This window comes from Microbacterium sp. Bi98 (assembly GCF_918698045.1).
GTDB lineage: Bacteria > Actinomycetota > Actinomycetes > Actinomycetales > Microbacteriaceae > Microbacterium.
This window is the reverse complement of the sequence record NZ_CAKKLK010000002.1, coordinates 54,692-279,057: the sequence shown is the minus strand read 5'-3', so window position 1 is coordinate 279,057 and position 224,366 is coordinate 54,692. Positions and strand designations below refer to the sequence as shown.

The 224,366-nt window shown below is 67.3% G+C and carries 216 protein-coding genes, 4 tRNA genes, 1 other RNA gene and 1 pseudogene (2 of these 222 running past the window's edge); 146 read left to right on the top strand and 76 right to left on the bottom strand.

What is annotated here, in order from left to right; all coding sequences use genetic code 11:
- From LQZ85_RS05115 to LQZ85_RS05105, 3 genes are all read right to left on the bottom strand, one after another.
- A protein-coding gene (locus LQZ85_RS05115) for an arginase family protein (protein WP_056278317.1) crosses the window boundary here: on the bottom strand, positions 1–481 show its 5' portion. The gene continues 323 nt to the left of window position 1, outside the view; 481 of the gene's 804 nt are visible here — the first part of the coding sequence; it begins with the start codon at positions 479–481; its stop codon lies beyond the left edge, outside the window.
- A gap of 68 nt (positions 482–549) precedes the next feature.
- Complete coding sequence (locus LQZ85_RS05110) at positions 550–1,293, bottom strand: PspA/IM30 family protein (RefSeq protein WP_053095704.1); 744 nt, start codon at positions 1,291–1,293, stop codon at positions 550–552.
- 55 nt (positions 1,294–1,348) lie between these two features.
- Positions 1,349–3,400, bottom strand: a complete 2,052-nt coding sequence (locus LQZ85_RS05105) for a TPM domain-containing protein (RefSeq protein ID WP_056278320.1) — start codon at positions 3,398–3,400, stop codon at positions 1,349–1,351.
- 122 nt (positions 3,401–3,522) lie between these two features.
- Here LQZ85_RS05105 and LQZ85_RS05100 point away from each other — a divergent pair, with 122 nt between their 5' ends.
- The 5 genes from LQZ85_RS05100 to LQZ85_RS05080 all read left to right on the top strand — a co-directional run bounded on the left by LQZ85_RS05100 (position 3,523) and on the right by LQZ85_RS05080 (position 7,584).
- The gene (locus LQZ85_RS05100) at positions 3,523–4,362 is read left to right on the top strand and encodes a DUF3097 domain-containing protein (protein WP_056278323.1); all 840 of its coding nucleotides are present in this window, start codon (positions 3,523–3,525) and stop codon (positions 4,360–4,362) included.
- A 43-nt stretch (positions 4,363–4,405) separates the two neighbouring features.
- Entirely contained in the window at positions 4,406–5,131 is a 726-nt protein-coding gene (gene trmB / locus LQZ85_RS05095; RefSeq protein WP_053095707.1) for a tRNA (guanosine(46)-N7)-methyltransferase TrmB, read from the top strand.
- Positions 5,128–6,021, top strand: coding sequence for a CPBP family intramembrane glutamic endopeptidase (locus LQZ85_RS05090; protein ID WP_056278327.1), 894 nt, complete (start codon positions 5,128–5,130; stop codon positions 6,019–6,021). The genes trmB and LQZ85_RS05090 overlap by 4 nt, the downstream gene beginning before the upstream one ends.
- A gap of 28 nt (positions 6,022–6,049) precedes the next feature.
- Entirely contained in the window at positions 6,050–6,442 is a 393-nt protein-coding gene (locus LQZ85_RS05085) for a DUF1304 domain-containing protein (protein WP_056278330.1), read from the top strand.
- A 65-nt stretch (positions 6,443–6,507) separates the two neighbouring features.
- Positions 6,508–7,584 (top strand): DNA polymerase IV, encoded by a 1,077-nt coding sequence (locus LQZ85_RS05080; protein WP_230100631.1) that lies wholly within the window; start codon positions 6,508–6,510, stop codon positions 7,582–7,584.
- A gap of 15 nt (positions 7,585–7,599) precedes the next feature.
- On the opposite strand, the gene LQZ85_RS05075 is transcribed toward LQZ85_RS05080, so the two are convergent.
- The 3 genes from LQZ85_RS05075 to LQZ85_RS05065 form a co-directional block, all read right to left on the bottom strand.
- Positions 7,600–8,001, bottom strand: a complete 402-nt coding sequence (locus LQZ85_RS05075) for a RidA family protein (RefSeq protein WP_056279023.1) — start codon at positions 7,999–8,001, stop codon at positions 7,600–7,602.
- A gap of 88 nt (positions 8,002–8,089) precedes the next feature.
- On the bottom strand, positions 8,090–10,651 hold the full coding sequence (locus tag LQZ85_RS05070) for a X2-like carbohydrate binding domain-containing protein (protein ID WP_230100630.1): 2,562 nt from the start codon (positions 10,649–10,651) through the stop codon (positions 8,090–8,092).
- An 89-nt stretch (positions 10,652–10,740) separates the two neighbouring features.
- Positions 10,741–12,945 (bottom strand): alpha-galactosidase, encoded by a 2,205-nt coding sequence (locus tag LQZ85_RS05065; RefSeq protein ID WP_230100629.1) that lies wholly within the window; start codon positions 12,943–12,945, stop codon positions 10,741–10,743.
- Between the two features lie 164 nt (positions 12,946–13,109).
- Between LQZ85_RS05065 and LQZ85_RS05060 the strand changes: the two genes are divergently transcribed.
- From LQZ85_RS05060 to LQZ85_RS05050, 3 genes are all read left to right on the top strand, one after another.
- On the top strand, positions 13,110–14,084 hold the full coding sequence (locus tag LQZ85_RS05060; RefSeq protein WP_230100628.1) for an ABC transporter permease subunit: 975 nt from the start codon (positions 13,110–13,112) through the stop codon (positions 14,082–14,084).
- On the top strand, positions 14,081–15,064 hold the full coding sequence (locus LQZ85_RS05055; protein ID WP_230100627.1) for a carbohydrate ABC transporter permease: 984 nt from the start codon (positions 14,081–14,083) through the stop codon (positions 15,062–15,064). The genes LQZ85_RS05060 and LQZ85_RS05055 overlap by 4 nt, the downstream gene beginning before the upstream one ends.
- Positions 15,065–15,129: 65 nt before the next feature.
- Positions 15,130–16,758, top strand: a complete 1,629-nt coding sequence (locus tag LQZ85_RS05050) for an extracellular solute-binding protein (protein ID WP_053095713.1) — start codon at positions 15,130–15,132, stop codon at positions 16,756–16,758.
- Positions 16,759–16,888: 130 nt separating this feature from the next.
- Here LQZ85_RS05050 and LQZ85_RS05045 read toward each other — a convergent pair whose 3' ends face one another.
- From LQZ85_RS05045 to LQZ85_RS05015, 7 genes are all read right to left on the bottom strand, one after another.
- A complete protein-coding gene (locus LQZ85_RS05045; RefSeq protein WP_083569309.1) occupies positions 16,889–18,055 on the bottom strand; it encodes an ROK family transcriptional regulator in 1,167 nt (388 codons plus the stop codon).
- Positions 18,055–19,059, bottom strand: a complete 1,005-nt coding sequence (locus LQZ85_RS05040; RefSeq protein ID WP_230100626.1) for an acetylxylan esterase — start codon at positions 19,057–19,059, stop codon at positions 18,055–18,057. The genes LQZ85_RS05045 and LQZ85_RS05040 overlap by 1 nt, the downstream gene beginning before the upstream one ends.
- Positions 19,049–21,472 carry a glycoside hydrolase N-terminal domain-containing protein gene (locus LQZ85_RS05035; protein WP_230100625.1) on the bottom strand — a complete coding sequence of 808 codons (2,424 nt, stop codon included), beginning with the start codon at positions 21,470–21,472 and terminating at the stop codon, positions 19,049–19,051. Before LQZ85_RS05035 ends, LQZ85_RS05040 begins: the two co-directional genes overlap by 11 nt.
- A gap of 98 nt (positions 21,473–21,570) precedes the next feature.
- Positions 21,571–22,548, bottom strand: a complete 978-nt coding sequence (locus LQZ85_RS05030) for a zinc-binding dehydrogenase (protein ID WP_230100624.1) — start codon at positions 22,546–22,548, stop codon at positions 21,571–21,573.
- A 44-nt stretch (positions 22,549–22,592) separates the two neighbouring features.
- Positions 22,593–23,015 carry an organic hydroperoxide resistance protein gene (locus LQZ85_RS05025; protein WP_230100623.1) on the bottom strand — a complete coding sequence of 141 codons (423 nt, stop codon included), beginning with the start codon at positions 23,013–23,015 and terminating at the stop codon, positions 22,593–22,595.
- Between the two features lie 32 nt (positions 23,016–23,047).
- The gene (locus tag LQZ85_RS05020) at positions 23,048–23,476 is read right to left on the bottom strand and encodes a MarR family transcriptional regulator (protein ID WP_053095719.1); all 429 of its coding nucleotides are present in this window, start codon (positions 23,474–23,476) and stop codon (positions 23,048–23,050) included.
- 71 nt (positions 23,477–23,547) lie between these two features.
- Positions 23,548–24,183, bottom strand: coding sequence for a GAP family protein (locus tag LQZ85_RS05015; protein WP_230100622.1), 636 nt, complete (start codon positions 24,181–24,183; stop codon positions 23,548–23,550).
- Between LQZ85_RS05015 and LQZ85_RS05010 the strand changes: the two genes are divergently transcribed.
- Both LQZ85_RS05010 and LQZ85_RS05005 read left to right on the top strand, forming a co-directional pair.
- Positions 24,182–24,973, top strand: coding sequence for an SDR family oxidoreductase (locus tag LQZ85_RS05010; RefSeq protein WP_230100621.1), 792 nt, complete (start codon positions 24,182–24,184; stop codon positions 24,971–24,973). The genes LQZ85_RS05015 and LQZ85_RS05010 overlap by 2 nt on opposite strands.
- Positions 24,974–25,036: 63 nt before the next feature.
- Positions 25,037–26,643: pseudogene (locus tag LQZ85_RS05005) on the top strand (DHA2 family efflux MFS transporter permease subunit).
- Between the two features lie 32 nt (positions 26,644–26,675).
- Here the strand turns inward: LQZ85_RS05005 and LQZ85_RS05000 are convergent.
- Together LQZ85_RS05000 and LQZ85_RS04995 are read right to left on the bottom strand one after the other, a co-directional pair.
- Positions 26,676–26,888, bottom strand: coding sequence for a hypothetical protein (locus LQZ85_RS05000; RefSeq protein ID WP_230100620.1), 213 nt, complete (start codon positions 26,886–26,888; stop codon positions 26,676–26,678).
- A 129-nt stretch (positions 26,889–27,017) separates the two neighbouring features.
- Positions 27,018–27,332 carry a hypothetical protein gene (locus LQZ85_RS04995; protein ID WP_072591100.1) on the bottom strand — a complete coding sequence of 105 codons (315 nt, stop codon included), beginning with the start codon at positions 27,330–27,332 and terminating at the stop codon, positions 27,018–27,020.
- A gap of 106 nt (positions 27,333–27,438) precedes the next feature.
- Between LQZ85_RS04995 and LQZ85_RS04990 the strand changes: the two genes are divergently transcribed.
- Positions 27,439–27,660: a hypothetical protein gene (locus LQZ85_RS04990; protein ID WP_230100619.1), complete on the top strand. Its 222-nt coding sequence runs from the start codon at positions 27,439–27,441 to the stop codon at positions 27,658–27,660.
- 57 nt (positions 27,661–27,717) lie between these two features.
- On the top strand, positions 27,718–28,275 hold the full coding sequence (locus tag LQZ85_RS04985; RefSeq protein ID WP_230100618.1) for a DUF1508 domain-containing protein: 558 nt from the start codon (positions 27,718–27,720) through the stop codon (positions 28,273–28,275).
- A gap of 106 nt (positions 28,276–28,381) precedes the next feature.
- Here LQZ85_RS04985 and LQZ85_RS04980 read toward each other — a convergent pair.
- Positions 28,382–28,454 (bottom strand) — tRNA-Arg (locus LQZ85_RS04980).
- Positions 28,455–28,470: 16 nt separating this feature from the next.
- A complete protein-coding gene (locus LQZ85_RS04975; protein ID WP_230100617.1) occupies positions 28,471–29,280 on the bottom strand; it encodes an SGNH/GDSL hydrolase family protein in 810 nt (269 codons plus the stop codon).
- Positions 29,281–29,350: 70 nt separating this feature from the next.
- On the opposite strand from LQZ85_RS04975, the gene argS reads away from it, so the two are divergent.
- Together argS and LQZ85_RS04965 are read left to right on the top strand one after the other, a co-directional pair.
- Positions 29,351–31,015: an arginine--tRNA ligase gene (argS, locus tag LQZ85_RS04970; protein ID WP_230100616.1), complete on the top strand. Its 1,665-nt coding sequence runs from the start codon at positions 29,351–29,353 to the stop codon at positions 31,013–31,015.
- A gap of 38 nt (positions 31,016–31,053) precedes the next feature.
- Positions 31,054–31,905: a DUF2993 domain-containing protein gene (locus tag LQZ85_RS04965; RefSeq protein ID WP_230100615.1), complete on the top strand. Its 852-nt coding sequence runs from the start codon at positions 31,054–31,056 to the stop codon at positions 31,903–31,905.
- Positions 31,906–31,912: 7 nt separating this feature from the next.
- Here LQZ85_RS04965 and LQZ85_RS04960 read toward each other — a convergent pair whose 3' ends face one another.
- Entirely contained in the window at positions 31,913–32,968 is a 1,056-nt protein-coding gene (locus LQZ85_RS04960; protein WP_230100614.1) for a YihY/virulence factor BrkB family protein, read from the bottom strand.
- Between the two features lie 150 nt (positions 32,969–33,118).
- Between LQZ85_RS04960 and lysA the strand changes: the two genes are divergently transcribed.
- The 5 genes from lysA (at position 33,119) to prfA (ending at position 40,103) form a co-directional block, all read left to right on the top strand.
- Positions 33,119–34,528, top strand: coding sequence for a diaminopimelate decarboxylase (gene lysA / locus LQZ85_RS04955; RefSeq protein ID WP_056278376.1), 1,410 nt, complete (start codon positions 33,119–33,121; stop codon positions 34,526–34,528).
- A gap of 66 nt (positions 34,529–34,594) precedes the next feature.
- On the top strand, positions 34,595–35,902 hold the full coding sequence (locus tag LQZ85_RS04950) for a homoserine dehydrogenase (RefSeq protein WP_230100613.1): 1,308 nt from the start codon (positions 34,595–34,597) through the stop codon (positions 35,900–35,902).
- A gap of 2 nt (positions 35,903–35,904) precedes the next feature.
- Complete coding sequence (gene thrB / locus LQZ85_RS04945) at positions 35,905–36,834, top strand: homoserine kinase (protein WP_053095746.1); 930 nt, start codon at positions 35,905–35,907, stop codon at positions 36,832–36,834.
- A 198-nt stretch (positions 36,835–37,032) separates the two neighbouring features.
- Complete coding sequence (gene rho, locus LQZ85_RS04940; RefSeq protein ID WP_056278378.1) at positions 37,033–39,012, top strand: transcription termination factor Rho; 1,980 nt, start codon at positions 37,033–37,035, stop codon at positions 39,010–39,012.
- Between the two features lie 11 nt (positions 39,013–39,023).
- Positions 39,024–40,103 (top strand): peptide chain release factor 1, encoded by a 1,080-nt coding sequence (gene prfA, locus LQZ85_RS04935; RefSeq protein WP_056278381.1) that lies wholly within the window; start codon positions 39,024–39,026, stop codon positions 40,101–40,103.
- A gap of 27 nt (positions 40,104–40,130) precedes the next feature.
- On the opposite strand, the gene LQZ85_RS04930 is transcribed toward prfA, so the two are convergent.
- Positions 40,131–40,784 (bottom strand): response regulator, encoded by a 654-nt coding sequence (locus LQZ85_RS04930; protein WP_056278385.1) that lies wholly within the window; start codon positions 40,782–40,784, stop codon positions 40,131–40,133.
- On the bottom strand, positions 40,781–42,430 hold the full coding sequence (locus tag LQZ85_RS04925; RefSeq protein WP_321163934.1) for a sensor histidine kinase: 1,650 nt from the start codon (positions 42,428–42,430) through the stop codon (positions 40,781–40,783). Before LQZ85_RS04925 ends, LQZ85_RS04930 begins: the two co-directional genes overlap by 4 nt.
- Positions 42,431–42,587: 157 nt before the next feature.
- On the opposite strand from LQZ85_RS04925, the gene LQZ85_RS04920 reads away from it, so the two are divergent.
- Positions 42,588–44,132, top strand: a complete 1,545-nt coding sequence (locus LQZ85_RS04920) for a CitMHS family transporter (protein ID WP_230100612.1) — start codon at positions 42,588–42,590, stop codon at positions 44,130–44,132.
- A gap of 18 nt (positions 44,133–44,150) precedes the next feature.
- Positions 44,151–44,564, top strand: coding sequence for a hypothetical protein (locus tag LQZ85_RS04915; protein ID WP_053095751.1), 414 nt, complete (start codon positions 44,151–44,153; stop codon positions 44,562–44,564).
- A gap of 13 nt (positions 44,565–44,577) precedes the next feature.
- Here LQZ85_RS04915 and epsC read toward each other — a convergent pair whose 3' ends face one another.
- Complete coding sequence (gene epsC, locus LQZ85_RS04910; protein ID WP_053095752.1) at positions 44,578–45,147, bottom strand: serine O-acetyltransferase EpsC; 570 nt, start codon at positions 45,145–45,147, stop codon at positions 44,578–44,580.
- Between the two features lie 7 nt (positions 45,148–45,154).
- A complete protein-coding gene (cysK, locus tag LQZ85_RS04905; RefSeq protein WP_053095753.1) occupies positions 45,155–46,093 on the bottom strand; it encodes a cysteine synthase A in 939 nt (312 codons plus the stop codon).
- 99 nt (positions 46,094–46,192) lie between these two features.
- Here cysK and prmC point away from each other — a divergent pair, with 99 nt between their 5' ends.
- From prmC to LQZ85_RS04820, 17 genes are all read left to right on the top strand, one after another.
- Entirely contained in the window at positions 46,193–47,053 is an 861-nt protein-coding gene (gene prmC, locus LQZ85_RS04900) for a peptide chain release factor N(5)-glutamine methyltransferase (protein WP_056278391.1), read from the top strand.
- Between the two features lie 48 nt (positions 47,054–47,101).
- Entirely contained in the window at positions 47,102–47,809 is a 708-nt protein-coding gene (locus tag LQZ85_RS04895) for an L-threonylcarbamoyladenylate synthase (protein ID WP_053095755.1), read from the top strand.
- Positions 47,806–48,978: an MraY family glycosyltransferase gene (locus tag LQZ85_RS04890; RefSeq protein ID WP_053095756.1), complete on the top strand. Its 1,173-nt coding sequence runs from the start codon at positions 47,806–47,808 to the stop codon at positions 48,976–48,978. Before LQZ85_RS04895 ends, LQZ85_RS04890 begins: the two co-directional genes overlap by 4 nt.
- Positions 48,975–49,550 (top strand): hypothetical protein, encoded by a 576-nt coding sequence (locus tag LQZ85_RS04885; protein ID WP_056278396.1) that lies wholly within the window; start codon positions 48,975–48,977, stop codon positions 49,548–49,550. The genes LQZ85_RS04890 and LQZ85_RS04885 overlap by 4 nt, the downstream gene beginning before the upstream one ends.
- A 146-nt stretch (positions 49,551–49,696) precedes the next feature.
- Positions 49,697–50,479, top strand: a complete 783-nt coding sequence (atpB, locus tag LQZ85_RS04880; protein ID WP_053095758.1) for a F0F1 ATP synthase subunit A — start codon at positions 49,697–49,699, stop codon at positions 50,477–50,479.
- A gap of 43 nt (positions 50,480–50,522) precedes the next feature.
- Positions 50,523–50,759: an ATP synthase F0 subunit C gene (gene atpE, locus LQZ85_RS04875; protein ID WP_042541851.1), complete on the top strand. Its 237-nt coding sequence runs from the start codon at positions 50,523–50,525 to the stop codon at positions 50,757–50,759.
- Positions 50,760–50,786: 27 nt separating this feature from the next.
- Positions 50,787–51,341: a F0F1 ATP synthase subunit B gene (locus LQZ85_RS04870; protein ID WP_053095759.1), complete on the top strand. Its 555-nt coding sequence runs from the start codon at positions 50,787–50,789 to the stop codon at positions 51,339–51,341.
- The gene (locus tag LQZ85_RS04865; RefSeq protein WP_053095760.1) at positions 51,341–52,129 is read left to right on the top strand and encodes a F0F1 ATP synthase subunit delta; all 789 of its coding nucleotides are present in this window, start codon (positions 51,341–51,343) and stop codon (positions 52,127–52,129) included. Before LQZ85_RS04870 ends, LQZ85_RS04865 begins: the two co-directional genes overlap by 1 nt.
- 47 nt (positions 52,130–52,176) lie before the next feature.
- Entirely contained in the window at positions 52,177–53,817 is a 1,641-nt protein-coding gene (gene atpA, locus LQZ85_RS04860) for a F0F1 ATP synthase subunit alpha (protein ID WP_053095761.1), read from the top strand.
- 20 nt (positions 53,818–53,837) lie between these two features.
- Positions 53,838–54,737, top strand: coding sequence for a F0F1 ATP synthase subunit gamma (locus tag LQZ85_RS04855; protein ID WP_053095762.1), 900 nt, complete (start codon positions 53,838–53,840; stop codon positions 54,735–54,737).
- Between the two features lie 23 nt (positions 54,738–54,760).
- Positions 54,761–56,215 (top strand): F0F1 ATP synthase subunit beta, encoded by a 1,455-nt coding sequence (atpD, locus tag LQZ85_RS04850; protein WP_053095763.1) that lies wholly within the window; start codon positions 54,761–54,763, stop codon positions 56,213–56,215.
- Between the two features lie 2 nt (positions 56,216–56,217).
- Positions 56,218–56,478, top strand: coding sequence for a F0F1 ATP synthase subunit epsilon (locus LQZ85_RS04845; RefSeq protein WP_053095764.1), 261 nt, complete (start codon positions 56,218–56,220; stop codon positions 56,476–56,478).
- 72 nt (positions 56,479–56,550) lie between these two features.
- Positions 56,551–57,297 carry a peroxide stress protein YaaA gene (locus LQZ85_RS04840; protein WP_056278399.1) on the top strand — a complete coding sequence of 249 codons (747 nt, stop codon included), beginning with the start codon at positions 56,551–56,553 and terminating at the stop codon, positions 57,295–57,297.
- A gap of 118 nt (positions 57,298–57,415) precedes the next feature.
- Positions 57,416–58,195 carry a DUF5684 domain-containing protein gene (locus tag LQZ85_RS04835; protein ID WP_157538147.1) on the top strand — a complete coding sequence of 260 codons (780 nt, stop codon included), beginning with the start codon at positions 57,416–57,418 and terminating at the stop codon, positions 58,193–58,195.
- Positions 58,196–58,437: 242 nt separating this feature from the next.
- Complete coding sequence (locus LQZ85_RS04830; protein ID WP_230100611.1) at positions 58,438–59,256, top strand: protein phosphatase 2C domain-containing protein; 819 nt, start codon at positions 58,438–58,440, stop codon at positions 59,254–59,256.
- Between the two features lie 57 nt (positions 59,257–59,313).
- Positions 59,314–60,705, top strand: a complete 1,392-nt coding sequence (locus tag LQZ85_RS04825) for an FtsK/SpoIIIE domain-containing protein (protein ID WP_230100610.1) — start codon at positions 59,314–59,316, stop codon at positions 60,703–60,705.
- A 168-nt stretch (positions 60,706–60,873) separates the two neighbouring features.
- Positions 60,874–61,098: a hypothetical protein gene (locus tag LQZ85_RS04820; protein WP_230100609.1), complete on the top strand. Its 225-nt coding sequence runs from the start codon at positions 60,874–60,876 to the stop codon at positions 61,096–61,098.
- A 584-nt stretch (positions 61,099–61,682) separates the two neighbouring features.
- Here the strand turns inward: LQZ85_RS04820 and LQZ85_RS04815 are convergent.
- On the bottom strand, positions 61,683–62,252 hold the full coding sequence (locus LQZ85_RS04815; RefSeq protein ID WP_230100608.1) for a hypothetical protein: 570 nt from the start codon (positions 62,250–62,252) through the stop codon (positions 61,683–61,685).
- Between the two features lie 1,012 nt (positions 62,253–63,264).
- Between LQZ85_RS04815 and LQZ85_RS04810 the strand changes: the two genes are divergently transcribed.
- The 6 genes from LQZ85_RS04810 to LQZ85_RS04785 all read left to right on the top strand — a co-directional run bounded on the left by LQZ85_RS04810 (position 63,265) and on the right by LQZ85_RS04785 (position 66,235).
- Entirely contained in the window at positions 63,265–63,837 is a 573-nt protein-coding gene (locus LQZ85_RS04810) for a hypothetical protein (RefSeq protein ID WP_230100607.1), read from the top strand.
- A 338-nt stretch (positions 63,838–64,175) separates the two neighbouring features.
- Entirely contained in the window at positions 64,176–64,634 is a 459-nt protein-coding gene (locus LQZ85_RS04805; protein ID WP_230100606.1) for a hypothetical protein, read from the top strand.
- A complete protein-coding gene (locus LQZ85_RS04800; protein ID WP_230100605.1) occupies positions 64,631–65,035 on the top strand; it encodes a hypothetical protein in 405 nt (134 codons plus the stop codon). Before LQZ85_RS04805 ends, LQZ85_RS04800 begins: the two co-directional genes overlap by 4 nt.
- A complete protein-coding gene (locus LQZ85_RS04795; protein ID WP_230100604.1) occupies positions 65,032–65,178 on the top strand; it encodes a hypothetical protein in 147 nt (48 codons plus the stop codon). Before LQZ85_RS04800 ends, LQZ85_RS04795 begins: the two co-directional genes overlap by 4 nt.
- Positions 65,175–65,393, top strand: coding sequence for a hypothetical protein (locus LQZ85_RS04790; RefSeq protein WP_230100603.1), 219 nt, complete (start codon positions 65,175–65,177; stop codon positions 65,391–65,393). Before LQZ85_RS04795 ends, LQZ85_RS04790 begins: the two co-directional genes overlap by 4 nt.
- A gap of 266 nt (positions 65,394–65,659) precedes the next feature.
- Complete coding sequence (locus LQZ85_RS04785; protein ID WP_230100602.1) at positions 65,660–66,235, top strand: recombinase family protein; 576 nt, start codon at positions 65,660–65,662, stop codon at positions 66,233–66,235.
- Between the two features lie 1,249 nt (positions 66,236–67,484).
- Here LQZ85_RS04785 and LQZ85_RS04780 read toward each other — a convergent pair.
- Positions 67,485–68,159 (bottom strand): hypothetical protein, encoded by a 675-nt coding sequence (locus LQZ85_RS04780; RefSeq protein ID WP_230100601.1) that lies wholly within the window; start codon positions 68,157–68,159, stop codon positions 67,485–67,487.
- Between the two features lie 105 nt (positions 68,160–68,264).
- Here LQZ85_RS04780 and LQZ85_RS04775 point away from each other — a divergent pair, with 105 nt between their 5' ends.
- From LQZ85_RS04775 to LQZ85_RS04765, 3 genes are read left to right on the top strand one after another with little or no spacing between them, the layout of a single operon-like run.
- Positions 68,265–69,713, top strand: a complete 1,449-nt coding sequence (locus tag LQZ85_RS04775) for a hypothetical protein (protein ID WP_230100600.1) — start codon at positions 68,265–68,267, stop codon at positions 69,711–69,713.
- Positions 69,710–70,540 carry a hypothetical protein gene (locus tag LQZ85_RS04770; RefSeq protein WP_230100599.1) on the top strand — a complete coding sequence of 277 codons (831 nt, stop codon included), beginning with the start codon at positions 69,710–69,712 and terminating at the stop codon, positions 70,538–70,540. The genes LQZ85_RS04775 and LQZ85_RS04770 overlap by 4 nt, the downstream gene beginning before the upstream one ends.
- A gap of 29 nt (positions 70,541–70,569) precedes the next feature.
- Complete coding sequence (locus LQZ85_RS04765; RefSeq protein WP_230100598.1) at positions 70,570–71,061, top strand: hypothetical protein; 492 nt, start codon at positions 70,570–70,572, stop codon at positions 71,059–71,061.
- Here LQZ85_RS04765 and LQZ85_RS04760 read toward each other — a convergent pair.
- On the bottom strand, positions 71,033–72,583 hold the full coding sequence (locus tag LQZ85_RS04760) for a recombinase family protein (protein ID WP_230100597.1): 1,551 nt from the start codon (positions 72,581–72,583) through the stop codon (positions 71,033–71,035). The two genes, LQZ85_RS04765 and LQZ85_RS04760, sit on opposite strands and share 29 nt — an antisense overlap.
- 52 nt (positions 72,584–72,635) lie before the next feature.
- Here LQZ85_RS04760 and LQZ85_RS04755 point away from each other — a divergent pair, with 52 nt between their 5' ends.
- A complete protein-coding gene (locus tag LQZ85_RS04755; protein ID WP_230100596.1) occupies positions 72,636–74,054 on the top strand; it encodes a hypothetical protein in 1,419 nt (472 codons plus the stop codon).
- Positions 74,055–74,073: 19 nt separating this feature from the next.
- On the opposite strand, the gene LQZ85_RS04750 is transcribed toward LQZ85_RS04755, so the two are convergent.
- Complete coding sequence (locus tag LQZ85_RS04750) at positions 74,074–75,069, bottom strand: asparaginase (protein ID WP_056278407.1); 996 nt, start codon at positions 75,067–75,069, stop codon at positions 74,074–74,076.
- Between the two features lie 91 nt (positions 75,070–75,160).
- Here LQZ85_RS04750 and LQZ85_RS04745 point away from each other — a divergent pair, with 91 nt between their 5' ends.
- Positions 75,161–75,655 (top strand): OsmC family protein, encoded by a 495-nt coding sequence (locus LQZ85_RS04745; RefSeq protein WP_053099076.1) that lies wholly within the window; start codon positions 75,161–75,163, stop codon positions 75,653–75,655.
- Between the two features lie 12 nt (positions 75,656–75,667).
- Here the strand turns inward: LQZ85_RS04745 and LQZ85_RS04740 are convergent, their stop codons facing one another.
- The gene (locus LQZ85_RS04740; RefSeq protein WP_072591116.1) at positions 75,668–76,447 is read right to left on the bottom strand and encodes a lysophospholipid acyltransferase family protein; all 780 of its coding nucleotides are present in this window, start codon (positions 76,445–76,447) and stop codon (positions 75,668–75,670) included.
- Between the two features lie 123 nt (positions 76,448–76,570).
- On the opposite strand from LQZ85_RS04740, the gene LQZ85_RS04735 reads away from it, so the two are divergent.
- Both LQZ85_RS04735 and dxr read left to right on the top strand, forming a co-directional pair.
- Positions 76,571–77,560 (top strand): FKBP-type peptidyl-prolyl cis-trans isomerase, encoded by a 990-nt coding sequence (locus LQZ85_RS04735; RefSeq protein ID WP_056278410.1) that lies wholly within the window; start codon positions 76,571–76,573, stop codon positions 77,558–77,560.
- A 36-nt stretch (positions 77,561–77,596) separates the two neighbouring features.
- On the top strand, positions 77,597–78,679 hold the full coding sequence (gene dxr / locus LQZ85_RS04730) for a 1-deoxy-D-xylulose-5-phosphate reductoisomerase (RefSeq protein WP_053095773.1): 1,083 nt from the start codon (positions 77,597–77,599) through the stop codon (positions 78,677–78,679).
- Between the two features lie 84 nt (positions 78,680–78,763).
- Here dxr and LQZ85_RS04725 read toward each other — a convergent pair whose 3' ends face one another.
- The 3 genes from LQZ85_RS04725 to LQZ85_RS04715 form a co-directional block, all read right to left on the bottom strand.
- Positions 78,764–80,386: a UDP-N-acetylmuramoyl-L-alanyl-D-glutamate--2,6-diaminopimelate ligase gene (locus LQZ85_RS04725; RefSeq protein ID WP_230100595.1), complete on the bottom strand. Its 1,623-nt coding sequence runs from the start codon at positions 80,384–80,386 to the stop codon at positions 78,764–78,766.
- 89 nt (positions 80,387–80,475) lie between these two features.
- The gene (locus tag LQZ85_RS04720; RefSeq protein WP_230100594.1) at positions 80,476–81,171 is read right to left on the bottom strand and encodes a YcnI family protein; all 696 of its coding nucleotides are present in this window, start codon (positions 81,169–81,171) and stop codon (positions 80,476–80,478) included.
- 88 nt (positions 81,172–81,259) lie between these two features.
- Complete coding sequence (locus tag LQZ85_RS04715; protein ID WP_230100593.1) at positions 81,260–81,832, bottom strand: hypothetical protein; 573 nt, start codon at positions 81,830–81,832, stop codon at positions 81,260–81,262.
- An 82-nt stretch (positions 81,833–81,914) separates the two neighbouring features.
- On the opposite strand from LQZ85_RS04715, the gene LQZ85_RS04710 reads away from it, so the two are divergent.
- Complete coding sequence (locus LQZ85_RS04710; RefSeq protein WP_150115054.1) at positions 81,915–83,231, top strand: site-2 protease family protein; 1,317 nt, start codon at positions 81,915–81,917, stop codon at positions 83,229–83,231.
- A 43-nt stretch (positions 83,232–83,274) separates the two neighbouring features.
- Here LQZ85_RS04710 and LQZ85_RS04705 read toward each other — a convergent pair whose 3' ends face one another.
- Positions 83,275–85,158 carry a chorismate-binding protein gene (locus LQZ85_RS04705; RefSeq protein WP_230100592.1) on the bottom strand — a complete coding sequence of 628 codons (1,884 nt, stop codon included), beginning with the start codon at positions 85,156–85,158 and terminating at the stop codon, positions 83,275–83,277.
- Between the two features lie 230 nt (positions 85,159–85,388).
- Between LQZ85_RS04705 and ispG the strand changes: the two genes are divergently transcribed.
- Both ispG and LQZ85_RS04695 read left to right on the top strand, forming a co-directional pair.
- Positions 85,389–86,540, top strand: coding sequence for a flavodoxin-dependent (E)-4-hydroxy-3-methylbut-2-enyl-diphosphate synthase (gene ispG / locus LQZ85_RS04700; RefSeq protein ID WP_187249498.1), 1,152 nt, complete (start codon positions 85,389–85,391; stop codon positions 86,538–86,540).
- Between the two features lie 84 nt (positions 86,541–86,624).
- Complete coding sequence (locus tag LQZ85_RS04695) at positions 86,625–87,491, top strand: hypothetical protein (protein WP_230100591.1); 867 nt, start codon at positions 86,625–86,627, stop codon at positions 87,489–87,491.
- 7 nt (positions 87,492–87,498) lie between these two features.
- On the opposite strand, the gene LQZ85_RS04690 is transcribed toward LQZ85_RS04695, so the two are convergent.
- Together LQZ85_RS04690 and LQZ85_RS04685 are read right to left on the bottom strand one after the other, a co-directional pair.
- Positions 87,499–88,191 (bottom strand): nucleotidyltransferase domain-containing protein, encoded by a 693-nt coding sequence (locus LQZ85_RS04690; protein ID WP_056278433.1) that lies wholly within the window; start codon positions 88,189–88,191, stop codon positions 87,499–87,501.
- Between the two features lie 40 nt (positions 88,192–88,231).
- Positions 88,232–89,647, bottom strand: a complete 1,416-nt coding sequence (locus tag LQZ85_RS04685) for an RNB domain-containing ribonuclease (protein ID WP_056278434.1) — start codon at positions 89,645–89,647, stop codon at positions 88,232–88,234.
- Positions 89,648–89,810: 163 nt separating this feature from the next.
- Between LQZ85_RS04685 and LQZ85_RS04680 the strand changes: the two genes are divergently transcribed.
- Positions 89,811–90,581, top strand: a complete 771-nt coding sequence (locus LQZ85_RS04680; RefSeq protein WP_053095782.1) for an isocitrate lyase/phosphoenolpyruvate mutase family protein — start codon at positions 89,811–89,813, stop codon at positions 90,579–90,581.
- Positions 90,582–90,624: 43 nt separating this feature from the next.
- Positions 90,625–92,382 carry a proline--tRNA ligase gene (locus LQZ85_RS04675; protein WP_230100590.1) on the top strand — a complete coding sequence of 586 codons (1,758 nt, stop codon included), beginning with the start codon at positions 90,625–90,627 and terminating at the stop codon, positions 92,380–92,382.
- Between the two features lie 66 nt (positions 92,383–92,448).
- Here the strand turns inward: LQZ85_RS04675 and LQZ85_RS04670 are convergent, their stop codons facing one another.
- Positions 92,449–92,952: a pyridoxamine 5'-phosphate oxidase family protein gene (locus LQZ85_RS04670; RefSeq protein WP_053095784.1), complete on the bottom strand. Its 504-nt coding sequence runs from the start codon at positions 92,950–92,952 to the stop codon at positions 92,449–92,451.
- Between the two features lie 117 nt (positions 92,953–93,069).
- Here LQZ85_RS04670 and LQZ85_RS04665 point away from each other — a divergent pair, with 117 nt between their 5' ends.
- On the top strand, positions 93,070–94,110 hold the full coding sequence (locus LQZ85_RS04665) for a TIGR00730 family Rossman fold protein (RefSeq protein ID WP_053095785.1): 1,041 nt from the start codon (positions 93,070–93,072) through the stop codon (positions 94,108–94,110).
- Here the strand turns inward: LQZ85_RS04665 and LQZ85_RS04660 are convergent.
- Positions 94,079–95,434, bottom strand: coding sequence for an FAD-dependent oxidoreductase (locus tag LQZ85_RS04660; RefSeq protein ID WP_290368291.1), 1,356 nt, complete (start codon positions 95,432–95,434; stop codon positions 94,079–94,081). The genes LQZ85_RS04665 and LQZ85_RS04660 overlap by 32 nt on opposite strands.
- Positions 95,435–95,565: 131 nt before the next feature.
- On the opposite strand from LQZ85_RS04660, the gene nusA reads away from it, so the two are divergent.
- The 5 genes from nusA to LQZ85_RS04635 all read left to right on the top strand — a co-directional run bounded on the left by nusA (position 95,566) and on the right by LQZ85_RS04635 (position 102,535).
- Positions 95,566–96,549, top strand: coding sequence for a transcription termination factor NusA (nusA, locus tag LQZ85_RS04655; RefSeq protein WP_230100589.1), 984 nt, complete (start codon positions 95,566–95,568; stop codon positions 96,547–96,549).
- A gap of 59 nt (positions 96,550–96,608) precedes the next feature.
- Entirely contained in the window at positions 96,609–96,863 is a 255-nt protein-coding gene (locus LQZ85_RS04650) for a YlxR family protein (RefSeq protein ID WP_072591126.1), read from the top strand.
- A gap of 95 nt (positions 96,864–96,958) precedes the next feature.
- Positions 96,959–99,766: a translation initiation factor IF-2 gene (gene infB, locus LQZ85_RS04645; protein WP_230100588.1), complete on the top strand. Its 2,808-nt coding sequence runs from the start codon at positions 96,959–96,961 to the stop codon at positions 99,764–99,766.
- Between the two features lie 71 nt (positions 99,767–99,837).
- Positions 99,838–100,272 (top strand): 30S ribosome-binding factor RbfA, encoded by a 435-nt coding sequence (rbfA, locus tag LQZ85_RS04640; RefSeq protein WP_053095788.1) that lies wholly within the window; start codon positions 99,838–99,840, stop codon positions 100,270–100,272.
- Positions 100,273–100,336: 64 nt separating this feature from the next.
- Entirely contained in the window at positions 100,337–102,535 is a 2,199-nt protein-coding gene (locus LQZ85_RS04635) for a helix-turn-helix transcriptional regulator (protein ID WP_230100587.1), read from the top strand.
- A gap of 9 nt (positions 102,536–102,544) precedes the next feature.
- Here LQZ85_RS04635 and LQZ85_RS04630 read toward each other — a convergent pair whose 3' ends face one another.
- Positions 102,545–103,444, bottom strand: a complete 900-nt coding sequence (locus tag LQZ85_RS04630; protein WP_230100586.1) for an A/G-specific adenine glycosylase — start codon at positions 103,442–103,444, stop codon at positions 102,545–102,547.
- A 104-nt stretch (positions 103,445–103,548) separates the two neighbouring features.
- On the opposite strand from LQZ85_RS04630, the gene truB reads away from it, so the two are divergent.
- The 6 genes from truB to LQZ85_RS04600 all read left to right on the top strand — a co-directional run bounded on the left by truB (position 103,549) and on the right by LQZ85_RS04600 (position 109,862).
- Positions 103,549–104,442 carry a tRNA pseudouridine(55) synthase TruB gene (truB, locus tag LQZ85_RS04625; RefSeq protein WP_230100585.1) on the top strand — a complete coding sequence of 298 codons (894 nt, stop codon included), beginning with the start codon at positions 103,549–103,551 and terminating at the stop codon, positions 104,440–104,442.
- Entirely contained in the window at positions 104,439–104,807 is a 369-nt protein-coding gene (locus tag LQZ85_RS04620; protein WP_056278448.1) for a hypothetical protein, read from the top strand. Before truB ends, LQZ85_RS04620 begins: the two co-directional genes overlap by 4 nt.
- 53 nt (positions 104,808–104,860) lie before the next feature.
- On the top strand, positions 104,861–105,307 hold the full coding sequence (locus tag LQZ85_RS04615; RefSeq protein WP_230100584.1) for a hypothetical protein: 447 nt from the start codon (positions 104,861–104,863) through the stop codon (positions 105,305–105,307).
- Positions 105,304–106,257: a bifunctional riboflavin kinase/FAD synthetase gene (locus LQZ85_RS04610; protein ID WP_230100583.1), complete on the top strand. Its 954-nt coding sequence runs from the start codon at positions 105,304–105,306 to the stop codon at positions 106,255–106,257. The genes LQZ85_RS04615 and LQZ85_RS04610 overlap by 4 nt, the downstream gene beginning before the upstream one ends.
- A gap of 209 nt (positions 106,258–106,466) precedes the next feature.
- Entirely contained in the window at positions 106,467–108,611 is a 2,145-nt protein-coding gene (locus LQZ85_RS04605) for a DEAD/DEAH box helicase (protein WP_053095795.1), read from the top strand.
- Positions 108,612–108,833: 222 nt separating this feature from the next.
- Positions 108,834–109,862 carry an ATP-dependent 6-phosphofructokinase gene (locus tag LQZ85_RS04600; RefSeq protein ID WP_053095796.1) on the top strand — a complete coding sequence of 343 codons (1,029 nt, stop codon included), beginning with the start codon at positions 108,834–108,836 and terminating at the stop codon, positions 109,860–109,862.
- A gap of 73 nt (positions 109,863–109,935) precedes the next feature.
- Here LQZ85_RS04600 and LQZ85_RS04595 read toward each other — a convergent pair whose 3' ends face one another.
- On the bottom strand, positions 109,936–112,035 hold the full coding sequence (locus LQZ85_RS04595; protein ID WP_230100582.1) for a S9 family peptidase: 2,100 nt from the start codon (positions 112,033–112,035) through the stop codon (positions 109,936–109,938).
- Positions 112,036–112,194: 159 nt separating this feature from the next.
- On the opposite strand from LQZ85_RS04595, the gene LQZ85_RS04590 reads away from it, so the two are divergent.
- Together LQZ85_RS04590 and LQZ85_RS04585 are read left to right on the top strand one after the other, a co-directional pair.
- Positions 112,195–113,574, top strand: coding sequence for an inorganic phosphate transporter (locus LQZ85_RS04590; protein ID WP_053095797.1), 1,380 nt, complete (start codon positions 112,195–112,197; stop codon positions 113,572–113,574).
- A complete protein-coding gene (locus LQZ85_RS04585; protein ID WP_230100581.1) occupies positions 113,571–113,906 on the top strand; it encodes a peptidase in 336 nt (111 codons plus the stop codon). The genes LQZ85_RS04590 and LQZ85_RS04585 overlap by 4 nt, the downstream gene beginning before the upstream one ends.
- A 25-nt stretch (positions 113,907–113,931) precedes the next feature.
- Here the strand turns inward: LQZ85_RS04585 and LQZ85_RS04580 are convergent, their stop codons facing one another.
- Entirely contained in the window at positions 113,932–114,498 is a 567-nt protein-coding gene (locus tag LQZ85_RS04580; protein WP_230100580.1) for a TetR/AcrR family transcriptional regulator, read from the bottom strand.
- An 80-nt stretch (positions 114,499–114,578) separates the two neighbouring features.
- On the opposite strand from LQZ85_RS04580, the gene LQZ85_RS04575 reads away from it, so the two are divergent.
- Entirely contained in the window at positions 114,579–115,493 is a 915-nt protein-coding gene (locus LQZ85_RS04575) for a metallophosphoesterase (protein WP_230100579.1), read from the top strand.
- Between the two features lie 93 nt (positions 115,494–115,586).
- A complete protein-coding gene (locus LQZ85_RS04570; protein ID WP_053095801.1) occupies positions 115,587–117,047 on the top strand; it encodes an aspartate ammonia-lyase in 1,461 nt (486 codons plus the stop codon).
- Positions 117,048–117,119: 72 nt separating this feature from the next.
- Here LQZ85_RS04570 and LQZ85_RS04565 read toward each other — a convergent pair whose 3' ends face one another.
- Positions 117,120–117,986, bottom strand: a complete 867-nt coding sequence (locus LQZ85_RS04565; protein WP_053095802.1) for a fumarylacetoacetate hydrolase family protein — start codon at positions 117,984–117,986, stop codon at positions 117,120–117,122.
- A gap of 88 nt (positions 117,987–118,074) precedes the next feature.
- On the opposite strand from LQZ85_RS04565, the gene LQZ85_RS04560 reads away from it, so the two are divergent.
- The 4 genes from LQZ85_RS04560 (at position 118,075) to LQZ85_RS04545 (ending at position 121,448) form a co-directional block, all read left to right on the top strand.
- Entirely contained in the window at positions 118,075–119,415 is a 1,341-nt protein-coding gene (locus LQZ85_RS04560; RefSeq protein WP_230100578.1) for a PrsW family intramembrane metalloprotease, read from the top strand.
- 12 nt (positions 119,416–119,427) lie between these two features.
- Positions 119,428–120,123 carry an alpha/beta hydrolase gene (locus LQZ85_RS04555; protein WP_230100577.1) on the top strand — a complete coding sequence of 232 codons (696 nt, stop codon included), beginning with the start codon at positions 119,428–119,430 and terminating at the stop codon, positions 120,121–120,123.
- A 220-nt stretch (positions 120,124–120,343) separates the two neighbouring features.
- Positions 120,344–120,712 (top strand): FKBP-type peptidyl-prolyl cis-trans isomerase, encoded by a 369-nt coding sequence (locus LQZ85_RS04550; RefSeq protein ID WP_053095804.1) that lies wholly within the window; start codon positions 120,344–120,346, stop codon positions 120,710–120,712.
- Between the two features lie 181 nt (positions 120,713–120,893).
- Positions 120,894–121,448: a YceI family protein gene (locus tag LQZ85_RS04545; protein ID WP_053095805.1), complete on the top strand. Its 555-nt coding sequence runs from the start codon at positions 120,894–120,896 to the stop codon at positions 121,446–121,448.
- 25 nt (positions 121,449–121,473) lie between these two features.
- Here the strand turns inward: LQZ85_RS04545 and LQZ85_RS04540 are convergent, their stop codons facing one another.
- Entirely contained in the window at positions 121,474–122,766 is a 1,293-nt protein-coding gene (locus tag LQZ85_RS04540; RefSeq protein ID WP_230100576.1) for an MFS transporter, read from the bottom strand.
- Between the two features lie 185 nt (positions 122,767–122,951).
- On the opposite strand from LQZ85_RS04540, the gene rpsO reads away from it, so the two are divergent.
- From rpsO to LQZ85_RS04525, 3 genes are all read left to right on the top strand, one after another.
- Positions 122,952–123,221, top strand: coding sequence for a 30S ribosomal protein S15 (rpsO, locus tag LQZ85_RS04535; RefSeq protein ID WP_017203073.1), 270 nt, complete (start codon positions 122,952–122,954; stop codon positions 123,219–123,221).
- A 155-nt stretch (positions 123,222–123,376) separates the two neighbouring features.
- Entirely contained in the window at positions 123,377–124,237 is an 861-nt protein-coding gene (locus tag LQZ85_RS04530) for a hypothetical protein (protein WP_230100575.1), read from the top strand.
- Positions 124,230–124,559, top strand: a complete 330-nt coding sequence (locus LQZ85_RS04525; RefSeq protein ID WP_082586569.1) for a transcriptional regulator — start codon at positions 124,230–124,232, stop codon at positions 124,557–124,559. The genes LQZ85_RS04530 and LQZ85_RS04525 overlap by 8 nt, the downstream gene beginning before the upstream one ends.
- Before the next feature lie 6 nt (positions 124,560–124,565).
- Here the strand turns inward: LQZ85_RS04525 and LQZ85_RS04520 are convergent, their stop codons facing one another.
- A complete protein-coding gene (locus LQZ85_RS04520; RefSeq protein ID WP_056278477.1) occupies positions 124,566–125,570 on the bottom strand; it encodes a 2-oxoglutarate and iron-dependent oxygenase domain-containing protein in 1,005 nt (334 codons plus the stop codon).
- Between the two features lie 155 nt (positions 125,571–125,725).
- On the opposite strand from LQZ85_RS04520, the gene efeU reads away from it, so the two are divergent.
- From efeU to efeB, 3 genes are read left to right on the top strand one after another with little or no spacing between them, the layout of a single operon-like run.
- Positions 125,726–126,676: an iron uptake transporter permease EfeU gene (efeU, locus tag LQZ85_RS04515; RefSeq protein ID WP_082297787.1), complete on the top strand. Its 951-nt coding sequence runs from the start codon at positions 125,726–125,728 to the stop codon at positions 126,674–126,676.
- Positions 126,673–127,905, top strand: a complete 1,233-nt coding sequence (gene efeO / locus LQZ85_RS04510) for an iron uptake system protein EfeO (protein ID WP_230100574.1) — start codon at positions 126,673–126,675, stop codon at positions 127,903–127,905. The genes efeU and efeO overlap by 4 nt, the downstream gene beginning before the upstream one ends.
- Positions 127,906–127,927: 22 nt before the next feature.
- Positions 127,928–129,241, top strand: a complete 1,314-nt coding sequence (gene efeB, locus LQZ85_RS04505; RefSeq protein WP_053095810.1) for an iron uptake transporter deferrochelatase/peroxidase subunit — start codon at positions 127,928–127,930, stop codon at positions 129,239–129,241.
- 13 nt (positions 129,242–129,254) lie between these two features.
- Here the strand turns inward: efeB and LQZ85_RS04500 are convergent, their stop codons facing one another.
- Positions 129,255–130,118: a serine hydrolase gene (locus LQZ85_RS04500; RefSeq protein ID WP_230100573.1), complete on the bottom strand. Its 864-nt coding sequence runs from the start codon at positions 130,116–130,118 to the stop codon at positions 129,255–129,257.
- The gene (locus LQZ85_RS04495) at positions 130,115–131,272 is read right to left on the bottom strand and encodes an acyltransferase family protein (RefSeq protein ID WP_053095812.1); all 1,158 of its coding nucleotides are present in this window, start codon (positions 131,270–131,272) and stop codon (positions 130,115–130,117) included. Before LQZ85_RS04495 ends, LQZ85_RS04500 begins: the two co-directional genes overlap by 4 nt.
- A 109-nt stretch (positions 131,273–131,381) precedes the next feature.
- Between LQZ85_RS04495 and LQZ85_RS04490 the strand changes: the two genes are divergently transcribed.
- The 3 genes from LQZ85_RS04490 (at position 131,382) to LQZ85_RS04480 (ending at position 134,684) form a co-directional block, all read left to right on the top strand.
- Complete coding sequence (locus LQZ85_RS04490; protein WP_056279032.1) at positions 131,382–132,605, top strand: LLM class flavin-dependent oxidoreductase; 1,224 nt, start codon at positions 131,382–131,384, stop codon at positions 132,603–132,605.
- A gap of 1 nt (position 132,606) precedes the next feature.
- Complete coding sequence (locus LQZ85_RS04485; protein ID WP_053095813.1) at positions 132,607–133,251, top strand: FMN reductase; 645 nt, start codon at positions 132,607–132,609, stop codon at positions 133,249–133,251.
- Between the two features lie 80 nt (positions 133,252–133,331).
- A complete protein-coding gene (locus LQZ85_RS04480) occupies positions 133,332–134,684 on the top strand; it encodes an FAD-binding protein (protein ID WP_056278486.1) in 1,353 nt (450 codons plus the stop codon).
- Positions 134,685–134,768: 84 nt separating this feature from the next.
- Here the strand turns inward: LQZ85_RS04480 and LQZ85_RS04475 are convergent, their stop codons facing one another.
- Both LQZ85_RS04475 and LQZ85_RS04470 read right to left on the bottom strand, forming a co-directional pair.
- Positions 134,769–135,467, bottom strand: a complete 699-nt coding sequence (locus LQZ85_RS04475; RefSeq protein ID WP_053095815.1) for a response regulator — start codon at positions 135,465–135,467, stop codon at positions 134,769–134,771.
- The gene (locus tag LQZ85_RS04470; RefSeq protein ID WP_056279033.1) at positions 135,464–136,735 is read right to left on the bottom strand and encodes an ATP-binding protein; all 1,272 of its coding nucleotides are present in this window, start codon (positions 136,733–136,735) and stop codon (positions 135,464–135,466) included. Before LQZ85_RS04470 ends, LQZ85_RS04475 begins: the two co-directional genes overlap by 4 nt.
- A 161-nt stretch (positions 136,736–136,896) precedes the next feature.
- Here LQZ85_RS04470 and LQZ85_RS04465 point away from each other — a divergent pair, with 161 nt between their 5' ends.
- Positions 136,897–138,336 carry a cation:dicarboxylase symporter family transporter gene (locus LQZ85_RS04465; RefSeq protein ID WP_230100572.1) on the top strand — a complete coding sequence of 480 codons (1,440 nt, stop codon included), beginning with the start codon at positions 136,897–136,899 and terminating at the stop codon, positions 138,334–138,336.
- Positions 138,337–138,396: 60 nt separating this feature from the next.
- Here the strand turns inward: LQZ85_RS04465 and LQZ85_RS04460 are convergent, their stop codons facing one another.
- Positions 138,397–138,573: a DUF5302 domain-containing protein gene (locus tag LQZ85_RS04460; RefSeq protein WP_091232420.1), complete on the bottom strand. Its 177-nt coding sequence runs from the start codon at positions 138,571–138,573 to the stop codon at positions 138,397–138,399.
- A 39-nt stretch (positions 138,574–138,612) separates the two neighbouring features.
- Entirely contained in the window at positions 138,613–139,185 is a 573-nt protein-coding gene (locus tag LQZ85_RS04455; protein WP_230100571.1) for a VTT domain-containing protein, read from the bottom strand.
- Positions 139,186–139,339: 154 nt separating this feature from the next.
- On the opposite strand from LQZ85_RS04455, the gene LQZ85_RS04450 reads away from it, so the two are divergent.
- From LQZ85_RS04450 to LQZ85_RS04425, 6 genes are all read left to right on the top strand, one after another.
- On the top strand, positions 139,340–141,265 hold the full coding sequence (locus LQZ85_RS04450) for a GDSL-type esterase/lipase family protein (RefSeq protein WP_230100570.1): 1,926 nt from the start codon (positions 139,340–139,342) through the stop codon (positions 141,263–141,265).
- Positions 141,266–141,557: 292 nt separating this feature from the next.
- Positions 141,558–143,834 carry a polyribonucleotide nucleotidyltransferase gene (locus tag LQZ85_RS04445; protein WP_053095817.1) on the top strand — a complete coding sequence of 759 codons (2,277 nt, stop codon included), beginning with the start codon at positions 141,558–141,560 and terminating at the stop codon, positions 143,832–143,834.
- A 216-nt stretch (positions 143,835–144,050) separates the two neighbouring features.
- The gene (locus LQZ85_RS04440; RefSeq protein ID WP_056278491.1) at positions 144,051–145,079 is read left to right on the top strand and encodes an aldo/keto reductase; all 1,029 of its coding nucleotides are present in this window, start codon (positions 144,051–144,053) and stop codon (positions 145,077–145,079) included.
- Between the two features lie 80 nt (positions 145,080–145,159).
- Positions 145,160–145,762, top strand: coding sequence for a histidine phosphatase family protein (locus LQZ85_RS04435; RefSeq protein ID WP_053095819.1), 603 nt, complete (start codon positions 145,160–145,162; stop codon positions 145,760–145,762).
- A gap of 70 nt (positions 145,763–145,832) precedes the next feature.
- Positions 145,833–146,573, top strand: a complete 741-nt coding sequence (dapB, locus tag LQZ85_RS04430) for a 4-hydroxy-tetrahydrodipicolinate reductase (protein WP_053095820.1) — start codon at positions 145,833–145,835, stop codon at positions 146,571–146,573.
- Positions 146,573–147,007 carry a hypothetical protein gene (locus tag LQZ85_RS04425; RefSeq protein WP_056278494.1) on the top strand — a complete coding sequence of 145 codons (435 nt, stop codon included), beginning with the start codon at positions 146,573–146,575 and terminating at the stop codon, positions 147,005–147,007. The genes dapB and LQZ85_RS04425 overlap by 1 nt, the downstream gene beginning before the upstream one ends.
- 6 nt (positions 147,008–147,013) lie before the next feature.
- Here the strand turns inward: LQZ85_RS04425 and LQZ85_RS04420 are convergent, their stop codons facing one another.
- The 3 genes from LQZ85_RS04420 to LQZ85_RS04410 all read right to left on the bottom strand — a co-directional run bounded on the left by LQZ85_RS04420 (position 147,014) and on the right by LQZ85_RS04410 (position 148,521).
- A complete protein-coding gene (locus LQZ85_RS04420) occupies positions 147,014–147,439 on the bottom strand; it encodes an OsmC family peroxiredoxin (RefSeq protein ID WP_230100569.1) in 426 nt (141 codons plus the stop codon).
- Between the two features lie 85 nt (positions 147,440–147,524).
- Positions 147,525–148,091: a DUF4395 domain-containing protein gene (locus LQZ85_RS04415; RefSeq protein ID WP_053095823.1), complete on the bottom strand. Its 567-nt coding sequence runs from the start codon at positions 148,089–148,091 to the stop codon at positions 147,525–147,527.
- Positions 148,092–148,107: 16 nt separating this feature from the next.
- Positions 148,108–148,521, bottom strand: coding sequence for a thioredoxin family protein (locus tag LQZ85_RS04410; RefSeq protein ID WP_053095824.1), 414 nt, complete (start codon positions 148,519–148,521; stop codon positions 148,108–148,110).
- 96 nt (positions 148,522–148,617) lie between these two features.
- Here LQZ85_RS04410 and LQZ85_RS04405 point away from each other — a divergent pair, with 96 nt between their 5' ends.
- Genes LQZ85_RS04405 through LQZ85_RS04395 form a run of 3 tightly spaced genes read left to right on the top strand, consistent with a single transcriptional unit; the run spans position 148,618 to position 150,661 of the window.
- Positions 148,618–149,427, top strand: coding sequence for a thymidylate synthase (locus LQZ85_RS04405; RefSeq protein WP_056278499.1), 810 nt, complete (start codon positions 148,618–148,620; stop codon positions 149,425–149,427).
- On the top strand, positions 149,424–149,900 hold the full coding sequence (locus tag LQZ85_RS04400; protein WP_053095826.1) for a dihydrofolate reductase: 477 nt from the start codon (positions 149,424–149,426) through the stop codon (positions 149,898–149,900). Before LQZ85_RS04405 ends, LQZ85_RS04400 begins: the two co-directional genes overlap by 4 nt.
- On the top strand, positions 149,900–150,661 hold the full coding sequence (locus tag LQZ85_RS04395) for an SDR family oxidoreductase (protein WP_056278502.1): 762 nt from the start codon (positions 149,900–149,902) through the stop codon (positions 150,659–150,661). Before LQZ85_RS04400 ends, LQZ85_RS04395 begins: the two co-directional genes overlap by 1 nt.
- A gap of 60 nt (positions 150,662–150,721) precedes the next feature.
- Here LQZ85_RS04395 and LQZ85_RS04390 read toward each other — a convergent pair whose 3' ends face one another.
- Positions 150,722–151,261, bottom strand: coding sequence for an NUDIX hydrolase (locus LQZ85_RS04390; RefSeq protein ID WP_056278504.1), 540 nt, complete (start codon positions 151,259–151,261; stop codon positions 150,722–150,724).
- Between the two features lie 112 nt (positions 151,262–151,373).
- On the opposite strand from LQZ85_RS04390, the gene dapA reads away from it, so the two are divergent.
- From dapA to LQZ85_RS04310, 16 genes are all read left to right on the top strand, one after another.
- Positions 151,374–152,351, top strand: coding sequence for a 4-hydroxy-tetrahydrodipicolinate synthase (gene dapA, locus LQZ85_RS04385; protein WP_053095829.1), 978 nt, complete (start codon positions 151,374–151,376; stop codon positions 152,349–152,351).
- A gap of 68 nt (positions 152,352–152,419) precedes the next feature.
- Complete coding sequence (locus tag LQZ85_RS04380) at positions 152,420–154,096, top strand: ribonuclease J (protein ID WP_230100568.1); 1,677 nt, start codon at positions 152,420–152,422, stop codon at positions 154,094–154,096.
- A 73-nt stretch (positions 154,097–154,169) separates the two neighbouring features.
- Positions 154,170–154,664, top strand: a complete 495-nt coding sequence (locus LQZ85_RS04375) for a GNAT family N-acetyltransferase (RefSeq protein ID WP_056278507.1) — start codon at positions 154,170–154,172, stop codon at positions 154,662–154,664.
- A gap of 81 nt (positions 154,665–154,745) precedes the next feature.
- Complete coding sequence (locus tag LQZ85_RS04370) at positions 154,746–157,484, top strand: DNA translocase FtsK (protein ID WP_056278509.1); 2,739 nt, start codon at positions 154,746–154,748, stop codon at positions 157,482–157,484.
- A complete protein-coding gene (gene pgsA, locus LQZ85_RS04365; RefSeq protein WP_053095833.1) occupies positions 157,484–158,059 on the top strand; it encodes a CDP-diacylglycerol--glycerol-3-phosphate 3-phosphatidyltransferase in 576 nt (191 codons plus the stop codon). The genes LQZ85_RS04370 and pgsA overlap by 1 nt, the downstream gene beginning before the upstream one ends.
- Positions 158,056–158,538 carry a CinA family protein gene (locus LQZ85_RS04360; RefSeq protein WP_056278512.1) on the top strand — a complete coding sequence of 161 codons (483 nt, stop codon included), beginning with the start codon at positions 158,056–158,058 and terminating at the stop codon, positions 158,536–158,538. Before pgsA ends, LQZ85_RS04360 begins: the two co-directional genes overlap by 4 nt.
- A gap of 141 nt (positions 158,539–158,679) precedes the next feature.
- The gene (locus LQZ85_RS04355; RefSeq protein WP_042541772.1) at positions 158,680–158,988 is read left to right on the top strand and encodes a helix-turn-helix transcriptional regulator; all 309 of its coding nucleotides are present in this window, start codon (positions 158,680–158,682) and stop codon (positions 158,986–158,988) included.
- A gap of 23 nt (positions 158,989–159,011) precedes the next feature.
- A complete protein-coding gene (locus LQZ85_RS04350) occupies positions 159,012–159,236 on the top strand; it encodes a DUF3046 domain-containing protein (RefSeq protein ID WP_053095835.1) in 225 nt (74 codons plus the stop codon).
- A gap of 285 nt (positions 159,237–159,521) precedes the next feature.
- Entirely contained in the window at positions 159,522–160,565 is a 1,044-nt protein-coding gene (gene recA, locus LQZ85_RS04345; RefSeq protein WP_056278514.1) for a recombinase RecA, read from the top strand.
- A gap of 306 nt (positions 160,566–160,871) precedes the next feature.
- Positions 160,872–161,447, top strand: coding sequence for a regulatory protein RecX (locus LQZ85_RS04340; protein WP_056278517.1), 576 nt, complete (start codon positions 160,872–160,874; stop codon positions 161,445–161,447).
- Positions 161,448–161,534: 87 nt separating this feature from the next.
- Positions 161,535–163,082, top strand: coding sequence for a tRNA (N6-isopentenyl adenosine(37)-C2)-methylthiotransferase MiaB (gene miaB, locus LQZ85_RS04335; RefSeq protein ID WP_056278519.1), 1,548 nt, complete (start codon positions 161,535–161,537; stop codon positions 163,080–163,082).
- Between the two features lie 32 nt (positions 163,083–163,114).
- A complete protein-coding gene (gene miaA / locus LQZ85_RS04330) occupies positions 163,115–164,053 on the top strand; it encodes a tRNA (adenosine(37)-N6)-dimethylallyltransferase MiaA (protein WP_056278521.1) in 939 nt (312 codons plus the stop codon).
- Positions 164,054–164,111: 58 nt separating this feature from the next.
- Positions 164,112–164,639 carry a dihydrofolate reductase family protein gene (locus tag LQZ85_RS04325; protein WP_056278524.1) on the top strand — a complete coding sequence of 176 codons (528 nt, stop codon included), beginning with the start codon at positions 164,112–164,114 and terminating at the stop codon, positions 164,637–164,639.
- Positions 164,632–165,108: a GNAT family acetyltransferase gene (locus tag LQZ85_RS04320; protein ID WP_056278525.1), complete on the top strand. Its 477-nt coding sequence runs from the start codon at positions 164,632–164,634 to the stop codon at positions 165,106–165,108. Before LQZ85_RS04325 ends, LQZ85_RS04320 begins: the two co-directional genes overlap by 8 nt.
- Positions 165,109–165,130: 22 nt before the next feature.
- The gene (gene dapF / locus LQZ85_RS04315; RefSeq protein WP_053095842.1) at positions 165,131–166,003 is read left to right on the top strand and encodes a diaminopimelate epimerase; all 873 of its coding nucleotides are present in this window, start codon (positions 165,131–165,133) and stop codon (positions 166,001–166,003) included.
- Positions 166,003–166,653, top strand: a complete 651-nt coding sequence (locus LQZ85_RS04310) for an HAD family hydrolase (RefSeq protein WP_056278527.1) — start codon at positions 166,003–166,005, stop codon at positions 166,651–166,653. Before dapF ends, LQZ85_RS04310 begins: the two co-directional genes overlap by 1 nt.
- Before the next feature lie 18 nt (positions 166,654–166,671).
- Here the strand turns inward: LQZ85_RS04310 and LQZ85_RS04305 are convergent, their stop codons facing one another.
- A complete protein-coding gene (locus LQZ85_RS04305) occupies positions 166,672–167,313 on the bottom strand; it encodes a methyltransferase (RefSeq protein ID WP_053095844.1) in 642 nt (213 codons plus the stop codon).
- A gap of 68 nt (positions 167,314–167,381) precedes the next feature.
- Between LQZ85_RS04305 and hflX the strand changes: the two genes are divergently transcribed.
- A complete protein-coding gene (gene hflX / locus LQZ85_RS04300; protein WP_053095845.1) occupies positions 167,382–168,893 on the top strand; it encodes a GTPase HflX in 1,512 nt (503 codons plus the stop codon).
- 24 nt (positions 168,894–168,917) lie between these two features.
- Here hflX and LQZ85_RS04295 read toward each other — a convergent pair whose 3' ends face one another.
- Positions 168,918–169,589 (bottom strand): SIMPL domain-containing protein, encoded by a 672-nt coding sequence (locus tag LQZ85_RS04295; protein WP_056278529.1) that lies wholly within the window; start codon positions 169,587–169,589, stop codon positions 168,918–168,920.
- A 131-nt stretch (positions 169,590–169,720) separates the two neighbouring features.
- Here LQZ85_RS04295 and ssrA point away from each other — a divergent pair.
- Positions 169,721–170,090: a transfer-messenger RNA gene (ssrA, locus tag LQZ85_RS04290) on the top strand.
- A gap of 103 nt (positions 170,091–170,193) precedes the next feature.
- Here ssrA and LQZ85_RS04285 read toward each other — a convergent pair.
- Both LQZ85_RS04285 and LQZ85_RS04280 read right to left on the bottom strand, forming a co-directional pair.
- Positions 170,194–171,558 (bottom strand): DUF1524 domain-containing protein, encoded by a 1,365-nt coding sequence (locus LQZ85_RS04285; protein ID WP_230100567.1) that lies wholly within the window; start codon positions 171,556–171,558, stop codon positions 170,194–170,196.
- 125 nt (positions 171,559–171,683) lie between these two features.
- The gene (locus LQZ85_RS04280) at positions 171,684–172,538 is read right to left on the bottom strand and encodes a transposase (RefSeq protein WP_230100566.1); all 855 of its coding nucleotides are present in this window, start codon (positions 172,536–172,538) and stop codon (positions 171,684–171,686) included.
- 88 nt (positions 172,539–172,626) lie between these two features.
- Between LQZ85_RS04280 and LQZ85_RS04275 the strand changes: the two genes are divergently transcribed.
- Positions 172,627–172,941, top strand: a complete 315-nt coding sequence (locus tag LQZ85_RS04275; RefSeq protein ID WP_056278625.1) for a hypothetical protein — start codon at positions 172,627–172,629, stop codon at positions 172,939–172,941.
- A gap of 3 nt (positions 172,942–172,944) precedes the next feature.
- Here LQZ85_RS04275 and LQZ85_RS04270 read toward each other — a convergent pair whose 3' ends face one another.
- On the bottom strand, positions 172,945–173,508 hold the full coding sequence (locus LQZ85_RS04270) for a hypothetical protein (protein WP_056279038.1): 564 nt from the start codon (positions 173,506–173,508) through the stop codon (positions 172,945–172,947).
- 21 nt (positions 173,509–173,529) lie between these two features.
- Positions 173,530–174,327, bottom strand: coding sequence for a histidinol-phosphatase (gene hisN, locus LQZ85_RS04265; RefSeq protein ID WP_056278626.1), 798 nt, complete (start codon positions 174,325–174,327; stop codon positions 173,530–173,532).
- A gap of 145 nt (positions 174,328–174,472) precedes the next feature.
- On the opposite strand from hisN, the gene LQZ85_RS04260 reads away from it, so the two are divergent.
- Together LQZ85_RS04260 and LQZ85_RS04255 are read left to right on the top strand one after the other, a co-directional pair.
- Positions 174,473–174,545, top strand: a tRNA-Lys gene (locus LQZ85_RS04260).
- 110 nt (positions 174,546–174,655) lie between these two features.
- Positions 174,656–175,066, top strand: a complete 411-nt coding sequence (locus tag LQZ85_RS04255) for a protease inhibitor I42 family protein (protein WP_157538163.1) — start codon at positions 174,656–174,658, stop codon at positions 175,064–175,066.
- Positions 175,067–175,165: 99 nt separating this feature from the next.
- On the opposite strand, the gene LQZ85_RS04250 is transcribed toward LQZ85_RS04255, so the two are convergent.
- The 3 genes from LQZ85_RS04250 to LQZ85_RS04240 are packed head-to-tail and all read right to left on the bottom strand — an operon-like array spanning position 175,166 to position 177,651.
- Positions 175,166–176,392 (bottom strand): MFS transporter, encoded by a 1,227-nt coding sequence (locus LQZ85_RS04250; protein ID WP_056278628.1) that lies wholly within the window; start codon positions 176,390–176,392, stop codon positions 175,166–175,168.
- Entirely contained in the window at positions 176,389–176,826 is a 438-nt protein-coding gene (locus LQZ85_RS04245) for a MarR family transcriptional regulator (protein ID WP_230100565.1), read from the bottom strand. Before LQZ85_RS04245 ends, LQZ85_RS04250 begins: the two co-directional genes overlap by 4 nt.
- Before the next feature lie 39 nt (positions 176,827–176,865).
- Complete coding sequence (locus LQZ85_RS04240; RefSeq protein ID WP_230100564.1) at positions 176,866–177,651, bottom strand: IclR family transcriptional regulator; 786 nt, start codon at positions 177,649–177,651, stop codon at positions 176,866–176,868.
- A gap of 106 nt (positions 177,652–177,757) precedes the next feature.
- On the opposite strand from LQZ85_RS04240, the gene LQZ85_RS04235 reads away from it, so the two are divergent.
- Genes LQZ85_RS04235 through LQZ85_RS04225 form a run of 3 tightly spaced genes read left to right on the top strand, consistent with a single transcriptional unit; the run spans position 177,758 to position 180,409 of the window.
- Positions 177,758–178,531, top strand: coding sequence for a CoA transferase subunit A (locus tag LQZ85_RS04235; protein WP_056279039.1), 774 nt, complete (start codon positions 177,758–177,760; stop codon positions 178,529–178,531).
- 1 nt (position 178,532) lies between these two features.
- Positions 178,533–179,183 carry a CoA transferase subunit B gene (locus LQZ85_RS04230; protein WP_187249537.1) on the top strand — a complete coding sequence of 217 codons (651 nt, stop codon included), beginning with the start codon at positions 178,533–178,535 and terminating at the stop codon, positions 179,181–179,183.
- A complete protein-coding gene (locus tag LQZ85_RS04225) occupies positions 179,180–180,409 on the top strand; it encodes an acetyl-CoA C-acetyltransferase (RefSeq protein WP_230100563.1) in 1,230 nt (409 codons plus the stop codon). Before LQZ85_RS04230 ends, LQZ85_RS04225 begins: the two co-directional genes overlap by 4 nt.
- 3 nt (positions 180,410–180,412) lie before the next feature.
- Here the strand turns inward: LQZ85_RS04225 and LQZ85_RS04220 are convergent, their stop codons facing one another.
- On the bottom strand, positions 180,413–180,694 hold the full coding sequence (locus LQZ85_RS04220) for a hypothetical protein (protein ID WP_053095855.1): 282 nt from the start codon (positions 180,692–180,694) through the stop codon (positions 180,413–180,415).
- 237 nt (positions 180,695–180,931) lie between these two features.
- On the opposite strand from LQZ85_RS04220, the gene LQZ85_RS04215 reads away from it, so the two are divergent.
- The 7 genes from LQZ85_RS04215 to ilvC all read left to right on the top strand — a co-directional run bounded on the left by LQZ85_RS04215 (position 180,932) and on the right by ilvC (position 189,701).
- A complete protein-coding gene (locus LQZ85_RS04215; protein WP_072591164.1) occupies positions 180,932–182,203 on the top strand; it encodes an MFS transporter in 1,272 nt (423 codons plus the stop codon).
- A 51-nt stretch (positions 182,204–182,254) separates the two neighbouring features.
- Positions 182,255–183,664 carry a trehalose-6-phosphate synthase gene (locus tag LQZ85_RS04210; RefSeq protein ID WP_056278630.1) on the top strand — a complete coding sequence of 470 codons (1,410 nt, stop codon included), beginning with the start codon at positions 182,255–182,257 and terminating at the stop codon, positions 183,662–183,664.
- A gap of 63 nt (positions 183,665–183,727) precedes the next feature.
- Positions 183,728–184,522, top strand: a complete 795-nt coding sequence (otsB, locus tag LQZ85_RS04205; RefSeq protein ID WP_230100562.1) for a trehalose-phosphatase — start codon at positions 183,728–183,730, stop codon at positions 184,520–184,522.
- Between the two features lie 9 nt (positions 184,523–184,531).
- Positions 184,532–186,250, top strand: coding sequence for a dihydroxy-acid dehydratase (gene ilvD / locus LQZ85_RS04200; protein ID WP_053095858.1), 1,719 nt, complete (start codon positions 184,532–184,534; stop codon positions 186,248–186,250).
- Between the two features lie 61 nt (positions 186,251–186,311).
- Positions 186,312–188,114: an acetolactate synthase large subunit gene (locus tag LQZ85_RS04195; RefSeq protein WP_053095859.1), complete on the top strand. Its 1,803-nt coding sequence runs from the start codon at positions 186,312–186,314 to the stop codon at positions 188,112–188,114.
- Between the two features lie 2 nt (positions 188,115–188,116).
- Positions 188,117–188,626: an acetolactate synthase small subunit gene (ilvN, locus tag LQZ85_RS04190; protein WP_056278631.1), complete on the top strand. Its 510-nt coding sequence runs from the start codon at positions 188,117–188,119 to the stop codon at positions 188,624–188,626.
- Positions 188,514–189,701, top strand: coding sequence for a ketol-acid reductoisomerase (ilvC, locus tag LQZ85_RS04185; protein WP_261987737.1), 1,188 nt, complete (start codon positions 188,514–188,516; stop codon positions 189,699–189,701). Before ilvN ends, ilvC begins: the two co-directional genes overlap by 113 nt.
- A gap of 67 nt (positions 189,702–189,768) precedes the next feature.
- Here the strand turns inward: ilvC and LQZ85_RS04180 are convergent, their stop codons facing one another.
- Positions 189,769–190,698: a hypothetical protein gene (locus tag LQZ85_RS04180; protein ID WP_230100561.1), complete on the bottom strand. Its 930-nt coding sequence runs from the start codon at positions 190,696–190,698 to the stop codon at positions 189,769–189,771.
- A 77-nt stretch (positions 190,699–190,775) separates the two neighbouring features.
- On the opposite strand from LQZ85_RS04180, the gene LQZ85_RS04175 reads away from it, so the two are divergent.
- From LQZ85_RS04175 to serA, 3 genes are all read left to right on the top strand, one after another.
- Complete coding sequence (locus LQZ85_RS04175; RefSeq protein ID WP_230100560.1) at positions 190,776–191,297, top strand: hypothetical protein; 522 nt, start codon at positions 190,776–190,778, stop codon at positions 191,295–191,297.
- Positions 191,294–191,644, top strand: a complete 351-nt coding sequence (locus LQZ85_RS04170; RefSeq protein WP_230100559.1) for a hypothetical protein — start codon at positions 191,294–191,296, stop codon at positions 191,642–191,644. The genes LQZ85_RS04175 and LQZ85_RS04170 overlap by 4 nt, the downstream gene beginning before the upstream one ends.
- Positions 191,645–191,758: 114 nt before the next feature.
- On the top strand, positions 191,759–193,363 hold the full coding sequence (serA, locus tag LQZ85_RS04165) for a phosphoglycerate dehydrogenase (RefSeq protein WP_053095864.1): 1,605 nt from the start codon (positions 191,759–191,761) through the stop codon (positions 193,361–193,363).
- A gap of 72 nt (positions 193,364–193,435) precedes the next feature.
- Here serA and LQZ85_RS04160 read toward each other — a convergent pair whose 3' ends face one another.
- Positions 193,436–193,981 (bottom strand): TetR/AcrR family transcriptional regulator, encoded by a 546-nt coding sequence (locus LQZ85_RS04160; protein ID WP_053095865.1) that lies wholly within the window; start codon positions 193,979–193,981, stop codon positions 193,436–193,438.
- Between the two features lie 112 nt (positions 193,982–194,093).
- On the opposite strand from LQZ85_RS04160, the gene LQZ85_RS04155 reads away from it, so the two are divergent.
- From LQZ85_RS04155 to LQZ85_RS04130, 6 genes are all read left to right on the top strand, one after another.
- Positions 194,094–195,629 carry an MFS transporter gene (locus LQZ85_RS04155; RefSeq protein ID WP_056278634.1) on the top strand — a complete coding sequence of 512 codons (1,536 nt, stop codon included), beginning with the start codon at positions 194,094–194,096 and terminating at the stop codon, positions 195,627–195,629.
- A gap of 75 nt (positions 195,630–195,704) precedes the next feature.
- Positions 195,705–196,748 carry a 3-isopropylmalate dehydrogenase gene (locus LQZ85_RS04150; protein WP_053095867.1) on the top strand — a complete coding sequence of 348 codons (1,044 nt, stop codon included), beginning with the start codon at positions 195,705–195,707 and terminating at the stop codon, positions 196,746–196,748.
- A gap of 60 nt (positions 196,749–196,808) precedes the next feature.
- Positions 196,809–197,909 carry a branched-chain amino acid aminotransferase gene (locus tag LQZ85_RS04145; protein ID WP_056279045.1) on the top strand — a complete coding sequence of 367 codons (1,101 nt, stop codon included), beginning with the start codon at positions 196,809–196,811 and terminating at the stop codon, positions 197,907–197,909.
- Positions 197,910–197,987: 78 nt separating this feature from the next.
- On the top strand, positions 197,988–198,764 hold the full coding sequence (locus LQZ85_RS04140; protein WP_056278635.1) for a fumarylacetoacetate hydrolase family protein: 777 nt from the start codon (positions 197,988–197,990) through the stop codon (positions 198,762–198,764).
- On the top strand, positions 198,761–200,017 hold the full coding sequence (locus LQZ85_RS04135; RefSeq protein WP_056278636.1) for an MFS transporter: 1,257 nt from the start codon (positions 198,761–198,763) through the stop codon (positions 200,015–200,017). Before LQZ85_RS04140 ends, LQZ85_RS04135 begins: the two co-directional genes overlap by 4 nt.
- Complete coding sequence (locus tag LQZ85_RS04130) at positions 200,014–200,778, top strand: class I SAM-dependent methyltransferase (protein ID WP_056278637.1); 765 nt, start codon at positions 200,014–200,016, stop codon at positions 200,776–200,778. Before LQZ85_RS04135 ends, LQZ85_RS04130 begins: the two co-directional genes overlap by 4 nt.
- A gap of 86 nt (positions 200,779–200,864) precedes the next feature.
- On the opposite strand, the gene LQZ85_RS04125 is transcribed toward LQZ85_RS04130, so the two are convergent.
- Complete coding sequence (locus LQZ85_RS04125; RefSeq protein ID WP_056278638.1) at positions 200,865–202,109, bottom strand: acyl-CoA dehydrogenase family protein; 1,245 nt, start codon at positions 202,107–202,109, stop codon at positions 200,865–200,867.
- A 173-nt stretch (positions 202,110–202,282) separates the two neighbouring features.
- On the opposite strand from LQZ85_RS04125, the gene gltX reads away from it, so the two are divergent.
- Both gltX and LQZ85_RS04115 read left to right on the top strand, forming a co-directional pair.
- Positions 202,283–203,788 carry a glutamate--tRNA ligase gene (gene gltX / locus LQZ85_RS04120; protein WP_056278639.1) on the top strand — a complete coding sequence of 502 codons (1,506 nt, stop codon included), beginning with the start codon at positions 202,283–202,285 and terminating at the stop codon, positions 203,786–203,788.
- 149 nt (positions 203,789–203,937) lie between these two features.
- A tRNA-Gln gene (locus LQZ85_RS04115) sits at positions 203,938–204,009 on the top strand.
- Between the two features lie 52 nt (positions 204,010–204,061).
- On the opposite strand, the gene LQZ85_RS04110 is transcribed toward LQZ85_RS04115, so the two are convergent.
- Positions 204,062–204,904, bottom strand: a complete 843-nt coding sequence (locus tag LQZ85_RS04110) for a hypothetical protein (protein ID WP_056278640.1) — start codon at positions 204,902–204,904, stop codon at positions 204,062–204,064.
- A 188-nt stretch (positions 204,905–205,092) separates the two neighbouring features.
- Here LQZ85_RS04110 and LQZ85_RS04105 point away from each other — a divergent pair, with 188 nt between their 5' ends.
- Positions 205,093–206,058: a DNA topoisomerase IB gene (locus tag LQZ85_RS04105; protein ID WP_056279046.1), complete on the top strand. Its 966-nt coding sequence runs from the start codon at positions 205,093–205,095 to the stop codon at positions 206,056–206,058.
- Positions 206,059–206,064: 6 nt separating this feature from the next.
- Here the strand turns inward: LQZ85_RS04105 and LQZ85_RS04100 are convergent, their stop codons facing one another.
- Positions 206,065–206,922, bottom strand: a complete 858-nt coding sequence (locus LQZ85_RS04100; protein ID WP_056278641.1) for a 3-hydroxyacyl-CoA dehydrogenase — start codon at positions 206,920–206,922, stop codon at positions 206,065–206,067.
- A 35-nt stretch (positions 206,923–206,957) separates the two neighbouring features.
- Positions 206,958–207,404, bottom strand: a complete 447-nt coding sequence (locus LQZ85_RS04095) for a MarR family winged helix-turn-helix transcriptional regulator (RefSeq protein ID WP_056278642.1) — start codon at positions 207,402–207,404, stop codon at positions 206,958–206,960.
- 82 nt (positions 207,405–207,486) lie between these two features.
- Here LQZ85_RS04095 and pepN point away from each other — a divergent pair, with 82 nt between their 5' ends.
- A complete protein-coding gene (gene pepN / locus LQZ85_RS04090) occupies positions 207,487–209,970 on the top strand; it encodes an aminopeptidase N (protein ID WP_056278643.1) in 2,484 nt (827 codons plus the stop codon).
- Here the strand turns inward: pepN and LQZ85_RS04085 are convergent.
- Positions 209,967–210,845 carry an aminoglycoside phosphotransferase family protein gene (locus tag LQZ85_RS04085; RefSeq protein ID WP_056278644.1) on the bottom strand — a complete coding sequence of 293 codons (879 nt, stop codon included), beginning with the start codon at positions 210,843–210,845 and terminating at the stop codon, positions 209,967–209,969. The two genes, pepN and LQZ85_RS04085, sit on opposite strands and share 4 nt — an antisense overlap.
- A 1-nt stretch (position 210,846) precedes the next feature.
- Entirely contained in the window at positions 210,847–211,485 is a 639-nt protein-coding gene (locus tag LQZ85_RS04080; RefSeq protein ID WP_053095878.1) for an MBL fold metallo-hydrolase, read from the bottom strand.
- A gap of 153 nt (positions 211,486–211,638) precedes the next feature.
- On the opposite strand from LQZ85_RS04080, the gene LQZ85_RS04075 reads away from it, so the two are divergent.
- Positions 211,639–211,711: transfer RNA gene (locus LQZ85_RS04075), tRNA-Glu, on the top strand.
- A 52-nt stretch (positions 211,712–211,763) separates the two neighbouring features.
- On the opposite strand, the gene LQZ85_RS04070 is transcribed toward LQZ85_RS04075, so the two are convergent.
- From LQZ85_RS04070 to LQZ85_RS04055, 4 genes are all read right to left on the bottom strand, one after another.
- Positions 211,764–213,011 carry an MFS transporter gene (locus tag LQZ85_RS04070; protein ID WP_230100558.1) on the bottom strand — a complete coding sequence of 416 codons (1,248 nt, stop codon included), beginning with the start codon at positions 213,009–213,011 and terminating at the stop codon, positions 211,764–211,766.
- Complete coding sequence (locus LQZ85_RS04065; RefSeq protein ID WP_072591187.1) at positions 213,008–213,556, bottom strand: winged helix-turn-helix domain-containing protein; 549 nt, start codon at positions 213,554–213,556, stop codon at positions 213,008–213,010. Before LQZ85_RS04065 ends, LQZ85_RS04070 begins: the two co-directional genes overlap by 4 nt.
- Positions 213,557–213,635: 79 nt before the next feature.
- Positions 213,636–214,715, bottom strand: coding sequence for a DUF4349 domain-containing protein (locus LQZ85_RS04060; protein WP_230100557.1), 1,080 nt, complete (start codon positions 214,713–214,715; stop codon positions 213,636–213,638).
- Positions 214,712–215,269, bottom strand: a complete 558-nt coding sequence (locus LQZ85_RS04055) for an RNA polymerase sigma factor (RefSeq protein WP_056278648.1) — start codon at positions 215,267–215,269, stop codon at positions 214,712–214,714. Before LQZ85_RS04055 ends, LQZ85_RS04060 begins: the two co-directional genes overlap by 4 nt.
- Before the next feature lie 247 nt (positions 215,270–215,516).
- On the opposite strand from LQZ85_RS04055, the gene LQZ85_RS04050 reads away from it, so the two are divergent.
- Positions 215,517–216,521 (top strand): TerC/Alx family metal homeostasis membrane protein, encoded by a 1,005-nt coding sequence (locus LQZ85_RS04050; protein ID WP_056278649.1) that lies wholly within the window; start codon positions 215,517–215,519, stop codon positions 216,519–216,521.
- Between the two features lie 51 nt (positions 216,522–216,572).
- Here the strand turns inward: LQZ85_RS04050 and LQZ85_RS04045 are convergent, their stop codons facing one another.
- Complete coding sequence (locus LQZ85_RS04045; protein WP_053095883.1) at positions 216,573–217,166, bottom strand: LON peptidase substrate-binding domain-containing protein; 594 nt, start codon at positions 217,164–217,166, stop codon at positions 216,573–216,575.
- A gap of 36 nt (positions 217,167–217,202) precedes the next feature.
- Between LQZ85_RS04045 and LQZ85_RS04040 the strand changes: the two genes are divergently transcribed.
- On the top strand, positions 217,203–217,700 hold the full coding sequence (locus LQZ85_RS04040) for a DUF427 domain-containing protein (protein WP_056278650.1): 498 nt from the start codon (positions 217,203–217,205) through the stop codon (positions 217,698–217,700).
- 17 nt (positions 217,701–217,717) lie between these two features.
- On the opposite strand, the gene LQZ85_RS04035 is transcribed toward LQZ85_RS04040, so the two are convergent.
- Positions 217,718–219,031, bottom strand: coding sequence for an LLM class flavin-dependent oxidoreductase (locus tag LQZ85_RS04035; protein WP_230100556.1), 1,314 nt, complete (start codon positions 219,029–219,031; stop codon positions 217,718–217,720).
- Positions 219,028–220,323, bottom strand: coding sequence for a PLP-dependent transferase (locus LQZ85_RS04030; protein ID WP_230100555.1), 1,296 nt, complete (start codon positions 220,321–220,323; stop codon positions 219,028–219,030). The genes LQZ85_RS04035 and LQZ85_RS04030 overlap by 4 nt, the downstream gene beginning before the upstream one ends.
- Positions 220,324–220,510: 187 nt before the next feature.
- Between LQZ85_RS04030 and leuC the strand changes: the two genes are divergently transcribed.
- The 4 genes from leuC to LQZ85_RS04010 all read left to right on the top strand — a co-directional run.
- Complete coding sequence (leuC, locus tag LQZ85_RS04025; RefSeq protein WP_230100554.1) at positions 220,511–221,962, top strand: 3-isopropylmalate dehydratase large subunit; 1,452 nt, start codon at positions 220,511–220,513, stop codon at positions 221,960–221,962.
- A gap of 2 nt (positions 221,963–221,964) precedes the next feature.
- A complete protein-coding gene (gene leuD / locus LQZ85_RS04020) occupies positions 221,965–222,564 on the top strand; it encodes a 3-isopropylmalate dehydratase small subunit (RefSeq protein ID WP_230100553.1) in 600 nt (199 codons plus the stop codon).
- Between the two features lie 65 nt (positions 222,565–222,629).
- Complete coding sequence (gene murA / locus LQZ85_RS04015) at positions 222,630–223,997, top strand: UDP-N-acetylglucosamine 1-carboxyvinyltransferase (RefSeq protein WP_053095889.1); 1,368 nt, start codon at positions 222,630–222,632, stop codon at positions 223,995–223,997.
- Positions 223,998–224,002: 5 nt separating this feature from the next.
- Positions 224,003–224,366, top strand: partial view of a lysophospholipid acyltransferase family protein gene (locus LQZ85_RS04010; protein ID WP_230100552.1) — the start only. The gene runs 392 nt beyond the window's last position; 364 of the gene's 756 nt are visible here — the first part of the coding sequence; it begins with the start codon at positions 224,003–224,005; the stop codon falls past the right edge of the window.

The following is a 224,366-nucleotide window of genomic DNA, read 5'->3' as shown; positions in this document are numbered from 1 at the left end:
CCTCGTCGTCGTCGAGATTGCGCATGCCCACCGTGACCACCCGATCGCGGGGGATCCCGGGCGAGAGCGCGAGTTGAGGCTCTCCGTCGCCGAGTACCGCGCGGAGCGCCATGCCGGAGAACGCTCCGGAGGGTGAGGTGTCCGGCGTGTGCAGGTCGGCGTGGGCATCGCACCACACGACGGCCAGGTCGTCGGTTCCGCCGGGAAGAGCCGCCAGGGCGGCGACGGTCACGCTGCAGTCGCCGCCGATGATCACGGTGTCGGCGGTCATGCCGGTTTCGACGAGCTCTCGGGTGCGAAGGAGAGCGCTGAGTCGGCGGACGCCGGTGCCGAGGGATTCACCGGCTTCGACCGGCACATCGAGCACCGTGGTCGCGGCACGCGGAAGGTCGCCGGCGATCGCCGAGGCGCCGTCGACGAGCAGCATCGCGCGAGCGGCGGGGGAGCCCTGCCACTGCGGGACGACGAGGAAACGCACCATGGGTGCCTCCAGCTGAGAAAGAGGAGCGGGTGCCTCGGACGCGAGGATCCGAGGCACCCGCAGGTGTGTCAGGAGCCTTCGATGGCCTGGCGAGGGGCGGAGCCGCCCGCCTTCAGCTCGGCGAGACGAGCCTCGACCTCGGTGAGCTCACCGAGGTCTTCGAGGCTCTCGAACTGAGCGTCGAGGCTGGATGCCGCGAGCTCGATCTTGCCCTGGGCGAGGGCCTCCTGACGGCGGACCTTGTCTTCGAAACGTCCCAGCTCGCTGGTGGGGTCGAGGACGTTGATCGAGGAGACCGCATCCTGCACCTTCGTCTGAGCCTCGGCGACCTTGGCGCGGGCGAGCAGCTCGCTGCGCTTGTTCTTCAGCTCGCCGAGCTTGTCCTTCATGCCGTTGAGGCCGGACTTCAGCTTGTCGACGATCTCGGTCTGAGCGGCGATCTGCGGCTCGGCCCCGGTCGCCTCGCGCTCGGCGCTGATCTGGCGCTGCAGAGCGATCTTCGCGAGGTTGTCGAACTTGTCGGCATCGGCGGCGTCGCCGGTGGAGCGCATCTCGTCGGCCTTGCGGCTGGCGGCGAGAGCCTTGTTGCCCCACTCGGTGGCGGCCTGGACGTCTTCCTCGTGGTCGCGCTCCAGCAGACGCAGGTTGCCGATGGTCTCGGCGATGGCCGACTCGGCGTCGGCGATGCTGTTCGTGTAGTCGCGAACGAGCTGGTCGATCATCTTCTGCGGGTCTTCCGCAGAGTCCAGGAGCGAGTTGATGTTCGCGCGGACGAGGGTCGAGATACGTCCGAAGATGGACTGCTTGGTCATGCGTGGTTCCTTTCAGAGGGTCGGACTCGATGTCTGGGGTCGATAGGTGTGCGGTTCAGAAGCGTCGCCCTCCCGAACGGCCGCTGCGGCCGCTGGAGCGGCTGCCGCCGCCTCCACCGAAACCGGAGCTGCGGAACCCGCCGCCACCGCTGGAACGCCAGCTGCTGCTGCGCGAGGAGCCGCCACCTCCGCCGCCGCCCGAGAGCAGACCGCCGATGATGCCGCCCAGGATGTCGCCACCCAGGCCGGAACCGCCGGAGCCTGATCCGCCGCCGCCGAAGATGCTGCCGCCGGCGCCGCCCCATCCGCTCTCATAGCGGCTCGGGCTCATAGCCGCGACATCCGCCTGGGCGGATGAGGTGGCCTGCCGGGCGAGTTCGAGCGCGCGTCCTGCTTCTGCGAGCGCGGTCTCGGGATCCGACGACCGCAGACTCACGGCCTGAGTAAGGGTCGCGTCGGCCTGGGAGAGGCGGGTGCGAGCCGTGGAGCCGACCGTTCCCCGCCGCGTCTCGATGTACTCGCGCGCTGCTCGGATCTCGGAGCCCGCCTGCGTCAGGGTCTGCTCGAGAAGCTGCTGCACGCGTCGCGCCCGTTCCACGGCCTGGGTGCCCTCCGCGATCGCGGCGTCGATCTGCGTGTTCGCCGCGCTGAGCGCTTCGAGCACGCGCTGCGGACTGCGCGATGCTCCGGAGAGGTCGGCCTGCGCACGCTGCAGCTGCTGCGAGGTTGCGGCCGCGACCGCGGCGAGCGTGCCTCCGGCGTCAGGCAGCTGCTGTGCCGCGGCGATGTCGGCCTGCAGCTCGGCGACGAGAGCCTGCGCCTGCGATTCGATACGGGAGAGTTCGGTGCCCAGCGCGTTGATGGCCTCGACCAGCTGTGTCGCCTGCGCCACCGACTGCTCGGCCGTGCGGATGGCGAACGCCGCCTCGCCGGAGCGACCGGCCGCTATCGCCTGCTGCGCGGCCTCGATCGAGCGGTCGGCGAGGGCTGCCCGCTCCTGAGCCTGTGCCGGGTTGTCGGACACCGTGCTCAGTGCCGATGCGTCGTAGGTGGCGGACAGCGCGGCCAGAGCGGGAGCCGCGGAAGTCAGAAGCGGGACGAGAGCGGCTCGCTCGCCGCGGACTCTGTCGAGTTCCTGTGGTGCGTTCTGCTCGAGCTTGCGGAGCGCGTCGAACGCGTCGGTGTTCTCGTCGAGGACGTCGTCGATCTCGTCGCACAGCCGGATGATGCGGATGTGCCAGGCGCGGCGATCGTGGACGGTGTCCTCGATCTCGTCGTCGAGCTTCTGCTTCAGATCGAAGGCCTCGGACATCTTCGACTTCGCGGTCTCGACTGCTCCGCTGAACTCGGCGGTCGCCGCGTCGCCGAACTGGGCGACGGCGAAGCCGAGCTCCTCGCGGCTCGAGGTGATCGCATCGTCCGCCTGCACGAGTGCGGCCCCCGCCTGCGTCTCCACCTGCTCGTCGGTCAGCGTGGAGAACGGATCGTTCGGATCGGGCGTCTCGGGCATGGCGCCACGCCTGCGGATCGCGGCATTGCGACGCGCGCGGCGAATGAGGGCGATGATCAGCCAGATGATCAGGCCGACCGCGATGACGGCGACCACGATCAGTGTGGCCCGTAGAGCGCCCGCACCGCCGTCGCCCTCGATCTCGTCGGCGGCGAGGACGATCATGCCCTCCCAGTCCTCTTGTGCGGCCAGACCCTGGATCTTGTCTTCCACGTCGTCGAGCTTGCTGTCGCTGAGCGGGCCGTCGGGTGCTGCCGAGATGTAGTAGCTGCGTCCCTCTACCGCGATCGCGAGCAGGTACTGCTCGGAGCCGAGGTTGTTGTTCTCTGCGACGGTATCGGCCCAGGCGATGTTGTCGGTCGGCGAGGTGAAGTCATCGACGAGGACGACGAAGAGATCGGACGAGGAATTGTCGCTGAGCGTCTGGAGTCGAGCCTCGACGGCGTCCTCTTGGCTCGGGCTGAGGACGTCGGCGTCGTCCGTCACGTATCCCGAGTCGAGCGTCACGGGGTCGGTCGCGGAGGCAGCAGATGCGGAGAACGCGGCTGCTGCAGCCGCCGCCGTCAGTGCGGCCAGCGCCAGCCACCGTGTCTTCATCGTGTTCCCTCCGACCGGCAGCCGAGCCCCATGGCACGAGTCTATGCACAGAGGCCGACACGCGACACCTTCCGAGGGGGGATAGCCGTTCGCCCTCAGCGGAGACACATACGCTGGATGGCATGGACGACAGGTACGGATCCGATGTGCTCGCTGCCGGCTGGAGGGAACGAGCAGCCAAGCCGGTGCCGCAGGTTCCCGCCGAGCTCGATCTCGTCGTCGAGGTGGCGCAGGACGGATTCTGCGGAGCGGTCACACGGGTGCAGGGCGGCAACGTCGAACTCGAGGACCGGGTGGGGCGCAAGCGCCTCTTCCCGCTCGGAGGCGGGTTCCTGATCGACGGATCACCGGTGCGGCTCACGGTCCCGGCCGCGAAGGAGCAGGGCCTCCGACGCACGGCATCCGGCTCGTTCGTCGCCGCCGATCAACGAGCCAGGGTCGCGCTTCCCAGCCGGATCCTGGTCGAGGGCAAGCACGACGCCGAGCTGGTCGAGAAGGTATGGGGAGCGGACCTGCGGGTCGAGGGCGTCGTCGTCGAGTTCCTGCAGGGAGTCGACTTGCTCGACGAGCTGCTCGCCGCAGAGCCTCCCAGCGCATCGCGCCGCTACGGGGTCCTCGTGGATCACCTCGTGCCCGGGTCGAAGGAATCGCGCATCGCCGACGCCGTCGCCCGGGGTCCGCACGGCAGGCATGTGAAGATCGTCGGCCACCCGTTCGTGGATGTCTGGCAGTGCGTCACCCCTCGGGCTCTCGGTATCGCGAGATGGCCGGAGATCCCCCGGGGCACGGACTGGAAGACCGGGATCTGCCGCGCATTCGGGTGGCCGTACGAGACGCAGGCGGACACCGGTCGCGCCTGGCAGCACATCCTGTCGAAGGTGCACACCTACCGCGACCTCGAGCCCGCGCTCCTCGGTCGGGTGGAGGAGCTGATCGACTTCGTGACGGCACCGGCCTCCTGACCCGCGGTCGGTGGCGTTCAGCGCCGCCGACTACCCTGGAAGCATGCCCGAACCCCGCACCTTCCGCGACGAACCGGTCTCCTTCGTGCGCCGCAGCGGCCGGATGTCCGATGCTCAGGAGCGCGCGTTCGAAGAGCTCGGACCGCACTACCTCCTCGACGTGCCCCGCGATGTCGCCTGGACCTCGGTGCACCCGGAGGCGCGTCTCGATCCCGCCTCCGAGTACGGGCGGGATGCGGACCTGTACGTCGAGATCGGCTCCGGTCAGGGGCACGCCATCGTCGCCGCCGCATCGTCCCGCCCCGACGACGACTTCCTCGCGGTCGAGGTCTTCCGCGCGGGTCTCGCCAGGACCATGCTCGACGCCGACCGCGAAGGCGCTCGCAACGTCCGCGTGGTCGAGGCGAATGCGCCGGAGGTGCTCTCGTCGTACCTCCCCGAAGCGGCAGCGGCAGAGGTCTGGATCTTCTTCCCTGATCCGTGGCACAAGAAGAAGCACACCAAGCGCCGTCTCGTCCGCCAGGGGTTCGCCGACACCGCCGCTCGCGCACTCCGTGACGGCGGTCTGCTCCGCCTCGCGACCGACTGGGAGGACTACGCGCTGCAGATGCGCGAGGTGCTCGACGCGGAGCCTCTGTTCGAGCGCGCCTTCGACGGCGACTGGGCCGAGCGATTCGATGGACGCGTCATGACCGCATTCGAACGCAAGGGGATCGCCAAGGGGCGAGACATCCGCGATCTCGTGTATCGGCGGAAGTCGCGCGCGTGATCACCGCGCAGCGCATCTCGGCGACGTGGCCGGCGGTCGTCTCCGCGCTCTTCGTGTGCGCTGCGGCGCCGGCGTTCTTCGTGGTGCAGATCCCGTGGCTCGGCTGGGCGCTGCTCGCACTCGGCGTCGGGAGCGCGTGGCTCGTCGAGCGCCGTCTGCCGGTGACGGCGGATCAGACGGTGCGCGTGGGCACGCGTCGCGAGAGCGCCCGAGTCGTGGGGACCAGCCGTCAGCCCTCACTCACCAGGGACCTGTCCCTGATCGCCCTCGGCATGCTCATCGTCAGCGTGATCCCGCTCGCGGCAGAGCTCGACAACCTCGCGATGCTGCGGTTCACGCTCGCCCTCGGCGGCGCGGTGGCGGTTCCGTACGTCGTCTCCCGCTTCGTGTTCCGCGACCGGGCGATCGGCTTCCCCTGGCGGGCGCACCGCCGGTGGGGGCGCCTGCAGTGGGGCTGGCTCGTCGCCGTCCTGGTGCTCGGCTGGCTGATCCTGCCGTTCTACTTCATCACCAGCGGCGTCTATCAGAACTGGCCGGTCGTGGACTCGCCCGACCTCATCGCCCGGCTGTTCGTCGGCGTCGGAGCGGTCGGCATCTGGGACGAGCTGTTCTTCATCTGCACCGTCTTCGCCCTGCTGCGCAGGCATTTCCCCGACGCCCTCGCCAACGTGCTGCAGATGATCGTGTTCGTCTCATTCCTGTGGGAGCTGGGCTATCGCGAGTGGGGACCGCTGCTGACCATCCCGTTCGCGCTGCTGCAGGGGTTCATCTTCATGCGGACGCACTCGCTGGCCTATGTCGTCACGGTGCACCTGCTGTTCGATGCGGTGGTGTTCGGGGTGCTCGTACACGCCCACAACCCCGGGCTTCTGCCGATCTTCCTGATCTAGCGCGAGCGGACATCGATACGATCGAGTCATGCTCATCGTCGGACTCGTCCTCGCCGCGGCCGCTGCCGCCTTCCACGTCTTCATCTTCGCGCTCGAGTCGCTGAGATGGACAGAGCCCGAGACGAGGAAGATCTTCGGCGTCGCGAGCGAGGCGGACGCCCTCACGACGAAGGCGCTCGCCTTCAACCAGGGCTTCTACAACCTGTTCCTCGCGCTGACCGCGCTGCTCGGCGTTGGCTTCGTGATCATCGGCTTCACAACGGTGGGACTGACTCTCGTGTTCGCCGGAACGGGGATGATGCTCGCCGCCGCACTGGTGCTGATCCTCTCCGATCGCACGAAGGCGCGTGCCGCGGTGATGCAGGGCACGCTGCCGCTCCTCGCCCTGATCGCGACCGCGATCGCCGTCTCGATCGGCTGATCTCGGTGATGCGCTGATCGTCTCCGAGGGGTGACAACTCGCTCGGCACGGGCCACACTCGGTGCATGACCGACTGGGTGCTGCACGTCGACATGGATCAGTTCATCGCTGCGGTCGAGGTGCTGCGCCGACCGGAGCTCGCAGGGCTCCCCGTGATCGTCGGCGGCCGGGGCGACCCGACGGAGCGCGCCGTCGTGTCGACGGCGTCGTACGAGGCGCGGAAGTTCGGCATCGGATCCGGCATGCCGCTGAAGATCGCGGCACGTAAGGCGCCTGAGAACGCGGTCTTCCTGCCGGTGGACCACGACGCGTATGAGTCGGCCTCGACCGAGGTGATGTCGACACTGCGTGCGCTGCCCGGGGTGGTGCTCGAGGTCATCGGCTGGGACGAGTGCTTTCTCGGCGTGACCACGGACGACCCCGAGCAGACGGCGCGCAGCGCGCAGAACGCGGTGCTCGAGTCGACGGCACTGCACTGCTCGGTCGGCATCGGCGACAACAAGGTGCGGGCCAAGATCGCCACGGAGTTCGGCAAGCCCCGGGGTGTCTTCCGGCTCACCGCCGAGAACTGGTTCGACGTGATGGGAGACCGGCCTACTCGGGGCCTGTGGGGAGTCGGCCCGAAGGTTCAGAAGCGGCTCGCCACCCGCGGCATCACGACGGTCCGGGAACTCGCTGACGCGGACGAGGCAGAGCTCATCGCGGAGTTCGGACCGCGGATGGGCGTCTGGTACCACGGGCTGGGCTCGGGTCTCGGTCCGACCGTGGTCGACAGCACCCCATGGGTGGCCCGTAGCCACAGTCGCGAGATGACGTACCAGCAGAACCTCACGACGACTGCAGAGGTTCAGGCGGCGCTGACCGAACTGGCGGGGCAGGCCTTCGACGACTGCGCAGCCGAGGGGCGCCCGGTCGTCCGCGTGCATCTGAAGGTGCGCTATGCGCCGTTCGAGACCAAGACCTTCGGCCGCAAGTTGCCGGAGCCGACCACCCGGCGCGCGACGGTCATCGAGGCGGCACTTGCGCTCGGTGCCACGCTCGATCACGACCGGGAGGTCAGACTGCTCGGCGTCCGCGCGGAGATGGCCATGCCCGAGGGCGGTGACTCGGCCGAGCGGACCCCGGTGCGCGGAAGGATCTGAGTCGGCGCGCCGCGGTCATTCACGGATGACGGCGGCGATCGCGCTCACCTCGATCACTGCGCCCGGGACGCCGAGCCCGGCCACGAGGGCTGCGGTCACCAGCGGAGGGGCGCCATCACGGGCGAGCGTCGCTGCGACGGCACCGTAGGCGGCACGAAGATCGGCATCCTGGTGGATGTAGATCGTCCAGCTGATGACATCGTCGAGGCCTGCGCCCGCCGACTCGAGCGCGATCCGAGCGTTCTCGACCGCGCGGAGCGACTGCTCGGCGGCATCCGTCGAGACGAGCGCGCCCGTCTCATCGACGCCGTTCTGGCCGCCGACGTGGATCGTCGTGGCCCCGGGCGGGACGACGGCGACATGACTGAAGGCGGGGCTCACGACGAGTCCCGCCGGCTGTGCGAGTGTGATCTCCATCTGCAGAGTGTGCATCCGGGGGCGGACATCCGCGAGAGGGTTCGTCGGCGGTGCATCGGGGCGGGCACGGGGCCCGCCCCGACGGGGGTCAGCCGACCTTCTTGACCGTGTATCGGAACACGTCCGTGCGGAGCACGTCTCCTGACGTCTTCACGACCTTGATCGTGTGCTCGCCGTCCTTCAGCCCGGTCGCCTCGAACAGGGTCTGATTCGAGACGCGCGACTCGGCGTGGGTGTCGACGCTCTTCACCTTCTTGCCGTCGATGTACACATCGACGGCTCCCTGGTCGGGTGCCTTCGGGCCGAGCCACGCGACGCCCGTCCCGCGGAACGTGAACGACACGGAGTCGCCGTCGGCCGTGGTGGCGTGGACATCGTCGAGATGGTCTCCGGTGAACGCGAAGTCCAGCGTCGCGTCTCCCACCGGGAGTGCGGCGAGGTACGACGACTTCAGTGTGACCGTCGATCCGGACAGCGTGTAGTCGGCGTCGCGCTCGAGCGGCTCACCGCCGAGGCTGATCGAGGAGAGCTCGGTCGGGTCGCGCAGCACATCGACCGTCACGTCGGCGGGAGCGGCCTTGTTGAACGCACCCGAGGTCGTGCTCAGCTGGCTGTCGAGAGTGACGACGAGCTTGTCGAGCAGCATGAAGGATCCGGACTTCTTGACCACCCGCAGGGTGTGACTTCCGCTCGCGAGATCGGCGACGGCGTAGACCACCTGCTGGGAGAGGCGCCCGTCGGCCGCGGGCAGCGAGGTATCGACGGTCTCGACCAGCTGTCCGTCGAGGTAGACCTCGACCTCGCCCTGCGATTCGTGCTTCTCGGTGACGTACTGGATCCCGGTTCCCTGGAACGTGTACTCGAAGGCCGCTCCGTTCGTCTCGACGTAGTGGACGTCGTCGCCGTGGTCGCCCAGCCCGCGGTTGTTGCTGTCGCCCCAGGACCCGCTGTAGCCGATGCGTGAATCGTCGTCGTTCAGGGTCACTGTCAGCCCGGTGGCGGGCGGTTCGGGCGTGCCTCCACCCGGGGTGTCGGACACCGCGACGGTGAAGGGCTGCGATGTCGCAGGGACCTCGTTGCCGTCGTTGCGCACCCACGCCCCGTCGTAGCCGACCCGCAGCGAGTCGTCGTTGACGGTGAGTGCCGCCTGCTTCGCGGGCGTCACCTTCAGAAGGCGCACGCCGTGGATCGGCACGCTCTCGGCGGTGAAGCCCTCCGCTTCCGATCCCAGGTTCTTGCCGGCCCAGAGATCGCGGACCTTCGCGGAGCCGTCGAGTCCGATGTCGGACCAGTCGACCGTGATGTCGGCGTCTGCACGGCCCAGGTTGTACAGCGCCACGGTGTAGGTGCCATCCGGGTTCAGTGCGTACCAGACCTGCTGCTTCGTCGCCGTCGAGACGGGGCGAGCGGGCACGCCTGCCTGGTTCACGGCGATGACCTCGCGGTTGGTGATCAGCTCGAGCCCGTACTCGTCGAGGTTCGTCAGATCGTTGCCCAGGTACATCGGCGCCGCGGAGGTGGCCCAGAGCGTCGTCGCGGTGCGGCGTTCGTCGCGCGTGAGGCCGTCCATCTTCCCGTTGCCCACGTTGAGGGAGTCGAGGTCGTTCCAGCCTGCGGGCCCAGCGTGGCGCCACCAGTCCGAGAGCCTCGGGAACAGGCGAGCGACGTTCTCCCAGGTGGTCAGGGCCTCATCGCCGCAGTAGCATTCGACGTCCCAGTCGATGCGCCAGCCGTCTGCATACTGCTTCCAGTAGTCCGCGTAGTCGATGTCGACGGCCCAAGAGAGCTCGAACCAGATGTCGTTGCGGTCGAGCGCCCGCGACCAGGCGGCGACCTCCTCGCGGGCGTCCATCGACAGGTCGCTGATTCCGGAGCCGGGGGTGACGCTGTCGAACTTGATGAAGTCGACTCCCCATTCGCCGAGCAGATCGGCGATCGAGTCGATGTACTTCTCGGTGCAGGGGTTGTCGAAGTCGAGTCGGTACCCGAAGCCCCAGTAGTCGCCCTGCTGGAGAGGCTGCTTGAGCAGATTCTCGGTCGTGCAGCCGGGAGCGCCGTAGATCGGGAGCGCCTTCTGCGCCGTCTCGAGGCTCATCCCGGGAATCAGATACAGACCCACCTTCTGGCCGTTGTCGTGCACGTGGTCGATCACCGCGTCGAGCCCGTCGGGGAACAGCGTCGTGCTGGGAATGGGGCGTCCGTACTCGTCCTGGCCTCCGTTCCAGCCGGCGTCGATGTTGATGTAGTCGTAGCCGAAATCCTGGAGCTTGTCATGCATGGCATCCGACTGAGCCATGATCTGATCGGCGGTGATCCACTGGCCTCCTTCGTACACCTGCATGCTGTAGCTGCTCCAGCCCATGTAGGGGGCGGTCGATCGGTTCGAGATGCCGTCTTCGGTCTCGTCCGCAGGCGTGCGCGTCGCATCCGCCGGTGGCTCCTGCTCCGGGGTGCTCGAGGGAGCAGGTTCCGGTGCCGGCTCTTCAGTCGGTGCCGGCTCTTCGGTCGGTGCCGGGTCGTCCGTCGGCGCGGGAGCCGTCGTCGGCGTCGTCTCAGGCGCCGGAGTCGGTTCCGGTGTCGCCTCGGTGGCCCAGCTCGCGCCAGGTGCCAGAGCGAGGACGATCGCTGTCGCGGCGAGTGCCGCGGTCAACGAGGCCGCTCTCCTTTTCTGTCGGTGTGCGTTCATTGCTTTCCTCTCGTTCGACTGCTCTGTCGGGGGATGGGAAGGAGGTGTGACCGTCAGCCGTCTGCGCGCCTGATCTCGATGAGCATCGCCTGCTGCGGATTGAGCGTCGGCAGGGGGACGCCGGCGGTGACGAGGACGGACCCCGGCATCTCGACCGGGACGGCGACGGCGGCCGTCACCCACTCGGGGTCTCCACCGTGTCTGCTCGACGCGCCGAGATCTTCGCGGATCCGGACGGTGTACGGCGCAGCGGCATCCAGTCCGGGAAAACGCACCCGACCGGACTGGCCCGATGCCGATGTCGTGAACCGGCTCCAGGTGAACAGCGCTTCGGATGCGTCTCGGGCCACGATTCCCGAGAGTGATGTCGCGGGATCCGCGAGGTCCGCGTTGACGACGCGACCGCTGTGCAGCAGGTCGCGGAATTCGCGGTACATCGCGGTCCAGCGGGCGATCGCCGCCAGTTCGCCGTCGTCGACGACGGTGAGGTCCTGCTCGATGCCGGCGTGCGCGGTCAGCGACGTCGCCAGACGGAACGACAGATCGGTGGTGCGGGCGGTGGTGTGCGATCGCGCGGAGCCGAGGTGGGAGCCGATGAGTTCGGGAGGCACGAGGCTGCGCGTCCACCGCTCGATCTGGACGCGTTCGACCGGATCGTTGCAGTCCGAGGCCCAGACACGATCGGTGCGGTCGAGGATCCCGAGGTCGATGCGTCCGCCGCCGCCCGAGCATGTCTCGATCTCGAGCCCCGGGTGCCGCGACCGCAGCTCGTCGAGCAGGCGGTAGAGCGCGGCCGTCTGCCGGTGCACGCTGGGCCTGTCCCCATCGCCGCCGCGACTGACCGCTTCGAGAAGATCGCGGTTGTGATCCCATTTCAGGTAATCGATCGAGTGCTCGCGCACGAGAGCGTCGAGACGCGCGAGAAGGTAGTCGTACGCCTCGGGGCGCGCGATGTCGAGAACGTGCTGCGACCGGGATTCCGGGCCGAGGCCCTCGGCCGGACCCAGTACCCAGTCCGGATGGGCGCGCGCGAGATCGGAGTCGAGATTGATCATCTCGGGCTCGAACCAGAGACCGAACTGCATCCCCTGAGCACGCACGACATCGACGAGGGGCCCGAGTCCGTCCGGCCACACCTCATCGTCGACGAACCAGTCGCCCAGGCCGGCATCCGCTTCGCGGCGTCCGCGGAACCAGCCGTCGTCGAGCACGATGCGCTCGACCCCCACCTCCGCCGCACGCTCGATCAGCGCGGTGAGGCGCTCGAGGTCGTGCTCGAAGTAGACCGCCTCCCAGGTGTTGAGCACCAGGGGTCGCGGCGAGCGCGGATGCGTCGGACGCGCGCGCAGGCGCCCGTGGAGTCGGTCGCTGATGGCGTCGAGTCCGCTGTCGGACCAGAGGAACAGCGCGGTCGGTGCGTCGTAGCGGTCGCCGTCTTCGAGGATGATCTCGCCCGGGTGGAGCTCCTCGCCGGCTCCGATGACCGAACTGAACACGCCAGCGCCCTCGGGAAGGCGCTCGGCGAGGTACTGCTGTTCACCGCTCCACGCGAGGTGCACGGCCCAGATCTCTCCGTGCCGGAAGCCGAATCCGGCGGTTCCGGCCGCGAGCAGGAAGGGCGAGTCGTGTCCCGGCTTGCCGCGGTGCGCGGCGCGACGGTGGGTGCCGAAGCCGAAGGGCGAACGCTGCGGGGAGCGCTCACGGCACCACTTCCCGGTGAAGTCGAGGATCTCGGTCGCGCGCTCGGGGAGCGGAAGCAGCGACAGCACGGCGCCCACCGTGTAGGGGGTCCGACCGATGCGCGGACTGAGGGCGGCGTCGCGTGCGAGGGACGTGTCGACCGCGAGAACTCCGTGCGGGTCGAGGTGATATGCGAGTTCGGTGCGGATGCCGCTGATCGTGTCGTCGAACCGGAGGACGATGCGCCCGCCGACGCCGTCGGACGGGATCTCGACATCGTGTCCCACGAGTCGAGGTCGGGGGGTCGTGGCGCGTCCGCTCGCGTGACCGGAGAGAGCTGCGGTTCCCGACCAGCCCTCGTGCTCGGTGGGCAGTGCGGAGAAGGCACGCGGGATGTCGGGGGAGTTGTTCAGCTGGGCGGGCCCGGCCGTGAGGGCGAGCGCCGAGACGGCTGCGGGATCGAGGTCTCCGAGGTCCGCGCCCCAGTGCAGCACACGGGGGATCGGGTCGGAGATCTGGACGATGAAGGCGGCACCAGCGGCGCGGAGTGCGACGACGGTGTCTGCACGGGAAGTCATGGGATGAGACCCTCCGGTAGTTACTTGACAACGTCAATAAATCACGTTTGAGATGGACGTGCAAGCGATCCCTCGAAATCGCCGACCGGAAATCGAGCGTTTACTTTTTCGGCTCGGCGTGATTTTATTACGACGTAAAGTAATCCTGCCCTGGGAGGGCGATCATGAAGCTCAGTGCTGAGCACGCACCACCGGTCGAGATCTCGCCGCCGAGTCCTCGACGCACCGACGCACGTTCGCGATTCGTCCGCAGCCTGCGCCGCTACTGGCAGCTGTACCTGCTGCTGCTCCTGCCCGTCATCTGGTTCATCGTGTTCCGATACGTGCCGATGGCCAACGCGGTCATCGCGTTCAAGAACTACAACCCCATCGACGGCGTGTGGGGGAGTCCCTGGGTGGGAGTCGACAACTTCACCGCACTCTTCCGCAACCCGGTGTTCCCCAAGCTCATCGGCAACACGTTCATCCTCGCGGTGTACACCCTCATCGCGAGCTTCCCGCTGCCGATCATCCTCGCGATCCTGCTCAACGAGGTCCGACTGCGGTTCTTCACCCGCACGGTCCAGCTCGTCACGTACGCGCCGTACTTCATCTCCACCGTCGTGATCGTGTCGATGACGATCCTGCTGCTGTCTCCACGCGTGGGCATCCTGGGCCGGACGCTGAGCTTCTTCGGCGCAGGTCAGGTCGATCTGCTGGCGAGCGCCGACTTCTTCCGGCACATCTATGTGGCGACAGACATCTGGACGACCACCGGGTACTCCGCGGTCATCTACCTCGCCGCCCTCGCGTCCGTGGACACCTCCCTCTACGAGGCCGCCAAGATCGACGGCGCATCACGGCTGCAGAAGATCTGGTACGTCGACCTGCCGTCCCTGCTGCCGACAGCGACGATCATCCTGATCCTCGGGGTCGGCAACATCATGGCGATCGGGTTCGAGAAGGCGTTCCTCCTGCAGAACGCACTGAACCTCTCGACGTCGGAGATCATCCCGACGTACGTCTACAAGACCGGCATCCTGAACGCCAACTTCAGCCTCGGAGCCACCATCGGACTCTTCAACGCCGTCATCAGCCTCGTGCTCCTGCTCGTCGTCAACGGCATATCCAAGCGAGTGACAGGAAGTGGGCTGTGGTGAGCACCGTGATCAGAGAGCAGCCCCTGCTCACCGAGGAGATCGTCGTCGGATCGGGCTCAGGGCGCGGCCGCCGCCGACGGGACCCCGTGGCCTCCGGGGTGAAGGTGAAGGAGACCAGAGCGGATCGCGTCTTCGTGATCGCCGCCTACCTGCTGTTGACGGTCTTCCTGCTCGTCGTGCTCCTGCCGCTGCTGAACATCGTCGCCAGCTCGTTCTCCAGCCCTCAGGCGGTGTCATCCGGCCGGGTGCTGTTCTGGCCCGTCGACTTCACCCTCCGTGGGTACACCGAAGCTCTCAACAACCCCGCGATCCTCCGCGGATTCGGCAACTCGGTGTTCTACACCGTGGTCGGTACGATCATCAGCGTCGCCGGGACGGTCGCCATCGCGTATCCGCTGTCCCGGGCGAACCTGTTCGGGCGCAAGACCCTCACCGGCGGCGTCGTCTTCACGATGCTGTTCTCCGGCGGAGTGATCCCGATGTACATCGTCGTCCAGTCGCTCGGCCTGCTCGACACCCGATGGTCGATGCTCCTCCCGAACGCGATCGGCGTCTGGCAGGTGATCATCGCGATGGTCTACTTCCGCTCGTCGATCCCCGACGAGGTCTACGAGGCGGCACAGCTCGACGGTGCGAGCGAACTCCGCATCCTCTGGACCATCGTGCTGCCGCTCGCCAAGCCGCTGCTCGCGGTCATCGCGCTGATGTACGCGATCATGCAGTGGAACTCGTACTTCGACGCGCTGCTCTATCTGCGCGACGCCGACCTGCAGCCGCTGCAGCTCGTGCTGCGAGGCATCCTCATCCTCAACGACGGCGGAGGCGGTGGCGACCTGGCCGCCCAGCTCGAACGTCGAGAGCTCGCCGACCTGCTCAAGTACTCGACCGTCATCATCGCCACCGTGCCGATGCTGATCGTGTACCCGTTCGTCGCGAAGCACTTCAGCAAGGGGATCATGGTCGGCGCCGTCAAGGGCTGACCACTCCTCTCACAGACCCACCACACACACCCGCACACCTGAACCGGTCAAAGGAGATTCCGGCAATGACACACCGCATCACACGAGGCGCGATCGCGGCGGTCACCGTCGTCGCGACGGGACTGGCGCTCGCCGCCTGCACCCCGGCGAGCGACGACAACGGCCAGCTCGTCGCATTCGGCCCGCAGGGCGAGAACGGCTCGCTCAAGGACAATCTGTTCACCCAAGAGGTCGAGAAGAAGTTCGACATCGACTTCGACTGGCAGACCACGACCTACGACGGCAGCGTCGCGGGGGAGAAGCGACAGATCTCGCTCGCCAGCGGCGACTACCCCGACGCGTACTTCCTCGTGCCGTGGGTCGACGGATTCTCGCGCAATGAGATCCTCAAGTACGGGCAGCAGGGGGTGCTCGTGCCCCTCGAAGACCTCATCGACGAATACGCCCCCAACCTCGCCGAGCGATTCGAAGAGAAGCCCGATTGGAAGCAGTCGGTCACCGCGCCTGACGGCCACATCTACGCGATCACCCAGTGGAGCGAGTGCTTCCACTGCAGCTACCCGTCGAAGCTCTGGATGAACACGACCTGGCTCGACGCCCTGGGACTCGAGCAGCCGACCACCACCGAGGAGCTGCGCACGGTGCTGCGCGCCTTCAAGGACGGCGACCCGAACGGCAACGGCGCCGCCGACGAGGTGCCGCTGAGCGGCTCGGCGTCGGAGCCGATCATCAACTATCTGATGAACGCCTTCACCTATGCGCCGGTCGGCGGACCCTCGAGCCCGCCGCCTCTCGTGCTCGACGGCGATGAGGTCGCGCTGAACGCCACCTCGGACAGCTGGCGGGCGGGGCTGGAGTACATCACGTCGCTGGCGCAGGAAGGGCTGCTCGACACCGGGGCGTTCACGCAGAACGGCGACGCCCTCAAGGCGCTCGGAGACAGCGGGGACGCGCAGATCCTCGGCTCCGCCGTCACGCTGCACCCGTACGTGTTCGTCTCGGCGGACTCTCCTGACGGACGTGACAAGAACTACGACGCGGTCGCGCCGATCGCGGGTCCGGACGGCACTCAGCTCGCCACGTGGCGGTCGCCGGTGAATCCGGTGGGCACGTTCGCGCTGACCAACAAGTCGACCGAGGACGAGCGCATCGAGGCCATCAAGCTGCTCGACTACCTCGCGACGGACGAGGGCCAGATCCGCGCGTCGATGGGACCGGAGGGGGAGGCGTGGGTGCCCGCGGTCGACGGCGACCTCGCGCTCGACCCCGAGCTCGAGCCGACATTCCGTCCCATCACGTATGACGAGACCTCCAATGCCGCGTGGCGTTCGATGTCGCAGTACTGGGACTCGCTGGAGTTCCGCAACGCCCAGGTCGTGCCGGAGGACATCTACACGCCCGACGGATACGAGCGACGTCTGCTCTACGCGACGCAGGAGTACGAGCCCTTCCAGCCCGACGAGAGCGTGATCTTCCCGATCGAGAAGTTGTGGCCCGACCTCGAGACCTCGGCCGAGCTCGCGGAGCTGCAGACGAACATCGCCACCTACATCACGCAGGCCCAGGCGGAGTTCGTCACGGGGCAGCGCGACATCACGGACGACGGCGCGTGGGACGCGTACGTCGCCGACATCGAGGGCCTCGGGCTCGCACGCTACCTGGAGCTGCTGCAGACCGCGTACGACGCACTCTGATCGACACGGGATGCGCGGGACGGATCATCCGTCCCGCGCATCTCTGCATTGCGGACCGTGGCGGGCTGGGCGCGAGAAGGGGACGGATGCCGATGGCATCCGTCCCCTCTCTTCCGCTCGTCCCGAACGGTCAGCGCACGAGCGACTGGATGGCGGCGGCGGATGCGCCTCGCGCCCAGTCCTCGAAGGTGTGCGGACGGGTCAGGATGCGGCAGCGCGCCGCAGCGCCGAACGCGTGCGCCTCGAACGCGTCGTGCAGGGTCTTCTCGAACAGGTCGAAGTCCGAGACGCCCTCGCCGCCGATGATGACGACTTCGGGACCGGTGAGGTTAACGAGTGTGGCGATGGCCGTGCCGATGAGGCGGGCCGCTTCGCGGAATGCGGCGTCGGCGTCGGCGTCTCCGGCGTGGGCGAGAGCAACGGCTTCGTCGATCGCGACCGGCCGGCCGAGGGCACCGGAGACCGCCGCCTCGATCGCTCCGGTCGAGGCGGCGGCCTCGACGCAGCCGCGACGCCCGCACGGGCAGACGAGTGCCGGATCGGCGAGCGGCAGGTGCCCGATCTCGCCCGCGACACCGAACGCCCCGCTCACGACCTCTCCATTGAGGTGCAGTCCGCTGCCGATCCCGCGTCCGATGGTGACGATAGCGAACGAGGCGGTGCCGAGCCCGACACCGAACCAGTGCTCTCCGATCGTCAGCGCGTGCACGTCGTTCTCGAGCGTGACGGGCCAGGGGAGGCGCTCCTGGAGCAGGTCGCCGAGCGGCACGTCCGCCCACCCCATGATGTTCGACTCGCGCACGATCCCGGTGATGCTGTCGACGTCACCCGACACCGACACTCCGACTCCCGCGATGGCCGACGCGCTCTCGCCGAGCTCGGCCGCGAGCGCGGCGACGACGTCGGAGATGGCGTCGATGACGGTGTGGGGATCGTCGGCGGGAAGCGCACGACGGGTGCTGGCGAGCACGGTCGTGGCGAGATCGGTCGCGACGGCGATGATCTCGTCGACGTTGACCTTGACGCCGATCATGACCATCGACTCGAGGACGATGGAGACAGGGCTCACCGGGCGTCCGGGGGTGCCGTCGCGATGCGAGGCGGGCGGCGCGTCGACGAGGCCGGCCGCGACGAGCGGGGCCACCGCCTTCGTGACGGCGGCTTGGGAGAGCCCCGTCTGGCGGGCGATGTCGATCCGGCTGATGGGACTGCGCGTCAGGATCGTCTCGAAGACCCGTGATCCCGCGTCGGACGCCGAGCGGATCAGGGTGGTTCGCGCTGCGGTGTCGTGGTCCATCAGGTCCTTCGTGTCGTGTCGGCTATCGTAGCGAATCCGCCGTGATGCGGTCGGCTGTGCAGGCCCAGGTGCTCGGCCGCGAACTCCAGGGCGTTCTCCTCGTCGAGGTCTCCGCCGGCCTCGTGCCCGTTGTACGGCCACAGGACCACGGTCTTATGGCCGCCGTACGCGGCGAATGCGGGCAGCACGGTCTCGGGCGGCGCGATGCCGTCGAGGAGCCCCGTGCTCAGCAGAGCCGGGGCCGTCGCACGCTTCGCGTGGTTGATCCCGTCGAAATATCGGAGCGTCTCGAGAGCCGCGGCGGCGTCGCCGCGCCGATCCGCGAAGTACTGCGTGAGCAAGGTGTACGGGTGATCGGTGCTCAGCGTGGCGGCCCGGTCGAGTTCACAGAGGAAGGGTGCCTGCACGATCGCGACGGCGAGGTCGGGGACCAGGCCGGCGATCGCCAGCGCGATCCCGCCTCCCTGGCTCGCGCCGACCGCGCCGACGCGATCCGCGTCGACGACGTCGACGGCACGGAGCGCGTCGACGGCTCGCACGGCATCCGCATACACCCTGCGGTAGTAGTACTCCTGAGGCGAGCGGATGCCGCGGGTGAGGAATCCGCCGGCGGACGGACCGCCGTCGGCATGATCGTCATCGGTGTCGCCGTGTCCCTGCCCCCGCGCGTCCACCACCAAGTGCGCGTAGCCCGCGGCAGCCCACCGCAGATCGCGCAGGGCATGACCTCGGCCGTTGCCGTAGCCGAAGAACTGCACGAGCCCGGGGAGGGGCTCCGCGGCACCGTGCGGCACGCGCAGCCAAGCATGGATCGGTGTTCCGCCGTACCCGCGGAACGACACGTCGTACACGTCTATCTGAGTCAGACGCGTGGGCATCGGGGTCACGGAGAGGTCGAGCGGAAAGCTCCGAGTGCGAGCGATCGTGTCCGCCCAGAAGGCGTCGAAGTCATCAGGCTCGGTCTGCGTGGTGGGGGCGACGACATCACGCACCTCACCGCGCACGGGACTCCTCCTGGTCGGCAGACGCGGAGAAGAGAAGATCATGATCGGCGAGGTCGATCCGAGCGCCCGGCGGCACAGCGATGATCGCCTCCCGCTCGCCGTTCGAGACGGAGACCTCCCTGTCGCGCTCGCCGGGGTTGCAGAGAGCACCCGAGATCACCCGCCCGTCCGCCCAGGCGAGGTCGAGCACGAGGCCCGGTCGCACGGCGATGCCCTGGACGTCTCCGTGGGTCCAGGATGCGGGGAGCGCGGGAAGCAGACGCACTGTGCGGCCGTGGCTCTGCACGAGCATCTCGGTGATCGCGGCGGGGAATCCCAGGTTGCCGTCGATCTGGAAGGGCGGATGCGTGCTGAGGAGGTTGGGGAGCAGGCCTCCCCACTCCGAGCCGTCGACGGGCCCGTGCCGCGTGGCGTCGCCGTCGAACGGCGTCAGCGCCTCCTCGAGCAGCGATGCGGCGATGTCGCCCTGCCGTGCCCTGGCGCGCAGTGCCACCTTCCACGCCCACGACCAGCCCATGGCTCCCGGCCCGCGTGCGTCGATGAGCGCCACAGACGCGTCGAACAGCTCCGGAGTCCGCTCGGGCGTCACCTGGTCGAGCGGGAAGAGTCCGACCACGGGGGAGAGGTGCCGGTGCAGCGGTTCATGCTCGTCGACCTCTTCGGACCATTCGAGCAGTCGGCCGTCGGAGCCGACACGCAACGGAGCGAGGGCTGCCAGCGCCTCGCGCACCTCGGCTTCCAGTGCGTCGTCGATGCCGAGTCGGCGGATCGCGACGAGCGCGCGCTCGAAGAGCGAGCCGATGAGGCTGAGATCCGACGTCGCGGTCAGGCCGAGCGGCGTCGGCAGACCGTCGGCGGCCACATAGGAGTTCTCGGGGGCCGTCGACGGCGAGGTGTGCAGGTGCCCGTCGGGGCCCGGAGTCAGCCAGTCGAGGCAGAACTCCACCGCGCCCCGCATCAGCGGCCAGATGCGAGCGCGGAGCAGCTCATCGTCGCCACCGAACTCGTACGCGTCCCAGAGGTTGTGGGTGAGCCAGACTCCGCCCATCATCCAGATCGCCCAGCTCGCCGCCCCGTGCCCGTCGCCGACCGGCAGGCTCCACCCCCAGACGTCGCTGTTGTGATGGGCGACCCATCCGCGCGTTCCGTACAGCTCCCTGGCGGTGTCGGAGCCGGTGCGGGCGAGGCGCTCGACGAGGGAGATCAACGGCTCGAGGACATCAGGATCGAGCAGCATCGGCGCCGCCCAGTAGTTCATCTCGGTGTTGATGTTGATCGTGTAGTTCGACGACCAGGCCGGTTGCAGCTGGTCGTTCCAGATGCCCTGGAGGTTGGCCGCAGGGCTGCCGGCACGAGAGCTCGACGCGAGGAGGTACATCCCGAATTCAGCGGCGACCGTCGCGCGGAGCAGGGGGTCGGAGCCGCGGAGAACGTCGCGATCGACTCTCCACTCGCCCTCACGCCGACTGCCGATCGCGAATCGCGCCCGAGTCATGCGGCGCCGGTCGGCGACATGCTCGGCGAGGAGAGACGAGGCGTCGCGCTGAGCCGCGGCCTCCGCCCTCTCTCGTGCGCGATCCCGGATCGCCTCGCGTGAGGCGATCCGCCAGTCCCCGTCGGCGTCGGCCCACCACGACCCGGCGCGCGACGAAGTGGACAGGGCGATCAGCAGGCGGCGGGCATGGCGGACGACGATGCGATCGTCGTGGCGACCCACCTCGCCATCCGAGTCGAGGGAGACGGCGACGGCCGCGTAGGCGTCGAACTCGGCATCGTCGTCGGCATAGCGCAGGGGGTCGACGGAGTCCTCGTGCAGCGGGGCGCCGTCGATCGGAACCTGCACATCCAGCACGAGCGCGTCGGACGCGTCGACGACGCGACCGCGGAGCGGGGTGGACAGCTCGACGGTGGTCTCGAACTCGTCGTCCGAGGTGAGCTCGATGATCAGGGCGTGAGCCGGAGCCGAGACCCAGGACCGTCGCGTCACTCGGCCGGCGGGGGTGCGCAGTGACTCGACGAGGGTCGCCCTGTCGAGATCGAGGATGCGAGCGGGGACGGTCTCATCCGATCGAGCGTCCGCCACGCGCACGAGCAGATCGGCGAGAGGGAGGAACTCCTGCGAGTAGGGGCCCTCGAACGCCATCAGCAGCTCCTCCGCCCGGCGCACGTCGGCGGCAGCGAGGGCCTCACGGACGGCCGCGAGCCGTTCGGGACCGGCACCCCCGTCACGCACCTTCTGCAATGCGCGCGCGGGGCCGTCGGGCGTTCCCGACCAGATCGTCGAGTCGTTCAGCTGATAGTGGCCGTCGGAGCCGCCGAACGCCATCGCGCCGATGCGGCCGTTGCCGAGGGGCGTCGCCTCCTCCCAGCGGGTGGCGGGGGCGTCCCAGGTGAGGCGCAGGGTGTCGGTCATCGCACTCCGGTGTGTTCGATCGATCTCGATGTCACCGTCAGCGTAGGCGGCATTAATTGCCGCTGTCAAGTAATCCGACCGCCCTGCGCCTGACCAGGTCAGAACTGCAGGAGGACCTTGCCCACCCGGCCCGCGGTGTTGCTCGCGCGGACGGCCTCGGCGGCATCCGCCGCATCGAAGACGCCGGCGACGGGCAGGGTCAGCGTGCCGTCGCTGACGCGCTGGATCAGTTCGCCGAACAGGGCGCCGCGCGTGCCGGCATCCATGGTCTGGATCACCTTGCTGCCCCAGAAGCCCTTGACGGTCGCCTGCTTGAAGATGACATCGCCCGAGGCGATCTCCATCGTGGGGGAGTTCATGGCACCGAACGCGACGAGAGTGCCGCCCTCGCCGAGGAGTGACAGCACGTCGCCGGCCGACGAGCCGCCCACCGAGTCGATGCCGAAGGCGACGTGCGCGCCACCGGTGATCGCGGCGACCTGCTCGCGCCAGTCGTCCGCATCCGTGGAGACCACGTTCTCGATGCCCTGCTCGCGCAGTTCATCGACCCCGGCCGAGCGCCGGACGAGCCCGATGACGTTGATGCCACGAGCGGCGCCGAGCTGTGCCAGCATGCGACCGACCGCGCCGTTCGCCGCGTTCTGGACGATCCAGTCGCCCTTCTCGGCGCCCAGGAAGTGCAGCAGGCTGATGGTGCTGAACGGCATCGACACGAGCTGCGCGGCGCTCTCGTCGCTGAGCGACTCCGGCACGGGGATGAGGCCGGCGGCGTTCGCGACGACGTACTCCGCCCAGGCGCCGAAGGTGCCGCCCGTCGCGACGCGCTGACCGACGGAGAGATCGTCGACGCCCTCGCCGAGAGCATCCACGATTCCCAGAGCCTCGGTGCCCGATGCTGCCGGGAGCTCCGGCTTGAAGCCGTAGGTGCCGCGGATCGTCCACAGGTCGTGGTTGTGGATGGGCGAGAGGACGATCTTCAGTCGGACCTGGCCGGGGCCGGGCTCCGGCGTCGGACGCTCGGTGACGGTGAGGACCTCTTCGGGTTCTCCGAAGGTCTCGTGGGTGAGGGCGCGCATGATGTTCTCCTTGTGGGATCGGTCGTGGTGGAGGTCGAGCGGGATCAGTCGTCGGAGACGGTGATCGCGACGTCGATGTTGCCGCGCGTCGCGTTGGAGTACGGGCAGACCTGGTGGGCGGCGTCTGCGAGCGACTGAGCCTGCTCGTGCGGAAGGTCGGGGATGACGACCTCGAGCTGCACGGCGAGGCCGAATCCGCCCTCGCCGTTCGACCCGATCTGCACGCGGGCCCCGACCGACGAATCGGTGATCTTCACCTTCTGCGCACGCGCGACGGTCTGCAGTGCGGAGTGGAAGCAGGCGGCGTACCCGGCCGCGAACAGCTGCTCGGGGTTGGCGCCGTCGCCGCTGCCGCCCATCTCCTTCGGGATGGCGAGGTCGAGGTCGAGTCGGCCCTCGCCTGTGGTGACGCGGCCGTTTCGTCCGGCTCCGGTGGCGAGTGCTTCGGCGGTGTAGAGAGCGTCCATCGTGTGGACTCCTTCCGGGTTGCGGGTTGGGGTCAGTCGGCGAGCTGCAGGCGTGCGGTGAGCTCCTGCAGCTCGGTGATCAGGCGGTGACGCTGGTCGTCGTCCTGCATTCCGGCGAGGGCGGCGATCTTGGTATGAACCGGAGCGACTTCAGTGCGCAGAGCCATGCCGGTGTCGGTCAGGCGCACGGTGACGACGCGCTCATCGGCCGAGCTGCGGGCCCGCGCGACGTAGCCCGCCTGCTCGAGGCGGCGGACCAGGGGGGAGAGGGTGCCGGAGTCGAGCTGCATGGCGTCGCCCAGCGAGCCGATCGTCTGCTCGCCCTCCATCCAAAGGATCGCGAGCACGAGGTACTGCGGGTAGGTCAGACCCCACGGGGCCAGGAGGGCACGGTACGCCTGCGTCGTCGCGCGGGCGGCGGAGTACAGCGAGAAGCACACCATCTCATCGGTCACGGCCATACCTCGAGTATTGCACGCGATTAAATTGTGCACAACCTATCTGAGCTGGTCGACGAGACGACGTCGTTCGCTCAGAGGAGCCCTGAGATGCCCTTCTGCAGCTGGAGGGCGCCGATCACGAGCAGCAGAGCGGCGTTCATCACGTGGGTGTTTCCGGCGACCCATCGTCGGGCGGAGTCGAGCAGCGGCTGCGAGCGCTCGCCTCGGATCGCGACGTAGAACACCGGCACCGCGATGGGCAACGTCCCGACGACCACGAACGCCAGTGCGACCCAGACCGCGTCGTCGCCGACCTGCGCGAGCGAGATGTCGAGCGCTGCGATGATGGCGCAGGACGCGTCGACGGGGTTCAGCACGAAGAGCGCCAGCCCGAGGAATCCGGTGCGCACGGGGCGGAACGTCTCGACGGCATGCAGCCACCCCGGCAGCTGCGGAGCGGCCGCGACCACCTGCTGCGGCGAGGATGCGGCGGCCATCTGACGGATGCGCGCAGAGCCCTTGCGGTAGACCCAGACGGCGGCGCCCGCGAGGAACAGTCCGATCACCAGACGGAGGATCGGTACCCAGAGCGGCGGTTCGCGAAGCCCGTGCACCTCGAAGACGCCGAAGAGCCAGAGAGCCAGCGCCAGAAGGCCGGCGAGCCCCACGACCCACCCGATCAGGCTCAAGTAAAGAGACGCGTGTGCGTCGAGGAGAGGAAGCACCATGGATCTGCAGCTGCACGGGAAGACGGCGTTCATCAGCGGCTCGACGCAGGGCATCGGGTTCGCGATCGCCTCCGCGCTCGCCCGCGAAGGCGTGGACGTGACGGTGAACGGACGTGATGAGCAGCGTGTGGATGCGGCGGTCCGGCGACTGCGTGCGGAGCACCCCGGCTCGACGGTCTCAGGGCTGGCGGCGGACTTCGCGAGGCGAGAAGAGGTGGAGCGACTGACGGAAGCCTTGGGCGACGTCGACATTCTCGTCAACAATGTGGGAATCTTCGGCCTTGCCGAGTTCGAGACGATCACGGACGACGACTGGAGTCGATACTTCGAGGTGAACGTCATGAGCGGAGTCCGGCTGTCCCGCCACCTTCTCGCAGGCATGCTCGCGCGGGGGTGGGGCCGTGTCGTCTTCATCAGCAGCGAGTCCGGGGTGAACATTCCCGCCGACATGGTGCACTACGGCACGACGAAGGCCGCGATGGCCGCTCTCGGCAGCGGGCTGGCCAAGCGCACCAGAGGCACCGCGGTGACCGTGAACACGATCCTCGGAGGGCCGACGTATTCGGACGGGGTGGCGGCGAGCGTTGCAGCCGTGGCAGAGGCGCAGTCCCTTCCGCCCGAGGTGATGAAAGGCTCCATCATCGGTCAGAACCGTACGACGCTGCTCGAGCGGTTCATCGAGTCCGATGAGATCGCGAGTCTGGTGACCTACATCGCCAGTCCTCGCTCATCGGCTACCAACGGCGCGGCGCTGCGGGCGGAGGGGGGAGTGCTCACCGCGATGCTGTAGCCGGGTGCACCTCGAGATCGAAAAAACCGCACGCCGCGCTTATTGCTAGCTAAGCTAGTAGTCATGGAACGCTACATTCGCCTGCGCTGGGTGGGCCTGGTCTTCATCAGCATCGCCGTCTCGCTGATCATCGTCGACTCGACGATCGTGAATGTGGCGATTCCGAGATCGTCGACGATCTCGGCATCACCTCCACCGAGGTGCAGTGGGTGCAGGAGGCGTACACGCTGGTGTTCGCCGCGCTGCTGCTCGTGTTCGGCAGCCTCGCGGATCGGCTCGGGCGTCGGCGCGTGATGATCATCGGAGTCGTGGTCTTCGCAGCATCCTCGGTGCTCGCGGCCTTCGCTCCGGACGGCGGGATGCTGATCGTCGCCCGTCTTGCGCAGGGAGTGGGCGGATCGATGATCCTGCCGACCACGCTGTCGATCATCAATGCCACCTTCCGCGGGCGCGAGCGGGGGATCGCCTTCGCGGTGTGGGGGTCGACGATCGGCGGAATGGCCGCTGTGGGACCGCTGCTCGGCGGATGGCTGACGACTGCCTTCTCCTGGCGGTGGGCGTTCGGGATCAACATCCCGCTGGGCATCATCATCGTCATCGGCGTGCTGCTCACGGTGGCGGAGTCGCGCAGCGACCGGACGTCGAAGATCGATGTGGTCGGGGCGATCCTCTCGGTCATCACCATGGCCAGCCTCGTGTTCGGCCTCATCGAGGGGCGCACGTACGGCTGGTGGCTCGTCGACCAACGTCCGCAGATCGGCGACTGGGCCTGGCCGCTCGATGTCTCTCCGATCCCCTTCGCCTTCGCGCTGGCGATCGTGGCACTCGTCGCGTTCATCGCATGGGGTGTGCATCGTGAGCGGCAGGGCAGGTCCACGCTGCTTGCTCTGCGTCTGTTCTCCATCCCCTCGTTCCGCAACGGCAACATCGCGGCGACAGTCGTGTCGCTGGGAGAGTTCGGCATCATCCTCGCTCTGCCCCTGTGGCTGCAGTTCGTCCTCGGCTTCGATGCGCTGCAGACCGGACTCCTGCTGCTCGCGCTCGCCCTCGGATCCTTCGTCGCGAGCGGTGCCGCGGGGGCGGCCAGTGGAAAGATCGCGCCGGTGTGGGTCGTCCGTGCGGGCCTCATCGCCGAGATCGTCGGTGTCGCCGGAGTCGGCTTCGTCATCGCCCCCGATGCGTCGTGGGTGCCGCTGATCCCGTTCCTCTTCGTCTACGGCCTCGGTGTCGGCCTCGCCACCGCTCAGCTGACCGGCGTCGTGCTCGCCGATGTGCCGGTCGACGACAGCGGCGCGGCTTCGGGCACGCAGTCGACGTCACGACAGCTCGGTGCAGCGCTCGGGGTCGCAGTGCTCGGCACCGTGCTGTTCACGAGCACAGCCGGGATCCTCGCGTCATCACTCGACGCTCGGGGACTCCCGGCCGAGCAGCGCGATCAGATCGTGTCGGCCGTCGTCGACAGTGCGGGCGGAGCGATCAGCGGACTGGAGGCGCAGCCCGAGACGGCTGTCATCGCCGACGACGCCAAGGCCGCGTTCTCCGACGGCACGCGTTTCGCGGCGTGGACGGCGGCAGGGTTCCTGTCCCTCGGCCTCCTGTCGACGATCTCCCTCGGAGCGACCGCCAAGACCCGACGTGAGGACCAGCCCGACGCGACGTCGGCCGCCTGATTCCTTCATGTACCCCGTGGCTACTCGATGTCTCACATCGTGTAGCCGACGACGCCGGCCGGGATGAACTCCATCGGCTTCGTCAGCTCGTTCTCGATGCCTGTGATCCGGCCGGTGTCCTCGGAGATGAGGAGGGTGTTCTCGTAGGACGTCCCCTCATCGCTGACCCGGAGCCCGACCATGTCTCGGCCGAGCCGGTCCTGCGACTCACCCAGCACCGTGACCCCGCCCGCATCGACGAGCATGTCGATCAGAGTGGCCTGCTGCTCGTCCGTCAGAGTCCAGTAGCTCGATAGCTGGCCGATGGCGACCAGGAGGTCTCCCGACGAACTTCTGTTCCGGCGTCGAGAGCCTCTGCTCCGAAGTCGGTCTCGCTAGCCCTCATCGACGGTCACCGCATTGCCCCACACCCAGCACCGGAACGTCCGGTCGCCTGCCCGGAACTCGATGCCTGCGGCCAACGGCGTCGACCGCGCGAGCTTCGCATCGACCCGCACCGCTTCGGGCCCGAAGCGCACCCACGCGCGGACCGCACGATACGGCTGCGGATATATCGTGACGGGCTGTTCCCGGAGCGCGAGCTCGCGCTCCGTCAGGGATTGAAGAGCGCCGGCGCGCGCTGCGGTGAGGATGGTCTGATGCTGAGAGCGCATGTCGTAGTGGGCTGCCAGGCGCTTGCTCGTGCCCATGCCGGCTCCCTTCTCCGGCCCAGTGACAACGGTAGCAAGATTCGAAGATTTGTTCTATTCTCGACTCATGCGACCAGCTCCTGCTCATCTGCCTGCGACTATATGGATGGTCGACGACATCCCGTCGCGAATGGTCTTCGCCGGGCGTCGGTGGAAGGTCTCCGACACGCCCACGCGACTCCGGGACTCGATCTGGTCAGCGGCGCCGGAGTCGGAGCGAGGGTTGTACGGATGGCGGTTCCAGGGCACGGATGACGAGGGTCACTCCCTGGTGTTCGACGTCTTCCGGGGTGAGGACGGCTGGCATGTGCACCACAGCTACGACTAGGGGTCAGGCGGACGGAATCCTTGTCCCGGCTCGGCCGGTGCGCGCTATCGTGTGGGCATGACGGACTCCGGCGCGACACTCCTTGCCGCGATCATCGCGGCCGGCGTGGCAGGAGTCGGACTGATCTGGTCTGTCGTCAGCTTCATGCTGACGAGGCGGACCCAGCGAGCCACGGATGCTCGTCAGGAGTGGTCGCGCCGATTCGAGCACGCACACGCGCTCGCGTTCAGCTCCGATCTCAAGGAGGCAGCGAGCGGCCTCACGCTCATCGAGGCGCTCGCGCGTGAGCGGTGGGTCACGGACGAAGATCGGGCGACCGCGGTGAGCATCCTCTCGTCTCTCACGGGGGTGGCTGAGGCGCCGGCGGCGCAGCTGCGCGCGACGATCCTCGCGGAGGTCAGGAACCCGGCGGTCGCCGCTGCGCTCGGCAGAGTGGAGCCAGGGCCGAAGGGCCGGTTCGAGGTCTACCGCGACGCGTCCGGAGACTACCGATGGCGCCTCAAGAGCGCGGGAGGCCACTACCTGGCCGTCAGTGAGGGGCATTCCAGCGAGGCTGCCGCGATGAGCTCGCTCGAACTGGCCCGTCGTGAACTCGGCAGCGAGCCACCGGAGTAAGTGGGCCGCGAGCGCAACGAGAAAGGCCGCCTGGAACCAGGCGGCCTTTCTCGATATCTCGGCTCCGCGTGCGAATTCTCATTCATGCAGCGCGTGACCCGGTGTGTGCCCCCGACAGGAGTCGAACCTGCGACCTACGGTACCGGAAACCGGCGCTCTATCCACTGAGCTACGGAGGCGTACCGATCGACAATATCACTGCTCGGGAGTGGTCTCCGACCCACCGGCCTCGGTCACCGGCGCGTCGCCCAGTTCGCCGAGCGCTGCGGCCAGCTTCTCGGCGAGGTAGCGGTGACCGTCGGTCGACGGATGCTTGCGGCCGATCTCGACGTCGATGACCGACAGGTAGTTCTGGTCGGTGATCCAGTTCTGTGCGACGGGGGAGATGTACCACCATCCGCGAGCGGCGGCGAGTTCACCGAGATCGGCGTCGATGCGCGCGGTCTCAGCGCCCACGGGAAGTTCGTGCGGCGCCGGCCCCAGAATGACGATCGACGCGTCCGGATACTTCGCCGCCATGGCATCCCACGCGGCGGTGACGGCTTCGCGGTATCCGGCCTCGCCCTGCGCCCGGTCGTTGATCGACCCCTGGAGGATGATCAGGTCGGGGGTGAGTGTCGGGTCCAGAGCGGCGATGCGCACACCGAAGGCCGGGCCATCGAGTCCGGGCTTGAGGTAACCGCTGCCGCGGACTCCGTCGACGATGGTCCGTCCGCCGATCAGGTCGGCGAGCTGATAGGCGTATCCGAGGGTCGGCTCGGTCGCGGCCGAGCCGTAGGTCCAGGAGTCGCCGAACACGAGAACGGTCGGATGCTCCGGAAGAAGAAGGGGAACCGGCGCGATCGCGACCGATTCGTCCGCTGCCGCCGCAGCACCGACGGGTGCCGAAGACGGCATCGGAACCCAGGGCCGCCACACGCCGAGGACGACTGCCGCGACCGCCAGGATCACTGCGACGGCGAGGCCCGCGACGGGCAGACGATAGCGGGCGGATGCGGCCTTCATGGCATGACTGTAGATCACGAATCCGCCCTCGCAAATTCGGGCGCGTGACGCGCCGTAAACTGGGAGGCCTATGAACCCTGAATCGCTCGCCACAGCCCTCCTCGCCGTCCTCGCACCGATCGCCGAGGAACGACGTCCTGGCGAGCCGTTCTCGCTGTCCGCGTCGGACATCGTGTTCGAACGTCCGCGTAACCGCGACCACGGCGACTGGGCCTCGAACATCGCGATGCGCCTGGCGAAGCCGTTCGGCACGAACCCGCGCGAGCTGGCGCAGCAGATCGCCGACGGCCTCGCGCAGGTGGATGGCGTGCAGACCGCCGAGGTCGCAGGGCCGGGCTTCATCAACATCCGCCTCGACGCGGCTGCCGCCGGCGCGCTGGCGAAGCTCATCGTCGAAGCCGGCGCAGAGTACGGGCACAACGACACGCAGGCCGGTCACAGCATCAACATCGAGTTCGTGAGCGCGAACCCGACCGGGCCGCTGCACATCGGCCACACTCGCTGGGCGGCGCTCGGCGATGCGATCGCCCGGGTGCTCGCGGCCTCCGGCGCGAAGGTCGCGAGGGAGTACTACATCAACGATGCCGGAGTGCAGATGGAGCGCTTCGCGAATTCGGTGCTGGCCGCAGTCAAGGGCGAACCAACTCCCGAGGGCGGGTACGCCGGCAGTTACATCGGCGATCTGGCCGCTCGTGTTCTCGCGGCGCGTCCGGACCTGCTCGAGCTCTCCGGTGACGAGCAGGTGGTCGTCACGCGGGAGCTCGCCTACGGTTTCCAGCTGGAGGAGCAGAAGCAGTCGCTCTCGAAGTTCAACGTCGACTTCGACGTGTGGTTCTCGGAGCGCACGCTGCACGCCAAGGACGCGGACGGCGTCAGCTTCGTCGATCGCGCCGTCGACCGCCTGCGCGAGCAGGGACACGTGTTCGACGACGAGGGTGCAGTGTGGGTGCGCACCACCGACTTCGGTGACGACAAGGATCGCGTGATCCGTCGCTCCAACGGCGAGTACACGTACTTCGCCGCCGACGCCGCGTACTACCTGAACAAGGGTGACCGAGGCTTCGAGTACAAGCTGTACCTTCTCGGAGCCGACCACCACGGCTACGTCCACCGCCTCAAGGCGATCGCCGGCGCCGCCGGGGAAGACCCCGAGAAGAACGTCGAGGTGCTGATCGGTCAGCTGGTCTCGGTCGGGGGAGCGCGGCTGAGCAAGCGTGCGGGCAACATCATCGAGATGGACGATCTGCGCGAATGGCTCGGCACCGATGCGCTGCGCTACTCGCTCGAGCGCTCGCCTGCTGACTCCCCGCTCGCTCTCGATCCTGAGCTGCTGCAGAAGCGCACGAACGACAACCCGGTGTTCTACGTGCAGTACGCGCATGCCCGCACGCACAACGTGGCCCGTAATGCCGCCGATTCGGGTGTGGATCGCTCGGAGTTCGCGCCCGAGACGCTCACGCACGAGACCGAGAGCGCTCTGCTCGGCGCTCTGCAGGAGTTCCCGCGCATCGTGGCGTTCGCGGCCGAAGTGCGCGAGCCGCACCGCGTCGCGCGCTACCTCGAGGAGCTCGCCGGCCTGTACCACCGCTGGTACGACAACTGCCGCGTGATCCCGCAGGGCGACGACCCCATCGAGACCGTGCACCGCACGCGTCTGTGGCTCAATGACGCCGCAGGGCAGGTCTTCCGCAACGGCCTCGACCTGCTCGGCGTGTCCGCTCCCGAGCGCATGTGACCTCTGCTGTCGTCCGTGCCGTAGGGCAGGATGGCAGCATGAGCGACGAGAACCACACCCTTCCTTACCCGTCGGCGGATTCCGAGCATCCGACGCTCGTGATCCCGGGTGGGAAGGACGGCGGGGATGCCGGTGCCACACCGCCGAAGCGCGCGCGCAAGCGCTGGGCCTGGGTGCTGCTGATCGTCGTGGTCGTTCTCGCTGTTCTCGCCGTCGCTGCGGAGCTCATCGCGCGCGCTGTCCTGCCCGGCATCGTGCGGGGCATGGTGATCGAGCAGCTCGACCTGCCGGCCGACCAGAAGCTCGCCGTCGAAGCCGACGGCATTCTGATCCCGCAGCTGATCGGCGGAACGCTGGACACCCTGCATCTCTCGACCGACTCGGTCACGCTGGAGGGGATCACGGGCGCCGTCGACGTCACCGCCATGGGCGTGCCGCTGCGCGGCGGTGACCTCGCATCCGCATCCGGCACGATCCGCATCGACGAGTCCCAGTTCACGTCCCTGCTCTCGAACACCGAGCTGCCGATCGACACGGTCACGCTCGAATCGCCGAACGCGACGGTCGCGGGTTCGGTGAGCGTTCTCGGCCTCGCCATCCCGGTATCGCTCACGGTGACCCCGGGGGTGGCCGAGGGAGATCTCGAGCTCACCCCTGTCGGCCTCACCGTCGGCGGACTCGAGGTCGACGCGGATCAGGTCGGCTCGAGTCTCGGTGCTCTGGGGGAGCAGCTCACCCAGACGCAGCGCATCTGCATCGCGGACCAGCTTCCCGCCGGCATCACCCTCACGGGCCTCCAGGTCGACGGATCAGAGGCTGTGATCGACGTCGACGTCGACGGTGCGATCGCGACCGATCAGACCCTGCTCGAGAAGGGCACCTGCCCCTGAGACGGGCTCAGTCCTCGTCGGTTCCGAGACGGGCCTCGCGCTCGGCCTTCTGCGCCTCCCGAAGCTCGGACGTCGCCAGCGCGACCTCCGCTTCGGCGCGCTGCACACGTCGCTGGGGGAAGGTCGTCGCGCCGAACCGCGCGTGCACCCGGTCCTTGCGTTCCTCCTCCGACGTGACGATGTAGGCGCACGCGATCAGGATGACCTGGGTCGACAGGTTGAGCCAGATGAGCAGCGCCAGCAGAGTGGCGAAGGAGGCGAGGAGGGGGTTGCTCGTCGCGCCGCCGATGAACAGGCCGGACAGCTCCTGCAGCACGAGCAGCCCGACTCCGCCGATGAGGGACCCGATCCAGAGTGAACGGCCTGCGGGGCGCAGCCCGGAGAGCAGGCGGAACACCCCGGCGATGAGCACCGTGTCGAGTGCCAGCACGACGACCAGGGAGACGATCCGGATGCTCCAGGATGCCGCGGGCGAATCCTCGGGAATGCCGAGCAGACCGCTGATCCAGGTGATCCCGAGCCGACCGGCGAATGTGACGGCCGCTGCGGCGACGAACAGCACGGCGACGCCGGCCGCGAGCAGCAGGTTGCGGAGCATGACCCAGATGAACAGCACGTCGCCATGCGCGGTTCCGGCGAGGACGCGCACCGCGGTGCGCAGCGATCCGACGGCGCCGAGCGCCGAGCCGATCAGCGCGACCGTCGAGATGGCGCCCGCGACGGAGAGCGATATCGGCTCCTTGAGATCGTCGGGATTGACGACGCCGTCTTCGCCGATGAGACCGGGCACCACGGACTGCACGGCGGAGACGATCGCGTTCCAGACGTCGGGATTGCCTGCGAGCCAGAGGGCGGCGATCGAGAACCCCAGGAGCACGGCGGCGAAGACGCTGAACAGAGCGCGGTATGTCACGCTGTCGGCGAGCATCGGGCCCCGCCGCTCGGAGTAGAGCAGGAACGCGCGGACCGGGCGCCGTGTCAGAGCCCAGCGGATCGCCGACGCGCTGACGCGCGCGATCAGGCCGGGGCGTCGGGCATCGGGTGCTGCGGATTCGGTGCTCATCTCCACCACCTTAGGAGTCGGTGGGATGTGTCCGCAGGGGGTTGACGCCGGGCGTCACCATGACTGATGCGGCATGCACGGTGCCCTAGAATCGGGGGCAACCTCGCAGTGCGCGCATCCGCCCGAGACCCGTCCCACGATTGGTGTTCCTTGCTTTCCCCTGCCGACTCGCTCGCCCCGGAATGGCTCGTCGTGCCCGACGACGCGAATGATCTTCCCACCGCCGTGTGGCCGGCGTCCGCCGTCCGCGGTGACGACGGAGCGCTGCGGCTCGCGGGGATCTCCGCCACCGATCTCGCGGAGTCGTACGGCACGCCGCTGCTCGTGATCGACGAGGACGAGGTGCGATCTCGGGCCCGCGCCTTCCGCTCGTCCTTCGACGCGGCCGCCGCCGCCCACGGCACGACCGCGCGGGTGTATTACGCCGGCAAGGCGCTGCTGACCACGACGATCGCGCGCTGGGTGACCGAAGAGGGACTCAACGTCGACGTGTGCACCGGTGGTGAACTCGAGGTCGCACTCGCGGCCGGCGTCTCTCCGTCGTCGCTGGGGTTCCACGGGAACAACAAGTCGGTCGCCGAGCTCGAGCGCGCGGTCGAGGTGGGCATCGGCACGATCATCGTCGACAGCGCGATCGAGATCGAGCGTCTCGCGGCCATCACCGCCAGGACCGGCGCTGTGCAGCGGGTGCTGGTGCGGGTCATCAGCGGCGTGCACGCCGAGACGCACGACTTCCTCGCGACGGCCCACGAAGACCAGAAGTTCGGCTTCCCGCTGCCCGAGGCCGAGCAGGCCGTCGCCCGCATCAGGGAGATCCCGGGAATCGAGTTCGCCGGCCTTCACTGCCACATCGGATCGCAGATCTTCGGCGTCGCGGGCTTCCGCGAGTCGGCGTCGCGCGTGCTCGAGCTCCATGCGACTCTCCTCGAGGGCGGACCGGTTCCGCAGCTCAACCTCGGCGGAGGGTTCGGAATCGCCTACACGAGCGTCGACGACCCGACGCCGATCGAGACCCTCGCAGGCGAGATCGTCGCCGCCGTCGCCGAAGGCTGCGCCGCGCGAGGCATCGCCGTGCCCGCGTTGTCGTTCGAGCCAGGCAGGGCCATCGTCGGCACTGCCGGAGTGACGCTCTACGAGGTCGGGACGACCAAGGACGTCGCGCTCGATTCGGGCGCGACCCGGCGCTACATCAGCGTCGACGGCGGAATGAGCGACAACGCCAGGACGGCGCTGTACGACGCGCAGTTCTCGGCTCGACTCGCCTCCCGGGTCGGCATCGGCTCGCCGCAGCTCAGCAGGGTCGTGGGCAAGCACTGCGAGTCCGGCGACATCGTCGTCGACCATGAGTACCTTCCGGCCGACGTCTCTCCCGGCGATCTGCTCGCGGTCCCCTCGACCGGTGCGTACTGTGCGCCGCTCGCGAGCAACTACAACCATGTCCCTCGCCCTCCGATCGTCGCTGTGAGCGACGGCCGATCGGCGGTCATCGTCCGCGGTGAGACGATCGCCGACGTGCTGTCTCGCGACGTCGGTGTCGCGGCCCCCGAGAGCCACGGGTGATCCGCGCGACGAACGACGCGGTCCCCGACGAAGCACGACTGAACCACCCTCCTAAGGAGAGATGTAATGACGACTGAGTATCGACGACTTCGGGTGGCGCTGCTCGGCGCCGGAGCGGTCGGCTCCCAGGTGGCCGCCCTGCTGCTGCGCCACGGCGATGAGCTCGCCGACCGGGCGGGTGCCACGCTGGAGCTGGCCGGCATCGCGGTGCGCAACCTCGATGCGCCGCGCGAGACCGATCTGCCGAAAGAGCTGTTCACGACCGATGCCGAAGCGCTGATCCTCGGCTCCGACATCGTGATCGAGCTGATCGGCGGCATCGAGCCCGCCCGCACGAGCATCCTGCAGGCGATCGGCTCCGGTGCCGACGTCGTGACCGCCAACAAGGCGCTGCTGGCCACTCACGGCCCCGAGCTCTTCGAAGCGGCCGACCGCGTGGGCGCATCCGTCTACTATGAGGCCGCCGCCGCCGGTGCCATCCCGATCATCCGCCCGCTGCGCGACTCTCTCGCCGGTGACCGCGTGGTGCGCATCATGGGAATCGTGAACGGCACGACCAACTACATCCTCGACCGCATGGACACCGAGGGCGCCGACTTCGCCGATGTGCTCGCCGACGCGCAGCGTCTCGGATACGCCGAGGCCGACCCGACCGCCGACGTCGAGGGATACGACGCCGCGCAGAAGGCCGCGATCCTCGCGAGCCTCGCCTTCCACACGGCTGTTCCGCTCGACGCCGTGTACCGCGAGGGCATCACGACCATCACCGCGTCGATGATCGATGAGGCGCGCGCAGCCGGCTTCGTCATCAAGCTGCTCGCCGTGTGCGAGCGCATCGAGGCCAACGGCACCGAGTCGATCTCGGTGCGCGTCTACCCGGCCCTCGTGCCGACGTCGCACCCTCTCGCGTCGGTGCACGGCGCCAACAACGCCGTGTTCGTCGAGGCCGAGGCTGCGGGCTCGCTCATGTTCTACGGCGCAGGCGCCGGTGGCGTGCAGACCGCATCCGCCGTGCTCGGAGACGTCGTGTCGGCGGCTCGACGCCATATCGCCGGCGGCGTCGGCGTGGGGGAGTCCACCAGGGCCAACCTCCCGGTGGTGCCGATCGGTCATGTCACCACCCGCTACCAGATCACCCTCGAGGTCTCGGACGCTCCCGGTGTGCTCGCGACCGTCGCCGGCATCCTCAGCGACGGATCGGTCTCCGTCGCGACCGTGGTGCAGACGGTCGAAGGAGAGGACGAGCCCACCGCTCGTCTCGTCATCGGCACGCACCGGGCCACGGACGCCGCGCTCAGCGCCACGGTCGACGCACTCGCCGCCAGCTCTGTCGTCGAGCGGGTCGTCTCGGTGCTCCGCGTGGAAGGCGAGTGACGATGGCGGCAGGGCGCACGGTCGAGGTGACCGTGCCGGCGACCAGCGCCAACCTCGGTCCCGGATTCGACACGCTCGGACTCGCGCTCAGCGTCTACGACACGCTTCTCGTGACCGAGCTCGCCGCCGGCGAGCTCGAGATCGAGGTCTCGGGTTCCGGCGCGAGCGAGATCCCTCGTGACGACTCGAACCTGATCGTCCGCACGATCGCTCACGTGTACGCCGACGTCGATCGCGCCGTCCCGGGCCTGCGCATCGTCGCGGAGAACGGGGTGCCCCACGGGCGCGGACTCGGGTCCTCCGGCGCGGCGGTCGCGGCGGGGATCCTCGCGGCGAAGGGCCTGCTCGAGGGCGACGTCGACATCGACGACGCCGACATGCTGCGCCTCGCCACCGAGATCGAAGGGCACCCCGACAACGTGGCTCCCGCGCTGTTCGGCGGTCTGACGATCGCCTGGGTCGGCGAACGAGGTCCCCAGCACAAGAAGCTCCTCGTGCACCGCGGCGTCTCGCCGCTCGTGCTCGTTCCGTCGTACACGATGTCGACGTCGAAGGCGCGATCGCTGCAGCCGCCGCAGGTGTCGACGGCCGATGCGGTCTTCAACGTCTCGCGCTCGGCGCTGCTCATCGCCGCGCTGATGCAGAGCCCGGAGCTGCTGCTCGACGCGACCGCCGACCGACTGCATCAGGACTACCGCGCCGAGGCGATGCCCGAGACGCAGCGGCTCGTCCAGACGCTCCGTGCGGCAGGTTTCGCCGCCGTGGTGTCCGGCGCCGGACCCAGCGTGCTGGTTCTCGCAGACGGCCCCGGAAGTCGTCAGGACGCCGTGGAACTGGCGGAATCGACGACCGACACCCCGTGGGATGCGCTGCTGCTCGCGGTCGACGTGCGTGGTGGTACAGTGGGGAATCGAGCGGAGGGCTCCACGTAACTGCGTGAATCTGGCCCCATTGCAACTCTGCAAGACCCGCACGCAAAACCCCTGTCGCACTGCTCTCACCGAGAACCTCGTTCTTTCCGAGAACCCAGTGCAGAGGCTGGCTGACGCCGAGCGTCAGCCCGTGCGATCGCGCGCAGCACCCGTTGTGCGCGTGCCGCTCATGTCCCCGAGACCAAAGAGGGAGTACTCGTGGAGAATTTCTCCGAGACCCAGAACGACCAGGCGGCACCCGCCGCCGAGGCTGCGGCGAAGGCCGCGAGCTCCGACGCCGCGACCACCGCCGCGACCGAGGTCGCACCGGCCCGCAAGCGCGCTCCGCGCCGTGCGAGCACCGCGACCGCCGCCGCGAAGGCTGAGAAGGCCGAGAAGGCCGCAGCATCCACCGACAGCGCACCGGCCACCGAGGCTCCCGCATCCGAGGCACCCGCCGCCGACGCGGCACCCAAGGCGAAGGCCCCTCGCCGCAGCCGTGCGAAGAAGGCTGACGCAGAGAACGCTGAGTCTCCTGCGGCGACCGCCGAGGCTCCTGCAGCCTCCGCGCCGGCACCCGCCGAATCCACCGAGACTCCCGCAGCGAAGACCGCAGAGTCCAACGGCTCCGCGGACGCCGGTTCCGCAGAGGCGGGTTCTGCCGACGAGCCGAAGAAGACCACCGGTCGCGGACGCCGCACGGCGAAGAAGCCTGCTGCCGAGGCCGAGACTCCCGCAGCCGAGAAGCCCGCTGACGCCGCACCGGCCGAGGCAGCACCCGCGGCGGACTCCTCCTCTGATTCCGGCGACGGCGAAGAGCAGGGCGGTCGCAACCGCAACCGCAACCGCAGCCGTAACCGCGGACGCGGCCAGAACGGCAACGGCCAGGGCGGCGAGCAGCAGCCCCAGCAGCAGCAGCCGCAGACGGCACCCGCCGAAGACGAGGGCGGCAACGGCCGCAACCGTCAGCGCAACAAGCGCCGCGGCGGCGCGCCGACGGACGAGTTCGACACCGAGATCGGCGAGGACGACGTCCTCGTCCCGATCGCCGGAATCCTCGACGTGCTCGACAACTACGCCTTCGTCCGCACGACCGGATACCTCGCCGGCCCCAGCGACGTCTACGTGTCGCTCGGACAGGTCAAGAAGTACAACCTCCGCAAGGGTGACGCGATCGTCGGCTCGATCAAGCAGCCCCGCGAGGGTGAGCAGCAGGGCCGCCAGAAGTACAACGCGCTGGTGAAGGTCGACTCGATCAACGGCCTGTCGATCGACGACGCCGCGACCCGTGTGGAGTTCGGCAAGCTCACGCCGCTCTACCCGCAGGAGCGTCTGCGTCTCGAGACGGCGCCCGAGAAGCTCACGCAGCGCATCATCGATCTCGTGGCCCCGATCGGCAAGGGACAGCGCGGCCTCATCGTCGCGCCGCCCAAGGCCGGCAAGACGATCGTCCTGCAGCAGATCGCCAACGCGATCGCGCAGAACAACCCCGAGGTCCACCTCATGGTTGTGCTCGTCGACGAGCGCCCCGAAGAGGTCACCGACATGGAGCGCACGGTGAAGGGCGAGGTCATCGCCTCGACCTTCGACCGTCCGGCAGAAGACCACACCACGGTCGCCGAGCTCGCCATCGAGCGCGCCAAGCGTCTCGTCGAGCTGGGCCGCGACGTCGTCGTGCTGCTCGACTCGATCACCCGCCTCGGCCGTGCGTACAACCTCGCTGCTCCGGCATCCGGACGGGTGCTCTCGGGTGGCGTCGACGCCTCGGCGCTGTACCCGCCCAAGCGCTTCTTCGGTGCTGCGCGCAACATCGAGAACGGCGGATCCCTGACGATCCTCGCCACGGCGCTGGTCGAGACCGGCTCCAAGATGGACGAGGTGATCTTCGAGGAGTTCAAGGGCACCGGCAACAGCGAACTGCGCCTGTCGCGCCAGCTCGCCGACAAGCGCATCTTCCCGGCCGTCGACGTCAACGCGTCGAGCACCCGCCGCGAAGAGATGCTGCTGTCGACCGACGAGGTCAAGATCACCTGGAAGCTGCGTCGCGCCCTTGCAGGCCTCGACCAGCAGCAGGCGCTCGAGGTCGTCCTGGGCAAGCTCAGGGAGACCCACTCGAACGTCGAGTTCCTCGTGCAGATGCAGAAGTCGATTCCGACGCTCCCCTCGGGTGCGCACGGACACGACAACAACATCCGCTGAGCGGAGCCGGGGTGTTCGAGTCCGTCCAGACTCTGATCGACGAGCATCGCCGGGTGCAGGAGGAGCTCTCCGACCCGGCGGTGCACGCCGATGCTGCTCGGGCGAAGCGCGTCAACCGTCGCTACGCCGAGCTGTCGCGGATCGTCGCCGCCTATGAGGCGTGGGCGGCGGCATCCGATGACCTCGACGCCGCGAGGGAGCTCGCCCGCGAGGACGAGGCGTTCGCCGCTGAGATCCCGACCCTCGAAGAGGGGGTGCAGTCATCGCAGGAGAAGCTGCGCCGACTGCTCATCCCACGCGATCCCGATGACGCGCGCGACGTCATCATGGAGATCAAGGCGGGGGAGGGCGGCGCCGAGTCGGCGCTGTTCGCCGCGGATCTGCTGCGCATGTACATCCAGTACGCAGCCTCCAAGGGCTGGAAGACCGAGCTCCTCGAGCGCAACGAATCCGATCTCGGCGGCTACAAGGACGTCCAGGTCGCGATCAAGGGATCGTCCTCGGACCCCGCCCAGGGCGTCTGGGCGCACCTGAAGTACGAAGGCGGCGTGCACCGCGTGCAGCGCGTGCCCGCGACCGAGTCGCAGGGGCGCATCCACACCTCGACCACCGGAGTGCTGGTGTTCCCCGAGGTCGACGAGCCCGACGAGATCGCGATCAATCAGAACGACCTGAAGATCGATGTCTTCCGGTCCTCGGGCCCGGGCGGTCAGTCCGTCAACACGACCGACTCGGCCGTGCGCATCACCCACGTGCCCAGTGGAATCGTCGTGTCGATGCAGAACGAGAAGTCGCAGCTGCAGAACCGTGAGGCCGCGATGCGCGTGCTCCGGGCGCGACTACTGGCGAAGCAGCAGGAGGAGCTGGATGCCGCGGCATCCGATGCACGCAAGTCACAGATCCGCGGCATGGATCGGTCCGAGCGCATCCGCACCTACAACTTCCCCGAGAATCGCATCGCCGACCATCGCACGGGATTCAAGGCCTACAACCTCGATCAGGTGATGGACGGCGCTCTCGAGCCGATCATCGAGAGTGCGATCCAGGCCGACGAAGAGGCTCGACTCGCCGCGGTGGGCTCCGACTCCTGAGGTGACGCCGCTGAGCTGCGGCGCGGGTCAGGAGCGGGCCGCGTACCGGTGCTCCGGCCGTCCGGTCGCCCCGTAACGCAGGCGGACCTCCACGACCGTCCGAGCAGCGAGAGCCGCGAGGTGGCGCTGCGCGGTGGCGCGCGAGATCCCGACGCGCTCTCCGACTTCTGCGGCCGACGCCTCGCCGTCGCCGAGAGCGGCGAGCACCAGCTGCTCGGTCGCGGATCGCGAGACAGACACCGGTTCTCCGGATCCGTGGAGGATCGCCAGGGCGCGATCGGTGTCCTCCTGGCGAAGGGGACGATCTCCGGCGAGCAGGTTGCGATACCGCGCGTAGCGCTCGAGCAGGCCGACCAGCGCCCGACGATCGAACGGCTTCAGCAGGTACCCGACGGCGCCTGATCTGAGCGCGCGTCGAATCGTCGGCGCGTCGTCGGCGGCCGAGATGAGGATCGCGTCCACGCCGCTCTCGCGCACGAGGGCGATGCCGTCTCCGTCCGGGAGGAAGACGTCCGCCAGGAGGAGGTCAGGGCGTGATGAGCGGATGCCGTCCCGTGCCTCGGCGAGGGTGCGGACGGGCTCCAGTGCCGAGAATCCGGGCTGGTCGTCGATGATGCTCCGGTGCAGTCGTCCGACGCGGAAGTCGTCGTCGAGGATCAGCACCCGCAGGGGATCGTTCATCGGTTCTCCTCAGTCGTCGATGTGTCGGTGACGGCGCCACCGAGTCGAGCGGCGAACACGGCACCGTGCTCCTCGCCTCCTGCGTCGATGATCCAGAGATCGCCGCCGCGGCGTCGCGCGATGTCTCGAGCCAACGGGATGCCGAGCCCGCGGCCGTGCACGCGGTCTGTGTCGTCGTCGCGCGGCTGACTCGGAGCCATCGGGTCGATCCCCGCGAGTCCCGGTCCCGAGTCTGCGACCGTGACGACGAGCGCGTCGCCGTCTCCGAGCACCGCGACCTCGACCCAGCGGGGAGTCCGCGCTCCGGCGACGGCGGCGGTCACCGCGTTGTCGACGAGGTTGCCCACGACGGCGGCGACGTCCTCCGGTTCTGCCACGCTGCCGATCAGCTGGCTCTCGTCCGCGACGCGCAGGGAGACGCCGCGTTCACCGGCCTCGATCCCCTTGGCGCCCAGGAAAGAGTGCAGGAACGGGTCGCTGAGCAGGTCGAGCCCGGCGACGGGGAATGCGACCGAGCCGCGCTCGACGAGCTCATCGAGGAATCCCCGGGCATCGTCGATCCTGGCTGCGTCGATGAGCCCCGCGACCACGTGCATCCGGTTCGCGAACTCGTGACGCTGCACGCGCAGGGCGGCGGTCACGGCTTGCACGGTCTCCAGTCGCTCCGTCAGAGCGATGAGGTCGGTGCGGTCACGGATGATCAGCACATGTCCGAGCGGCCTGCCGTCGCGGATCACCGGACGGGAATCGAGGTAGAGCACGCGGTGGTCCACGACGGTGCTCGACGTCGTGGGCGCTCCCGTCGCGGTCTCGACGACAGCGGTCGGCAGCGAGAGCTCCGCCAGCCGTCGTCCCACAGCGGCGTCGAGACCGAGCATCCGATCGGCCGCATCATTGCTCACCCGCACGATCCCTGCCGTGTCGACGGCCAGGACGCCGTCATCCACGCCATTCAGCACTGCTGTCTGGTTCTGCACGAGCGCCACAAGCTCCTCGGGCTGCACGCCGAGCGTCAGGCGCTCCCAGCGACGGCGCAGCAGCAGGAACGCGAGGAAAGCCAGCGCCAGGGCACCGGCGGCGGTGATGCCGATCACCGCGAGCAGCGGAGGCAGGTCATCGAAGACGCCTGTGCGCTCGAATCCGACGCTGACCTCGCCGACGGGGATCCCCGCATCGTCGAGCACGGGGACCTTGGCGCGAGCCGACTCGCCGAGGGTTCCGGTCTGCCAGTCGACCACCTCGTTCCCGGCGAGCACCTCCTCGAAGGGTGTGCTCACCATCTGGCCGATGCGTGAACTGGTCGGATGGGCGAGGCGGATGCCGTCCTCATCGGCGATGACGACGAACAGTGCACCGGTGCGGTCAGAGACGTCCGCTGCAAGGCGCGCGAGCTCGCCCTTCCTGAGCTCGTCCGGGTCCGGCGCCTCTTCGGCGGCCGAGATTCGTGCGACCTCGTCGCGGACCTGCGGGTCCTCGGCGAGGGTCCGGGCGATGCCGAGGGCGGTGGACTCGGCTTCGGTGCGAAGCTGCTGCACGGCGAGAAGGAGGTACACGCCGGTGCACATCACGACGACAAGGGCGACCGTGGCGAGATGCAGCAGCAGCGTGCGGGTCGCGAACCGAGGTCGCGTCGTCGTCGTCGACACCGTGGTCCTTCCTTCTCTGCTCCCGCGCAATATGCGCAGAACCCACGCTACGCGCACAACATCCGAGAATGCGGCATACCGCGCTCTGCGGGGAGGGATTGCCTAGTCTCGTCAGGATCCGTCGCAGTCGACGGAGCTTCGACGAAGGAGTCACAGCATGCTCGATGCACTCACCGGCCTGTCCACGGCCGCAGAAGAGGCGCCGACCTACGACCTCGCGTTCGTGCCGCCCGAATGGGTTCTGGTCCTCCTGGGCTTCACCATGGTGCTGGCCTTCATGACGCTGATCATGACGAAGCGACTGACGCCCATGGTGGCGCTGATCCTCGTGCCGACCGTGTTCGGGCTGTTCGCCGGTGCGGGGCTCGGCATGGGCGACATGATCCTCGATTCGATCGCCACGATGGCCCCGACCGCAGCGCTGCTGATGTTCGCGATCATGTTCTTCGGCATCATGATCGACGTCGGCCTGTTCGATCCGCTGATCCGGGTGATCACGCGTGTTCTCGGCGATGACCCGGCGAAGGTCGTGCTGGGAACCGCGATCCTCGCGGGAGCCGTCTCGCTCGACGGCGACGGCTCGACGACGTTCATCATCACGACGTCGGCGATGCTGCCGATCTACCTCCGTCTCGGCATGAGTCCGGTCGTCCTCACGTGCGTCGCCGGCTTGATGAACGGCACTCTGAACATCGTTCCCTGGGGCGGGCCGACGGTGCGCGCGGCGACCGCTCTGGGACTGCAGCCGACGGACATCTTCGTCCCCATGCTGCCGGCTCTCGGCGTCGGCATCGTCGTGACGCTGGGCTTCGCCTGGATGCTCGGGCTGGGGGAGCGCCGCCGACTCGGGCGCCTCGACTCCGAAGGGCTCCTCACGGGTTCCGACGGCGGTGCTCTTTCTACAGTGCCGAAGATCTTCCGCGGTGCCGGACCGAAGCCCGGCGCCCGTGCAGCGCTCCGCACCGGCAACATCGTCGTCGTCGCCGGTGGGCGAGGCCCCGTCGCCGCGGCCAGCGTCGACCCGGCCGACACCGCCATGGCGGACACCATGCTCGACCCCGCGCGCCCGACGCTGAGGCCGCGACTGATCTGGTTCAACCTCGCGCTCACCGTCGCCGTCATGGTGCTGCTCGTTCTCGACATCATGCCGCTCCCGTACGTGTTCATGGTCGGTGCCGCCGTCGCGCTGCTGGTCAACTTCCGAGGGATCAAGGAACAGGCGTCCGAGATCGTGGCCCATGCGCCCAGCATCGTCGGTGTCGTCTCGATGGTGATCGCGGCCGGAGTCCTGGTCGGCGTCCTGACCGGCACCGGGATGGTCGATGCGATGGCGACCTGGATCACCGACGTGCTTCCGCCTGCGCTCGGCCCCTTCCTCGCACCCATCACCGGTGTTCTGTCGATCCCGTTCACATTCTTCATGTCGAACGACGCCTTCTACTTCGGCATCCTGCCGGTGCTGTCGCAGAGCGCGGCGACGTTCGGCATCGACCCCGTCGAGATGGCGAGGGCATCGATCATCGGTCAGCCGGTCCACCTGCAGAGCCCGCTCGTGCCGGCGATCCTGCTGCTCGTCTCGCTCGCCAGCGTCAACCTGGGCGATCACCACAGGAAGGTGCTGTGGCGCGCGGTGATCGTGTCGCTCGTGATGCTCGCCGTCGGCATCCTGTCGGGCGCGATCCCCTTCTTCGTCGCCCAGTGAGAGCGATATGCTCGGCGCGTGATCACCTTCCTCTTCCGCGCGCTGATGTACGTCATCTCGGCCGGTCTCGGTCTCATCGTGGCCGACCTCGCGCTCGAGGGATTCCAGATCCAGTGGGACCAGTGGTGGGGGTTCGTGCTCTGCATCCTGATCTTCGCCGTGCTGCAGAGCGTGCTCTCACCGTGGGTCAGCAAGATCGCGGATCGCTATGCACCGGTTCTGATGGGCGGCATCGGCATCTTCTCGACGCTCATCGCCCTCGTGGTCGTCGTCCTGCTGCCGATCGGCGGGCTGCGCATCGTCGATCTCGTGGGCTGGCTGCTCGGATCGGTGATCGTCTGGCTGATCACGGCGCTCGGCAGTGTGCTGCTGCCACTGATCTTCCTTCGCAAGAAGGTCGACAAGGTGAGGTCTCGCCGCGGGGCGGCCTGAGAGCGCGGGCGCGTCAGATCGAGTAGTCGGGTGCGGTGAGCACCGCTCGGGTGTCCTCGCCCATGACCCGTGCACGGGGCTTGGCGGGCACACCGACGAGGATGCTGTCCGCCGGGGCGTCGCGCGTGACCACGGCATTCGCTCCGACCACGGAGCCCTCACCGATCGTGATCGGTCCGAGGATCTTCGCGCCTGCTCCCACGGCCACGCCGTCGCCGAGCGTCGGATGCCGCTTGCCTGAGTCACGCGTGCGGCCGCCGAGAGTGACCCCGTGATACAGCATCACATCGTCGCCGACCTCTGCCGTCTCGCCGATGACCACGCCCATGCCATGGTCGATGAAGAAGCGTCGACCGATCCGCGCGCCGGGGTGGATCTCGATCCCGGTGAGCCATCGCGACACCTGTGATGTCGCACGGGCGAGCAGCCGCAGCCGGCGGCGCCACAGCGCGTGCGAGACCCGATGGGCCCAGATCGCGTGCATCCCCGGATACAGCAGTGCCACCTCGGCGCCGCTGCGCGCGGCGGGGTCGCGAAGTCGGGCTGCCGCGATGTCCTCGCGCATTCGGCCGATCATGTCCATCGGGAGTTCAGGCCTCGCGCAGATCCTCGTAGAGCGCGGTCGAGAGGTAACGCTCGCCGAACGAGGGGATGATGACGACGATCGTCTTCCCCGCAGCCTCCGGGCGCTGGGCGACCTGCAGAGCGGCCCAGATCGCGGCTCCGCTCGACATGCCCACGAGGATGCCCTCGCGGCTCGCGGTCTCGCGCGCGACACGGATGGCATCGTCGAACGTGACGTCGATGACCTCGTCGAGAACATCACGATCGAGGATCGGAGGCACGAAGTTCGGTCCGATGCCCTGGATCTTGTGCGGCCCGGGGTGTCCCTCGGTGAGGATGGGCGAATCCTTGGGTTCGACGGCGACGATCTTCACCCCGGGGACGCGCTCCTTCAGGACCTGACCGACGCCCGTGATGGTTCCGCCCGTGCCGATGCCGGCGACGAGGTAGTCGACGGAGCCCTCCGTGTCGCGGAGGATCTCCTCGGCCGTCGTGCGGCGGTGGATCGCGGGGTTCGCCTCGTTGGCGAACTGCTTCGCGAGAATGGCACCCGGAGTGCGGGCGGCGATCGCCTCCGCCTCGGCGATCGCGTTCGTCATGCCCTTCGTGGGGTCGGTGAGGATGAGTTCGGCGCCGAACGCCTTGAGAAGGAGGCGCCGCTCCTTGGACATCGACGCGGGCATCGTGAGGATCACCTTGTACCCGCGTGCGGCGCCGACCATCGCCAGCGCGATACCGGTGTTGCCGCTGGTCGCCTCCACGATCGTGCCTCCGGGCTTCAGCTCGCCCGAGGCCTCCGCAGCGTCGACGATGGCGATGCCGAGCCGGTCTTTGACGCTCGAGGCCGGGTTGTAGAACTCGAGCTTGGCGAGAACTGTCGCGCCGAGGCCCTCGGTGACCCGGTTCAGACGAACCAGGGGAGTGTTGCCGAAAGCGGAGGTGATGTCGGAGTGGATACCGGGCATGGGGAGAGCCTTCCTGTGCGGGGGACTGCGCGCTCCAGCCTAGGCGAGGGCCCTAGGGGGGTGGGCAATATGACACCTGCTGCGCTCTACGCTTGATCCATGTCCGATCTCTCCCTCGCCTCCGCCGTGCATGCGGCGGCCCGACAGCTCGCAGACGCCGGCGTCACGGATCCTCTCGTCGACGCGGAGCTGCTCGCCGGTCACGTCCTCGGCGCGCGGCGTGGTGAGGTGCAGGCATCGATCATCCGCGGTGATGCGGTGGAGGAGGCGGACGCCGAGGCGTTGCGGGCTCTGGTCGCCCGTCGTGCGAGCAGGGAGCCGTTGCAGCACATCACCGGAACGGCGCCGTTCCGCCACCTCGAGCTCGCGGTCGGGCCCGGAGTCTTCGTCCCGCGACCTGAGACCGAGACGGTCGTGCAGTACGCGATCGACGCGCTCCTCGGGTCCGCGCTTCCCGACCCGATCGGCATCGATCTCGGCACCGGCAGCGGGGCGATAGCACTCGCCATGGCCACCGAGGTGCCCCATGCGCGCATCTTCGCCGCCGAGCTCTCGCCCGACGCGTATCCGTGGGCGGCTCGGAACACGGCGGGGGTGGCCAACCTCACCCTCGTGAACGACGACCTGGCGCACGCGTTCGCGGAGCTCGACGGCACTGCCTCCGTCGTGATCTCGAACCCGCCGTACGTTCCGGACGCCGCGGTGCCTCGTGACCCTGAGGTTCGGCTCTTCGATCCGTCGATGGCGCTGTACGGGGGAGAAGACGGGCTCGACATCGTGCGTGTGCTCAGCGTGCGCGCGCTCGAGCTGCTGCATCCGGGCGGGCTGCTGGTGATCGAGCACGGCGAGCTCCAGGGCGAGGAGATCCGCAGCATCCTCACGCGCGACGGCTGGCGTGCCGCCGCGACGCACCGCGACCTCACCTTGCGAGACCGCGCGACGACCGCTCTGCGTCCCTGACGCGCAGACACGAACCGCACAGACATCGCCAACTAGAATCGGATCGTCATGTCCTCCATCTTCGATTGCGGCGACGAGGCCCAGCTCCTCGCCGGCATGCGCCACGCCCGCCAGGCCATCGCCCGCGGCGAACTCATCGTCATGCCCACCGACACGGTCTACGGCGTCGCCGCCGACGCGTTCTCTCCCGCTGCCGTACAGCGCCTCCTCGACGCCAAAGGGCGAGGGCGCAATCAGCCGCCTCCCGTGCTCATCGGCACGAAGGAGACGCTGCACGCGCTGGCGGAGTCCGTTCCCGAGCCCGTCCAGCGACTCGTCGACGCCTTCTGGCCCGGCGGCCTGACCATCGTTCTCCCCGCTCAGCCCTCTCTCGTCTGGGACCTGGGCGACACGGAGGGGACCGTCGCCGTCAGAATGCCCGAGGGGCGCGTCGCGCTGGAGCTCCTGGCGGAGACCGGACCGCTGGCCGTCTCCAGCGCGAACCTCACCGGCCGTGAGTCGGCGATCTCCGCGTTCGATGCCGAGCGGATGCTCGGAGACAGCGTGTCGGTGTATCTCGCAGACGGCGTCAGTCGCGACGGGGTCGCGTCGACGATCGTCGACGCGACCTCCCTGGTTCCCCGCGGCGCAGAGCCCGCCGCCGGTGGTGTTCGCATCCTCAGAGCCGGCGCCGTCAGCCGCGAACGGCTGGAGGAGGTGCTCGGCGACCTGCTCGAACCCGAGGCGCCGTCGCCGGAATCGGACGGGGATTCGTGAAGCAGTACCTCCTCACGATCATCCTGACCGCCGCGATCACCTTCGCGTTGACCTGGGCGGTCTGGAAGCTGAGCCTGCGTTTCAAGCTGTACCCCGGCATCCGAGAGCGGGATGTGCACACGACTCCCACTCCCCGTCTCGGTGGCGTCGCGATCTTCCTCGGCATCGCAGCGGCGATCGGTGTCTCGGCTCTGAATCCGTTCTTCACCACCATGTGGATGCCGCCGCAGACGATGTGGTCGATCCTCGCCGCATCCCTCTTGATCGCCGTCATCGGCGTCGTCGACGATCTGTGGGATCTCGACTGGATGATCAAGCTCGGCGCACAGTTCCTCGCTGCCGGGATCATCACCGTCGGTGGCGGGCTGCAGATCCTCTCCCTGCCGTTCGGCGATCTGATCGTCTTCTCGAGCTGGCTGAGCATCACCATCACGATGTTCGCGATCGTCATCGTGATGAACGCCGTCAACTTCATCGACGGCCTCGACGGCCTCGTCGCCGGCGTCTGCCTGATCGCGAACGGCGTGTTCTTCGCCTACTCCTACATCCTGACGCGTGACACCGGAGCATCGAGCTACTTCAACCTCGCATCCTTCCTCGCCGCAGTGCTGATCGGCGCGTGCCTCGGCTTCCTCCCGTTCAACTGGAGTCCTGCGAAGCTCTTCATGGGCGATTCGGGAGCGCTCGTGATCGGTCTGCTGATGGCGACATCCGCGATCGCCGTGACCGGGCAGCTCGAGCCGTCGGCCCTCGATCCCGAGCGTCTCGGACGATCGCAGCTCCTCGGCGCGTTCATCCCGATCCTCCTCCCTCTTCTGGTCGTGCTGCTGCCGCTCCTCGATTTCGGGCTCGCAGTGCTGCGACGGATGAACGCGGGGAAGTCGCCGTTCTCACCCGACCGCAAGCACCTGCATCACCGCATGCTCGACCTCGGCCACCGCGACCGCGACGCCGTGCTCATCTTCTACGCCTGGACCGCGGTCATCTCCCTGGCCGTCCTCCTCATGTACGTGGGCGCGCGTGAGGACTGGCCCGGCCAGTACCTCCCCGGAGTCGTGTTCGGCCTGGTGGGAATCGCCGCGTGCCTCGTCATCACCCTGAATCCTCTGCGCCGACGGAAGCCCGCGGCGTCTGCTGAGTCCGACCCGACACCCGTGGAGTCCCCGTGAGCCCGAGCCCTGTTTCCAGCAATCCGATCCTGCGGAGGACGCTGATCTGGTCCGCGGTCTCGATGGCGGTCCTCGCGATCGTCGCCGGAGCGATCGGCCTCCTCGTCGGCGGGACGGAAGGTCTCGTCAGCGGCCTGCTGGGCGTCGTGCTCGCCATGCTGTTCCTCGGCATCACGGCCCTCAGCATCCTCATCGCCAACCGCTGGTTCGGCGATCCGCTCTACGTGCAGCTGTTCTTCGCGATCGTGCTCGGCGGATGGCTTCTGAAGCTCGGTCTCTTCGTCGTGATCATGATCGTCCTGAGCGGGCAGCCGTGGATCGAGCCGATGGTGTTCTTCCTGTCGATCGTCACGGGCGTGGTGGCGACCCTCGTCATCGACGTGATCGTCATCACGCGGATGCGCCTTCCGCACGTGAGCGACGCGTCCCTTCCCTCCGAGGCTCCGATCGACCGCGCGCCGGGGGTGGAGCTGCCGACCGTCGTGCCGGAGGATCGTGCGCCCGGGCGCCACCACATCGTGCCCGAACCCCCTGCGCAGGACGGCTCCGGCGAACAGCCCCCGCGGTCTTAGGACACCCTCTTATTCTGATAGTGTTGAGACGTGCCCGCCGCTCGCCCGCGAGCGCTTGCGCTTGAAGCACACCGACCATCGTCGCCCCGGTTCTGACCGGTGCCCCGAAGCTGGAGCCCGCGCTGTTCAATCTTGCTGCGACCCTGATGCCCAAACTCGCCTCTGACGGCGAGTTCCACGGACCTTCGATCGACGAGTTCTTCCCGGAGATCCTCTTCGAAGTCGCGGGTATCCCCGTGCACCGAATCCACCTCGTGCAGTTCCTCGCCGTGGTCGCCGTCGTGCTGATCCTCGTCCTCGGAACCCGCCGTATGAAGATCGTCCCCGGACGCTTCCAGAGCGTCGTCGAGATGGGGCTGGACTTCGTCCGCACCAATATCGCGCACGATCTGCTCGGACGCAAGGACGGCAACCGATTCCTGCCGATCCTCACCACCATCTTCTTCATGGTGCTGTTCATGAACATCACGGGAATCATCCCGTTCCTGAACATCGCAGGCACGAGCATCGCGGCCGTGCCGCTGACGCTCGCGCTGGTGAGCTACATCACCTTCATCTACGCGGGTATCAAGAAGAGCCCGCTGGGCTTCTTCAAGAACGCGCTGTTCCCGGCCGGCGTTCCGTGGCCGGTCTACATCATCGTGACGCCGATCGAGTTCCTCTCGACGTTCATCATCCGGCCCGTCACGCTGATGCTCCGACTCCTGATGAACATGGTGGTCGGCCACATGCTCCTGGTGCTGTGCTTCGCAGCCACCCAGTTCTTCTTCTTCACCGCAGGTGGCGGCTGGGCCGCTCTCGGTGTCGGAACCCTCGCCTTCGGCGGCGCCTTCACTCTCTTCGAGATCCTGGTCGCCGTTCTCCAGGCATACGTCTTCACCGTCCTCACCGCGGTCTACATCCAGCTCGCGGTCGCAGAAGAGCACTGAGCGGGTCGGCAACTGCCGTCCCACCCAACGAAAGGAAAAACCCGTGGACGCTACTACGGTTCTCGCAGACATCAACGGTCACCTCGCATCGGTCGGCTACGGCCTCGCAGCGATCGGTCCGGCCATCGGCGTGGGTATCGTCGTCGGCAAGACCATCGAGGGTGTCGCTCGTCAGCCCGAGCTGGCCGGCCGCCTGCAGGTCCTCATGTGGATCGGTATCGCCTTCACCGAGGCGCTTGCATTCGTCGGCATCGCCGTCGGATTCATCCCCTTCCCGTAATCCGAACCGACTTCTGAAGGAGACAGGATGCTGAACGCTCTTGTCACGAACCTCGCAGCAGAGGGTGAAACACCCAACCCTCTGATCCCTGCGTGGTACGACATCATCTGGTCGGGTCTGTGGTTCCTCGTCATCCTCATCGTCGTGTGGAAGGTCGCCCTTCCGAAGTTCACGGCAATGCTCGACAAGCGGTCCGCCGCCATCGAGGGCAACATCGCCAAGGCGGACGAAGCACAGAAGCAGGCTGAGGCCGCGCTCGAGGAGTACACCCGTCAGCTCGCCGAGGCACGCACCGAGGCCGGTGAGATCCGCGAAGCCGCCCGTGAGGACGGCAAGAAGATCGTCGCCGAGGCCAAGGAGGCCGCGTCGAGCGAAGCAGCTCGCATCACCGCGACCGCGCACACGCAGATCGAGGCCGAGCGGCAGACCGCTCTCGTCTCGCTGCGCAGCGAGGTCGGCTCGCTCGCGATCGACCTCGCCGGTGGCGTGGTCGGCGAGACGCTCTCCGACGATGCACGTGCGACCGCGGTCGTCGACCGCTTCCTCGCCGACCTCGAAGCATCCGAGAAGGCGGCTCAGTAATGGGCAGCGCGACCACTCAGGCACTCGCGGCATCCACTCAGACGCTTGCCGCAGCGACGGACGTCACTCTCGACACGGCGCGGGAGCTGTTCGCAGCCGCACGCGCCGTGGCGGAGTCGTCTCATTTGAGCGGCGCGCTCGCTGACCCGTCGGCTCCGGTCGTGGCGCGACAGAACGTCGTCGCCGCGGTGTTCGGCGGGTTCTCGCAGAACGCGCAGACCGTCCTGAAGACGGTCGTCGCCGAGCGCTGGTCATCGGCTTCCCAGCTCGTGGACGGCGTCGAGGAACTCGCGATCAGGGCTGCCGCGATCGCCGAACCGCAGGCTGACATCGGGGGAGAGCTCTTCGGCTTCACCCGGGTGATCGCCGCGAACGCGGAGCTCGAGCTCGCGCTCGGAAGCCGCCTCGGGGGCGAGGACGCCAAGGGCGCGCTCGTCGACAGGCTTCTCGCCGGGGGCGTCAGCGACGCGACCGCCGTGATCGTCTCGTCGCTGGTGCGCCAGCCTCGTGACCGTCGCGTTCGGCAGATGCTCACCCGTGCGACGCGGGTCGTCGCCGACCAGGGCGACCGTGTGGTCGCGACGGTGCACAGCGCCACACCGCTCACCGACGCACAGCGCACCCGTCTCAGCGACGCTCTCTCGCGTCGTTACGACGGCAAGATCTCGCTCAACGAGGTCAACGACCCCTCTGTCGTCGGAGGCCTGCGCGTGCAGATCGCCGATGACGTCATCGACGGCAGTATCTCCGCCCGTCTCGCCGATCTTCGCCAGAAGCTCGCCGGCTAACACGACTTCGCGCGGGGAACCGCGCACCCAGATACAAAGGGAAGACAATGGCAGAACTATCGATCAGCCCCGACGTCATCCGTGACGCGCTGAAGGACTTCGCCGCAGCATACGAGCCCACTGGGGCCGCGGCGACCGAGGTCGGCACCGTCATCGACGCAGCCGACGGCATCGCGCATGTCGAGGGACTGCCCGGGGTGATGGCGAACGAACTCGTCACCTTCGCGGACGGCACCAAGGGTCTCGCGCTCAACCTCGACGAGCACCAGATCGGTGTCGTCGTGCTCGGCGACTTCACCGGCGTCGAGGCCGGCCAGGAAGTCACCCGCACGGGTGAGGTCCTCTCGGTTCCCGTCGGCGACGGCTACCTCGGTCGCGTCGTCGACCCGCTGGGTAACCCGATCGACGGCCTCGGCTCCATCGCCACCGAAGGCGTTCGCGAGCTCGAGCTGCAGGCACCGGGTGTCATGCAGCGCAAGTCGGTGCACGAGCCGATGCAGACCGGCATCAAGGCCATCGACGCCATGATCCCCGTCGGCCGCGGTCAGCGTCAGCTGATCATCGGTGACCGCCAGACCGGCAAGACGGCCATCGCGATCGACACGATCATCAACCAGAAGGCCAACTGGGAGTCGGGCGACGTCAACAAGCAGGTGCGCTGCATCTACGTCGCCATCGGTCAGAAGGGCTCGACCATCGCTTCGGTGAAGGGAGCGCTCGAAGAGGCCGGCGCTCTGGAGTACACCACCATCGTGGCGGCTCCGGCATCCGACCCCGCCGGTTTCAAGTACCTCGCTCCCTACACCGGTTCGGCCATCGGCCAGCACTGGATGTACGGCGGCAAGCACGTCCTCATCATCTTCGACGACCTGTCGAAGCAGGCTGAGGCCTACCGTGCGGTGTCGCTTCTCCTCCGTCGTCCGCCGGGCCGCGAGGCTTACCCGGGTGACGTCTTCTACCTGCACTCGCGTCTGCTCGAGCGTTGCGCGAAGCTGTCAGACGAGCTCGGCGCAGGTTCGATGACCGGTCTCCCGATCATCGAGACCAAGGCGAACGACGTCTCGGCATACATTCCGACCAACGTGATCTCGATCACCGACGGCCAGATCTTCCTCCAGTCCGACCTCTTCAACGCCAACCAGCGTCCGGCGGTCGACGTGGGTATCTCGGTGTCGCGAGTCGGTGGTGACGCTCAGGTCAAGTCGATCAAGAAGGTCTCCGGAACGTTGAAGCTGGAGCTCGCGCAGTACCGCTCCCTCGAGGCGTTCGCGATGTTCGCATCCGACCTCGACGCGGCTTCGCGTCGTCAGCTCTCCCGTGGAGCGCGCCTGACGGAGCTGCTCAAGCAGCCTCAGTACTCGCCGTACCCCGTCGAGGAGCAGGTCGTCTCGATCTGGGCCGGAACGAAGGGCAAGCTCGACACCCTCGAGGTCTCGGACGTGCTTCGCTTCGAGCGCGAACTGCTCGACTACCTGCGTCGCAACACGAAGGTGCTCGAGACCCTGCGCGAGACCAACGTCCTCGATGACGACACCGTCGCCGAGCTCGACAAGCACACCGACGCTTTCCTTCTGGAGTTCCAGGGTGGTAAGGGGCAGGCCATCGGCGCCCCGGGTCACGAGGAGCACGCTGCAGCCGAGGCTGAGGACGTCAACCAGGAGAAGATCGTCAAGGGTCGTCGCGCGTAATCGCGTGAGGAACTGATTTCATGGGCGCTCAACTCAGGGTCTACAAGCAGAAGATCTCTTCTGCTCAGACGACCAAGAAGATCACGAAGGCGATGGAACTCATCGCGGCTTCGCGCATCCAGAAGGCGATGGCACGCGTCAAAGCGTCCAGCCCCTTCGCGCGGGCCGTGACGAGGGCCGTGTCCGCCGTCGCGACGCACTCGAACGTCGACCACCCGCTCACCCGCGAGCCCGAGACGATCCGCCGTTCTGCGGTCGTGATCTTCTCGTCGGACCGCGGTCTCGCCGGAGCCTTCAACTCGCAGATCCTCCGTGAGGGTCTCGAGGTGGCGGAGCTCCTGCGGGGGCAGGGCAAGGAGCCGGTGTTCTACCTCGTCGGACGCAAGGCCGTCGGCTACTTCCAGTTCCGCCGCATCGCGGCTGCTGCGGAGTGGACGGGCGACACCGACACCCCGTCGTTCCACACGGCGGAGGAGATCTCGGCCACGCTGCTCGAGGACTTCTCGCGCGGTGCGGACGAGGGTGGCGTCGACGAGATCCACCTCGTGTACAACCGCTTCGTCAGCATGATGACGCAGTCGCCGGAATCCGTGCGACTGCTCCCGCTGGAGATCGCGGAAGCCGATGACTCGGAAGCGGGCAGCGCCGTCTACCCGCTGTACGAGTTCGAGCCGGATGCCGAGACAGTCCTCGACGCGATCCTGCCGGTGTACATCCAGAGCCGCGTCTTCAACGCTCTCCTGCAGTCGTCTGCCGCCAAGCAGGCCGCCACGCAGAAGGCGATGAAGTCGGCCAGCGACAACGCCGACAAGCTCATCACCGACTACACCCGTCTGCGCAACAACGCGCGTCAGGCGGAGATCACGCAGCAGATCGCGGAGATCGTCGGCGGCGCCGACGCCCTCTCGTCGAGCAAATAGACCATCAGGAAAGAGACGAAGAAATGACCCCCACCGCTACGGCTGACCAGCCGGCGACCGCGGTCGTCGGGCGCGTCGCGCGCGTCAACGGTCCGGTTGTCGACATCGAGTTCCCGCACGACTCGATCCCCGACATCTACAACGCTCTGAAGACCACCATCGTCATCGGCGAGGAGTCCACGGAGATCACCCTCGAGGTCGCTCAGCACCTCGGCGACGACCTCGTTCGCGCCATCGCGCTGAAGCCCACCGACGGCATCGTCCGCGGCCAGGAAGTCCGCGACACGGGCGAGGCCATCTCGGTCCCGGTCGGCGACGTCACCAAGGGCAAGGTCTTCAACGTGATCGGCGAGGTCCTGAACCTCGAGCCCGGCGAGACCATCGAGGTCACCGAGCGCTGGCCGATCCACCGCAAGGCTCCCAACTTCGACCAGCTCGAGTCGAAGACCACGATGTTCGAGACCGGCATCAAGTCGATCGACCTCCTCACGCCGTACGTGCTGGGTGGAAAGATCGGTCTGTTCGGTGGAGCCGGTGTCGGCAAGACCGTCCTCATCCAGGAGATGATCCAGCGCGTCGCGCAGGACCACGGTGGAGTCTCGGTGTTCGCCGGTGTCGGTGAGCGCACCCGTGAGGGCAACGACCTCATCCACGAGATGGAAGAGGCGGGTGTCTTCGACAAGACGGCCCTCGTCTTCGGCCAGATGGACGAGCCGCCGGGAACGCGTCTGCGCGTCGCCCTCTCGGCTCTGACGATGGCGGAGTACTTCCGTGACGTGCAGAAGCAGGACGTGCTGCTCTTCATCGACAACATCTTCCGCTTCACGCAGGCCGGTTCCGAGGTCTCCACGCTGCTGGGCCGCATGCCCTCCGCCGTGGGTTACCAGCCGAACCTCGCCGACGAGATGGGCCTCCTGCAGGAGCGCATCACGTCGACCCGTGGCCACTCGATCACCTCGCTGCAGGCGATCTACGTGCCCGCCGATGACTACACCGACCCGGCACCGGCGACCACGTTCGCCCACCTCGACGCCACCACGGAGCTCTCGCGTGAGATCGCGTCGAAGGGTCTGTACCCGGCCATCGACCCGCTGACCTCGACGTCGCGCATCATGGACCCCCGCTACTTGGGCGAGGACCACTACCGCGTCGCCACCACGGTCAAGCAGATCCTCCAGAAGAACAAGGAACTGCAGGAGATCATCGCCATCCTCGGTGTCGACGAGCTCTCCGAAGAGGACAAGATCGTCGTGTCTCGTGCACGTCGTATCCAGCAGTTCCTCTCGCAGAACACCTACATGGCCAAGAAGTTCACGGGTGTCGAGGGTTCGACCGTCCCGCTCAAGGAGACCATCGAGTCGTTCGATGCGATCGCCCGCGGTGACTTCGACCACGTCGCCGAGCAGGCCTTCTTCAACGTCGGTGGCATCTCCGATGTCGAAGAGCAGTGGGCGAAGATCCAGAAGGAGAACGGCTGATCATGGCATTGCATGTCAGCCTCGTCTCCGCGGATGCGGAGGTCTGGACGGGAGAGGCGAGCCTCGTGGTCGCCAAGACCGTCGAGGGTGAGATCGGATTCATGGCCGGCCACGAGCCGGTCCTGGCGATCCTCGCCCAGGGCGAGGTCCGGATCACGCAGACGGATGGCACCAAGGTGCTCGCCAACGCGCAGGACGGATTCCTCTCGATGGAGAGCGACGTCCTGACGATCGTGGCAGGCAACGCGGCTCTCATCGCCTGATCAGTCTCAGTTCCTCGCGTCCGCCTCGACCCTCAGTGGGTCGGGGCGGACGCGTCTGTATCCCGAGGTCTCATGAAGATTCTGCTGCCCCCGTCGGAGACCAAGCGACCCGGAGGACGCGATGCGCCTCTCGACGAGAGCTCGCTGGCGCTCCCCGGTCTGGTCGCTGAGCGCCGAGCGGTGATCGATGCGCTCATCGATCTGGCGCACGACGAGGAAGCAGCGCGCAGAGTGCTGAAGCTGAGCCCCAAGCAGGCAGGCGATGTCGAGCACAATCGGATGCTGCGCTCGGCCGCGACGATGCCGGCGGTCGACCGTTACACGGGCGTTCTGTACGACGCTCTCGACGCGGGCAGTCTCGACCCCACGTCTCGTCGCTGGCTCGGTTCGCACGTCTGGATCCACTCGGCGCCGCTGGGGCCGATCGGGGCGCTCGATCTCATTCCGCCGTATCGGCTCGCTGCCGGGACCTCAGTGCCGGGCCTGGCTGCGCTGCGCAGGCACTGGGCAGACGCGACCACGGCGGCCATAGTGGGGGAGGACCCCGACTTCATTCTCGATCTGCGCAGTGAGGCCTACGTCGCGCTCGGCCCCGTGCCGGACTCCGTGCCCTCCGCTTATGTGCGGGTCGTCACCGAGCACGGACGGGCTCTCAATCACTTCAACAAGAAGTCCAAGGGTCTTCTCGTGCGCGCCCTGGCGGAGGACCGCCCGAGAGTTCGGTCGCTTCGCACGCTTCGGACATGGGCGGCGAGCAGGGGTCTCGTCCTTCGACCGACCGACGACCGCGGTGTCGAGGAGCTCGTCGTCGCGGAATGACGGTGCATGACGGGCAGTGCGCTGTCTCCGCGTGTGTCGTTGCCCCGAATATCAGCACACCGATATGGTGGGTCTCGCGGCGCGCACAGCGTCCGCTCCATCGGATCCGGAGGGGATCATGTACAACGACTATTACGACAACGGGGCGGCTATCGCCGGTCTGTTCGTCGTCTTCTTGATCAGTCTGCTCTTCGCGCTGGCGTTCTATGTGATCTCGTCGATCTTCCTCATGAAGATCTTCGAAAAGGCTGGCGTCCAGGGCAAGTGGCGCGCGTGGGTGCCGGTGTACAACACGATGATCTTCGCGAAGCTGGGTGACATCTCGCCGTGGGTCGTCCTCATCGGCATCGGTCTCTCGTTCATTCCGTACCTCAACTTCCTGACCGGCATCGCTCTCGCTGTGGTGCTCGCTCTGGCCGCATGGCGGGTCGGACTGAAGCTGCAGAAGGATGCCGTCTGGGTGGTCCTGTTCGTTCTGCTCTCGATCGTCTGGTACGGCATCAACGCGTTCGACAAGTCGCGCTGGAACCCGAACATCGTTCCCGCACCGTGGGCAGGAAACAGCTTCCTCGCCGATTCCACCGTCTGGGATGGCGTTCCTGTGCAGCCGCGTCCGGCGGCCGGTCCCGGCTACGGCGCTCCGCAGGGCTACGGCGCTCCTCAGCAGGGCTATGCGCCGCCCGCGCCGCAGGGATACGCACCGCCCGCGCAGCCCGGCTACGCTCCGCCCGCCCAGCCCGGTTACGCTCCGCCCGCGGCCCCGTCGACCACCGGTGCTCCGCCGGCTGCTCCGTCGACGCCGCCCACGGCACCGCCCACGGCACCGCCGGCTCCGCCCGCAGCGCCTCCGGCCGCTCCGCAGGTTCCGCCCACGGATCCCACGCAGCCTCCGGCCTGATCGCGGACCGCACAGAGCCCTCGACTTCGGTCGGGGGCTCTGTGCTGTATGGGGCGCTCGCGGTGTGGTGAAGAGCAACGGTGGAAGACGATAACGTGGAGACATGCTCATGTCGCAGCCCAGAGTCGGCGCCGCAGGACTCCGCGTGATGGCCGGGGGTGCGCGTGCGGCCGTCGCGGCGTCCACTACGATATGTGAGTGTCCTGGGGTAGCCCGAACCGCAGGAAATCCGGAGGCGACGAGTGGCTGAGACGACGACGAAGACGCGCCGCGTCACGGTTGCGCAGCGTCAGCTGCTCCTTTCCTGGGCAGGCGTCACCGACGTGGGCCGGCGACGTGAGACGAACCAGGACGCGTTCTTCGCGGACTATCCGCTCTTCATCGTCGCGGATGGCATGGGTGGCCATGCGGGCGGTGAGATCGCGAGCCGCAGCACGGTGAAGCGGCTCGACGCCGTGGTCGCTGCCGGCGCGGTCGATCGCGGCGCCATCGAGGGTGCGTTGGAGATGGCGGTGGCTGACATCGCCGACCATCCGGAGACCACGGACGAGGGTACAGGGACGACGCTCACCGGAGTCTTCCTCGAGTTCGAGGGCGACGAGCCGCATTGGACGTCGCTCAACATCGGCGACTCGCGCGTGTACCTCCTCAGGGACGACCGCCTGGTGCAGATCACCACCGACCACTCGGTCGTGCAGGAGCTCATCGCGGCAGGCAAGATCAGCCCCGAAGAGGCCGAAGGTCATCCGTACAGCAACGTGATCACACGAGCGGTCGGGGCGAGCGAGCTCACCGCTCCCGACTACGTCACGCTCGATGTGCGCCCGGGAGATCGTTTCGTGATCTGCTCTGATGGACTCACGAAGGAGCTGACCGACTACGGCATCCAGCATTTCCTCCGCGAGAACGCCGATCCGGCTGCCGCCGTCGATGCGATGCTCGCTGCGGCACTCGAGAACGGCGGTCGCGACAACGTGACGCTCGTCATCGTGCAGATCGCGGACGAGTCGTCCTCGGCGCCGGACGAGTCCTCCTCCACAACGGACGAGTCCTCCGTCTGACGTCCTTTCACTGTGGAGGGCTGCTTCTGAGCCCCGCATGTGCGGTCCACTGGAGGCATGGACTCTCTGCCGATCGCGATCCCTGCCGCCCCCGCACCGGCTCGTAGGCCTCCGACACCGTTCGTCGCGGCACTCGTCCCCGTGGTCGCTGGAGTGGTGCTCTGGCTCGTCACCGGTTCGCTGTTCTCTCTGTGCTTCGCGGTTCTGGGTCCCCTGATGATCATCGCTTCGCTGATCGACGGGTCGCGATCCCGACGCAAGGCGTCGCGGGTGGCTGCGACCGACAGCGAGGCTGCGTGGTCGCTCGTCGAAGCACAGTTGACGCAGCTTCACGATGATGAGCGTCAGTTGCGGTGGCATCGATATCCCGACGCTGCGGCAGGCCTGGCGCAGCCGCCTCTGCGCGGCCTCGATCCACCCGACGCCGCCACTCAGGTCGTCGTCGGCAGCGGTACCGGCGACAGCGGCGTGCGCGCTTCGGGCGGGGATGGGGAGCGCGAACGGGACTTCCGGATGCGATGCGCGAGGGTCGAGCGGGTGCCGGTGACGGTGCCCCTCAGCGGTGGCATCGGACTGCGCGGCTCGTATCCTCTCGTCGCCGCCGCGACGCGGGCGCTCGCGGTGCAGCTGTGTCTCAGATTCGGCACCGCCCAGATGTCCATCGTCGGCTCCCGTCTTGAAGAGCTGGGGCTCGCGGGGTTCCCGCAGGCCCACGCCGCGCGGCGCGGCTCGTTCCGGGTGGCCGTGGTGCAGGGCGCTGATCCTCGGCCGACGGCCGACGCCGTGATCTGGCTGCTGGATCGGGATGACGATGTTCCGGAAGGGATCACGACCGTCATCGACATCACCGAGCCGCACCGGGCGCGCGTCCGCACGGCGCAGGGGATCGTCGAGGTCGACGCCGAGTGCATGTCCCGGGATCAGACGATCGCGATCGGGGTCAGTCGCACAGGAGAGGGAGAGGAACTCGATTCTGTCCCCGCGTCGGTGGCGCTCAGCGACCTGCTGCAGCCGGAATCGCTCGTCGGTCTCCCGGCCGCAGTCGGCCGTGGTGAGCGGGAGGACATACTCCTCGACATCGTCGATGACGGGCCGCATGCCATCGTGACCGGCACGACCGGAACGGGCAAGAGCGAGCTGCTGGTCTCGTGGGTGACGGCCATGGCGAGCCGCCATGGACCTGATCGAGTCACATTCGTCCTCGCCGATTTCAAGGGCGGCACAGCCTTCGAGCCGCTTCGGATGCTCCCGCAGGTGGCTGCAGTGATCACGGACCTCGATGAGGAGGGGGCGCGGAGGGGCGTCTCCAGCCTGACCGCCGAGCTGCGGCGCCGCGAGTCGGTCCTCGCCGAGGCCGGCGCACGAGACGTCCGTGAGGTCGGCATGGCGAGGCTGGTCATCGTGGTCGACGAGTTCGCCGCGCTGCTCCAGGATCACTCCTACCCCTGATAGGACACCCTAGCGCCGCGCCCAGAGAATCCCCTTGATCCCGCATCGCACGGTGCGGACTTCTCGACTCGGCAGAGGTTTTTCCACCGATCCTTTGATGATCGGCTGTCTCGTGCGTATCACTTAATAGGAGAGGCAAACGCCCACTCCGATAAGGAGAAGTAGAAGATGAACGAGATAGACCCAGCACCTGAGATCGACCGCCTGATGGAGAGCTTCGAGAAGCTGCGGACAGACCAGTTGGTGTCTGAAGCCCTGATGGCGTCATGGAAACTGAACGCGCTGCAACGCATTCTGCTGAAGCGCGGTCTGAGTGAGGACGCGCTTGAGGTGGTCGGTTACCACGCCGTTGCGAGCGCCCGCGCGCTGACCGCCTTGCGTCCGACGCTCTAGCGACATACAGAATGACCCACCTTCTGAGTCTGGATGGTGGGTCTTCTCTTGTCCGGGCTAGAACTCGTCGTCGTCTTCCCAGTCCGCTGGGTCTGTCGGGTTCTGGCCCTCGTCTAGGACCTGTCCCCACTGATCGTGGTTCTCACCGATCGTGCACCGGCAGTTCTCGAAGCCACCGTCAATACCGGTGAGCTTGTCATGTGCTACCCCGGTAGGCATCAGTCAGGCTTCTTTTCGTAGTCGAAGCCGTGGTCAGGACACTGAGGCGTAACGTTCGCTCCCTTGCCCTGAGCGTTGCCGCCTCCGTAGTTGACCTCGATCAACTTCTTGCCACACCAGCAAGTGCCCATCAGGCAGGGTTCCTTAGATCTGCTTTGCATCTCATGCGAGCAGCATACTAAGCCTCGAACGGCATACATAGCGCACGAGCGCGGGAACCTCGGGGCATGCATTGGTAGCGCAGAGCCGCCCATGTAGACATCCGCGAATCGAGTGACCTTAGAGGATGGAGCGCCTAGAAAACCGTCCCCGCGCTCGCGAGGATGAACGCCGTACTGGCTCAGCCGGGGGACGCCCGGGGGACTTCAGCGCGAGCCGGTGACGCTCCGAAGTTCGAACGGCGGCGTCCACTCTTGCTCACGGAACAACTGTTCGAGTGGGACCTTGAGAGCGCGCGTGAGTTCTTCAGAGATCCCATTGATACGCATGGCGATCATGTGCATACCGTCCAGCTTCGTGTCCGGCGAAGCGATGTCGCGGCGGATCTCCAACAAGAGGTCTGACATCAGTCGGATGGTCACCATCGGCGGAGGGTTTGCCGAGGAGCTGACACGGTAGCGATAGAACGCCTCAACAACGTCATCCGAACCCCACGCCGTCACCATGGTTTGAAAATCTGCCATCGCGGATTCGAGCTTAGGCTCGGCCTCAGCCTTGCGAGACGGCGTGAGCAAGTCGCCCAAGGTCTGGAGGAACGGCAGGTACAGATCGTACTTTTTCTGCGCAACACGATCCTCAAGTGCTCGCAGGCGCTGTGCTTCGTGCTCTGCCGTCTGCGCACGACGGGCCGATCTTGTCGCCCACACCGCCGAAATGACGCTCACAAGCGCCGGGATGCCTACAGCCAGGATCTGGCCCCATGGGATGTCGTCCATGTCTCATCTATACCGGCTGACTCCGTCATTCCCGTCTTGTGCGGGAAGAGACACGCCACGAGCGGCATACATAGCCCTACGTACGCGCAAAATCATGTTCCCGCTGGGGCATACCTCGATAGCGCAGAGTCAGCCCATTTAGCGACTTGCGAATCGCGCGACTGTAGAGAGTATGCACACACTCGACGCACTCTCCGCGATCCGTTCCCTCGACGCGCTCCCAGTTCCCCGCCGACGCCACTTGGCCGCGCTAGCCTTAGATGCTCCCACCGACCCCGACCGCGCTCGTATCGTGCGTCATGCCCGAGAAGAAGAACGCCGGGTGCGCGAGAACCTGGAGGCCGATCTTAAGGCCGATCATGCGGCACGGGCGGCATGGACCCAGCGCACGGCTGAAAGGCCCTCAGAGGCCCCTCAGCGCTCCTCTCAGCGCGTGGATCGCACCGAGAGCACCACACCCGCACATCGACCGGTAACGGTGACGTGGGGCGAGCCAACGCGCACCGCCACGGCCCAGCAGGTACGAGAGCGCAGGCCGCTGAATGGCCCCGTGCGTCATCACGGGTCCGAATCCTCTACACCGGCTAAGCCAAAGCCCGAGCCTAAGCCGAGAGCGCTACCCGATCACGGCACCCTTGGCCGCTATCAGAACCCCCACGCGTGCAGGTGCTCTCTATGCCGCGCCGCAAAATCTGCCGCGAATCGGCGCGAGAGGGAGAAGCGAGCGGCGAAACGTGCAAATGCACAATCGACTTATTAACGCGTATACATGAGAAGCGCCCCGAATCTTTGCGGGACTGGGGCGCTTCAGGAAGGTGCTACATTGACAATTGTATCAAAGCATGGTTCACCTGTGACCCCTAAGGGTGCTCAGATAACCTATAGAGAAGAAAATAAAACCCCTGGTCAGAATGCATTTGACCCTGCTCATATAAGCTCCCCTTTGGGGGAAGTAGAAGGGGGAGAGAGTAAGTATCGTAAGCCTAAGCACATCCCCGCCTCAAGGCGACTCGTGCTGGGTGATGATCGTAGATTCAAGAATTCCAAGAATAGGATTACGAATGCCGACAGGATCAATCGGTATGCGATCAAGAGCGCTCTCGACTACTTGAACCGTAGCTATCACTACGAAAACGAGAAAATGCCATCTGTGGATGATGTCACGTCTCACCTGTTCTCTCTCCTGTGCGACCGCCTCAAGCCGGTGAGCGACTACGAAGCCGCGACGAGCGGCGGCAAGGGGTACATGACCTACCCGATGGTGGAGCGCTACGCCGAGCGCGCCGCCGTGTTCGCAGTGGACACCTGGCAACCTGACTACTTCGAGATTCAAGCCCGCAAGGGTGCCAAGGGTGGCCGCAGAAGCAAGCGCACGCCTGAGTACACCTATCAAGACTTCCTCAGCGTGGATGGCCTCTCCCATGCCGAAGCCGCCGCCATGCTCAACCGCTCGGTGTCGAGTGTTCGGCGCATGAGAGACAAGTTCAAGAAACCCGAACCCGTGACCGGTGACTATCTGCCCGATATGCCAAAACGCATTATGGAGGATTACCCCAGCGTGGAAGAGCTTCTGAATTACCCCTGAGAAGCCGCAGGCGGCGATCTGAGCGCCTTTCGCACCTTCCCTGGTATCTGTAGGCGTTGAAGTAATCCTAGGCCCGCAAATGGCCCTAGAAAGAAATTCTCGAATTCCTTGAGAAATATTCCACTTAATGGGAAATTTCGTAACACTTTGCTACTCAGCGCGCGATAGTAGTACATAGAAGAAGTACAGGGCGGTGATCGCATCCTCCTTCAATCTCATCAAGGGATGCGCTGTACGAAAAACGTTAGTTCCCCGTACTTCTTCTCTAGATTTCAAGGATATTCATGGGACGAACTAATTCTGTAGCGACTCACCCGCAGGTCGCGCGCATTAACAGCATGCTCGACGATGGTGTCACCTATGCCGAAATCGCTCGCACGGTAGGTGGCACGAGCACGGCGTCGGTCGGGCGTTATGCAATTTCTCGAAAAGGGGAGCTAGCCAAGCTGATTGACGGGGAGCCGACCACAGCCAATGTGATTGCACGGCTCTTGGAAGCCGCCGACCACGCGCGGGATGCTCGCCGTCACGCCAAGCTCACGGGATCACCCGTGCATCAAGCAAGGATGATCAAATCCGAGTCTGACGTGCTGTCCAAGCTCATCGATGAGCTAGGCGTTACAGACATGTCGATCGCGGAGTACCTAGCCGACATCGAGATTTTCACTCAGGCCGTGCACGTCATGATTCGAGACGACGCTCACGCCGCCCGCGCCCTCCTCACTGCCGTAGAGCAGTTCCCAGAACTCGACCAGTTCGCACGCACGCTCGCCACACACCTAGAGGTACTCCGATGACCAACACACGCACTTTCCACGCCCGTGCGACCGGGCTGACCATCAGCAAGTTCTCCCCGACCGGGGATGCCCTGCCAGGCGTTGTCCTCTTTGCGGGGCAGACGTTCACCGTCACACCCGAGGAATATGAGCTCTCGAAGGATCGCACAGGCCATAGTTGGCTCGACCTTGACGCGCAAGCCCAAACGGCTCGATGGGGAATGGTCAAGTTCCAAGAGGGTCCAGCCCCCGACGGTATGGGCATCGGTGAGGATTCCGAGTTTGTGATGTTCGAACGCGGCATGCAGGCGTTGAAGTACGCGAGAGGTATCTCTGATCCACGAGAGCGCGCACTCGCGGTCAAGGCCGTCTGGGACGAGTACGGCACGTACATGCGCGACGTTGCGCCGGATCTCCGATGAGCATCACCGATGAAGCGCTCATGTCCCTTCTCGGGGTAGTTGGAGACATCCACGCGGGGCGCATCGCCGCCTCTGAGAACGATATTGAACTACTCGTGTGGACTCTCGAAGTCCTCGCCACCCTTGGAGATGAAAACAGATGACTGACGACCTCACGCCCCTTGTGCGTTCCATGAAGCCGGTAGCGCAAGCCGCCGCCGAAGAGCAAGCCGATTTCTACTCGTGGACGGAGAGCGCGGCTCGAAGGGCACTCGACCCCGATAACGCGGAGGTCACTAGACTGACCTCCGCTCCCGTGGCCGACCCCGAGATCGAACGTCTCTCGCGCATCGCCGCCGAAGAGGCACCCAAAACTTGATATAGCTTCTGCGCGGTTTAGTCGGGCGCGCAGATCCCGTCACCCTCCTCGCAGGGAGAGGGTGACACCCTCCACAGCCCGCCATCGTTTCGTCTAGGTCCCGGTGGCGGGCTGTTCTCTGCCCTCGCAAAAACGATGCTCACTTAAGAATCGTGACCGTCCGCCCCTGACCCGAAAATCCGGGCGATCAGGTTGTGCAGAAGTCACCTCAAAACTCATAGCGTTTTGCGTTGCATAAACGTACGGGTATCTGCGACACTGGGAGCATGGACACGACGACCGGCACCAAGCTTGGCTACCTCCGGGTTTCGACCGGCAAGCAGGATGAAACCCTTCAGCATGACGCGCTCGACAAGGCTGGAGTTCTGAAGAGGAACCGCTATGTCGATCACGGAGTCAGTGGATCGAAGGTGAAGCGTGAAGGCCTCGATGCTCTGCTCGCAGATGCACAGCCCGGAGACACAATCACGGTCTACAAGCTCGACAGGCTTGGACGTTCTACGGCCCATGTCGCCTCTCTCATTGCAGACCTCACCGAGAGGGGAATCTTCATCGAGTCCGTGAGCGATGGCCTGAACTCCAGCACCCCGACTGGACGGGCCATGCTGAACATGCTCGCGATCTTCGCGGAGATGGAACGTAGCTTCATCCAGGAGCGCACTGTCGCCGGTCTGCGAGCCGCAAAGGCTCAGGGGCGTACCGGCGGACGCCCGAGAAGCATGGACACCGTACAGGCCCGTCAGGCTCAGAAGCTCCGGGATGGTGGGGAGAGCGTGCCCGACATCGCCAAGGCTCTCGGCGTCAGCATCGCCACTGTGTACAGGATCACGAAAAGCAAATAGAACAAACTTTCGAACTTCGATGCCCTAGAGTCGTAGCTGTGGATTGGCTTACTGACTTCGTGTCGCAGTTCGATGGTCCCGCGATTGCGACCGCGTTCTTCTCTTTGTGCGCTTTGGTTGTGTCCATCTTCGCCATCATCCGGACGCGGACTCCAAGCCCGTCGTGGGAGTTCCTGCGCGTAAGCGAGAGTAAAGTCCCTGAGGACCGCCCGGCATACACCGATCAGTTCGGGGATGCGGTCTTCCATTATGTTGACGCATGGTCCGCCGACTTTCGACAGAACGGCCCCGGCGTTGCGGAGTCGGTGAGAAGCCGGGTACAGCTCCCCGACGGTAAGTGGACCTCCGAGGGGTCTGCGCCGATGTACGCGACAGAGCGTGGTGCGGAGATGGCCGTGCTCTTGTGCGCGGGGAAGAAGGTGCCCGGTAAGTATCGTGTACGTCTGAGTTACCGTCAGCTTCCGAACACCCGAAAGGTTCGTCACTGGGAAGCTATAGTCACCCTAGAGTGAATCTAGCCCAACCGGGCACCCCGCTGGCCTGGCGTGTGGCTCTGATCCGCGTTAAGGGCCGAAATCGGTAGTACGTACGCCGAATCTGACTTAGACTCGTGTATGTACACCTTCCGGGGTGTAAAGAGGCCGTCCGCAGTTGTTAGCTACGAACGGCCCCTGGCCCCGCCCCTTGAGGACGAAGGTCGCCAGTCACCGTAAAGGCGGTGACACCTTACTGACGAGAGACCCCCTGACCCTGCGAAGAGATGGGGGTTTCTCGCTGTAGAGCTATCGCCACACCTTCTTAGGTGGAGGCGATATCTCGTGGTCATGATTCTATCGCGGGGTGCCCTTATTTGGGTTTTAGCACTCCCTCCAAGCGGGGCGTTCAAGGCCCCTTTCGCCCATCCCCACGGATCAGTGATAGTCCCAGATGGGTCGGGATGGGTAGTAAGCCTGTCATTTTGTAAAGAATCAAGGGCACAACCGTTCCCAGGAAACTCCCAGTATTCGTTCTGTGGAAACCTGTGGAAAAGACCAAGACATGGCGGGGCGGCAAGTACCTTCGCGGACATGACCGCCGACAACCGTCTACCCGCCCCGCCCCCGATCTGTAAGCGATGCCTGACCCCGATGAGGGCGATCCCGACAGGACAGACGGGCAGGCCGGTATGGCAGTGCGAGGAGTGCGGTGCGCTCGTGTTGCCGTGGAGATCGTGAAGAGACGCAGTCAGCAGCGCACGCGCGCAGCGTGGCTAGATGGGCATCCCAGGGTATGCCTCTAGTCGGTAGTAGCACCGAGAAGCTGGATCGTAGGTGTAGCCGCATGCAGTCATCAGGCGCGTTGCGTCGGTGGGCGAAAGCGCGAACCTTCTATTCAAGTCTTCGACGCGCCAAGCATCTGACCGCGCAACCGCCTCCCGCAGCAAGCCCCAAACTTCCTCGCTGCCGGACCTCAGCCATGACTCTGCCTCACGACGTAATTCGCGGTTCTTCCGGGCTTCGATCGCGCGCCCGGTCACCTTGATGAACTCGACGGCCCCGTAGGCCTCCAGGATGGTGCTTCCGAATGGCAACAGGTCACTGAGCACCCAGTCGTACATCTCGGGAAGGCCCATGCCTCCCCACCCGCCGGTGCGCAGGAACACCGCGTCGTCGTCCGGGCCAATGAGGAACCGAAGGTCACGCGCTGTCTCGTGACCTTCGAGAAGTAGAAACTGCGAGTCCTGAATGCCTCTGTCGTGGTCGAATGCGTCCGACGGTGACAGTAGGAAGCCGGTCGTTCCATCTTCGCGTCGCCCCAACCTGGCGAAGGCAGCGGCGATGAGTGGGACCACTGGTTCGTCCGCATCACCCTCGAATCTCAGGCGAATACGCTCACCGGGGGGACCTGGCGGGTACGTGAGATCGAATGCAAAGCGTTGCTCCATGCTCGCGAATATATCGAAGATGTGTTCGCGGGCGTGGCGTCAGGCTGTTTCGGTGTCGTGCGCCATGATGTGAGCAGCGAGCCTGGCCCACCGGAGGGATAAGACGTGCGGGTTTCTGAGTACTACGACCTTGGCGTGACACAGCCGTCTCTAGAATTCGTGGATGTAGACATCGTGCGCGATGCTCAGGTCTTCGTCGACCCCCACGCTTTCAACGCGATCGCCAGCGACTGGGCGCGCGAGTGCGTGAGTTTGCTTCAGGACTTCTATGGGGAAGTCCTGGCAGCGGTGCGGGCAGGCGACCGTGCGCGGGGTATGTATCTCCTTGAGCGACTTGGTGAGTCAAACGAAGCCCACTTGGGCCTCTCAAGCGCTCAGTCTCGCGGCAGCGGTGTGGCCACGGGATTGGCCGCCGATATCTACGACGCGCTAGGAATGAGCACCGCCGTCGTGTCGGGGATCTTGAGTGAGGTCCATGAGACTGTTCTCTTCGTAGCTGGCGTCGGGCACGACCGAGTGTCAGACATGACAATAAATATCATTCGCCGGCAGCTCATCAAGTTCACTCAAGAGGTGTGCAGGCTATACGACATCGAAATGGTGCCGGGGCTGGACTCCGGATGGATGTGGGATCGACAGTCTCAGTCCTGGGTAGCGGACCGTGTGGAGCTTCCAATGCCGAATGGAAAGTTGCTCCTGGTGCCCATCGCCGTCGTACGGAAGTCGCCTACCTTCGATCCGGGGGACTACCTGTCGCACTACGTACTTCCGCACCTTCAGGAGGTTCACCTGAGCAGCGCTCACTCGCGCCTCGTTCGAACTCGAACTTCACGGAGGCTCCGCGGCGAGCGTTTCGTAACCAAGAAGTCGATCCTCGAAGATGACCCGAAGTCCCGGAAGGAATGGAACAACGAGGTCACTGATCAGAAGCCCGAACTGCTAGAGAGGTACCGCCAGGCCAAAGCTGGAGAGAGTGAACCGCCCGGTCATGACGAAGTCGCGACGAACATGGGAACTCCACCGCCTGACTGGGAAGCGCTCTTGGCCGCCGTCCTGGACGTGCCTTCGGGACGTGACCACGCTGATGACTACCACCGAGCAGTACAGCGATTGCTGAACGCTCTCTTCTACCCGTGGCTAGACATGCCGAAGCGCGAGTCTCAGATCCACGGAGGACGCAAGAGGATCGACATCGTTTACGTGAACTTGGCGCAACACGGCTTCTTCCAATGGTTGGGGGCTGCAGGCGGAGTGTCAGCGGGTCAAGTCGTCATCGAATGCAAGAACTACACCAACGCGCTCAAGAACGAGGAGTTCGACCAGCTGACTGGCCGGTTCTCTCCGTTCAGAGGGCAGTTCGGCTTCCTTTGTTACAGGGGAAGCGCAGATGACAAGAGCACTGTGATCCAGCGCTGCCGAGATGCCGCGCTGGATCAGAGAGGCTTCGTCATCGCCCTAGATGACGGGGACCTCGCGACGCTGGTAGCGGCCCGCAGGGAAGAAGGACCGCAGATCTTCGACTACCTTCTCGGAAGGTTCAGGGAACTTATATGAGCGATTCGACAGATTGGCAGAGGCTGTCAGTCAGGGACGGTCGCCGTCGTGCGCCGGTGCTGACGGAAGGATTTAGCCCTGCCGCCACGCATAGTCTGGTCTACTGGCTTGAGGGTGAGTTTGGCTATAGGACCGCTGGCGTCAACTACGATTTCGACGCCCTGATTATGTCCATCGCGCTTGCGTGTGACATCGAACTGAACCCAGGAAGAGTCTGGGACGAGAGTCTGATGCGCCAACTGCTGAACACCGCGAGCCGCGACGACGACTTGATGTTGGACGTACTCGACGCGACCTTGGCGCGTGGAGTAATGCGTGGGGCAAAGAATCTCAGGGCGCTACTTCGGGACGCGTCGTCGGTTTGGACGGTTCGCGAGGACGACCGCGGGCTGGTGCGCCGCGTCGACCCTACTGCGGAAGCTGCTTTCCGCGACGCGATGAGTGTAGAAGACCCGGCCAGCGCCGAGCTTCGAGAAGCCTGGCATGCGCTGTATGGAGTGAACGCGAACTATTCGGACGCCTGGGACCATGCGATTAAGGCTATGGAGACGGCACTCGTTCCGGTCGTAGCCCCCAACAACGCCCGTGCAACTCTTGGGACCGTCACGGCGGAACTTGAGAAGAGCGTGAGTTTCGTCGAGTTTGCTCTCGGGTCAGTCTCAACCCTTGGAGCCATGACACGCCTCGCTTGGCCAAACCCAGATCGCCACGGCGGTGGGCAGAGTCGTGCGCCGGAGGAAGGTGAGACTAGCGCCGTGGTGCATCTGGCGGTGACGGTCGTGCAATGGGTGCGCGCTGGAGTCATTGCGCGCGTGAACGCCTCTTGAGCCGGTCCTCAAAAGCAAGGAAAGCGCGGATGAGTGCTGTCCCGTCGAGTCTTCCCTTCGCTGACAACCTGCCTTTCGAGCCAGATGCGGTGGTGACCGCCCATGAGGCAACCCTCAAGCTCGTGAGTCGTCTCAACCTTGCCCAGCTTGAGCTTGGATGGATGTACCCGTACCCGCGCGGGTGGTGTTCAGTGATGTCTTACACACTGCTGCATGTCTTCGACCAGCGAGGGTTCGGTCCGTGGCGAATCGTGAACGGACAGGACACTCTTGGCAATCGACATGACTGGTTGGAGTTCATGCGTGACGGTGACGTTCTTTTCTCAGTGGACGCCACCCAACATCAGTTCTCGAAACTTGGGTCAGGCCCGTTCATCGGTCACGGGTGCTGTCCTGCGAAGGCCCGATTCCACATCGATGTGCGAACAGCGACGCTGGAACGAATGCCCACCGGTTGGGCGAAGCGTGCCGAGATCGTAGTGGCGGACGAAGTCACGACTGCGTTGGCTCAGGACTCGTAGGTGTCCCGATCTCCTCGAATGAGTCGTCGGATTCGTTGAGTGTGGTTACGACCTTGTGATGGACGAGAACCTTTTTGGCTCCCCGTCCAGGCCCGATGGTGACTTCGAGAAGATCATCGAGCAAGGTTCTTTTCGTGTCGAGAGTCAGGGCGTCGTATCGCTCGCTCAGAGCGGTGTGCATCTCTTCTGCCTTGTCCCAGTCCACGCGATGAGTAGCGGAGTCCAGATAGCCCATAGAGCGCCTAACCTCCTCCAGCATGCGTGCGTGTGCCCTCTCGGCTGTTACGGCCTGCACCTGTCCTTCTGCGGCCTCCACCGCCACCTTGATAGTTCGAAGGTCAGGTGTGATGTCGGCCATATTGAGAACGGCGTCCTCTCCCCGAATTGAGGCCAGGAGGTCTTGCTTCTGACGGTTCAGTTTTTCGATCTTGGTATACAGGCCAGAGAGTTCCTTGCCCTCGCTGGTGGACGCGGAAAGCACGTTGTGCCCGATGAAGAAGGCCCTCACAATCTCCTTCTTCACGACTTCCTCCACGAAATGAACCCGGATGGAACAGTGACGCTTGCCATCCTTGTAATCCGGGTGAGACTCCACAGCCTTGGACTTGCACCGGTAGATGGCGATGCCGTGCCCGTCGCTTGCTGACCTCATTCGCTCGCCACAGACGCCGCACCTGATGATCATGTTTCCGATGTGCCTGGGCTTGCGTCCGGGTGTGCTCTTGCTCCTAGCCTTCAGCGTGGCAACCACAGCCTCATGCGTGGCGCGGTCGATGAGTGGTTTCCAGGTGCCGGGGACATCCATTGCTTCGCCGTTGACGATGTAGATGCCCGCGTTGCGTGGACGGGTGAGGAGTTCCTTCACCGTGTTCGTGCTCCAGTTGTTCCCGCGTGGCGTCTTCAGCTTCAGGTCATCATTCAGGTAGCGGACACATGAGTAAAGAGTTGCGTCCTTCTCCAGCACTCTGCGGATGCACTCACGGATAGCGTCGGCCTCAACCTCATTGATGGTCAGCCGGTCCGCCTGATACCCGAACGGTCTGCCTCCCCACAGTGGCTTCCCCTGAGCACGCTCTTCGGCGTACCGGTCTTTCTGCCTTCGGGTCTTCTTCTTAACCTCCAGGTTGTCCAAAAGGCCACGAAGGCTTGCCATGAACTCTCCCGAGTCTGTGGCGGGGTCCAAGAATCCTTCTCTTGTCGTGTGCCAGCACGCTCCACCGGCCACACACGCGAGCATGAGACGGTCCTTCTCTCCGATGCCCTGACGGGTGAACCGGGACTCCTCCACGGCCAAGATCACATCGAAGTTGCCAGCACGGATGTCCTCAAGCATGGACTCGTACGCGGCGCGGTCAGTGCCATTGAAGGCAGAGATCCCGTCATCCTCGTAGATACTGACGACTTCGTACCCGTTTTCGGCGGCGAGCTTCCTGCACTGTTCGATCTGCTGTGCGGTCTTCGGCACCTTCTCGTCCTTCGCGCTGATGCGCGCGTAGACGGCGGCTGTCTTCTTTACCGTCATGGTTCCTGCCCTTCCTCTTATCTATACGGGCGAGGAGCGAAAAATTCTAAGAGTGTCATCTCTGACGTTGGATCATCCGGACCTCGGGGCTGTGTTCACGGACATCGCCGCTCGGGGAAGGGCGCTGGGCATGCACCTCGTCCTCGGGACGCAGCGCGCGTCAGGCGTGATCCGCGATGCGTTGGCGGCGAACTGTCCGCTGAGAGTGAGCCTGCGTGTTGCGGACGCCGCCGACAGTCGGGCCGTCATCGGTGCCGACGACGCGGCTGAGCTCCCGGGCGGCGTCGAGTCGAGGGGCTTGGCTCTGGTTCGGCGCCCGCAGGACGCTGCGCCGATCGCGATGCGAGTAGCGCTGACCGGCGTCGCCGATCTCAGGGCGATCGCGCTGAGATGGGCTGACGCCGACATTCCGGGCAGCCCGTGGCTGCCGGTGCTGCCGCGGATGCTTCCTCTCGCGGAGCTTCAGGCTGAGACACGCAAGGAGGGCGAAGTCATCCTGGGCCGCGCGGACGATCCGCAACGTCAGGAGCAGCCACTCGAGCGGCTGTCGATCGGATCCGATCGAGGAATCGCCTTCCTCGGAGGACCCGAGTCGGGGCGCAGCTCGGCCTTGCGTGCACTGGCCAAGCAGCATGGGCATCCACTGTGGATACCGAGCGATCCAGAACATTCGTGGGACGCCGTCGTGGCTCTGGCGGAAGGGGGAGTTCCGCGCGGAGGGCTCGTGCTGTGCGACGACATCGACGTCCGGATCGGCGAGCTGCCCGTCGAGTACGGCCAGCATCTGGCGCAGCTCTGGGAGCAGATCCTCCGCAACGGGGCCGGAGGCACGATCGCGATCACGGCGACGAGAGCATCGGGGCCTGTCGGGCGGCTTCTCGACGCGCTGCCGCGTCGGGGGCTGCTCAGGATGCCGAGTCGGGTCGATCATCTTGCTGCGGGTGGGGACTCCGCAGGTTTCGATCCGCAGCGCGGTTCGGGACGGATGCGGATGGGGGATCGTGAGATCCAACTGGTCTGGGTCCCCGAGGAGCGACTGCGGTCGTCGGGTTCATCCAGTGGCACCTCTCGATATAGGGAACGGGAAAGTGACGGCTGGGCTCCGCGGCGTGCCCTCACGGCGCTCATCACGCCGGGGGTGGCTGCGGTGGCGGAGTCAGTGGCGGCTGCGTATCCCGACTGCGACGTCGTCACTCTGAGCGGCGAACCGTGGGATGCTCAGGCACCCACGCGTCCCACCGTCGTGCTCGGCGATGCAGACGCGTGGCAGCGCAGTTGGACGCTGTGGCAGCGGGTGCGTCGAGAGGGCGAAGTGCTCATCCGAGCCGAGAATGCCGCGGAGCTGCGGCAGCTCGCCGGTGTGCGAGAGCTCCCGCCGTATTCGCGACCGCATGCGGGCCGGGCGTGGTCGCTGGTCGGCGACTCCGGGCCCCGACGAATCGTGATCCCGGCACTCGCACCCCGGCGATGAGAAGCGTGTCGTCTCCTGGTCAGATGGCACTGCCGGGGCGAACGGCTCCGACCGTCGCCCCACCGCCGAGCACCTCGAGAGGCAGCGCGGCGGCGAGTGTCGCCACGTCCGAATCGGTGAGCCCGCCTGCGCGCGCCAGCAGAGTCGCCGCCACGATGGTCGACGCGCGCGCCCCGCCGTCGAGCATCTTCAGCGCGACGGTCGTGCCGTTCGGGGCGACCATGACCATGATCCCTTCGGCACCGCCCTTCGCGAACACGCCGAGTGTCTCGATCGCGATGGTGTCCGGGCGCCCCGGGCCGTCGATCGTCCACGGGTGCTCACGCACCGCGCGCACCAGCGAGCCGGCCACCCGGTGCAGGGCGAAGGGCGAGCGGTCCGAGGCGGTGCCGATCCGGTGGATCGATCGGGCGAGGCCCGTCAGCGTGATCGCGTATACCGGGGCGCCGCAGCCGTCGATGGCCGTGTGAGCGACCTTCTCGCCGGTGAGACGCTCGATCACGTCGCGGATGTGCAGCTGAAGGGGATGCGCCGGGTCCAGGTAGCTGTCGGTCGGCCAGCCCGTCGCGACGCAGGCACGGAGCATGGCCGCGTGCTTGCCCGAGCAGTTCATGCGGATACGTGTCTGTGCGCCGTGTTCGCGCACGAGCTCGTCGCGAGCGGCGGTGTCGCCCGGCCACGCCGGCGGGCAGCCCAGGTGGTCCTCGGTGAGACCGCCCTCGGTGAGCACGTTGCGAACCACGGAGGCATGACGATCCGTGCCGCTGTGGCTCGCGGTCGACATGGCGAGCTGCTCGTCCTCGAGAGCGGCACCCGCGGTGATGCACGCCACGGCCTGCAGCGGCTTGAGGCTCGAGCGCGGAAGTATCAGGGCGTCGGCGTTGCCGTATCGAGCGACGACGTCGCCGTCGGGTGAGAGGACCACCGCCGCCCCCGCGTGGCGGGACTCGATGAACCCGCTGCGTTCGACGACGGCGAGTTCCACGGCATCTTGAACGGTGAGAGTCTCCAGCACCTCCCCAGGATATCGTCGGATGGGTGTCGACCGTGCCACCGGCACATCGTCCGGCACATCGTCCGGCAGAGTCGAGTGGCAGACTGTCGATATGGCAGATCGACTCGCGCCGCTCGGCGAGCACCGTTACTCACTCACCTCGACCTGGACCGGAAACTCTGGCACCGGCACCAGCGGCTACCGCGAGTATCGACGCGATGTCACGCTCGAGGTCGACGGCAAGCCCGACATCCTGGCCTCAGCCGATAAGCCGTTCCGTGGCGATCCGTCCCGGTGGAACCCTGAGGATCTGCTCCTCGCCTCCCTGTCGCAGTGCCATCTGCTCTCGTATCTGCACGCGTGCGTGACGGCTGGCGTCGTCGTCGTCTCCTACCGCGATACGGCCTCCGGCATGATGCGAGAGGACGGGCGCGGCGGCGGCGCGTTCGTCGAGGTGATGCTGCGGCCCGAGGTCGTCGTCGCGGACGCCTCGATGAGAGAGGCGGCCGAACGTGCCCATGCCCAGGCGAACGCATGGTGCTTCATCGCGAATTCGATGAACTTCCCCGTGCGGCACGAAGCCTCGGTCCGCGCCGAGCAGAGCTGAGCGGCGGCGGCGTCAGCGGCGCTCGTGGGGCAGCGCCTGCTTGATCTTCTCGATGGTGCCCTGCGCGGGAGCCTCGTTGTAGGCGTCCGCCAGTTCCTGCCCGGACAGGGCATGGATCGCGGCCATGATCTCGTCCGTCGCGAGTCTGCGGGCGCGCCCGCTCGTGGCGGGTCCGTGGGGCGAGAGGTCGAGAGGTTCGCCGAAGCGCACGGTGATGCGCTCCTTCAGGGTCGGCATCTTGGCGCCGACGGGCATCACCTTGTCCGTGCCGACGAGGCCGACCGGCACGACCGGCGCACCGGTCTGCAGGGCGAGGAACGCCACGCCGGTGCGTCCCTTGTAGAGGCGTCCGTCCGTCGAGCGCGTGCCCTCCGGGTAGAGGGCGACAGCGAGGCCCTCATCGAGAAGCTGACGCTGCACGTCGAGTGCGTCGAGGGCGGCCTTCCCCGCTCCACGGCGGACCGAGATCGCCCCGATGGACTCGAAGAACGTCTTGCTGAGCCAGCCCTTGAATCCAGGGCCCTCGAAATACGTGGACTTCGCGAGGAAGTGCACGGGCCTCGGTGCGGCGACCGGGATCGCGATCGAGTCGATGAACGACAGGTGGTTGCTCGCGAAGATGACCGGGCCGTCCTTCGGGACGTTCTCCCTGCCTTCGATGCGGGGCCGGTAGATCGTGCGCGCGAGGGGCGTGATGAGGCTGCGACCGAGCGCATAGGCGAAGCCGGCGTGTCGAGGCTTCTCAGTCTCTGCGGGCGAAGTTTCGGGCTCCACGGACTGCTCTGACGTCATCAGAGCAGATTACCCCGGCGATCATGCCCCAGTGGGAATGAAGCGCCGGAGCGAGTCTCCCAGCATCGGCAAAGGGGTATGGGGGATGATGGGGTGTCCCGCCCGCGATCCTGAGGTTCCACTGTGCGCAAGCGTCCGCTTATCGTCCTGTCCACCGTCGCCGCGGCGACCCTTCTGCTGGCCGGGTGCGCCGGAGGCTCGGACCCCGAGTCCACGAGCACTCCTGACCCTGCCGCCGAGACCTCCTGCCTGGCGGACATCGCGTCGGGCGCCGGCTCCGATGCCGTGACCGTCGAGGGATCCGGGGCAGACGCCAAGGTCACGGTGCCGGCGGGCACCGACCTCGCGGAGGCCGAGCGCTCGGTCGTCGTCGAGGGTGACGGCGATGACGTCATGCCCGGCGATCTCGTGTCTCTGCGCTACCAGCTCATCGACGCCACCACCAACGAGGTGCTCAGCACCTCGGAGCGGGGCCCCGACGGGGTACTGTCAGCCCTGCTCGCGGTGCAGCAGCCTCAGCAGATCGTCGACCCGACGCAGTCCACGGTGTTCACGGTGGCGGCCGAGTGCCTCCCGATCGGTTCGAGTGTCGTGCTGACGCTCCCCGCCGCGCAGGAGGGCATGAACCCGAGCGTCCTCTACGTCGAGACGATCGAACAGCTTCCTACGACCGCATCCGGCTCTGATGTCGACGCGACCGAAGGCATGCCGACCGTGAAGCTCGACGACGAGGGCTCGCCGACGATCACGCTCCCGGACTCCGATGCTCCCGCCGAGACGGAGGTGGCCGTCCTCAAGCAGGGCGACGGCGCCGTCGTCGGCGCAGGCGACCTGGTCACTGTGCAGTACCGCGGTGTGAAGTGGTCGGACGGCTCGGAGTTCGACTCCAGCTGGAGCCGGGATGCAGCTCCCTCGCAGTTCCAGACCAGCGGTGTCGTGACGGGCTTCAAGATGGCACTCGAGGGCCAGAAGGTCGGTTCGCAGGTCATCGTCACCATGCCTCCGAAGGATGGCTATGGCGAGGGCGAGATCAACGACACCGATCTGACCGGCGAGACCCTGGTCTTCGTCGTCGACATCCTCGCGACCACGCCGATCGAACAGGCCCAGTAAGACGGAGGGGTCGAGGGCTTGCCATAGGCTGGCGGCATGCGTCGCATCATCGTCCTCGGCTCCACCGGCTCCATCGGCACACAGGCGCTCGACGTCATCCGGGCGAATCCACGTCGCTTCGAACTCGTCGGGCTCGCGGCCGGAACGAATGCCGAGATGCTCGGAGAGCAGGCTGCCGCTTTCGGGGTCGAGAACATCGCGCTCGGCGCGACCGAGGCCGAGCAGCTCGTGCGTGACGTCGAGGCTGACGTCGTTCTCAACGCGATCACCGGATCGATCGGACTCGGCGCCACTCTCGCGGCGCTGAAGGCTGGAAGAACGCTCGCTCTCGCGAATAAGGAGTCCCTCGTCGTCGGAGGCGAGTTGGTGCGCGCAGCAGCTGCCCCTGATCAGATCGTCCCGGTCGACTCCGAGCACTCGGCGCTCGCCCAGGCGCTGCGAAGCGGCACGCACGCCGAGGTGCGCCGCCTGGTCGTGACGGCATCCGGTGGTCCGTTCCGCGGCCGTTCGCGTGATCAGATGCTCGATGTCGCGCCGCAGGAAGCGCTCGCGCACCCCACCTGGGACATGGGCCGGATGGTTACGACGAACTCCGCGACGCTCGTGAACAAGGGACTCGAGGTGATCGAGGCGCACCTGCTGTTCGATGTCGCCTACGACGACATCGAGGTCGTGGTGCACCCGCAGTCCATCGTGCATTCGATGGTCGAATTCATCGACGGCTCGACGATCGCTCAGGCGTCCCCGCCCGACATGCGTCTGCCGATCTCGCTGGGTCTCGACTGGCCGAGCCGTGTGGGCGGCGTCGGTCGCCCGCTCGACTGGACTCAGGCGACCTCCTGGACCTTCGAGCCGCTCGACAACGTCGCGTTCCCGGCGGTTGATCTCGCGAAGTCCGTCGGCCGTGCGGCTGCCACTTTCCCTGCGGTCTACAACGCGGCCAACGAGCAGGCCGTCGATGCCTTCCACGAGGGTCGCCTGCCGTTCCTCGGGATCGTCGACACGATCTCTCGGGTCGTCGACTCCCACGAGCCCCCGCAGACGCTGACGGTCGAGTCGCTGGCGGATGCCGAGGAGTGGGCGCGCCGCAAAGCCGACCAGCTCATTGCTCGAGCCTGATCGGGCGGTTCTGGGCGGTATTCCGCCCATGCCGCGCGGTCGACCCGGGCGCGGATGCGGTCGTCGACGGCATCCGCGCCCGGGTCAGTCCTCGTCCGGGTAGGGGACCGGCCAGTGCGAATCGGGCACGGGCCATCCGGCTGCTCGGAGGGCACGACGCGCCAGCTCGCGGGCCGAGTACGGCGTGCGAACGCCCCGGATGTCGCGATAGTCCTGGTGGCCGGGTCCCGCCCACAGGATCGAGTCGCCTTCGCCGACCAGGCCCACGGCCGCCACGATGGCCGTCTCGGGAGGCGAGTACTCATGGATCTGCGCGTCCGGGCGCGCGGCGCGTGCGCCGGCCACGAGAGTGGCTCTGATCGAGTCGGGGTCTTCGAAACGGGGGTGGTGGTCCGTGACGACGAGGATGTCGCTGCCCTCGACGGCCGTGCGCGCCATGTCGTAGCGCTTGCTGGCATCGCGGTCGCCATCGGCGCCGAAGAGCATCAGCACCTTGCCCGGTGTGACACGGCGGACCGCGGCGAGCGTCTTCTCGAACGCGTCGGGGGAGTGCCCGAAGTCGACGAAGACGACCGGGCCGGAGTCGCCGGAGACGAGCTGGGTGCGACCGGGAAGGTGCGCCAGAATGCCACCGTCGCGGTCGAGTGCCGTGGCGATTCGATCCCAGGCGTAGCCGCCCTCGAGCAGCATCACGATGGCGAGTGCTGCGTTCGCGGCCATGTGCGGACCGATCACGGGAACCGTCGTCGTGAGCCTGCCGGCCGGGCCGGTGAGAGTGAACGTGGTGCCGGACGCGCGTTCGTCGTCGATCGCGACGACCCAGTCGGCACGGGCCGCGGCATCGGGGTCGGCGGCGATGGAGGGCGTGCCGACGGTGACCACGGGGATCTCCGAGCGCTGAACGACCGTGGCGCCCGACGGGGAATCGAGGCATACCACTGCGCGGGTCGCTCGATCCGGACGGAAGAGCGGCAGCTTCGCCTCGAAGTACTCCTCCATGTCGGCGTAGTCGTCGAGGTGGTCATGGCTGAGGTTGGTGAAGCCGGCGACGTCGAAGCGGATGCCGTCGACGCGATGACGTGAGAGCGCCTGCGCGCTGACCTCGACGGCCACGGCTTCGACATCGCGCTCGCGCATCAAGGCGAGGAGCGCGTGCATCTCGGATGCCTCAGGAGTGGTGAGTCTCGACACGATCACCTCGCCGGCGATGTGTCGTTCGGCGGTTGATGAGAGTCCGGTGACGACGCCGAGCTGGTCGAGGATGCCCTCGAGGAGGTGCGAGACACTCGTCTTGCCGTTCGTCCCGGTCGTCGCGAACAGCAGCGGGAGCGGCTCGCCTGCGCCGGTGCCGTAGACCCAGGCGCTGAGGGCGCCGAGGACTGCGCGCGGGTCGTCCACCACGAGCACGGGCAGGCCCGCGGGTTCGGCGATCTCGGCGCCGTCCTCATCCGTGATGATCGCGACAGCGCCCTTCTCCGCGGCGGTGACCGCGAAATCGGCGCCGTGGCGGTTCACGCCTCGGATCGCGACGAACGCCTCGCCGGGGCGGAGATCGGCGGTGGCCAGGGTGATGCCGGACAGGGTGACACCGGTCACCTCGCCACGGACGTCTCGTGCGAATCGAGAGGCGAGTTCGGACAGCTCACGCCGGGGCGGGTTCGCGGGGCGGAGCACGGGAGGCAGGCTCGGTTGTTGTTCAATCGACATGTCCCTTTCATGATCTCACGCCCGCGGCGCGATGACCGGGTGCGGCACGTCTCCCCGGCCGCATGCGATCGGGGAGACGTGCCGGCGCGTCACGCCGCGCGGCGGTACGCCAGTACCGAGACCACGAGCGCGGCGATGCCGGCGACGAGGCCGCCTGCGCCCAGCGCCGTGCCGACCGCACTCGCGGATCCCGCATCGTCGGCCGCGTCCGCAACGGCAGAGTCTGCATCTCCCGCATCTTCGGCAGAGTCATGCTCGCCGTGCCCGCCGGCAGCGGCCGCGGTCACCTCGACCACGGGAGCGGGCGCGTCGAGGCTGTGCGGGTCCTCGCCGTCCTCCGCGAGCTGTGTCCATTCGGTGCTGCCTTCGACGCAGGTCTGGATCACGGGGAAAGCGAGGGAAGCGGGTGTGTTCTCGTCGAGGCCGACCGCCATGCTGACCGCTCCGCGCAGCTCGTTGGGCACCGGTGCGACGGCGGTGTACGTCACGGCGCTGACGAGCCCGTCGTCGCCCTTCTCTACGTCGATCGTCCAGTCGCTGTCCATGGTGGGCGCGACCGACGCGAGCCCCTCCGGCATCGTGACCTTCAGCGAGGTGGTCGGAGAGTTCTCGCAGCCGTGCGCGAACGAGAAGGTCAGAACACCGTGGTCTCCTGCAGTCAGCTCGTCGGGGCTGACACTGACGTGTGCGCTGGCCATGGTGGGGATGGCGAGTGCGAGGATCGCACCCCCGATGAGGCCTGCGGTGACGTTGCGACGGGTGGTGCGGGTGTTGGTGGAACGCATGGTGGTACTCCTGTGTGCTGATCTGCGGGCGCGTTGGTGCGCGCGTCGTCCGCGGGAAGGGGAAACGCCTCGGGGAGGCGATGCGAGATCAGACGAGTGCAGGAGGTCCGCGGCGGGAGACCGACGCAGCGAGAAGGTCCTGATCCGGCAGTCGGATCGAGAACACGGGGAGCGCGGGGTGCTCGGACATGGGCCGGAACACGGCGACCGCGTGACGAAGGCGAGCCTGCACCCATCCGGCGATGGCCCGCACCGACGCTTCGCCGTGACACAGCAGCGCAGTGGTGAGGATAGCCGCGACGACGTGGCCGATGAGCATGAGGGAGTCCGGGGCGGTCGTCGCGACCACCGGGCCCAGAGCTGCGAGATCGAGGTGGTGCTGATGTCCCCCCGGTGCCGCCGTTCCGGTCGGCGTGCCGAGCAGCTGGAACACCAGGTGGAAGAGCCCCTGGCTGATCAGCACCGTCAGAGCGATCCGCGCGCGAGACATCCCTACGCCGATGAGCAGTGCGGCGAGCGGGACCAGGAGGATCGCCACGGCGACCACGAGGAGCGGATGCGGCGCGGCCCCGCCAGCGGTGGTGTGCGATGCGGCGGCGACGAGAGTCGCAGCACCGGATGCCGTCGCTGCGCGCAGAAGTCGCAGCTGGCGGGAGGTCACGGGACAAGCCTAACCGTGCGACGCGGTCGCCCCGTGCAGCTCTCGGGGCGTATTCCTAGGCGTCGAGCACTAGCTTGGGGGAGTGGAAGCACTGCTCTATCTGGCCGGCATCGTGTTCATGCTGATCGGCCTCGGTCTGTCGATCGGTCTGCACGAGGTCGGACATCTCCTGCCGGCCAAGCTGTTCGGCGTGCGCGTCGGCCAGTACATGATCGGCTTCGGTCCGAGGATCTGGTCCAAGCGAATCGGCGAGACCGAGTACGGGTTCAAGCTGCTGCCGCTCGGTGGGTTCATCTCGATGTCGGGGATGTACCCGGCTTCCGCCGCATCGGGCCCCGCGAAAGGGGTGTTCAGCGCTCTCGTCCAGGACGCACGGACGGCGAACGACGAGACGATCGCCGAGGGCGCGGAGGACCGCGTCTTCTACCGGCTTCCCGTGTGGAAGCGGGTCATCGTGATGCTCGGCGGTCCGCTGATGAATCTGATCCTCGCGGTCGTGATCTTCACCGTCCTCGTCTCCGGGATCGGCGTCCAGCAGGGAACCACGACGATCGCTTCGGTGAACGAGTGCGTGCTCCCCGCCGGCTCATCGGCGACCGAATGCACGCCGGACGATCCGGCCACGCCCGCGGCGGAAGCCGGGATCCTGCCGGGCGACGTCCTCGTGTCCGTGGACGGGCAGCCGGTGTCGACGTTCGCTCAGGCGACCGCCATCGTGCAGGCGGCGCCGGGCGAGACCCTGGAAATGGTGGTGCTGCGGGACGGTGCCGAGGAGACGCTGAGCATCACGCCTATCGAAGCTGAGCGCACCATCACGGATGCGAGTGGGCAGCCCGTCCTCGACGACGACGGGCAACCCGTCGTGCGAGAGGTCGGCTACGTGGGTATGGCCGCTCAGATGGGCTTCGTGCCGCAGCCGCTCTCCGCCGGCCCCCAGATGGCCGCGGACACCGTCGCCCGCGTGGGGTCGATGATCGTCACCCTTCCCGTTCGGATCTGGGACGTGGGCGTCTCACTGGTCACCGGTTCGGAGCGGGACCCGAATGGACCCTTGAGCGTCGTCGGGGTCGGACGCATCGCCGGTGAGGTCGCAGCGACCGATGCGCCGGTCCTCAATCGGTTCTCCGTGCTTCTCGGACTTCTCGGCTCCCTGAACGTGGCCCTGTTCGTGTTCAACCTGATTCCGCTCCTGCCGCTCGACGGCGGTCATGTCGTGGTCGCCCTGTGGGACGGCATCAGGCGCGCCTGGGCGAAGCTGTTCCGTCGTCCGCCGCCCGCGCCCGTCGACGCGACCAGGCTCGTGCCGCTCACGGTCGTCGTCGCCACGCTTCTCATCGCGATGGGGGCCGTGCTGCTCCTCGCCGACGTGTTCAACCCCGTGAAGCTCTTCGGAGGTTGAGCGGCCGGTGCGGCCGATCCACCGGACTGCGCCCGGTCGAGGATCAGCTGAGCGCGTGCGTGACCAGGCGCTCGAGAGTGCGGATGCCGTCGCGGGACAGGATCGATTCCAGGTGCCCCTGCACCGACGCGAAGCGGTCGCCCCGAAGCGCATAGACGTCGCCCGATTCCGGGTCTGCCGACACCTCGACCGAGCCGATCGACGTCGTGCCCGGAGCAACCCTGGCGGTGAAGGTGTTGTAGAAGCCGATCGAGGCGTTCTCGCCGAACACGGGCACCGCCTTCTGCAGCCCCTGGTGCGGCGCCGTGAGGGGTGTCAGTTCGATGCCGAAGCGATCACTGAGGATCTGGTGGCTCAGGCATACCGCGAGCAGTGGCGCCTCGGCGTCGACGCGTCGGGACACGACCTCACGCAGTCGGGTGATGCGGTCGCTCTCGACGTCACGGGGGTCGCCGGGGCCCGGACCCGCGACAACGAGATCGGCTGCATCGAGCTCCGCGTCGTCGGCCTCGCTCCAGGCGCGGATCGCGACGTCGAGTCCCAGGTGGCGCAGCTGATGCGCCAGCATCGTGGTGAAACGATCCTCTGCATCGACGACGATCGCCGATCGCCCGGCGAAAGGACCGCTCAGGTCATCGCCCTGCGGATTCAACCAGAAGTCCGCGAGCCGCGCATTGCGGGACGAGAGGAGCTCCGAGACCGCGGGGTCGTCGGCAAGCGTCTGCGGCCGACCCGGGGCGTCCGCGTCGTCGCGGGCTTCGGCGACGCGGTCTCGGTCGATCGCTCCGATCGCGCCGAGCACCCCAGCGGCCTTGCCATGCGTCTCCGACACCTCGCCGTGGGGATCCGAGTGCCGAACCAGGGTCGCACCCACCGGGACGCTGAGCGACCCGTTCTGCAGGTACACGGTTCGGATGAGGATCGGGGCGTCGAGGTCGTGACCGCCGTCGACGTTCGGAGTGAACAGTGCGGCGACGCCCGAGTAGTATCCGCGGGGCTTCTTCTCGTGCCGGCGGATCACCGCGCATGCGTTCTGCATCGGCGAGCCCGTCACCGTCGGCGCGAACATCGTCTCGCGCAGGATGTCCCGCGGGTCGAGCGTGCTGCGCCCGCGGAGCATGTACTCCGTGTGCGTGAGGCGGGACATCTCCTTCAGATGCGGGCCGGTGATGCGCCCACCGTCGGAGCAGACGGCGCTCATCATCTTGAGCTCCTCGTCCACGACCATGAAGAGCTCCTCGGTCTCCTTGGTCGACGAGAGGAAGTCCACCAGGGTGTCCCGAGTCGCTCCGCCGGCCGGGTGGCGGAAGGTGCCCGAGATCGGGTTCATGGTGACGACGCCGCCTCGCGCGACGACATGCGCCTCGGGGCTCGCGCCGACGGCGATGTGTCCGGGCGTGACGACCGCGAAGGTCCAGTAGGCGCCGCGTTCGTGCGTGAGCAGGGCGCGGAACCAGGTGAGGGCCGCGGCTCGGTCGTCGACGTCGATCTCGGCGGTGAAGTCGCGGCGGATCACGAAGTTCGCGCCCTCGCCCCGTCCGATCTCGTCGGCGATCACGGTCTCGACGATCCGGGCGTAGTCGTCGTCGGCGATGTCGAAGCCGCCGTCACGAAGGGGGACAGGGGCGGAAGGGAGTTCGGCGACCAGTTCGGAAGCCGGGAGATGCAGATGCTCGTCGACCACGATGCATCGCAGCGGCGCGCCGTCGTCTTGGGCGACGAACCCGCGCTCGCGCACCTGGCGGTACGGCACCATGGCGAAGATCTCGCGAAGGGTGCCCTCGATCGTGAGCGGGATGTCGGCGAGCAGGTCGACGTCGACGACCTCGCCTGTGAGCAGCTCGACGGTGTCGGCGCCGTCGCGGGCGATCAGCACGAACGAGGCCGTGGGATCTGCGGTGAGCTCGGCAAGACGTGAGAGGGTCATCGGTGTCTCCTGTGCGTGGCTCCGGCTCGGCTCAACGAAAAGACCGCCCCGGAGGCGGTCTGGATTCGTGGGAACGCGAACACACCGCCTAAGAGGCGGGCCACCAGGTGAAGTTCGCGAGCATGGGCTGAAAACTATCACACCGAACGCCGCGTTCCCGGTCGTATGACGCGCATCCGAGCCGGGCGACATCCAGCCTGTGTGCATTCAGGCGGCGTAGGCTGGGGGTTGTGCCAGCAGTGAATCTTGGGATGCCGAAGATCCCCGAAGTCCTCGCCCCGCGCCGCAAGTCTCGCCAGATCAAGGTGGGCAAGGTGCTCGTGGGTGGTGACGCTCCCGTCACCGTGCAGTCCATGACGACGACGAAGACGACGGACATCAACGCGACGCTCCAGCAGATCGCCGAGCTGACCGCGTCCGGATGCGAGATCGTCCGTGTCGCCGTCCCTCATCAGGACGACGCCGACGCGTTGAAGATCATCGCCATGAAGAGCCAGATCCCGGTGATCGCCGACATCCACTTCCAGCCGCGCTACATCTACACCGCCATCGATGCGGGATGCGGCGCCGTGCGTGTGAACCCCGGGAACATCCGGGAGTTCGACGGCAACGTCGGCAAGATCGCGGAGGCGGCCAAGGCCGCGGGTGTCTCTCTGCGGATCGGTGTCAATGCCGGGTCGCTCGACCGGCGCATCCTCACCAAGTACGGCAAGGCGACGGCTGAGGCCCTCGTCGAGAGTGCCGTCTGGGAGGCGTCGCTGTTCGAGGAGCACGACTTCCACGATTTCAAGATCTCGGTCAAGCACAACGACCCGATCGTCATGGTGAAGGCCTACCGCCTGCTCGCCGAGCGGGGCGACTGGCCGCTGCACCTCGGTGTGACTGAGGCCGGTCCGGCGTTCCAGGGTACGATCAAGAGCGCCACGGCGTTCGGCATCCTGCTCGGTGAGGGCATCGGAGACACCATCCGCGTCTCACTGTCCGCACCGCCGGCCGAGGAGGTCAAGGTCGGTCACCAGATCCTGCAGTCGCTGAACCTGCGAGAGCGCAAGCTCGAGATCGTCTCGTGCCCCTCGTGCGGGCGCGCGCAGGTCGACGTGTACACGCTCGCCGAGAACGTGACCGAGGGTCTCAAAGACATGACGGTGCCGCTGCGCGTCGCCGTCATGGGATGCGTCGTGAACGGTCCCGGCGAGGCGCGGGAGGCTGACCTCGGGGTCGCCTCGGGCAACGGCAAGGGACAGATCTTCGTCAAGGGCGAGGTCATCAAGACCGTGCCGGAGGCCGACATCGTCGCGACGCTCATCGAAGAGGCGAACCGCATCGCGGCCGACATGGGGCCGGAAGCGCCTCTCGGCACCGCGCAGGTCGTCACGGTCTGACCGCGGAGCGTTCCCTCGCTCGGACTCGAAAGCGGGTCCTGTCGGCGGGGGACGGCGACCATCCAGCACACCTCAAGGAGCTCCATGCCCTCGTCAACTGTCGTGTCCTTCGCCGGTGGCGACGTCTCGGGTTCGAGCACCGTCGCACGGGTCGAGTCGACTCCCGCAGGTGTCGTCGTCGTCGTCGACGCGACGCCCTTCCACCCCGTCGACCACACCTGGCCCGATCAGCCGGGAGACAGCGGCGAGATCGCGCAGGACGGTTCGAGTGTCCGCGTCTCCGAGGCTGTGATGGCAGCGGTCTCCGACGAGGGCGAGTTCGCCGTGGCATCCGACATCCCGGTGAAGCGCGGCGCCGAGGGATGGACATGGCTCGTCGGTCATCCGCTGGAGGGGGCGGCCCCGTCCTGGCTGGTCGAGGGCGCACGTGTCGAGCTGGCGGTCGATTCGTCCCGGCGGGCTGGTCTCAGCCGCGGACATACGGCCTGCCACCTCGCGTCGTTGGCGCTCGACCTGGCTCTCGCCGACCTCTGGCGGAAGGACCCGGGCGAGGATGCTCTGGGCAACCCGAACTTCGAGGGGAAGGCCAATCAGTCCAGCCGCATCCACGTCGACGGTGCTGTGGACGAATACCGACTGGGAAAGAGCCTGCGCCGGGCAGGCTTCGACACGGAGACCTTCGCGACGACGCTCGCTGAGCGCGAGGCGGCGATCAACGCTCAGCTGGCCGAATGGGTGGCCTCCGGCGCATCGAGCAGGGTGGTGACCGAAGGCCCGACGATCGTGGACCGCCGTACTTGGCACTGCGACCTGCCGGAGGGCACGGCCGAGATCCTCTGCGGCGGCACGCACGTGGCGTCCCTCGCCGAGTTCGTCTCGATCTCAGTGACACTCGACCTGACCGATCCGCAGCTGCTGGTCATGACGACGCGGGCCGTGCCCGCATCCTGAGCCCCGCTCAGCGCACGAAGCCGCTCTGCACCCGGCCGCCCGCGCGGATGAGCTCGTCCTCGACCCGGGCGGCGAAGGCGGCGTAGTCCCGCGCGAGCAGAGGGGTGCTCAGGAGGTCGGCACGCTCGCGACTGAGGCTCCGAAGCCGTCGCGGAAGCCACTTGCCCGTCGCCGTCCAGCGTCCTTCGCTCAACAGCATGAGCTCCGCCATCCTCTCGAACAGGATGGCGGCCTCGACCTGCTGCTCCAGCGCATCCGTCGCATCCCTGAGATCGTCGAGCACATCGGTGATGACGTATCGGCGAAAGGCGGACTCCTTCGCGCTCAGGGAGGGGCCGTCGTCGAGCACGCTCCGCCATCGAGCGCGCAGCGCGGAGAGGCGACCGTCGTCTCGGATCGCGATGCCTTCGACGAGCATGTGCACCGTCACCGGTCGATGCTGTGCGACGCCGCGGTCGGCCCACTCGTCGAATCCCGCTGGGGTGTATGCGAAGACCTCGAAGATCTCGCCCTCGAACTCGTGCGTCGAGGCCTCGCTCGTCTGCTCCTCGACCGCGAAGAGGCGGTCGCCGAGAAGCAGCAGATCGATGTCGCTCGATGGCGTCCGCTCTCCGCGCGCGGTGCTCCCCGCCACTACCGCGACGTCTGCCCCGGGATAGTGAGCGTCGACGAATCGTTCAGCGATGGCGAGGTGGTCCACGCCGCCAGCGTAGCGTCCCTCCGCGTGTGTTCCGAGAGAGTCAGACGGCGAACTCGATCTCACCTCGGGTGACGTCCACCCGCTCGACACGGAGGCACACGATCGCGCCGGGGACGGTGTCGGGCGGCACAGGGGCGGAGGCCGTCACGGCGGGATCGGCGATCTGGACGGTCGCGCGCTCACCGCGCATCTCGATGACGGTCGCGTCGACGGATGCGCCGACCAGCGGTGTCATCAGCGCAGCCTCGACGCAGTTGATCGTCGCGGAATCGAGTCGGGAGGCACGCTGGCCGGACTCCTGCATCAGTGCAGGAAGCTCGGCGAGGGACTCGCGCACCCAGCCCGGAACCTCGCGACCCTCGGATGCGGCGAGGCAGACAGTGAGCGACCAGCGGTCGACGAGACGCCGCAATGGTGCGGTGGCATGAGCGTAGGGGGCGGCGATCGCCGCCTGTTCCGTGTCGGGCGGTACCGGGCCGTCGAAGGTCACATACCCCGCTCCGCGGAACAGGGACGCCGCAGCTTCGAGGATCGGGAGGGTCATGGGGTCTTCGCGGTCCAGCTCGCGGAGGTAGTCACCATACCTGCCGGTCGTCCACGGCCGGCCGAGGGCCTCGGTCTGGTGGCGGAACGCCTCGAACGACTTCTCATCGGGCTGGGGCATCGTCCGCAGGATCCCGATGCCTGCGTCGATCATGAGCGACGCGGCTGCCATGCCCGTCATGAGCGACAGCTGAGCATTCCATTCCTCGACAGGAAGCGGATGCCGGCGTTCGATGGCGAAGGTTCCGTCGACGCCCCGCACGACCTCTTCGTCCGGCAGGTTCAGGCTCGCACCGCCCCGCAGCTTCTCCTGCGCGATGCGGAGCGCGCCGATCTCCGGCAGAAGCTCGGCGGGACCCGCCTCGCCCTGATCGAGTGCCGCCTGCGTGCTGGCGTAGTCGAGCTGGGCGCGCGAGCGGATCAGCGCTCGCTCGAGCCGGAACTCCTCGACGACTCCCGCGGAATCCAACGCGAAGGTCCAGACGAGCGCGGGGCGATCCACATCGGCCAGCAGCGACGCACGATCCTCGCTCAACACCTTCGGATGCAACGGGATCGTGCCGTCCGCTGCATACAGGGTCTGACCTCGCCGGCGGGCTTCCGCGTCGACAGCGCCGCCCGGTCGCACGAAAGCGGGTACATCGGCGATCGCGTAGCGGACGGTGTAGCCGGATTCCCGGCGCTCGAGGTGGAAGGCCTGGTCGAGGTCGCGCGACCCGAGCGGATCCAGGGTGGCGAACGGGATGTCGCGCAGATCGAGCTCTGGGGTGGCAGCATCCGAGGCTGCAGCCTCCGCCAGGACCGCCGCAGGGAAGTCCGTGGGGGCGCCCAGAGATTCCCGCAGGGTGGCGAGCGCGACGGCGAGCTCGGTCTGCGCGGCTGACGGAGCAACGTGGGATCGGCGCTGAGGCATGACCCCACACTAGATCCTTCGCTTTCGCGAGCCGGTGCCGTCGGGGCAGCACCGCGGGAGCCGAGGGGTCGAGCCGTCAGCCGTAGCGATGCGCACCACCCGGAACCTGAGATTCGCGTGTCCGTCCGGCCCCGACCGGAATACTGGGCGTTAGCGTGGGGGCATGACCACTGCTGCGAAAGCCCAGACCCTGATCGGACTCTACGAAGCTCCGGAGATCCTCCGCGTCGTGAACGTGTGGGACGTCGTGTCCGCCCGCGCCGTCGCCAAGCTTCCCGAGACGAAGGCGATCGCGACGGCCGGACACGGCATCGCCGCCTCGTTCGGCTTCGAGGACGGCACCATCACCCGCGACATCATGATCGACATGGTCGGCCGCATCGCCGCATCCGTCTCCGTTCCGGTGACCGCCGACCTCGACGACGGATACGGCGACGCAGGAGAGACCACGCGACTCGCGATCGGCGCCGGCGTGGTGGGTGCCAACGTCGAAGACCGTCTGAAGCCGTTCGACGAGTCGGTCGCGGCCGTCGAGGCCATCGTCAAGGCCGCCGAGGCCGAGGGTGTTCCGTTCGCTCTGAACGCTCGTACCGACGCTTTCGTGCGCGCCGGCCACCGTCCTGTCGCCGAGAGCATCGCCGATGCGATCCAGCGCGGCCGGGCGTTCCTCGACGCCGGCGCCACGGCTGTCTTCGTTCCGGGCATGCTCGACGCCAACATCACGCGTCAGCTCGTGGAGGGGCTCGGCGAGGGCAAGCTCAGCGTCATCGGGCTCCCCGGCACCCTCGCCGCCTCGGAGTACGAGAAGCTCGGTGTGGCCCGCATCTCCTACGGCCCGCTCCCTCAGCGGGTCGCCTTGACCGCGGTCCAGGATCTTGCGGCAAGCCTCTACGCGGGCGGCGTGATCCCGAACGGCCTGCCCGCGCTCAACTGACGCATCGCGAAAACGAGCGACCACCGGTCAGTAGACTTGCCCGGTGGTCACTCGTCTTTCGAAATTCTTCCTCCGCACGCTCCGTGAAGACCCTGCAGGCGCAGAGGTCGCGAGCCACAAGCTGCTGATCCGCGCCGGGTACATCCGGCCGCAGGCTGCCGGTATCTTCGCGTGGCTCCCGCTGGGTCTCCGCGTGAAGGCCAAGATCGAGGCCGTCGTCCGCGAGGAGATGGCCGCGGCAGGCGCACAGGAGGTGCACTTCCCGGCTCTCATGCCCCGCGAGTCGTATGAGGCGACCGGACGCTGGGACGAGTACGGCGACCTGCTGTTCCGTCTCCAGGACCGCAAGGGCGGCGACTACCTGCTCGCGCCGACGCACGAAGAGGCCTTCACGCTGCTCGTGAAGGACCTGTACTCGTCGTACAAGGATCTTCCCCTCACGCTCTACCAGATCCAGGACAAGTACCGCGATGAGGCGCGTCCGCGGGCAGGACTGCTTCGCGGACGCGAGTTCACGATGAAGGACGCCTATTCGTTCGATTCCTCCGATGAGGGTCTCGATCTCAGCTACCAGGCTCAGCGCGATGCCTACGAGCGCATCTTCCAGCGCCTGGGTCTCGAGTACGTCATCGTCCAGGCGGATGCCGGAGCGATGGGCGGTTCGCGGAGCGAGGAATTCCTGCACCCGACTCCCGTCGGCGAGGACACGTTCGTCCGCAGCGCCGGCGGATACGCCGCCAATGTGGAGGCATTCACGACCGCCGTTCCCGACGCCATCGCGTTCGACGCGGATGCGGCACCGGTGATCTTCGACTCGCCGAACACGCCCACGATCGAGACTCTCGTCGCGCACTCGAACGTGCACCTCGACGGCGACTACACGGCTGCGGACACGCTCAAGAACGTCGTGCTCGCGCTCACGCACCTCGACGGCACCCGTGAACTCGTCGTCGTCGGCATCCCCGGCGACCGCGAGGTCGACGAGAAGCGGGCCGAGGTCGCGTTCGCGCCCGCCGAGGTCGAGACCGCCACGGCAGACGACTTCGAGAAGAATCCGCTGCTCGTTAAGGGCTACATCGGCCCCTGGTCGCCCACGGGAGCTGTGCTCGGCGAGGAATCGGCTACCGGCATCCGCTACCTGGTCGACCCCCGTGTGAGCGAGGGCACGAGCTGGATCACCGGTGCGAACCTCGACGAGAAGCACGCGCATTCGGTTGTCGCCGGACGTGACTTCTTCGCCGACGGCATCGTCGAGATCGCCGACGTCCGCGCGGGCGATCCGGCTCCTGACGGCTCCGGTCCGGTCGAGCTCGCGCGCGGAATGGAGATCGGTCACGTGTTCCAGCTGGGTCGCAAGTACGCGGACGCGCTCGGACTCAAGGTGCTCAACGAGAACGGCAAGCTCGTCACGGTCACGATGGGGTCGTACGGCATCGGCGTGACGCGCATCCTGGCGATCATCGCCGAGTTGAACAACGACGAGAAGGGTCTCATCTGGCCGGCATCGGTCGCGCCCTTCGATGTGCAGGTCGTGGCTGCCGGTCGTGACCAGGTGGCCTTCGACGTGGCAGCTGAGCTCTCCGCTCAGCTCGAGTCCGCCGGTCTCGACGTGCTCTACGACGACCGCCCGAAGGTCTCGCCCGGAGTCAAGTTCGGAGACGCCGAGCTCGTTGGCGTTCCGCAGATCGTCATCGTCGGCCGAGGGGCCGCGGACGGTCAGGTCGAGCTGTGGGACCGGCGCACGGGGGATCGCAGCGCGGTGTCCGTCGCCGACGCCGTCGATCAGCTGACCCAGCGCTGACCTCGACGACAGAGAAATGCCGCGCACCTCACCGGGTGCGCGGCATTCTGTCGTTCGGAGCGGACGTCAGCAGACGATCCGGCCGTGGTTCATGATGTCGTCATCGGGCGTGTCCTTGGTCACGAGGGCCTTGAGCGCGCCGGCCGCCATCGCGATCTTGCCCTTGGAGGGCTCCCAGAACTCGGTCACCGTCGGCGTCACCTTGAGAAGTGCGATGCCGGGAGTGTCCAGCCCGTCCTCGAACCAGATGTCGAGCGAGGGCGAATAGAGCTCTTCCATCTTCGCGCGGTCGTGCACCACGGACGCGTTGCCGGCCACCGACACGTATCGCATGCCCTTCGCGTCGCAGTACGAGAGGCCGACCTGTCGATGGGCGCGCGCCTCCTCGACCTTCTCGGTGTCTTCGGCGGTGAAGAACCAGATGTCGCCGGCGTCGTCCATCTGCCGGGTCGACATCGGCCTGCTCACGAGGTTGCCGTCGTCGTCGGTGGTCGTCAGCATCGTGAAGTCGATGTCCTCGACGAGTTCGGTGACGCGTGCCAGTGCTTCCGGTCCAGTGATCTCTGTCATGCAGCCACTGTGCCGCAGGAGACCTGACTTGGCACGGGCGTTGACACGGGGACGTGAGCGTGGTGAGGGCGGCGTTGCGGCGGCCCGCCCGACGCGCTCCCATGACAGGCTGAGGGCATGACCGACGAACCGCTGACGGCGTCGCTGAGCGCCGAGATCAACAACGTCCTCGACGAAGCAGGCGTCAAGACCGATCGCAGGCTCGTGATGCGCATGATGCGCACAGCGGTCCTGCTGGGGGAGGACGGCACGAACCGCCTCGATCTCAAGATCGCCTCCGCCGCCCTCGCCGAGATGCGGGACGCCTTCCGCTTGTTCGCACCGTTCGAAGGGGTGCCGAAGGTCACGGTGTTCGGCTCGGCGCGTACCCTCCACGACGATCCGCTCTACGTCCAGGCGCGTGATGTCGCGGCTGCTCTCGCAGCGGACGGATGGATGGTGGTGACCGGAGCAGGACCGGGAATCATGCAGGCTGCCGCTGAAGGTGCCGGCCCCGCGCTCTCGCTCGGCGTGTCGATCAGGCTGCCGTTCGAGGAGAAGGCCAACAGCCTGATCGCGGCGAGCGAGCATGTGGTGGCGATGAAGTACTTCTTCACCCGCAAACTCATGCTCATCAAGGAGTCCAGCGGCTTCATCTGTCTCCCTGGCGGATTCGGCACCCTCGACGAGATGTTCGAGCTGCTGACCCTCCAACAGACCGGAAAGGCCGAGCCGACGCCGATCGTGCTGCTCGACGAGCCGGGAGGCACGTTCTGGAACGGCCTCAAGCGATTCATCGACGAGGACCTGGCGCCGACAGGGGTGATCTCGGAGGGCGACTTCGATCGCGTGGTCATCACCGACTCCGTCGAGTCGGCAGCCGCCGTGATCGCCGGGTTCTGGCGCAACTACGACTCGCTGCGCTGGGTGGGGGACTCGCTCGTGCTGAGACTGCGTGGAGAGCCGACGGACGAAGAGCTCGAGGATCTCAACGACCGGTTCGCCGGGATGCTGGCGAGCGGACGGATCGAACGGACAGCTCCGCGGTCGCCGGAGGTCGCAGACGACGATCTGCTGCACCTTCCTCGTCTCTCCCTGCATCTCGACCAGCGACAGGTCGGCAACCTGTTCCGTCTGATCGGCGCGATCAACTCGCTGGAGTCCGCTCCCGCGCTGTGATGCCTGCCGCGAATTCCGCCAGGTCGATCGACCGACCGAGAATGCGCTCAGCGGCGCGGTGCCCCGAGTAGTACGCGGCCCCCACGGTCGCCGGCTCGTCGCCCCATGTCGCCTCACCGGCGAAGTGCAGCACTGCGTCGACCGGCCCCGCGAGCTCGTCGTGGTCGTGGTGTGACGAGCCGACCGCGAGATGCGAGTACGACCCGTTCGAGAACTCGTCCTGTCCCCATCGCGTGATCCAGTGCGCGGTGGGGTCGCCGACGGCATCCGGGTAGAGGAACCGCAGGGCGCTCACGACGTCCGCGACGACCTCCTCATCCGACAGATCCTGCATCCGGCGGCCGAACGGGCCGGCGGCGAAGGTCAGCAACGTCGGGATCCCGCTGACCGCCGAGACGTCGTACCAGGAGTGCCAGTGCTCACCGGCCTCGCCGAGCGCCCGGAGAACGTAGCTGTCCTCGCGCCAGAAGCGTTCCGGGAACTGGATGAACACCTTGTTGAACACTCCCATGCCCAGTCGCGCGATCGGTCCGCCGACAGCGTCGGGCAGCGGAGGGGCGAACTCGATCGACTCCGCCTTGAGCACGCCGAGCGGCACGGTCACCAGCGCGTTGCGGGCCGAGAACTCTCCGTTCCGGGTCGACACGGTGATGCCCCGGTCGGTCCGCTCGATGCGGGTGACGACGTGACCGAGTCGGATGTCGAGACCGGCGGCGATCCGACGCGGGAGCTCATCGTAGCCGCGCGGGAAGATGACCTCGTCGCCGTCGATCGCATCCTCGTCGAGCCCGTGCGCGTCGAGGTCCCCGACCCATGCACCGCACTGCTCCTCGACGCGGTGACGGAAGAACTCGCGGACCTCATCGATGCGCTCCGGCTCGAAGCCCGAGCGGTCGAGCGCGCGCTCCGTGACATCCAGATAGGTGTCGCCGGGGGAGGACCGGGTGATCTCCTCAGCCAACAGTCGATCTGCTTGCTCGACATCGGCGACCCACTGAGAAGTGCTCGCAGGATCCATCGCCCTGCCCTCCCCGTCGAAGTTCTCGATCGGCCTGCCTCCGGCCTGGAAGCTGCCGACGGTGTACTCGAGGGTGGGGATGCCGAGCGCCTGCACGAGATCCCACAGCGGGGAGTCGTCGATGCCGTGGACCCATGACGCACCGCGATCGACGGGAAAACCCGCAGCGCGGTCGGTGTGCATCCTGCCCCCGACGCGATCCCTCGCCTCGAGGAGGATGACGTCGGCTCCGGCGTCGTCGAGCATGCGGGCCGCCGTCACACCCGACATCCCTGCCCCGATCACGATGGTGTCGTACGTCGTCACTGAGTCCTCCTGCGCGCTCGGCACCGCGTCGGTGCGGCCGCCTCCGTGGCATCGGGCGGTGGGCACAGGGTATCGTGGTACGGATGTCGCGCGTGAACACCCGCGCGACGAGAGCTGAATAGGGAGTCGTCATGGATATCGAACTGAGTCTGCTGCGTGGGATCGAGAAGGAGAAGGCGATCCCCTTCGATGAGCTGGTCTCGATCATCGAACAGGCCATCCTGACCGCCTACTCCAAGCACGTCTCGGACGACGGCGCCACCCCCGAGGGGGTCCGCGTCGAACTCGATCGTCGCACCGGGCACGTCGCCGTGCTGCAGGTCGTCAAGGACGAAGAGGGCGCGATCATCGGCGAAGAGGACGCGACGCCGAATGACTTCGGACGTATCGCGGCCTTCGCCGCCAAGCAGGTCATCAGCCAGCGCCTGCGGGACATCGCGGATGATGTCGTGCTGGGAGACTTCAAGGACAAGGAAGGCGACATCGTCGCCGGCGTGATCCAGCAGGGACCGAATCCCCGCATGATCTACGTCGATCTCGGAGCCGTCGAGGCGATCCTTCCTCCGGAGGAGCAGGTGCCGGGCGAGGAGTACACCCACGGGTCGCGCCTCCGCGTCTACGTGACCAGCGTCGCGAAGGGTCTCAAGGGACCGCAGATCACCGTCTCGCGCACGCACCCCGGTCTCGTCCGCAAGCTGTTCGCGCTCGAGGTGCCCGAGATCGCCGCAGGTCTCGTGGAGATCGTCTCGCTGGCTCGTGAGGCCGGCCACCGCACCAAGATCGCCGTCCGTGCGAACGACCCGGCGATCAACGCGAAGGGCGCCTGCATCGGCGAGATGGGCCGACGCGTTCGTGCCGTCACCGAGGAGCTGGCCGGCGAGAAGATCGACATCGTCGATCACGACCCGGAGCTGGCCGCGTTCGTCGCGAACGCCCTCTCGCCCGCCAAGGTGACGAGCTCGTTCATCCTCGACGCGAACACCAGGGCCGTGCGTGCACTCGTGCCCGACTATCAGCTCTCGCTCGCGATCGGCAAGGAGGGGCAGAACGCCCGTCTGGCTGCCAAGCTCACCGGAGCGAAGATCGACATCCAGCCGGACAGCGTCCTGGACTGACCGCTCGCCACGTCCGACTCGCGCCCGCCGCGCGAGTCGGACGGGAACACAGGTGTAAGATGGAACCCGTACGAACGTGCGTCGGCTGTCGCACGCGTGCTCCCCGCGCCGCTCTTCTCAGAGTGGTGTCCCAGAACGACATCCTCATCCTCGATGAGCGCGCCGTTCTGCCAGGGCGAGGCGCGTGGGTCCATCCGACACCGGAATGCGTGGATGCCGCTCTGCGGCGCCGGGCTTTCGGAAGAGCACTGCGCGTCTCCAGCGATCTGGACACGCGGATCATCGAACAGCACCCACCAAGAAACAAAGGCTGAACGGCTATGGAAACAAAGTGAACGGCTCGAAATGAGACCCGTCCGCGACTAGTGGTCTGCCCTGTCTGGGTGGACCGACCCCAGACAGGAGAATTGTGGCTGGTAAACCACGCGTACACGAGATCGCCGCCGAACTCGGCGTCGACAGCAAGATCGCACTTGCAAAGCTCAAGGAACTCGGAGAGTTCGTCAAGAGCCCCTCTTCGACCATCGAACCGCCGGTGGCGCGCAAGCTTCGCGCTGCCATCGAGTCGGACGCCTCGCTGAAGGGCTCCGCGGATGCGGCTCCCGCCGCAGCGAAGCCCGGTGCCGCCAAGCCCGGTGCAGCGAAGCCCGGTGCTGCCAAGCCCGGTGCTGCCAAGCCCGGTGCAGCCAAGCCCGGTGCCGGTGCACCGACACCCGGACCGAAGCCCGGGCCCAAGCCCGCGCCCGCGCCCGAGGCGTCTGCTGCCGCTCCGGCACCCGAAGCTCCGGCCGAGGCCGCCGCTCCGGCTGCCGCCACGCCGGCAGCTCCCCAGTCCGCAGACAGCGCAGCTTCCAAGCCCGCTGACGGCGGCGCACCCAAGCCCGGCGCCCCGCGCCCGGGCAACAACCCGTTCTCGTCCGCTCAGGGCATGGGTCAGCGGCCCAACGGACCGCGACCCGGCAACAACCCCTTCGCCTCCGCGCAGGGGATGGGCCAGCGCCCGACGCCGGGCAACATCCCGCGTCCGCAGGCTCCGCGTCCCGGCGCGCCGCGTCCGGGTGCACCTCGCCCCGGTTCCCCCCGTCCCGGCGCCCCGCGCGGCGGTCAGGGCGGTCGTCCCGGTGGCGCACCGTTCCAGCAGCGTCCGGGTGGACCCGGTCGTCCCGGCGGTGCCGGTGGACCCGGTGCAGGTCCCGGCGCTCGTCCCGGTGGAGGCTTCGCAGGTCGTCCCGGTGGCGGTGGAGGTCGCGGTCGCGGTCCCGGTGGAGGTACCGCAGGTGCCTTCGGCAAGGGCGGCGGCAAGAGCAAGCAGCGCAAGTCGCGGCGGGCGAAGCGGCAGGAATTCGAGATGCGGAGCGCCCCGGTCGTCGGTGGCGTCAACGTCACCCGCGGTAACGGGGAGATCATCCGTATGCGCCGCGGCGCGTCGATCTCGGACTTCGCCGACAAGATCGAGACGCTGACCGGCTACACGGTCCAGCCCGGAACCCTCGTGACGATCCTCTTCAACCTCGGCGAGATGGCCACGGCCACCGAGTCGCTGGATGAGGCGACGTTCGAGGTCCTGGGTGCGGAGCTCGGATACAAGATCCAGATGGTCTCGCCCGAGGACGAGGACAAGGAGCTCCTCGAGGGCTTCGGTCTCAACCTCGAGCAGGAGCTCGAGGAGGAGAGCGAGGACGACCTCGAGATCCGTCCTCCGGTGGTCACCGTCATGGGCCACGTCGACCACGGTAAGACGCGCCTTCTCGACGCCATCCGTCAGACCAACGTCATCGAGGGTGAAGCCGGCGGCATCACCCAGCACATCGGTGCGTACCAGGTGTGGACGGAGCACGAGGGCATCGAGCGTGCCATCACCTTCATCGACACCCCGGGTCACGAGGCCTTCACGGCCATGCGTGCTCGTGGAGCGCAGGTCACCGACCTCGCGATCCTCGTGGTCGCGGCCGACGACGGCATCATGCCGCAGACGGTCGAGGCGCTCAACCACGCCCAGGCGGCGAACGTGCCGATCGTGGTCGCGGTGAACAAGGTCGACAAGCCCGACGCCAACCCGGCCAAGGTGCGCCAGCAGCTCACCGAGTACGGCCTGGTCGCAGAGGAGTATGGCGGAGACGTCATGTTCGTCGATGTCTCGGCCCGTGCGAACACCGGAATCCAGGAGCTCCTGGACGCGGTGCTGCTCACTGCCGATGCAGGCCTCGACCTGACCGCCAACCCGAACAAGGCCGCTCGCGGTGTCGCCATCGAGGCGAAGCTCGACAAGGGTCGCGGTTCGGTCGCTACGGTGCTCATCCAGTCCGGAACGCTGCGCGTCGGTGACGCGATCGTCGCCGGAACGGCGTACGGCCGTGTGCGTGCGATGGCGGATGAGAACGGCGAGCAGGTCCTCGAGGCCTACCCGTCGCGTCCCGTGCAGGTGCAGGGTCTGAACTCCGTGCCACGTGCCGGCGACGTCTTCATCGTCACTGAGGAAGACCGCATGGCCCGTCAGATCGCCGAGAAGCGTGAAGCTGTCGAGCGCAACGCGCAGCTGGCCAAGGCCCGCAAGCGCATCTCGCTCGAGGACTTCACCCGTGCTCTCGAAGAGGGCAAGGTCGAGTCGCTCAACCTCATCATCAAGGGTGACGTCTCCGGTGCCGTCGAGGCGCTCGAGGAGTCGCTTCTCAAGATCGAGGTCGACGACTCGGTGCAGCTCCGCATCATCCACCGCGGTGTCGGTGCGATCACGGAGTCCGACGTCAACCTCGCGACGATCGACAACGCGATCATCGTGGGCTTCAACGTCCGTCCCGACACGAAGGCGCGCGAGCGTGCACAGCGTGAAGGTGTGGACATCCGGTTCTACTCGGTGATCTACAACGCGATCGACGAGATCGAGAGCTCGCTCAAGGGCATGCTCAAGCCGGAGTACGAAGAGGTCCAGTCGGGTGTCGCCGAGATCCGCGAGGTGTTCCGCTCCTCGAAGTTCGGCAACATCGCCGGTGTCATCGTGCGCTCGGGAACGATCACGCGAAACGCCAAGGCTCGCGTCATCCGCGACGGTGTGGTGATCGCCGATGGCCTCGCCATCGAGTCGCTGCGTCGCTTCAAGGACGACGTCACCGAGGTTCGCACGGACTACGAGGCCGGTATCGGCCTCGGCAAGTTCAACGACATCCAGATCGGCGACGAGATCGAGACCACTGAGCTGGTCGAGAAGCCTCGCAGCTGATCGAGTTCGATATCTTCGGGCGAGGGTGCGTCATGCACCCTCGCCCGAAGGGTACGTAGAGGGAGAGAACAATGGCTGGTGAACGACAGGCACGTCTGGCCGATCGCATTCGTGTGATCCTCGCAGAGCGACTGGAGAAGGGTCTGCGCGACCCGCGACTCGGATTCGTGACCATCACCGACGTCCGCGTGAGCGGAGACCTGCAGCACGCCTCCGTGTTCTACACGGTGCTGGGCACCGAGGAGGAGCGCCTCTCCAGCGGTGCGGCGCTGACCTCCGCGACCGGCATGCTCCGCAGCGAGGTCGGGAAGCAGCTGAGCACCCGCCTGGTTCCGACGCTCGAGTTCATCCCCGACGCGCTGCCCGAGAACGCCGATCACATCTCCGCGCTTCTTCGCGAGGCGCAGCAGCGCGATGCCGACGTGGCGAAGCTCGCCTCCTCCGCCTCGCACGCCGGTGACGCAGACCCGTACCTGCGCCAGGAAGACGACGACACGCAGGCCTGAATATCGCGCCCTCGTCTGAGGGCGTGAGCAGTCTTGGTAACCTCGGCCTAACGGGCGGTCGTCCGTGGGGACTGGGGAGTTCAGCATCGACGTTTCGCGTGCGCAGGGGACAGCTTCGGTCGCACCGGCAGCTGTCGAGACGATTCTCGAAGAACTCCTCGAGCACGACCTGAGCTGCGCGCCGCATGTCGCGGCGCGACTCGCGGCCGAGCTGTCGGAGGACCCTCACACGATCCTGGCCGTCGCAGCTCGTCTTGACGCGGCTCAACGGCAGGGGCTCAGGGCGCTCCCCTCACCGTTGCCGATGGTGTCATCGGTCGAGACGCTTTTCGCCCAGCTGGAGCTGGACGACAGCGACCGTGAGGTGCTCATCGCGGTGTCGATGCGCCTCGACGACAGGCTGGATCCGCTGGTCGGTTTCGCCGGTCGTTCTGCCGCGGAGCTCACCACAGGCCCTCTCGGAGCGCTCCTCGACATCCACGCCGGTCGCGTCCGTCTGTCCGACCCCCGCTTGGCGATCTGGTTGCGAGCGACGACGCCCTCCTCCGCGGCTGCTGCAGTGCACCTGCGACTCCACCGACTCTTCGACGAACGCGGCGAGCAGGTGGACGCCGACTGGCACAGCGCTCGAGCTGCGATGCACGGCGAACCGGTGACTGCCGGGGAGCTCACACGGATAGCCAGGGAGCATTCGGAGGCGGGACTCAGCGAGCGCGCCTTCCACCTCGCTGCAGAAGCCGCCGCCCACTCGAGCGGGGTCGAGCAGGACGAGGCGAACCTCGTCGCCGGTGTCGCCGCCATCGCGGCCGGGCACGCGGTCGAGGCGGCGCGACGGCTCGGAAGTCTCTTCCCCGGTGGCGACGAGCTCTATCGGCTCCAGGGGCTCGGCGGGCTGCTCGTCGCCGAGACGCATCTGCGCGGGTCAGTTCCCGAGGTCGACATGAGCGTGATCCGGCCGGATCGCGATGACGCGGAGCACTGGTACTCCTGGGCGCGAGCTGCTGCCTTCGCGGCGATGTTGTGCGCCGAACGCGGTGACCGTCGCACGATGCGCTCGTGGCTCGACGCTCTCCGTCACGCGAGCGCGCGCGTCGAAGCCGATCGCGAACTCCGAGATCCGGTCGTCGCACTGGCCTGGCTCGTCATCGGCGACCGCGAGAAGGACGACGTTCGCGGGGCCGGGCCCCTCACCGGCGGCCTGTTGAGGGCTCTGCAAGCGGCGGTCGACGGGGACGTCGACCGGGGGCTGAGCCTGCTCGCCGCAGGTGACTCGCCGGTCGGCGTCGAGGTCGACCCGTTCGTGGCCGGCTTCGAGCTCAGTCCACTCGTCGCGGCGTACCGCGCGGTCGCCGAGGTGCTGCTCCTGATGTGGCGTGGAGACATCGGCGCCGCGCGCGACCGGATGCTTCGTGCGGCCGTCGAGCTGCCTGTGGCGCTGCCTTTCGCCGGGCTCGGCGTCGTGATCGCACGACGCCTCGATCTCGCGGTTCTCGGACATCTGGGGCCGTTCGCCAAGGCTCTCACCGCCGCCCTCCCGGCCCCTCTGCGCATCGATCAGCTGGTGGACAGGGGGATCGAATCATTCCTGTCGGGACACTCGGCCGAAGCCGCGGCGTGCATGCGGCTCTGGAGGGATCGCGGCGCTCCTCAGCCGACCCTGTCGGTGCCGGGGCTGGAGGAGGCGATCGTGGTCACGCATGGCGGATCATGGAGCCCGCAGCGGATCGAACCGCCCGAGATCGCTCTGGCGCAACGGCTGCGCGTGCAGATCACCAGCTGCTCGGACGACGAGTGGCGCCTTGCGCGGCCGGTCGTGGTCGCCGCCGCACGGACCTTGACCTCGCCTTTCTCGCGCGGACGGGTCGAGGCGATGATCGGCACGAGGTCGCTGATCAAGGGAGACGTGGGTCTCGGACGGGAGCACCTCTCGATGGCACGGAACCTGCTCGAGGTCTCCGGTGCGACGGCATGGGCGAGAGCGGTCTCGGTGCGTCTGGAGCAGGTGGAGGCCTCCGACGGAGCTGCCGCCAGCGGTGACCCGCTCTCCTCGTGCCGGCGAGTGTGGGAGTCGATGCTCACCGCTCGAGAGTTCGAGGTGGCGATGCTGGCGGTCGGCGGAGCTTCTAACCGCGACATCGCGGATGCGCTCCACGTATCGGTGCGCACCGTGGAGGTGCACCTCGGCCGGGTCTTCGTGAAGCTCGAGGTGAGGACCCGAGTCGAGCTCACGGTGCTCGCTCACCGCATCGGGCAGTTCGTCTGACGGGCGGACTCAGCGGGGAAGCGACAGCAGTTCGCCATCGGCCTCGGCGAGGCCGTCGGCGATGAGCGAGTCGATCGCACGGTCGCGCTGAAGCGGATCGGGCCAGTCGGCCAGCACGGAGTCGATCAGGACCGGGGTGGGCGCGGCGGTTCGCAGCACCCGCAGCACGGCTCCTCGCGCCTGACGGTCAGAACCCTCGAAGGCGGCTTGGCGTCTGCGGGTGTCACCGGTCTCGGGTCGCCCTGCGGCCAGCCACGCGCATGTGTCGCTCAGCGGGCAGACGTCGCAGCGCGGCGAGCGTGCCGTGCACACCGTCGCGCCCAGCTCCATCGCGGCCGCGTTGAACACGGCGGACTCTGCGACATCGGCGGGCAGCAGAGAGTCCATCAGCGCCAGGTCGCGACGCGAGGGCGGTCCCGGCTGCGCGTGGCCGAGGATGGCGCGCGCCATCACACGTCGAGTGTTCGTGTCGACGACGGGGTGCCGGTGGCCGTAGGCGAAGACAGCGACAGCCCTGGCCGTGTAGTCGCCGATGCCCGAGAGCTTGAGGAGGGCATCGATGTCGTTGGGGACGACGCCGCCGTGTCGCTCAGAGATCTCGATGGCCGCGCGATGCAGCCAGAGTGCGCGGCGCGGGTAGCCGAGGTTGGCCCACTGCTGCACGACCTCGGCGGGTGAAGCGGCGGCCATGGCCGCGGGCGTCGGCCACCGGGCGAGCCACGCCTCGAGGTGCGGTATCACTCGGTTCACGGGCGTCTGCTGCAGCATGAACTCGCTGACCAGCGTTCCCCACGCGCCGAAATCCTCGCGGAATTCCGTGCGCCGCCACGGCAGGTCGCGTGCGGCACCCCGGTACCAGTCCGCGAGAGGCTCGGACACCTCGGCGGGTGGATGCGAAGTCGAAGGCACCTCGTCAGCCTAGGCGAACCCCGATCCCGCCGAAGCGCGGCGGACGGCGTCGACATGGGTCGCGACGGGCAGAGGGGCGTTCGAGCGCACCGTAGGCTTGAGAGATGGTCTCGCCCGGCATCCTCCTCGTCGACAAACCAGCTGGACTGACCAGCCATGACGTCGTCGCACGCACTCGACGTGCGCTCGGCACTCGCAAGGTCGGGCACGCCGGAACCCTCGACCCCATGGCCACGGGTCTGCTCGTGATCGGCGTCGAGGGCGCGACGCGACTGCTCACTTACATCGTCGGAGCGGACAAGACCTACGAGGCGACGATCCGACTGGGACAGACGACGGGCACGGACGATGCGGACGGCGAGATCCTGACCCGAGCCACGGCGGGGTCCTGGGACTCGGTCACCCCTAATCGGGTCGCGGCGGGGATCGACGCGCTCACCGGCGCGATCTCTCAGGTCCCGAGCTCGGTGTCCGCGATCAAGGTCGACGGACGTCGTGCGTACGACCGTGTGCGGGCCGGCGAAGAGGTCGTGTTGGCCGCTCGTGAAGTCACAGTGTCGCGGTTCGAGGTTCTGGCGGAGCGTTCCGGTGACGGGTTCCTGGATCTCGACGTCGTCGTCGACTGCTCCTCCGGCACGTACATCCGTTCCCTCGCCCGTGATCTGGGGGCAGCGCTCGGGGTCGGCGGGCATCTCACGGCCCTTCGGCGCTCGCGAGTCGGCGACTTCGACGTCGCGGATGCCGTGACGGTCGACGGCGTCGTCGAGACAGCGCTGCTGACTCCGGCCGCTGCGGCCGCGAGGGTCCTGGATGTGATGCCGGTGTCGGCAGAGGAAGCGAGAGATCTGCGTCACGGCAAGCGGCTGGTCGGCCAGGCGGATCGGCTGACCGGCTCCCTCGCGGCTGCGATCGACGAGGACGGCGTCCTGGTCGGCGTCGTCGAGAGGCGCGGTGCCGATCTCAAGAGCGCCATGAACATGCCGGAGGCGGCTCGATGATCCTCTGGCTGACGATCGCCCAGGTGGCGGTCGCGATCTTGGCCGGACTGTTCTGCGTGTCACTCGGCCTGGCCGGACGACGTCCGAGCGACTACTCCGTCGGTGCGCTCGCGCTCGTCGAGCTGCTCCTCGTCGTGCAGGTGATCGTCGCCATCGTGGCACCGCTGGTGGGGAACCCGCCGACGGGCGACCTGCTCGAGTACTGGGTCTATCTCGTCTCCGCGGTGCTGCTCCCCATCGGCGCCGTGCTCTGGGCGCTGATGGAGAGGAGCCGTTGGAGCACGGTGATCCTCGGGGTGGCGGCGCTGGCCGTCGCGATCATGATCTGGCGCATGCACGTGATCTGGACCATCCAGATGGCCTGACCGGTCGGCGAGGCATCCGGGGCTTCCCGCCCGGATCTAGAATGGAGGACGCTATGAGCACCACCGTTCCCACCTCCCGCATGACCGGCATCGGTCGTGTCCTCGTGATCGTCTACGCCGTGATGGCGCTGGCGGCGACCGGGCGAAGCTTCGTGCAGATCTTCCGCCAGTTCGGCGAAGCGCCTCTCGCGTATTCGCTCTCGGCACTCGCTGCCGGCGTGTACATCCTGGCGACGTTGGCGCTCGTTCTCGCGAATCGACGCGGCTGGTACGCGGTGGCCTGGGTGGCGATCGTCTTCGAGCTCGCCGGAGTCCTCGTGGTCGGCTCGCTCAGCATCTTCTTCCCCGAGCTTTTTCCGCACGACACGGTCTGGTCGATGTTCGGGCGCGGGTATCTGTTCATCCCGCTCGTGCTGCCGATCTTCGGCATCTGGTGGCTGCGCACGCATAGGCCGGCCCGTGCGGTCGCGTCCGCTCTCCGTGTCGAGGCGAGCGCATGATCGTCTTCCGAGACCCGAGCGAGGTTCCCCCCGGTTTCGGTCCCTCCGCCGTGGCGATCGGCAAGTTCGACGGCGTCCACGCGGGGCACAGAGCGGTGATCGGGCGCCTCAAGGAGATCGCTGCCGAGTCGGGGATCCGCGCCGTGGCCGTCACGTTCGACCGCAATCCGCTCGCCGTGCTGCGGCCCGACCGCTGCCCGGAGAACGTGGTCACGGTCGAGCGGAAGATCGAGCTGCTGAGCGAGCTCGAGCTCGACGCCACGCTGGTTCTGACGTTCGACGAGGAGCTCGCAGCGCGCAGCGCGGAGGACTTCGTCGCCGGCATCCTGACCAGTGCCCTGCACGTGTCCACCGTTCTCGTGGGTGAGGACTTCCGGTTCGGCCGCGGCGGAGCGGGCAACCCCGATCTCCTCCGACAGCTCGGACCGAAATACGGCTTCACCGTAGAGGTCGTCGACGACGTCTTCCTCGACGGCTCCGACCGTCGGGTCTCGTCCACCTGGATCAGGGAACTGCTGATGGCCGGAGATGTCACCGCCGCCGCGCGTGTGCTCGACCGCAACGTCGACGTGCGCGGGGAGGTGGTGCACGGACTCAAGCGCGGACGCGAGCTCGGCTTCCCCACGGCGAACCTCTCGGCGTCCGTCGACTCGTTCGTGCCGGCCGACGGAGTCTACGCAGGCTGGCTCGTCGACCACGAGACCGGCCTCCGCCACCGGGCTGCCATCTCGGTCGGCACCAACCCCACCTTCGACGACGTGCTCGAACGTCAGGTCGAGGCGCACGTGATCGGAGAGACCGATCTCGATCTGTACGGTCACGACGTCACCGTCGAGTTCGTCGAGCGCCTGCGCGGAATGGTCGCGTTCGAGGGGATCGAGAAGCTGAAATCCCAGATGGCCGCTGACGTGACGGATGCCGAGACCGTCCTGTCGCGCGACGACCGCTGAACTCGCCCTGAACTCTGCGTGTCCTGATCTGCGTGGCTCAGGCGGCATGGCATAGAATGGGCCTCGGTGGTCCCTGATCCTCGCGCGTCCTTCGCTCGTCGACGACCGCCGGAAATACTGTTCGTACGGTCCTGGCTCACGCCACACGCGGACACCGAGAACGGTCGATGCATCCTCAGGGTGTTCCGGCCTTCACGCTCAGGAGGAGCATGCCGACCACGGCAACCGCCGCAACACGGCGCAAGAAGACGTCCCGTCGCGACGATGAGGCACCCCTCATCCCGATCCTCGCCCGCAAGGTGCGTGAGATCGAGGCGAAGTCGCAGCGAGGAAAGCTCGGACCCACCAACCGGGTCAAGTTCCAGGTCATCGCCTTCCTGGTGCGTGAAGAGCGCGCCAGGGTCAAGGCGGATGCCGACATCGCCGATGCCGCCCGCGCAGAGCTTCTCAAGCGACTCGACGGCGTCGCCACGATCCTGGCGAAGACGGCGGCGCGCGACACGTCGCTGATCCAGCTTCTCGAAGCCGATCAGGCGACCTCGCCGGTGGCGAAGCGCATGCGACGCGACTGGCTGCTCGAGTCGGGGGCCGAGCTGGCTCCGGAAGAGCTGATCATCGCCGACATCGCGCCCGTTCAGGCACCCGTGGTGTCTGCGGCGATCGCCGAGCGGCAGGTGACCCCGCCCTCTGTCGAGGCGCGTCAGCTGGCGAACCCGTTCCTCGCGCCCGATCTCACCCCGCGCGCCACCACGACTCCGCGTCGACGTCTCGACGGCTGGGAGCTCATGGGCCCGCTCTACAAGGCTTTCGAGACCGGAGCCGGGGGAGGAGCAGCCAGTATGGACCTGCCTCCGGCGCCCGAGTACGACCACCTCTCGCCCAAGGGCCTCGAGGTCATGGTGCATCAGTCCCGCTTCCTCGAAGCGGTGCGAGAGGGGCACAGGAGCTTCCTCCTCGCCGACGAGCCCGGTCTGGGCAAGACGGCGCAGTCGGTGCTCGCGGCGTCCGTGGCCGGGGCCTACCCGCTGCTCGTGGTCGTGCCCAACGTGGTCAAGATGAACTGGGCGCGAGAGGTCGAGCGCTGGACCCCTCAGCGCAGGGCCACCGTGATCCAGGGCGATGGTGATGACATCGACGCCTTCGCGGATGTGTTCATCGTGAACTACGAGATCCTCGATCGCCACATGTCGTGGCTCGCATCCATCGGCCTCCGGGGCATGGTCGTCGACGAGGCCCACTTCATCAAGAATCTCAGCTCCCAGCGGTCGCAGAACGTGCTGTCGCTCGCGAATCGCGTTCGCGAGCGCACCCCCGGCGGCAACCCGCTGATGCTCGCGCTCACGGGAACCCCACTGATCAACGACGTCGAGGACTTCGACGCGATCTGGCGCTTCCTCGGGTGGACGACGGGTGAGAAGCCCGGGCCGGAGTTGATGGAGAAGCTCGACGCGACCGGCTTCACCCCCGCAGACAAGGCGTTCTACCCCGAGGCTCGCGAAGCCGTGATCTCGATGGGTATCGTGCGGCGCAAGAAGAAGGACGTCGCCGCCGACCTTCCCGACAAGCTCATCGCCGACCTTCCCGTGCAGCTGGACGACGAGTTCGGCCGCGGCATCCGTCAGGCCGAGCGGGAATTGGGCGAGCGGCTCGCCGCCCGCTACCGGCGGATCATCGAGGCGCGAGGGGATCGCGGACTGGCACCCGGCGAGATCGACGACGACATCGTGCGTCTGGTCGCCCAGAACGAGCTCGAGGAGTCGAAGGCCGCTGGCACCGGGGGAGACAACGTCTTCACGATGGTGCGGCGCATCGGACAGGCGAAGGCGCACCTCGCAGCCGACTACGCGGCCCAGCTGCAGCGATCGGTGGGCAAGGTCGTGTTCTTCGCGAAGCACATCGACGTGATGGACCAGGCGGAGGCGCACTTCGCGTCGGCCGGCATCCGTTCGGTCTCGATCCGCGGCGACCAGACCTCGACCGTGCGGCAGCAGTCGATCGACGACTTCAACAGCGACCCCGAGGTCGGCATCGCGGTGTGTTCGCTGACCGCTGCCGGTGTCGGCCTGAACCTGCAGGCCGCATCCAACGTGGTCCTGGCGGAACTGTCCTGGACGGCCGCGGAGCAGACTCAGGCGATCGACCGCGTGCACCGTATCGGTCAGGACGAGCCGGTGACGGCGTGGCGGATCATCGCCGCGCACACGATCGACGCCAAGATCGCGGAGCTCATCGATCAGAAGCAGGGCCTCGCGGCCCGTGCCCTGGACGGCGAGGCCCTCGACGAGGCGGCGGCCGAGCCTGTGCAGCTGGGCGCTCTCATGCATCTTCTGCGGGAGACGCTCGGCGTCGTCTGAGCCTTCTCGAGTCGACAGAGATCGGCGTTAAGAATTCTGTTTCTTGGCGCCGATTTCTCATGTCGGCCGGGCGTATCGCGCATTTCTGGCGAATCGTCGCGCAACGGCGGCAAGATCCTCGGTTTTCATCGTCTCGAATGGCGCCCGGTCCGCCCGGAGCGCTAGTGTCGATCGCAGGCAACGTCGCCTGTTCCCCCTTCCCTGAACCCGTCTGAGGCAAGCATGAAGATCGGCATTCTGACGAGCGGCGGCGACTGCCCCGGACTCAACGCGGTCATCCGCGGCATCGTGCTCAAGGGCACCACCACCTACGACCTCGAGTTCGTCGGCATCCGCGACGGCTGGCGCGGCGTGGTCGACGGGGACTTCTTCCCGCTCACCAGACACGAGGTGAAGGGCCTGTCGAAGGTCGGCGGCACGATCCTGGGCACCAGTCGCACGAACCCCTACGAGGGTGAGCGCGGCGGCGCCGAGAACATCGCCAAGACGCTGTACGGACACAAGATCGACGGCATCATCGCGATCGGCGGCGAGGGGACCCTCGCAGCAGCCGACCGCCTCGCCAAGGACGGCATCAACGTCATCGGCGTGCCGAAGACGATCGACAACGACCTGCGCGCCACGGACTACTCGTTCGGGTTCGACACGGCGGTCAACATCGCCACGGACGCGATGGATCGTCTGCGCACGACGGGCGACTCCCACCAGCGCTGCATGGTCGCCGAGGTCATGGGGCGCCACGTCGGTTGGATCGCCCTTCACGCGGGCATGGCAGCGGGCGCTCACGCCATCTGCATCCCCGAAGTGCCCATGTCGATCGACGACATCACCGAGCTCGTCTCGAGCGCGCACGATCGCGGTCGCGCACCGCTCGTCGTCGTCTCCGAGGGGTTCAAGCTGCTCGGTATGGATGAGGCCTACAGCGACAAGGGCCTGGACGCATTCAACCGTCCTCGACTCGGCGGCATCGGCGACCAGCTCGCTCCGGCGATCGAGCGCATCACGGGCATCGAGACCCGCGCGACGATCCTCGGCCACATCCAGCGCGGCGGATCGCCGTCAGCCTTCGACCGCGTGCTCGCGACGCGCCTCGGACTCCACGCGGCCGACGCGATCATCGACAAGGCATGGGGTCAGATGGTCGCGATGCAGGGCACGGACATCGTGCGCGTGCCGTTCGCCGAGGCTCTGGGCGAGCTGAACACCGTTCCGCGCAGCCGCTACGACGAGGCAGCAGCGCTCTTCGGCTGAGTCTCGATCGCGTGCACCACAGAGAACGGGCCGATCCCTGCGGATCGGCCCGTTCTCTGTGTTCTTCGAGAGCTCAGCGCGATGCGAGGCCGACCGTGTCGAGGATCCAGGCGAGCTCGAACGCCCGCTCCTTCCACGAGTTGTAGCGTCCGCTGACACCGCCGTGACCGGCGACCATCTCGCACTTGAGCAGGGCGTCGGTCGCACCGGCGACGCGCAGGGCAGCGATCCACTTCGCAGGCTCGACGTAGAGGACGCGTGTGTCATTGAGCGAGGTCACGGCCAGGATGCGCGGGTAGCGCACGCCGTCGCGGACGTTCTCGTACGGCGAGTACGACTTCATGTACTCGTACACCTCGGCTCCGTGCAGCGGGTCGCCCCATTCATCCCACTCGATCACCGTCAGGGGGAGGGAGGGGTCGAGGATCGTGGTGAGCGCGTCGACGAACGGCACTGCCGCGAGCACGCCGGCGAACAGCTCGGGAGCGAGGTTCGTCACCGCGCCCATGAGGAGTCCTCCCGCGCTTCCTCCCTCGGCGACCAGGCGCTCGGGCGACGTGACTCCCTGCTCCACGAGGTGCTCGGCGCACGCGACGAAGTCGGTGAAGGTGTTGCGCTTGTTCAGCAGCTTGCCGTCCTCGTACCACTGCCGACCCATCTCGCCACCGCCGCGGACATGAGCGACGGCGAAGACGATGCCGCGGTCGAGTTCCGAGAGCCGCGCGACCGAGAAGCCGGGGTCGATCGAGTGCTCGTACGAGCCATAGCCGTAGAGATGCACGGGGCGCGGGTCGACGCCAGGCTCTCCGAACGATCGCTTCCACACGAGGGAGATCGGCACGCGGGTACCGTCAGACGCCGTGGCCCAGTCGCGCTTCTGGCCGTACTCCCGGGGGTCATACCCGCCGAGGACGGCGACCTGCTTGCGCAGATGCAGCTCGCGGGTGGCGAGATCCATCTCGTAGACGGTTCCCGGAGTCACGAACGACGTGTAGCCGAGCCGGAGGAACGGCGAGTGCCATTCCGGATTGCCGCTGACGCCTGCCGAGTACAGGGGCTCGTCGAAGGCGATGTCGTCGACCGAGTCCGTCGTGTAGTCCAGGATGCCGACCCGTTCCAGGCCTTCACTGCGGTACTCCACCGTCGCGAAGTCGCGGAACGCGTCCATCCCGAGCAGTCGACGACCCGGCTCGTGCGCGAGGACGATGCGGCGCTCACTCTGTGGGTCGGAGGCGGGCACGGAGACGAGCTCGAAGTCCAGGGCCTCATCGTTGTGCAGGATGTAGAGGCGGTCCTCGCCGTCCACCACGGCGTGCTCGAGCGAGTACTCGACGCCTTCGCGGCGCGGCCAGACGATCGGAGGAGCTGCGGTGAGATCTCCGGCGAGATCGACGAGGTACTCCTCGCTGGTGATGCTCGATCCGACGGCGATCACCAGGTACTTGCGGCTGCGGGTGATGCCGGCGCCGAGCCAGTACTTCTCATCGGGCTCGTGGAAGAGCTTCACGTCGTCCGAGACGGGAGTGCCGAGACGATGCAGCCAGAGAGTGTCGGGCCGCCATGCCTCGTCGCGTGTCGTGTAGAGGATCCCGGTGCCATCCGGTGTGAAGAACGCGCCACCCGTGTCGGGGATCTCGTCGGGGAGCGTCTCGCCGGTCACGAGGTCGCGCACGTGCACCGTGTAGAGCTCGTCGCCCTCGAAGTCCGTCGCCCAGAGCAGCTTCGTCGCGTCGTCCGAGGTGTCGAACGCTCCGAGGGAGAAGAACTCGTGCCCCTCGGCCTCGACGTTGCCGTCGAGCAGCACGATCTCGCCCGGCACCGCCACGCCCGGCTCCAGCACCGGGGGAGTCCAGTCGTCCTCGGCCGCGGCGGTGCGGCAGTGGATGCCGTACTGCGCGCCCTCTTCGGTGCGGCTGTAGTACCACCAGGCACCGCGCCGCGTGGGCACGGACAGATCCGTCTCCTGCACACGGCCCTTGATCTCCTGGAACAGAGTCTCGCGGAGGTCGGTCAGATGGGAGAGCTTGGCCTCAGTGTGCGCGTTCTCGGCTTCGAGGTGTGCGATGACCTCGCCGGATTCCTTCTCCCGAAGCCATTCGTATGGATCATCGAAGGTGTCACCGTGGTGCGTGCGAAGGGTGGAGCGGCGGTCTGCGATCGGGGCATCAGTCACGCCTCCCACGCTATCCCAGGTCAAGTTGACCGGCACCCGGGAGGGTGGGAGGATCTACCGGGGCCGGTTAACGGAAGTAAAACCCACGGTGAACTCTTCGTTCGTCACGTCGATCCCGTCGACACCTCTCCTTTCTTCCTCAACGACCGAAAGCGAACGGTGGAAACCGCAGCCCTCATCGTCGTGCTGGTTATCCTGCTGGCACTCTTCTTCGACTTCACCAACGGGTTTCACGACACCGCCAACGCGATGGCCACGCCCATCGCGACAGGCGCGCTGAAGCCCAAGACCGCTGTCCTTCTCGCAGCAGTCCTCAACCTCGTCGGAGCATTCCTGTCGACGGAGGTCTCCAAGACCGTGTCGCACGGGATCATCCGCGAGGACACGATCCAAGGCGACGTGTTCCTGCCGATGATCTTCGCCGGTCTCATCGGCGCGATCACCTGGAACATGCTGACCTGGCTGCTGGGTCTGCCCTCGAGCTCGTCCCACGCGCTGTTCGGCGGCCTCATCGGAGCCACCCTGGTCGGCGTCGGAGTCAACGGCATCGACTTCGGGATGGTGCTCTCGAAGATCATCCTCCCGGCGCTCATCGCCCCGCTGACGGCCGGCATCATCGCCTTCGCGGCGACCAAGCTCGCGTACTCGATCACGCGACGCTACGACGGCAAGCCCGACGGGCGCGACGGCTTCCGCTGGGGACAGATCTTCACGTCGTCACTGGTCGCACTCGCGCACGGCACGAACGACGCTCAGAAGACGATGGGCGTGATCACCCTCGCGCTGATCACTGTCGGGTGGCAGAGCAGCGAGCAGGCCGATCCGTACCTCTGGGTCATCATCGCCTGTGCGGTGACGATCGCCCTCGGCACCTATCTCGGCGGGTGGCGCATCATCCGCACGCTGGGCAAGGGGCTGACCGAGGTCAAGCCCGCGCAGGGCTTCTCGGCCGAGAGTTCGACGGCAGCGACGATCCTCGCCTCCAGCGCTTTCGGCTTCGCGCTCTCGACGACGCAGGTCGCTTCGGGCTCGGTCATCGGCTCCGGCCTCGGCCGCCGCGGCTCCACGGTCCGCTGGCGGACCGCCGGTCGAATCGCCATCGGCTGGCTCCTCACACTTCCGGCTGCAGGTGCAGTCGGTGCCCTCGCGGCCCTGCTCATCACCTGGCTCGGCCTCTGGGGCATCGCGATCGACGCGGTCCTTGCGCTGGCCGTGATCATCGGCCTGTTCCTTCGCTCCCGCAAGGATGCAGTGACCTCCGCGAACGCCATGAGCGATGTGGCCGAGTCGGGGCTCGCGATCGAGCACCCCGACACGCCCCCGCCCACGCGTCGACAGCAGCGGATCATCGAGGCCAAGGCCGAGGCCAAGGCTCGTGCGGAGGCGCGCGAGAAGGTCAAGGCTCAGGCCAAGGCGGACGCCAAGGCGAAGGCAGCGGCCAAGGCCGCGAAGAAGGCCCCGAAGACGGGAGCCTCGACGCGGGTCGACGGCCCCGGGGTCGACAGTCCCGAGACGGCGAAGAGCGAGGAGTCGAAGTGAGTGTCGGCATCGACTGGGGTGCATTCGTCCAGGTGTTCCTTGCGGCTCTGACCGGAGCCTGCGCGGTCGTGACGTTCTATGCGTTCGGTCTTCGGCTCCTTGTTCGCAGCGGACACGCGCCGGTCGTGAGCCCGGCGGAGTTCACCGACGCCATCACCGTGATCTCCGAGAAGGAGCTCAAGCGGGCTGCCAAGCAGGCGGCCAAGGCGGCGAAGAAGAGTCCGCTCACCGAGGGGCAGCGACGGATCGCGCTGTTCGGCGCGTACGGATGCTTCGCGCTCTGCGCGGCTGCCGTCGTGGCAGGCATCCTGATCATCGTCGTCGGGCACTGACCGAGGAGTCCTGCCCAGGAGGGCGTCAGCGGAGGAGACCCGCGACGAGGTCGTCGATGATCTCGTCGGTGGTGGTGTCCGGATCGATCGGGGTCGTGAGCCGATCGAGCAGCAGGCCGTCGATCGCATAGTGGAAGAGCGCGATCTCTCGGCGACCGCCCGGAAGACCCGCTCCCGCGTTGAAAGCGACGTCCGCGTCGAACCCCGCTCGCTGCCACGCGCCGAGAAGGGCGCCGACATCGGGGCGGCGGCTGCTCTCGAGCCGCAGCTCGAACAGTGCGAGTGTGACGTCGCGGTCATCGGTGAGGCGACGCACGATGTCGCGGACGTACTCGGCGAAGAGCTCCCTGCTCGGCTCCTCCGATGACCGCCGTGCGAGGTCGTCGTCGCTGGGGGCGAGACGCTCGCCGATCCGATCGACGAGGCCCGCGATGAGCGCCTCTCGGCTGCGGAAGTAGTTCGAGGTGGTGCCCACCGGCACGCCCGCGACGATGTCCACGGCTCGGTGGGTGAGACCGCGAGAGCCATCGGTCGCCAGAACGGTCAGCCCTGCATCCGCGATGATCCGTCGCCGTGTCTCGTTCTTCGCCATCCGAGCACTGTATCGCGACTACTACAGCTGCCGTGGAGTCGTCGCCCGTCCGGTGTCGCGCCGCGGCCTAGGCTGAGACCATGTCAGCGCCTTCCGACAGCGGCTTCGTCTTCGGTCGCCATGATCCCGCCTCGCACGTCATCATCCATGTGAGCGACCCGCACTTCCTCGCGGGTGGAGCGCGGCTCGGCGGACGATACGACGTCGAGTCGAACTTCGCTCGCACCCTTGAGGCGATCAGGGCCGTGCACCCGCACCCGTCGGCGATCGTCATCACCGGCGACCTGGCCGACCTGGGGGAGCCGGATGCGTATCGCCGTCTCCGCCGCGCCGTCGAGCCGGTGGCGCAGGAGCTGGGGACGACCGTCGTCTGGGTTGCCGGCAACCACGACGAGCGGCCGGCGCTGCGCGAGGGGCTGCTCGACCTGCCCGCGACGGAGGAGCCCGTGACGGGCGCATGGGACCTCGACGGTCTGCGCCTGATCGCCCTCGACACGAGTGTGCCCGGATGGCATCACGGCGACCTGGACCCCGGCCAGCTCTCATGGCTGGCGGAGATCCTGAAGCAACCGGCGCCGCACGGCACGCTGCTCGCGATGCACCACCCGCCGCTCCCGAGCCACCTTCCGCTCTTCGACATACTCGAGCTGCGGCACCAGGACGAACTCGCGGAGGTCATTCGTGACACGGACGTGCGCGGTATCCTCGCCGGCCACCTGCATTACTCGTCGCACGGCACCTTCGCGGGCGTGCCTGTCAGCGTGTCCTCGGCGACCTGCTACACGATGAATGTCGCTCGTCCGGCCGCCGATGTGAACGGCATGGATGCGGCGCAGGCGTTCCAGATCGTGCATGTACGACCCGAGACGATCACCCACACCGTGGTGCCCGTGACCGACGCGCCGACCGGCGATCACTTCTCGATGGCGTGGCTGGAGAGAATGGCCCGTCTCAGCCCGGAGGAGCGTCTCGAGGCTTTCTCTCGCAAACGCTGACCCGCCGTCGTATCCCTGGCCGTGCATGCACGCAGGCGTAGACTGGATGCATCCCCCGCACCACACACTCGCCACTACCCACAAGGATGTGACATGGCTTCTGCCGCGCCTGCCCCCACCCGCACCGAGACCGATTCGCTCGGGAGCATGGAGATTCCCGCCGACGCGTACTGGGGGATCCACACCGCCCGCGCCGACGCGAACTTCCCGATCACCAAGCGTCCGATCTCGGTCTATCCGGACCTCGTCGTCGCACTCGCGATGGTCAAGCAGGCCAGCGCCAGAGCGAACCGCGAGATCGGCGTCCTCGACCCCGAGCGTGCGGACCTGATCGATCGGGCCGCCCAGCGTGTCATCGACGGAGAGTTCCACGATCAGTTCACCGTCGGTGTGATCCAGGGCGGTGCCGGCACGTCGACGAACATGAACGCCAACGAGGTCATCACCAACATCGCCCTCGAGCTCGCCGGACGCGAGAAGGGCGACTACGCGTTCCTCTCGCCGATCGATCACACGAACCGCAGTCAGTCGACCAACGACGTCTACCCGACGGCGGTCAAGATCGGTCTCTCTCTGACACTCCGCTCGCTGCTCGAAGAGCTCGATCTGCTGCGCATCTCGTTCCTGCACAAGTCGCACGAGTTCCACGATGTGCTCAAGGTCGGACGAACGCAGCTGCAGGACGCCGTGCCCATGACTCTGGGTCAGGAGTTCCACGGCTTCGCTTCGACCCTCGGCTACGATCACACGCGCCTCACCGAGAACGCCTCGCTGATGTTCGAGATCAACATGGGTGCGACCGCCATCGGCACCGGCATCACCACGCACGTCGACTACGCACCCGCTGTCCTGAAGCATCTGCGCGAGATCACCGGACTCGACCTGGTGACGGCCGGCGACCTCGTCGAGGCGACCAGCGACACCGGCTCGTTCATGTCGTTCTCGTCGACCCTGAAGCGCAACGCCATGAAGCTGTCGAAGATCTGCAATGACCTGCGACTGCTGTCGTCGGGTCCGCAGGCGGGCTTCGGCGAGATCAACCTGCCGGCGATGCAGGCCGGTTCCAGCATCATGCCGGGCAAGGTGAACCCGGTGATCCCGGAGGTCGTCAATCAGGTGGCGTTCGCGGTTGCCGGCGCCGACATGACGGTGACGATGGCGGCCGAGGCCGGGCAGCTCCAGCTCAACGCATTCGAGCCCGTGATCGCCCACTCGATCTTCCAGTCCATCACCTGGATGCGACAGGCGATGTGGACGCTGCGCGTCAACTGCGTCGACGGCATCACGGCGAACCGAGACCGCCTCGGCGCCATGGTCGGCGCTTCGGTCGGCGTCATCACAGCACTCACGCCGTTCATCGGATACGCCGCCGCGGCCGCGCTGGCCAAGACCGCGCTGCTGACGAACAGGAACGTCGCCGACCTGGTCGTCGAAGCCGGACTGATGTCTCGCGAAGAGGTCATCAAGCAGTTGTCGCCCGCGCGTCTGTCGGGACTCGAGGCCATCACGGCCGCGATCCCGGTGATCGGGTCCGAGGACCTCATCGAGATCTGACTCCGAGCACACGGAAGGGCCCCGGCGACATCTCGCCGGGGCCCTTCCGTGTGTCACAGAGTGAGCGGGTGATCAGTCCAGCACGCGACAGTGGGTGGTGAGCTCGCCGATGCCGTCGATGCCGACCGTCACCGTCGAACGATCCCGGAGGAAGATCTGGGGGTCTCGAGAGTATCCGGCACCGCCGGGGCTCCCGGTGGAGATCAGAGTGCCGGGAAGCAGCGTCAGGGACTGCGAGAGATGCGCGATGAGCTTCGCGACCGACCGCACCATCTGATCCGTGCTCGCGTCCTGGACGGTCTGGCCGTCGACGATCGCCCAGATGTGCAGGTCCTGCGGGTCGGCGACCTCGTCGGCCGTGACGGCGAAGGGACCGGTCGGGGTGAAGCCGTCGAACGACTTGCACCGTGACCACTGCGCTTCAGAGAACTGGACGTTCCGCGCGGTGATGTCGTTCACGACGGTGTAGCCCCAGACGTGCGAGAGCGCGTCGGCCTCTGCGACATCCTTCGCCGGGGTGCCGATCAGCACACCGAGCTCCGCCTCGTAGTCCACAGCCTCGCTCAGCGAACGCGGCCACGACGTCGTCTGCTCGTGGCCTGTCAGCGAGTTCGGCCACAGGGTGAACACGGTCGGAGCGGCGTCGGTCTTTAGACCGAGCTCGCTCGAGTGAGCCGCGTAGTTGAGGCCGACCGCGAGGACCGCCGGGGGAGCGATGACCGCTGAGGCGAAGCTCCACCCGTCGAGCGGGTGCCGCGGGGCATCGCCGTCGAGGGCCGAGCGAAGAGCGGTGAGCGTCTGCTCGCCCCCTTCGATCAGCTGCTGAAGCGTCGCAGGGGGGTCGGGAAGGAGATCGGAGACGAGGATGGCATCGGCACCCTCCACCACTGCGAGATGCGCAGCGGGAGAGTCGGCACGACGCAGATGAGCGAACCGCATGCTCCTACGCTATCCGCTGCTCGGCTCGATTGCCTGGAGGAAGTCGCCAGACCCGGGCGAAGTTGGTTGTTCGCCATATGCTTTGGCTATGAGTTCCGGAGGACCGTCCCAGCCATCGCCGTACACGCCGCCGCCCGCGCAGCAACAGCCGCCGACGTATCCCCAGCAGCCGCCGACGTATCCCCAGCAGTATGCTGTGCAGCCCCCGCAGTATTCGGCGCAGCAGTACGCGCAGTCGAACTACGCCCCGCCGCAGTTCTCCCAGCGTCCTCAGTACGCCTCGGTCCTCGCGCAGCCGACCCCGTATTCGCCTCCCGCTCCGGCCGCACCCTCGCCTGCCCCCGGTCTTCCCGCCCTGCCGGCGCCACGCCGAGGCGGACGCGTCGCGCTGTTCGCGCTGTTCGGCTTCCTCGGTCTGCTGATGCTCGGGCTCATCGCCTACTTCGGTCTGTTCCTGGGTCCGCTCGCATCGATCATTGGCCTCGTCCTCGCGCTCGTCCCGCTCGCCATCGTGTTCTTCGTCGTCCGTATGATCGACCGGTGGGAACCCGAGCCCAAGTCGCTGGTGTTCTTCGCGATCGCCTGGGGTGCGATCGCCGCCGTGGGACTCACGCTCCTCGTCGACCTCGGGTTGACCGCGCTGCTGGGGTTCCGGGGAGAAGTGGCGGGCGCCGTCATCCAGGCGCCGATCGTCGAGGAGTTCTGGAAGGGTTTCGGAGTCTTCCTGATCTTCCTCATCGCGCGTCGCTCGTTCGACGGTCCGGTCGACGGGGTCGTCTACGGGGCGCTGGTCGGTGCCGGCTTCGCGTTCACCGAGAACATCCAGTACTTCGCGATCAGCCTCATCGAGGGCGGCGGCGAGCAGCTGACGGTGACGTTCATCCTCCGGGCGATCATGTCGCCCTTCGCCCACGCGATGTTCACATCGCTGACGGGTCTCGCCATCGGCCTGGCCGCTCGACGGCACGCGTCGACAGGGGCCGCACTCGGGTTCGGTCTGCTCGGGATGCTGGGGGCGATGGTGCTCCACGGCCTGTGGAACGGATCGTCCTTCGCGAACTTCTTCCTCCTCTACTTCGTCCTCCAGGTGCCGCTGTTCGTGGGGTTCATCGTGGGGATCATCGCGTTGAGGCGCGAGGAGTCTCGCCTCACGAAGGCCCGTCTGGGCGATTACGCGGCCGCCGGGTGGTTCACCCCCGAGGAGGTCACGATGCTCGCGACTCCCGCCGGGCGCAAGACCGGCCTGGCATGGGCGTCGCAGCTTCGGGGCGATCGGCGTCCGCTGATGCGCGAGTTCATCAAGGACGCCACCATGCTGGCATCCGTCCGTCAGCGCGCGATAACGGGGCGCGACCCTATGGCACCGGCGGACGAGCAGGCGCTGCTCGCCCGAACCCGCGCCACTCGGGCTGCTCTGCTGGCCTACTGAGACCCGCTGATCATGGCCCTCTTCATCCTCGTGCACGGAGCAGGAGACACGGGGTGGTCATGGCATCGGCTCGCCGCCGTCCTGCGGGAGCGCGGACATGAGGTGATCGCACCCGACCTGCCGGGCGATGACGAGTCCCTCACTCTCACCGACTACGCGGATGCCGTCGTGGCCGCGGCAGACGCGAGACGGGGCGGTGTCGTGGTCGGCCATTCGTTCGGGGGATTCACCGCACCGATCGTCGCTGAGAGATTGGCGGCGGACGTGCTCGTGATGCTGGCGGCGATGATTCCCGACCCGGGGGAGCGTCCGGACGAGTGGTGGTCCAACACCGGATTCGAGGATGCCGTGGCGGCGCAGGCAGCCCGCGACGGAGGCCTCACCGGCAACGACGATCCGCACATCGGCTTCTATCACGACGTGCCGCGAGCGCTCGCCGACGAGGCGATCGGTCGGGAGAGAGCACATCCGTCGGTCGCATCAATGGCCGTCCCGTGGCCGCTCACGGCCTGGCACTCTGTTCCCACTCGGTTCGTCGTCTGCACGGAGGACAGGTTCTTCCCGCCCGCATTCCTTCGCGACCTCGCCCGGAAGCGCCTGGGCATCGTCGCCGACGAGATCGAGGGGAGTCACTGTGTCGCCCTCAGCCGGCCCGAAGAGCTCGCATCGATGCTGATCGCCTACGCGCAGCAGCAGCAAGCGTCATGATGCTCGAGCCGTCAAGCAGGTTCCGTACCAAGACTCAGCGCCCGGTGCTGCGGCGATGCCTGCATGTCTACCGGGCGCTGAGTTGATCTGTAAACAGGGTGCACCCGGTGTGCGCGGGTGTCAAGGGCTTAGGGGGCAGTCGACGGGCGGCATCGCCGTTTCGCCCTCAGCGGAGCGATCGCGTTGACCCGCGCCGGGCGACTCGGGTTTGATGGAGGACATGACTGATCGCACAAAGCCTGAGTTCGACGCCCCCACCGGACCCGCCCCCGCGGAGCTCGTGATCCGCGACATCATCGAGGGAGACGGAGCCGAGGCCAAGCCCGGCGACACGGTCACCGTGCACTACGCCGGTGTCGAGTTCGAATCGGGCGAGGAGTTCGACTCGTCGTGGGGTCGCGGCGAGACCATCCAGTTCCCGCTTCGCGGCCTGATCCAGGGGTGGCAGGACGGCATCCCGGGCATGAAGGAAGGCGGACGGCGCGAGCTCGTCATCCCGCCGCACCTCGCATACGGTCCGGTCGGAGGAGGCCACTTCCTCTCGGGCAAGACCCTCATCTTCATCATCGATCTCGTCGCCGTCGGCTGACCCGATCGACGCCGGGAGGCGCCGGGCCCACTGCGGGCTCGGCGCCTTTTCGTCGCCCGAGGAAATATCCGCATTCAGGGGAATACATGCATGTGCATGTAAGTTGTTACGCGTGACGCCGTGAACACGGCCCCTCATCCGTTGCCGCACACATGCGGCTGATGTCTCCAGAGGAGAAACCATGACCAGCATCGACATTCCCGGCTACCGTCCCGGCACCTGGGTGCTCGACCCGTCGCACAGCGAGGTCACGTTCAGCGTGCGCCACATGATGATCTCGAAGGTGCGCGGCACGTTCGGCGTCAAGAGCGCGACGCTGATCGCTCCCGAGAACCCGCTCGAGGCCCGCGTCGAGGCGAGCGTCGACGTCACCTCGATCGACACCAAGGACGAGGGGCGCGACACGCACCTGCGCTCCGGCGACTTCTTCGACACCGAGAACTTCCCCACGATGGAGTTCGTGTCGACGGGTGCGCGCGCCGAGGACGGCGAGCTCTTCGTCGACGGCGACCTGACGATCCGCGGCATCACCAAGCCCGTCAGCTTCGAGCTCGACTTCGGTGGCTTTGGCTCCGACCCGTGGGGCAACTACAAGGCCGGCGCATCGGCCAAGACGGTCATCAACCGCGAGGACTTCGGCCTGACGTGGAACGCCGCGCTCGAGACCGGCGGCGTGCTCGTCGGCAAGGACGTCACGATCAGCCTCGACCTGCAGGGCGCTCTGCAGCAGGACTGATCACCTGATCTCGAACCCCGGGCCCTCAGGGCTCGGGGTTCTCTGCGTCGTAGCCGCGGAATCCCGGGCTGCGCCGTGCGAGCAGGGCGACCAGGGTGATCACCAGCAATCCGCCCAGCAGCGGCGGGAACCACAGGGTCGTGAAGGTCGCGAGCGTGCCCGCGTAGAGGGCGCCGATCCGGGGGCCGCCGGCGACCACGATGATGAAGACCCCCTGCAGTCGACCGCGCATGGTGTCGGGCACGGCCGCCTGCATCATCGTGTTGCGATAGATCGAGCTGATGTTGTCGGATGCGCCGGAGAGCGCGAGCGCGATGCACGAGGCGATGATCAGCCCGACGTTCGGCGTCGCCTCGGTCGCCCCGGCAGAGACGGCTCCGATGACCAGGACCACGCCGAAGAGCAGGATGGACGCGCCATAGGCCTCGACCGCGCGCTCGATGCCGCGTCCGTGCCAGCGGTACTGCACGACCCGACCGGAGAAGAGGCTCGATGCGAATGTGCCCGCGGCGACGGCTGCGGTGAGGATGCCGGTGGTCACCGCTCCGCCGCCCAGCAGAAGGGTGCCGAGTGCAGGGAAGAGCACGAGGGGCTGCCCGAATGTCATGGCGATGATGTCCACCACGTATTGCATTCGGATGTTGTTCGCGCGGCGCAGGAACCTCCACCCGTCCACGAGTGATGCGAACCCCGGCCGCACGATGTCCCCTTCCGGCCGCAGCGGAGGGAGACTCCACAGGCCGAGGAACATCGACAGCATCAGGATGACGTCGAGTGTGTAAGTCCACCCGTAGCCTGTCAGCGCGACGAGTATGCCGGCGACCGCGGGGCCGGCCATCACGGTGAGGCCGAACGCCACTCCGTTGAGCGCGGACGCGGCGGCCAGCTTGTCGCGGGGGATGAGCCGTGGCACGATCGCGGTCCGGGTGGCCATGCCGACCGAGTTCGCGGCGGAGTTGACGATGCTCAGCACGTAGAGCCACCAGATCGTCTCCGCACCGGTCCAGGTGAGCGCGGCGAGCAACGCGGTCGAGGCGAAGGTCACCGTGGCCGCGACCAACGCCACGCGGCGGCGGTCGAACGCGTCCGCGAGCATCCCGCCGTAGAGGCCGGCGAGGATCATGGGGACGAGTCCGGCGACCGCGATCATCGATACCGCGAAGGTGCTTCCGGTGAGCGCGAAGACGTGCAGCATCACCGTGACGATCGTCAGCTGCCCGCCGATCCCCGCGAGGACCGAGCCGATCCACATGCGTGCGAATGCAGGGCTGGCCCGCAGGGGGCTGAGATCGATCAGATGGCTGCGTGCAGCGCTCACGCCGCGTATCCGTCATGCATGATTCGAGAGTATCCGAGGTGCCGTCGGGCGGGCGTGGGCACGGTCACCCAGCGGCATCGAGTCCTGGTAGACTCTTCAGGTTGCCGTTTGATCGGCCGCGGATAAAGAGAGCTCACGCATCAGGCGTCGGGCACCGCGCAACAAGCAGAGAGGGGATCGAATCTATGGCACTGGAAGCAGACGTCAAGAAGGCGATCATCGAAGAGTACGCGACGCACCCCGGTGACACCGGATCCCCCGAGGTGCAGGCCGCGATGCTGACGCAGCGCATCAAGGACCTCACGGAGCACCTGAAGGAGCACAAGCACGACCACCACTCGCGTCGTGGCCTGTTCCTGCTCGTGGGTCAGCGCCGTCGTCTGCTCGGCTACCTCCAGAGCGTCGACATCGAGCGTTACCGCTCGCTGATCGCACGCCTGGGTCTCCGCCGATAACGCGGAGCGAGCCAGCGTACAATCGCGCAGAACATTCTTGAGAAGGCCGCCCCAGGTGTGGGGCGGCCTTCGTCATGTTCGGGGGTTGATCTCGTGCACGCTTTCCATTAGGAAAGTAGTGAGCTTTCCAGATGGAAAGCGAAGGGGGTCACGCGATGGAGCAGAAGCCGATCCAAGGGCACGAGGCGATCGCGCCGCCCAGTGCGGACGTCGCGCAGCGCTACCTCGACGAGGCGGATGCTGTGAAGCACCGGCGCGGGCGCGTAGTCGACCGGCGGGCGCTTGCGTGGCTGCAGATCGCCAATGCGGCCGTTACTGCGGTGTATCTCGTCGCTCTGGTTACGGCGATACGTGGTCACGGCGGCGTGACGCCGCAGGTCTTCGTCTTCAGTTTTCTCGTGTGGGGGCAGCTCTCCACAGGTATGGCTCAGCGGAGCGGAATGCAACTGCGCCTGACGTGGTCGCGCTGGCCCATTCTGCTGGCCGGCGGTGCTCTGACGGTCGTGGTGCTCGTCGTCTTCGGCTTCGCTGTCTTCTATCCCGGGTTCCCGGAGATCGGTGTGTGGATCCCGGCCGTCCTCATGCTGGTCGGATTCGGTGGCTACGGCGCAGTTCAGCTCGCTCTGGCATCGGGTGACCCGCGCCCCCCGCGGTCCATGCCGAAGCCGCTTCCACGGGCGATGCGGTGGGGAACCATCTGCGTGGGAGTCGCTCTCGGAGTGATGGCCATGCTCGGCTCCGCGCCAGACGGGGTGCTCGCGAGCACGCTCCTTCTGCTCGTCGTGCTCATGACCTTCGTCTGGCTCGTCGCCGCTCGCAGTGAGATGGGCCTTCCTGCGGTCGGCGCCTCGTGGCGCTGGCCGCACCAGCTCGCTTTCGCCGCTGCTGGCTGTGCACTGGCTCTGCTCGTCCTGCTCGACGGCGTTCCGATCGGCCTCGGATTCGTCGGTGGCCTGGGCATCATCGCGCTGTTCGTCGCCGTGTCGTTCGTCCCCGGACGTGATCTCCGTGACTGACACCCCATCGGTGCCGCACCCGCGGACCCGACTCGACGACAACTTCGCGTCGCCGATCCGCTTCTCGGTCCTCGCGTCGCTCGGTGACGGCATCGAGCTCGACTTCGCGACGCTGCGTGAGATCCTCCAGTGCGGCGACTCTCCGCTGAGCAAGGCCATCTCGCACCTTCAGGCCGCCGGGTACGTCGTCGCGCGCAAGGGAAGCCTCGGCAGTCGCCCTCGCACGTGGGTCCGTTCGACCGCAGCCGGCCGTGCAGCCTTCGACGGACACCTCCAGGCCCTGCGCGAGATCGTCGCGCTCGGAGGAGGCGCGGCGCTGTGACCCGGGTCAGGCGTTCGTGCCGACCAGGTCGGGGTGGTGGATCGCAGCCACGTCGGGGTGCGCACGCAGTCGCGACTTCATGGCGTTCTCGCCATAGGTGGCATGGATGGGGTTGCTCGGGTCCTCGGTGATGCCGGTCGCCGCCGCGGCGAGATCTGCGGGAAGCTCGAGAAGCGGCAGCTGCTGATCGAGCGCGGGGTTGAAGAAGAACGGGATGGAGATGCGCTCTTCGGGTGCCCGAGGGGAGATGACGCGGTGGTTGGTCGCCTTGAGGTAGCCGCCGGTCGCGTACTCCAGCAGCTCGCCGATGTTGACGACGAACGCGCCCGGGACGGACGGGGCTGACACCCACTCGCCGTCTCGTTCGACCTGCAGGCCGCCCTTGCCGGGCTCGACCCAGAGCAGGGTCAGCACTCCGGAGTCCTTGTGCGCTCCGACGCCCTGCTGCGGCTCGGGTTCGTGGGTGCCGGGGTAGCGGACGATCTTGATCAGCGTCGACGGATCACGGAAGGGCTCGTCGAAGTACGACTCGTCCGCCCCGAGCGTGACGGCCCAGGCGCGCAGGAGCTTGCGGGCGACCTCTGTCAGCGTGTCGTGCCACTCGGTGATCACCGCTTTGAGCTCGGGCTGTGCGGAGGGCCACAGATTCGGGCCGACGAGTCGATTGAAGGCCGGACCGCCCTCGACAGGCTCGCGCTCGGGGCCGATGTCGATCTGCTCGCGCCAATCGACCTTGCCCTGCGTCCGCTCGCCGCCGACCCGCGTGTACCCGCGGAAATGAGGACTCTTGACGTTCTCGATCGCGAGCTTCTCGTCGTCGGGCAGCGCGAAGAAATCGAGCGCCGCGCGGTGCAACCTCGCCTCCAGCTCGGGGGAGATGCCTGTGCCGGTGAGATAGAAGAAGCCCACGTCGTGCGTGGCCGCGCGAAGGTCGTCGCGGAACCGAGCAGCGGCTTCGGGACCGGCATCGAGCTGGGACAGGTCGAGGATGGGAAGCGAGAGATCAGCCATTCACCGAGCGTAGATCGGGTCTGGGCGAGTGCGGTTCAGTGTTGCGCCGAATTACCGAGAGGCGATCGCGTGTGTGCGAGGCCCGAGCGGAAGGGGTGCTAATGTCTCTGAAGTAAGGGATGCCTTACCTCAGTCTTTCCCAGAGAGTTCCCTCCGTGCTCGCCACTTTTCTCATCGGTCTTCGTGAAGGCCTCGAAGCCGCGATCGTCGTCGGCATCCTCGTCGCCTACCTGCGCAGGCTCGGTCGCGGTGACGCGTTGCCCAGGCTCTGGGCGGGGGTCGGCCTGGCGATCGCCCTCGCACTCGGCATCGGGGCCGTCCTGACCTTCGGTGCGTACTCGCTGACCTTCGAGGCTCAGGAGCTGATCGGCGGACTGCTGTCGCTGCTCGCGGTGGGCATGGTGACCTGGATGATCTTCTGGATGCAGAAGGCCGGGCGCACGATGAAGGCGACCCTCGAGGGCGGACTCGACCGCGCGCTCACACAGGGCGGAGTCTGGGCGCTGATCGCGATCGGCTTCGTCTCGGTGGCACGCGAGGGGATCGAGACGACTCTTCTGCTGTGGTCGATGGTGCAGTCCTTCGGCGACGCTCCGTCGGCGCTGCTCGGCGCGGTGCTCGGGCTTCTCGCCGCCGTGGTGATCGGCTGGGCGCTCGCCCGCGGCGCCGTCCGGCTCGACCTTCGCCGGTTCTTCACCTGGACCAGTGGGTTCCTCGTCATCGTCGCAGCCGGGGTGCTCGCCTACGCGATCATGGACCTCCAGGAGGCCGGCGCGTTGCCGGGACCGTTCACCGCGGCGGCACCGATCGACGCGGCCACCGGGGCGGTCGCTCTCGGCTGGGTGGCATTCCCCTTCGGCTGGGCCTTCGATGTCACGAACGTGATCGCGCCCGACAGTGCCTGGGCGACCATCCTGCAGGCGACCGTCGGCTTCATGCCACGGATGACGTGGCTCCAGGTCACGGCTTGGACCGTGTACATCGTCGTCGTCGGGCTCTTCTTCATCCGGGGGCTCCGGTCACGCCGGTCCGCCTCCCCACATGTGCAGACGTCCCCTGGCCGCGACACGTCGGCATCCACTCTCACCCAGCAAGGAGCAGCATGACCACCTCTCGCCGAATCCTCGGTGCCGTCGCCGCAGCAGGCGCGGCAGCACTCGTCCTCAGCGGGTGCGTCGCCAAGAGCGATGTCGCCGCGGGTGCATCCTTCGACGTCTCGTCGACCGACTCGGCGTGCGCCGTCTCGGCTGCGACCGCCAAGAGCGGCACACTCACGTTCGATGTGAAGAACGACAGCGCGCAGACCTCGGAGTTCTATCTGCTCGCAGAAGACGGCCTCCGCATCGTCGGCGAGGTCGAGAACATCGCGCCCTCAGCGTCGCGGACCCTCACGGTGGTGGCTCAGCCGGGGGCGTACTTCACGCTGTGCAAGCCGGGCATGATCGGCGAGGGGGTCGGCAAGTCCGCGTTCACCGTGACCGGCGACCGGGTCGCGGTCGACGGCGAGGATGCCGATCAGAAGCAGCAGGCCGTCGACCTCTACGCCGCCTTCGTCAAGGACCAGGTCGGTCAGCTGGTTCCGTCGGTCGACGAGTTCGTCACCGCCTATGAGTCCGGCGATGATGAGGCCGCGCGAGCGCTGTTCCCCCAGACGCGCGCGTTCTACGAGCGCATCGAGCCCGTCGCCGAAGCGCTCGGGACGCTCGACCCCCGCATCGACTACCGCGAGGTCGACGCTGTGGCGGAGGGCCTCGACTGGACGGGCTTCCACCGCATCGAGAAGGACCTCTGGGTGCCGGCGCAGGACGCCCTCAACGCCGACGGCGAGACGCCCGCATGGCAGGACTGGGCACCGTCGACGACGGAGGAGCGCGCCGAGTACGGCGACCAGCTGATCGCCGACGTGCAGGAGCTCTACGACTACGTGCACTCGGACGACTTCACCGCGGCTCTCGACGACCAGGGGATCGGCGGCATCTCGAACGGCGCGATCGCGCTGCTCGACGAAGTGGCGACGGGCAAGATCTCCGGCGAGGAGGACTGGTGGTCCGGCACCGACCTGTACGACTTCGCCGCGAACGTCGAGGGGTCGAAGATGGCGTTCTCGCTCGTTCAGGATTTCGCCACGGCACAGGGGGATGAAGGCGCGGATCTCGTGACCGAGATCGAAGGCGGATACTCCGCTCTCGAGGAATCCCTCGCGGCGCACGGCTCGCTCTCCGACGGCTTCGTCGGCTACGCCGAGCTCACCGATGCGGACAAGCGCGAGTTCACCGATCTCATCAACGCCCTCGCAGAGCCGCTCTCGCAGCTCACCGGCACCGTCCTCGACTGATCCGACGGACGCGGTCTCGCACATGAACGACAGCGCGAAGGACGCTGCAGCTGCCGACTCCCTCCCGGAGTCGGCGGCCGCGGCATCCTCGGCCACGGGTCTCAGCCGGCGCGGACTCCTCGGACTGGCACTCGGCGGCGGCGTCGCGTCCCTCGCCGTCGGAGTCGGCGCCGGACTGTCGGGGGGAGTCGCGCTCGGACGCGCGAGAGCAGAAGCGGACGCCCAGCGTGCGTACGACTTCTTCGGCGCCCATCAGGCGGGAATCACGACGCCCGTGCAGGAGCATCTGCATTTCGCCTCCTTCGACATGATGCCTCGCACCGACCGCGAAGACCTGGTCTCGCTGCTGCAGGATTGGACGTATGCCGCCTCGCGGATGACGCAGGGGCTCGAGGTGAGTGCCACCGGCGCTGTCGGGGGCGATGCGGAGGTGCCGCCGGATGACACGGGCGAGGCTCTCGGGCTGACGGCAGCCGGCCTCACGATCACGTTCGGCTTCGGCCCGACCCTGTTCGAGAACGACGAGGGCGACCGGTACGGCATCGCCTCCCTGCGTCCCGAGCGGCTCGAGAGGCTTCCCGCCTTCCTCGGCGACGATCTCGACCCGCAGACCTCGCACGGCGATCTCTGCATCCAGGCGTGCGCCGACGACCCCCAGGTCGCCGTGCACGCGATCCGCAACCTGAGCCGCATCGCCTTCGGTCGTGCCAAGCTGCGCTGGTCCCAGCTCGGGTTCGGCAAGACGTCCCGCACGACGTCGGCGCAGGCGACGCCCCGCAACCTGTTCGGCTTCAAGGACGGGACCGCGAACATCCTCGCCGATGACTCCGTCGCCCTCGACGAGAACGTGTGGCTCGGCCCCGATGACAGGCCCGAGTGGATGGTCGGCGGGTCGTACCTCGTGGCGCGCAAGATCGCGATGCGGATCGAGACCTGGGACCGCGTGCGGCTCTCCGAGCAGAACACCATCATCGGGCGAGACAAGGGCGAGGGCGCTCCGCTCTCCGGCGGCGACGAGTTCGCGGCGCCGGATTTCGGTACGTCGGCCATCGATCAGAACGCGCACGTGCGTCTCGCGCATCCGGACCAGAACGACGGCATCCGGATCCTGCGGCGAGGATTCAACTACGTCAACGGCAACAACGATCTCGGACGGCTGGACGCGGGGCTCTTCTTCCTGTCGTACCAGCGGGATCCCGCTCAGTTCGTCTCGCTGCAGCGCCGGCTGTCGACGGATCGGATGAACGAGTACGTCACGCATGTCGGGTCAGGGATCTGGGCGGTCCCCGGAGGCTCGAAGCCGGGCTCGTTCGTCGGCGCCGACCTCTTCGCCTGATGCCGGTCGAGGGTCAGGAGCGCAGCGTCTCCGCGACGAACGTCGCGTAGGCATCCGCGCCGAAATGGTCGTCGGCTGTGATCGTGACGACGGCATCCTCACCGAATATCAGCAGCTGTCCGTATGCCCCGTGCAGGCGCCACACCTGGCCCGGGCCGTCCCACCCCGCGAGCGCATAGCGCTCGTAACCGGCATTCTCACCGGCGACCACCCAGTCGGAGTGCATCGCGTCGATGATCTCGGTCGGCACGAGTCGTCGGCCCTGCCATTCGCCACGGTCGCGGATCAGCCGACCGAGGCGCGCCATCTCCTCCGTGCGCAGTGCGATGCCGCCTCCCGCGACGATGCGTCCCTGCGGGCACCGCTCCCACTCGAGGTCGTCGAAGCCCAGAGGCGCGAGCAGCCGGGGGCGCAGATACTCGACGACGTCACCGGTCCGCGTGGCCAGGATCATCATCGCCGCGTACGTGCTGGCGTTGGAGTACTGGAAGACGTGACCGCGAGACGGGCGAGAGAGGAACTCTCGTGCGAGATCGGGCCAGTCCGTCATTATGGTCTCCGACCAGGCGAGATCGACTCCGCTCGACATCGAGAGCAGTCGTCGCAGCGTGAGGTGCTCGACGCCGTCTCCGAAGGTGAGGTCCGGCACGTACTCTGCGATCGGGGCATCGAGCGAGATGAGACCGTCGGCTGCAGCGATTCCGGCCGCGAGGACGCACACGCCCTTCGCAACCGAGTGGATCTCCTCGCGGACGTCGGCAGTCCACCGGTGCTCGGCGACGTCGTCGCCCACGAGCACGTGGAGCCCGTGAGCCCCGAACCCCGACGCGTCCGCATGGTCCACGAGGCGGTCGCGGATCATCTCGGCTCTCGTCACTCCTTCAGGCTAGCCGCTGCGCCCTGACGGGGCCGACGAGAGCCGGTCGGGTCGCTGCGGTGGCCCTCGCGTCGAGCCAGCTCGGGGTCTCGGAAGAGCCAGGACGGGCGGGGCTCCACCAGCGGGCGGAAGAGCCAGCGCACGGGCTTGGTGGCGAGCGCGAGAGCCAGCACCACCGACAGCAGCGTCACGAGCGGCAGCCACAGCCACGTCGGGTCGAGGTCGCGCAGCACCCCGGTCTCGCGGAAGGGGTACAGCACGAACGAGTGGAGCAGGAACACGTACATCGTGTACTGGCCGAACTTCGTCCACCAGTAGGTTCCGCGGGGGATCAGAGCGAAGAAGGCGGCGCTCAGGATCACTGCCATCAGCATGAGTGCGACGCGCACACCGCCGGCCCACCACTGCTCTCCGCCGAGGTCCGCGTACGCGTCCTCGTAGAACAGCCAGTGGCGCAGATCGAGCTCCTTCCAGACATCGATCCACCGCCAGGCCGAGAACCCTGCCGCGGCGAGGAGTACGACGCTGACGACGCGGATCCACCACGGGCGGATCTCGAGGAGGCGGAAGCGAGTGACGACGTCGCGTTCGCGCAGCCACCAGCCGAGTGCGAAGAAGGGCAGAAGGCCCAGGGTCCGCGAGAGCGAGAACGTGCTGTCGACGTTGGGCAGATAGCCCACGCCGATCGAGATGATGACGGTCCACAGCAGCGGCCACCGCAGCAGCGCGAGGTAGGGGAGGACGAGGCGGAAGATGCCGAGCGCCAGGAGGAACCAGAGGGTCCAGGACGGTTTGGTGAAGTTCGGGTCGGCCTGACCCTCGACCAGCCATTTCGTGAGGGTCCACAGGAACTCGAAGATCACGTAGGGCAGCAGGATGTCGGTGATCACCCTGGCCATCTGCACACGCGTCGGGGAACCGGACTTCGAGAAGTAGCCCGAGATGATCGCGAACGCCGGCATGTGGAAGGCGTAGAGGGCGAGATACGCCGCGAGCGCGATGTCGGAGTCGTAGGTGAGGCGCTGGATCGCGTGGCCGAGCACCACGAGGACGATGCACGCATATCGCGCGTTGTCCCAAAATGGCACGCGCTTGCGAGGCTTCTGGACGGGGCCGGTGGCGGGGCTCGTCAGGGCGGATCCGTCGCTGTGCATGCTCTGAGGCTACTCGGGGAATAAAGTTGCTCGCATCGCGTTGACTCAGATACATTCAAATGAATAGAACCGGATGCAGGGCACCCGATTCGGAGAAGACGGAGCAATCATGAGTGAGCAGGCAGGCGTCCCGGTGCAGTTCGGCATCATGTCGGTCAGCGACATCACCCGCGACCCGACCACCGGCGAGACGCCGAGTGAGCAGGAGCGGATCAAGGCGACCCTCGCGATCGCCAAGCACAGCGAGGAGGTCGGCCTCGACGTCTTCGCGATCGGCGAGCACCACAACCCTCCGTTCTGGTCCTCGAGCCCCACGACGTTCCTCGCCGCCCTCGCGGCTCAGACCGAGCGTCTGATCGTCTCGACGTCGACCACCCTGATCACGACCAACGACCCGGTGCGCATCGCCGAGGAATACGCGATGCTGCAGCACGTCTCGGACGGACGCATGGACCTCATGCTCGGCCGCGGCAACACGGGTCCGGTGTACCCCTGGTTCGGTCAGGACATCCGTCAGGGGCTTCCGCTCGCGATCGAGAACTACGCCCTGCTGCACAAGCTGTGGCGTGAGGACGTCGTGAACTGGGAGGGCAAGTTCCGCACCCCGCTGCAGGGCTTCACCTCGACGCCTCGTCCGCTCGACGGAGTCGCGCCGTTCGTGTGGCACGGATCGATCCGCACCCCGGAGATCGCCGAGCAGGCCGCGTACTACGGCGACGGCTTCTTCGCGAACAACATCTTCTGGCCCAAGGAGCACTACCAGCGCCTGATCGAGCTGTACCGCCAGCGCTACGCGCACTACGGACACGGCACACCCGAACAGGCGATCGTCGGCCTCGGCGGCCAGGTGTTCATGGCGGCGAAGTCGCAGGATGCCGTGAATCAGTTCCGCCCCTACTTCGACAATGCCCCTGTGTACGGTCACGGACCGAGCATGGAGGACTTCACCGAGATGACCCCGCTGACGGTGGGCTCGCCTCAGCAGGTCATCGACCGCTACGCCGCCATGCGCGAGCACTACGGCGACTACCAGCGTCAGCTGTTCCTGATCGACCACGCGGGCCTTCCGCTGAAGACCGTCCTCGAGCAGCTGGACATCCTCGGTTCCGAGGTCGTGCCCGTCCTGCGCAAGGAGCTGGCGAAGGATCGTCCGGCCGGCGTGCCGGATGCTCCGACCCATGCCGCACGGGTGAGGGCCGAGTTCGGCGACGGACCGACGCGTCAGGCTCGTCCGGGTGCGAACCGCGGTGACAACCTGACGGGGGATTCGCCCTATCAGGACTCTCCCGCTCCGGCGGGAGCCGCGTTCGGACTCAGCCGGAAGGGGGCCTGAGATGACCACTCGTCGTATCGCCGTCGTGTCTGCCGGGCTCTCGAACCCGTCGTCCACGCGCATGCTCGCGGATCGCCTCGCGGCCGAGACCGTGAAGGCCCTCGCGGGGCACGACATCGAGGCGAGCGTCGACGTGATCGAGCTGCGCGACTACGCCCACGACATCACGAACAACCTGCTCACCGGATTCGCACCGCCCGCGCTCGAGACCGCGATCAACACCGTGGTGTCGGCGGACGCGCTCATCGCCGTCACGCCGATCTTCTCGACGAGCTACAACGGGCTCTTCAAGTCGTTCATCGACGTGCTCGATCCCGACGCGCTCACGGGCAAGCCGGTGCTGATCGGAGCGAACGCCGGCACGGCTCGGCACTCGCTCGCCATCGACTACGCCATCCGTCCGCTCTTCGCCTACCTGCATGCCGACGCCGTCTCGACCGGTGTGTTCGCGGCGTCGAGCGACTGGGGCGGGGGCGGCGACGACGTCGCGCCTCTGGCCAAGCGCGTCGAGAAGGGCGCTCGCGAGCTGGCTGAGGCGATCGCGAAGCGCGAGGTGGCTGCGGCCGCCGACCCGTACGACCCGGCGACGTATCTCGGAGAGGGCCGTTCGTTCGGCCACATGCTCGGCGGTCTCGCCGGCGAGTGATCGATCCCCGGCACGACCGGGAATGAGCGCAGGGCCATGAGGCCGTAGACGATGTCCGAAGGGAGTCGTACGGTGACCTCATGGCCCTTCGCTCTGTCCTCGAATCCGCGCGGCATGCCCTGCGCGGCGCTCTCGTCCTCCCCGGCGACGAATCCTTCGACGCGGCGCGTCGTCCGTGGAACCTGGCGATCGAACAGCATCCGGCGGGCGTGGCCGCACCGGCCGATCTGCGCGATCTGCGCGCTCTTCTCGACGCCGCGGGCGACGCGGGCGTGACGCTCGCGGTCCAGCCCACCGGGCACGGCGCCGGCGGAGACCTGGCCGACGCCGTCATCGTCCGAATGGCGGCCTTCGACGAGCTGTCGATCGACCTCGGTTCGGGGGTGGTCCGCATCGGCAGCGGAGTCCGCTGGGGCGCCGTCGTCGAGGCGCTCGAAGGAACGGGCTGGGTGGCTCCTGCCGGCACGAGCCCGGTCGTCGCCGTCGCGGGGTACACCCTGGGCGGCGGCCATTCCTGGTTCAGTCGCACAGCAGGACTCGGGTCGGACAACCTCAGGGCCGCGTGGGTGCTGCGGAGCGACGGGACCCATGATCGGGTCGACGACGAGAGCGACCCGGAGATGATGTGGGCGCTTCGCGGAGCGGGCGGCGTCGTCGGAATCGTGACGGCCCTCGAGATCGACCTGGTTCCCGCGCCGTCGCTGTGGGGAACCGAACTCACTTTCGACGCCGCAGACGCCGGGTCGGTGCTGCGGGCCGTCCGCGATCTGTCCGCAGAGGCCCCGGCATCGCTCAACGTGTTCGTGAATTCGATGCGTATGCCCGACGCTCCGCAGCTTCCCGAGGAGATCCGCGGACGCAGCTTCCTCAGCGTGCGGGCGCTGTCCACGGTCGGATCCGCCGATGAGCTGTTCGAGCGGGTGCGGCGAGCAGGCACGGTCCGTCGTGAGATGTCGGGGGCCACATCGCCGAAGACCGTCGCGGCGTCGAGCGGCGAACCCACCGAACCGACGCCGGGCAAAGGCGTGTCTGCTGCGCTCTCGTCGCTCGACGACGCGACGATCGACGATCTCTTGCGGTTCCGCGAGCTGCCGGATCAGTGGCCGATCATGGGCATCGACATCCGGATGCTCGGTGGCGCGCTGAACGATCCTCGACGCGCCGGATTCGCGACACTTCAGGGCGTCGGCTGGCTGCTCCACGCCCTGGTGCCCGTCTTCCCCGGGGTGCCGAGCGAACCGGGGGAGGCGAGCATGGCGGGCTTCCGTGAGGTGCTGGCGCACGCGATCGCCCCGTGCACGATCCCGACGTTCCTGGGTCCGGGTGAGACCCTCGAGCGCTGCGGTGACCCGACGGCGATCGATCGCCTTCGCGCCATCAGGGCCGCCGCCGACCCCGACTCGCTGATCCACGAGGGGCGGCTCCCGCGCTGACACCGGGCTGAGACCGGGCCGCATCCAGCGGAAAGGATCCGCGTCGTTCTAACGATCGGGACGGGCGGGGGTGCCGCGCCGGCATCATTCGTCTCCGTCGACGCGTCTCGTCCAGCGGTACTCCGTCTCCGGGCGTCCACGTGCGCCGTAGCGAGCGCTGCGCGTGATGATGCCCGAATCGGTGAGATGCTCCAGGTACCTCCGCACGGACACGCGTGACATCCCGAGTCGCGCGGCGGCCTCGCTCGCCGAGACCGCGGCGCTGGAGGAGCGCAGCTCTGTCGTCACCTTCTGCAGCGTCGCGGTCGACAGCCCTTTGGGAATCGGGATCGTCCCCGTCGTGCGCCCGAGAAGCGCATCGATCTCCGCCTGGGTCGCCTCTCCGGCCGTCGACCGTGCCTGCTCCCGATGGATGCGATACGCGGTGAGACGCTCGTGGAACACCGCGAAGGGGAACGGCTTGACGAGGTACTGGTAGACGCCGAGAGCTGCCATCTGCCGGACGGTGTCCGCATCGCGCACGCCGGTGATCGCGATCACATCGACGGCAGCGTGTCGGGAACGCAGCCCTCGGAGCACATCGATGCCGGAGCCGTCGGGCATCGTGATGTCGAGAAGGACCAGGTCGAACGGCTCGTCGTGCGGCTGATCGAGCACGGCGGTCAATGCGGCCCTGGCGCCGGTGCACTCGCCGCCCACGATGAAGCCGTCGATCCTCTCGAGGTACGAGCGGTGGAGCTCGAGTGTCAGAGCGTCGTCATCGACGATCAGCGTGCGGATCATGGGCTCCTGCGTCCTCTCGCCGGCGGGAGGGTGACGGTGAACGTGGTCGGATGAGCGGAGAGCTCCACAGTGCCGCCCACCCCGGCCACCACCGCGCGGACGAGAGCGAGCCCGACTCCGCGCCCGTGGTTGCTTGCAGGCTTGGTCGAGAAGCCCTGGGTGAAGACGCGCTCGCGCAGGTCGGAGGGTATGCCGTCACCGCCGTCGGAGACCTCGAGGACGATTCCGCCGTTCTTCGAGGGGCGCAGCGAGACCCCCACCCAGCGCTCAGCACCGGTGGCGGCGGCATCCATGGCGTTGTCGATCAGGTTGCCGAGCACGGCGACGCTGTCGACGGGGGAGAGGGGGGAGGCGGGAGTGTCCGGGTCGATGCTCACCCGCCAGTCGATCCCGCGCTCCCTGGCCTGCGACGCCTTGCCGAGAAGCAGAGCGCCGACGGCGGGGTCGCCGGCCTGTCGTGCGGTGACCTGATCGACGAGCGACTGACTCTGGCGCGAGGTCTCGGTCAGGATGTCGATCGCCTCCTCGCTACGGCCGAGCTCGAGAAGCGCGACCGCCGTGTGCATGCGATTGCCGTGCTCGTGCGTCTGAGCGCGCAGCGCGTCGCCCAGAGTGCGCAGGGATTCGTATGACGACACGGCGTCCCTCACCTGACCCGGCGGCAGGTCTCCTGCGATACCGCGCGTGAACCGGCGAGCGATCCACGCGCCGAGCGCACCGAGAGCGATGAGGCCGACGGTGATGCCGAGTGACAGGGGGAGACGACGGATCAGGGTGTCGGAGATGGTCTCGGTCGTCACGCCGGCCGAGACCCAGCCCACCGGTTCGCCATCGGAGGCGAGTACCGGAACGATGGTTCGCACCGAGGGCCCGAGAGTGCCGGTGAACACCTCGGTGAAGGTTCGAGGCGTGTCGGGGATGGTGCCGAGGTATCTCGCCCCGATCTGCTCGATGTCAGGGTGGGTCACGCGGGTGCCGTCAGGCGTCATGATCGTCACGAAGTCGAGATCCGCGTCCGAGATCACATCGAGCGCATAGGGCTCGAGGGTCTGCGTGGCCGTTGCGGCATCGCCGGCCTCGAGGGTGTCGATCACGAGCGGTGACACGGCGAGAGTCACTGCTGTCGCCGCCGTGACGCGCTCGGCCTCGGCATGCGTGGCGCGTTGCGCATCGATCACGAGGAAGACGGCGACCAGAGCTCCCACGACGAGCGCGGCGACGAGGAGCACGGCGAACACCCGTGAGGCGATGCTGCGGGCAGGTCTCATCGCGTCCTTCCGATCGACGGTGATCGCGGAGTCCGGCATATCGGTAATGACCAATACGACCACAAATGGCTTTGCCGAGTGATGTCCGCGACGGTGAGCTTACCGAAGGCGAGGGCGCCCGAGGGCATGAGACGAAGACGTTCATGATCAAGGAGGAAAACATGGCCATCACGACAGGGTTCTCGCTTCCCGGATTCCATTGGCGGCGCGGCAAGCAGGCATGGGACAGGCATACGTGGCTGTACGTGTCGGTGATCATCGCCGTCGTGCTCGGAGCCGCGGTCGGCCTCATCTGGCCCGAGGTCGGACAGAGCCTCGAACCGATCGGCAAGGGCTTCGTCTCTCTCATCAAGATGATGATCGCGCCGATCATCTTCTGCACGATCGTGGTGGGCGTCGGCTCGATCGCCAAGGCAGCGACCGTCGGCAAGATCGGCGGACTCGCGCTGCTCTACTTCATGGTCATGTCGACGTTCGCGCTGGCGATCGGCCTGGTGGTCGGCAACATCATCCACCCCGGTGCGGGCCTCGATATGGCGAACTCCAGCTATGACGCGACAGCGACCGAGGCGAAGACCACCACGGAGTTCATCCTGGGCATCATCCCGACGACGTTCTTCTCCGCCTTCACGGGCGAGAGCGTGCTGCAGGTTCTGTTCATCGCGCTGCTCGTCGGCTTCGCACTCCAGGGACTCGGCGAAAAGGGCGCCCCGATCATGGATGCGGTCAAGAACCTCCAGAAGCTGGTCTTCCGCATCCTGGGCATGATCTTGTGGCTTGCACCGCTCGGCGCGTTCGGAGCCATCGCCGCGGTCGTCGGCAAGACGGGCATCGCCGCGATCTGGAGCCTCGGCGTGCTGATGGTCGCGTTCTACATCACCTGCATCCTGTTCATCGTGGTCGTGCTCGGAACCCTGCTCTTCGCCGTCACCCGGGTCAACATCTTCAGCCTGGTGAAGTACCTCGCCCGCGAGTACCTGCTGATCGTCGGCACCTCGTCATCTGAGTCCGCCCTTCCCCGGTTGATCGCGAAGATGGAGCACATCGGGGTATCCAAGCCCGTCGTCGGCATCACGGTCCCCACCGGATACTCGTTCAACCTCGACGGCACGGCGATCTACCTCACGATGGCGTCGCTCTTCATCGCGACCGGCATGGGGCAGCCGATGACGATCGGTGAGCAGATCGGCTTGCTCGTCTTCATGATCATCGCCAGCAAGGGGGCCGCCGGTGTCACCGGAGCCGGACTCGCCACTCTCGCCGGCGGGCTGCAGGCTTACCGTCCCGACCTGGTCGACGGCGTCGGCGTGATCGTGGGCATCGACCGGTTCATGTCGGAGGGACGCGCCCTGACGAACTTCACCGGCAACGCGGTGGCGACGCTGCTCATCGGCACCTGGACGCGCCAGATCGATCGCGAACGCGTGCAGCAGGTGCTGAGCGGCGCGCTGCCGTTCGAGGAGTCCTCGCTCGACGGCGTGGACGACCACGGCATGGCGGACGAGAGCACGGCCGTGGACATCCAGGGCCTCAAGGAATCCGCGCTCGACGAGATGGCGGCGAAGGAGGAGCGGGCACGGGCGCGCTCGGCGCGAAGCTGAGCTGCCTGCTGAGAAGAGGGATGCGGGAGTCGACGGCAGTCGGCTCCCGCATCCGTGTGGTCAACCGCTCTTGCGTCGGAACTCGCGCCGCGTCTGCGGGGCGGGCGCGCCATGGACGGCGGAGTCGCCATCCAGGTGGGCCTCGCCCTGCCGGTGGTGCGCGTTCTTCTTCTCGAGCGCTTCCTTGAACTTGCGCTTCATCTCCTCGCTGGAGGAGGCGCCTTCTTCGGTGCTCATGCTCGCCAGCCTAGGGCACGCATCTGAGGCATGGGTGGATCAGTTCCGTGCTCGGCGCGACACGACATCGATCGCGGCGCCGAGCCCGACGGCGACGATGACGGACACGAGGACAGCGACCAGAGGGCCTCCCGGAAGCAGCACGGCGACGATGGCGCCCACGGATGCCTGGTAGGCGGACCACCCGAACGCCGCGATCGTCACGAGCGGCAGATACCGAGCCGGCGGGATCCGCGAGGCCCCTGCCATGAGGTTGATCGCCAGTCGAGCGAAAGGGACGAAGCGCGCGGTGAAGAGCACGGTGGCGGTCCCGCCTTCCAGACGCAGCCGCGCCCAGGTGAGCGCTCGGCGCACTCGGGGCGTGCGCATCCAGCGCCACCTGTCGACGCCCACGCTGCGACCCACGAGATAGCAGGTGACGTCTCCGGCGACCGCGGCGATGCCCGCCCACAGGATCACACACCACAGGGGAGGATCGCCGGTCGTCGATGCGACGGCGCCGAGCGCGGTCACCGCGATCTCTCCCGGAACCACCACGAAGAACGAGTCGCCCAGCACGAGCAGGCTCATGACCACCAGAGCCCAGGGGCCGTCGAGCAGTTCAGTGGACACGTTCCCACCGTGGTCGTCGGAGGTGAACGGGAACCAACGCCGGGATAGCCGGTGAAGAGCCGTCCAGCATCCGGTGAACTTCTGGTGCTCCGACCCGATTCGCGCCTCGGGTGGGAGTCGAGGGCTGCATCCTGAGGACGTGAGAGTCGCGATCGTGACAGAGTCCTTCCTTCCGCACATGAACGGTGTCACCGGATCCGTCCTGCAGATCCTCAGTCACCTCGAACGTGCTGGCCATGATGCGCATGTGATCGCGCCCGATGGGACCGGCATCCCCGGGGAGGTGCACGGAGCCGCTGTGGAAGCGGTCCCCAGCCTCGCGCTGCCGGGGTACCGCAGTGTGCGCGTGGGGACCCCGCCTGCACGTCAGGTCGCGGCATCGCTGCGACGCTTCCGCCCCGATGTCATCCACCTGGCTTCGCCCTTCGCCCTCGGATGGCGAGGCGCGCTCGCCGCAGAGCACATCGGCGTCGCCGCCGTCGCCGCGTACCAGACCGATGTCGCGGCATACACGCAGAGGTATCGCATCCCTGTGGCGACCGGTGTCGCCGAATCGCACATCGCGCGGCTCCATCGGCGCGCGACCATCACGCTCGCGCCGTCGCCCGACTCGGCGCAGCAGCTCGCGCAGCTCGGTGTGGATCGCATCCGTCTGTGGGGGAGAGGCGTGGATGCCGAGCAGTTCCAGCCGGCCCGCCGGAGCGCGACACTGCGCGCGGAGTGGACGAGCGAGGTCGTGATCGGCTACGTGGGCAGGCTCGCACCCGAGAAGCAGGTGGAAGACCTGACAGTGCTGCAGACGATCCCCGGTGCGCGCCTCGTGATCGTGGGGGACGGACCGAGCAGGCCTCGACTCGAGTCCCTGATGCCCGGTGCGTGCTTCCTCGGGCACCTCGAAGGCGACGCGCTCGCAGCAGCCATGGCATCCTTCGACGTGTTCGTGCACCCGGGAGAGAGCGAGACCTTCGGACAGACCCTCCAGGAGGCCCACGCCAGCGGGGTGCCCGTCGTCGCCACCGGTCGCGGCGGCCCCCTCGGCCTCGTCCGGATGGGAATCGACGGATGGCTCTACCGTCCCGGCGATCTCGGCGACCTGCGGATGCGCGTGGTCGACCTCACCGGCGACGGCCGCAAACGCCGGGCGTTCGGCGCAGCAGGACGCGAGGCCGTGCAGGGTCGCAGCTGGGCGAACGTCTGTTCTCAGCTGATGGGGCATTACGAGGAGGCCCGAGAGCTCAGGATGATCGATGAGGGAGCGCGCGCTCGCCGCCTGACGCGGCCGGAGCCCATCGCCCCGGTGCAAGCGCGCACCTGGCGGCGTTACGTGGCGCTGGGGGACTCGCTCACGGAAGGCCTGTGCGATCCGGCACCGGATGGTGCGCTCCGTGGATGGGCCGACCGGCTCGCCCTGCTGCTCGCCGCACGCGGAGGTCTCCGGTATGCGAACCTCGCCGTCCGGTCGAAGCGTGTGCGTGATGTGCGCGGCACCCAGCTCGATCGAGCGCTCGAACTGCAGCCGGACCTCGTGTCCATCCTGATCGGCGCCAACGATCTGGTTAAGTCGACGGTCGACGTGCCCGCGCTCGCCGCGGAGCTCGAGGGCGCGGTCACCCGGCTCCGCGACATCGGGGCCGACGTGCTGCTCGTCACTCCGTTCCTGCCCCGTCGGAGAGCGGCCGGGATCTACACCAGGAGGTTCGCGGCATTCGCCACGGCACTGTCCGGCATCGCCGCGCGGACGGGCGCGATCCTGATCGACACCGACCTGTACCCGTCGCTTCCGGATCGCCCGAACTGGGGGGAGGACCTCGTCCACCTCAGCAGTCGTGGTCACAGATTCCTCGCGTATCGCGCGGGCGAGGTCCTCTCGGTGCCGCACGCCGACGCGCTGGGGGTGCTCGATGCCGCGCTGCATGAGAACGAGCAGATCGGCGCGGGACTGTGGTGGCGCCGCCATGCGCTGCCCTGGGTGTGGCGACGACTGCACGGTCGGGCGGCCGGCGATGGCCGGGTCGCGAAGCACGACGACTACGTCTATCTCGGACGATCGAGCGCTCCGCAGGACGTCAAGGTCCACTGAACGAACCCGCCGCGGACGGAAACGGAGGACATTCAAGGGCGCGCTGATAGGCTGGAGGAGGTCGACGTGTGTCGACCGCACAACTTCATATCGACTCATGGAGCGATCGGCGGAGAGCTGGTCCCCTGTGGTGGGTTCCTCGGCGCGACGTCGGGTGGCTTTCTACTGGTGGCCAGCGCAGGTGAGATTCGCGGGAATGCCCGCGCGCCCGTATCCGGCTGAATCCGCTCCTTCATGAATGCGCTCGCGCGTCACACGGACTCGCGAGTCTAAACAAAGAAGGAGAGACCTCTTGGAAGGTCCTGAAATCACCGCCACCGAGGCCGTTCTCGACAACGGCCGCTTCGGCACCCGCACCATCCGCTTCGAGACCGGCCGCCTCGCGCAGCAGGCTCAGGGCGCAGTCGCCGCGTACCTCGACGGCGAGACCATGCTCCTCTCGGCCACCAGCGCAGGCAAGCACCCGCGCGAGGGCTTCGACTTCTTCCCGCTGACGGTCGACGTCGAAGAGCGTTCCTACGCAGCAGGCAAGATCCCCGGCTCGTTCTTCCGTCGTGAGGGACGTCCCTCGACCGAGGCGATCCTCGTCTGCCGTCTGATCGACCGTCCGCTGCGTCCGTCGTTCGTCGACGGCCTGCGCAACGAGGTCCAGATCGTCATCACCGTCCTGTCGATCGCCCCGGGCGAGTTCTACGACGCCCTCGCGATCAACGCGGCTTCCGCGTCGACGCAGATCTCGGGTCTCCCGTTCTCGGGTCCCGTCGCCGGTGTGCGCCTCGCGTTCATCCCCGGCCACGGCGAGCACGCGGACCAGTGGGTCGCGTTCCCGACGGCTGAGCAGGTCAGCGAGGCCGTGTTCGACCTGATCGTCGCCGGTCGCGTCGTCACCAAGTCCGACGGCACCGAAGATGTCGCGATCATGATGGTCGAGGCTGAGGCCACCGAGGGCAGCTGGAACCTCATCAAGGCCGGCGCCACCAAGCCCGACGAGGCTGTCGTCGCGCAGGGCCTCGAGGCATCGAAGCCCTTCATCGCTCAGCTCGTCAAGGCTCAGGCCGAGCTCGCCGCCAGCGCGTCGAAGGAGCCGGGTGTGTACCCGGTCTTCCCGCCGTACTCCAGCGAGGTCTACGACTTCGTGGCCGAGCGCTCCTACGACGACCTGGTGAACGTCTACCAGATCGCCGACAAGCAGGAGCGTCAGGGCAAGGACGACGAGGTCAAGGACCGCGTCAGGGCGCAGCTCATCGAAGCGGTCGAAGCAGGCAACCTGCCCGCTGGAGCCCCGATCGAGTTCTCCGCAGCGTACAAGTCCGTCACGAAGAAGATCGTCCGCGGCCGCATCCTCACCGAGAGCGTGCGCATGGACGGCCGCGGCCTGGCCGACATCCGTCCGCTCGACGCCGAGGTCCAGGTCATCCCGCGCGTACACGGCTCCGCGATCTTCCAGCGCGGCGAGACCCAGATCATGGGAATCACCACGCTGAACATGCTCAAGATGGAGCAGCAGATCGACTCGCTGTCGCCGACCACGAGCAAGCGCTACATGCACCACTACAACTTCCCGCCCTACTCGACCGGTGAGACCGGCCGGGTCGGTTCGCCGAAGCGTCGCGAGATCGGGCACGGCTTCCTCGCCGAGCGCGCGCTCGTGCCGGTGCTGCCCAGCCGCGAGGAGTTCCCCTACGCGATCCGTCAGGTCTCCGAGGCGCTGAGCTCCAACGGCTCGACGTCGATGGGTTCCGTCTGCGCGTCGACCCTGTCGCTGCTGAACGCGGGTGTGCCTCTGCGCGCAGCCGTCGCGGGCATCGCGATGGGACTCGTCTCCGATGAGGTCGACGGAGAGACGCGCTACGCGGCCCTCACCGACATCCTCGGCGCAGAGGACGCACTGGGCGACATGGACTTCAAGGTCGCCGGTACCAGCGAGTTCGTCACGGCCATCCAGCTCGACACGAAGCTCGACGGCATCCCGTCGTCGGTGCTCGCCGGCGCGCTGACCCAGGCGCGCGACGCCCGTCTGACCATCCTCAACGTGCTGAACGCCGCGATCGACGCTCCCGACGAGATGGCGCCGACCGCGCCGCGCGTCATCAGCGTGCAGATCCCGGTCGACAAGATCGGTGAGCTGATCGGCCCGAAGGGCAAGACGATCAACGCGATCCAGGACGAGACCGGCGCGCAGATCTCCATCGAGGAGGACGGCACCGTCTACATCGGCGCGACCGACGGCCCCTCGGCCGAGGCTGCCCGTGCCCAGGTCAACGCGATCGCGAACCCGACCAACCCGGAGGTGGGAGAGCAGTTCCTCGGAACCGTCGTGAAGATCGCGACGTTCGGTGCGTTCGTCTCGCTGCTGCCCGGCAAGGACGGCCTGCTGCACGTCACCGAGGTGCGCAAGCTCGCCGGTGGCAAGCGCGTCGAGAACGTCGATGACGTCCTGTCCGTCGGCCAGAAGATCCTCGTGAAGATCACGAAGATCGACGACCGCGGCAAGCTGTCGCTCGAGCCCGTGCTCGACGACGCCCCCGCAGCGGACGCAGCTCCTGCTGACGAGGCCGCTGCCGAGTAATCGCCAGCGCTTCGACACGAGGCCCGGGCTGTCCTCACGGACGGTCCGGGCTTCGTCGTATCCGATGTGATCAAACCGTTATGGGAAGTTCTTGCGCCGTTCCCCGTATTGGTCGGGGAGTTCGCAGATCTCGCCTACTCTCGAAGTACGCACCGGGGGGTGCATTTCAGGCAGTGACGCAGGTCGGTACGCACCGATTGACGCGGGGGTGAGGATATGCGGTTGTTCAGTGTAGGCGCAGGAGCGCCGGCCGATCGCGCGCAGCAGGGCGCCGCAGAGCACCCGTCCGCTCCCATCCCGATCGTCGGACCCGGAATAGGGGAGACCATCCGCGTCCCTCTCGGAGAGACCGGACTCGAGACCTTTCCGCTCATGCTCGGTGCGGCGGAGTTCGGCTGGAACGTCGACCTCGAGACGAGCCATGGAATCCTCGACCGCTACGTGGAATTCGGTGGCAACGCCATCCACACCGCCGACGGATTCTCCGGCGGTCGCAGCGAGCACATCATCGGCCAATGGCTGCAGTCCAGAGGGCGACGCGACCGCGCCCTGCTGAGTGTGCGGATCGGTGCTCACGCAGACAATCCGGGTCTCGGTTCGGTGAACCTCGTCCGCGCTGTCGAGGGGTCGCTCACGCGGCTCGGCGTCGAGCGCATCGACGTGCTGTACCTCGACGCGACGCTCGACCGCACGACGAATCTCGAGGACACCCTCGCGACGGTCGAGTGGATGGTCGACGCGGGCAAGATCGGCGCACTCGGCGCATTCGGCTTCGCACCCGAGCGGCTCGTGGAGGCGCGCATCCTCGCCTCGGCCGGGTACCCACGCATCGAGGTCATCGATTCGCCGTACAACCTCGTCCGCCGTCAGCCGTTCGAAGGGGACCTGCGTCTGGTGGCGGGTGCGCAGAACCTCGCGGTCACGCCGTCGCACGCTCTCGAGCACGGTTTCCTCTCCGGTCGCCACCGCAGCAAGGCGCTGACCTCGCGGGGCGTACGCGGGGAGCAGCTGCGGGGGCATCTCAACAGGCGTGGCACGAAGATCCTGCGGGCTCTCGACCAGGTCGCGACCGAACTCGAGGTTCCCGTGGCCGCCGTGTCCATCGCGTGGCTGCTCGCGCAGCGGACCATCGCGGCGCCCATCGTCAACACCTTCGCGACCGAGCACGTCGACGAGCTGATGCAGGGCGCCGGCGTCACGCTGTCGCGCGCACAGGTCACCGAGCTCACTCGCGCCGGCAACTGAGCGTCGTAACGCCTCTGTCACAGACCTGGCATAGGGTGGAGTGAATCCCGGCGGACGCTGTCGATGAAGCGAGCGAGTTTGTGACGCATTACATATATCTGGTCAGACATGGTGAACATCAGGACGCCGAGCACGGTCTCGCCGACGGACCCCTGTCGCCGCGTGGCCAGCGTCAGGCCGAACTCATCGCAGATCGGCTCTCGGGACTCCCGCTCGACGCCGTCTGGCACTCTCCGCTCCTGCGCGCCAACGAGACGGCCCGTGCGATCGCCGAGCGGCTCCCGTCGGTCGATCCAGAGCCGACCGCACTGCTGTTCGACTGCGTGCCCACGGGGATGACCGACGAGACCCCGGCCGCCTACGAACCGTTCTTCGGCTCGGTGACCGAGGCGGAGCTCGATGCCGGGCGTGCTCAGATGTTCGACGCGGTCAACGAGTTCCTGGTGCGCAAACCGGGTGACGTGCACGAGGTTCTCATCACGCACAACTTCGTGATCTCGTGGTTCGTGCGTGAGGTCCTCGGTGCCCCCGAGTGGCGATGGATGACCTTGAACCAGGCGCACTGCGGCCTCACGGTGATCGCCCAGAAACAGGGCCGGCCCTGGACGCTCCTCACTCACAACGACACCGGGCACCTCCCGGTCGAGCTGCGCACCGGCATCCCCGATGCGATGCCCGTCTGATTCCCCGTTGATTCCCTGAGTTCCGGCCCGCCGCGCCGGGCGGATCGACGTCGCGAAATAGACTGAACGCATGACCACCCAGGTAGCACTCGTCGGCGGAACCGGGAAGCTCGGATCGATCATCGGTGCGGTGATCGACGAGCTCGAGGGCTTCGAGGTGACGCGCGTGCTGACGTCTCGTAGCGACCTCGCCGAACTCGACGGTGCGGATCTGGTGATCGACGCCACCACGCCTCAGGTCAGTGTCGACGTCGTGCGCGCTGCGGTCGAGCGTGAGATCAACATTCTCGTCGCCACGTCGGGATGGTCCACCGAGCGGATCGCACTCGTGCGTCCTCTGGTGGAGAACGCCGGAACCGGGGCTGTCTTCATCCCGAACTTCTCGCTGGGATCGGTGCTCGGTTCGGCTCTGGCCGCAGCAGCCGCGCCGTTCTTCGGATCGGCGGAGATCGTCGAGGCACACCATGAGGCGAAGGTGGATTCGCCGAGCGGCACTGCGGTGCGCACGGCCGAGCTCATCGCCGCCGCACGCGCCGAACAGGGTCCCGTCAGCGCACCGCACGCCGACCAGCGAGCGCGCGGACAGCAGGTCGGCAGCGTGCCGATCCACTCGCTCCGGCGTCCCGGCGTCATCGCCAAACAGGAGGTCGTCCTGTCCGGCCCCGGTGAGTCCCTCACGTTCACGCATGACACGGTCGACCCCGCACTCGCCTACGCCCCGGGCATCCGTCTCGCGGTGCCGTTCGCGGCCCAGGCGATCGGCGTCTTCGTCGGGCTCGAGAGCATGATCGACATCGGCATCCGCTCGTGATGTCGCGGATCGGCGTCGGCCTGATGGCCGCCGCACTGCTGGTCTACCTCGCCGTCGCCATCTGGTTGGCCGTGATGTTCTTCGCTGTCGGCACACCGGTGTCCATCGGCATGGGTGTCGCGCTGATCGTTCTCGCCCCGATCGGGGCATGGGCGCTCGTCCGAGAGATGCAGTTCGGGTTCGCTGCCGACCGGCTCGGGCGTGAGCTCGATGCCGAGGGCGGTATGCCCGCGGCGGAGTCCGAGCTGACGCCGAGTGGCCGAATCGCTCGTGCCGACGCCGACCCGCTCATCGCGAGATACGCGGGGGAGGCGGATGCGGAGCCGACGGACTGGCGCGCGCGCTACCGACTCGGCGTCGTCCAGGATGCCGCTGGCCGCCGCAAGGACGCTCGCGCCAGCATCCGCGAGGCGATTCGCATCGCTCGCGGATGACCGACGTCAGGCGAGCGTGGTCTCGAGCGTGATCTCGATGCCGGCGAGCGCCTGCGATACGGGGCAGCCGACCTTCGCCTCGGCAGCGATCGACTGGAACTCCTCAGGGCTGAGCCCGGGGACGACCGCGTTCACGTTGAGGTGGCTTCCGCTGATTCCGACACCGGGCTTGAAGGTGACGGACGCGCTCGTGTTGACGCGCTCCGGCGGAGTGCCGTTCTCGGACAGCGCGTGAGACAGCGCCATGCTGAAACACGACGCGTGGGCTGCGGCGATCAGCTCTTCAGGCGTGGTGGTGGTGTCGCTGCCCTCGCTGCGGGCCTTCCAGTTGATCGGGAAGGTCCCGAGCTTCGACGAGGAGAACGCGACTGTGCCCGAGCCCTCGGTGAGGGATCCGGTCCAGGTGGTGGTGGCTTCGCTGGTGACGGGCATGATTCCTCCGTTGTATCGCGCGCTGCTCGATGCGGGTCGCGTGTGCGGCCAGCCTATCGAGCGTGGGCGTGCGGCGGAACAGCGCTCAGGCGGTCGACGCCGCGCGACCGAGGATGCCTGCTCGCTGCAGCAGCAGATAGATCTGGCATCCGAGGCAGAAGGAGAACGCCGCATTGAGGAAGGCGGCGATGAAAGCGGCGGCGGTCGCGATGGGCAGCGCCCACGGGACCCCGGCGAGGTGCAGCACGAGACCGATCGTGACGACGACGAGACCGACACCCTGGGCGAACCGCGGTGGACGCGGATCCTCGAGCTCGGTCGGAGCGGCCAGTCTCGGACGGATGACCCTGCGGAACACGACGCCCCATGGTGCAGTCGCGGGTGACAGGACGCCCCACAGGAACAGCAAGGCGATCACGATCGTGAGGAGGAACCCCGGGTCCAGCGCGCGCTGTGCAAGGGTCGCCGACGTCACGGCCCACGTGGCCGAGCCGATGTCGGCCGAGTCGAGCGGCTGATAGGCGAACCAGCCGAAGGTCCGTGCGGTCGAGATGCCGACCAGCGCCAGATATGTCGCGACGAGCAGCAGCACTGTCGTGACCGTCGCTGCGAATCGCGGGCCGCGGGGATCGATGCCGGCCGGTGTCGTCATGCGCTTTCCGTCCTCGTCATACGGTTGCCAGCGCGTCGTTCAGCGCGTGTCGATGGGGCACGCCATGGAAGCGTGCGCGGACGGCTCCTGATCCGTCGACGATGAAGGTCGTCGGTGTCTGCATGACCTTGTATCGAGCCGACAGATCCGGTCGATGCGTCAGGTCGACCTCCACGTGGTCCAGGCCCTCCGATTCTGCGACGTAGCTGCTGAGCATGCGTCGTACCTGGGGGCAGCGGGTGCACATCTCGGTGCTGAACTGCACGACTGTCGCTCTCGCGCCCAGGCGCGACACGCCCGCGTCGTTCGGATCGAAGCGCAGATGGCCGCCTCCGCGACGCCGTCCGTCGAGAAGTCTCAGCACGACACCGATCGTGCCGGCGAGCACGAGCAGCGCTGCGGCGAGGAGAAGGGCGACGGCGGGTGACATGCGTCGAGAATACGGGTGATCCGGCACCGCCCGGGCCGATATGTCGCATCGTGACGATCCGACTCGACAGCCCCCAGGGCGGGTAGTCTGGCACACATGAGCGCAGCCGTCCCGACGCCGTACGAAGACCTTCTCCGAGACGTGCTGGAGTCCGGCACTCACAAGTCCGATCGAACAGGAACCGGCACCACCAGCGTCTTCGGGCGGCAGATCCGCTTCGATCTCTCCGAGGGCTTCCCGCTCATCACCACGAAGCGGGTGCACTTCAAGTCGATCGCCTACGAGCTCCTCTGGTTCCTCAGGGGCGACTCGAATGTGAAGTGGCTGCAGGAGCATGGCGTCACCATCTGGGACGAATGGGCCGATGCCGACGGCGATCTGGGTCCTGTCTATGGAGTGCAGTGGCGCAGCTGGCCGACGCCGGAGGGTGAGAGCATCGATCAGCTCGCTCAGGTGATCGAGCAGATCCGGCAGACGCCCGACTCCCGGCGACTCATCGTGTCTGCCTGGAACCCGGCCGACATCCCCGACATGGCGCTTGCTCCTTGTCACGCCCTGTTCCAGTTCTACGTGGCGGACGGCAAGCTCTCCTGCCAGCTCTATCAGCGCAGCGCCGACCTGTTCCTCGGCGTCCCGTTCAACATCGCGTCCTACGCCCTGCTGACGCTGATGATCGCCCAGCAGGTGGGACTCGAGCCTGGCGACTTCGTCTGGACCGGGGGTGACTGCCACATCTACGACAATCACCTCGACCAGGTGAATGAACAGCTCACGCGCGAACCGTATCCATACCCGACGCTGAGGTTCGCCCGGAAGCCCGAGTCGATCCTCGACTACGACTACGAGGACTTCGTCGTCGAGGATTACCAGCACCACGCTCCGATCAGGGCGGCGGTCGCGGTATGACCTGGGTCGGGCTGATCTGGGCCGAGGCGCACGGCGGCGTCATCGGAGCAGAGGGCGGCATGCCCTGGAACGTCCCCGAGGATCTCGCTCACTTCAAGGAAGTCACCCTCGGCGCTCCCGTGATCATGGGTCGCAAGACGTGGGACTCGCTCCCTGAGCGCTTCCGCCCGCTTCCAGGGCGAGAGAACATCGTCATCACCCGCCAGCAGGACTGGTCCGCGGACGGCGCCCGTCGTGCCGCGACCGTCACGGACGCGGTGCGCGGCCACGAGAAGGTATGGATCATCGGCGGCGCCGAGATCTTCCGCCTGGTGATCGCCGACGCCGACCGCCTCGAAGTCACCGAGCTCGACATCGAGGTCTCCGGCGACGCGTATGCGCCGTCCAAAGCCGGGTGGCGGCTCGTGAACGAGGGGGAGTGGCAGACGTCGCGCTCCGGCATCCGGTTCCGCTTCCTGGGATACGAGCGCTGATGCCCACCGCACTGATCACCGGAGCGAGCGCCGGCCTCGGCGCAGAGTTCGCGCGCCAGTTGGCCCGGCGCCGAGCCGATCTGATCCTCGTCGCACGTTCCGCCGGCGATCTCGAGGTCGTGGCGGCCGAGTTGCGCAGCGAGCACGGTGTCGCGGTCGAGGTGCTTCCCGCCGACCTGTCGATCGACGAGGATGTCGAGCGCGTGGCCGACCGTCTCCGTGATGCCTCCGATCCGGTCGACCTTCTCATCAACAATGCAGGCTTCGGCCTCCCGCTGCAGTTCGCCGACAACGACATCGACGACGAGGTGCGCCATCTGCGCGTTCACGTCGAGGCGTCGATGCGGCTCATGCACGCGGCGCTTCAGACGATGCGCGGCCGTGGGGGCCGGATCATCAACGTCGCGTCCGTCGCAGGGTTCATCTCGCGCTCCACGTATTCCGCGTGCAAGAGCTGGTTGATCGGATTCAGCCGCTGGGCGAATGTCGAGTACGCACCCGACGGAGTGACGGTCACCGCCGTCTGCCCGGGTTTCACGCACACGACCTTCCACGAGCGGATGGGACTCGAACCGGGGCACGAGGGCGTTCCCGGCTTCATGTGGCTCGACGCGCGGAATGTGGTCCGCGAGGCGCTCCGTGACGCGGCGCGCGGAAGGGCCGTCTCGATCCCGTCGCTGCGTTACAAGGCGATCGTCGCTGTCGCGTCCCTGCTTCCGAGCGCGCTGACCTCCGGCGTCGCACGTCGCGGCCGCGTCTGATCTGAACGTCGACCGCGTCCCGCTGTGGGCGCGCCGTGCGCGAATGAGGGCGCTAGGAGATCAGCGGAATCTGCCCAGACGGATACCGGCGTATCCGATCGCCGCCACGGTCTCTCCATCGGTGATGCGGCCATCGGAGATCATGCCGAGGACGTCGGAGAACGGTACCCAGGTGACGGCGTCGATGCCCTCCTCCGCCTGCGTGTGAGTGGAGTCGTCGGACGGAGTCAGACCCCGAGCGAGGAACACGTGCTCGGGGGCGTGGGCGATCCCGTTCAGGGCGTTCATCGTTCCGAGTTCCGTCCAGTCCTCGGCGACGAAGCCCGTCTCCTCGAGCAGCTCGCGCTGCGCTGCAGCGAGCGGTTCTTCGCCGTCGCTTCCTCCGGCAGGAATCTCTATCGACACTCCGGTCGTGTAGCGCTCGAGAGTGATGAGGCAGACGCGGTCCTCGTCATCGAGTGCGACGACGAAGACCGCCGGATGCCGCATGGTCACCACGCCGTAGATGCCATCGCCCCCGGGCCCCGTGACCTGGTCCTCCCGAACCTCGATCCACCGGTTCTCGTACACCGTCGACGATTCGCGTGTAACCCATGCCATGGAGTCGAGCCTATGTGGATCCCAATCAAGATGATGGTCGCGATCGTCCGGGGAGATGTCATCCGCCGTCCCTCGTCTGGGTGAGCGGCATTCGAACCGATACGCTGGGGGCATGACGCACTCGGGCAACCCCTTCGGACAGGTTCTCGTCGCGCTCGTCACTCCGATGACGGCCGACGGCGAAGTCGATTGGCCCGCCGTCGAGAAGCACATCGATGACGTCATCACCGCCGGTGCTGACGGAATCGTCGTGACGGGAACGACCGGCGAGACCTCGACCCTGACGGACCCTGAGAAGCTCAAGCTCGTCGAGGTCGGAAAGTCGGTCTCGGCCGGACGCGCCAAGATCATCACCGGCGGTGGATCCAACGAGACCGCGCACGCGATCGAGCTCTACAAGGCGAGCGAGAAGGCCGGCGCAGACGCCATCATGATCGTCACGCCGTACTACAACAAGCCGACCCAGGCCGGGATCCTCACGCATTTCCGCCTGGTGGCCGACGCCACCGACCTGCCGGTGATCCTCTACGACATCCCCGGTCGCACCGGCGTGCCGATCAAGTACGAGACCATCCTGCGCCTCGCCAAGCACCCGAACATCCTCGCCGTGAAGGACGCCAAGGGCGACTTCTCCGAGGTGAGCCGCGTCCTTAACCAGACCGACCTCATGTACTTCTCGGGAGACGACGCGAATGTTCTGCCGCATCTCGCCATCGGCGCGACCGGCCTGATCGGCGTGACCGCCAACGTCGCGGCGGCTCCGTACCGCACCATCATCGACGCCGTCAACCGAGGCGATCTGACGACGGCCACGGCAGAGCACAAGAGGCTCGAGCCGCTCGTGCGCGCGGTCATGACGCATGTCCCGGGAACCGTCGCCGCGAAGTACATCCTGCACGGCCTGGGCCGGATCTCCAGCCCCCGCGTGCGTCTGCCCCTGGTGGGTCCCGAAGAGTGGGAGGCCGCGCTCATCGAGGACGAGCTCGATCTCGTGAGGGACGTTCCGGGAGCAGACTTCTCCAACTTCCGCCCCGACCGCAACGCGGCCGCGGGCGGCGCCCTGCCGAAGGTGCACGGCACGACCCGCTGAGAACGCACGCGCCGAGGCGCGTCACCATGAACGAACGGACGCGTGGAGTGTCCGACTGAGGAGACAGCATGTCCATCCCGCTCGCAGAACCCGCAGCTCTCGACGAGGGGACGCTGCGGGTCACTCCGCTCGGCGGACTCGGTGAGATCGGTCGCAACATGACCATCTTCGAGTTCGACGGCAAGATCCTGATCGTCGACTGCGGAGTGCTCTTCCCGGAGGAGCACCAGCCCGGAGTCGACCTGATCCTGCCGGACTTCGAGCCGATCAAGAGCCGCCTCGACGACATCGTCGGAGTCGTCCTCACCCACGGGCACGAGGACCACATCGGTGCCGTTCCCTACCTGCTGCGCCTGAAGAGCGACATCCCCGTGATCGGATCGGGCCTCACGCTCGCGCTGGTCGAGGCGAAGCTCAAGGAGCACCGCATCAAGGCCTACACCCTCACGGTGAAGGAGGGCCAGCGGGAGCAGGTCGGACCGTTCGACCTCGAGTTCGTCGCGGTCAACCACTCGATCCCGGACGCACTCGCCGTGGCGATCCGCACTCCCGCGGGCCTCGTGCTGGCGACCGGCGACTTCAAGATGGACCAGCTTCCGCTCGACGGACGCATCACCGACCTCCGCGCGTTCGCCCGCCTCGGCGAGGAAGGGGTCGACCTGTTCCTCGTCGACTCGACGAACGCCGACGTGCCCGGGTTCACTCCCACGGAGCGCTCGATCGGCCCCGTGCTCGATCAGGTCATCGGCAAGGCGCCTCGCCGGGTCATCGTCGCGAGCTTCTCGAGTCACGTGCACCGCGTGCAGCAGGTTCTCGACGCCGCGCATGCGCACGGCCGACGGGTCGCGCTGCTCGGACGCAGCATGCTGCGCAACATGACGATCGCCGAGGACCTCGGATACCTGAAGGTGCCGAGCGGTCTTCTCATCGACTACAAGAAGGCCCGCGACCTTCCGGACGACAAGATCGTCTACATGTCCACCGGCTCGCAGGGCGAGCCCATGGCCGTTCTGAGTCGCATGGCCAACCTCGACCATGCGATCGAGCCCGGACCGGGTGACACCGTCATCCTGGCCTCGAGCCTCATCCCCGGCAACGAGAATGCCGTGTACCGCGTGATCGACGGTCTGACCAAGCTCGGCGCGAAGGTGGTGCACAAGGCGAACGCCAAGGTGCACGTCTCGGGCCATGCCGCAGCGGGTGAGCTCATCTACTGCTACAACATCCTGCGACCCAAGAACGTGCTGCCGGTGCACGGCGAGTACCGCCATCTGATCGCCAACGCCAAGCTGGCGCAGGACACGGGCATCGAGGCCGAGCGCACGATCATCGCCTCGAACGGCACGGTCATCGACCTGAAGGGCGGCGACGCCCGAGTGGTCGGCCAGCTCGATCTCGGTTTCGTGTACGTCGACGGCTCGACCGTCGGCGCGATCACGGACGCAGACCTCAAGGATCGTCGGATCCTGGCTGAAGAGGGCTTCGTCTCCGTGATCGTCGTGGTCGATGCCGCCACCGGTCGCATCATCTCCGGTCCGGAAATCCACGCGCGCGGCATCGCCGAAGACGATTCCGTCTTCGATGACGTCACCCCGAAGATCATCGCCGCCCTCAAGGAGGCCTCCGGCAACGGCGTGCGCGACACGCATGCGCTCTCGCAGGTCATCCGTCGGACCATCGGGCGCTGGGTCAACCAGAAGCTCCGTCGTCGTCCGATGATCGTCCCGCTGGTCATCGAAGCGTGATCGGAGCCCGGTGGTTCGCGGGTTCCCAGTCGACCGACACTCGGCTGTAACGCGAACGGCCTAGGCTCACCCCATGCCGGACGTCTTCTCGATTCGACCCGCCGACCAGGCGGACGGGAGCTTCCTCGGCGACATGGTCGTCGAGGCGGCGAACTGGCGCTCGGGCGGGGCACGCGCTCGGCATGAGATTCTCAGCGCCGTCGAGCACCGGCGCTACATCGCGGGGTGGATGCGGCCGGCGGATGCCGGTTTCATCGCGCTCGACTCCGATCTGCGACCCATCGGTGCGGCGTGGTATCGGATGCTCGCACCGGACGACGCAGGCTTCGGTTTCGTCGGAACCGCGGTGCCCGAGCTCATCATCGGAGTGCAGCCGATCTGGCGGGCGCACGGAGTCGGACGGACCCTGCTTCGACGCCTCGTCACCCACGCGCGCGAGCAGGGGCACCCTCGGATCAGCCTCAGCGTCGAACGGGACAACTTTGCGCACGCCCTGTATCGGTCGGAGGGTTTCGTGGTCACCGACGCGGGGGATCTCCGTGACACGATGGTGCATCGCACGTCCTGATCTCCCTTCGCGGGCCCGGGAACCGGCCGGAATGCCGCGTCATTACGGGTGAATGTCGGCCTCTGGCCGTAACGTGAGAGCATGGCCAGGAGTACCACGAAGTCCGCGCGCGCGTCCGAGAGCGCCACGCCTCGCCCGAAGCGGCAGGCTGCGCCGAAGGCCCAGGCTGCGCCGAAGAAGTACATCGACGAGATCGACAAGCCTCCGGTGGCGGTACGAGCGTGGAACGGGCTCGCCCACGGCGTCGGTGGCCTGTTCCGGGCATTCGGCCCGGAGACGCTCGAAAAGGATGACCGGCGCGACGGATTCCCCTTCCTGCTGGTGCTTCTGGCGATCGCCGGAGCGGTCAACGAATGGTTCTTCATCGGCAACGAGGTCGCGTCGAACATCAGCGCCTACTCGGTGGGGCTTCTGGTCGGGCGCGTGGCTTTCGTCATGCCCGTGCTGCTGCTGCTGCTGGCAGGGTGGCTGTTCCGCCATCCCTCGTCCGTCCACGACAACGGGCGCATCGGCATCGGCTTCGGACTCTTCGTGCTCACCCTGGCAGGCTTCTGCCACATCGCAGCGGGTCGAGTCGACTCCGCCGGACTGCTCGTTCGTGCGCAGCCCCGGGACGGCATGCCTGCGCTCAGCGAAGCGGGCGGTCTCTTCGGCTGGATGATCGGTGAGCCGCTCTCGTATCTCACTCCGGTGGGTGCCTATATCGTCCTGGCCCTGCTGGCGGGACTCAGCATCCTGATCCTGACCAAGACTCCGCCGAACCGTATCGGGCAGCGCCTGGGCGACCTCTACGCGTGGATGTTCGACGCTGAGCGCACCGAGAAGCCTGCGAAGGAAGCCGCGGCGATCGACGAGTCCGACAAGGTCGACGACCCCGACGTCCTTCCCTGGTGGCGGCGGAACAAGACCGGCCGTGAGGAAGACCCCGACGAGGGGACGCTGGGCTCCGACGACATCACCGCGCTGCTGACGACCTCCGAGCCGACTCCGGCTTACGATCAGGCCGTCGTCGTGGAAGATCCGTATGACGCGGCGACCGAGGTGCTGACGGACGTGCGGTCCGTGACGGAATCCCTGGCAGGGCAGCAGACCACCGCACTGCTAGACGACGAGTCCGACACCGGAGAGATGCCGGAGCTTCCGGGTCTCGACGGCTTCGGCACGGCCGGGCCGGGGGAGCGAGGCCCCCAGGCCCCCGTCGCCCCGTACGTGCTGCCGTCGCCAGGTCTTCTGGTCGAAGGGCCTCCACCGGTCGCGCGCTCCGAGGCGACCGACAAGGTGATCGAGCAGATCACGAGCGTGCTGACACAGTTCAAGGTCGACGCGAAGGTCACTGGTTTCTCGCGTGGCCCCACGGTCACCCAGTACGAGGTCGAGGTGGGGCACGGCGTCAAGGTCGAGAAGATCCTCCAGCTGAGCAACAACTTCGCGTATGCGGTCGCATCGAACGATGTGCGGATCCTCTCGCCGATACCCGGAAAGAGCGCGATCGGAATCGAGATTCCGAACGCCGACAAGGAGATGGTCGCGCTCGGCGATGTGCTCAGGTCTCCGGCAGCGCACAAGAGCACCCACCCGATGACGATCGGCGTCGGAAAGGACGTCGGTGGGAACATCGTCATCGCCAACCTCGCGAAGATGCCTCACCTGCTTGTCGCCGGTTCCACCGGCTCCGGAAAGTCGAGCTTCGTCAACTCGATGATCACGAGTCTGCTCATGCGCGCCCGACCCACGGATGTGCGGATGGTCCTGATCGACCCCAAGCGCGTGGAGCTGACGAGCTACGCCGGGGTGCCGCACCTGATCACACCCATCATCACGAACCCCAAGAAGGCGGCGGAAGCGCTGCAGTGGGTCGTGAAGGAGATGGACATGCGGTACGACGACCTCGCGTCGTTCGGGTTCCGTCACATCGACGACTTCAACCGTGCCGTCCGCGCCGGCGAGGTGGAGCTTCCCGTGGGAAGCGAACGCGTGCTCAAGCCCTACCCGTACCTCCTCGTCGTCGTCGACGAATTGGCGGACCTGATGATGGTCGCCCCGCGCGACGTCGAGGACTCGATCGTCCGCATCACCCAGCTCGCACGCGCGTCCGGTATCCACCTCGTGCTAGCGACGCAGCGACCCAGCGTCGATGTCGTGACCGGTCTGATCAAGGCGAATGTCCCCTCGCGCCTCGCGTTCGCCGTCACGAGCGTCACAGACAGTCGCGTGATCCTCGACAGCCCCGGCGCCGACAAGCTGATCGGACAGGGCGATGCGCTGTTCTCGCCCATGGGGTCGTCCAAGCCGTTCCGACTGCAGGGTGCGTGGGTCGATGAGAAGGAGATCGACGCGGTCGTCAAGCACGTGACGCGTCAGGCCCGTCCGGACTACCGCGCCGACGTCCAGGAAGCGCTGGAGCCCACGAAGAAGAAGGAGGTCGACGAGGACATCGGCGACGATCTCGAGCTTCTTCTCGCCGCGGCCGAACTCATCGTGTCGTCGCAGTTCGGGTCGACGTCGATGCTGCAGCGCAAGCTCCGCGTCGGGTTCGCGAAGGCCGGTCGCCTGATGGACCTCCTCGAGTCGCGAGAGATCGTCGGCCCGTCAGAAGGATCGAAGGCGCGCGATGTGCTGGCGACGGCCGAACAGCTGCCCCAGGTCATGGCGAAGCTGCGAGGCGACGACACTCCGCCGAAGCCGCCTGCCCCCTCCTCGGCCGCGACTGCTGCCGGGACGCCGCACGACCCGGTCGAGGCGCAGTTCCAGGGACTCCCTGTGGTCGAGGCTGAAGACGATGGCGACGAAGACGCCTGGGGACTGACGGGACGCGACTGATGGCCATTCCACGGCAGCTTCCCAACGCGATCACGGTCGCGCGCATACCGCTCGCGGTGATCTTCTTCGTCCTCCTGCTGATCGGTGGCACGTTCGGACTCGACGACATCGCTGTCCGCTGGATCGCCGCTGTTCTCTTCATCGTCGCGATCTCGACCGATTGGGTCGATGGCTACCTGGCCCGCCGCTACGAGATCGTCAGCGACTTCGGAAAGCTCTGGGACCCGATCGCCGACAAGCTGCTCACCGGCGCGGGTTTCATCGGTCTCGCGATACTGGGCGAGCTGAACTGGTGGCTGGTGATCATCATCCTCATTCGGGAGTGGGGCATCACGATCCACCGTCTCATGGTGGCGAAGGAGCACGTCGTGGCTGCGGCCTGGATGGGCAAGATCAAGACGGCAGTGCAGGCGGTGGCCCTGTCCTGGGCGCTGCTTCCGTTGCACGTCGTGATCGGGCTGGAGCCGTGGCTGCTCGTGACCGCCATCCTGATGGTGCTCGTGCTGATCCTCACCGTGGCGAGCGGAATCGACTACATCGTCGCGCAGGTACGAGGCGCGCGGCAGCCCTCGTGACATCTGCGTCGGCCGTGCTCGCCGCGCTGGTCGAGCGTGGCTGGACGCTCGGTGTCGCGGAGTCGTTGACGGGCGGTGCTCTCGCGGCCGAGTTCGTCTCCGTGCCGGGGGCGTCTGCCTCGCTCCGTGGAGCGATCGTCGCGTACGCCACTCCGGTGAAGCACACGCTGCTGGGCGTCGACGACGCGCTGCTCGACGCGCACGGTCCTGTCCACCCCGACGTCGCTCTTCAGATGGCGGCGGGGGTGCGCGGTGCGTTGAACGTCGACGGGGCCCCTGCCGACGTCGGCGTCTCGACCACGGGTATCGCGGGGCCGGACTCACCTGACGGTCAGCCGGTCGGCACGGTGCATGTGGCCGTGGTGACGCCGGATTCCTCGGTGACCGAGTTGTTTCGATTCGCCGGTGATCGTGCCGAGGTGCGGGCGCAGGCGGTCGACGCGGCGATCGATATGCTCGCTCGGGTTCTGCGGGAATAGGGGATGGGTGCGCTCCGTTATGTCCTATGTGCTCACACCGAAAGCACAGCGTGCGAAGGTAGATTTTGTGAAGGTCGGTAGGACTAGACTGGCGGTCTCTTCGAGGGAGACCTCGAGAAGGCGATCTGGGAGGAGGTTCCGATGATTCTTGTACGACAGGAAATCGGCGATGTGCTGAGGGACTTCCGCCTGCAGAAGGGGCGGACGCTCCGGCAGGTTGCAAGCAAGGCTTCTGTGGCGCTGGGCTATCTCAGCGAGGTCGAGCGGGGCCAGAAGGAAGCATCGAGTGAGATTCTCGCCTCGGTGGCTGACGCTCTGGATGTTCCCATCTCGATCATCATGCGAGAGGTCGGCGACCGGATCTCGGTCCTCGAAGGCATTCAGGTCTTCCCTGATGTCGTTCCGGACGACCTCGTGGCTTCTGTCGAGCCCGAGCTGTCGCTCCACTGAACGTCGGACTCTCATAGCCTCTGATGCGACGTAGTGAGTTCCTCCGCGCAGTCGATGCGGAATTCGGCGGTCGCGGGTCATCTCTGATCAGCGACCTCGTTCTGACTCAGCTCGCCGGGCGCACTGCCGACGAAGCGCTGGACGCTGGCGTCGCACCGCGCGAGATCTGGCTGGCGCTGTGCGCCGAGACGGATGTCCCCCTGGAGCGGCGACACGGTGCAGGTCGTCTGGAGCCGCGCAAGCGATGACCCTCTGAGGCGTTCGCGGCGAGGGCCGCGTTCGAGGCGGTTTCGATTTGCGACACGCCGAGACGGCGTGTCGTCGAATATGTGTTCGAAACGGGCGTAGTCTTCTGCACAAGTGGTTCAGAGACGTTTCTCTCCCTGTTTCGCGGTGCTGACGACGCAATGTCGGAGGCTCCTCCTACGGTGAAGAACAAGCCGAAGAGCCATACGCCTTGTCGGAGAGTTCCGCCCAGCCGGGAGGACCGCGACAGCCTACAGGCGGCACCACGCGAGCATAAGGAGCACGTCATGCCATCACCCGCTGACCGCGAGAAGTCCCTCGAGACCGCCCTCGCCCAGATCGATCGTCAGTTCGGAAAGGGCTCGGTCATGAGACTGGGCAGCGACGAGCGTGCGCCTGTCGCCGTCATTCCGACCGGTTCCATCGCTCTCGATGTCGCCCTCGGCGTCGGAGGACTGCCGCGTGGACGAATCGTCGAGATCTACGGTCCTGAGTCGTCGGGTAAGACGACGCTCACCCTCCACGCGATCGCCAACGCTCAGCGCGCTGGCGGAATCGCTGCCTTCATCGACGCCGAGCACGCGCTCGACCCTGACTACGCCGCGAAGCTCGGTGTCGACATCGACGCCCTTCTCGTCTCGCAGCCCGACACGGGTGAGCAGGCGCTCGAGATCGCGGACATGCTCGTCCGCTCCGGGGCGATCGACCTGATCGTCATCGACTCCGTGGCCGCGCTCGTGCCTCGAGCCGAGATCGAGGGCGAGATGGGTGACTCCCACGTGGGTCTGCAGGCTCGTCTGATGTCTCAGGCGCTGCGAAAGCTCACCGGTGGGCTCAACCAGACGAACACCACGATGATCTTCATCAACCAGCTGCGAGAGAAGATCGGTGTCTTCTTCGGCTCGCCGGAGACCACCGCGGGTGGAAAGGCGCTGAAGTTCTACGCGTCCGTCCGAATGGACATCCGCCGAATCGAGACTCTGAAGGACGGCACCGACGCAGTCGGAAACCGTACGAGGGTCAAGGTCGTGAAGAACAAGATGGCTCCGCCGTTCAAGCAGGCTGAGTTCGACATCCTCTACGGCGTCGGCATCTCCCGTGAGGGCAGCCTGATCGACTTCGGTGTGGAGCACGGCATCGTCAAGAAGTCCGGGTCCTGGTACACCTATGACGGTGACCAGCTGGGACAGGGCAAGGAGAACGCGCGAACGTTCCTGCTCAAGAACCCCGACATCGCGCTGGCGATCGAGACCCAGATCAAGCAGAAGCTCGGCATCGGAGGAGCCACCGAGGCACATGCTGACGAGCTCGCCGAGCGCCGCCCGGCATGATCGTGATGGTTCGCGGTTGTGGCGCAACCGGAGCGAACCATGAGTGATGGCGGGGGCGAGCCTCAGGAGCTCGCCCCCATCATCCCTCTGTTCGGCCGTGATTCCGCGCGGATGAAGCCGGTCGATCGAAGCTCTGTCGGGTCCGATGCAGGTACCCGCCGCGCCGCGGAAGACGCAGGCCTCGTGGAATCGACGGCGGTGGGAGTCGCATCCACCGGCGACTCGGCTCCAGCTCCACTCGTCGACTCTCGTGGGCCCAGCGAACGGCATCCTGCTCGAGGCGCTGCGGCTCGGTCTGCACCCCGATTGCGTGCACTGCAACCACACGACGACGACTCAGCAGATGAGAGCGGCGTCGATCCGTCGAAGCTGCGCGTCGACGCCGAGGAGCTTCTCGTGCGCAAGCTGAGGGCTCGATCGCTCTCGTTGTCCGAGGCGCGGATGGTGCTCAGGGGCTACGAAGAGAACGGCGTCCGGCTCGACTCCGGGTCGATCGACGACGTGATCGACGACTTCTGTCGCCGCGGCTACCTCGATGACGCGGTTCTCGCCGATCAGCTCGTGATGTCGGGAATCGAGCGAAAAGGACAGGGGCGGGTCGCTCTTTCGCGGGTGCTCTCGCAGCGGGGGATTCCCCGCGATGTGATCGACGCGGCATTGGGCGATGTTCCCGACGACGACGCGGAGCGCGCACTCGAGTACGCTCGCTCGAAAGCACGATCGATGTCCCGCCTCGACCCGGATACTGCTCTGAGACGCCTCGTCGGTCAGCTATCACGTCGCGGGTACAACGGTTCCATCGCGATGACGGCTGCGAAGACGGCCCTCGCCGAGGAATCTTCCGGCTCGTCGTCGCGGGTCCGATTCGTCGATTCGGACTGACACCGGGGAGGGCGCGCACCTCGCCCGGCGCCGGCCGGTCAGCGGCAGCGGCAGCGAGGGGGGAACCGCTCGTACAATGGGGAGATCATGACTATCCCGCGCAGTGAACCGACGATCATCGCGTCGTCGTCAGCCGCACTCGACCGTGACGGGCGCCAGCGTTCGTACGAGGTCCGCACCTTCGGCTGCCAGATGAACGTCCACGATTCCGAACGTCTCTCGGGCTCGCTCGAAAGTGCGGGATACGTCCGAGCCACGGACGGCGCCGAGGCCGATGTCGTGATCATCAACACGTGCGCAGTTCGCGACAATGCCGCGGGCAAGCTCTACGGGACCCTCGGTCAGCTCGCTTCGGTGAAGCGCCGCAAGGACGGCATGCAGATCGCCGTCGGGGGCTGTCTCGCCCAGATGGACAAGCAAGCCGTTCTCGACAAGGCCCCATGGGTCGATGTGGTCTTCGGCACGCACAACATGGGGTCGCTTCCCGGCCTTCTCGAGAGAGCGCGACACAACGGTGACGCCGAGCTGGAGATCCTCGAGTCGCTCGAGGTGTTTCCCTCGACGCTCCCGACCAAGCGTGACTCTGCGCACAGCGGGTGGGTGTCCATCTCGGTCGGATGCAACAACACGTGCACCTTCTGCATCGTTCCGAGTCTTCGCGGCAAGGAGAAGGACCGCCGTCCGGGTGACATCCTGAACGAGATCCGCCTCCTCGTGGAGGACGGTGCCATCGAGGTCACCCTGCTCGGACAGAACGTCAACTCCTACGGCGTGGAGTTCGGCGATCGCCAGGCATTCGGCAAGCTCCTGCGCGCGGCGGGCGAGATCGAAGGACTCGAGCGCATTCGCTTCACGAGTCCTCACCCGGCTGCGTTCACCGACGACGTGATCGACGCGATGGCTGAGACTCCCACTGTGATGCCGCAGCTTCACATGCCGCTGCAGTCCGGCAGCGATCGCATCCTCAAGTCCATGCGTCGTTCCTATCGCAGTGAGAGGTTCCTCGGAATCCTCGACCGCGTCCGTGATCGCATTCCGCATGCCGCGATCACCACCGACATCATCGTCGGGTTCCCCGGTGAGACCGAGGCGGACTTCGAGGACACAATGCGGGTGGTCGAACAGGCCCGCTTCTCGAGCGCCTTCACCTTCCAGTACTCGATCCGCGAGGGCACACCGGCGGCGACCATGGAAGACCAGGTTCCGAAGGCCGTCGTGCAGGAACGTTACAACCGGCTCATCGCGCTGCAGGAGCGCATCTCGCTCGAAGAGAACCAGAAGCAGATCGGCCGCGAGGTCGAGGTCCTCGTCTCGACGGGCGAGGGCAAGAAGGACGCCGAGACGCATAGGCTGACCGGCCGGGGGGAAGACAATCGCCTCGTGCACTTCGAGGTGACCCCGGGGTCGGCTGTTCCCCGGCCCGGTGACGTCGTCTCGGTGACCATCACCCATGCGGCTCCGTTCCACCTGCTCGCCGATGACCCGACGGGCTCCCCGCTCAAGATCCGTCGCACGCGCGGTGGGGACGCCTGGGATCGCGCCCAGGCGGAATCGTGCGCCGTGCCGGCGCCTGCGGCGCCCGACGGCACGCGGGCGGTGTCTCTCGGCCTGCCGACGCTGCGCGTCGGCAGGTGACCGCTGCTCGCGACGAAGCCGGTATCCAAGGAATGACGGGTACGGAGCCGGGCGGCACGCACGATGCGCCGCGGCTCTGGGCAGTCGTCGGCGCGACGGGGACGGGCAAGAGCGATCTCGCGCTCGATCTCGCCCAGGCGCTGCGCCGGCGGGGCAACGCAGCCGAGATCGTGAACGCCGATGCGATGCAGCTCTACCGCGGAATGGACATCGGCACGGCGAAGCTCGCCGCTGCTGAACGACGCGGCATTCCGCACCACCTCTTCGACGTGCGCGAGGTCGACGAGGAAGCGGCGGTGGCCTGGTATCAGCCTCTTGCGCGCTCCGTGATCATCGATATCCAGCGCCGTGGTGCTGACGCCATCCTCGTCGGCGGCTCCGGGCTCTACGTCTCCAGCGTCGTCTTCGACTTCGCCTTCCCGCCGCGCGACCCGGTCATCCGCGCTCGGCTCGAACGCGAGCTCGAGGACGAGGGTGCGGGGGCGATGCTCGACCGGCTGAGAGCGCTCGACCCGGCCACGGCGGCGCGCGTCGACCCCCACAACGGGAGACGGGTGATCCGCGCCCTCGAGGTGCTCGAGCAGGGCAGCGCCACGCACGGTGCCGCTCTGCCGGAACAGCCGTCGCTCTGGCAGGCGGACACCCGACTGATCGGTCTCCATGTCGAGCGCAGCGTCCTCGTCGAACGGCTCGACGCACGGGTCGAACAGATGTGGCGTGCAGGCCTCGTCGACGAGGTGGCGGGGCTCCGGCGGCAAGGGCTCGAGGATGGCGTCACTGCGCAGCGTGCCATCGGCTACTCCCAGGCTCTGGGGCAGATCGACGGGCGGCTCAGTCAAGACGAGGCGATCGCCGAGACGCAGGCCCTCACGCGTCGGTATGCCCGACGTCAGGTGTCCTGGTTCAAGCGGTATCCGGGTCTCACCTGGCACGAACCCCCGGTCGACGCGACGGCACTCGTCGAGTCCTGAGTCGACATCTCCCTCACCGCCATCGCGCGATGTCGGTGACCGATGAGAAGGTGGATGCATGGCCACCCACTTCTACACGGCGAGCAGCCTCGACGGTTTCATCGCGACTGACCAGCACTCCCTCGATTGGCTCCTCAAGCAGGACATCGACGCCGAAGGACCGATGTCCTATGGGGCGTTCGAGAAGACGATCGGGGCGCTGGCCATGGGGGCATCGACCTACAACTGGGTCATGCAGCACGAAGAGGGGCGCTGGGGCTACGAGCAGCCGACCTGGGTGTTCACGCACAGGGAGCTCGAGATTCCCGTCGGCGCCGACGTCCGCAAGGCGCAGGGCGATGTGACCGCCGTTCACTCCGAGATGGTCACTGCCGCCGGCGGCAAGGATCTGTGGGTCGTCGGTGGCGGAGACCTGGCCGGGCAGTTCGCGGATGCGGGTCTTCTCGATGAGGTGTGGGTGCAGTACGCGCCGGTCACTCTCGGATCCGGGGCACCCCTGTTGCCGCGGATGCTGGACCTCGAGCTCCTCGAGGTGGCTCGCAACCGCAACTTCATGTGCGGGCGTTACCGCGTGCGCCGTGGCTGAGGCGTCAGCCCCTCGGCGCGCAGTCGAGAGCTGGCCGGTCCGGGCGTTCGACCGGGCGCACACCGAGGCGGTTGTCGCGCTCTGGGACGAGGCCGGGCTCACGCGCCCGTGGAACGATCCGCGGCTCGACATCGAGCGCAAGCTCACGGTGCAGCCGGAGCTGTTTCTGGTCGTCGAGAGCACCGAGCCCGAATCGAGCTCGGCACCGATCCTCGGGACGGTCATGGCCGGCTACGACGGACACCGCGGCTGGCTCTACTACCTGGCGACCGCCAAGTCGCACCGCCAACGAGGGATCGCGAGAGCACTCGTGCGCGAGGCCGAACGGCTTCTCGTCGCCATGGGCTGCCCGAAGGTGCAGCTCATGGTCAGGGAGGGGAACGAAGGCGTCCTCGGTTTCTACGACGACCTGGGCTACGAACGATTCTCCGTGTCGAACACGGGCAGACGCCTGATCGTCGACGCCTAGCCGAGATCTCTAGACTGGACGAATGGTCGCATTCACCAAAGGGCACGGTACGGGCAACGATTTCGTGATCATCGCCGACCCCGACGGCTCACTGGAACTCAGCTCGGAACAGGTCGCAGTGCTCTGTGACCGGCACCGCGGCATCGGAGCCGACGGCATCCTTCGTGTCGTGCGCTCTGCAGCGATCGTGGACGGGCGGGCGTCACTCGCTGAGGAGCCGGCAGCTGAATGGTTCATGGACTACCGCAACGCCGACGGATCGATCGCCGAGATGTGCGGCAACGGCATCCGCGTCTTCGCGCACTATCTCGTGCGCTCCGGGCTCGCCACGATCCAGCCCGGCTCGACGCTCCCGATCGGAACCCGAGCGGGCGTGCGCGACGTGACCCGCAGTGAGACGGGATATCAGGTGGATCTCGGCCTGTGGAAGCTCTCCGGCGACGACCCTCTTGTCACGGCGGACGGGCTCCCCGTCACGCGCCCGGGGCTGGGCATCGACGTCGGGAATCCTCATGTGGTGGTCGCCCTCGCATCCGAGGCGGAACTCGCCTCACTCGAACTCCACCGTGCTCCGGTGCTCGAACCCACCCCGCCCGCGGGTGCGAACGTCGAGTTCGTCGTCCCAGGTGAGCCGCTTGTGCGGGACGGGATCGGGCACGTCTCGATGCGCGTCTCCGAGCGCGGTGTGGGGGAGACCCTCAGCTGTGGCACGGGTGTGGCGGCCACAGCTCTGGCGGTGCGCTACTGGGCAGGTGCGAAGGCGCCCGACAACTGGCGGGTCGAGGTGCCGGGTGGCACGCTCGGCGTGCGCATGTTCCCCGCGGAGGACGGCGAGCACGTCGCGCTGTCCGGCCCCGCGCAGCTCGTGTTCAGCGGCGAGGTCGACCTGATCTGATGGGCGCGACCGGTCCGATCGATCTGGTCATCTTCGACTGCGACGGAGTCCTCGTCGACAGCGAGCGGCTCTCGATCGAGGTGGACCGGCGGGTACTCGCCGATCTCGGGTGGGAACTGTCCTCGGACGAGATCGTGCACCGGTTCGTCGGACGTTCTGCCGCCTACTTCCGCTCGGAGATCGAGTCGTACCTCGGGAGCCCGCTTCCCGACGACTGGGAGGCGACCTATCAGCCGTGGTACGTCGCCGCCTTCGCTGAGCTGATCGCGGTGGACGGCGTCGAGCGCGCACTCGACGAGATCGTGACGGCCACGTGCGTGGCTTCGAGCGGTACCCATGCGAAGATCCGGAGAACGCTCGGGATGACCGGTCTCCTTCCGCGATTCCAGGGAAGGATCTTCAGCGTGGATGACGTGGTCGTCGGTAAGCCCGCCCCGGATCTCTTTCTGCACGCCGCAGATCGGCTCGGGGTGCACCCCGAACACTGCGCGGTGGTCGAGGACAGCCGGTTCGGCGTCCGCGCCGCTCGAGCCGCCGGGATGCGGGTATACGGCTACGCCGGCGGGCTCACCCCGGCCGAGTGGCTCGAACAGGAAGGAGCCGTCGTGTTCGCCGACATGCGCGACCTTCCCGACCTTCTCGGTCGCTGATGTCGCTGCGGCGAGACGTCAGACGAGAGCGATCGGCTCGGTGGGTGGGGTGCCGTGCTTGCGCACCTTGAGGATGCGATAGCCCTTGGAGGTCGCGGTGCGGTGCACGCTGAAACCAGGATGGAACGTCGAGCCGATCCACCGTTGCAGCGAATCCGCGCCGAGGTTGCGCTGCACGACGAGCCACGCGTCGCTGCGCTCGTCGAGGCGGGGGATCCACTTCTCGAGCAGGCCGTGAAGCTCGTTCTTGCCGACGCGGATCGGAGGATTCGAGCGGATCGAGCGGAAAGTCACGTCAGCGGGAACATCCTCGGGCAGTGAGGCGTTGACATTCTTGAGACCATGAGCTGCGGCGTTGCGACGCACGAGATCCAGAGCCCGCTCGTTCACATCGACCGCCCATACGGTCGCATGGGGCGCGGCCAATGCCATCGACAGCGTGACCGGTCCCCACCCGCTTCCGAGGTCGAGAAGATGGCCTCCCGGCGGAACCGGAGGCGTGTTTGCGAGAAGGACGGCAGTACCGGCATCCAGCCGATCCGGGCTGAAGACGCCGCCAGCAGTGGTGACGTCCAGCTCTCGGCCTGCGAGCGTCACACGGATCGATCGCAGGTTCTCGGGGCTTGCCGGGGCCGCGGTGAAGTAATGGTCGGACCCCATACCGTGAGCGTAGCGGACAGCGCGGGCTAAGGTTAAGGCTCGCAACAAAACCCAGAGATAAGGGACGGATGACGGAGACCAGCACACACTCCACAGGTGACGAAGCAGTCGATCGCGTTCTCGCGAATGCGGAGAAGCGGACGGAGGCACGAGTGTTCGGCGCCGCTCAGGCGCTGCAGGACCAGTCCACCGCGTCACACGCGTTCTCGGACGGCGACCAGTGGGACCTCGAGGATCGTCATGCGCTGCGGCGCGTCGGCGGTCTCTCCACAGAACTCGAAGACGTCACGGAGGTCGAGTACCGCCAGCTCCGGCTCGAGAACGTGGTGCTGGTCGGCGTGTATCCGCAGGGCGCTCAGGAAGACGCGGAGAACTCGCTCCGCGAACTCGCAGCCCTCGCGGAGACCGCAGGAGCCGTCGTCCTCGATGGCGTTCTGCAGAGGCGACCGCACCCGGACGCCGCGACCTACATCGGGCGCGGCAAGGCGCAGGAGCTGAAGGACATCGTGGCGGCCACGGGCGCGGACACCGTGATCGCCGACACGGAACTCGCCCCCAGCCAGCGACGAGCTCTCGAGGACGTGGTCAAGGTCAAGGTCATCGACCGCACCACCGTCATCCTCGATATCTTCAGCCAGCACGCCAAGAGCCGTGAGGGCAAAGCCCAGGTCGAACTCGCGCAGCTCGAGTACCTCCTGCCGCGCCTGCGCGGCTGGGGTGACTCGATGAGCCGTCAGGCGGGTGGCCAGGTCGGTGCCGGTGGTGCCGGAATGGGCTCCCGTGGCCCCGGTGAGACGAAGATCGAGCTCGACCGTCGCCGCATCCGCACCAAGATGGCGCTCCTTCGTCGGCAGATCCGTGACTTCGGCCCGGCGCGAGAGGCCAAGCGTGCCGAGCGCAAGCGCAACACGATTCCTTCCGTGGCCATCGCCGGATACACCAACGCCGGCAAGTCGAGCCTTCTCAACGCTCTCACGAGCGCAGGGGTGCTCGTGGAGAACGCACTGTTCGCGACGCTGGATGCGACGGTCCGCCGCTCGGAGACGTCGGACGGGCGTGTGTACACGCTGACGGACACCGTCGGCTTCGTCCGCAACCTTCCGCACCAGCTCGTCGAGGCTTTCCGATCCACGTTGGAAGAGGTCGGCGACGCCGACGTCGTGCTGCACGTCGTTGACGGATCTCACCCCGATCCCGCCGGTCAACTACAGACCGTGCGGGACGTCATGGGCGACGTCGGTGTGCGTGATATGCCCGAGCTCGTGGTGTTCAACAAGGCCGATCTGATCGACGACGACGAGCGTCTCGTGCTGCGAGGCCTCGAGCCCACGGCGCATTTCGTCTCATCCCGGTCGGGCGAGGGCATCGAAGAGCTTCGAGCGGCGATCGAAGAGGCGCTTCCGAAGCCGGCCGTGGAGGTGCACGCGGTTGTTCCCTATGACAGGGGTGATCTGGTCGCGGCGATCCACGAGACCGGGATGCTGCTGGCGGTGGACCACAGCGAGCAGGGCACAGTCGTGCACGCGCGTGTGTCCGAGCGACTCGCCGCCGATCTGGCGCCGTTCGCGATCGACGCCTGACCGCTTTGCGGTGCGGGGCGCGGTTCAGCGCGCGACGAATCGCGCCTCGACCGTTGCGGAGATGACGATCTCGTCGGGTTCGTAGTCCATTGACGGCCCGCCCACGTCCTGGGACTCCTGCATCATCGCCCCGCGCATCTTGGGCATGACCGCGAGCGGCTGAACGGGCGCGGGGGTTATCAGCCCGACATCGGCGATCTCGACGGGAACGACGGAACCGAGTCCGAGCGCTGTGGCGTATGCCTGCGCGCGCGTCACGGCCGCTCCGACGGCCTGCGCCGCGACCTCCCGTTCGACCCGGGACCTCGTCTCGGCGGTGAGGTGCCAGTCGACCCAGCCGACCTCGACACCGTCCCATGCCGAGACCTCGGACACCCAGAGCGAGAGCGCCGAGGCTTCGGCGAACGTCGCAGTCAGATCCACGCCGGCGTAGTGAACGGGCGCGAGCTGCGTGCCCTCCGAGTTCCACGGGCGCTCGGCGCGTACGGACAACCGCTTGCTGGACCAGTCGACGACGATGCCCGTGTCCAGCCGCGCGGTGATGCTCTCGCGCACCGGCTCGGTGAGATGCATCACGCTATCGACCACTCCTGCGCGGTCGGCGCCGTCGGCGCGGACACTGACGTGGATGGTGGCGCGCTCGGGCGCAACTCGCGCCTCGTGATCGCCGCGGACGGTGACGGTGACTTCGCTCATGTCGTGACTCTACGCCAGGGCATGGAATGGCGAAGGCCTCGCGAACGTTGTAGTCTGTGAGGCTCGGGGACTCCGGTTCCCGGGATGATAAGTACACAGAGTGACAGCGGCTCCTTCGAGAGAAGGACCACGGGGCTGATCGGTTTCGACAGCGCCTGTGAATCCACGAGAAGCGGGCCGAGGATGCAGAGTTATCTCGTAAACGCTCTCTGCAAAAAAATAGTTGCCGAAACCAAGCGCAACGACTTCGCCCTCGCTGCATAAGCGAGCCCGATAGTCCGTCAGGCCGTATGTGATTCCGATACGGATCCTGGCGTCATTTAGGAATCTTGCTGCGTGATGGCGTCTGGACGTCACGTGGGACTCTTCCCAGGCTGGGCTCGTCGACTTAGGTGTCTGTGACAAAGGTCGGAGCCGAGCAGAACGTCTTCACAGACTGCGCCCGGAGAAGGCGTGGAGACTCAGCGTTGGACGGGGGTTCGATTCCCCCCAGCTCCACCACGTCGCTGTCACAAGCAAGAAGGCCCGCCTCCCTGGTGAAGATCACGAAGGGAGGCGGGTCTTTTGTGTGCGTGATCGGGAATCGACGCGGCTCAGGCTCGGCCTACGGCGCGCCAGGCAGGGTCTCGCAGGGGATGCCGTCGTTGTCGAAGTCGAGCTTTGCGACGTCGCCGTAGTAGGGGTAGAACCGGTCGAACCATTCCTTCGCTGCAGCGTAGTTCGCGAAGTCCGTGCAATTCCGCGTGTCCCCGGGGTTCCCCGGTTGCTGAGGCGGTTGAGGTTGCTGAGGCGGCTGAGGGACGGGGATGCCTGAGGACGGTACTCGGAAGTTGTCGCCTTCGTAGATCCACACCCGCCACCACTTGGCGAGGACTGCATCTCGTTCGGCCGCGTCCGCGGTGTAGAAGTGATGAGCCGCGGAGTTCGACCAGAACCGCGCGACGGGAACGGTGCCGGCCTGCGTGGAGTCGGCCGGGTAGACGTAGTACGCGATCCCTTCGTCTTTCCAGATGTTCGGCCACTTGGCGATGACAGCCGCGCGCTCGGCGGGGTCTGCGGTGTAGAAATGCCCCGAGTACGTGCTGCTCCAGAACCTGTAGAGCGGGATGGTTGCGGCGACCTGGGTCGTGAACGCGGTGTACCGCTGCCCCTCGTAGGTCCAGACGTTCGGCCAACGGGCGATGATCTGATCGCGCTCCGTCGGGTCAGTGGTGAAGAAGTGCCCCTGGTAGACGGGGCTCCAGAACCGGTACACGCCGACGGGGTCTGGCATCGGCGGCGCGGAGGGCCGTCCGACGGTGGGCGTCGCCGGCATCCAGGCGTCCCACTGGGGGCCGCATTCTTGGAGGAGCGTCTGGATGGCGCTCTTCTCGACGGGGTCGACGGACAGGTTCCACCGCCACTTCACCGCGACCCACTCGGAGACATAGGTGCACCGCATCGGCCGGTATGGAGGCAACCAGGATGCAGGATCCTTGTCGGCCTTCGCGGTGTTCACGGCGGCGGTGACCATGGTCAGGGTGCGCTGGTCGTCGAGGTCGTTGGAGTAGCTCTGTCGTTGCGCGTCGGTCCAGGCCCACGCGCCGGACGCCCACGCTTCCTTGAGCGCGACAAGGTGATCCATCTCGATCGCGGCGGGGTCGATGTGCGTGACGTTGTCGTAGTAGGAGAACCACTGACCTCCAGTGACGGTGCACGCGCCGGTGACGGTCGTCGGAATGTCGGACTCCTCGAGCAGCACCTCCTGACGGGTGCGGCATCCGTCCCCGTCGAGATCCGCGCCTTCGAAGAAGAGGTCGCGGTCGTACTTCACGGTGGACGGAGCCTCGACACGCAGCTGATCGAGGAGCGTGCCGACGGGTACCCAATCCGCCGCTGGCGGAGGCGCTGCCACCGCCGCTGACGGAGTGAGCGAGCCTGCGACGACCGCGGTCGCGACGAGGATGGCACTCAGGAACCGATTGCGCATGCCACTCCCTGTGAAATCGGCTCCGCCGTGGAGCCTCGCGCTCAGGATACACACAGAATACCGGTACGCTGTCGAGGTCGTTCGACGGCGCGTGCGTCCGCTGACACGTCCTCCCGCGTCGGTGGTCAGCCGGTGGTGAGCCGGTCGAGAGCGTCCTCTGCGGTGCGGAGATGCTCTTCCGACTCCCGCACTCGCTGCGCGAGCGATTCCTGTTCGGCCTCCGCCTCCTCGGCGTCTTCTCGCGCGCGCTTCGCTTCATGTCGGACCTTCGCCAGGTCAGCTTCGAGTTCACGCTCACGACGTGTGAGGGCTTCGATCCTCACCGCAGCATCGCGGAGTGCTCGGTCGGCCGTCGCCGCTTCGCGTGCCGCAGTGTCGTGAGCCTTCTGGGCTCCTCTGACGGCCCGTTCCGCGTCCCGTCGCTCTCTGCGTGACCGCACCTCGTCGACGGGTGTGGGCGAGATCGCGGGCGGTGCGGGTGCGCCTCCACCCACGAGGGTGTCGGCGATGTCGGCGAACGTGCCGGCCGGTTCCAGCTCGCGCACGAGCCTCGCCGAGGCGACGGCGGCGGCCGCAGTGGGATCGAAGAAGGCCGCGCTGATGGTCTGCTGAACCGCCTCTCTCGTCGAAGCCGTGACGCGCTGTCCGCGCGCTTCAGCGAGCGCAGCGGCATCTGCCGCGAGTCGGCTCGTGAGGGCGCGGCGGTCGCGACCGAGCTGCGCGAGCGCGCGAGCATCCAGGTCCGCCTGAGCTTCGCGGAGCTCTTCGGCGAGTTGAAGCGCTTCTCCGAGTTGCGCGGCGCGCTCGTGTGCGAAGACGTTGACCACCCAGGCGGCGACCGACGGCTTCTTCAGATCGCGAATCTGCGCGGCGAGGCCCGCGTCGTCGGCCTCGACGGCGCGCGCGTTGCGTGCGCTCACGAACTCTGCAGGTGACCCTGTGTACAGCTCCACTGCGATGTCAGCGAGCGGGGAGTCCATGCGTGCGACGATACACCGCGCAGGATGAGCTCCTCCCTGCCTCTTCAGATGCGCAGTCCGTGCCACCTGTGCCAGTATTCTGGTTCGCATGGCAACGCTGTTCTATGGCGCGTCGGACGTTCCGATCCACATCGAGGATCGATCACTCGCGCATCTGAAGATCGTCATCGCGACCAAGCTCCGCCGTCAGGAGAGCTTCACCCTGTCATGGCGTCATCCCGAGGGAGAGCCCGGCGGACGATCCACCATCTGGATCCATCCGTCCATCCCGCTGCGCTTCACCTTCGACGAGCCGGAGCAGCCTCAGTTGAACCCGCGGTGGATCGACGATCTGATGCAGTCGGTGAACTCGACAGGCGGCATCCTCCTCGTCGACGAGGTGATCGATTCTCCGGTCGAGTGAGCGTCAGCCGGCCCACTCGATCAGGATGAGGCCCTGGCGCGTGTCCGCGAACTTCACCCAGCCGTCGCCGAACAGATACGTCATGCCGTAGCCGTCTTCGTCGGTGCCCATCGCGAACTGCGGGTTCTCGGTGATGTAGATGCCGTCGGGGCCGTCCTCGCGGGTCCAGCCCTCTCCGAGGAGGGAGGTCTGTGCAGCAGTGGCGTCTTCAGCGCTGATCGTCGACCACCCGTAGAGCTGACCGTGATCTGAGGCGACGCTGTAGTCGGCCCAGAAGCAGAGGAGCCCGTCGGCGAGCGTCACGCCACCCACCACGAACTCCTTCTCCTCGAAGGTCCAGCCCTGATCGGTGAGTGCCTGCACGGTTCCGGCCGAGACGATCGTGTCGCAGGCTGGCTCCACCGCCGCGGAGGGTGTGGGAGTGGCTGCCGGCTCCGCAGTCGCCGTGGGGGAGGGCTTCGGCGAGTCGGGCGTGGGCGACGGCGCGCCCTCGGGCGTCGCTGCGCAGGAGACGAGCGCGACGGTGAGCAGGAGCGCACCGAGTGCGGCGGAGGTGAAGCGGTTCATCGCGCGTGCCTTCATCGGGGGTCAGTCGTGCAGAAGTGCGAGGAACGCGTCGTGGAGGATGCCGTTGGTGGCGAGCGCCGAGAGGTCGGAGATCGTCTCTGCGCCGTCGAAACCGGTCATCCGACCGCCCGCCTCGCGCACGATCGGGACTGCGGCCGCGACGTCGTACTCCTTGACGCCGAATTCCGCGACCATGTCGATCCGCCCCTCGGCCAGGAGCATGTAGGCGTAGATGTCTCCGTAGGCACGGTCGCGCCATACCCGGTCGGCCAGCTTCAGCAGTTGGTCGAGGTGACCGGACTCAGCCCATTGGGTGATGCTCTGGAAGCTCACGCTCGCGTCATCGAGAGACGACACGGAGGATGCCGAGACCCGGCGCGGTTCGGCATCCGTCGCCGTCCATGCCCCTGACCCTGACGCCGCCCACCAGCGGCGTCCGATCGCGGGCATGCTGACCACTCCGACCTGCGGTACGCCGTCGACCGCGAGGGCGATCATCGTGCCCCACAGCGGCACTCCGCGGAGGAAGTTCGCGGTGCCGTCGATGGGATCGATGATCCACTGTCGATGGGTGCTGCCCTCAGCGCCGAACTCCTCGCCGAAGATGCCGTCATCGGGCCGTTCGGTCGACAGGATGGCGCGGATCGCCCGCTCGGTGGCGAGGTCCGCATCGGTGACATGAGAATTGTCCGCTTTGGTCGAGATCTCCAGGTCGGAGCTGTCGAACCGGGGGAGCGACTGCGCATCTGCGGCGTCGGCGAGTCGAAGGGCGAGTGCGAGGTCGCGAGAGAAGTCGTCGACGCGGGGGGAGGCGGTCACATCTCCAGGATAACCGCCCCGCCCGGGGGCCCGAGGGCTCGTGACACGGGGCGACACGCGCGGCGAACACGTGGGACCCGACTCGATTTCGCACCGCGGCGATCGGCTGGTAATGTAATTCCTCGGCCGGGGAATACCGCGCCACGCACCTCTAGCTCAATCGGCAGAGCAACTGACTCTTAATCAGTGGGTTCTCGGTTCAAGTCCGAGGGGGTGCACGGATCAGCCTCGATGACTCTCGCCAGTCATCGGGGCTTTTCTGCGTCGCGGTGATGCCGCCGACATCGCTTTCCGTGCGCTAGTTTGATGCAAACGCTAAGGGGTGGCGATGCGCGCACGGGTGAAGAGATTCGCAGTCGGAGCGATCGTGGCCGTCTGCAGTCTTCCGCTCACCGCATGCTCGGCTGGGCTCGAGACGAGCATCGACTACACGGCCTCCTCGGTGACGCTGGCCCCGGATGAGGCGCTCGTGGTCGACTTCGGTGACATCAATCCCACCGTCGGTGAGGAGTGGGTGCTGACGCGGGAGCCCGATCCGGCGGTTCTCGGACCGGGCGACGAGCGGTCGCGGTACCTGGGCGAGGAGGGTGAGACCGGAGCGCCGAGCGCGCTCACCTACCGCTTCGCGCCCGTGGGTGAGGGAACCACCGTGATCCAGTTCGAGTACCGATTCCGCGGCGCCGTTCCCGAGGACCTCGACGACCAGAAGACCGCGGAGATCACGGTCACCGTCAAGTAGGTCGATCAGGCGACTGCGATGACAGCGCCGCCGGTGGGCCTGCTGCGCTCTGAGAGCTCGCTCATCGCCCCACGGCATCGAACGCAGCAGGCTGGCGTGTCACCCGGCGTCGCCGAGCAGGATGGCCTGCGCGTCCTCGATCGCGGCGTCGTCGGGCTCGTCGTCGATGTGCGCGAGGATCTTCCTGCCGCAGAAGATCGTCGCCGCTGCGATGAGCACGGCGAGAGCGGCGACCAGATACGGGATCGTCGCGTTGAACGCGTGCCAGAGAGCCGCTGCGAGGGGCGGCGCGATGGCTCCGCCGAGGAACCTCACCGACGAGTACGCCGACGATGCGACCGAGCGGGGCAGGTCCGTCGCCTCCATCACCGCTTCGGTGAGCACGGTGTTCATCACACCCAGCAGCAGTCCGCCGATGACGATGCACACGACCAGCGCAGTGGCGGATTCGACCAGCAGGCCGGCGATGATCAGATCCACGGCGAGAAGCGGCAGGACGGTGAGGATCACGCTCGTGCGGGACATCCGGCGCATGAGCAGGGGAGCCACCCAGACGCTCGTGATGGCGAGGGCGAGGCCCCAGCCGAAGAACGTGAAGCCGATCCCCATGGCCCCGAAGCCCAGAGGGAACGGCGAGAACGCGAGCAGGATGAAGAAGCCGATGTTGTAGAAGAAGGCCGCGATCGCGAGAATCGCGAGCGCAGGACGACCCAGGGCCCTGAAGGGTGCCGAGAACGGGATGGGCGCGCGCTTGTCCTCGGGTCCGCGCAGAAGCACGAGCACGGCGAGGAAGGCGATCGCCATGAGCACCACCACTCCGAAGAACGGGGCGCGCCAGCTCTGCTCGCCCAGCAGGCCGCCCAGAAGCGGACCGATGGCGATACCGAGCCCGAGGGCTGCCTCGTAGAGGACGATCGCAGCTGAGCTGCCCCCCGACGCCGCGCCCACGATCGTCGCGAGAGCGGTGGAGATGAACAGCGCGTTGCCCAGACCCCATCCTGCGCGGAAGCCGATGACCGCGTCGACGCTGCCGCTGAGCGCGCAGAGCAGGGCGAACACCACGATGAGCGCCAGCCCGATCAGAAGCGTCTTCTTGGCGCCGATGCGGCTCGAGATCCAGCTGGTCACGAGCATCGCGAGACCGGTGACCGCGAGATAGCTCGTGAACAGGAGCTCCGTCTCGAACGGGGTCGCCTGCAGGGATTCCGCGATCGCGGGGAGGATGGGATCCACGAGTCCGATGCCCATGAATGCGACGACGCACGCGAAGGCGACGGCCCAGACCTGGGCTGGTTGCTTCCACACTGAGGTGGCGGGGGTGTTCACGCTGCTGCTCCTGTCGAGTCGGTGGTGGTGTGCGCCGCGAGGATCTCGGCGGCGCGCGTCAGGATGCTCCATTCGTCGCCGTCGAGGTCGGCGAAGCGAGGGGCGAGCGTGTCACGGAACTCTTCGCGCCATGACTGCAGCGCGCGGGACCCGGCCACGGTGATGGCGACGGCTGTCGCGCGAGAGTCCTCGGCGACGGGGGAGCGAAGGACCAATCCCTCGCGCTCGAGGTTCCCGATGAGCCGGGTCATCCCGGGCTGGGTCGTGCGTGCGGCTGCCGCGAGCTCTCCGACCCGCTTGGGCCCGGACTGCTCGAGCAGACTCAGCACTCGCCACTGCGCGGCAGGCGCATCATTGCCGGCGTCCTGTGCGGCGATCCGGCCGAGCGCATACCCGGAGAGCACGAGCGAGGGGATGACATCCTGACGATTCATACCAGAAAGTATATACCCACTGGTATGTATAAGTCCGGGTCAGCGCCGAGCCCCCGCGATCCGAGCCGAGAGCTGGTGCGCATGGGCGAGGAGCGTCCTGCCCAGCTCGCCGATCCGATCAGGGCCGAAGCGGAATCCCACGCCGGTCAGGCTCAAGGCCCATTCCGGTCGACCCGAGCGATCGAAGACCGCCGCGCCGAGACCCCAGCTGCCCTCCACGATCAGCCCCGGATTCACCGCATAGCCTCTCTCCTTCGTCTCGGCCAGCCGTGTTCGCAGAGGTGCGGCGCCGTGAGATCTGCCCCAATTGGCCTCGAGCTCCGGATGACGTTCCAGATAGGCGTCCACATCGTGGTCAGGGAGGAATGCCAGGATGGCGAGCCCGGCGCTTGCTACGCCGAGTGGAAACCGCACGCCCTCGCTCAGCACGAATGACCGGATCGGGAAGGAGCCCTCCTCGCGGACGAGGCACACCGTCTCATCGGCACGGCGCACCGAGAGGAAGGCGCTCTCCTCGGTCTTGACCGCGAGCGAGCGGACGATATCACGCCCCAGTGCAGTCACGTCATAGCGGGCTGCGGCGACGGATCCCATGAGATAGAGCTCCGGCCCGGGCATCCAGCGAGTGGTGGACTCGTCGCGGTCGACCAGACCCTCGGCGCGAAGTGCGGAGAGCAGGCGATGCGCGGTCGAGCGGGACAACCCGGCGGACGCGGACAGCTCCTGGAGCGACGCACCGTCGTGGCCGCTGGAGGTCACGAGCCTCAAGAGCTTCGCGGCGCGCGCGATCGCCTGCGTTCCGGGGATCGAGGCGGAGGGTTCCATAATGTGGACGTTATGCGTTGATGTGTCCACATCGCAAGAGTGTTCTTCCCTCGAGGATGCCGGAGAGTGGATGCTGAAGAAACGGGCGTCATTCGAAGGAGCATGCGTGATCGACAAACAGTGGGCGAGCGCCGAAGAAGCGGTCGCAGACATCGAGGACGGTGCGTCTCTCGCCGTCGGAGGATTCGGGCTCTCCGGGAATCCGACTGCGCTCATCGACGCACTGCTCGCCCGGGGCACGAGCGGGCTCAGCATCGTCAGCAACAACTGCGGAGTGGACGACTGGGGGCTCGGCATCCTGCTCGCCGCTCGCCGGATCCGCAAGATGACCTCGTCCTACGTCGGGGAGAACAAGGAGTTCGAACGGCAGTTCCTCTCCGGCGAACTCGAGCTCGAGCTGACACCGCAGGGAACCCTCGCCGAGAAGCTCAGGGCGGGAGGGTCTGGGATCGCCGCATTCTTCACCCAGACCGGCGTCGGCACGCAGGTCGCCGAGGGTGGGCTCCCGCGACGCTACAACCCCGACGGCAGCATCGCGGTGGCGTCTCCGGCGAAGGATGTTCGTACCTTCGACACCGCGGCAGGGCCGCGCGAGTATGTGCTCGAAGAGGCGATCACCACCGATTTCGCGCTGGTGCATGCGCTGGCGGGGGACAGGCACGGGAATCTGATCTTCAACAAGGCGGCGCGCAACTTCAACCCCCTCGCGGGGATGGCCGGACGAATCTGCATCGCGCAGGTGGAGCAGCTCGTCGAACCGGGGGAGCTGGATCCGGACCGCGTCCATCTGCCGGGTGTCTTCGTGCACCGCGTCGTCGAGGTCGGCACCGACATCCCGAAGCGCATCGAACGTCGAACCGTCACGCCGGAAGGAGTCTGACATGGCGCTCACACGCGATGAGATGGCCGCTCGCGCTGCCGCAGAGCTGCGGGACGGCTCCTATGTCAACCTCGGCATCGGGCTGCCCACGCTCGTGCCGAACCACGTGCCCGACGGGGTGACCGTCGTGCTGCAATCCGAGAACGGCATCCTCGGCGTCGGACCGTACCCGCACGAGGGCGCGGTGGATCCGGACCTGATCAACGCCGGCAAAGAGACCGTCACGGTGCTGGCCGGTGCCGCGTACTTCGACTCCGCGACGAGTTTCGGCATGATCAGAGGCGGCAAGATCGACGCGGCGATCCTCGGCGCCATGCAGGTGTCCGCCACCGGAGACCTCGCGAACTGGATGATCCCGGGCAAGATGGTGAAGGGACCCGGCGGCGCGATGGATCTCGTGCACGGTGCCGCGCGCGTCATCGTGCTGATGGAGCACACCGCGAAGGACGGATCGGCGAAGATCGTGCACGACTGCTCGCTTCCACTCACAGGCCGCGGGGTCGTCGATCGCATCATCACCGACCTGGCGGTGATCGACGTGACACCGGACGGTCTCTCGCTCGTCGAGCTCGCACCGGGCGTGACGGTGGAGCAGGTCGTGGCGGCGACGGAGCCGACACTCACGGTCCCCGAAGAACTGCACGACCGATGAACGCACAGAACGGAGAGGCGGAGATGAACGCCCCAGACCACTCGAGCGACGCGGACGTCGTGATCGTCGCCGCGGCACGCACTCCCCAGGGCCGCCTCAAGGGACAGCTGGCGAGCTTCAGCGCGCCGGAGCTCGGCGCATTCGCGATCCGAGGTGCCCTGGAACAGGGGTCCATCGATCCCTCGGACGTGGACGCCGTGATCGTCGGCCAGGTCCTCGCGGCCGGCTCGGGACAGAACGCAGCGAGACAGGCGGCGATCGGAGCCGGTATCGGCTGGGACGTTCCCGCCCATTCCGTGAACAAGGTGTGCCTCTCAGGTCTCACGGCGATCATCGACGCGGCTCGGATGATTCGGACGGGAGACGCGGCGGTCGTCGTCGCGGCGGGCATGGAATCCATGACCAGGGCTCCGCACCTGCTCATGGGGTCGCGGGACGGATGGACGTACGGCAGCGTGGAGGTGCTCGATCACATGGCCCACGACGGCCTCACCGACGCGTACGACAAAGAGAGCATGGGCGCGTCCACCGAGCGCCACAACGCCCGCTACGAGCTGACGCGCGGGGCTCAGGATCAGGTGGCGGCGCTGTCGCATCAGCGTGCTTCGGCGGCTCAGGCCGCCGGCGTCTTCGACGATGAGATCGTGTCCGTCGCCGTTCCCCAGCGGCGGGGGGAGCCGACGCTCGTCACCGCCGATGAGGGCATCAGGCCCGACACGACCGTCGAGTCTCTCGCGGGCCTTCGGGCGGCGTTCGCCGAGGGCGGCTCGATCACGGCCGGCAATTCGTCTCAGATCTCCGACGGAGCGTCGGCGGTCGTCGTGACGACCCGCGCCACGGCGGCGACCAGAGGCTGGCCGGTGCTCGTCACCGTCGGCGCCAGCGGGCAGACCGCAGGGCCGGACAACTCGCTGCAGGCGCAGCCCGCGCGGGCCATCGAACGCGCGTGCGAGAAGCAGGGCATCACAGCCGCAGACCTCGATGTCGTCGAGATCAACGAGGCCTTCGGAGCGGTCGTCGCCCGATCGCAGCTCGAGCTCGGGCTCTCCAGCGACATCGTGAACGTCCATGGCGGCGGCATCGCGATCGGTCATCCGATCGGCGCGTCAGGCACACGTCTGGTCGTCCACATGGCACACGAACTCGCTCGCAGAGGAAGCGGTGTCGCGGCTGTGGGGCTGTGCGGAGGAGGCGGTCAGGGCGAGGCGCTGATCCTCACCCGCTGAGACTCAGCGCTTGATCGGCTTGACGCCCTCGGAGCGCTGCTTCTTGGCTTCCTTCTCGCGCTCCTTCTGCTGCTTGGCATAGACCGGCGAATCGGGCGACACGGGGCGACCCTGCTTCGCGCGGCGGGTGTCGATGACAGCGCCGATCGACAGCGCGAGCGTGATTCCCCAGCTCACCCACGCGAGGGCGGAGCGCCAGGTGATCTTGGTGTCGCGGGATCCGCGGAGCAGAGTGACGCCCGTCATGATCGCGCCGACGATTCCGGTGCCCGAGAGGTAGTTCATGACTTCACGCTACCTGTCGACGGCTGCGTCGCGCCCCGCCTTGACAACTCGGCGGGGAATCTGTCAGAGCCGTCCGTCGATGAGGCGGCCCGGGAACCCAGGCGTCGTCCCGCCGACCGCGCTACCATGGAAGGGTCGCGGCTGGTCCGCGGCCGCAATCCGTGTATCTACCGGCCGCCGGCTTCCCGGCGGACAGCGGCGGCACCCGACCCCGCGTCCGCGGACGCGCGAGAGCCCATGACACACGCAACTCCCATTCCCGAGCACCCTGCCCCGATCCCCGCGGCTGAGGAGCGAGGACTGCTCCGCATCGCGGGGCTCCCGTATTTCATCATCGCGTTCATCGCCCGGCTTCCGTTCGCGATGATGGTCGTCGGAGTGCTCACGGTCGTCGTCTCGGCGCGCGGTTCGCTCTCGCTCGGCGGACTCACCTCCGCGGCCGTCGGACTCGGCACAGCATGCTTCGGACCTCTGCTCGGCGCCGCCGCCGATCGGTTCGGACAGCGCATGGTGCTGCTGATCCTGGCGATCGCCAACGGGGCGATGCTGGTGCTCTTCACCGTCGTCGTCTACACGGGGGGAGCGGACGCGCTGGTGCTGATATCCGCGTTCGGCATCGGCGCCACCGCTCCGCAGGTCGCTCCGATGTCTCGATCCAGACTCGTGACGATGATCGCCGATCGGATGCCTGAGGCGGCGCGCACGCGCACCGTCTCGGGGACCATGGCGTATGAGTCCGCCGCCGATGAGACCGTGTTCGTGTTCGGGCCGTTCATCGTCGGCATCCTCGCCTCCGCCATCGCGCCGTGGGCCCCGCTCATCGGTGCGGCGGTGCTCACGGTCGTGTTCGTGGGCGCGTTCGCCCTGCATCCGAGCGCGCGTGTCGTCTCGGTGCATCGAGGCGAGGACGGGCGGGCGCCGTCGGCCGTGACCGAGCTCTTCAGCCCGCGTCTGCTGATCGTCGTCGTCGGCATCCTCGGCGTCGGCATGTTCTTCGGCACGATGCTCACATCGCTCACCTCCTTCATGGCGGACCGCGGCGCCGCAGAACAGGCAGGGCTCCTCTACGGCGTGATGGGTGTCGGGTCGGCGATTCTCGCGCTCGGCGTCGCGTGGCTCCCGGTGCGGTTCTCGCTCCGCGCGCGCTGGCTGCTGTTCGCCGGCATCCTGCTCGGCGGAAGCCTGCTGCTGCTCCTCGTCGACTCGCCGGCGACCATGATGATCGCTCTCGGGATCATGGGGATCGGCATCGGCCCGACCCTCGTCACGCAGTACAGCTTCGGGGCTGCGCGCAGCCCTCTGGGGCGCTCGGCGACGGTGATGACGATGCTCGGCTCGGGGATCGTCGTCGGCCAGTCCCTCGGCGCGGCCGTGGCGGGAGAGCTCGCCGAGAGCGCGGGAACGACCAGCGCTCTCGTGCTGCCGATCATCTCTGCGGCGATAGCCTTCGTCGCCGGGCTTGTCAACTGGTGGCTGAGCGGCACCCGACCTCGCGTAGCCTCGGTCTGAGCTTCTGTAGCCTGAGGAGCACCCCCACTGCATCGTCAGGAGCACTCACCCATGTCAGTCGCAGATTTCGTCGTCGTCGCCAACCGACTTCCCGTCGACCGGGTCGTGGGTCCTGACGGAGACGAGGAGTGGCGGACCTCCCCGGGCGGTCTGGTCGCCGCACTCGAGCCGATGATGCGCAGTGCGCGCGGAGCCTGGGTCGGGTGGGCCGGCCAGCCGGATGTCGAGCTGGATCGATTCGAGATCAACGGCATCGACCTGATCCCGGTGCCGCTCAGCGCCGAGGAGGTCGCCGACTACTACGAGGGCTTCGCGAACGACACGATCTGGCCGCTGTACCACGACGTCATCGCGCCGCCGCAGTACCACCGCGAATGGTGGGAGGCGTACGTCAAGGTCAACCGCCGTTTCGCGGAGGCAGCCGCCGACGTCGTCGCACAGGACGGCACCGTCTGGGTGCACGACTACCAGCTGCAGCTGGTGCCGCAGATGATCCGCGAACTGAGGCCCGATGTCACGATCGGCTACTTCCACCACATCCCGTTCCCCGCGCACGGGCTCTATGCCCAGCTCCCGTGGCGTGATCAGGTGCTCAAAGGCCTGCTCGGCGCTGATGTCATCGGCTTCCAGCGCGCACAGGACGCCACCTACTTCCTGACCGCTGTGCGCCGTCGTCTGCGTCACGAGGTGAAGGGGTCGGCGGTCACCATCCCGACCGAGGGGGGCGGCACGCGCACCGCCGTCGCTCGGGCCTTCCCGATCTCGATCGACACCGCTCCGTACCTCGAGCTCGCGGCACGCCCCGATGTCCGAGCGCGCGCGGCCGAGATCAGAGCGAGCCTCGGCAACCCGAAGAAGATCCTCCTGGGCGTGGACCGCCTCGACTACACCAAGGGCATCCGGCATCGCATCAAGGCGTACGGCGAGCTCCTCGAAGACGGCAAGCTGAGCGTCGACGACGTCACCTTCGTGCAGGTCGCGAGTCCGAGCCGAGAGCGTGTCGACGCGTACGTGCATCTTCGCGATGAGATCGAACTCGCGGTCGGGCGCATCAACGGCGATCACGACACCATGGGGCACACCGCCATCCGCTATCTGCACCAGGGCTACCCGCGCGAGGAGATGGTCGCACTGTACCTCGCCGCCGACGTCATGCTCGTGACCGCGCTGCGCGACGGCATGAACCTCGTCGCGAAGGAGTACGTCGCGACGCGGGCCGACAATCGCGGGGTGCTCGTGCTGAGCGAGTTCACGGGCGCCGCCGACGAGCTGCGGCAGGCGGTGCGCGTCAACCCGCACGACATCGCCGGGTTGAAGGACGCGATCATGACCGCGGTCACCATGACGCCCGCTGAGCAGGGCAAGCGGATGCGGTCGCTGCGACGTCGCGTGCTGGAGAACGACGTGAACGCGTGGTCGTCGTCGTTCCTGCGCGCACTCGCGGACGTCCGCGGACGCTGATCGGCCGGGTCGCACCGTTCCGCCGGGTCATACTGGGAGGACACCGCCTCGATTGGAGACACTGTGACCCGTAGCTGGACCCCCGGAGCCGCAGACCCGGCGCTGAGCGCCATCGCCGCCACACCCAGACTGATCGTCGCGCTGGACTTCGACGGCACGGCATCTCCGCTCGTCCCCGATCCGATGGCCGCCAGGGCTCTGCCCGAGGTCGCCGTGCAGGTCGCCCGTCTCGCGGCGCTCCCCGACACGGTCGTCGCCTACGTCTCCGGGCGCAGCATGCACGACCTGCGGGTGATCACCGAGCACACGGATGACTCGCTGATCGCGCTGGCCGGATCGCACGGTGCGCAGTACTGGTATCCCGGGGTCGGCGCCAACGAGGTCGACGGCGACACCGCTGAGGGGTCGCGAGAGGAGCTGTGGGAGGCCGCGCGGCCGATCATCGATCGATACGAGGGGGCGGAGCTCGAGCCCAAGACCTTCGGAATGGGTGTGCACACCCGCACGGCCACACCCGAGGTCGAGAAGGCGGTGTTCGCCGAGATCGATGCACTCGTCGCGGAGCGCTTCCCGCACTGGCGACGCCGCTCGGGGCACCGCGTGCTCGAGTTCTCGTCGCGGAACGAGGGCAAGGACGCCGCGATGACCGCGCTGCGCGAGCATTTCGACGCCACCGCCATCCTTTTCGCCGGCGATGACGTCACGGACGAGGACGCCATGCGCGTGCTCAGCGGCGACGATCTGGGCGTCCGCGTGGGACCGGGGGAGAGCGCCGCCGAGCTTCGTGTGGAGAACCCACAACAGATCGCCCTGCTTCTGGAGGCGCTCGCGGACGAGCGCACCTCCCGGCGGGAATAGACTTCCGTCATGTCCTCGCATGATCCCTCCACCAGCGCGCCCATCGACATCAAGCCCCGCAGCCGCGTCGTCACCGACGGCATCGAGGCGACGACCTCCCGAGGCATGCTCCGTGCCGTCGGCATGGGCGACGCCGACTGGGACAAGCCCCAGATCGGCATCGCCTCCAGCTGGAACGAGATCACACCCTGCAACCTGAGCCTCGACCGGCTCGCGCAGGGTGCCAAGGAGGGCGTGCACTCCGGCGGCGGGTACCCGCTGCAGTTCGGCACGATCTCGGTCTCGGACGGCATCTCGATGGGCCACGAGGGCATGCACTTCTCGCTCGTGTCGCGAGAGGTCATCGCCGACTCGGTCGAGACCGTGATGATGGCCGAGCGACTCGACGGATCGGTGCTGCTCGCCGGTTGCGACAAGTCGATCCCCGGAATGCTGATGGCCAGCGCCCGGCTCGACCTGTCGAGCGTGTTCCTCTACGCCGGCTCCATCGCACCGGGCTGGGTCAAGCTCTCGGACGGCACCGAGAAGGACGTCACGATCATCGACTCGTTCGAGGCCGTCGGCGCCTGCCGCGCGGGACTCATGAGCGAAGAGGACCTCAAGCGCATCGAATGCGCGATCGCACCGGGTGAGGGCGCCTGCGGTGGCATGTACACGGCGAACACGATGGCGTCGGTCGCCGAGGCCCTGGGCCTGAGCCTTCCCGGGTCTGCCGCTCCGCCCGCCGCAGATCGTCGTCGTGACTACTTCGCGCACCGTTCCGGCGAGGCCGTCGTCAACCTGCTCCGCCAGGGCATCACGACCCGCGACATCCTCACCAAGGAGGCGTTCGAGAACGCGATCGCCCTCGCGATGGCCCTTGGCGGTTCGACCAACGTCGTGCTGCACCTGCTCGCGATCGCGCGCGAGGCCGAGGTCGAGCTGAGCCTGCACGACTTCAACCGCATCGGCGACAAGGTGCCGCACGTCGCGGACATGAAGCCGTTCGGCAAGTACGTCATGAACGACGTCGACCGCCACGGCGGCATCCCCGTGATCATGAAGGCGATGCTCGACGAGGGCCTGCTGCACGGTGACGCGCTCACCGTGACGGGCAAGACGCTCGCCGAGAACCTCGCGGACCTCGACCCGCAGCCGATCGACGGCGAGGTCATCCACACCTTCGACAACCCGATCCACGCGACCGGCGGCCTGACGATCCTGCACGGGTCGCTCGCGCCCGAGGGTGCCGTCGTGAAGACCGCGGGCTTCGACGCGGCCGTCTTCGAGGGCTCCGCCCGGGTGTTCGAGCGCGAGCGCGCGGCCATGGACGCCGTGGCCAACGGCGAGATCGAGGCGGGCACCGTCATCGTCATCCGCTACGAGGGTCCGAAGGGCGGACCCGGTATGCGCGAGATGCTCGCCATCACCGCGGCCATCAAGGGCGCGGGGCTCGGAAAAGATGTACTACTCTTGACTGACGGACGATTCTCAGGCGGCACAACCGGCCTGTGCATCGGCCACATAGCACCCGAAGCGGTGGACGCAGGTCCTATCGCCTTCGTGCGCGATGGTGATCTGATACGGGTCGATATCGCAGCTCGCTCTCTCGACCTACTCGTCGACGAGGCGGAGCTCGCCTCCCGCCGCTCTGGCTGGGAGCCGCTACCCCCGCGCTATACCCGTGGCGTTCTTGCCAAGTACTCGCGTCTCGTGCGGTCCGCCGCCGAGGGCGCGACGACCGGCTGATCCGCGTCGGCTCCGGCATCCCAGCCTCCGACGTCGCCAACAGACCATCAGAAGGAGTGTCATGACTGCTGACACCGTCTCGGCTGTGCCGAGGCCGCCCGCACCCAAGTCCGCCGCACCGGAGATCTCCGGAGCCGAGGCCGTGGTCCGCACGCTCGAGCTCCTCGGCGTCAAGGACGTCTTCGGTCTTCCCGGAGGAGCGATCCTCCCGGTCTACGACCCGCTGATGGACGCCGCCGAGCTGCGGCACATCCTCGTGCGGCACGAACAGGGAGCGGGACACGCCGCCGAAGGCTACGCGTCGTCCTCGGGCAAGGTCGGCGTCTGCATCGCGACGTCAGGTCCCGGTGCGACCAACCTCGTGACCGCGATCGCCGACGCCTACATGGACTCGGTGCCGCTGCTCGCGATCACCGGGCAGGTGTTCTCGACGCTGATGGGCACTGACGCGTTCCAGGAGGCCGACATCGTCGGCATCACGATGCCGGTCACGAAGCACTCGTTCCTCGTGAAGGATGCGTCGGAGATCCCGGGCGCCATCGCGGCGGCCTATGAGATCGCCTCGACCGGCCGACCGGGACCGGTGCTCGTCGACATCACGAAGGACGCCCAGCAGGCGATGGCGCCGTTCGTCTGGCCTCCCAAGTACGACCTGCCCGGATACCGCCCCGTGACCAAGGCGCACGGCAAGCAGATCCAGGCGGCGGCGGCCCTTCTGGCCGAGGCCAAGAAGCCGGTGCTGTACGTCGGCGGCGGTGTGATCCGCGGTCGCGCGTCTGCCGAGCTGCTCGCCCTCGCCGAGACCACGAATGCGCCCGTCGTGACCACACTCATGGCTCGCGGCGCATTCCCCGACTCCCACCAGCAGCACCTCGGCATGCCGGGCATGCACGGCACCGTTCCGGCGGTGCTGGCGCTGCAGGAGGCCGACCTGATCGTGTCCCTCGGGGCGCGGTTCGACGACCGCGTGACCGGCAAGGCCGCGCTCTTCGCGCCGAACGCCAAGGTCGTGCACGTCGACATCGATCCGGCCGAGATCTCGAAGATCCGCACCGCAGACGTGCCGATCGTGGGCGACGTCCGCGACGTGCTGGTCGATCTCGAGTCGGCGTTCCGCACCGCGATCACCACCACGACCCCTGACACCGAGGAGTGGTGGTCGTACCTCGACGGGCTGCGCAACGAGTTCCCGCTCGGGTACGCGCCGACGACCGACGGCCTCCTCGCTCCGCAGTACGTGATCCAGCGGATCGGTGAGCTGACCGGGCCGGAGGGCATCTACGCCGCGGGCGTGGGACAGCACCAGATGTGGGCTGCGCAGTTCATCAAGTACGAGCGCCCCAACGCCTGGCTGAACTCCGGGGGTGCAGGAACCATGGGCTACTCGGTTCCCGCTGCGATGGGCGCGAAGGTCGCCGAGCCCGACCGTGTGGTGTGGGCGATCGACGGTGACGGCTGCTTCCAGATGACCAATCAGGAGCTCGCCACCTGCACGATCAACAACATCCCGATCAAGGTCGCGATCATCAACAACTCGTCGCTGGGCATGGTGCGCCAGTGGCAGACGCTGTTCTACGACGGCCGCCACTCGAACACCGACCTCAACACCGGTCACGGCACCGTCCGCATCCCCGACTTCGTGAAGCTCGCGGAGGCATATGGCTGCCTCGCGATCCGCGTGGAGAAGGAGGAGGAGGTGGACGCGGCGATCAAGCTCGCCCTCGAGACGAACGACCGTCCCGTCGTCATCGACTTCGTCGTCAGCGCCGATTCGATGGTGTGGCCGATGGTTCCCCAGGGCGTGAGCAACAGCTACGTCCAGTACGCCCGCGAGCACGCGCCCGCATTCGACGAGGAGGACTGACCATGTCGACTCACGTGCTGAGCCTCCTCGTGGAGAACACCCCCGGCCTGCTGACCCGAGTCGCGGGACTGTTCGCACGCCGTGGCTTCAACATCGACTCTCTCGCGGTGGGCGTGACCGAGGTGCCTGGCATCTCGCGCATCACGGTCGTCGTCGACCTCGAGGATCTTCCTCTCGAGCAGGTGACCAAGCAGCTCAACAAGCTGATCAACGTCATCAAGATCGTCGAGCTCGACTTCCCGACCTCGGTGCAGCGCGAGCACATGCTCGTCAAGGTGCGCACCGACAACGCGACCAGGTCGAACGTCATCGAGGTGGCGAACCTGTTCCGCGCCTCTGTGGTGGACTACGCCTCCGACGCGCTGGTGATCGAGGTCACCGGTGACCGGGGCAAGGTCGATGCCATGCTCCGCGCCCTCGAGCCTTTCGGAATCAAGGAGATCGCGCAGTCGGGCCTCCTCGCCATCGGCCGCGGAGGCAAGAGCATCACCGAGCGCGTCCTGCGCGGCTGACCAGATTTCACACACGTACACGAACATCAATCAAGGAGAGAAACCAGTGAGCACCGAGATCTTCTACGACGCAGACGCCGATCTGTCGATCATCCAGGGCAAGAAGGTCGCGATCGTCGGCTACGGCTCGCAGGGTCACGCGCACGCGCAGAACCTTCGCGACTCGGGTGTCGAGGTCGCCATCGCCCTCAAGGAGGGGTCGAAGTCGGCGCCGAAGGCGGAAGAGGCCGGATTCGCGGTCAAGACCGTCGCCGACGCGACGCAGTGGGCCGACCTCATCATGATCCTCGCGCCGGACCAGCACCAGCGCACGATCTACAGCGAGTCGATCGCACCGAACCTCACCGAGGGCAAGACGCTCGCCTTCGCGCACGGCTTCAACATCCGCTTCGGCTACATCGATGCTCCTGAGGGCGTCGACGTGATCCTCGTCGCCCCGAAGGCTCCGGGTCACACGGTCCGTCGCGAGTTCGTCGCCGGCCGTGGAATCCCCGACATCATCGCCGTCGAGCGGGACGCATCGGGCAACGCGTGGGCCACGGCGCTCTCGTACGCGAAGGCCATCGGCGGCACCCGTGCCGGCGTCATCAAGACGACCTTCACCGAAGAGACCGAGACCGACCTGTTCGGCGAGCAGGCTGTGCTGTGCGGTGGCGTCAGCCACCTCGTGCAGGCCGGCTTCGAGACGCTCACCGAAGCGGGATACCAGCCGCAGATCGCGTACTTCGAGGTGCTGCACGAGCTGAAGCTCATCGTCGACCTCATGTGGGAGGGCGGCATCGCGAAGCAGCGTTGGTCGGTCTCCGACACTGCTGAGTACGGCGACTACGTCTCGGGTCCCCGCGTCGTGACCCCCGAGGTCAAGGAGTCGATGAAGGCGATCCTCGCGGACATCCAGAACGGCAACTTCGCGAAGCGCTTCATCGACGACCAGGACAACGGCGCCGAGGAGTTCCTGGCACTGCGTGCCAAGGAGGAGACGCACCCGATCGAGGCCACCGGCAAGGAGCTGCGTTCGCTCTTCGCATGGAAGCAGCAGGACGAAGACTACGTCGACGGCAGCGCTGCGCGCTGATCTGAGACGGTCGAAGAGAAGGGGCCCGGTGCGGATCGCACCGGGCCCCTTCTCGCGGTTCTGCGGGTCACTCCGCCGGAGCCTCCTCGACCTCGATCGGGGCGTCGGCGGGGTCGGCCCATACCGGCGCGGGCAGAAGAGTGTCGACCGCTCCGCCCTGGATCTCGCGCAACGCGTCCTCGATCTCGTCGGCGTTCTCGGGCACGGCGAGACCGCAGGTGCGCAGCTCGGAGGCGAACTTCAGCGTGAGGCGGCTCTTGCCGGCCTCCACGGCCTCAGCCGTGGTGCCGGTGCGCTTCTCGCTGCCGGTCTGGATGTCGGAGACCTCATCGCACACGTGGTAGACCGCACCGCCGTCGACCCACACGACCTCGTCCTTTCCGAGCATCAGGATGACCGCCGACTGGTCGGCCGTGTACTTCTCGACGGACGGCGGGTTGAAGTCGACACCGATCACCGTGGCGAGCAGGGCGAGGACCACGCCGACGATGCCGGCCGTCGTCTTCTGCCCCTTGCTCATGTCCTTGTTGAGGAAGATCAGGATCACCAGGGGGAGGAAGGCCACGATCGCGATGATCGCGCCGAGCTGGTTCTGCACGAAGAAGCGCACGGTCTCGGATCGGCGCGCGGGGTCGAGCCTGTTGGCCTTCTTCCAGAGCACCGAGCCGGTGATCGCGAGCGCGCCGATGACCACGAGCAGGACGAGAAGCGTGACGAACGCCCACTGCGGGAACTGCGCCGTGACGCCCTGCTCCTCCAGGAGGCCCGTGTCGGGGTCGCGCACGAGCGTGCCGTCCTCGCCGACGTACTCACGCTGGCGGAGCAGCCAGAAGATCGACACCGCCTCGGCCGCGATGGCGAGACCCCACAGGACCGCGGCGATCCAGCGGAAGGTCGTCGCCCGCGACTTCGCCGCGGCTGTCGGCTTCCATCCCGCGGCGGGCTCGTCGGCTCCGCTCGGTGTGCTCTGGTCGACCCTGTCGTTCTGCTCGGCCACTGGCTTCCCTTCCGGAGAGGGCCGCGGTGGCCCAGATGCCCCCGAGCATAGTGGACGACGTGTCCTACGCTGGGGACATGACTTCCGACTCCGACGATGCCCTGAGCTGGGACGGCGACGACGGCGTCGCGCCGAAGGCGCGCACTCCGAAGCGCCCTGAGAGCGAGGCGTCCACCCAGCGGGATCACGCCGATGATGCGGCGCTGCCGGACGGCTGGAACGCCGTCGGCCGCGGCAGCGAGGCCGTCGGTCGCGTCGAGACCGACGGCACCGTCACGATGCCGGACGAGCAGGAATCAGCACACCTGAGCACCGCGATGCTGCTGACCCTCGGGGTCGTCGGCGGCGTGTACCTCCTGTACAGCATCGGATGGGTCGTCGGAGGGATGCGGCTGAAGCCGCTGGCCAATCTGATCGTGGCCGATGCCATGTACGTGCCGTGGTTCGTGCTCGCGGTCGCGGCGCCCGCGCTCTGGTTCCTCGCGGTGTGGGTCTTGACCCGTGCGAAGGCGACGTGGATCCGGGTCGGACTGCTGCTGCTCGGAGTGGTGCTGCTCGTGCCCTGGCCTTTCGTGACGGTGGGGGTGATCGGATCATGACCGAGCAGTCGACCTCTCCGGCGACCTCCGCCTCCCCGCGGTGGCTCAATGCACTCGTGCTCGGAGTCGCAGGACTCTTCTACGCCTATGCGATCTGGAATGCCGTCGCTCATCTCGTCTCCATGGCCCAGAGCGGACTCACCGGCATCGGCTGGGTGACCCTTCTCTTCGGAGTGGTGTTCCCGGCGCTCGTCTTCGTGTTCGCGTACGTGATCGGGCGACGGCGACGCGCGGGCGAGCTCGCTCTGGTGCTGCTGGCGGGTCTCGGCGTCGTGGCGGTGTTCTGGCTGAGCGTGATCGGCTACAGCATCCTCAACATGTCCGATCTCGTGACCGTCGCTCTCTGACAGACGGCGTCACACGGCACGGAGCAGCGGAGCCGCTCGGGTACAGTTGAAGTGATCGCGCCCCCACGGTGTGCGGCGCATCGGCCCCCTGTCGCGCTGCCCCGAAGGATCCCTGTGCCGAAGCCCGTCGTGCTCATCGCTGAAGTTCTCTCTCCCGCCACGATCGAGGCCCTCGGCCCCGACTTCGACGTTCGCAACGTCGACGGCACCGACCGCGAAGCGCTGTTCGCCTCGCTCGCGGATGCCGATGCGGTGCTCATCCGTTCGGCGACGCACATCGACGAAGAGGCGCTCACCCACGCTCCGAAGCTCAAGGTCGTCGCCCGCGCGGGCGTCGGGCTCGACAACGTCGACATCAAGGCAGCCACCGCCGCGGGTGTCATGGTGGTCAACGCGCCGACCTCGAACATCGTCTCGGCCGCCGAGCTGACGGTCGGCCACATCCTCAGCCTCGCCCGTCGCATCCCCGCCGCACACGCATCGCTCGCGGCCGGTCAGTGGAAGCGCAGCTCGTTCACGGGAGCCGAGCTCTTCGAGAAGACGGTCGGCATCGTCGGCCTCGGCCGCATCGGAGCTCTCGTCGCCGCGCGCCTCGCCGCGTTCGACATGCGCGTCGTCGCTTACGACCCCTACGTCACCTCGGCCCGCGCGCAGCAGCTCGGTGTGCAGCTCCTCTCGCTCGACGAGCTCGTCGCAGAGGCGGACTTCCTCACGATCCACATGCCGAAGACGCCGGAGACGACCGGCATGATCGGTGCCGAGCAGTTCACGGCCATGAAGCCCACGGCCTTCGTCGTCAACGTCGCCCGCGGTGGCCTCATCGACGAGGAAGCGCTGCACGCGGCCCTCGTCGCCGGTGAGATCGCGGGTGCGGGTCTCGACGTCTTCACCTCCGAGCCCCCGGCCGAGGGCGGAACTGCTCGTCCGCTGCTCGACCTCCCGAACGTCGTCGTCACTCCGCACCTGGGTGCCAGCACGGAGGAGGCGCAGGAGAAGGCCGGAGTCTCGGTCGCGCGTTCCGTGCGCCTCGCGCTCGGCGGCGACCTCGTTCCCGATGCGGTCAACGTGGCCGGGGGAGTCATCGACCCGTATGTGCGCCCCGGCATCTCGCTCGTCGAGAAGCTCGGCCAGATCTTCGCGGCTCTCGCGACGTCGCCTCTCACGAGCCTCGATGTCGAGGTGCACGGCGAGCTGAACGACTACGACGTGAGCGTGCTGAAGCTCGCCGCGCTCAAGGGCGTCTTCACGAACATCGTCAGCGAGACCGTGTCGTACGTCAACGCACCGCTGCTCGCCGACCAGCGCGGTATCGCGGTCCGTCTGCTCAAGGACGACGTGAGCGACGAGTACCGCAACGTCATCACTCTGGCTGGAGCGCTCTCGGACGGCACGCAGCTGTCGGTGTCGGGCACCCTCACGGGCCCCAAGCAGGCCGAGAAGCTGGTCGCCATCAATGACCACGCCCTCGAGCTGCCGATCGAGAAGCACCACGTCGTGATGCTCTACACCGACCGTCCCGGCATCGTCGCGGTCTACGGTCAGAAGTTCGGCGAGGCCGGTATCAACATCGCAGGCATGCAGATCTCGCGCCTGGGGGCGGGCGATCAGGCGCTCAGCGTTCTCACCCTCGACTCGCCGGTCTCGGACGATCTGCTCGACGACCTGCGCAACGAGATCGACGCGGACCTGTTCCGTCAGATCGAGATCACCGAGGTCTGATCGCAGGGGAGACTCCGACAGAGCGGGAGGAGCGGCCGGGAGGTCGCTCCTCCCGCTCTGTCGTTCCCGGCCTCAGGGAGCGGTGGCGCGCAGCACGAGCGCGATCAGGTCGGACAGCTCGTCACTTCTCGGCACCAGGCGTTCGGGACCGTGCACATCGAGCGAGTTGTTGAAATACAGACCGTCGCTGAGCAGCATCACGAGATCGAGGCTCGCGGCATCCCGCACATGAGGACGGATCGTGTCCTCCCAGCGGTCGCGGTTGCGTCGCAGCGCGTCGGCAGCGGGTGCCGAGCCGCCTTGGGCCAGGCGGGTGGCGGCGATGAGGACGCGGTCCAGCGCGTCGTCCTCCATCACGGAGGTGCGCACGTAGTACGCGACGGGGCCCTCTTCGGCCGAGGTCATCCGCTCGAGATCCAGAGTGGTGAGCGCATCGAGGCGCTCGATGAGGCCCGCTGCCAGCTCGTCCTTCGAGCCGAAGTGATAGAGGAGGCCGCCCTTCGACACGCCGGCGGCCTTCGCTGTCGCATCCAAAGTGGCCGCCCGCTCACCGTCTTCGATGACGATCGATTCGAAGGCGTCCAGGACGCGTTCGCGGGCGAGGGGAGGTCGGGGCATCGGGGATCCTCTGTTCGTCTCGATTCACAGTAGCGCGGCCGTATGACGATTCTGTTACTATACCATCTGGACGGTTTAGTAACGATACCGTCGTGATCCTGAGAGGTGTTCCATGACCCGTACTGCGTCGATCCCGACGACAGAGACGGATGCTCCCCGCGTCGGCGCCCGTGGCTGGGCGGCACTCGTCGTCCTCATGCTGCCGGTGCTCCTGGTGTCGGTGGACAACACGGTGCTGAGCTTCGCACTGCCCGAGATCTCCATCGCGCTCGCGCCCACCGGAGCGGAGCAGCTGTGGATCATCGATGTGTATCCGCTCGTGCTCGCCGGGCTGCTCGTGACCATGGGCACACTCGGAGACCGCTTCGGGCGTCGTCGGATGCTGCTGATCGGCGCGACCGGCTTCGCGGCCGTGTCGGCACTCGCTGCGTTCGCCCCCACGGCAGGTCTTCTCATCGCCGCGCGAGCGATGCTCGGCTTCTTCGGTGCGATGCTGATGCCGTCGACCCTCTCGCTGCTGCGCTCGATCTTCACGAACCGCGATCAGCGGCGACTCGCCATCGCGGTCTGGGCGTCGGCGTTCTCCGCGGGCTCGGCCCTCGGCCCGATCGTCGGCGGCTTCCTGCTCGAGCACTTCGACTGGGGCTCGGTCTTCCTGATCGCCGTGCCCGTGCTGATCCCGCTCCTCATCGCGGCGCCGCTGCTCGTTCCCGAAAGCCGCGACCCGCACCCCGGACGCATCGACATCGTCAGCATCATGCTCTCGATGGCAGCGATGATCCCGGTCGTCTACGCGATCAAGTCGCTCGCCGTCGACGGCCCCAGCCTCACTGCGGGGGCGTGGGCGCTGCTCGGCATCGTGATGGGGTATCTCTTCGTGCGGCGTCAGCTCGCTGCCGAGGTCCCGATGCTCGACATGCAGCTGTTCCGCCGGGGCTCCTTCTCGGGGGCGATCCTCGTGAACCTCCTGAGCGTCGTGGCGCTCGTGGGCTTCCTCTACTTCGTGTCGCAGCACCTGCAGCTCGTCCTCGGTCTCTCGCCGATGACGGCCGGCGCAGCGCTCGTGCCCGGAATGGCCGCGATGATCGTCGCCGGCCTCTCGGTCGTGCCGATCTCACGGCGAGTGCCACCGCACGTGCTCGTGCCCGCCGGTCTCGCGTTCTCTGTGGCCGGCTACCTCCTGGTCGCGTTCACGACGGCGGATCACGGCGTCGCTCCGCTGATCATCGCCTTCGTGGTGCTGGGCATCGGCATCGGGGCGGCGGAGACGATCTCGAATGAGCTGATCCTGTCCAGTGCTCCGGCCGAGAAGGCGGGCGCGGCCAGCGCCGTCTCCGAGACCGCCTACGAGCTGGGAGCGGTGCTCGGCACCGCCGTCCTCGGCGGCCTGATCACCGCGTTCTACCGCGGGGCGCTGGTGATTCCCTCCGGCATCCCAGCGGAGGCGGCGCACGCCGCGACGGAGACGCTGGCCGGCGCCTACACTGCCGCGAAGGATCTGCCCGCGCAGCTCGGAGACGCGCTGTGGGATGCGGCTGCCGCCGCCTTCGGATCGGGTGTCCTGGTGACCTCGCTGATCGGCGCGGGCCTGGTGATCGTGGCCGGGGTGATCGCCGCCGTCACACTGCGCAAGGCGCCCTCGCACTGACCAGTACGCTGGGAGGACCGGCCCGCTCGGCATGCATCCGAGCGTCGGCCGGTCCATCCCGATGCAAGGAGTGTCATGTCGCGTGTCGTGAAGCTGGCCGTCATCCCCGGTGACGGAATCGGCCCAGAGGTCGTCGCCGAGGCCGAGAAGGTCCTCGACGCGGTCACCGCATCGAGCGATGTGACGTTCGACAAGACGCGCTTCTCGCTCGGCGCCGCCCGTTTCCTCGAGACGGGCGACACTCTCACCGACGATGATCTGCAGTCGATCTCCGAACACGACGCGATCCTGCTCGGCGCGGTCGGCGGCACGCCAGGAGACCCTCGCCTGAAGGACGCGAACATCGAGCGCGGCCTGCTGCTGAAACTCCGCTTCACGCTGGATCATTACGTCAATCTGCGTCCGTCCAAGCTCTTCGCCGGTGCCTCGGGTCCGCTCGCGAACCCCGGCGAGATCGACTTCGTCGTCGTCCGCGAGGGCACTGAGGGGCCGTACGTCGGCAACGGCGGCGCGATCCGCAAGGGCACACCGCACGAGGTCGCCAACGAGACGTCCGTGAACACGGCATTCGGCGTCGAGCGGGTCGTGCGATACGCGTTCGATCTCGCCGAACGTCGCAGCAAGAAGATCACCCTCGTGCACAAGACGAACGTGCTCGTGCACGCCGGCGCCATCTGGCAGCGCGTCGTCGACGAGGTCGCGTCCGAGCATCCCGACGTGTCCGTCGACTACCTGCACGTCGATGCCGCGACGATCTTCCTCGTCACTGATCCCTCGCGCTTCGACGTGATCGTCACCGACAACCTCTTCGGCGACATCCTCACCGATCTCGCAGGCGCTGTCACCGGCGGCATCGGACTCGCCGCATCGGGCAACATCAACCCCGACGGCACCTTCCCGTCGATGTTCGAGCCGGTGCACGGCTCGGCTCCCGACATCGCGGGGCAGCAGAAGGCCGACCCCACCGCGGCGATCCTGTCGGTCGCGCTGCTGCTCGACCACCTCGGACTCGGAGCGGAGGCCGCTCGAGTGAGTGCCGCCGTCGAATCCGACATCGCGACCCGCACGGGTGCGCGCACGACCGCGGAGATCGGCTCCGCGATCGCTGCTCTGCTCTGACCGACAGGCGTAGGCTGAGACGGCGCGAGGATGCGCGCCGCATGAGGAATGGATGACGAGATGACGACCATCGACGCCGAGACCACCGTGGCTCCGCTGGAGTTCGCTGTGACCAAGAACCTGACCGCCGCGACGCCCGGTCGGGTCGCCGAGGTTCACGAGAACCCGGGGTTCGGTGTCGTGTTCACCGACCACATGGTCGACATCTGCTGGTCCGTCAAGGGCGGATGGCACCGACCGCGCGTGCAGCCCTACGGACCCATCCCGCTCGACCCGGCCGCGTCCGTGCTGCACTACGCCCAGGAGATCTTCGAGGGCATCAAGGCCTATCGTCACGCCGACGGCTCGATCCACACGTTCCGCCCCGACCGCAACGCGGCACGACTGCAGGCCAGCGCGCGTCGACTCGCGCTCCCGGAGCTGCCCACCGAGTACTTCATCCAGTCGCTGCGCGAGATCATCGCGGTCGACGGTCGCTGGGTTCCCTCAGGTGCCGACCAGAGCCTGTACCTGCGTCCGTTCATGTTCGCCAAGGAGGCCTTCCTCGGTGTTCGCGCGGCTCAGAAGGTCGCGTACTACGTGATCGCCAGCCCAGCCGGAGCGTACTTCACCGGGGGAGTGAAGCCCGTGCGAATCTGGCTCTCCGAGGACTACGCCCGTGCCGGCAAGGGCGGCACCGGCAAGGCGAAGACCGGCGGCAACTACGCCTCGAGCCTGCTCGCGCAGAGTGAGGCGAGCGCGAAGGGCTGCGACCAGGTCGTGTTCCTCAACGAGCAGCGCAACGTCGAGGAGCTCGGCGGCATGAACGTCGTGTTCGTCTTCAAAGACGGCCGCGTCGTGACGCCCGAGTCCGACAGCATCCTCGAGGGGATCACACGCGATTCGCTGTTGCAGCTCGCCGAAGACCGCGGCTACGCGGTCGAGAAGCGTCCGATCTCCATCGACGAGTGGCGCGAGGGTGTGGCCTCAGGCGACATCGTCGAGGTCTTCGCCTGCGGCACCGCCGCCGTCGTGACTCCCATCGGTGCTCTCGTCGGCGAGGGCTTCGATGAGCCGCAGCCGCTCGGCGAACTCGCCCTGTCGCTGCGCGAAGAGCTCACCGACATCCAGTACGGCCGCCGTGAGGACAAGCACGGCTGGCTTCTGCGGCTCGACGTCTGAGCCTTCGTACTCTCGAGACCCCGCTGCGCTTCCGTGCAGCGGGGTCTCGTCGTGCAGCACGCTGGATAGGCTGGTGGCATGAAGATCGCCCGATTCAGCCATGACGACGCCATCCTCTTCGGGATCGTCGATGACACCGACCTCGTCGTCCTCTCGGGCGATCCGCTCTTCGCGGGCTACGAGCCCACGGGTGACCGGGTGCCGATCGCAGACGCGGTGATCCTCGCTCCGGTGATCCCGCGCTCCAAGATCGTCTGCGTCGGCAAGAACTACCACGATCACGCCGCCGAGATGGGGGGAGTCGCCCCCGAGGAGCCGCTGCTGTTCCTCAAGCCCAACACCGCCGTCATCGGCCCGGGAGACGCCATCGTGCGCCCCTCGATCTCGGAGCAGACAGAGTACGAGGGTGAGCTCGCTGTCGTGATCGGTAGGGTCGCGAAGAACGTGAAGGCCGCGGATGCCCTCGATCACGTGCTCGGCTACACGATCGCCAACGACGTCACCGCGCGTGACCTCCAGCGCAAGGACGGTCAGTGGGCTCGGGCGAAGGGCTTCGACACCTTCTGCCCTCTCGGCCCGACCATCAGCACCGACTTCGACCCCTCGGTCGCGACGATCGAGACCCGCATCAACGGCGAGGTGCGGCAGAAGGCCCCGCTCACCGACATGATCCACTCGGTCGAGGCGATCATCGAGCATGCCTCGGCGGCCTTCACGCTGCTCCCCGGCGACGTCATCCTCACGGGTACGCCGGCAGGTGTGGGGGAGTTCGTCGCCGGGGACACCGTCGAGGTCGAGATCACCGGACTGGGTATCCTGCGCAACACCGTGCACGACGCCGTGCGCGCGTCATGACGGTCGTCGCCCTCACGGCTGCTCAGCAGGCGGCGGTGCAGCGGCGAGCCGTGCTGGTTCTCTCCACAGGGCAGGTGCTGGGCGGGATCGCCTTCGGGGCGACGGTGTCTCTCGGCGCTCTGCTTGCGGCCGACATCTCGGGCAGCGACGCCCTCTCGGGGCTCGCGACGGCGTCGGTCACCCTCGGGGCCGCGCTGTGCGCCATCCCGCTCGCGCGCCTGGCTGCCAAGATGGGCCGACGCCGAGCCCTCACCTTGGGAAATCTTTTCGCACTCGTCGGCATCGCGGTGGTGATCCTCGCGGCGTCGGTGCGGGTGTTCCCGCTGCTGCTCGTCGGCATCCTGATGATCGGCGCCGGCAATGCGGGCAATCTGCAGTCGCGGTTCGCCGCGACCGACCTCGCCGCACCACAGCATCGCGGAAGGGATCTCTCGATCGTGGTCTGGGCGACCACCATCGGCGGTGTCGCTGGGCCGTTGCTGCTGGGGCCGGGGGAGATCGTCGGGGCGGCGATCGGCATGCCGCCACAGACCGGTTCCTACGCCTTCTCGTTCGTCGCTCAGTGCGTCGCGCTCGTCCTGTACCTCGTGGCGCTCCGCCCCGACCCGCTTCTGGCAGCGCAGCGGCTCGCCTCGGCGGCCGCGAAGGCGACGGGCGCCGTCGTCGCCGACCGACCTGTGGTCGCGCGCTACGCGATGTTCGCGGTGGCCGGTTCGCACGTGGTGATGGCCTCCGTCATGGCGATGACCCCTGTCCACCTCGCCCACATGGCGCACGGTGCTCACGGCATGGCGCCCACCCCGGCCGATGTCTCGGCTCTCGTGGGCATCACGATCGCCCTGCACGTCGGAGGCATGTACGCGCTGTCGCCCGTCTTCGGCATCCTCGCCGACAGATGGGGCCGGCTGCGCGTGGTTCTGCTGGGGCAGATCCTTCTCGGCGGGGCGCTCGCGTTCGCCGTCTTCGCGAACGATCGGGAGTGGGGCGTGATCGTCGCTCTCATCCTGCTGGGACTCGGATGGAGCGCGGCGACGGTGGCAGGGGCCGCGCTGCTGACCGAGTCGAGTGCCCCCGAGATCCGCACGCGCAGGCAGGGCCGCAGCGATTCGCTGATGAGCCTCTCGGCCGCAGCAGGCGCTGTGCTCGCGGGTGTGGTGCTCGCGAACTTCCAGTACGCAGGGCTCGGGATCGCGGCATCGGTGATCGTCATCGCCATCGTCGCGCTGTCGCCGCTCGGCCGCTCGCGCGGATGAAGGACTGGGCGGGCACCGGGCGCGCATACGCCGACTCCTACGCGTCGCTCTGCGTCGGGACCGCGGAGGCCCTGCTCGGAGCGTTCGGAACCCATGGGGAGCGGACGCTGCTCGACGTGGGGTCGGGCACGGGAATGCTCACGGCCGCATTCACCGATGCCGGCTGGGATGCGACCGGATGCGAGCCCGAGCCGACGATGCGAGACGTCGCGCTGCGCGAGCATCCCGCGATTCCGGTGCACGACGGAACGCTGCCTGACCTGCCTTTCGAGGACGGCCAGTTCGACGTCGTCGTGGCGAACTTCGTGCTGAACCACGTCGCCGACCCCCGAGCATCCGCGGCGGAGCTCCTCCGCGTCTCCGCAGATCTGGTGTCGGCGACGATCTGGACGAACTCGCCCACCTGGCTCTGGCGGGAGGTGTGCGAGCGTGCGGCACTCATTCCTGCGACGGGGGAGCGACTGCCGCCGGAGAAGGACTTCGAGCGCACCGTCGACGGCTTCGCGAGGATGCTCGACGACGCGGGCTGGCCGCGCCCGCAGGTGTCTGAGATCACCTGGACGTGGTCGGCCGATGCGACTGCGCTGTGGGCGTCCGCCGAGGGAGGCGTCGGGGGAGCCGGTCAGTTCTACCGTGCGCTCGACGACACCGATCGGCGCTCGTTCCGCGCGGCCTTCGAGCTCGTGTGCGCCGAGCGGTCGATCGCCGGACGCCTGCCGCTGGCGCACTCTGCGGCGGTCGCCGTCGCGCCGCGAGGCTGAGACCGCCCAGGGCAGAATGCCCAGGGTTCCTCGGTGCCGCGACCGCCTCCGTGGACGCGGCACCGAGGAGCATCTGCATCGAGCGATCAGGTGTACCAGGTCGGCTCAGGCACCTCATTGCGCAGCACGTAGTCGCCGACCTCCCGCTTCTTGTACGCGATCGGGTCGTGCAGACTGTGCGTGCGCAGGTTGCGCCAGAAGATGTCGAGGCCGACCGAGTTGGCCGAGGCCCTGGCGCCGGTGAGCTCGTAGATCTTCGTGGCGACCTCCAGGCCGTCGTCGACGATGCGCAGCTTCCCCGCCGCGATGCGCACGGCGATCTCGCCACGTCGACGTGCAGCGAGTTCTTCGCGCGGGGCGTGCAGCACCGCACTGATCTCGGCGCCCACGGCATCGAGCAGCGCTTCGTCGGCCCACAGCTTCGATGCCAGCTCGCCATAGCCTTCGAGCAGATACCACTCGTCTGTCGCGTGCTGCTTGTCATCGCCGCCGTACGGCCACGGGCGGGTCACAGATCGCGTGTAGGCGGATGCCGTCTGGAGGGCACCCTGTGCGATGCCGAGGTAGAAGTTCGCGAAGGCGAGCTGGATGGTCGGCACGTTCAGAGTGTTGTAGGTCAAGGGGCGGAACACCCGGTCGACGAAGCCGGCTGCCGCCGACCAGGGGACTCGGACGTCGCGGATCTCGACCGAGCCCGATTCGGTGAGTCGCTGCCCCAGGTTGTCCCAGTCGTCTCCGAAGACGATCCCCTCCTGAGCCGTGGGGACGATCGCGAAGATGTGCGTCTCGGTGCCTTCGAGGACGCCTTCGAGGACGGTCAGGTCCGAGATCTGGCCGCCCGTCGAGAAGGACTTGCGCCCGGAGAACACGAGATCATCGCCGTCTTCGCGGATCACCAAGTCGGAGTCGCGCGGGTTGACCGCGCCGCCGAAGACGAAGTCGTTCGCGGTGTACAGCTCCTCGACCGCGGCGATCTGCTCTTCGGTTCCGACGAGACGGGCCGCCCACGCCCAGAGGTAGTGATACCCGAGGACCTGTCCGATCGACCCGTCGCCGCGGGCCACCGCCCTGATCACCTTGTAGGCGGTGTCCCAGCTCTCACCGGCGCCGCCGTGGGCGCGAGGGCCGAGCAGGGTGACCAGCCCCGAGTCCTTGAGCAGCTGGACCTCGGCCCGAGGGGTCGCATTCGCGCGGTCCCGCTCGACGGCATCCACCGCGAGGATGTCGGCCACCTCCTCGGCGCGGTCGATCCACTCGAGGCTGGTCTGAGGTCTTGGCGTGCCGCGCCAGCGATCGCTGAGGCCTGTCGTCACTGCATCCGTGATTGTCATGTTGTCACCCTTCCGGTTGGTCGATGCGGCAACGATAGGAGCGCGTCGGCGTCGAATGCGGGTTGTTACCCAGGGTGAGGGACTGTTACCCACGGTGACCCCTCCTGAGCGGCCCGCGACCGCTGGCGATCGGGGAGGTCGAGACGCCACCCGGCAACTAGAATCGAGGGGATATGGCTACCCCGCACCCCCTCACCACGACCGCCAGCGGCTCCGACGTACGCGTCCGCTTCTGCCCCTCGCCCACCGGACTGCCGCACGTCGGCATGGTCCGCACGGCCCTCTTCAACTGGGCGTACGCCCGCCACAACGGCGGGAAGATGGTGTTCCGCATCGAGGACACCGACGCCGCGCGCGACAGTGAGGAGAGCTTCCGCCAGCTCGTCGACGCTCTGACCTGGCTCAAGATCGACTGGGATGAGGGCGTCGAGGTCGGTGGGCCGCATGCCCCGTACCGCCAGTCCGAGCGTCACGACATCTATCGCGGCGTGATCGACAAGCTCCTCGCCTCCGGCGCCCTGTACGAGAGCTTCTCCACGGCGGAGGAGATCGACGCCCGCAACGAGGCGGCCGGACGCGCGAAGCAGCTCGGCTACGACAATCACGACCGGGATCTCACGACCGAGCAGAAGGACGCCTTCCGCGCGGAGGGTCGTCAGCCGGCACTCCGACTGCGCGTGCCTGACGAGGACCTCACCTACGTCGATCTGATCCGCGGTGAGGTGACCTTCCCCGCCGGTTCCTTCCCGGACTTCGTGGTGGTGCGTCCGAACGGGATCCCGCTCTACACGTTCGTGAATCCCGTCGACGACGCGCTCATGGGCATCACGCACGTTCTGCGCGGCGAAGACCTGATGCCCTCCACGGCTCGTCAGCTCGCGCTGTACGCGGCCCTGATCGACGCCGGCGTCACCACGTTCGTCCCGCGGTTCGCTCACATGCCGCTCGTGCTCGGCGAGACGGGTAACAAGAAGCTCTCCAAGCGCGACCCTCAGGCGGATCTTTTCCTGCACAGGGATCGCGGATTCATCCACGAGGGTCTCCTGAACTATCTGGCGCTGCTCGGCTGGTCCATCGGTCACGACCGCGATGTCTTCACGCTCGAGGAGTTCACCGAGGCGTTCGACATCGTGGACGTCAACCCGAACCCGGCTCGGTTCGACCAGAAGAAGGCCGAGTCGATCAACGGCGACCACATCCGCAAGCTCGACGAGAAGGACTTCGCCGAGAGGACGATCCCGTACCTCGCGGCCGCCGGCCTCTTCGACGAGCCGACTCACGAAGAGCTCGTGCTCGCCTTCCGGGTCGCCCCGCTCGTGCAGGAGCGCGTGCAGCTGCTCGGCGACGTGCCCGGCATGGTCGGCTTCCTCTTCTCCGACGACGTCTCGTATGACGCCGACGCGCTCAAGGGGCTCCCTGCGAACGCCGGCGAGGTTCTCGACGCGTGCGTGGTGGCTCTCGAGCCGGTGACCGACTTCACCCCCGAGAAGATTCAGGAGGCTCTCGCAGCGGCGCTCGTCGAGAGCCTCGAGCTCAAGCCGCGTGTCGCCTACGGTCCTCCGCGTGTCGCGATCACGGGGCGCCGCATCTCGCCGCCGCTGTTCGAATCCATGGAGCTCCTGGGCAAGGACGAGTCGCTGCGACGGCTCCGGTTGCTGTCGGAGTTCCTGGCCGGCTGAGACGGCCTGGTCGACGAGGGAGAGTCGCCGATGAGTGCTCTCCCTCGTCATCCCCGCCCGCGACGCGCCCGGACGAACGGCGGCGTTTTGGCATTAGGGCCGCGGCTCGGGTAAGCTTGACTCTCGGTGCGAGACTCCGGTTTCGCCCTTGGGGTATGGTGTAATTGGCAACACGGCGGTTTCTGGTTCCGTTGTTCTTGGTTCGAGTCCAGGTACCCCAGCAAGACAAAAACCCCCGCTCAGGCGGGGGTTTTGTCGTTACTGGATGCGTGCCTACTCGCACTCTCCGATGAACCCGAGGTAGCACACCGCTTCGTGCGTGACGGCCGGCTCGTAGTCGTCGTTCGACACCTGACGTGTATCGATCTCAGGCGTCCGGTGAAGGCTGCCATAGCTGCCGAGCGTGGCCACGAAGTAGCCGTCGCCGTCCTGCGCCTTCATCTCGTCTATCGCCGCGATGTACTCGGCGCACAGGCGGGTCGCGCTCTCGGTGAGCTCGACATCGACGCAGGCTGCCGTGTAGGTCGCGACCATGAGGTTCGTGCAGTCCGTCCAGTCCTGGTTCACGCTGCAGGGGTTCACGTCGTCCATCGTGACGTCGTAGCGCCCGGTCTCGTACTCCTCGCTGCGGAAGGTCTCCGGCTGCTCGGGTACATCGGTCTTGGTCCAGTGTCGCGCCGTGGCGAAGGCGAAGATCACGACGATCGCGGCGATGAGAAGGAGCGCGCCCACGATCGAGAGCGCCACCCAGAGACCGACACGCCTCTTCTGACCCGGAGGGCCGTCGGGCGCGGCCGTGTATCCCGGGTACACCGGCGGGCCTGCTGGCGCCGGGGCCTGCGTGGCGTACACGGGCGCCGTGTCGTATGCGGGAGGAGGTGCGTCGTACGCCGGAGGAGGTGCGTCGTACGCCGGAGGAGGTGCGTCGTATGCGGGGCCCGTGGGCGGCGGGGGAGCGGTCGGCTGGGTCGACACCCAGTAGGCGTACCAGCTCTGAGCGGACGCGGTGTCGTCGGCCACCTGGCGGGCTTCGAGGTCGGTGAGCTGCAACCCGAGTGGGGCGCGCAGATCTGCACGGGTCAGGGACGCACGGAACTCCTCGAATGACATCGCCATAGTCACGAGGATGGCAGACCATCGGGTACCCGGACAATCCGATCGGCGCGATGCCGCTGCCGACGGAGCATGCCGTCCGGAGGAAGATATCGCCTAGCAGAGCGCGCCCGTGTCGCGCCATGCCCTTCACTGCCGTCGCCGGGCCGGGCATCGTGATCGCAGATGCCCGACGCGGCATGACAGGGAGGATGCCAATGGCACTCACGAGAGTCGTCCCCGGCGAGACGCCAGGAATTCGACGCGTGCGGTCGGGCTCCGGCTTCCGGTACGTCGATGCCGGCAACACGCCCGTGGCCGAGGCCGATCGAGAGCGCATCCGGGACCTCGCGATACCTCCCGCGTGGAAAGACGTGTGGATCGCCGCCGACCCCCTCGCTCACATTCAGGCGGTCGGCACAGACGACGCGGGCAGACGTCAGTATCTCTACCATCCCCTCTGGCGCACCGGCAGAGATCAGCGCAAGTTCGCCCGGGCGCTCAAACTGGCCGAGGCGCTGCCCGCCGCCAGGGCGAAGGTCACCCGTGCCATCGGTGAACCGGGACTGACACGTGAACGCGCCCTCGCCGTCTCCTTCCGGCTGCTGGACGACGCTGCACTGCGCATCGGCTCGGAGCGCTACCTGGTGAAACACGGCAGTCGCGGCCTGAGCACGCTTCGGCGACGGGACGTGCGGATCGACGGGAGTACGGTCGCGCTCAGCTTCCCGGCGAAGAGCAAGCAGCTCGCCTCGATCGAGATCACCGATGCGCCGCTCGCCGAGGCGCTGTCGGAGTTCGCCGTCGGTTCGCCGAAGGCTCCGCTGCTCGCCTATCGCAAGGGCCGTCGCCGGGTGCGCCTCACCTCGAGCGAGGTCAACGACTATCTACGGCAGGTGGCGGGATCGTCGTTCACCGCGAAGGACTTCCGCACGCTGCACGGTACGATCCTCGCGGCGGACGCGCTCGCGCGGATCGGCCGACTCGAGACGAAGACCGATCGACGGCGCGCCGAGCGCCTCGCTGTGCAGGCCACGGCGTCGGCGCTCGGCAACACTCTCGCGGTCGCCCGAGGGAGCTATATCGATCCGCGGGTCTTCCGGCTCTACGCGCGCGGCCGCACTCTCGACCTGTCGGTGTCGCCGGAGACTGCCATCCGCAAGCTCCTCGGGCGGTGAGGGGCGTCAGCTCTCGCGAGGGTAGGTGTAGAACCCCTCGCCCGTCGCGACCCCCAGCTTGCCGTGGTCGATGTACTGCTCCTTGAGCAGGTCTGCGAAGCGCTGCTGCTTCTCGCCGCCCATGCGCGAGATGTTGTAGGCGGTCGTCAGACCGACGATGTCGTAGATCTCGAAGGGGCCTGCCGGCGCGCCCGTGCCGATCCGCCAGGTCGCGTCGATGTCCGCGGGCTCGGCGATGCCGTCGACGAGCAGCTCGGCCCCGGCCTGGAGGAAGGGCACGAGCAGCGAGTTCAGCAGGTAGCCCGCCTTCTCCTTCTTGATCTGGATGGGGACCATCCCGATCTGCGTCGCGAACTCGACGACCGTCTCGTAGACGGTGGGGTCGGTTGCGGGGGTTCCCATGACCTCGGCGGTGTTGTGCGACCAGATCTCGTTCGCGAAGTGGAGGGCGAGGAACCGGTCGGGGCGACCCGTCGATTCCGCGAGCGCGCTCGGCAGGAGGGTCGAGGAGTTGGTCGCGAAGATCGTGGTCGCCGGTGCGGCGTCGGCGAGGGTCCGGTAGATGCTCTGCTTGAGTTCGAGGCTCTCGGGCACCGCCTCGATGATGAGGTCAGCCGCAGCGGCTGCATCCGCGAGGTCGGAGGTGAGCCGGATGCGGTCGATCGCGGCTTTCGCGCCGCCGTCAGCGGCATTCTCCACGCCGTCTGCGATGTAGCGCGAGGCGAGACCCTCGAGTCGTTCGGCCGCGCGATCGAGCGCGGACTGATCGATGTCGTATGCGACGACGTCGAAACCGTGGAAGGCGGTCTGGAACGCGATCTGCGATCCGAGCACGCCGGTGCCGAGAACAGTGATGTTCTTCATTTCTCTTCTTCCTCTGGTGGCCTTGTGGGCCGTGGTCAGGCTTGTTCGTCGCCGCTGTCGAAACGCCGGAGATCATGCGCGAAGCGCTGCACCTCGTCATCCGTCCACTGCGCGAGATGGGCGTCGATGACGTCCTGCAGCGATCGCAGTGTGCCGCGGAATGCCTCTTCGCCCTCGGCGGTCAGCTCGAGCGGTCGGCCGCGTCCGGAGTTCGAAGGGGCCTCCTGCACGAGGCCGAGAGACATGAGTGCGGACAGCTGACGTGAAACGGTCGAGCGGTTCAGTCGGAACATCCGCGCGATGTCCGTCGACCGGATCCCGGGCTGGTCGGCGATCGCCATGACGATGGACTGGTCGGTCATCGAGAGCGTCGGCTCTCCCGCGCGGGCGTCGACCAGGCCGCGCCGCGTGATGGCGACGAGCGACTTCAGGACGGCGGCGCTGTCGGTTCGGCGTTCGTCTGACCCAGTCTCATGTTGCATAGCGCAACTCTACGCTCCTCTGTTGCGTGAGGCAACGTACGTAGGTTCGGCAGGGCGGGAACGCGGATGAAAGGATGGAGGCATGGACACAGCCAATCTCTCCCGAGAGGAGACCGCGGCGCGATCCGCCGCCGTCTCCGTGCGCAGCATCCGCGTAGAACTCGACCTCACGGGTGCGCCGGAGCGGGCACGCAGCGGGTTCTCCACGACCACGACCCTGGATTTCACCGCGACGGCGGACTCGACCTGGGTGGACTTCATCGGAGAGAGCGTCGAGAGGGTCGTCGTCAACGGCGTCGACCGCGATGTCGTCTACGACGGGTCGCGCATCGAGCTGAGCGGCCTCGGGACCGAGAACGTCGTCCGTGTCGAAGCTGTCGCGAGCTACAGCCGATCCGGCGAAGGCCTGCACCGGTTCCACGACCCGGTCGACGACCGCACCTACCTCTACACGCAGTACGAGCCCGCCGACGCGCGACGGGTGATGGCCTGCTTCGAGCAGCCCGACATCAAGGCGCCCTACACGTTCGTGATCGATGCTCCGGCGGGTTGGCAGGTGCTGTCGAACCAGGCGGCGGTGCACGTCGACGCCGGCGTCGGCGTGCAACGTGTCGAGTTCGCTCCTACGCTTCCGATCTCCAGTTACATCACGTCCATCGCGGCGGGACCCTACGCTCGAGTCGACGGCGAGTGGCAGCGCGACGATCAGCGCATCGCGCTGGGCCTGTTCGCGCGACAGTCCCTCGCGCAGTACCTGGAGTCGGACGAGATCCTCGAGATCACCCGCCAGGGTCTCGATTTCTTCACCGACGCGTTCGCCTACCCCTATCCCTGGGGCAAGTACGACCAGATCTTCGTGCCCGAATACAACCTCGGCGCGATGGAGAACCCCGGCCTCGTGACATTCACAGAGTCCTACCTGTCGCGAGGGGCCGCCACGGATGCCCAGCGTGCCGCTCGCGCGAACACGATCCTGCATGAGATGGCGCACATGTGGTTCGGCGACCTGGTCACGATGAAGTGGTGGGACGACCTGTGGCTCAAGGAGTCGTTCGCCGACTACATGGGTTCGCACGCCTCGGCGGTGGCGACGCGCTTCCACGACGCCTGGGTGAAATTCGCTGCGAACCGCAAAGCGTGGGCGTACCAGCAGGACCAGTTGCCCACGACGCACCCGATCGTCGCGGACATCCCCGATCTCGAGGCGGCGAAGCTGAACTTCGACGGCATCACCTACGCCAAGGGTGCCGCCGTGCTCAAGCAGCTCGTCGCGTTCGTCGGCGACGAGGCGTTCTTCGAGGGCGCGCGGCGGTACTTCGCGGCGAACGCCTTCGGCAACACGACCCTCGACGACTTCCTCGTGCAGTTGAGTGCGGTCTCCGGGCGGGACATGACCGATTGGTCGCGTGCCTGGTTGCAGACCACCGGGGTCTCGACGCTGTGGGTGGAGCGGGATGCCGACGGCGGCGCCGCCGTCATGCAGAGCGACCCTCGGCCGCACCGCCTGCGCATCGGTCTCTACGATCGTGTCGACGGGAGGGTCGTCCGTCGCGATCAGATCGCGCTCGACATCGACGACGAGCGGACACCGGTCGTCATCCCGGCTGCGGATCTCGTGCTCCTCAATGATGACGACCTCACCTATGCCAAGGTGCGTCTCGATGACGCCTCTCTGGCGACGGTGCGGGAATCACTGTCTTCGCTCGACGATCCTCTCGCCAGGGCTGTCATCTGGTCATCGCTCTGGAACGCCACCCGCGACGGCGAGCTCGCGGTCGCTCGGTACGCCGAGATCGTTCGTGCCCACGCTCCGCGGGAGTCGAACATCGGCCTTCTCGCCGGCATCCTCGCGAATACGCTCTTCGCGATCCGCAACTACGCGAGCGATGACGCGCGACAGCGTGAGTTGACAGCATGGGTCGAGACCGCGTGGACTGCGCTCCAGGCATCCGATGCCGGCAGCGATGCACAGCTCTCCTGGGCGCGTGCGCTCGCATCGGCATCAGCTTTCGACGACGTGCGTGCAGACGACATCCGCGCGATCCTGCATGGCGATGCCCCCGACGGGCTCACGATCGACCCGGATCTGCGGTGGCAGCTCCTCACCGCCCTCGTCACCACGGGACACGCGGATGCCGATGCGGTGGCCGCGGAGCTGGAGTCCGACGACACGGGCAGCGGACGCACCGCTGCCCGCAGGGCCCTGGCCTCGCGTCCCGAACCGGACGTCCGGGCTGCCGCCTGGGACGCGGCGTGGAACGACGGATCGCTCAGCAACGATCATCTCGACGCGGTGATCGGCGGGTTCCGAGCCGGAGGACGCCGCGATCTCATCGAGAGGTTCGATGCCGAGTACTTCGGGCGGATCGGCGATGCGTGGGCGACACGGAGCATCGAGCTGGCGCAACGCCTCGTGGTCGGACTCTTCCCCGCCTCGCCCACACTCGATGCCGTGGATGCGTGGCTCGCGGACAACGACACGGCGCCCGCCGCTCTGCGCCGAATCGTCATCGAACAGCGCGACCACCTGGCTCGAGCTCTGCGCGTTCGAGCCGCGCAGAGCTAGTCCTCTTCGAGCGCGTCGGCCGTGCTCACTCCGACGGCGAAGTACTCGGGCCTGTCATCGCTCTGAGTCATCAGGACGAGGGCGATGTACGCCGCCCAGCCTCTCGCGCGGGTCCAGGTGGCGTCGTCGTAACGCTCCCTCGTCGCTCGCCGGAATGCCTCTCGGCCGCAGGCGTCGAAGAGCATCCAGGCCGAGGCGAGGTCGTAGGCGGGGTCGCCGACCGTGACATCGCCGAAGTCGATGAGCGCGGTGAGCGTGCCGTCGGCGACGAGCACGTTGCCCGGGTGCAGATCGCCATGGATCCAGACCTGCTCCGATGCGGGCGGCGCTGCGAGTGCCGCGGCCCAGGCGTCGCGCAGTGCCGTCCGGCGGTCGAACGCGTCCAGACGTGGCCGAATGGCGGCGTCTCGAGTGGACAGGGCGCGTCCGCGCACCGGGTTGCGGGGAGCATCGACCGGCGCGGCGACGTGCAGCGCGCGCAGGGCGTCCGCGAGTCGGGGCGCCCAGGTCGCGTTGTCCGGGCGGGAGGACGCGAGCGCCGTCGTTCCGGGGATCCAGGGCAGAACGGACCAGGGTCGCGGAAAGTGCGCGCTCGGCTCGCCCACGATCACGGGGACGGGCGCACGGATGCCGACGGCGGCGAGAGCCGGGCCGATCGTGCGCAGGGCACGCTGCTCGTGGGTGATGAGCGGCACCGAGAGATCGCGTCGAGGCAGTCGCACGGCGAGTTCGGAGCCGAGGCGCCACATCGAGTTGTCCCAGCCGTCGGCGAACAGCCTCAGCGGAAGCTCGGCGAGGGCGGGGTCCGTGCTTCGGAGGAGATCTCGTACGCCGCCCTCGTCGAGCGAGTACTCGGCAGAGGGGGAGTCCGCCACGTCAGATGTCGAGCGAGTCGCCCGGTTCGAGTATCGAGAACTCGCCGCCGCCCTGCTCGGTCGCCCACTGCAGCCGCTGCCGGTGCATCGTCTTGCCCGCGACGGACAGCGTCATGTCGTGAGTGCCGAACGCCCGCCGTGGTTTCACGGCCAGGACGTAGTCCATGGCCTCGCCGATCTTCAGCCACGGCGCGCCGAGCGGTGCCGCGAGAGTGCCGACCTCGACGCCCTCGGGGATCGCGTACGAGTCGCCCGGATAGTAGAAGACATCGTTGATCAGCACGCCGACGTTCTCGACCACCGGCAGTGACGAGTGGATCACCTCATGCGTGCCGCCGAAGAAGCGGAGCGTGAACGCACCGACCTCCACCGTCTCGCCCGGAGCGACCACGGAGATGTCATAGCCGTCGGCCGCGCGCGCGACGCCCGCCGGGGCGTAGATCGGGGTGCCGGGGGCTGCGCGCAGGATCCGATCCAGGTGCTCGGGGGTCCAATGGTCGGGGTGCTCGTGAGTGATCACGACAGCGACGAGACCCGAGAGATCGTTCAGGGGAGAGGTGAACGAGCCCGGGTCGAGGAGAAGGACGTCATCGCCCTGCTGGATGCGAAGAGCGGCATGTTCGAATTTGGTGACGCGCATGAGATGAGTCAACTCCTTCAGGGGCGCCGTGGCAAACCCCTCGGCAGGTGCGCCACGCCCGGGATCTGAAGACCGCCCCGCTCGATTTGGCGACGTGAGAATCGTCGTGGCATACTTGAACAGTTGTCGCGGCACGGAAACGTTCCGCCAGACGGCCCCATCGTATAGCGGCCTAGTACGCTGCCCTCTCACGGCGGTAACGCGGGTTCGAATCCCGCTGGGGTCACAACAAGCGAAAGCCCTCGGTTCTCCGAGGGCTTTCGTCGTCTCCGCATCCATCATGTGGATCCGACGGCTGTACGCAGCGACATGCTCCGGAACGCGGGGTTGGCCAACGGCGCCACCATCGATGCCGTCATCGCTCCACCGAAGAGGGCGAAGGGAACCCAGAGCGCGGTGGTCGACGCGAGCAGACCGAACGCGGCCATCGCGAGCGGCATCAGGCAGTCGTCGCCCAACCGGGTGATGGAGCTCATGCGGCCGAGGTACGCGGTGTCGACGGTTGCCGAGAACGTGGCGCTGAGCAGCACCGATGCGTAGCCGGCGGTCGCACCGATGGCGAAGGCAGCGACTCCGACACTCCACGCGGGACCCCAGCCGAGTGCGACGATGGCCAATCCCTGCAGCATCAGAGCACGGAATCCCGCGCGTGCCTCGCGCCGAGGCCGCCACCTGGCGACGGACACGGCGCCGATCGCCGCGCCGAGTCCCAACAGAGCTTCGAACAGCCCTACAGCCGGCGCGCCCCAGCCTTCGTCGTGTGCTCGGAGCGCGAGGCCGATCCCGACGGCCGGACCGACCGCGAGGTTGAGCCCCGAGAGGGCGATGACGAGCGTGCGGGTGGTGGGATGTGCGCCGAGGTGGGTGAATCCACCCGCGATGTCGCGAAGAGCGGACTGTCGGTCTGCCCGTGCGAGCAGGAACCGCGGTCTGAGCCAGATGGCGATGAACGCGATGACGACGGTGAAAGTCACCGCGTTCACCGCCGCGCTTCCGACGAGGCCCGCGGACGCGACGATCACACCGCCGACGGCCGCGCCGGCCATCGTTCCGAGTCGCGATGCGGTCTGCGAGAGAGCGCCGTAGGACGGCAGGTCAGCGGCTCGCATGAGCTGGCGGGCGACGGTGCCCGCCGAGGGCTCGTAGAAGGCGTCGCAGACGCCGAATGCGATGGCGGCGAGGAGGAGCACACCCACGGTGGGCGGCGCGGAGAGCACCCAGAGCGCCACCGTCACGAGAACGCCCACCCGGACGGCGTTGAACAGCATCATCACTCGGCGCGCGTCCGCGCGGTCGGCGATCATGCCGCCGAACAGCAGGCCGACCGCACGAGGCAGAGTGCCGGCGGCGACGATGAGTCCTGCGACCGCAGGCGAGGCCGTCTGCACGGCGGTCCACGCCAGCGCGATCGTCCACAGGGCGTCGCCCGCGTCCGAGAGCGCCTTGACGAGGATCCACGCATGCACTCGATGGTCTCGTCGGAACGCCGGCGGCTCGACGAGCTGCACAGGATCTGCGGCGGTCATGGTGTCGTCGGGAAGGCGTGCGCGAAGAAGAAGATCGGTGTCCGCTGCTGCCCGTCTTCGAGATCGACCGAGTCGCGCCAGTCCTTCAGCGTCGCCGACAGCCTCGAGCTGAGGTCGCGCAGCTCGTCCGGCGTCGCCCAGGCCGTGGTCTCGGTGTTCGAGGCGTCATAGCCGGCGACGGCCGGATCATCGTGCCGGCGCTGCCAGCGTTGGAGGCGCTCGATCTGCATCCGGATGCTCTGCCGTTGCGCTTCGCGCGCCAGAAGCGCGTCGGCGGGGGAGTCCGCGAAGTCTTCCGCCGACCAGGTCAGGCCGCGACGGGCGATCTTCCACCAGCTCGTGCGCCGGTCGCCCGACGGGTCCTCGGCGCGCTCGACGAGGCCCGCCCGCTCCAGCATGCGCAGATGATGGCTGATGCTGCCGACCTGCGCATCGAGCGACCGGGCGAGTGCCGTCACCTGCGATGTGCCGTACAGCAGCAGGTAGTCGTAGATGCGTCGGCGCAGCGGGTGGTGCACGGCGGTGACGACCGAGATGTCTTCCATGAACGTCACGTTAGAACCGGTTCCCGATTCTCACAAGAGTTCTTGTATACCCCGGAAATTCGAGATTCAACGGGTGATCTCAGCTGTCGGTACCCGCCGCGTCGGAGCCTCGACGACCGCGGCGTGCTCGGCGGACGCCCCATATGATCAGCACGACCAGCCCGGCCACGGCGAGCCACGGAAGCAGGAATCCGACAGAGACCACCAGGGCGTTCAGCGAGACCACGAGCCCGTTCCATCCCGCGACGAGCCCATCGGAGAATCCTGCGGGATCGGCCGTCGTCGGCGCGGCGGTGCGGGTCAGCTGCACCGAGAGACTCGACATCGCGACCTGGTCCTCGAGCGAGGCGAGCTGCTGCTCGTACGACTCGAGCTGCGCCTGACGATCGGTCAGCGCCACCTCCGCCTCGATGAGCTCCGCGACGGTGCCGGTCTGGGACATGAGCTCGCTGAGTCGCTGGACGGATGCCCTGGTCGCATCGATGCGCGCTCGCAGATCGATCGCGGTCGAGGTCACATCCTGCTGCGCGATGGAGGAGGAGAGCACCTCGCCGGATTCGGTGAGCTCATCGATGACGGCGGGAAGATCCGCCGACGGCACGCGGATGCTGATCCAGCCGTACTCCGAGTCCGCGGCGACAGGATCGGAGGAGGCGTCCACGGCAGGGGTCCCGCCGATCTCGGTGCTCTCGACGTAGCCGCCATACGACTCTGCGAGTGCCCCGATGGCGACCGCGGCGTCCGAGACGTCCTTCACCTCCACCGTGGCGTTGGCCGTGGCGATGATCTCACGATCACCCGCTGCGACATCGCCGGCGACCGCGCCCGACTCGGCTGACTCGGTCAGAGCCGAGGGCGCGCTCTGGTCGACGGCGCCCGAGCGAGCGTCCTCGACGACAGTCACGCCCCCGCCGTCGGCCGAGCTCGTCGCCGAACCGCCGACCGCGGTGAGGATGGGCGGGGTGATGAGGACGCCGATGACGAACGCCGCGGCGATGCCGGTGCCGGTGAGCCACCGACGACGACGAACGCGACCGCGCTTCTCTGCAGGCGACTGCCGCGGCAGCTCGGCGGCGATGTCCTCGAACACGGCTCTCTCGATGCGCTCCACTGCGGCATCGGTGAGCTCGGGCAGTGGCTCGGTGGAGGTGTCGTTCATGCGTCGCTCGCTTCCTTCACGGCACCACGCAGTCGGGTGCGGACTCGGGAGAGACGGTTCCGGACGATGGCGTGGCTCACGCCGAGCTCCTCGGCCGCAGCCTGGTAGGCGTAGCCTTCCGCGGCGCAGAGGCGGAAGATCGCGCGATCGAGGTCGCTGAGGGTGCCGACCTCGGCCGCGATCCGCTCTGCGAGGTCCGCGGTGATCACCTGCTCCTCCACGCTGACCGTCGAGGGGAGGGTCTCATCGACCGCATCCGCGGTGTTGGCCTGGTCGCGTCTGCGCTGGCGCAGGCGGTTCGCGGCCTGGAAGCGGCAGATCGTCGCGAGCCACGGGAGGATGGAGTCTCCCTGCAGCTCGAACCCCGGCAGCTTCCGCCACGCCGTGACGAAGGTCTCCTGAGTCACGTCCTCGGCATCCGCGGCGGCGCCGACGATCCCGTGTGCGATCCAGTAGACCGGGCGGGCGTACGCGCGGTACAGCTCGCGGAAGGCGCTCTCGTCACCTGCCGCGGCCCGCGCCGCCACTCTCTGGTCACTCGTCTGCACTGGCATCCCGATTCCGTTCGGTGTCTCTCACCCAGGAAGTGTCGGTCGACGCCCCATCGTCTCAGATCGGTGCCGGCGGCATCCGCAAGCGTCTTCGACTCCGCTACCATTGCTGAGGCGAGAGGGAGTATCCCGCAAGCGCATCCACCGTCATCACGAGCACCGACATCGCTGCTCCGGTCGTGCGACGCACTCTGTGCGTGGGAGAGACTTTCGGCGTTTTTCCGACCCTCCCGAAAGGTGCTGTACGCCCTTGGAAATCCCTGTCTGGTTCGAGATCACCTCGATGATCGTCCTCACGATCATCCTGATCGGCGACCTGCTTCTGATCCGACTTCGTCCCCACATCCCCTCGACCAAGGAATCGACCCTGTGGGTGGTGTTCTACGTCGGACTCGCGCTGCTCTTCGCGGTTCTTCTCGGAAACGTCGCAGGCTGGCGAAACGCCGGCGACTTCATCACCGGCTGGGCGCTCGAATACAGCCTCTCGATCGACAACCTCTTCGTCTTCGTGCTGATCATGGCGCAGTTCGCGGTGCCGCGACGCTTGCAGCAGCAGGTGCTGATGGTCGGCATCATCATCGCCCTCGTCCTCCGCGGAGCGTTCATCCTCGTCGGCGTCACGATCGTCGAGCACTTCTCGCCGATCTTCTACATCTTCGGTGCCTTCCTCATCTACACCGCGATCAAGCAGGCGATGCCCGAGGGCGAGCACGAAGACGATGTGAAGAAGGAGAACTTCATCGTGCGCCTGCTGCGGCGCCGCATCGACATCAGCGAGGAGTACGACGGCTCGAAGCTGCGCACGACCGTCGACGGCAAGCGCATGTGGACGCCGATGGTCATCGTGTTCATCACGATCGGCGTCACCGACCTGATCTTCGCGATCGACTCGATCCCGGCGATCTTCGAGATCACCACCAACGGGTTCCTCGTCTTCGCCGCGAACATCTTCGCGCTCATGGGTCTGCGCCAGCTCTACTTCCTGCTCGGTGATCTGCTCGATCGTCTGCGCTACCTCCACTACGGGATCGCGGTCATCCTCGGATTCATCGGCATCAAGCTGATCCTTCACGCGCTGCACGAGAACGAGCTGCCGTTCATCAACGGCGGTCAGCATGTCGAGTGGGTTCCCGACATCGACAACATGGTGTCGCTGGGCGTCATCGTCGTGGCGATGACCGTGGCCACCGTCGCCAGCCTCATCGCCTCGTCTCGGGAGAAGCGGGCGCAGCGGGTCGGCCCGACGGTCGAGTGAGGCGGTCGCTCTCCGCGGCGCCCGCGATTCCCGCGACGAGCAGGAGACGTGTCACTCCGCTGTCCAGAGCGCCTCGGCGTCGAGCGTGAGATCGATCACCTGACGCAGCAGAGCGCCCACCGTGGTGGACTGCAGCAGCGTGTACTGGTCGTATTCGCCCAGCGGCGCGATGGCGGCGAGCTGCCAGGCGGCCGCGAGCGGTTCTTCCGACAGCTCGGTGTCGGCGTCCCAGGGCGAGTCGGTGCGTGCCAGCACCCGGCGCACGATCGCCTCGGCTTCGGTGCGCAGGGGGGTGAGGGCATCGTTCCAGGTCAGCTCGGGCAGCGGGGTCACCTCTGCGCGCGGGTAAGGAGCTTCGTCCAGCCACTGCTCGACGGTGAAGCGTGCCGTGCCGACCGCCAGGGTGTGCAGCACCTGGGCATCCGCCGCCACGCTCACCAGGCGCGCCATCGTGCCGAATCCACTGCGGCGGTCGCCACCGCCGACCTCATGTCCGCGCTCGATGAGCACGACGCCGAACTGAGGGTCGTCCTCGTCGAGCAGCTGCCCGATCATGGTGAGGTACCGCGGCTCGAACACGCGGAGCGGGAGCGGGGTGTACGGGAAGAGCACCGACCCCAGCGGGAACATCGGTATTTCTGACATGGCCCCAGTCAACACCGTGCGACGTACAGTGAACAGATGCGCAGACCCCGCCCTCTGATGCCCTCGCCCGGTCAGGAATCCGTCTGGGACTATCCTCGACCGCCGAAGGTCGAGCCCGTGGCTGCGCGCATCACCGTTCGCCTCGGCGGCCAGCTCATCGCCGACACGCGCGACGCGGTGCGAGTCCTCGAGACGAGCCATCCTCCCGTGTACTACCTGCCGATCGCCGACTTCACCGCGGGCTCGCTCTCTGACGCGCCGGGCTCCTCGTTCTGCGAGTTCAAGGGAGCCGCACGCTACCTCGACGTGCGAGGTGGAGCGCAGACGGCGGCCGGGGCCGCCTGGAACTACCCGAATCCCTCTCGAGGTTTCGAGATGCTGGCAGACCGGGTCGCCGTCTATGCGGGTCCGATGGACGAGTGCACGGTGGGGGACGAGGTCGTCACACCGCAGCCGGGCGGGTTCTACGGCGGGTGGGTCACGTCGACGGTCGTCGGCCCCTTCAAGGGTGCACCCGGCACCCTGGGCTGGTGACCCTGCTCGCCTACGCGTCAGAACGCGCGGAGGTTCGCCTGCAGCCCTCCGTCGACGTAGTCCCGGCGCAGGATGCCCCGGCGTCGAAGAACGGGCACGAGTTCATCCAGCGTCCGATGCAGCGTGACGGGGTGGAAGTCGCCCCACAGCAGGACGCCGTCGTTGCCCCACTCGCCGAGCTCTTCGATCAGATCTGCGAACTCCTCGGCAGTGCCGACGAAACCCGAGCGATCGGAGATGCGGCCCGTCCGAGCGAGCGCGGCGAGATGGACTCGCAGAGGAGCATCGTCTCCGCGGTCGCCGATCAGGCGCTGGATGCTCCCGCGCGAGACGTGCTCGCCGAAGATCTCGAGGTCGAGTGGTCTGTCGAGATCGAGCGAGGTCAGATCCGTCTCGAGGTCGCTGGACTGCTTGCGTGCGATCTGCACGAGGGTCGCGTCGTCGGGATGCGCGGAGGCGGCGACGATTCGGTCGGCCTCCTCGGCGGATGATGTGATCACCGGCTGGATCGCGAACAGGATCTTGATGTCGTCCGGCGAGCGTCCGGCGGCGATCGCCGCATCGTGGATCTTCGCTCGATAGGCACGCACCGAGGCTTCGTCCAGCGGCGCGAGGGCGAGCTGCACATCGGAGTTGGCGCCGGCGAATCCGAGGCCGCGGCCGGAGCCGCCGGGGGAGACGATCGACGGCTCCCCGTCGGTGAACGGCACGGCGTTCAACGGGCCGTCGAAGTCGAAGTGCGTTCCGCGGTGCTGCACGGAGCGCAGCGTCGATCCGTCGGCGAACACGTCGGTCTCGCGATCGCGGACCAGTGCACCGTCGTCCCAGCTGCGCCAGAGCGAGCGGATGCCGGCGAGCCATTCTTCGGCGCGGTCGTATGCCGCATCGTGCCCGAGCTGTTCCGCGGCGGAGAAATGTCGCGCACTGCCGGTGTCGGTCACCACGTTGAGCCCGAGGCGGTGGCCACTGAGGTGCTGAAGCGTGGAGAACTGCCGAGCCGCGGTATACGGCAGGTACGCCGCCGGGTTCACGGTGGGCACGACCCCGAGATGCCGTGTCGCCTGGAAGAGGTAGGGAGCGAGCAGCAGCGGGTCGTGCTTGGGGCCGCCGAAGGCATGGCGCACCCGGAGGTCGATCGTGTCGGGAGAGCCGAGCGACGGCGCGTCCTCGATGATGAGGAGGTCGAAGCCTGCCTGCTCGAGCGTGCGAGCCGCCTCCTGGTAGATCTCCGGACGGGTCCAGTCGTAGTCCCAGTCCAGCGACGGATAGCCCCACCCCTGCGGGCCGAAGCCGCGTGCCAGGAACCACCCGAAGTGCTGGGGCCTGGTCATGAGACGGCCTCTCGTGCGGGTTCCAGGACTCGGGCCAGGTCGCCGAGGAGGTCGGCGACGTCTTCGATGCCGACCGACAGCCGCAGGGTTCCCGGCTGCACTCCGAGGACGTCTCGCTCCTCGGGCGTGCGATGCGAGTGGCTGGTGGTCGCGGGGTGCAGCACCAGCGAGCGCACGTCGCCGATGTGGGTCATGTGCGTGAACACGTCGACGCTCTCGACGAAGTCGCGTGCGGCGTCGAGGCCCCCGCGGAGCGTGAAGGTGAAGATCGAGCCGTACCCTCCCGAGAGGTACCTCTCGGCGAGGCCGTGGTCGGGATGCGTGTCGAGGCCGACGTAGTCGACGCTCTCGACCGCTTCCTGCGCGGCGAGCCAGCGGGCGATCTCGAGGGCGTTCCGGGACTGCCGCTCGACCCGCAGACCGAGGGTCTCGGCGCCCTGTCCGATCAGGAACGCGTTGAGCGGCGACGGGGACGCGCCGAATCGCGGAGCGACGGACTCGCGCGCGTAGGCGATGCGCGCGTTGCCGCCATGACGCGAAGCCACGCTCGGGAACCCGCCGCGCCCCGGAAGAACGAGATGCGGAGCGTTGTGCCCCGCCTTCGCCGGGTCGAAGCGACCGTCGTCGAGGATCACGCCGCCGAGCACCGACCCGTGACCGGCGAGGAACTTCGAGGCGGAGTGCACCACCATGGCGGCGCCGTGCTCGAGCGGCCGGAACAGGAACGGCGTCGCGAGGGTGTTGTCGACGATGAGCGGGATGGCGAACTCGTCGGCGACCGCGCTCACCGCGGAGATGTCGAGGATGTCGTTGCGCGCGTTCGCGATGGATTCGCCGAACAGCGCCCGGGTGGTCGGGCGGATCGCACCCCGCCAGGCGCCGGGGTCGGCGATGTCGTCGATGAACGTCGTCTCGATGCCGAGGCGAGCGAGGTTGTCGAGCAGAAGCCCTCGCGTGCCTTCGTAGATGTGCGTCGAGGAGACGATGTGATCGCCCGCTCCGGCGACGGTCAGCAGTGCGGTGACGACCGCGGCCTGGCCGCTGGCGACGAGCACGGCCTCTGCGGCGGATTCGAGTGCGGCGAGCTGGCGCTCGACGGCGTGCACCGTCGGATTCCCCGTGCGCGTGTATCCGAACCCCGCGCCGGTGCCGAAGTGGTCGGCGGCGTGGTCGAAGTCGTCGAACTCGAAGCCCGCCGTCAGGTAGATCGGCGTCGCCCTCGACGATGCGGGCCCCTGATTCCGGGCCGCGTGGACCGCTCTCGTGGCGAATCCGGTGCTGTCGTCGGTCATGCGGGTGCCTCTCGAAGGTGTGGGTGACAGTAGCGTGTCACGCGGAGACTCCGGGCGCTGAAGCGGTGGTAATCTGACGTCATGCGGATCGTGCTCCTTCTTAGCGGCCGCGACGAGACCTCGTTCTGAGCCCCTCCTCGTCGCGGAGTCCATCGTGGGCCGAACCGCCAGCTTCAGGAGACACGCAATGAACACCCCCGCAGCAGACACTGCTCCCGTCCGTCCCAGGACCCTCGCCGAGAAGGTCTGGGACGACCATCTCGTCGTCAAGGGCGAGAACGGCGAGCCGGACCTCATCTACATCGATCTGCACCTGGTGCATGAGGTGACGAGCCCGCAGGCGTTCGACGGACTGCGATCGGAGGGGCGACCGTTGCGGCGCCTCGACCTGACGATCGCCACCGAGGACCACAACACGCCGACCTGGGACATCGACAAGCCCATCGCCGACCTCACGAGCCGCACGCAGATCGAGACGCTGCGCCGCAACGCCGCGGAGTTCGGCGTGCGTCTGCACTCGCTCGGCGACGCCGAACAGGGCATCGTCCACGTCGTGGGGCCGCAGCTCGGTCTCACCATGCCCGGCATCACGGTGGTCTGCGGCGACTCGCACACATCGACGCACGGCGCGTTCGGCGCCATGGCCTTCGGCATCGGCACGAGCGAGGTCGAGCATGTCATGGCGACGCAGACGCTGCCGCTGAAGCCGTTCAAGACCATGGCGATCAACGTCGAGGGCACGCTGAGGCCCGGCGTCACCGCGAAGGACATCATCCTCGCGGTGATCGCGAAGATCACCACCGGCGGCGGTCAGGGCTACGTCCTGGAGTTCCGCGGCAGCGCGATCCGGGCGTTGTCGATGGAGGGCCGGATGACGATCTGCAACATGTCGATCGAGGCCGGCGCTCGTGCCGGCATGGTCGCGCCCGACGAGACGACCTTCGAGTACCTGAAGGGTCGCCTGCACGCCCCGAAGGGGCAGGACTGGGACGACGCCGTCGCGTACTGGCGAACGCTGCCGACGGATGAGGGGGCGACGTTCGACGCCGAGGTCTTCATCGATGCCGATGAGCTCGAGCCGTTCGTGACGTGGGGCACCAACCCCGGTCAGGGCAGCTCGCTGTCGGCGGCGGTTCCCGACCCGGCAGAGATCGCCGATGCCAATGAGCGTGCCGCAGCCGAGCGGGCCCTCGAGTACATGGATCTGACGCCTGGCACGCCTCTCAAGGAGGTGCCGGTCGACGCCGTCTTCATGGGGTCGTGCACGAACAGTCGCATCGAGGATCTCCGCGCGTTCGCGTCGATCGTCGAAGGCAAGAAGAAGGCCGACGGCGTCCGCGTCATGGTCGTTCCCGGCTCTGCCCGGGTGCGGCTCGAGGCGGAGGCCGAAGGGCTCGACAAGATCATCAAGGACTTCGGAGCCGAGTGGCGATTCGCGGGGTGCTCGATGTGCCTCGGGATGAACCCTGATCAGCTCGCGCCGGGGGAGCGCTGCGCGTCGACCTCCAACCGCAACTTCGAGGGCCGGCAGGGCAAGGGTGGACGCACGCACCTGGTGTCGCCGCTCGTCGCCGCCGCGACCGCGATCCGCGGCACGCTGTCGAGTCCGAGCGACCTGAACGAGATGGCGGAGGTCTGACCATGGAGAAGTTCACCACCCACACCGGCATCGCCGCCCCGCTGAAGCGCTCGAACGTCGACACGGACCAGATCATCCCCGCCGTGTTCCTCAAGCGGGTCACGAAGACCGGCTTCGAGGACGCACTGTTCCACGGCTGGCGTCAGGATCCCGATTTCGTGCTCAACCAGCCGGCTTTCCAGGGCGCATCGGTGCTCGTCGCCGGCCCCGACTTCGGCACCGGATCCAGCCGCGAGCACGCCGTCTGGGCGCTGCGCGACTTCGGCTTCGCGGTGGTCCTGAGCCCGCGCTTCGCCGACATCTTCCGGGGCAACTCGGGCAAGCAGGGGCTCCTCGCCGCCACCATCTCCGAAGAGGATCTCGAGCGGATCTGGGCCGAGATCGACCGGAATCCCGGGGCTTCGATCACGGTCGACCTCGAGGCGCGAGTCGCGTCGATCGGTGAGATCCAGGCTGACCTCGGGATCGACGATTACACTAGATGGCGGCTCCTCGAAGGGCTCGATGACATCGGGCTCACCCTGCGCAACGAAGACAAGATCGCGCAGTTCGAGGCCCGTCGCGAGTCGTGGCGGCCCCGGACCCTTCCCGTTCAGCAGTGAACGGCGGGGCGGGGGAGCCGAGGGCGACCCCGCCCCGAATTCCGTTGAATGAAGTGAGGCTCCGAATGACGACACCTGTGCGCGACGCTCTTCCGGACGGAGTCCCCCCACTCACCGGAGACGTCCTCGCCATTCGCGGAGGGCGCCCGCTGCGCGGCCGCGTCGACGTCAAGGGCGCGAAGAACCTCGCGACCAAGGCGATGGTCGCGTCCCTGCTCGGAGAGACCGTCAGCGTGCTGCGCGACGTGCCGGCCATCAGCGACGTCGCGGTCGTCCGCTCGCTGCTCGAGGTCCATGGCGTGCGGGTCTCCGACGGCGATGAGCCCGGAGCTCTCGTCTTCGACCCCAGCGACGTCGAGTCGGCCCACTTCGAGGAGATCGACGCTCACGCGGGTGCCTCGCGCATCCCGATCCTCTTCTGCGGCCCGCTGCTGCACCGTCTCGGTCAGGCCTTCATCCCCGACCTGGGCGGCTGCCGCATCGGCGACCGCCCGATCGACTTCCATCTGGACGCGCTCCGCAAGTTCGGCGCCATCGTCGAGAAGCTGCCGAGCGGCATCCGCCTGTCGACGGGTGGTGCGCGCCTGCACGGTGCGAACATCCACCTCCCGTACCCGAGTGTCGGAGCGACCGAGCAGGTGCTGCTCACGGCCGTTCGCGCCGAGGGCACCACGGAGCTTCGCAACGCCGCCATCGAGCCCGAGATCATGGACCTGATCGCGGTGCTGCAGAAGATGGGCGCGATCATCTCCTACGAGCCGAACCGCGTCATCCTCATCGAGGGTGTCGAGACGCTTCGGGGGTACGACCACCGCTCGATCTTCGACCGCAACGAAGCCGCATCCTGGGCGTCCGCCGCACTCGCCACCGACGGCGAGATCTTCGTGGGCGGCGCGAAGCAGCAGGAGATGCTCACGTTCCTCAACGTGTTCCGCAAGGCCGGCGGATGGTTCGACATCAAGGAGGACGGGATCCTGTTCCGTCGCGACGGCGAGCTCAAGCCGGTCATCGTCGAGACCGACGTGCACCCCGGATTCATGACCGACTGGCAGCAGCCTCTCGTCGTGGCGCTCACTCAGGCCAAGGGCCGCTCGGTCGTGCACGAGACGGTCTACGAGAACCGTCTGGGCTTCACCGAGGCGCTCGTCAAGATGGGCGCCGACATCGTCGTGCACCCCCGCGGACTGCAGGACGGAGCCCGTCGTGTCCCGCGCCGGGACCTCGAGCAGGCCGCCGTCATCACCGGCCCGACGCCGCTGCACGCCGCAGACATCGTTGTTCCCGACCTTCGCGGCGGATACAGCCACGTCATCGCGGCGCTGACCGCCGAAGGCGAGTCGAGGGTGTCCGGAGTGGACATTCTCAGCCGCGGCTACGAGAAGTTCCTCGCCAAGCTCGATGCCGTGGGCGCCGACTTCGACGTCATCCGGTGACCCCGATGGGTTCCCGCTCGACGGAGACCACGCGACCGAGTGCGTTCTGGCCGGTCGCGGCGATCGCCGTGCCGCTGATCTCGCTCGTCGCGAAGCTCCGCATCACGGGAAGCGAGAAGCTCCCGCGTGAGGGAGCGTACGTTCTCGCCCCGAACCACTACTCCGAGTTCGATCCGCTCGTGGTCGCACTCGCGGTGTGGCGCATCGGTCGAGCTCCGCGCTTCATGGCGAAGGAGAGTCTCTTCAAGGTTCCTGTGCTCGGAACCGTGCTCCGCGCGACAGGAATGGTCCCCGTGGCACGCGCCTCGTCGGCATCCGCGGCGAAGCAGACGCTCAAGCAGTCGGCCGAGCTCGTCGAGCACGGTCGCG

What these genes read in the sequence shown, in the direction of transcription:
- truB (WP_230100585.1), top strand. Translation starts at nt 103,549, where the DNA reads ATGGTCTCGCCCGGCATCCTCCTCGTCGACAAACCAGCTGGACTGACC.
- efeO (WP_230100574.1), top strand. Translation starts at nt 126,673, where the DNA reads ATGACCACCTCTCGCCGAATCCTCGGTGCCGTCGCCGCAGCAGGCGCG.
- LQZ85_RS04255 (WP_157538163.1), top strand. Translation starts at nt 174,656, where the DNA reads ATGCGCGCACGGGTGAAGAGATTCGCAGTCGGAGCGATCGTGGCCGTC.
- ilvN (WP_056278631.1), top strand. Translation starts at nt 188,117, where the DNA reads ATGTCGACTCACGTGCTGAGCCTCCTCGTGGAGAACACCCCCGGCCTG.
- LQZ85_RS04210 (WP_056278630.1), top strand. Translation starts at nt 182,255, where the DNA reads ATGTCAGTCGCAGATTTCGTCGTCGTCGCCAACCGACTTCCCGTCGAC.
- dapA (WP_053095829.1), top strand. Translation starts at nt 151,374, where the DNA reads ATGACGCACTCGGGCAACCCCTTCGGACAGGTTCTCGTCGCGCTCGTC.
- atpA (WP_053095761.1), top strand. Translation starts at nt 52,177, where the DNA reads ATGGCAGAACTATCGATCAGCCCCGACGTCATCCGTGACGCGCTGAAG.
- dapB (WP_053095820.1), top strand. Translation starts at nt 145,833, where the DNA reads ATGACCACCCAGGTAGCACTCGTCGGCGGAACCGGGAAGCTCGGATCG.
- LQZ85_RS04720 (WP_230100594.1), bottom strand. Translation starts at nt 81,171, where the DNA reads ATGCGTTCCACCAACACCCGCACCACCCGTCGCAACGTCACCGCAGGC.
- ilvD (WP_053095858.1), top strand. Translation starts at nt 184,532, where the DNA reads ATGTCCTCGCATGATCCCTCCACCAGCGCGCCCATCGACATCAAGCCC.
- LQZ85_RS04110 (WP_056278640.1), bottom strand. Translation starts at nt 204,904, where the DNA reads ATGGCGATGTCATTCGAGGAGTTCCGTGCGTCCCTGACCCGTGCAGAT.
- LQZ85_RS04060 (WP_230100557.1), bottom strand. Translation starts at nt 214,715, where the DNA reads ATGAACGACACCTCCACCGAGCCACTGCCCGAGCTCACCGATGCCGCA.
- leuD (WP_230100553.1), top strand. Translation starts at nt 221,965, where the DNA reads ATGGAGAAGTTCACCACCCACACCGGCATCGCCGCCCCGCTGAAGCGC.
- LQZ85_RS04040 (WP_056278650.1), top strand. Translation starts at nt 217,203, where the DNA reads ATGCGCAGACCCCGCCCTCTGATGCCCTCGCCCGGTCAGGAATCCGTC.
- LQZ85_RS04895 (WP_053095755.1), top strand. Translation starts at nt 47,102, where the DNA reads ATGTCCTCCATCTTCGATTGCGGCGACGAGGCCCAGCTCCTCGCCGGC.
- LQZ85_RS04865 (WP_053095760.1), top strand. Translation starts at nt 51,341, where the DNA reads ATGGGCAGCGCGACCACTCAGGCACTCGCGGCATCCACTCAGACGCTT.
- LQZ85_RS04155 (WP_056278634.1), top strand. Translation starts at nt 194,094, where the DNA reads ATGACCCGTACTGCGTCGATCCCGACGACAGAGACGGATGCTCCCCGC.
- LQZ85_RS04400 (WP_053095826.1), top strand. Translation starts at nt 149,424, where the DNA reads ATGACCTGGGTCGGGCTGATCTGGGCCGAGGCGCACGGCGGCGTCATC.
- LQZ85_RS04125 (WP_056278638.1), bottom strand. Translation starts at nt 202,109, where the DNA reads ATGACAATCACGGATGCAGTGACGACAGGCCTCAGCGATCGCTGGCGC.
- miaA (WP_056278521.1), top strand. Translation starts at nt 163,115, where the DNA reads ATGACGGGTACGGAGCCGGGCGGCACGCACGATGCGCCGCGGCTCTGG.
- LQZ85_RS05105 (WP_056278320.1), bottom strand. Translation starts at nt 3,400, where the DNA reads ATGAAGACACGGTGGCTGGCGCTGGCCGCACTGACGGCGGCGGCTGCA.
- nusA (WP_230100589.1), top strand. Translation starts at nt 95,566, where the DNA reads ATGGATATCGAACTGAGTCTGCTGCGTGGGATCGAGAAGGAGAAGGCG.
- LQZ85_RS04160 (WP_053095865.1), bottom strand. Translation starts at nt 193,981, where the DNA reads ATGCCCCGACCTCCCCTCGCCCGCGAACGCGTCCTGGACGCCTTCGAA.
- LQZ85_RS05100 (WP_056278323.1), top strand. Translation starts at nt 3,523, where the DNA reads ATGGACGACAGGTACGGATCCGATGTGCTCGCTGCCGGCTGGAGGGAA.
- miaB (WP_056278519.1), top strand. Translation starts at nt 161,535, where the DNA reads ATGACTATCCCGCGCAGTGAACCGACGATCATCGCGTCGTCGTCAGCC.
- recA (WP_056278514.1), top strand. Translation starts at nt 159,522, where the DNA reads ATGCCATCACCCGCTGACCGCGAGAAGTCCCTCGAGACCGCCCTCGCC.
- LQZ85_RS04650 (WP_072591126.1), top strand. Translation starts at nt 96,609, where the DNA reads ATGGAACCCGTACGAACGTGCGTCGGCTGTCGCACGCGTGCTCCCCGC.
- LQZ85_RS04745 (WP_053099076.1), top strand. Translation starts at nt 75,161, where the DNA reads ATGGCAGATCGACTCGCGCCGCTCGGCGAGCACCGTTACTCACTCACC.
- LQZ85_RS04390 (WP_056278504.1), bottom strand. Translation starts at nt 151,261, where the DNA reads ATGGCATGGGTTACACGCGAATCGTCGACGGTGTACGAGAACCGGTGG.
- ilvC (WP_261987737.1), top strand. Translation starts at nt 188,514, where the DNA reads ATGCCATGCTCCGCGCCCTCGAGCCTTTCGGAATCAAGGAGATCGCGC.
- LQZ85_RS04280 (WP_230100566.1), bottom strand. Translation starts at nt 172,538, where the DNA reads ATGGACTCCCCGCTCGCTGACATCGCAGTGGAGCTGTACACAGGGTCA.
- LQZ85_RS04805 (WP_230100606.1), top strand. Translation starts at nt 64,176, where the DNA reads ATGCTCGACGATGGTGTCACCTATGCCGAAATCGCTCGCACGGTAGGT.
- LQZ85_RS04170 (WP_230100559.1), top strand. Translation starts at nt 191,294, where the DNA reads ATGACCGAGCAGTCGACCTCTCCGGCGACCTCCGCCTCCCCGCGGTGG.
- LQZ85_RS05065 (WP_230100629.1), bottom strand. Translation starts at nt 12,945, where the DNA reads ATGACTTCCCGTGCAGACACCGTCGTCGCACTCCGCGCCGCTGGTGCC.
- LQZ85_RS04575 (WP_230100579.1), top strand. Translation starts at nt 114,579, where the DNA reads ATGTCAGCGCCTTCCGACAGCGGCTTCGTCTTCGGTCGCCATGATCCC.
- LQZ85_RS05000 (WP_230100620.1), bottom strand. Translation starts at nt 26,888, where the DNA reads ATGCTCGTCGATGCGGGCGGGGTCACGGTGCTGGGTGAGTCGCAGGAC.
- argS (WP_230100616.1), top strand. Translation starts at nt 29,351, where the DNA reads ATGAACCCTGAATCGCTCGCCACAGCCCTCCTCGCCGTCCTCGCACCG.
- LQZ85_RS04870 (WP_053095759.1), top strand. Translation starts at nt 50,787, where the DNA reads ATGCTGAACGCTCTTGTCACGAACCTCGCAGCAGAGGGTGAAACACCC.
- LQZ85_RS05025 (WP_230100623.1), bottom strand. Translation starts at nt 23,015, where the DNA reads ATGGACGCTCTCTACACCGCCGAAGCACTCGCCACCGGAGCCGGACGA.
- LQZ85_RS04820 (WP_230100609.1), top strand. Translation starts at nt 60,874, where the DNA reads ATGAACGAGATAGACCCAGCACCTGAGATCGACCGCCTGATGGAGAGC.
- LQZ85_RS04465 (WP_230100572.1), top strand. Translation starts at nt 136,897, where the DNA reads ATGGCCATCACGACAGGGTTCTCGCTTCCCGGATTCCATTGGCGGCGC.
- LQZ85_RS04440 (WP_056278491.1), top strand. Translation starts at nt 144,051, where the DNA reads ATGCGGTTGTTCAGTGTAGGCGCAGGAGCGCCGGCCGATCGCGCGCAG.
- LQZ85_RS04045 (WP_053095883.1), bottom strand. Translation starts at nt 217,166, where the DNA reads ATGTCAGAAATACCGATGTTCCCGCTGGGGTCGGTGCTCTTCCCGTAC.
- LQZ85_RS04995 (WP_072591100.1), bottom strand. Translation starts at nt 27,332, where the DNA reads ATGGGCACGAGCAAGCGCCTGGCAGCCCACTACGACATGCGCTCTCAG.
- LQZ85_RS04605 (WP_053095795.1), top strand. Translation starts at nt 106,467, where the DNA reads ATGCCGACCACGGCAACCGCCGCAACACGGCGCAAGAAGACGTCCCGT.
- LQZ85_RS04555 (WP_230100577.1), top strand. Translation starts at nt 119,428, where the DNA reads ATGGCCCTCTTCATCCTCGTGCACGGAGCAGGAGACACGGGGTGGTCA.
- LQZ85_RS04615 (WP_230100584.1), top strand. Translation starts at nt 104,861, where the DNA reads ATGAGCACCACCGTTCCCACCTCCCGCATGACCGGCATCGGTCGTGTC.
- LQZ85_RS04685 (WP_056278434.1), bottom strand. Translation starts at nt 89,647, where the DNA reads ATGCCTCAGCGCCGATCCCACGTTGCTCCGTCAGCCGCGCAGACCGAG.
- LQZ85_RS04740 (WP_072591116.1), bottom strand. Translation starts at nt 76,447, where the DNA reads ATGACGTCAGAGCAGTCCGTGGAGCCCGAAACTTCGCCCGCAGAGACT.
- dxr (WP_053095773.1), top strand. Translation starts at nt 77,597, where the DNA reads ATGCGTCGCATCATCGTCCTCGGCTCCACCGGCTCCATCGGCACACAG.
- LQZ85_RS04975 (WP_230100617.1), bottom strand. Translation starts at nt 29,280, where the DNA reads ATGAAGGCCGCATCCGCCCGCTATCGTCTGCCCGTCGCGGGCCTCGCC.
- LQZ85_RS05035 (WP_230100625.1), bottom strand. Translation starts at nt 21,472, where the DNA reads ATGACCGACACCCTGCGCCTCACCTGGGACGCCCCCGCCACCCGCTGG.
- LQZ85_RS04425 (WP_056278494.1), top strand. Translation starts at nt 146,573, where the DNA reads ATGTCGCGGATCGGCGTCGGCCTGATGGCCGCCGCACTGCTGGTCTAC.
- LQZ85_RS04580 (WP_230100580.1), bottom strand. Translation starts at nt 114,498, where the DNA reads ATGGCGAAGAACGAGACACGGCGACGGATCATCGCGGATGCAGGGCTG.
- LQZ85_RS04560 (WP_230100578.1), top strand. Translation starts at nt 118,075, where the DNA reads ATGAGTTCCGGAGGACCGTCCCAGCCATCGCCGTACACGCCGCCGCCC.
- LQZ85_RS04565 (WP_053095802.1), bottom strand. Translation starts at nt 117,986, where the DNA reads ATGCGGTTCGCTCATCTGCGTCGTGCCGACTCTCCCGCTGCGCATCTC.
- LQZ85_RS05080 (WP_230100631.1), top strand. Translation starts at nt 6,508, where the DNA reads ATGACCGACTGGGTGCTGCACGTCGACATGGATCAGTTCATCGCTGCG.
- LQZ85_RS04080 (WP_053095878.1), bottom strand. Translation starts at nt 211,485, where the DNA reads ATGCGCGTCACCAAATTCGAACATGCCGCTCTTCGCATCCAGCAGGGC.
- LQZ85_RS04790 (WP_230100603.1), top strand. Translation starts at nt 65,175, where the DNA reads ATGACTGACGACCTCACGCCCCTTGTGCGTTCCATGAAGCCGGTAGCG.
- LQZ85_RS04035 (WP_230100556.1), bottom strand. Translation starts at nt 219,031, where the DNA reads ATGACCAGGCCCCAGCACTTCGGGTGGTTCCTGGCACGCGGCTTCGGC.
- LQZ85_RS04770 (WP_230100599.1), top strand. Translation starts at nt 69,710, where the DNA reads ATGAGCGATTCGACAGATTGGCAGAGGCTGTCAGTCAGGGACGGTCGC.
- LQZ85_RS04070 (WP_230100558.1), bottom strand. Translation starts at nt 213,011, where the DNA reads ATGACCGCCGCAGATCCTGTGCAGCTCGTCGAGCCGCCGGCGTTCCGA.
- pepN (WP_056278643.1), top strand. Translation starts at nt 207,487, where the DNA reads ATGGACACAGCCAATCTCTCCCGAGAGGAGACCGCGGCGCGATCCGCC.
- trmB (WP_053095707.1), top strand. Translation starts at nt 4,406, where the DNA reads ATGCCCGAACCCCGCACCTTCCGCGACGAACCGGTCTCCTTCGTGCGC.
- LQZ85_RS05050 (WP_053095713.1), top strand. Translation starts at nt 15,130, where the DNA reads ATGACACACCGCATCACACGAGGCGCGATCGCGGCGGTCACCGTCGTC.
- LQZ85_RS05010 (WP_230100621.1), top strand. Translation starts at nt 24,182, where the DNA reads ATGGATCTGCAGCTGCACGGGAAGACGGCGTTCATCAGCGGCTCGACG.
- LQZ85_RS04780 (WP_230100601.1), bottom strand. Translation starts at nt 68,159, where the DNA reads ATGGAGCAACGCTTTGCATTCGATCTCACGTACCCGCCAGGTCCCCCC.
- LQZ85_RS04130 (WP_056278637.1), top strand. Translation starts at nt 200,014, where the DNA reads ATGAAGGACTGGGCGGGCACCGGGCGCGCATACGCCGACTCCTACGCG.
- hflX (WP_053095845.1), top strand. Translation starts at nt 167,382, where the DNA reads ATGACGGAGACCAGCACACACTCCACAGGTGACGAAGCAGTCGATCGC.
- LQZ85_RS04835 (WP_157538147.1), top strand. Translation starts at nt 57,416, where the DNA reads ATGTACAACGACTATTACGACAACGGGGCGGCTATCGCCGGTCTGTTC.
- LQZ85_RS04285 (WP_230100567.1), bottom strand. Translation starts at nt 171,558, where the DNA reads ATGCGCAATCGGTTCCTGAGTGCCATCCTCGTCGCGACCGCGGTCGTC.
- LQZ85_RS04840 (WP_056278399.1), top strand. Translation starts at nt 56,551, where the DNA reads ATGAAGATTCTGCTGCCCCCGTCGGAGACCAAGCGACCCGGAGGACGC.
- LQZ85_RS04670 (WP_053095784.1), bottom strand. Translation starts at nt 92,952, where the DNA reads ATGACAGAGATCACTGGACCGGAAGCACTGGCACGCGTCACCGAACTC.
- LQZ85_RS04600 (WP_053095796.1), top strand. Translation starts at nt 108,834, where the DNA reads ATGAAGATCGGCATTCTGACGAGCGGCGGCGACTGCCCCGGACTCAAC.
- atpD (WP_053095763.1), top strand. Translation starts at nt 54,761, where the DNA reads ATGACCCCCACCGCTACGGCTGACCAGCCGGCGACCGCGGTCGTCGGG.
- LQZ85_RS04350 (WP_053095835.1), top strand. Translation starts at nt 159,012, where the DNA reads ATGCGACGTAGTGAGTTCCTCCGCGCAGTCGATGCGGAATTCGGCGGT.
- LQZ85_RS04055 (WP_056278648.1), bottom strand. Translation starts at nt 215,269, where the DNA reads ATGCCAGTGCAGACGAGTGACCAGAGAGTGGCGGCGCGGGCCGCGGCA.
- LQZ85_RS04765 (WP_230100598.1), top strand. Translation starts at nt 70,570, where the DNA reads ATGAGTGCTGTCCCGTCGAGTCTTCCCTTCGCTGACAACCTGCCTTTC.
- LQZ85_RS05030 (WP_230100624.1), bottom strand. Translation starts at nt 22,548, where the DNA reads ATGCGCGCCCTCACCCACGAGACCTTCGGAGAACCCGAAGAGGTCCTC.
- LQZ85_RS04275 (WP_056278625.1), top strand. Translation starts at nt 172,627, where the DNA reads ATGGCAACGCTGTTCTATGGCGCGTCGGACGTTCCGATCCACATCGAG.
- LQZ85_RS04990 (WP_230100619.1), top strand. Translation starts at nt 27,439, where the DNA reads ATGGTCGACGACATCCCGTCGCGAATGGTCTTCGCCGGGCGTCGGTGG.
- LQZ85_RS04270 (WP_056279038.1), bottom strand. Translation starts at nt 173,508, where the DNA reads ATGAACCGCTTCACCTCCGCCGCACTCGGTGCGCTCCTGCTCACCGTC.
- LQZ85_RS04785 (WP_230100602.1), top strand. Translation starts at nt 65,660, where the DNA reads ATGGACACGACGACCGGCACCAAGCTTGGCTACCTCCGGGTTTCGACC.
- LQZ85_RS04310 (WP_056278527.1), top strand. Translation starts at nt 166,003, where the DNA reads ATGGGCGCGACCGGTCCGATCGATCTGGTCATCTTCGACTGCGACGGA.
- LQZ85_RS04370 (WP_056278509.1), top strand. Translation starts at nt 154,746, where the DNA reads ATGGCCAGGAGTACCACGAAGTCCGCGCGCGCGTCCGAGAGCGCCACG.
- LQZ85_RS04985 (WP_230100618.1), top strand. Translation starts at nt 27,718, where the DNA reads ATGACGGACTCCGGCGCGACACTCCTTGCCGCGATCATCGCGGCCGGC.
- leuC (WP_230100554.1), top strand. Translation starts at nt 220,511, where the DNA reads ATGAACACCCCCGCAGCAGACACTGCTCCCGTCCGTCCCAGGACCCTC.
- LQZ85_RS04135 (WP_056278636.1), top strand. Translation starts at nt 198,761, where the DNA reads ATGACGGTCGTCGCCCTCACGGCTGCTCAGCAGGCGGCGGTGCAGCGG.
- LQZ85_RS04920 (WP_230100612.1), top strand. Translation starts at nt 42,588, where the DNA reads ATGCTCGATGCACTCACCGGCCTGTCCACGGCCGCAGAAGAGGCGCCG.
- LQZ85_RS04420 (WP_230100569.1), bottom strand. Translation starts at nt 147,439, where the DNA reads ATGCCCGTCACCAGCGAAGCCACCACCACCTGGACCGGATCCCTCACC.
- LQZ85_RS04215 (WP_072591164.1), top strand. Translation starts at nt 180,932, where the DNA reads ATGACACACGCAACTCCCATTCCCGAGCACCCTGCCCCGATCCCCGCG.
- LQZ85_RS04305 (WP_053095844.1), bottom strand. Translation starts at nt 167,313, where the DNA reads ATGGGGTCCGACCATTACTTCACCGCGGCCCCGGCAAGCCCCGAGAAC.
- LQZ85_RS04760 (WP_230100597.1), bottom strand. Translation starts at nt 72,583, where the DNA reads ATGACGGTAAAGAAGACAGCCGCCGTCTACGCGCGCATCAGCGCGAAG.
- LQZ85_RS04480 (WP_056278486.1), top strand. Translation starts at nt 133,332, where the DNA reads ATGGCCCTTCGCTCTGTCCTCGAATCCGCGCGGCATGCCCTGCGCGGC.
- LQZ85_RS04815 (WP_230100608.1), bottom strand. Translation starts at nt 62,252, where the DNA reads ATGGACGACATCCCATGGGGCCAGATCCTGGCTGTAGGCATCCCGGCG.
- LQZ85_RS04845 (WP_053095764.1), top strand. Translation starts at nt 56,218, where the DNA reads ATGGCATTGCATGTCAGCCTCGTCTCCGCGGATGCGGAGGTCTGGACG.
- LQZ85_RS04530 (WP_230100575.1), top strand. Translation starts at nt 123,377, where the DNA reads ATGGAGCAGAAGCCGATCCAAGGGCACGAGGCGATCGCGCCGCCCAGT.
- LQZ85_RS04145 (WP_056279045.1), top strand. Translation starts at nt 196,809, where the DNA reads ATGACGACCATCGACGCCGAGACCACCGTGGCTCCGCTGGAGTTCGCT.
- LQZ85_RS04695 (WP_230100591.1), top strand. Translation starts at nt 86,625, where the DNA reads ATGCCCTCGTCAACTGTCGTGTCCTTCGCCGGTGGCGACGTCTCGGGT.
- LQZ85_RS04680 (WP_053095782.1), top strand. Translation starts at nt 89,811, where the DNA reads ATGACCACTGCTGCGAAAGCCCAGACCCTGATCGGACTCTACGAAGCT.
- LQZ85_RS05060 (WP_230100628.1), top strand. Translation starts at nt 13,110, where the DNA reads ATGAAGCTCAGTGCTGAGCACGCACCACCGGTCGAGATCTCGCCGCCG.
- LQZ85_RS04230 (WP_187249537.1), top strand. Translation starts at nt 178,533, where the DNA reads ATGGCGCTCACACGCGATGAGATGGCCGCTCGCGCTGCCGCAGAGCTG.
- LQZ85_RS04415 (WP_053095823.1), bottom strand. Translation starts at nt 148,091, where the DNA reads ATGACGACACCGGCCGGCATCGATCCCCGCGGCCCGCGATTCGCAGCG.
- LQZ85_RS04930 (WP_056278385.1), bottom strand. Translation starts at nt 40,784, where the DNA reads ATGAACGATCCCCTGCGGGTGCTGATCCTCGACGACGACTTCCGCGTC.
- LQZ85_RS04705 (WP_230100592.1), bottom strand. Translation starts at nt 85,158, where the DNA reads ATGACCCTCTCACGTCTTGCCGAGCTCACCGCAGATCCCACGGCCTCG.
- dapF (WP_053095842.1), top strand. Translation starts at nt 165,131, where the DNA reads ATGGTCGCATTCACCAAAGGGCACGGTACGGGCAACGATTTCGTGATC.
- LQZ85_RS04375 (WP_056278507.1), top strand. Translation starts at nt 154,170, where the DNA reads ATGCCGGACGTCTTCTCGATTCGACCCGCCGACCAGGCGGACGGGAGC.
- LQZ85_RS04610 (WP_230100583.1), top strand. Translation starts at nt 105,304, where the DNA reads ATGATCGTCTTCCGAGACCCGAGCGAGGTTCCCCCCGGTTTCGGTCCC.
- LQZ85_RS04960 (WP_230100614.1), bottom strand. Translation starts at nt 32,968, where the DNA reads ATGAGCACCGAATCCGCAGCACCCGATGCCCGACGCCCCGGCCTGATC.
- LQZ85_RS05015 (WP_230100622.1), bottom strand. Translation starts at nt 24,183, where the DNA reads ATGGTGCTTCCTCTCCTCGACGCACACGCGTCTCTTTACTTGAGCCTG.
- rpsO (WP_017203073.1), top strand. Translation starts at nt 122,952, where the DNA reads ATGGCACTGGAAGCAGACGTCAAGAAGGCGATCATCGAAGAGTACGCG.
- prmC (WP_056278391.1), top strand. Translation starts at nt 46,193, where the DNA reads ATGTCCGATCTCTCCCTCGCCTCCGCCGTGCATGCGGCGGCCCGACAG.
- LQZ85_RS04795 (WP_230100604.1), top strand. Translation starts at nt 65,032, where the DNA reads ATGAGCATCACCGATGAAGCGCTCATGTCCCTTCTCGGGGTAGTTGGA.
- LQZ85_RS04295 (WP_056278529.1), bottom strand. Translation starts at nt 169,589, where the DNA reads ATGAGCGAAGTCACCGTCACCGTCCGCGGCGATCACGAGGCGCGAGTT.
- LQZ85_RS04105 (WP_056279046.1), top strand. Translation starts at nt 205,093, where the DNA reads ATGCCAATGGCACTCACGAGAGTCGTCCCCGGCGAGACGCCAGGAATT.
- LQZ85_RS04855 (WP_053095762.1), top strand. Translation starts at nt 53,838, where the DNA reads ATGGGCGCTCAACTCAGGGTCTACAAGCAGAAGATCTCTTCTGCTCAG.
- LQZ85_RS05110 (WP_053095704.1), bottom strand. Translation starts at nt 1,293, where the DNA reads ATGACCAAGCAGTCCATCTTCGGACGTATCTCGACCCTCGTCCGCGCG.
- LQZ85_RS04550 (WP_053095804.1), top strand. Translation starts at nt 120,344, where the DNA reads ATGACTGATCGCACAAAGCCTGAGTTCGACGCCCCCACCGGACCCGCC.
- LQZ85_RS04950 (WP_230100613.1), top strand. Translation starts at nt 34,595, where the DNA reads ATGACGACTGAGTATCGACGACTTCGGGTGGCGCTGCTCGGCGCCGGA.
- LQZ85_RS04495 (WP_053095812.1), bottom strand. Translation starts at nt 131,272, where the DNA reads ATGCACAGCGACGGATCCGCCCTGACGAGCCCCGCCACCGGCCCCGTC.
- atpB (WP_053095758.1), top strand. Translation starts at nt 49,697, where the DNA reads ATGCCCAAACTCGCCTCTGACGGCGAGTTCCACGGACCTTCGATCGAC.
- LQZ85_RS04475 (WP_053095815.1), bottom strand. Translation starts at nt 135,467, where the DNA reads ATGATCCGCACGCTGATCGTCGATGACGACGCTCTGACACTCGAGCTC.
- LQZ85_RS05075 (WP_056279023.1), bottom strand. Translation starts at nt 8,001, where the DNA reads ATGGAGATCACACTCGCACAGCCGGCGGGACTCGTCGTGAGCCCCGCC.
- LQZ85_RS04545 (WP_053095805.1), top strand. Translation starts at nt 120,894, where the DNA reads ATGACCAGCATCGACATTCCCGGCTACCGTCCCGGCACCTGGGTGCTC.
- LQZ85_RS05045 (WP_083569309.1), bottom strand. Translation starts at nt 18,055, where the DNA reads ATGGACCACGACACCGCAGCGCGAACCACCCTGATCCGCTCGGCGTCC.
- LQZ85_RS05020 (WP_053095719.1), bottom strand. Translation starts at nt 23,476, where the DNA reads ATGGCCGTGACCGATGAGATGGTGTGCTTCTCGCTGTACTCCGCCGCC.
- LQZ85_RS04245 (WP_230100565.1), bottom strand. Translation starts at nt 176,826, where the DNA reads ATGAATCGTCAGGATGTCATCCCCTCGCTCGTGCTCTCCGGGTATGCG.
- LQZ85_RS04030 (WP_230100555.1), bottom strand. Translation starts at nt 220,323, where the DNA reads ATGACCGACGACAGCACCGGATTCGCCACGAGAGCGGTCCACGCGGCC.
- thrB (WP_053095746.1), top strand. Translation starts at nt 35,905, where the DNA reads ATGGCGGCAGGGCGCACGGTCGAGGTGACCGTGCCGGCGACCAGCGCC.
- murA (WP_053095889.1), top strand. Translation starts at nt 222,630, where the DNA reads ATGACGACACCTGTGCGCGACGCTCTTCCGGACGGAGTCCCCCCACTC.
- epsC (WP_053095752.1), bottom strand. Translation starts at nt 45,147, where the DNA reads ATGGACATGATCGGCCGAATGCGCGAGGACATCGCGGCAGCCCGACTT.
- LQZ85_RS04800 (WP_230100605.1), top strand. Translation starts at nt 64,631, where the DNA reads ATGACCAACACACGCACTTTCCACGCCCGTGCGACCGGGCTGACCATC.
- LQZ85_RS04140 (WP_056278635.1), top strand. Translation starts at nt 197,988, where the DNA reads ATGAAGATCGCCCGATTCAGCCATGACGACGCCATCCTCTTCGGGATC.
- LQZ85_RS04355 (WP_042541772.1), top strand. Translation starts at nt 158,680, where the DNA reads ATGATTCTTGTACGACAGGAAATCGGCGATGTGCTGAGGGACTTCCGC.
- efeB (WP_053095810.1), top strand. Translation starts at nt 127,928, where the DNA reads ATGAACGACAGCGCGAAGGACGCTGCAGCTGCCGACTCCCTCCCGGAG.
- LQZ85_RS04460 (WP_091232420.1), bottom strand. Translation starts at nt 138,573, where the DNA reads ATGAGCACCGAAGAAGGCGCCTCCTCCAGCGAGGAGATGAAGCGCAAG.
- LQZ85_RS04665 (WP_053095785.1), top strand. Translation starts at nt 93,070, where the DNA reads ATGACCGACGAACCGCTGACGGCGTCGCTGAGCGCCGAGATCAACAAC.
- pgsA (WP_053095833.1), top strand. Translation starts at nt 157,484, where the DNA reads ATGGCCATTCCACGGCAGCTTCCCAACGCGATCACGGTCGCGCGCATA.
- LQZ85_RS04620 (WP_056278448.1), top strand. Translation starts at nt 104,439, where the DNA reads ATGATCCTCTGGCTGACGATCGCCCAGGTGGCGGTCGCGATCTTGGCC.
- rbfA (WP_053095788.1), top strand. Translation starts at nt 99,838, where the DNA reads ATGGCTGGTGAACGACAGGCACGTCTGGCCGATCGCATTCGTGTGATC.
- LQZ85_RS05085 (WP_056278330.1), top strand. Translation starts at nt 6,050, where the DNA reads ATGCTCATCGTCGGACTCGTCCTCGCCGCGGCCGCTGCCGCCTTCCAC.
- LQZ85_RS04195 (WP_053095859.1), top strand. Translation starts at nt 186,312, where the DNA reads ATGACTGCTGACACCGTCTCGGCTGTGCCGAGGCCGCCCGCACCCAAG.
- LQZ85_RS04570 (WP_053095801.1), top strand. Translation starts at nt 115,587, where the DNA reads ATGGCTTCTGCCGCGCCTGCCCCCACCCGCACCGAGACCGATTCGCTC.
- gltX (WP_056278639.1), top strand. Translation starts at nt 202,283, where the DNA reads ATGGCTACCCCGCACCCCCTCACCACGACCGCCAGCGGCTCCGACGTA.
- LQZ85_RS04150 (WP_053095867.1), top strand. Translation starts at nt 195,705, where the DNA reads ATGTCGCGTGTCGTGAAGCTGGCCGTCATCCCCGGTGACGGAATCGGC.
- LQZ85_RS04405 (WP_056278499.1), top strand. Translation starts at nt 148,618, where the DNA reads ATGAGCGCAGCCGTCCCGACGCCGTACGAAGACCTTCTCCGAGACGTG.
- LQZ85_RS04485 (WP_053095813.1), top strand. Translation starts at nt 132,607, where the DNA reads ATGACCACTCGTCGTATCGCCGTCGTGTCTGCCGGGCTCTCGAACCCG.
- LQZ85_RS04490 (WP_056279032.1), top strand. Translation starts at nt 131,382, where the DNA reads ATGAGTGAGCAGGCAGGCGTCCCGGTGCAGTTCGGCATCATGTCGGTC.
- LQZ85_RS04325 (WP_056278524.1), top strand. Translation starts at nt 164,112, where the DNA reads ATGGCCACCCACTTCTACACGGCGAGCAGCCTCGACGGTTTCATCGCG.
- LQZ85_RS04965 (WP_230100615.1), top strand. Translation starts at nt 31,054, where the DNA reads ATGAGCGACGAGAACCACACCCTTCCTTACCCGTCGGCGGATTCCGAG.
- LQZ85_RS04220 (WP_053095855.1), bottom strand. Translation starts at nt 180,694, where the DNA reads ATGAACTACCTCTCGGGCACCGGAATCGTCGGCGCGATCATGACGGGC.
- LQZ85_RS04470 (WP_056279033.1), bottom strand. Translation starts at nt 136,735, where the DNA reads ATGAGACCTGCCCGCAGCATCGCCTCACGGGTGTTCGCCGTGCTCCTC.
- LQZ85_RS04825 (WP_230100610.1), top strand. Translation starts at nt 59,314, where the DNA reads ATGGACTCTCTGCCGATCGCGATCCCTGCCGCCCCCGCACCGGCTCGT.
- LQZ85_RS04725 (WP_230100595.1), bottom strand. Translation starts at nt 80,386, where the DNA reads ATGTCGATTGAACAACAACCGAGCCTGCCTCCCGTGCTCCGCCCCGCG.
- LQZ85_RS04065 (WP_072591187.1), bottom strand. Translation starts at nt 213,556, where the DNA reads ATGGAAGACATCTCGGTCGTCACCGCCGTGCACCACCCGCTGCGCCGA.
- LQZ85_RS04225 (WP_230100563.1), top strand. Translation starts at nt 179,180, where the DNA reads ATGAACGCACAGAACGGAGAGGCGGAGATGAACGCCCCAGACCACTCG.
- LQZ85_RS04410 (WP_053095824.1), bottom strand. Translation starts at nt 148,521, where the DNA reads ATGTCACCCGCCGTCGCCCTTCTCCTCGCCGCAGCGCTGCTCGTGCTC.
- cysK (WP_053095753.1), bottom strand. Translation starts at nt 46,093, where the DNA reads ATGCCCGGTATCCACTCCGACATCACCTCCGCTTTCGGCAACACTCCC.
- LQZ85_RS04100 (WP_056278641.1), bottom strand. Translation starts at nt 206,922, where the DNA reads ATGAAGAACATCACTGTTCTCGGCACCGGCGTGCTCGGATCGCAGATC.
- LQZ85_RS04380 (WP_230100568.1), top strand. Translation starts at nt 152,420, where the DNA reads ATGTCCATCCCGCTCGCAGAACCCGCAGCTCTCGACGAGGGGACGCTG.
- LQZ85_RS04395 (WP_056278502.1), top strand. Translation starts at nt 149,900, where the DNA reads ATGCCCACCGCACTGATCACCGGAGCGAGCGCCGGCCTCGGCGCAGAG.
- LQZ85_RS04095 (WP_056278642.1), bottom strand. Translation starts at nt 207,404, where the DNA reads ATGCAACATGAGACTGGGTCAGACGAACGCCGAACCGACAGCGCCGCC.
- LQZ85_RS04240 (WP_230100564.1), bottom strand. Translation starts at nt 177,651, where the DNA reads ATGGAACCCTCCGCCTCGATCCCCGGAACGCAGGCGATCGCGCGCGCC.
- LQZ85_RS04175 (WP_230100560.1), top strand. Translation starts at nt 190,776, where the DNA reads ATGACTTCCGACTCCGACGATGCCCTGAGCTGGGACGGCGACGACGGC.
- LQZ85_RS04520 (WP_056278477.1), bottom strand. Translation starts at nt 125,570, where the DNA reads ATGGCTGATCTCTCGCTTCCCATCCTCGACCTGTCCCAGCTCGATGCC.